The sequence below is a fragment of the Bacillus sp. OV166 genome (genome assembly GCF_900177675.1).
Classification (GTDB): domain Bacteria; phylum Bacillota; class Bacilli; order Bacillales; family Cytobacillaceae; genus Neobacillus.
This window is the reverse complement of sequence record NZ_FXWM01000001.1, coordinates 5,747,645-5,978,330: the sequence shown is the minus strand read 5'-3', so window position 1 is coordinate 5,978,330 and position 230,686 is coordinate 5,747,645. Positions and strand designations below refer to the sequence as shown.

At 39.8% G+C, this 230,686-nt stretch carries 204 protein-coding genes, 3 rRNA genes, 5 pseudogenes and 2 riboswitches (2 of these 214 cut by a window edge); of the genes and pseudogenes, 161 read left to right on the top strand and 51 right to left on the bottom strand.

Going from position 1 to position 230,686, the window contains the following annotated elements; genetic code table 11:
• The 11 genes from CCK98_RS29345 to CCK98_RS29295 form a co-directional block, all read left to right on the top strand.
• Positions 1-1,090: the 3' portion of a substrate-binding domain-containing protein gene (locus CCK98_RS29345; RefSeq protein WP_088089830.1), read on the top strand. Its footprint begins 71 nt before the window's first position; the window shows 1,090 of its 1,161 coding nt (coding positions 72-1,161); its start codon lies off the left edge, out of view; its stop codon occupies positions 1,088-1,090.
• Between the two features lie 137 nt (positions 1,091-1,227).
• On the top strand, positions 1,228-2,052 hold the full coding sequence (locus tag CCK98_RS29340; RefSeq protein ID WP_088089829.1) for a sugar phosphate isomerase/epimerase family protein: 825 nt from the start codon (positions 1,228-1,230) through the stop codon (positions 2,050-2,052).
• 1 nt (position 2,053) lies between these two features.
• Positions 2,054-3,139 carry a zinc-binding dehydrogenase gene (locus CCK98_RS29335; protein ID WP_088089828.1) on the top strand — a complete coding sequence of 362 codons (1,086 nt, stop codon included), beginning with the start codon at positions 2,054-2,056 and terminating at the stop codon, positions 3,137-3,139.
• Positions 3,140-3,213: 74 nt separating this feature from the next.
• Positions 3,214-4,047: a sugar phosphate isomerase/epimerase family protein gene (locus tag CCK98_RS29330; protein WP_088089827.1), complete on the top strand. Its 834-nt coding sequence runs from the start codon at positions 3,214-3,216 to the stop codon at positions 4,045-4,047.
• Between the two features lie 32 nt (positions 4,048-4,079).
• The gene (locus tag CCK98_RS29325; protein ID WP_088089826.1) at positions 4,080-4,379 is read left to right on the top strand and encodes a putative quinol monooxygenase; all 300 of its coding nucleotides are present in this window, start codon (positions 4,080-4,082) and stop codon (positions 4,377-4,379) included.
• Between the two features lie 249 nt (positions 4,380-4,628).
• A complete protein-coding gene (locus CCK98_RS29320) occupies positions 4,629-5,480 on the top strand; it encodes an AraC family transcriptional regulator (RefSeq protein ID WP_088089825.1) in 852 nt (283 codons plus the stop codon).
• Between the two features lie 803 nt (positions 5,481-6,283).
• Positions 6,284-7,447 carry an agarase gene (locus tag CCK98_RS29315; protein WP_088089824.1) on the top strand — a complete coding sequence of 388 codons (1,164 nt, stop codon included), beginning with the start codon at positions 6,284-6,286 and terminating at the stop codon, positions 7,445-7,447.
• A gap of 232 nt (positions 7,448-7,679) precedes the next feature.
• Complete coding sequence (locus tag CCK98_RS29310; RefSeq protein WP_218780170.1) at positions 7,680-8,879, top strand: substrate-binding domain-containing protein; 1,200 nt, start codon at positions 7,680-7,682, stop codon at positions 8,877-8,879.
• Between the two features lie 928 nt (positions 8,880-9,807).
• Complete coding sequence (locus CCK98_RS29305) at positions 9,808-11,421, top strand: spore germination protein (protein WP_088089823.1); 1,614 nt, start codon at positions 9,808-9,810, stop codon at positions 11,419-11,421.
• The gene (locus tag CCK98_RS29300) at positions 11,411-12,622 is read left to right on the top strand and encodes a Ger(x)C family spore germination protein (protein ID WP_088089822.1); all 1,212 of its coding nucleotides are present in this window, start codon (positions 11,411-11,413) and stop codon (positions 12,620-12,622) included. The genes CCK98_RS29305 and CCK98_RS29300 overlap by 11 nt, the downstream gene beginning before the upstream one ends.
• Before the next feature lie 36 nt (positions 12,623-12,658).
• Positions 12,659-13,780 (top strand): GerAB/ArcD/ProY family transporter, encoded by a 1,122-nt coding sequence (locus tag CCK98_RS29295; RefSeq protein ID WP_088089821.1) that lies wholly within the window; start codon positions 12,659-12,661, stop codon positions 13,778-13,780.
• A 41-nt stretch (positions 13,781-13,821) separates the two neighbouring features.
• Here the strand turns inward: CCK98_RS29295 and CCK98_RS29290 are convergent, their stop codons facing one another.
• Positions 13,822-14,028 carry a hypothetical protein gene (locus CCK98_RS29290; RefSeq protein WP_142292206.1) on the bottom strand — a complete coding sequence of 69 codons (207 nt, stop codon included), beginning with the start codon at positions 14,026-14,028 and terminating at the stop codon, positions 13,822-13,824.
• Positions 14,029-14,216: 188 nt separating this feature from the next.
• Here CCK98_RS29290 and CCK98_RS29285 point away from each other — a divergent pair, with 188 nt between their 5' ends.
• The 11 genes from CCK98_RS29285 (at position 14,217) to CCK98_RS29235 (ending at position 26,223) form a co-directional block, all read left to right on the top strand.
• Positions 14,217-15,227, top strand: coding sequence for a LacI family DNA-binding transcriptional regulator (locus CCK98_RS29285; protein ID WP_088089819.1), 1,011 nt, complete (start codon positions 14,217-14,219; stop codon positions 15,225-15,227).
• 447 nt (positions 15,228-15,674) lie between these two features.
• Positions 15,675-16,853, top strand: coding sequence for a Gfo/Idh/MocA family protein (locus CCK98_RS29280; protein WP_088089818.1), 1,179 nt, complete (start codon positions 15,675-15,677; stop codon positions 16,851-16,853).
• Entirely contained in the window at positions 16,850-17,821 is a 972-nt protein-coding gene (locus CCK98_RS29275) for a sugar phosphate isomerase/epimerase (RefSeq protein WP_088089817.1), read from the top strand. The genes CCK98_RS29280 and CCK98_RS29275 overlap by 4 nt, the downstream gene beginning before the upstream one ends.
• 55 nt (positions 17,822-17,876) lie before the next feature.
• The gene (locus CCK98_RS29270) at positions 17,877-19,154 is read left to right on the top strand and encodes an MFS transporter (protein ID WP_088089816.1); all 1,278 of its coding nucleotides are present in this window, start codon (positions 17,877-17,879) and stop codon (positions 19,152-19,154) included.
• A gap of 44 nt (positions 19,155-19,198) precedes the next feature.
• Positions 19,199-19,492 (top strand): putative quinol monooxygenase, encoded by a 294-nt coding sequence (locus tag CCK98_RS29265; protein ID WP_088089815.1) that lies wholly within the window; start codon positions 19,199-19,201, stop codon positions 19,490-19,492.
• 128 nt (positions 19,493-19,620) lie between these two features.
• Positions 19,621-20,421, top strand: a complete 801-nt coding sequence (locus CCK98_RS29260) for an SDR family NAD(P)-dependent oxidoreductase (protein WP_088089814.1) — start codon at positions 19,621-19,623, stop codon at positions 20,419-20,421.
• Between the two features lie 439 nt (positions 20,422-20,860).
• Complete coding sequence (locus tag CCK98_RS29255; RefSeq protein WP_088089813.1) at positions 20,861-21,682, top strand: sugar phosphate isomerase/epimerase; 822 nt, start codon at positions 20,861-20,863, stop codon at positions 21,680-21,682.
• Between the two features lie 71 nt (positions 21,683-21,753).
• On the top strand, positions 21,754-22,941 hold the full coding sequence (locus CCK98_RS29250) for a Gfo/Idh/MocA family protein (RefSeq protein WP_088089812.1): 1,188 nt from the start codon (positions 21,754-21,756) through the stop codon (positions 22,939-22,941).
• 143 nt (positions 22,942-23,084) lie between these two features.
• Positions 23,085-24,056 carry an ROK family glucokinase gene (locus CCK98_RS29245; protein WP_088089811.1) on the top strand — a complete coding sequence of 324 codons (972 nt, stop codon included), beginning with the start codon at positions 23,085-23,087 and terminating at the stop codon, positions 24,054-24,056.
• Positions 24,057-24,109: 53 nt separating this feature from the next.
• Entirely contained in the window at positions 24,110-24,322 is a 213-nt protein-coding gene (locus tag CCK98_RS29240; RefSeq protein WP_088089810.1) for a hypothetical protein, read from the top strand.
• Between the two features lie 1,145 nt (positions 24,323-25,467).
• Positions 25,468-26,223, top strand: coding sequence for an IclR family transcriptional regulator (locus CCK98_RS29235; RefSeq protein WP_088089809.1), 756 nt, complete (start codon positions 25,468-25,470; stop codon positions 26,221-26,223).
• Positions 26,224-26,355: 132 nt separating this feature from the next.
• Here the strand turns inward: CCK98_RS29235 and CCK98_RS29230 are convergent, their stop codons facing one another.
• Both CCK98_RS29230 and pxpB read right to left on the bottom strand, forming a co-directional pair.
• Positions 26,356-27,351, bottom strand: a complete 996-nt coding sequence (locus tag CCK98_RS29230; RefSeq protein ID WP_088089808.1) for a biotin-dependent carboxyltransferase family protein — start codon at positions 27,349-27,351, stop codon at positions 26,356-26,358.
• Positions 27,348-28,082: a 5-oxoprolinase subunit PxpB gene (pxpB, locus tag CCK98_RS29225; protein WP_088089807.1), complete on the bottom strand. Its 735-nt coding sequence runs from the start codon at positions 28,080-28,082 to the stop codon at positions 27,348-27,350. Before pxpB ends, CCK98_RS29230 begins: the two co-directional genes overlap by 4 nt.
• 268 nt (positions 28,083-28,350) lie before the next feature.
• Here pxpB and CCK98_RS29220 point away from each other — a divergent pair, with 268 nt between their 5' ends.
• From CCK98_RS29220 to CCK98_RS29205, 4 genes are all read left to right on the top strand, one after another.
• A complete protein-coding gene (locus tag CCK98_RS29220) occupies positions 28,351-29,121 on the top strand; it encodes a LamB/YcsF family protein (RefSeq protein ID WP_088089806.1) in 771 nt (256 codons plus the stop codon).
• 1 nt (position 29,122) lies between these two features.
• Complete coding sequence (locus tag CCK98_RS29215; RefSeq protein ID WP_088089805.1) at positions 29,123-30,361, top strand: NRAMP family divalent metal transporter; 1,239 nt, start codon at positions 29,123-29,125, stop codon at positions 30,359-30,361.
• 33 nt (positions 30,362-30,394) lie between these two features.
• On the top strand, positions 30,395-31,186 hold the full coding sequence (locus CCK98_RS29210; RefSeq protein ID WP_088089804.1) for a putative hydro-lyase: 792 nt from the start codon (positions 30,395-30,397) through the stop codon (positions 31,184-31,186).
• A gap of 166 nt (positions 31,187-31,352) precedes the next feature.
• Entirely contained in the window at positions 31,353-32,249 is an 897-nt protein-coding gene (locus CCK98_RS29205) for a DMT family transporter (RefSeq protein ID WP_088090585.1), read from the top strand.
• Positions 32,250-32,315: 66 nt separating this feature from the next.
• On the opposite strand, the gene CCK98_RS29200 is transcribed toward CCK98_RS29205, so the two are convergent.
• Positions 32,316-33,239 carry an AraC family transcriptional regulator gene (locus tag CCK98_RS29200; RefSeq protein ID WP_088089803.1) on the bottom strand — a complete coding sequence of 308 codons (924 nt, stop codon included), beginning with the start codon at positions 33,237-33,239 and terminating at the stop codon, positions 32,316-32,318.
• A gap of 89 nt (positions 33,240-33,328) precedes the next feature.
• Here CCK98_RS29200 and CCK98_RS29195 point away from each other — a divergent pair, with 89 nt between their 5' ends.
• The gene (locus tag CCK98_RS29195) at positions 33,329-34,111 is read left to right on the top strand and encodes a phytanoyl-CoA dioxygenase family protein (RefSeq protein WP_088089802.1); all 783 of its coding nucleotides are present in this window, start codon (positions 33,329-33,331) and stop codon (positions 34,109-34,111) included.
• A 168-nt stretch (positions 34,112-34,279) separates the two neighbouring features.
• Here CCK98_RS29195 and CCK98_RS29190 read toward each other — a convergent pair whose 3' ends face one another.
• From CCK98_RS29190 to CCK98_RS29180, 3 genes are read right to left on the bottom strand one after another with little or no spacing between them, the layout of a single operon-like run.
• Entirely contained in the window at positions 34,280-35,185 is a 906-nt protein-coding gene (locus CCK98_RS29190; RefSeq protein WP_088089801.1) for an aminoglycoside phosphotransferase family protein, read from the bottom strand.
• A 27-nt stretch (positions 35,186-35,212) separates the two neighbouring features.
• Positions 35,213-35,725: an AAA family ATPase gene (locus CCK98_RS29185; protein ID WP_088089800.1), complete on the bottom strand. Its 513-nt coding sequence runs from the start codon at positions 35,723-35,725 to the stop codon at positions 35,213-35,215.
• A gap of 5 nt (positions 35,726-35,730) precedes the next feature.
• Positions 35,731-36,756 (bottom strand): LacI family DNA-binding transcriptional regulator, encoded by a 1,026-nt coding sequence (locus CCK98_RS29180; protein WP_088089799.1) that lies wholly within the window; start codon positions 36,754-36,756, stop codon positions 35,731-35,733.
• A 461-nt stretch (positions 36,757-37,217) separates the two neighbouring features.
• Here CCK98_RS29180 and CCK98_RS29175 point away from each other — a divergent pair, with 461 nt between their 5' ends.
• The 44 genes and pseudogenes from CCK98_RS29175 to arsC all read left to right on the top strand — a co-directional run bounded on the left by CCK98_RS29175 (position 37,218) and on the right by arsC (position 86,114).
• Positions 37,218-38,534: an extracellular solute-binding protein gene (locus CCK98_RS29175; RefSeq protein WP_088090584.1), complete on the top strand. Its 1,317-nt coding sequence runs from the start codon at positions 37,218-37,220 to the stop codon at positions 38,532-38,534.
• The gene (locus CCK98_RS29170; RefSeq protein ID WP_088089798.1) at positions 38,534-39,412 is read left to right on the top strand and encodes a carbohydrate ABC transporter permease; all 879 of its coding nucleotides are present in this window, start codon (positions 38,534-38,536) and stop codon (positions 39,410-39,412) included. The genes CCK98_RS29175 and CCK98_RS29170 overlap by 1 nt, the downstream gene beginning before the upstream one ends.
• Positions 39,399-40,229, top strand: a complete 831-nt coding sequence (locus CCK98_RS29165; RefSeq protein WP_088089797.1) for a carbohydrate ABC transporter permease — start codon at positions 39,399-39,401, stop codon at positions 40,227-40,229. The genes CCK98_RS29170 and CCK98_RS29165 overlap by 14 nt, the downstream gene beginning before the upstream one ends.
• Positions 40,230-40,253: 24 nt before the next feature.
• A complete protein-coding gene (locus CCK98_RS29160) occupies positions 40,254-41,858 on the top strand; it encodes an alpha-glucosidase (protein ID WP_256942594.1) in 1,605 nt (534 codons plus the stop codon).
• Entirely contained in the window at positions 41,836-42,780 is a 945-nt protein-coding gene (locus CCK98_RS29155) for a DUF1861 family protein (protein ID WP_088089796.1), read from the top strand. Before CCK98_RS29160 ends, CCK98_RS29155 begins: the two co-directional genes overlap by 23 nt.
• Before the next feature lie 31 nt (positions 42,781-42,811).
• Positions 42,812-43,876 (top strand): glycoside hydrolase family 130 protein, encoded by a 1,065-nt coding sequence (locus CCK98_RS29150; protein ID WP_088089795.1) that lies wholly within the window; start codon positions 42,812-42,814, stop codon positions 43,874-43,876.
• A 124-nt stretch (positions 43,877-44,000) separates the two neighbouring features.
• The gene (locus tag CCK98_RS29145; RefSeq protein WP_088089794.1) at positions 44,001-46,523 is read left to right on the top strand and encodes a glycoside hydrolase family 2 protein; all 2,523 of its coding nucleotides are present in this window, start codon (positions 44,001-44,003) and stop codon (positions 46,521-46,523) included.
• Positions 46,520-47,512 (top strand): zinc-dependent alcohol dehydrogenase family protein, encoded by a 993-nt coding sequence (locus tag CCK98_RS29140; RefSeq protein WP_088089793.1) that lies wholly within the window; start codon positions 46,520-46,522, stop codon positions 47,510-47,512. The genes CCK98_RS29145 and CCK98_RS29140 overlap by 4 nt, the downstream gene beginning before the upstream one ends.
• A 53-nt stretch (positions 47,513-47,565) precedes the next feature.
• Positions 47,566-48,795 (top strand): MFS transporter, encoded by a 1,230-nt coding sequence (locus CCK98_RS29135; RefSeq protein WP_088089792.1) that lies wholly within the window; start codon positions 47,566-47,568, stop codon positions 48,793-48,795.
• A gap of 26 nt (positions 48,796-48,821) precedes the next feature.
• Entirely contained in the window at positions 48,822-49,688 is an 867-nt protein-coding gene (locus CCK98_RS29130; protein ID WP_088089791.1) for an ROK family protein, read from the top strand.
• Positions 49,689-49,708: 20 nt separating this feature from the next.
• Positions 49,709-50,656, top strand: coding sequence for a mannose-6-phosphate isomerase, class I (manA, locus tag CCK98_RS29125; protein ID WP_306298998.1), 948 nt, complete (start codon positions 49,709-49,711; stop codon positions 50,654-50,656).
• A gap of 236 nt (positions 50,657-50,892) precedes the next feature.
• The gene (locus CCK98_RS29120; protein ID WP_088089790.1) at positions 50,893-52,050 is read left to right on the top strand and encodes a substrate-binding domain-containing protein; all 1,158 of its coding nucleotides are present in this window, start codon (positions 50,893-50,895) and stop codon (positions 52,048-52,050) included.
• A 454-nt stretch (positions 52,051-52,504) separates the two neighbouring features.
• The gene (locus CCK98_RS29115; RefSeq protein WP_088089789.1) at positions 52,505-53,590 is read left to right on the top strand and encodes a Gfo/Idh/MocA family protein; all 1,086 of its coding nucleotides are present in this window, start codon (positions 52,505-52,507) and stop codon (positions 53,588-53,590) included.
• Between the two features lie 19 nt (positions 53,591-53,609).
• Positions 53,610-54,626: a Gfo/Idh/MocA family protein gene (locus tag CCK98_RS29110; protein WP_306298997.1), complete on the top strand. Its 1,017-nt coding sequence runs from the start codon at positions 53,610-53,612 to the stop codon at positions 54,624-54,626.
• Positions 54,627-54,706: 80 nt separating this feature from the next.
• The gene (locus tag CCK98_RS35730) at positions 54,707-55,156 is read left to right on the top strand and encodes a hypothetical protein (protein WP_088089787.1); all 450 of its coding nucleotides are present in this window, start codon (positions 54,707-54,709) and stop codon (positions 55,154-55,156) included.
• Positions 55,157-55,248: 92 nt separating this feature from the next.
• Positions 55,249-55,458, top strand: a complete 210-nt coding sequence (locus CCK98_RS35725) for a hypothetical protein (RefSeq protein ID WP_088089786.1) — start codon at positions 55,249-55,251, stop codon at positions 55,456-55,458.
• A gap of 182 nt (positions 55,459-55,640) precedes the next feature.
• Positions 55,641-56,792 carry a GntR family transcriptional regulator gene (locus CCK98_RS29095; RefSeq protein WP_179195963.1) on the top strand — a complete coding sequence of 384 codons (1,152 nt, stop codon included), beginning with the start codon at positions 55,641-55,643 and terminating at the stop codon, positions 56,790-56,792.
• 288 nt (positions 56,793-57,080) lie between these two features.
• Entirely contained in the window at positions 57,081-58,379 is a 1,299-nt protein-coding gene (locus CCK98_RS29090; RefSeq protein WP_179195962.1) for an ABC transporter substrate-binding protein, read from the top strand.
• 87 nt (positions 58,380-58,466) lie between these two features.
• Entirely contained in the window at positions 58,467-59,432 is a 966-nt protein-coding gene (locus CCK98_RS29085) for a carbohydrate ABC transporter permease (RefSeq protein ID WP_306298974.1), read from the top strand.
• A 16-nt stretch (positions 59,433-59,448) separates the two neighbouring features.
• A complete protein-coding gene (locus CCK98_RS29080) occupies positions 59,449-60,282 on the top strand; it encodes a carbohydrate ABC transporter permease (RefSeq protein ID WP_088089784.1) in 834 nt (277 codons plus the stop codon).
• Positions 60,283-60,321: 39 nt separating this feature from the next.
• On the top strand, positions 60,322-61,200 hold the full coding sequence (locus CCK98_RS29075) for a sugar phosphate isomerase/epimerase (protein ID WP_088089783.1): 879 nt from the start codon (positions 60,322-60,324) through the stop codon (positions 61,198-61,200).
• 24 nt (positions 61,201-61,224) lie between these two features.
• Positions 61,225-62,334, top strand: coding sequence for a Gfo/Idh/MocA family protein (locus CCK98_RS29070; protein WP_088089782.1), 1,110 nt, complete (start codon positions 61,225-61,227; stop codon positions 62,332-62,334).
• 79 nt (positions 62,335-62,413) lie between these two features.
• Complete coding sequence (locus CCK98_RS29065) at positions 62,414-63,388, top strand: Gfo/Idh/MocA family protein (protein WP_088089781.1); 975 nt, start codon at positions 62,414-62,416, stop codon at positions 63,386-63,388.
• Positions 63,389-63,508: 120 nt separating this feature from the next.
• Positions 63,509-64,381, top strand: a complete 873-nt coding sequence (locus CCK98_RS29060; protein WP_088089780.1) for an aminoglycoside 6-adenylyltransferase — start codon at positions 63,509-63,511, stop codon at positions 64,379-64,381.
• Between the two features lie 125 nt (positions 64,382-64,506).
• The gene (locus CCK98_RS29055; protein WP_088089779.1) at positions 64,507-65,079 is read left to right on the top strand and encodes a GNAT family N-acetyltransferase; all 573 of its coding nucleotides are present in this window, start codon (positions 64,507-64,509) and stop codon (positions 65,077-65,079) included.
• Between the two features lie 627 nt (positions 65,080-65,706).
• A complete protein-coding gene (locus CCK98_RS29050; protein ID WP_088089778.1) occupies positions 65,707-66,735 on the top strand; it encodes a LacI family DNA-binding transcriptional regulator in 1,029 nt (342 codons plus the stop codon).
• A 112-nt stretch (positions 66,736-66,847) separates the two neighbouring features.
• Positions 66,848-68,173: an extracellular solute-binding protein gene (locus tag CCK98_RS29045; RefSeq protein WP_088089777.1), complete on the top strand. Its 1,326-nt coding sequence runs from the start codon at positions 66,848-66,850 to the stop codon at positions 68,171-68,173.
• Positions 68,174-68,238: 65 nt separating this feature from the next.
• Positions 68,239-69,162 carry a carbohydrate ABC transporter permease gene (locus tag CCK98_RS29040; protein WP_088089776.1) on the top strand — a complete coding sequence of 308 codons (924 nt, stop codon included), beginning with the start codon at positions 68,239-68,241 and terminating at the stop codon, positions 69,160-69,162.
• 5 nt (positions 69,163-69,167) lie between these two features.
• Positions 69,168-70,019 (top strand): carbohydrate ABC transporter permease, encoded by an 852-nt coding sequence (locus CCK98_RS29035; RefSeq protein ID WP_088089775.1) that lies wholly within the window; start codon positions 69,168-69,170, stop codon positions 70,017-70,019.
• Positions 70,020-70,069: 50 nt separating this feature from the next.
• A complete protein-coding gene (locus CCK98_RS29030) occupies positions 70,070-71,353 on the top strand; it encodes a CehA/McbA family metallohydrolase (protein WP_088089774.1) in 1,284 nt (427 codons plus the stop codon).
• Between the two features lie 48 nt (positions 71,354-71,401).
• The gene (locus CCK98_RS29025) at positions 71,402-72,373 is read left to right on the top strand and encodes an aldo/keto reductase (protein ID WP_088089773.1); all 972 of its coding nucleotides are present in this window, start codon (positions 71,402-71,404) and stop codon (positions 72,371-72,373) included.
• 1 nt (position 72,374) lies between these two features.
• Positions 72,375-73,139, top strand: coding sequence for a sugar phosphate isomerase/epimerase (locus CCK98_RS29020; protein ID WP_088089772.1), 765 nt, complete (start codon positions 72,375-72,377; stop codon positions 73,137-73,139).
• A 28-nt stretch (positions 73,140-73,167) separates the two neighbouring features.
• Positions 73,168-75,279: a DUF5054 domain-containing protein gene (locus CCK98_RS29015; RefSeq protein WP_088089771.1), complete on the top strand. Its 2,112-nt coding sequence runs from the start codon at positions 73,168-73,170 to the stop codon at positions 75,277-75,279.
• 224 nt (positions 75,280-75,503) lie between these two features.
• Positions 75,504-76,526, top strand: a complete 1,023-nt coding sequence (gene iolG, locus CCK98_RS29010; RefSeq protein ID WP_088089770.1) for an inositol 2-dehydrogenase — start codon at positions 75,504-75,506, stop codon at positions 76,524-76,526.
• Between the two features lie 33 nt (positions 76,527-76,559).
• The gene (iolC, locus tag CCK98_RS29005) at positions 76,560-77,561 is read left to right on the top strand and encodes a 5-dehydro-2-deoxygluconokinase (protein WP_088089769.1); all 1,002 of its coding nucleotides are present in this window, start codon (positions 76,560-76,562) and stop codon (positions 77,559-77,561) included.
• A 43-nt stretch (positions 77,562-77,604) separates the two neighbouring features.
• Entirely contained in the window at positions 77,605-79,068 is a 1,464-nt protein-coding gene (locus tag CCK98_RS29000; RefSeq protein ID WP_088090579.1) for a CoA-acylating methylmalonate-semialdehyde dehydrogenase, read from the top strand.
• A gap of 241 nt (positions 79,069-79,309) precedes the next feature.
• Positions 79,310-81,229, top strand: coding sequence for a 3D-(3,5/4)-trihydroxycyclohexane-1,2-dione acylhydrolase (decyclizing) (iolD, locus tag CCK98_RS28995; RefSeq protein WP_088089768.1), 1,920 nt, complete (start codon positions 79,310-79,312; stop codon positions 81,227-81,229).
• Between the two features lie 14 nt (positions 81,230-81,243).
• On the top strand, positions 81,244-82,140 hold the full coding sequence (gene iolE / locus CCK98_RS28990; RefSeq protein ID WP_088089767.1) for a myo-inosose-2 dehydratase: 897 nt from the start codon (positions 81,244-81,246) through the stop codon (positions 82,138-82,140).
• 17 nt (positions 82,141-82,157) lie between these two features.
• The gene (locus CCK98_RS28985; RefSeq protein ID WP_088089766.1) at positions 82,158-82,946 is read left to right on the top strand and encodes a 5-deoxy-glucuronate isomerase; all 789 of its coding nucleotides are present in this window, start codon (positions 82,158-82,160) and stop codon (positions 82,944-82,946) included.
• A 390-nt stretch (positions 82,947-83,336) separates the two neighbouring features.
• Positions 83,337-83,813 (top strand): annotated as a pseudogene (gene manA / locus CCK98_RS28980) (mannose-6-phosphate isomerase, class I); the annotation flags it as partial.
• Positions 83,814-83,867: 54 nt separating this feature from the next.
• Entirely contained in the window at positions 83,868-84,140 is a 273-nt protein-coding gene (locus tag CCK98_RS28975) for an EAL domain-containing protein (protein ID WP_088089764.1), read from the top strand.
• Positions 84,141-84,664: 524 nt separating this feature from the next.
• Positions 84,665-85,009 (top strand): helix-turn-helix transcriptional regulator, encoded by a 345-nt coding sequence (locus tag CCK98_RS28965; protein WP_088089762.1) that lies wholly within the window; start codon positions 84,665-84,667, stop codon positions 85,007-85,009.
• Positions 85,010-85,040: 31 nt separating this feature from the next.
• Positions 85,041-85,682: an aquaporin gene (locus tag CCK98_RS28960; RefSeq protein WP_088089761.1), complete on the top strand. Its 642-nt coding sequence runs from the start codon at positions 85,041-85,043 to the stop codon at positions 85,680-85,682.
• 12 nt (positions 85,683-85,694) lie between these two features.
• Entirely contained in the window at positions 85,695-86,114 is a 420-nt protein-coding gene (gene arsC, locus CCK98_RS28955) for an arsenate reductase (thioredoxin) (RefSeq protein ID WP_088089760.1), read from the top strand.
• A gap of 92 nt (positions 86,115-86,206) precedes the next feature.
• On the opposite strand, the gene CCK98_RS28950 is transcribed toward arsC, so the two are convergent.
• On the bottom strand, positions 86,207-87,076 hold the full coding sequence (locus CCK98_RS28950) for a cation diffusion facilitator family transporter (RefSeq protein ID WP_088089759.1): 870 nt from the start codon (positions 87,074-87,076) through the stop codon (positions 86,207-86,209).
• A 233-nt stretch (positions 87,077-87,309) separates the two neighbouring features.
• Here CCK98_RS28950 and CCK98_RS28945 point away from each other — a divergent pair, with 233 nt between their 5' ends.
• The 4 genes from CCK98_RS28945 (at position 87,310) to CCK98_RS28930 (ending at position 89,944) form a co-directional block, all read left to right on the top strand.
• A complete protein-coding gene (locus CCK98_RS28945) occupies positions 87,310-87,726 on the top strand; it encodes a BlaI/MecI/CopY family transcriptional regulator (protein ID WP_088089758.1) in 417 nt (138 codons plus the stop codon).
• A 1-nt stretch (position 87,727) separates the two neighbouring features.
• Complete coding sequence (locus CCK98_RS28940) at positions 87,728-88,588, top strand: M56 family metallopeptidase (RefSeq protein WP_088089757.1); 861 nt, start codon at positions 87,728-87,730, stop codon at positions 88,586-88,588.
• Positions 88,589-88,804: 216 nt separating this feature from the next.
• Positions 88,805-89,209, top strand: coding sequence for a DoxX family protein (locus tag CCK98_RS28935; protein ID WP_088089756.1), 405 nt, complete (start codon positions 88,805-88,807; stop codon positions 89,207-89,209).
• A gap of 48 nt (positions 89,210-89,257) precedes the next feature.
• Positions 89,258-89,944 (top strand): thioredoxin domain-containing protein, encoded by a 687-nt coding sequence (locus CCK98_RS28930; protein WP_088089755.1) that lies wholly within the window; start codon positions 89,258-89,260, stop codon positions 89,942-89,944.
• 70 nt (positions 89,945-90,014) lie between these two features.
• Here CCK98_RS28930 and CCK98_RS28925 read toward each other — a convergent pair whose 3' ends face one another.
• From CCK98_RS28925 to CCK98_RS28915, 3 genes are read right to left on the bottom strand one after another with little or no spacing between them, the layout of a single operon-like run.
• Entirely contained in the window at positions 90,015-90,185 is a 171-nt protein-coding gene (locus CCK98_RS28925) for a twin-arginine translocase TatA/TatE family subunit (RefSeq protein ID WP_088089754.1), read from the bottom strand.
• A gap of 16 nt (positions 90,186-90,201) precedes the next feature.
• Positions 90,202-91,368, bottom strand: coding sequence for a ZIP family metal transporter (locus CCK98_RS28920; protein WP_088090578.1), 1,167 nt, complete (start codon positions 91,366-91,368; stop codon positions 90,202-90,204).
• A gap of 21 nt (positions 91,369-91,389) precedes the next feature.
• Complete coding sequence (locus CCK98_RS28915) at positions 91,390-92,403, bottom strand: multicopper oxidase domain-containing protein (RefSeq protein ID WP_088089753.1); 1,014 nt, start codon at positions 92,401-92,403, stop codon at positions 91,390-91,392.
• Positions 92,404-92,783: 380 nt separating this feature from the next.
• Between CCK98_RS28915 and CCK98_RS28910 the strand changes: the two genes are divergently transcribed.
• The 25 genes from CCK98_RS28910 to CCK98_RS28800 all read left to right on the top strand — a co-directional run bounded on the left by CCK98_RS28910 (position 92,784) and on the right by CCK98_RS28800 (position 115,234).
• Positions 92,784-93,329: a copper resistance CopC family protein gene (locus CCK98_RS28910; RefSeq protein WP_088089752.1), complete on the top strand. Its 546-nt coding sequence runs from the start codon at positions 92,784-92,786 to the stop codon at positions 93,327-93,329.
• 2 nt (positions 93,330-93,331) lie between these two features.
• On the top strand, positions 93,332-94,408 hold the full coding sequence (locus tag CCK98_RS28905) for a copper resistance D family protein (protein ID WP_088089751.1): 1,077 nt from the start codon (positions 93,332-93,334) through the stop codon (positions 94,406-94,408).
• Between the two features lie 315 nt (positions 94,409-94,723).
• Positions 94,724-95,455 (top strand): ZIP family metal transporter, encoded by a 732-nt coding sequence (locus CCK98_RS28900; protein WP_088089750.1) that lies wholly within the window; start codon positions 94,724-94,726, stop codon positions 95,453-95,455.
• 191 nt (positions 95,456-95,646) lie between these two features.
• Positions 95,647-97,179 (top strand): phosphoesterase, encoded by a 1,533-nt coding sequence (locus tag CCK98_RS28895; protein ID WP_088089749.1) that lies wholly within the window; start codon positions 95,647-95,649, stop codon positions 97,177-97,179.
• Positions 97,180-97,280: 101 nt separating this feature from the next.
• Positions 97,281-98,336, top strand: coding sequence for a HupE/UreJ family protein (locus CCK98_RS28890; RefSeq protein ID WP_256942486.1), 1,056 nt, complete (start codon positions 97,281-97,283; stop codon positions 98,334-98,336).
• Between the two features lie 119 nt (positions 98,337-98,455).
• Positions 98,456-99,259: a prohibitin family protein gene (locus tag CCK98_RS28885; RefSeq protein WP_088089747.1), complete on the top strand. Its 804-nt coding sequence runs from the start codon at positions 98,456-98,458 to the stop codon at positions 99,257-99,259.
• A 248-nt stretch (positions 99,260-99,507) separates the two neighbouring features.
• Complete coding sequence (locus CCK98_RS28880) at positions 99,508-100,215, top strand: DUF421 domain-containing protein (protein ID WP_256942485.1); 708 nt, start codon at positions 99,508-99,510, stop codon at positions 100,213-100,215.
• Positions 100,216-100,359: 144 nt separating this feature from the next.
• Positions 100,360-100,491 carry a YjcZ family sporulation protein gene (locus tag CCK98_RS28875; RefSeq protein ID WP_088089746.1) on the top strand — a complete coding sequence of 44 codons (132 nt, stop codon included), beginning with the start codon at positions 100,360-100,362 and terminating at the stop codon, positions 100,489-100,491.
• A 204-nt stretch (positions 100,492-100,695) separates the two neighbouring features.
• Positions 100,696-100,854, top strand: coding sequence for an alpha/beta fold hydrolase (locus CCK98_RS36590; protein ID WP_256942484.1), 159 nt, complete (start codon positions 100,696-100,698; stop codon positions 100,852-100,854).
• Positions 100,797-101,258: an alpha/beta fold hydrolase gene (locus CCK98_RS28870; protein WP_256942483.1), complete on the top strand. Its 462-nt coding sequence runs from the start codon at positions 100,797-100,799 to the stop codon at positions 101,256-101,258. The genes CCK98_RS36590 and CCK98_RS28870 overlap by 58 nt, the downstream gene beginning before the upstream one ends.
• 24 nt (positions 101,259-101,282) lie before the next feature.
• A complete protein-coding gene (locus tag CCK98_RS28865; RefSeq protein WP_088089745.1) occupies positions 101,283-102,074 on the top strand; it encodes an IclR family transcriptional regulator in 792 nt (263 codons plus the stop codon).
• A 286-nt stretch (positions 102,075-102,360) separates the two neighbouring features.
• Positions 102,361-103,638, top strand: coding sequence for an MFS transporter (locus tag CCK98_RS28860; RefSeq protein ID WP_088089744.1), 1,278 nt, complete (start codon positions 102,361-102,363; stop codon positions 103,636-103,638).
• Between the two features lie 159 nt (positions 103,639-103,797).
• On the top strand, positions 103,798-104,334 hold the full coding sequence (locus CCK98_RS28855) for a cupin domain-containing protein (protein ID WP_088089743.1): 537 nt from the start codon (positions 103,798-103,800) through the stop codon (positions 104,332-104,334).
• Between the two features lie 135 nt (positions 104,335-104,469).
• Complete coding sequence (locus CCK98_RS28850) at positions 104,470-105,384, top strand: VOC family protein (RefSeq protein WP_088089742.1); 915 nt, start codon at positions 104,470-104,472, stop codon at positions 105,382-105,384.
• Positions 105,385-105,401: 17 nt separating this feature from the next.
• Positions 105,402-106,193, top strand: coding sequence for an SDR family oxidoreductase (locus CCK98_RS28845; protein WP_088089741.1), 792 nt, complete (start codon positions 105,402-105,404; stop codon positions 106,191-106,193).
• 25 nt (positions 106,194-106,218) lie between these two features.
• Positions 106,219-107,907 carry a thiamine pyrophosphate-binding protein gene (locus CCK98_RS28840; RefSeq protein ID WP_088089740.1) on the top strand — a complete coding sequence of 563 codons (1,689 nt, stop codon included), beginning with the start codon at positions 106,219-106,221 and terminating at the stop codon, positions 107,905-107,907.
• Between the two features lie 12 nt (positions 107,908-107,919).
• Positions 107,920-109,365: an aldehyde dehydrogenase gene (locus CCK98_RS28835; protein WP_088089739.1), complete on the top strand. Its 1,446-nt coding sequence runs from the start codon at positions 107,920-107,922 to the stop codon at positions 109,363-109,365.
• Between the two features lie 15 nt (positions 109,366-109,380).
• Positions 109,381-110,163 (top strand): aspartate dehydrogenase, encoded by a 783-nt coding sequence (gene nadX / locus CCK98_RS28830; RefSeq protein WP_088089738.1) that lies wholly within the window; start codon positions 109,381-109,383, stop codon positions 110,161-110,163.
• A gap of 101 nt (positions 110,164-110,264) precedes the next feature.
• Positions 110,265-110,552 carry a hypothetical protein gene (locus tag CCK98_RS36585; protein ID WP_256942481.1) on the top strand — a complete coding sequence of 96 codons (288 nt, stop codon included), beginning with the start codon at positions 110,265-110,267 and terminating at the stop codon, positions 110,550-110,552.
• Positions 110,531-111,553, top strand: a complete 1,023-nt coding sequence (locus CCK98_RS28825) for an aromatic ring-hydroxylating dioxygenase subunit alpha (RefSeq protein ID WP_256942480.1) — start codon at positions 110,531-110,533, stop codon at positions 111,551-111,553. The genes CCK98_RS36585 and CCK98_RS28825 overlap by 22 nt, the downstream gene beginning before the upstream one ends.
• A 52-nt stretch (positions 111,554-111,605) precedes the next feature.
• On the top strand, positions 111,606-112,118 hold the full coding sequence (locus CCK98_RS28820; RefSeq protein ID WP_256942479.1) for an aromatic-ring-hydroxylating dioxygenase subunit beta: 513 nt from the start codon (positions 111,606-111,608) through the stop codon (positions 112,116-112,118).
• A 26-nt stretch (positions 112,119-112,144) separates the two neighbouring features.
• Positions 112,145-112,930, top strand: coding sequence for an SDR family NAD(P)-dependent oxidoreductase (locus CCK98_RS28815; protein WP_088089736.1), 786 nt, complete (start codon positions 112,145-112,147; stop codon positions 112,928-112,930).
• Positions 112,931-112,964: 34 nt separating this feature from the next.
• A complete protein-coding gene (locus CCK98_RS28810) occupies positions 112,965-113,927 on the top strand; it encodes a VOC family protein (protein WP_088089735.1) in 963 nt (320 codons plus the stop codon).
• Positions 113,928-114,062: 135 nt separating this feature from the next.
• Positions 114,063-114,737, top strand: coding sequence for a hypothetical protein (locus CCK98_RS28805; protein WP_088089734.1), 675 nt, complete (start codon positions 114,063-114,065; stop codon positions 114,735-114,737).
• Between the two features lie 71 nt (positions 114,738-114,808).
• Positions 114,809-115,234, top strand: a complete 426-nt coding sequence (locus CCK98_RS28800; protein WP_088089733.1) for an OsmC family protein — start codon at positions 114,809-114,811, stop codon at positions 115,232-115,234.
• Positions 115,235-115,997: 763 nt separating this feature from the next.
• On the opposite strand, the gene CCK98_RS28795 is transcribed toward CCK98_RS28800, so the two are convergent.
• Positions 115,998-116,531: an NUDIX hydrolase gene (locus tag CCK98_RS28795; RefSeq protein WP_088089732.1), complete on the bottom strand. Its 534-nt coding sequence runs from the start codon at positions 116,529-116,531 to the stop codon at positions 115,998-116,000.
• A gap of 146 nt (positions 116,532-116,677) precedes the next feature.
• Between CCK98_RS28795 and CCK98_RS28790 the strand changes: the two genes are divergently transcribed.
• Together CCK98_RS28790 and CCK98_RS28785 are read left to right on the top strand one after the other, a co-directional pair.
• Positions 116,678-117,442, top strand: coding sequence for a hypothetical protein (locus CCK98_RS28790; RefSeq protein ID WP_088089731.1), 765 nt, complete (start codon positions 116,678-116,680; stop codon positions 117,440-117,442).
• A gap of 18 nt (positions 117,443-117,460) precedes the next feature.
• A complete protein-coding gene (locus tag CCK98_RS28785) occupies positions 117,461-117,916 on the top strand; it encodes a hypothetical protein (protein WP_088089730.1) in 456 nt (151 codons plus the stop codon).
• 90 nt (positions 117,917-118,006) lie between these two features.
• On the opposite strand, the gene CCK98_RS28780 is transcribed toward CCK98_RS28785, so the two are convergent.
• A complete protein-coding gene (locus CCK98_RS28780) occupies positions 118,007-118,477 on the bottom strand; it encodes a DUF6376 family protein (protein WP_088089729.1) in 471 nt (156 codons plus the stop codon).
• Between the two features lie 347 nt (positions 118,478-118,824).
• Between CCK98_RS28780 and CCK98_RS28775 the strand changes: the two genes are divergently transcribed.
• Positions 118,825-118,992 carry an aspartyl-phosphate phosphatase Spo0E family protein gene (locus tag CCK98_RS28775; RefSeq protein WP_088089728.1) on the top strand — a complete coding sequence of 56 codons (168 nt, stop codon included), beginning with the start codon at positions 118,825-118,827 and terminating at the stop codon, positions 118,990-118,992.
• 206 nt (positions 118,993-119,198) lie between these two features.
• Here the strand turns inward: CCK98_RS28775 and CCK98_RS28770 are convergent, their stop codons facing one another.
• Positions 119,199-119,558 (bottom strand): hypothetical protein, encoded by a 360-nt coding sequence (locus CCK98_RS28770; protein ID WP_256942478.1) that lies wholly within the window; start codon positions 119,556-119,558, stop codon positions 119,199-119,201.
• A 215-nt stretch (positions 119,559-119,773) separates the two neighbouring features.
• Between CCK98_RS28770 and CCK98_RS28765 the strand changes: the two genes are divergently transcribed.
• The 10 genes from CCK98_RS28765 (at position 119,774) to CCK98_RS28720 (ending at position 129,967) form a co-directional block, all read left to right on the top strand.
• Positions 119,774-120,415 carry a response regulator transcription factor gene (locus CCK98_RS28765; protein ID WP_088090575.1) on the top strand — a complete coding sequence of 214 codons (642 nt, stop codon included), beginning with the start codon at positions 119,774-119,776 and terminating at the stop codon, positions 120,413-120,415.
• A gap of 1 nt (position 120,416) precedes the next feature.
• A complete protein-coding gene (locus CCK98_RS28760) occupies positions 120,417-121,520 on the top strand; it encodes a sensor histidine kinase (RefSeq protein WP_088089727.1) in 1,104 nt (367 codons plus the stop codon).
• A gap of 119 nt (positions 121,521-121,639) precedes the next feature.
• Positions 121,640-122,578, top strand: a complete 939-nt coding sequence (locus tag CCK98_RS28755; protein ID WP_088089726.1) for an ABC transporter ATP-binding protein — start codon at positions 121,640-121,642, stop codon at positions 122,576-122,578.
• Positions 122,579-122,591: 13 nt separating this feature from the next.
• Positions 122,592-123,704 (top strand): ABC transporter permease, encoded by a 1,113-nt coding sequence (locus tag CCK98_RS28750; RefSeq protein WP_088089725.1) that lies wholly within the window; start codon positions 122,592-122,594, stop codon positions 123,702-123,704.
• The gene (locus CCK98_RS28745) at positions 123,704-124,849 is read left to right on the top strand and encodes an ABC transporter permease (RefSeq protein WP_088089724.1); all 1,146 of its coding nucleotides are present in this window, start codon (positions 123,704-123,706) and stop codon (positions 124,847-124,849) included. Before CCK98_RS28750 ends, CCK98_RS28745 begins: the two co-directional genes overlap by 1 nt.
• Before the next feature lie 285 nt (positions 124,850-125,134).
• A riboswitch (SAM riboswitch) is annotated at positions 125,135-125,241 on the top strand.
• Between the two features lie 91 nt (positions 125,242-125,332).
• Complete coding sequence (locus CCK98_RS28740) at positions 125,333-126,346, top strand: methionine ABC transporter ATP-binding protein (protein ID WP_088089723.1); 1,014 nt, start codon at positions 125,333-125,335, stop codon at positions 126,344-126,346.
• Positions 126,336-127,007, top strand: a complete 672-nt coding sequence (locus tag CCK98_RS28735) for a methionine ABC transporter permease (RefSeq protein WP_088089722.1) — start codon at positions 126,336-126,338, stop codon at positions 127,005-127,007. The genes CCK98_RS28740 and CCK98_RS28735 overlap by 11 nt, the downstream gene beginning before the upstream one ends.
• Positions 127,008-127,027: 20 nt before the next feature.
• Positions 127,028-127,855: a MetQ/NlpA family ABC transporter substrate-binding protein gene (locus tag CCK98_RS28730; protein ID WP_088089721.1), complete on the top strand. Its 828-nt coding sequence runs from the start codon at positions 127,028-127,030 to the stop codon at positions 127,853-127,855.
• A gap of 286 nt (positions 127,856-128,141) precedes the next feature.
• On the top strand, positions 128,142-129,497 hold the full coding sequence (locus tag CCK98_RS28725) for a C40 family peptidase (protein WP_088089720.1): 1,356 nt from the start codon (positions 128,142-128,144) through the stop codon (positions 129,495-129,497).
• Between the two features lie 224 nt (positions 129,498-129,721).
• Complete coding sequence (locus tag CCK98_RS28720; protein ID WP_088089719.1) at positions 129,722-129,967, top strand: hypothetical protein; 246 nt, start codon at positions 129,722-129,724, stop codon at positions 129,965-129,967.
• Positions 129,968-130,067: 100 nt separating this feature from the next.
• Here the strand turns inward: CCK98_RS28720 and CCK98_RS28715 are convergent, their stop codons facing one another.
• Positions 130,068-130,259 (bottom strand): spore germination protein, encoded by a 192-nt coding sequence (locus CCK98_RS28715; protein ID WP_088089718.1) that lies wholly within the window; start codon positions 130,257-130,259, stop codon positions 130,068-130,070.
• A 253-nt stretch (positions 130,260-130,512) separates the two neighbouring features.
• Between CCK98_RS28715 and CCK98_RS28710 the strand changes: the two genes are divergently transcribed.
• The 3 genes from CCK98_RS28710 (at position 130,513) to CCK98_RS28700 (ending at position 132,071) form a co-directional block, all read left to right on the top strand.
• Entirely contained in the window at positions 130,513-131,028 is a 516-nt protein-coding gene (locus tag CCK98_RS28710; protein WP_088089717.1) for a DoxX family protein, read from the top strand.
• Between the two features lie 212 nt (positions 131,029-131,240).
• Entirely contained in the window at positions 131,241-131,531 is a 291-nt protein-coding gene (locus CCK98_RS28705; protein WP_088089716.1) for a hypothetical protein, read from the top strand.
• A 405-nt stretch (positions 131,532-131,936) separates the two neighbouring features.
• Positions 131,937-132,071, top strand: a complete 135-nt coding sequence (locus tag CCK98_RS28700) for an anti-repressor SinI family protein (RefSeq protein WP_088089715.1) — start codon at positions 131,937-131,939, stop codon at positions 132,069-132,071.
• A gap of 92 nt (positions 132,072-132,163) precedes the next feature.
• Here the strand turns inward: CCK98_RS28700 and CCK98_RS28695 are convergent, their stop codons facing one another.
• A complete protein-coding gene (locus CCK98_RS28695; RefSeq protein ID WP_088089714.1) occupies positions 132,164-133,075 on the bottom strand; it encodes a DMT family transporter in 912 nt (303 codons plus the stop codon).
• Positions 133,076-133,542: 467 nt separating this feature from the next.
• Here CCK98_RS28695 and queF point away from each other — a divergent pair, with 467 nt between their 5' ends.
• Positions 133,543-134,043 (top strand): preQ(1) synthase, encoded by a 501-nt coding sequence (queF, locus tag CCK98_RS28690; protein ID WP_088089713.1) that lies wholly within the window; start codon positions 133,543-133,545, stop codon positions 134,041-134,043.
• 42 nt (positions 134,044-134,085) lie between these two features.
• Here the strand turns inward: queF and CCK98_RS35720 are convergent, their stop codons facing one another.
• On the bottom strand, positions 134,086-134,262 hold the full coding sequence (locus CCK98_RS35720) for a hypothetical protein (RefSeq protein WP_179195961.1): 177 nt from the start codon (positions 134,260-134,262) through the stop codon (positions 134,086-134,088).
• 115 nt (positions 134,263-134,377) lie between these two features.
• Here CCK98_RS35720 and CCK98_RS28685 point away from each other — a divergent pair, with 115 nt between their 5' ends.
• Both CCK98_RS28685 and CCK98_RS28680 read left to right on the top strand, forming a co-directional pair.
• Complete coding sequence (locus CCK98_RS28685) at positions 134,378-134,683, top strand: hypothetical protein (RefSeq protein ID WP_088089712.1); 306 nt, start codon at positions 134,378-134,380, stop codon at positions 134,681-134,683.
• 49 nt (positions 134,684-134,732) lie between these two features.
• Complete coding sequence (locus tag CCK98_RS28680; RefSeq protein WP_088089711.1) at positions 134,733-135,014, top strand: hypothetical protein; 282 nt, start codon at positions 134,733-134,735, stop codon at positions 135,012-135,014.
• 136 nt (positions 135,015-135,150) lie between these two features.
• On the opposite strand, the gene CCK98_RS28675 is transcribed toward CCK98_RS28680, so the two are convergent.
• From CCK98_RS28675 to CCK98_RS28665, 3 genes are all read right to left on the bottom strand, one after another.
• A complete protein-coding gene (locus CCK98_RS28675; RefSeq protein WP_088089710.1) occupies positions 135,151-135,567 on the bottom strand; it encodes a VanZ family protein in 417 nt (138 codons plus the stop codon).
• 208 nt (positions 135,568-135,775) lie between these two features.
• Positions 135,776-137,281: an N-acetylmuramoyl-L-alanine amidase gene (locus tag CCK98_RS28670; protein ID WP_088089709.1), complete on the bottom strand. Its 1,506-nt coding sequence runs from the start codon at positions 137,279-137,281 to the stop codon at positions 135,776-135,778.
• Between the two features lie 249 nt (positions 137,282-137,530).
• A complete protein-coding gene (locus CCK98_RS28665) occupies positions 137,531-138,349 on the bottom strand; it encodes an N-acetylmuramoyl-L-alanine amidase (protein WP_088089708.1) in 819 nt (272 codons plus the stop codon).
• 329 nt (positions 138,350-138,678) lie between these two features.
• Between CCK98_RS28665 and CCK98_RS28660 the strand changes: the two genes are divergently transcribed.
• Complete coding sequence (locus CCK98_RS28660) at positions 138,679-138,870, top strand: hypothetical protein (protein ID WP_088089707.1); 192 nt, start codon at positions 138,679-138,681, stop codon at positions 138,868-138,870.
• Between the two features lie 221 nt (positions 138,871-139,091).
• On the opposite strand, the gene CCK98_RS28655 is transcribed toward CCK98_RS28660, so the two are convergent.
• The 4 genes from CCK98_RS28655 to CCK98_RS28640 form a co-directional block, all read right to left on the bottom strand.
• Complete coding sequence (locus tag CCK98_RS28655) at positions 139,092-140,393, bottom strand: NCS2 family permease (protein ID WP_088089706.1); 1,302 nt, start codon at positions 140,391-140,393, stop codon at positions 139,092-139,094.
• Positions 140,394-140,612: 219 nt separating this feature from the next.
• Positions 140,613-142,121 (bottom strand): GGDEF domain-containing protein, encoded by a 1,509-nt coding sequence (locus tag CCK98_RS28650; RefSeq protein ID WP_179195960.1) that lies wholly within the window; start codon positions 142,119-142,121, stop codon positions 140,613-140,615.
• A 193-nt stretch (positions 142,122-142,314) separates the two neighbouring features.
• Positions 142,315-143,529 carry an aminotransferase gene (locus tag CCK98_RS28645; protein WP_088089704.1) on the bottom strand — a complete coding sequence of 405 codons (1,215 nt, stop codon included), beginning with the start codon at positions 143,527-143,529 and terminating at the stop codon, positions 142,315-142,317.
• Positions 143,526-144,029: an Lrp/AsnC family transcriptional regulator gene (locus CCK98_RS28640; RefSeq protein WP_088089703.1), complete on the bottom strand. Its 504-nt coding sequence runs from the start codon at positions 144,027-144,029 to the stop codon at positions 143,526-143,528. The genes CCK98_RS28645 and CCK98_RS28640 overlap by 4 nt, the downstream gene beginning before the upstream one ends.
• Positions 144,030-144,522: 493 nt before the next feature.
• On the opposite strand from CCK98_RS28640, the gene CCK98_RS28635 reads away from it, so the two are divergent.
• The 13 genes from CCK98_RS28635 (at position 144,523) to CCK98_RS28580 (ending at position 168,123) form a co-directional block, all read left to right on the top strand.
• Positions 144,523-147,141, top strand: coding sequence for a 5'-nucleotidase C-terminal domain-containing protein (locus CCK98_RS28635; protein ID WP_256942477.1), 2,619 nt, complete (start codon positions 144,523-144,525; stop codon positions 147,139-147,141).
• Positions 147,142-147,234: 93 nt separating this feature from the next.
• Complete coding sequence (locus CCK98_RS28630; protein ID WP_088089702.1) at positions 147,235-151,983, top strand: endonuclease; 4,749 nt, start codon at positions 147,235-147,237, stop codon at positions 151,981-151,983.
• A gap of 461 nt (positions 151,984-152,444) precedes the next feature.
• Positions 152,445-152,612 carry a hypothetical protein gene (locus CCK98_RS35710; protein ID WP_179195959.1) on the top strand — a complete coding sequence of 56 codons (168 nt, stop codon included), beginning with the start codon at positions 152,445-152,447 and terminating at the stop codon, positions 152,610-152,612.
• A 323-nt stretch (positions 152,613-152,935) separates the two neighbouring features.
• The gene (locus CCK98_RS28625; RefSeq protein WP_088089701.1) at positions 152,936-155,293 is read left to right on the top strand and encodes a bifunctional YncE family protein/alkaline phosphatase family protein; all 2,358 of its coding nucleotides are present in this window, start codon (positions 152,936-152,938) and stop codon (positions 155,291-155,293) included.
• A gap of 167 nt (positions 155,294-155,460) precedes the next feature.
• Complete coding sequence (locus CCK98_RS28620; RefSeq protein WP_088089700.1) at positions 155,461-158,583, top strand: efflux RND transporter permease subunit; 3,123 nt, start codon at positions 155,461-155,463, stop codon at positions 158,581-158,583.
• 220 nt (positions 158,584-158,803) lie between these two features.
• Positions 158,804-159,733, top strand: a complete 930-nt coding sequence (locus CCK98_RS28615; protein WP_088089699.1) for a phosphate ABC transporter substrate-binding protein — start codon at positions 158,804-158,806, stop codon at positions 159,731-159,733.
• A 74-nt stretch (positions 159,734-159,807) separates the two neighbouring features.
• Positions 159,808-162,213 carry an Ig-like domain-containing protein gene (locus CCK98_RS28610; protein ID WP_142292204.1) on the top strand — a complete coding sequence of 802 codons (2,406 nt, stop codon included), beginning with the start codon at positions 159,808-159,810 and terminating at the stop codon, positions 162,211-162,213.
• 295 nt (positions 162,214-162,508) lie between these two features.
• On the top strand, positions 162,509-163,489 hold the full coding sequence (locus CCK98_RS28605; protein WP_088089698.1) for an efflux RND transporter periplasmic adaptor subunit: 981 nt from the start codon (positions 162,509-162,511) through the stop codon (positions 163,487-163,489).
• Positions 163,489-164,199, top strand: coding sequence for an ABC transporter ATP-binding protein (locus CCK98_RS28600; RefSeq protein ID WP_088089697.1), 711 nt, complete (start codon positions 163,489-163,491; stop codon positions 164,197-164,199). Before CCK98_RS28605 ends, CCK98_RS28600 begins: the two co-directional genes overlap by 1 nt.
• A complete protein-coding gene (locus CCK98_RS28595; protein ID WP_088089696.1) occupies positions 164,177-165,343 on the top strand; it encodes an ABC transporter permease in 1,167 nt (388 codons plus the stop codon). The genes CCK98_RS28600 and CCK98_RS28595 overlap by 23 nt, the downstream gene beginning before the upstream one ends.
• Before the next feature lie 87 nt (positions 165,344-165,430).
• Positions 165,431-165,964, top strand: coding sequence for a PepSY-associated TM helix domain-containing protein (locus CCK98_RS28590; RefSeq protein ID WP_088089695.1), 534 nt, complete (start codon positions 165,431-165,433; stop codon positions 165,962-165,964).
• 137 nt (positions 165,965-166,101) lie between these two features.
• Positions 166,102-167,073, top strand: coding sequence for a UDP-glucose 4-epimerase GalE (gene galE, locus CCK98_RS28585; protein ID WP_088089694.1), 972 nt, complete (start codon positions 166,102-166,104; stop codon positions 167,071-167,073).
• A 204-nt stretch (positions 167,074-167,277) separates the two neighbouring features.
• Positions 167,278-168,123, top strand: coding sequence for a YitT family protein (locus CCK98_RS28580; RefSeq protein ID WP_088089693.1), 846 nt, complete (start codon positions 167,278-167,280; stop codon positions 168,121-168,123).
• Between the two features lie 26 nt (positions 168,124-168,149).
• Here the strand turns inward: CCK98_RS28580 and CCK98_RS28575 are convergent, their stop codons facing one another.
• The gene (locus CCK98_RS28575; protein WP_088089692.1) at positions 168,150-170,210 is read right to left on the bottom strand and encodes a molybdopterin oxidoreductase family protein; all 2,061 of its coding nucleotides are present in this window, start codon (positions 170,208-170,210) and stop codon (positions 168,150-168,152) included.
• 222 nt (positions 170,211-170,432) lie between these two features.
• Positions 170,433-170,879, bottom strand: a complete 447-nt coding sequence (locus tag CCK98_RS28570) for a DUF6376 family protein (RefSeq protein ID WP_088089691.1) — start codon at positions 170,877-170,879, stop codon at positions 170,433-170,435.
• 324 nt (positions 170,880-171,203) lie between these two features.
• Here CCK98_RS28570 and CCK98_RS28565 point away from each other — a divergent pair, with 324 nt between their 5' ends.
• Positions 171,204-171,644 (top strand): ferritin family protein, encoded by a 441-nt coding sequence (locus CCK98_RS28565; protein ID WP_088089690.1) that lies wholly within the window; start codon positions 171,204-171,206, stop codon positions 171,642-171,644.
• Positions 171,645-171,770: 126 nt separating this feature from the next.
• Here CCK98_RS28565 and CCK98_RS28560 read toward each other — a convergent pair whose 3' ends face one another.
• Entirely contained in the window at positions 171,771-172,049 is a 279-nt protein-coding gene (locus tag CCK98_RS28560) for a hypothetical protein (RefSeq protein WP_088089689.1), read from the bottom strand.
• Positions 172,050-172,386: 337 nt separating this feature from the next.
• Here CCK98_RS28560 and CCK98_RS28555 point away from each other — a divergent pair, with 337 nt between their 5' ends.
• Together CCK98_RS28555 and CCK98_RS28550 are read left to right on the top strand one after the other, a co-directional pair.
• Positions 172,387-172,995: a transposase gene (locus tag CCK98_RS28555; protein ID WP_088089688.1), complete on the top strand. Its 609-nt coding sequence runs from the start codon at positions 172,387-172,389 to the stop codon at positions 172,993-172,995.
• On the top strand, positions 172,980-174,473 hold the full coding sequence (locus CCK98_RS28550) for a YifB family Mg chelatase-like AAA ATPase (protein ID WP_088089687.1): 1,494 nt from the start codon (positions 172,980-172,982) through the stop codon (positions 174,471-174,473). Before CCK98_RS28555 ends, CCK98_RS28550 begins: the two co-directional genes overlap by 16 nt.
• Before the next feature lie 108 nt (positions 174,474-174,581).
• Here CCK98_RS28550 and CCK98_RS28545 read toward each other — a convergent pair whose 3' ends face one another.
• The 3 genes and pseudogenes from CCK98_RS28545 to CCK98_RS28540 form a co-directional block, all read right to left on the bottom strand.
• On the bottom strand, positions 174,582-175,142 hold the full coding sequence (locus CCK98_RS28545) for a glycerol-3-phosphate acyltransferase (protein ID WP_088089686.1): 561 nt from the start codon (positions 175,140-175,142) through the stop codon (positions 174,582-174,584).
• An 84-nt stretch (positions 175,143-175,226) separates the two neighbouring features.
• Positions 175,227-175,325: pseudogene (locus tag CCK98_RS36580) on the bottom strand (zinc transporter ZupT); the annotation flags it as partial.
• 136 nt (positions 175,326-175,461) lie between these two features.
• A complete protein-coding gene (locus CCK98_RS28540; RefSeq protein ID WP_088089685.1) occupies positions 175,462-176,844 on the bottom strand; it encodes a S1C family serine protease in 1,383 nt (460 codons plus the stop codon).
• Between the two features lie 235 nt (positions 176,845-177,079).
• Here CCK98_RS28540 and wecB point away from each other — a divergent pair, with 235 nt between their 5' ends.
• The 3 genes and pseudogenes from wecB to CCK98_RS36870 form a co-directional block, all read left to right on the top strand.
• Positions 177,080-178,222 (top strand): non-hydrolyzing UDP-N-acetylglucosamine 2-epimerase, encoded by a 1,143-nt coding sequence (gene wecB, locus CCK98_RS28535; protein WP_088089684.1) that lies wholly within the window; start codon positions 177,080-177,082, stop codon positions 178,220-178,222.
• Positions 178,223-178,381: 159 nt separating this feature from the next.
• The gene (locus tag CCK98_RS28530; protein WP_088089683.1) at positions 178,382-178,768 is read left to right on the top strand and encodes a VOC family protein; all 387 of its coding nucleotides are present in this window, start codon (positions 178,382-178,384) and stop codon (positions 178,766-178,768) included.
• A 552-nt stretch (positions 178,769-179,320) separates the two neighbouring features.
• Positions 179,321-179,545, top strand: a pseudogene (locus CCK98_RS36870) (TM2 domain-containing protein); the annotation flags it as partial.
• Positions 179,546-179,921: 376 nt separating this feature from the next.
• Here the strand turns inward: CCK98_RS36870 and CCK98_RS35705 are convergent.
• Positions 179,922-180,005: pseudogene (locus CCK98_RS35705) on the bottom strand (spore coat protein); the annotation flags it as partial.
• Between the two features lie 713 nt (positions 180,006-180,718).
• On the opposite strand from CCK98_RS35705, the gene CCK98_RS28515 reads away from it, so the two are divergent.
• Together CCK98_RS28515 and CCK98_RS28510 are read left to right on the top strand one after the other, a co-directional pair.
• The gene (locus tag CCK98_RS28515; RefSeq protein WP_088089682.1) at positions 180,719-181,375 is read left to right on the top strand and encodes a 5-bromo-4-chloroindolyl phosphate hydrolysis family protein; all 657 of its coding nucleotides are present in this window, start codon (positions 180,719-180,721) and stop codon (positions 181,373-181,375) included.
• Complete coding sequence (locus CCK98_RS28510) at positions 181,372-182,550, top strand: toxic anion resistance protein (protein WP_088089681.1); 1,179 nt, start codon at positions 181,372-181,374, stop codon at positions 182,548-182,550. The genes CCK98_RS28515 and CCK98_RS28510 overlap by 4 nt, the downstream gene beginning before the upstream one ends.
• 171 nt (positions 182,551-182,721) lie before the next feature.
• Here CCK98_RS28510 and CCK98_RS28505 read toward each other — a convergent pair whose 3' ends face one another.
• Positions 182,722-183,468 carry a D-alanyl-D-alanine carboxypeptidase family protein gene (locus CCK98_RS28505; RefSeq protein ID WP_088089680.1) on the bottom strand — a complete coding sequence of 249 codons (747 nt, stop codon included), beginning with the start codon at positions 183,466-183,468 and terminating at the stop codon, positions 182,722-182,724.
• A 262-nt stretch (positions 183,469-183,730) separates the two neighbouring features.
• A riboswitch (cyclic di-GMP riboswitch) is annotated at positions 183,731-183,815 on the top strand.
• A gap of 49 nt (positions 183,816-183,864) precedes the next feature.
• On the opposite strand from CCK98_RS28505, the gene CCK98_RS35700 reads away from it, so the two are divergent.
• A complete protein-coding gene (locus CCK98_RS35700; RefSeq protein ID WP_179195958.1) occupies positions 183,865-184,029 on the top strand; it encodes a hypothetical protein in 165 nt (54 codons plus the stop codon).
• A 141-nt stretch (positions 184,030-184,170) separates the two neighbouring features.
• Complete coding sequence (locus tag CCK98_RS28500; protein ID WP_088089679.1) at positions 184,171-184,602, top strand: SRPBCC family protein; 432 nt, start codon at positions 184,171-184,173, stop codon at positions 184,600-184,602.
• A gap of 203 nt (positions 184,603-184,805) precedes the next feature.
• Here the strand turns inward: CCK98_RS28500 and CCK98_RS28495 are convergent, their stop codons facing one another.
• Positions 184,806-185,858, bottom strand: coding sequence for a multicopper oxidase domain-containing protein (locus tag CCK98_RS28495; protein ID WP_088089678.1), 1,053 nt, complete (start codon positions 185,856-185,858; stop codon positions 184,806-184,808).
• 212 nt (positions 185,859-186,070) lie between these two features.
• Between CCK98_RS28495 and CCK98_RS35695 the strand changes: the two genes are divergently transcribed.
• Both CCK98_RS35695 and CCK98_RS28490 read left to right on the top strand, forming a co-directional pair.
• Positions 186,071-186,211 carry a hypothetical protein gene (locus CCK98_RS35695; protein ID WP_179195957.1) on the top strand — a complete coding sequence of 47 codons (141 nt, stop codon included), beginning with the start codon at positions 186,071-186,073 and terminating at the stop codon, positions 186,209-186,211.
• Between the two features lie 307 nt (positions 186,212-186,518).
• A pseudogene (locus tag CCK98_RS28490) lies at positions 186,519-187,070 on the top strand (sensor histidine kinase); the annotation flags it as partial.
• Between the two features lie 58 nt (positions 187,071-187,128).
• Here CCK98_RS28490 and rfbG read toward each other — a convergent pair.
• The 6 genes from rfbG to CCK98_RS28465 form a co-directional block, all read right to left on the bottom strand.
• Positions 187,129-188,202, bottom strand: coding sequence for a CDP-glucose 4,6-dehydratase (gene rfbG / locus CCK98_RS28485; RefSeq protein WP_088089677.1), 1,074 nt, complete (start codon positions 188,200-188,202; stop codon positions 187,129-187,131).
• Between the two features lie 30 nt (positions 188,203-188,232).
• Positions 188,233-189,186: an NAD(P)-dependent oxidoreductase gene (locus CCK98_RS28480; RefSeq protein WP_088089676.1), complete on the bottom strand. Its 954-nt coding sequence runs from the start codon at positions 189,184-189,186 to the stop codon at positions 188,233-188,235.
• 90 nt (positions 189,187-189,276) lie between these two features.
• Positions 189,277-191,256 (bottom strand): glycosyltransferase, encoded by a 1,980-nt coding sequence (locus CCK98_RS28475; protein WP_088089675.1) that lies wholly within the window; start codon positions 191,254-191,256, stop codon positions 189,277-189,279.
• Between the two features lie 54 nt (positions 191,257-191,310).
• Positions 191,311-192,066, bottom strand: coding sequence for a sugar phosphate nucleotidyltransferase (locus CCK98_RS28470; protein WP_088089674.1), 756 nt, complete (start codon positions 192,064-192,066; stop codon positions 191,311-191,313).
• 147 nt (positions 192,067-192,213) lie between these two features.
• Positions 192,214-192,354, bottom strand: coding sequence for a hypothetical protein (locus CCK98_RS35690; protein WP_179195956.1), 141 nt, complete (start codon positions 192,352-192,354; stop codon positions 192,214-192,216).
• Positions 192,355-192,383: 29 nt separating this feature from the next.
• On the bottom strand, positions 192,384-193,313 hold the full coding sequence (locus CCK98_RS28465) for an NAD-dependent epimerase/dehydratase family protein (protein WP_088089673.1): 930 nt from the start codon (positions 193,311-193,313) through the stop codon (positions 192,384-192,386).
• Between the two features lie 181 nt (positions 193,314-193,494).
• Between CCK98_RS28465 and CCK98_RS37135 the strand changes: the two genes are divergently transcribed.
• A complete protein-coding gene (locus CCK98_RS37135) occupies positions 193,495-193,800 on the top strand; it encodes a YheC/YheD family protein (RefSeq protein ID WP_373408549.1) in 306 nt (101 codons plus the stop codon).
• On the opposite strand, the gene CCK98_RS28455 is transcribed toward CCK98_RS37135, so the two are convergent.
• Positions 193,783-194,400 (bottom strand): LysE family translocator, encoded by a 618-nt coding sequence (locus CCK98_RS28455; protein WP_088089671.1) that lies wholly within the window; start codon positions 194,398-194,400, stop codon positions 193,783-193,785. The two genes, CCK98_RS37135 and CCK98_RS28455, sit on opposite strands and share 18 nt — an antisense overlap.
• 419 nt (positions 194,401-194,819) lie before the next feature.
• Between CCK98_RS28455 and CCK98_RS28450 the strand changes: the two genes are divergently transcribed.
• From CCK98_RS28450 to CCK98_RS28425, 6 genes are all read left to right on the top strand, one after another.
• Positions 194,820-196,369 (top strand): 16S ribosomal RNA (locus tag CCK98_RS28450).
• A gap of 231 nt (positions 196,370-196,600) precedes the next feature.
• A 23S ribosomal RNA gene (locus CCK98_RS28445) occupies positions 196,601-199,536 on the top strand.
• Between the two features lie 77 nt (positions 199,537-199,613).
• Positions 199,614-199,730: ribosomal RNA gene (rrf, locus tag CCK98_RS28440) — 5S ribosomal RNA — on the top strand.
• The 16S, 23S and 5S rRNA genes sit together here, the layout of an rRNA operon.
• 295 nt (positions 199,731-200,025) lie before the next feature.
• On the top strand, positions 200,026-201,570 hold the full coding sequence (locus tag CCK98_RS28435) for a MotA/TolQ/ExbB proton channel family protein (RefSeq protein WP_088089670.1): 1,545 nt from the start codon (positions 200,026-200,028) through the stop codon (positions 201,568-201,570).
• A 16-nt stretch (positions 201,571-201,586) separates the two neighbouring features.
• Complete coding sequence (locus tag CCK98_RS28430; protein ID WP_088089669.1) at positions 201,587-202,330, top strand: OmpA family protein; 744 nt, start codon at positions 201,587-201,589, stop codon at positions 202,328-202,330.
• Between the two features lie 38 nt (positions 202,331-202,368).
• Positions 202,369-203,727, top strand: coding sequence for a hypothetical protein (locus CCK98_RS28425; RefSeq protein WP_088089668.1), 1,359 nt, complete (start codon positions 202,369-202,371; stop codon positions 203,725-203,727).
• 193 nt (positions 203,728-203,920) lie between these two features.
• On the opposite strand, the gene CCK98_RS28420 is transcribed toward CCK98_RS28425, so the two are convergent.
• The 7 genes from CCK98_RS28420 to CCK98_RS28390 all read right to left on the bottom strand — a co-directional run bounded on the left by CCK98_RS28420 (position 203,921) and on the right by CCK98_RS28390 (position 218,213).
• The gene (locus CCK98_RS28420; RefSeq protein WP_088089667.1) at positions 203,921-206,740 is read right to left on the bottom strand and encodes a hypothetical protein; all 2,820 of its coding nucleotides are present in this window, start codon (positions 206,738-206,740) and stop codon (positions 203,921-203,923) included.
• Positions 206,737-208,005 carry a hypothetical protein gene (locus CCK98_RS28415; protein WP_088089666.1) on the bottom strand — a complete coding sequence of 423 codons (1,269 nt, stop codon included), beginning with the start codon at positions 208,003-208,005 and terminating at the stop codon, positions 206,737-206,739. The genes CCK98_RS28420 and CCK98_RS28415 overlap by 4 nt, the downstream gene beginning before the upstream one ends.
• A gap of 13 nt (positions 208,006-208,018) precedes the next feature.
• Entirely contained in the window at positions 208,019-208,657 is a 639-nt protein-coding gene (locus CCK98_RS28410) for a beta-mannanase (RefSeq protein ID WP_088089665.1), read from the bottom strand.
• A 66-nt stretch (positions 208,658-208,723) separates the two neighbouring features.
• Positions 208,724-209,998 (bottom strand): VWA domain-containing protein, encoded by a 1,275-nt coding sequence (locus tag CCK98_RS28405; RefSeq protein WP_088089664.1) that lies wholly within the window; start codon positions 209,996-209,998, stop codon positions 208,724-208,726.
• A 192-nt stretch (positions 209,999-210,190) separates the two neighbouring features.
• Complete coding sequence (locus CCK98_RS28400) at positions 210,191-212,536, bottom strand: hypothetical protein (protein ID WP_088089663.1); 2,346 nt, start codon at positions 212,534-212,536, stop codon at positions 210,191-210,193.
• A gap of 265 nt (positions 212,537-212,801) precedes the next feature.
• Positions 212,802-216,194 (bottom strand): tubulin-like doman-containing protein, encoded by a 3,393-nt coding sequence (locus CCK98_RS28395; RefSeq protein ID WP_088089662.1) that lies wholly within the window; start codon positions 216,192-216,194, stop codon positions 212,802-212,804.
• Positions 216,195-216,449: 255 nt separating this feature from the next.
• Entirely contained in the window at positions 216,450-218,213 is a 1,764-nt protein-coding gene (locus tag CCK98_RS28390; RefSeq protein ID WP_088089661.1) for a VWA domain-containing protein, read from the bottom strand.
• A 225-nt stretch (positions 218,214-218,438) separates the two neighbouring features.
• On the opposite strand from CCK98_RS28390, the gene CCK98_RS35685 reads away from it, so the two are divergent.
• The 3 genes from CCK98_RS35685 to CCK98_RS28380 are packed head-to-tail and all read left to right on the top strand — an operon-like array spanning position 218,439 to position 221,312.
• Positions 218,439-218,588: a hypothetical protein gene (locus CCK98_RS35685; RefSeq protein ID WP_168245755.1), complete on the top strand. Its 150-nt coding sequence runs from the start codon at positions 218,439-218,441 to the stop codon at positions 218,586-218,588.
• Positions 218,581-219,513 carry a hypothetical protein gene (locus tag CCK98_RS28385; protein WP_088089660.1) on the top strand — a complete coding sequence of 311 codons (933 nt, stop codon included), beginning with the start codon at positions 218,581-218,583 and terminating at the stop codon, positions 219,511-219,513. Before CCK98_RS35685 ends, CCK98_RS28385 begins: the two co-directional genes overlap by 8 nt.
• Before the next feature lie 17 nt (positions 219,514-219,530).
• Positions 219,531-221,312 (top strand): hypothetical protein, encoded by a 1,782-nt coding sequence (locus CCK98_RS28380; RefSeq protein WP_142292203.1) that lies wholly within the window; start codon positions 219,531-219,533, stop codon positions 221,310-221,312.
• A gap of 92 nt (positions 221,313-221,404) precedes the next feature.
• Here CCK98_RS28380 and CCK98_RS28375 read toward each other — a convergent pair whose 3' ends face one another.
• A complete protein-coding gene (locus CCK98_RS28375) occupies positions 221,405-221,704 on the bottom strand; it encodes a DUF4359 domain-containing protein (protein ID WP_088089658.1) in 300 nt (99 codons plus the stop codon).
• A gap of 428 nt (positions 221,705-222,132) precedes the next feature.
• Here CCK98_RS28375 and CCK98_RS28370 point away from each other — a divergent pair, with 428 nt between their 5' ends.
• Complete coding sequence (locus CCK98_RS28370) at positions 222,133-223,059, top strand: CPBP family intramembrane glutamic endopeptidase (protein WP_179195955.1); 927 nt, start codon at positions 222,133-222,135, stop codon at positions 223,057-223,059.
• Positions 223,060-223,099: 40 nt separating this feature from the next.
• Here CCK98_RS28370 and CCK98_RS28365 read toward each other — a convergent pair whose 3' ends face one another.
• Positions 223,100-223,708 carry a hypothetical protein gene (locus tag CCK98_RS28365; RefSeq protein WP_088089656.1) on the bottom strand — a complete coding sequence of 203 codons (609 nt, stop codon included), beginning with the start codon at positions 223,706-223,708 and terminating at the stop codon, positions 223,100-223,102.
• Between the two features lie 356 nt (positions 223,709-224,064).
• On the opposite strand from CCK98_RS28365, the gene CCK98_RS28360 reads away from it, so the two are divergent.
• Positions 224,065-225,468, top strand: coding sequence for a L,D-transpeptidase family protein (locus CCK98_RS28360; protein WP_179195954.1), 1,404 nt, complete (start codon positions 224,065-224,067; stop codon positions 225,466-225,468).
• 62 nt (positions 225,469-225,530) lie between these two features.
• On the opposite strand, the gene CCK98_RS28355 is transcribed toward CCK98_RS28360, so the two are convergent.
• Both CCK98_RS28355 and CCK98_RS28350 read right to left on the bottom strand, forming a co-directional pair.
• Positions 225,531-226,106 carry a 3D domain-containing protein gene (locus tag CCK98_RS28355; RefSeq protein ID WP_088089655.1) on the bottom strand — a complete coding sequence of 192 codons (576 nt, stop codon included), beginning with the start codon at positions 226,104-226,106 and terminating at the stop codon, positions 225,531-225,533.
• Between the two features lie 271 nt (positions 226,107-226,377).
• Positions 226,378-227,307 (bottom strand): LytR family transcriptional regulator, encoded by a 930-nt coding sequence (locus tag CCK98_RS28350; RefSeq protein WP_088089654.1) that lies wholly within the window; start codon positions 227,305-227,307, stop codon positions 226,378-226,380.
• A gap of 374 nt (positions 227,308-227,681) precedes the next feature.
• Here CCK98_RS28350 and CCK98_RS35680 point away from each other — a divergent pair, with 374 nt between their 5' ends.
• From CCK98_RS35680 to CCK98_RS28330, 4 genes are all read left to right on the top strand, one after another.
• Positions 227,682-227,969 carry a hypothetical protein gene (locus tag CCK98_RS35680; RefSeq protein ID WP_179195953.1) on the top strand — a complete coding sequence of 96 codons (288 nt, stop codon included), beginning with the start codon at positions 227,682-227,684 and terminating at the stop codon, positions 227,967-227,969.
• Positions 227,908-228,693 (top strand): serine hydrolase, encoded by a 786-nt coding sequence (locus tag CCK98_RS28340; protein ID WP_088089652.1) that lies wholly within the window; start codon positions 227,908-227,910, stop codon positions 228,691-228,693. Before CCK98_RS35680 ends, CCK98_RS28340 begins: the two co-directional genes overlap by 62 nt.
• Before the next feature lie 60 nt (positions 228,694-228,753).
• Positions 228,754-229,788 (top strand): C39 family peptidase, encoded by a 1,035-nt coding sequence (locus CCK98_RS36570; RefSeq protein WP_256942475.1) that lies wholly within the window; start codon positions 228,754-228,756, stop codon positions 229,786-229,788.
• A gap of 317 nt (positions 229,789-230,105) precedes the next feature.
• Positions 230,106-230,686, top strand: the 5' portion of a protein-coding gene (locus CCK98_RS28330) for a glycosyltransferase family 2 protein (protein ID WP_179195952.1). 391 nt of this gene lie beyond the right edge of the window; only the first 581 of its 972 coding nucleotides appear in the window; it begins with the start codon at positions 230,106-230,108; its stop codon lies beyond the right edge, outside the window.

Sequence of the window (230,686 nt, the reverse complement as noted above, 5' to 3'; positions counted from 1 at the left end):
ACAAAGTTCAACTGCTTCAGGTAAGCAAAAAGAAGCATCAGTAAAAGTTACCTATCCTCTTACCATTAACCCTGAAATACCAAGCGATCAGAAAATTTTAAGTACAGGTCCAAATGGAGAAACAGCCACACCTGCAGCAACTTTGCAATTGTCTGAAGAGGACGTAAAGAAAATTAAAGAAGGTAAATTCAAAGCCGCTATTTCCATGCACTATGCAGGAAATGATTTCTCAACTGCCATCATCAATGGTGTAAAAGACACTTTTGAAAAAATGGGCATCAAAGTTGTGGCCGTTACGGATGCCCAATTCAAGCCTGAAAAACAAATTTCAGATATCGAAACCATCATGGCTAAAAAGCCAGATGTTATCGTAGCTCTGCCGGTTGATCCTGTTGCTACTGCTCCCGCTTTTAAAAAGGCTGCGGAAGCCGGTGTAAAACTAGTCTTCATGGATAACGTACCAAAAGGGTTCAAAGCTGGAAAAGATTATGTCAGCGTTGTTTCATCAGATAACTATGGAAACGGTATCTTTGCCGGTGAAATTATGGGTGATGAACTAAAAGGAAAAGGGAAAATCGGTGTTATTTTCCACGATGTTAATTTCTTTGTAAATAACCAGCGTAAAGAAGCATTTGAGAAAACCATTAAAGAAAAATATCCAAATATTAAAATTGTTGCCCATGGTGGAATTATCACTCCTAACGATGCTGAAAAAGTAGCCTCAGGTATGTTAACAAAACACAAGGATTTAGATGGGATTTTTGCGATTTGGGATGTACCAGCGGAAGGAACACTTGCTGCGGCTCGTACAGCAGGGAAAAATGATTTAGTTATTACGACAGTTGATTTAGGAACAAATGTGGCGCTTCAAATTGCTTCTGGAGGAAATGTAAAAGGTCTTGGCGCACAGTTACCATATGAAAATGGAGCTGCGCAAGCTCTTGTTGCCGGATATTCATTACTTGGCAAGCAATTAGATCCATACTATGTTGTTCCATCGATGAAAGTTACAAAAGAAAACGTCTTAAAGGTTTGGAAAATGGCTTATCGTCAAGATGCCCCTGAAGTTATTCAAAAGGCAGCAAAATAGTCATCGCGTAACTAGTCAGAAAAGAGATTACAAACTTCCTAGAAAAGAAGTTAAATAGTGGCCGCTTTTACATGCGGCCCCTCTTTAAAATCCAGAGGAAGTGTACATAGACAAAATAGTGATAAGGAGATGTTCAAATGATTAAGTACTCTTACAACACGCTAGTATATGCAGGAGAAGATATTGAAACTAGTATTGCTAGACTCGCTAAATATGGTTATAACGGTGTGGAATTTGTAGGCGAGCCAGAGCAAATGGATGCAGACCGCATTAAAGGATTATTGGAAAAATATAATATTGAAGCTTCCACTATTTGTGCCATTTATAACGCTGAAAGAGATTTAGTTTCTAGTAAAGAAAATATTAGAAGAAATGCAGTCGAGTATTTAAAAAGCTGCGTTGATTTTGCCAGCAAAATCGGGGCAAAAGGAATCTCTCTCACTCCAACTGCTTGTATGAAAATTTATGGAGAGGCGGATCGAGAAACAGAATTGAAATGGGCTGAGGAAGGAATACGGGAAGCTGGTATTTATGCGGGAGAACATGGGGTTCGCTTAACGGTAGAAGCATGGAATCGTTATGAAAACTATCTAATCAATCGATTGGAGCAATCACTTGAGCTGGTCAATCGTGTAAATCTGCCAAGCGTAGGTGTGATGGGTGATACCTATCATATGAATATTGAAGAAGTCGATATTGCCGACACCATTAGAATGGTTGGAGAGAAATTATATCACCTTCACATCGCTGATAGTAATCGAGCGGCACCAGGACGTGGTCATATCGATTTTGAGCCAATCGCTCAGGCTTTACGTGATATTAATTATAGCGGTTATTTAACGATGGAGCTATTGCCTCCGTTTGCCGATCCTTTTAATGGCACTAGATGTGAAGAGTTTTATGATCAATACACTGAAGAGTCAATTAATTTCCTAAAAAACCTTTTTAAGGAGGAAAAATAAGATGGCACAAGATACAGTAGTAAACAATGAAAATTTAGAAGCTGGGTTTGATCAAAAAGTAATGAAAGCTGCCGTGTTATATGGTAAAGAGGATTTAAGATTAGAAGAAGTACCGGTTCCTGAACTTGGGGATAAGGATGTATTGATAAAAGTAAAATATACCGCAGTATGTGGTACTGATCCGCATATTTATGAAGGTCGTTTTCCAGCAAAACTTCCACTGATCTTAGGTCATGAATTTTCCGGTGAAGTGGCAAAGGTTGGTTCTAAAGTGAGCTTTGTACAGCCAGGTGATCGTGTAACTGCAGATATCAATATTAGCTGTGGTACATGCTATTATTGTCGCCATGGCCAAAAATTGCATTGTGAAAAAATAACTCAATTAGGGGTACACATTAACGGAGCATTTGCCGAATTTGTAAGAGTTCCAGAGAGTAATATTCATAAGTTGCCAGATTCTATGTCTTGGATCCATGGAGCCTATATTGAGCCATTAGCATGTGCAATCAGCGGTCAGGATAAAGTTAATGTCCAATACGGTGAAACAGTCGCGATTATTGGCGGAGGTCCAATGGGTATCGCTCATGCCTTACTTGCAAAATTGAAAGGTGCTAGTAAAGTAATCCTATCCGAACTAAATCCTGCGAGAATTGAATCAGCTAAAAATATTGGTGTTGATTATGTCATCAATGCAGGTGAAGAAGACCCGGTAGAAGCTGTTAAAAGATTAACAGACGGACGCGGTGCTGACGTTGTTATTGAAGCGGTAGGTTCTGCCTATACTTACGCGCAAACGTTTAAATTAGTGAGAAAAGGCGGAAAAATACTGGTTTTTGGAGCAGCCCCTGCAGATGTAACAATTCCTGTAAGTCCATTTGAAATTTACAGCCGTGAATTAACCATTGTTTCCTCCTATGCAGGAACATATGACACCTTCTCTAAAGCGATTGATTTAATCGCAAGCAAGCGTTTTGATCCAACTCCAATCTTCACAAATCATTTTGAATTTGCAGATGTGAAACACGGAATTGAAACGGCAGAGCATAATAAGGATATCCTTAAAACTGTAGTTAAAATCTCAGATTAATATATAGGTAGACAGAGTTCTCTACGGTTTATGTGGGAACTCTGATTTTTTCATAATCTAAGAGGTGAATTCAAATGTTCAAATATAGTGCCACACAATGGATATACGGAAATGAAAGTTTAGAAGATAGCTTAAAAAGGCTGAAGAAATATGGTTATCAAGGTGTCGAACTCGCTGGCGAGCCGTATACCATTGATATTGAGGAAACGAAAGAACTTTTAACAAAGTATGAACTTGAATGCAGTTCTATTTGTGGAATTTTTACCCCTGAAAGGGATCTTTCCTCATCAAACGACGAAATTAGAAAAAAGGCAGTCGAATATGTGAAAAGATCGGTTGATTTAGCGAAGACTTTACATGCATCAACTCTAATTGTCGTTCCTACTTGTGTTGGTAAACTTAGCCCAGAAACGACGCTTGAGGAAGAATGGAATAATGCCATTCAAAGTGTGAAAGAGGCGGGGCTGTATGCAAAGGAACAAGGAATCACCATAGCCATTGAAGCATTAAATCGTTATGAAACCTACTTAGTTAATAACCTCACCTTAGCCTTACGTTTTGTGGAGGAAGTGAATGTAGTAGGTGTAGGGATTATGGCGGATCTGTTCCACATGAGCATAGAAGAACGTGATATGACGGGATCGATAAAGAAAATATCGCGTTATCTTGCACATGTACACATCGCCGATAACACAAGGGAAGCTGCTGGACTAGGACAAACGAATTTTGCACCAGTGATTTCCCTGCTTAAAGAACTTGGTTATAAGGGTTATTTTACGATGGAGTTCCTACCTGCCGTGTCAAATCCTTATGTGGCTTCAGGCCTTCAAGGGGAAGCTAATGTTTTTGATGACTTCACAAAGCAATCTATTAAACATATGAAGGAAATTGTTGAAGCACTATCATAAAAGATATTAAGTATAAAAGGTGGAATTTATAGATGATTATTATTCATGCGTACTTTAAAGTGGAACCACAACAACGTCAAGTATTCCTGGATCAGGCTAACCTAGTAGCGGAACCATCTCAAGCAGAAGAAGGTAATATTAGCTATGAATATTTTGAAAATCCAAAACAGCCTAATACCTTTGTATTTGTGGAAAAGTGGAAGGATCAAGCGGCGATTGGTGTTCACGAAGCGACCGCTCATTTTCAAAACTTCGTTAATATCGTCCCTGGACTATTAAGTGAACCAATCCAAGTACAACTTTTCGATGCAAGCGAAATAAAAGGTGCCTAACTCTTAGTAGCTGTCCTTGCGTTATTAGTAACGAAAGAAAATGTATTAGATACATGGTAATTAAAATCACCAAAAATCTATTCAAGGTGCCGTAAAATAAACAACCAGCTGTAAAAATAAAGAGGCTCGATTTCTAGAGCCTCTTTTACTGTAAAAGCTCCTTATTTATCAAATAAAGCAGTCGGAGTGTACCTTTGGTCAAAAATGGATTACTTAGAATGCTATTTATAATGAAAGGGGACATACAGCGTGGGAAAGTCTTCTGTTTTATTAAATACTCCCCAGTTTATCAATATTAAAGGAATAAATGAAATCAGTCCAAATTGGATTAAAAAACATTCCGATCCTAATTATACAGAGATTGTGTATATTCAACAGGGGTGTGGAGAGTTTATCTTTGAAGAAAAACCTTTTATCGGACAAGAAGGAGACCTTATATTTATTCCCCCTTTTAGTCATATCGAAGGTAAATCTTGTACAGACGATCCTCTCAAAGGGATTTATATCTGTGTTTCGAATCTGCATATTAATGGTAATGATAAAGGTTGTTTAACCCATTCTAATGATCTTCCTATTATTCATTTGCAAGATGAAAAAAAGGAGATTGATAACTACTTAAAAGATATTTTACGGGAATATCGGACGAAACATGCTGGATATCAAGACGTAATCTCTTCAATATTACAAGCGGTTATTATTAAAATTACTCGCCTTATAAAAAATTCTGATTATGATTCCGTTTCTCCAGTCTGTCTTGAAGTAAAAAAATATATAGAAGTAAATTTTCGGCAAGAGCTTACATTAAACGATTTAGCTAATCTAGTTTATGTCAGCCCCTACCATTTAGCTCATGTTTTCAAGGAAGAAATGGGAGTGCCTCCCATACAATACATGATTTATTGCCGTATAGAAGAAGCAAAACGATTACTTAAGCAATCTAATCTATCTGTAAGAGAAATCGCATCTATCATTGGTTATGAGAATCCAAATTATTTTAATCTTCTATTTAAAAAATTAACAGGTAACCCGCCAGGTAAATACAGAAGGATTATTACATCTAGTTCTGATTTTTCCAAAAGTAAAGGGAAAACTAACACTTGATGTAATGGATTACATCTATTTTGAATTTCTTCTGTCTGTAAAACTTATTTCTCGCAGCTAGTCTTTCCATACCAATGGAGAGGCTATTTTTATTTCATGAAAAAATGCAGCTTTTACTTAGAAAGCGTTAACAATAATATGTATCTTTTTTCGCAATTTTATTAATTTTCTATTATTTATATTCCCTGTACTATAGAAATTGTAGTAATAATTATTGTTTCATCGAAAGGGGAAAAGAAAAACATGAGCACAAAGAAAACATTTGACTACAAAGGAGAACCAGTCCAACATGCGAAAGCTATCGTAAACGGAGTTAGGTTACACTACATGATCGCAGGTCAATAAATTCACAACGGACTCGAAACACGACATATGCCAAATTTTCAAAAAATGTTGCAGAAGAGTTGTATGGCTAAATTATGAACAACCTGCAAAATAGGAGAGTTGCAAGTGTAATACGAAGGGTTATGTTCTTTGAAATTTTTAAAAATTTCTGTTATTTTCGCTTGAAGGAATAAAATTTAGGTCTAATGTGTTAAAAATCCATTCCCAGTAAAGGGAAAAGGTGTTTGACAGCGATTAGAAAAAGTGAAAGATATGAATTTTAATAAAAATGTAATCGTTATCATTTATGTAGAAAAAAGCCTCAAACCTACTGACAGTATTGCTTTAAGGGGTTGAATGCAATTCATAGCCTTGCTATTTTCGCTATTATAGGCATGGTCCAGCAATTGAGGGAGGCAAAACATTTGTTATAATTTGTAATCGGTTACAAAAAAGAGAATAAAAGGAGAGTGTCTAGCATGCCAGGTATTAGCTCATATGGTGGAAACGAGAAACAAAAGTTCGAGGCAACAGGATACTTTAGACTTGAACGAGATAAGGAAAGATGGTGGTTGGTAGATCCTGAAGGAAACGTATTTGTGACGATAGGGGTCAACCATGCGGACGAAACAAACTTGAAATATGATCATAATTTTGAGATTTGGAAAAATAAATACGGCTCCAGAGAGAATTGGATAAAAGGATTAACTAAAGATCTTAAAGACTGGGGATTCAATACAATCGGCTGGACAGGGGACTATATTAGTGGAGACTGGGGTGTCGCGCTCGATTGGTTCGGTGATCCGATCAATCTAGGGCATTCAACAAGCTGGTCAGCTGCTGATTATAAGCACGCCGACATGCCTTATTGTCTCCAAATTCGAGTTTCAGAATTTGAGGACTGGAACGGCCAGCCTGTCTATCCAGATGTTTTCTCCCACGAATTTGACATGTACTGCGAATATTTGGCGAGAAGCATTTGTGCTGACCATGCAGAAAGCAAGAACCTTATTGGTTACTTCCTTGTTGATATCCCGGCCTGGATCCGGCATGCAAGCGGAAGGGACTTCGAAACATTGAAAGATTTAAATGAACAAGAAAGAAGCAGCAAATTATTTGAAGTGGCTTCCAAGTATTATGAAACGATTACAAAGCACATCCGGAAGTATGATCCTAATCATCTCATTTTGGGAGACAGATATAACGGAAACAAAGGTATTCCTGAAGAAGTGCTTCTAGCAATGAAGCCTTATGTAGATGTATTATCTGTACAGTATTTCACAAGCCCACATGAGGAAGGCTACCAAAAGATGAAGGAAGATCTTGCTCAGTGGCAAAAAATAACAGATAAGCCGGTTATTATAGCAGATATAGGAAACTGGTGCCAAACATGCATGAATCCAAACAGAGTAAGTGATATTAAGGATCAGAACGGCCGGGCTGCTGATTACATAGCCTCACTAAGTACAGTTCTTAACGAACCATGGTTCCTTGGATGGCATTGGTGCGCGCATCTCGAAAACAAAGCAAGAGGATGGGGAATCAAAGATCCGTATGATGTGCCATATGCTGATTTCATCAACCCTGTAAAAGAATTTAATAAGAGTGTTTATCAAAATATTGAAGAGAAAGTCAAGCTTTAATAGATTAGATGTATTTTAGATTAGCGGATTAAGCGGGGGAATGGCCTTGTACCTACTAAACTTCAGAATTGGTTGTGATGTACAGTTTCGGTGAAAAGTAGTTTAAGGAGGTACAGGCTGTTCCTGCCATTCTATATCGTTTATCTTACTCGAGTATCCAGGTCACTTTTAAGATTTATGTTGTAAACGCATTCAATTATTAACAAAACTTAATTAAGAGGAGAAAGAAAAGATGAGTATGCGACGAGTAAGGATTGCGGTTATTTTCACCCTGATGCTAGTGCTGTCAATCGGCCTTGCCGCTTGCGGGGGACAAAGCAGCGAAAAAGCATCCACTGAACCACAGAAAACAGAATCTAATAACAAGACCGAAAATAAACAGGCAGGTCCCGATCCTGATGCCGAACTGGCTAAATTGGATACAGAAATACTGACAAAGGGGCCAAATGGCGAAGAACCGGCATCATATAAAACGGTTAAATTAACAGAGGAAGACCTTAAGAAAGTAAAAGAAATGAACTTAACCGCTGCTATTTCGATGCAGTATATGGGAAATGACTGGTCAGCTACACAGGTTAAAGCCCTAAAGGCTGAGTTTGAAAAGATGGGAGTGAAGGTTGTCGGCGTTACAGATGCCAACTTCAAGCCTGAAAAGCAGACATCTGATATAGAAACTCTAATGGCTAAAAAACCGGATATCCTAGTTTCAATCCCGGTTGACACTGTAGCGAACGCAGGTGCGTATAAAAAGGCAGCTCAACAGGGTGCAAAAATCGTTTTCATGAATCAGGCTGCAAAGGGATTGAAATCTGGAGAAGATTATGTGACAGTAATTTCACCAGCTGACTATGAAAATGGTGCAAGAGCGGCTCATCTTATTGCTCGTGAACTGGGTGGAAAAGGGAAGATCGGGATTATCTATTACGATGCCAACTTCCCAACAACGGAAATTCGTTACAAGGCTGCAAAGGACGTGTTTGCGAAGTATCCAGGGATTACGATTGCTGAAGAACAAGGGATCATGGGTCCTAACTTTGTAGGGGCTGCCGAAGAAGCTGCGAACGCCTTGCTGCTTAGAGAACCTGACTTAGATGCAATCTGGGGTATTTGGGATGTGCCAGCCGAGGGTATTGTTTCGGCTGTAAGGACCGCTGGAAGAGCTGATGATATGATTGTTACTACGATTGACCTTGGCAAGAACGTAGCAATGGAATTGGCTAAAGGCGGTATAATAAAGGGAATCGGAGCACAAACAGTGTATGATGCGGGTGTAACGGAAGCAAGAGCTGCTGTGTTGGGACTACTCGGGAAGTCTGTTGCGCCATTCATCGTTATGAACGGTATTACTGTAGATAAAAGAAACGTGTTAGAGGCTTGGAAGCAAGTTTACTCCACAGAGCCATCAAAAGAACTCATGGACGCTGCTAGATAAGTAGAAGTGTACTTATAGGCCAGGACGGCATCCTCTAACTTCAAAACTGATTGAGACCTGTTTGCCAGAAAGTACCTAAGAAAAGTTGAATTATTCGGCTTTCTTAGGTATTATTTTATTTTGTGTTTTTTCCTTTATATATAAATTTAAAACATAAAAAATACGCTCATTAGATTAAAAGTATAATAAGATGAACAAGTCTACATCCTTCCAAGTATTTTATTTTTCTGCAATCAGCAGTCCAGACATGTGAAGTGTAGTACACTGGTGGTGATTTGGTGGCAGGGTAGCGGAAAATCTAATATTCTGCCACTATTTTATTCGTTTTAAAATTTTATTAAGTGGAAACTTTAGCCTATTATTTCAAGCCTTCCATAACAAAACTGTTATAATCTTATCCGGTTTACTGCTTTGACAGGGCGGTGTTCATAACATTTCTGGCGGTTTTTTATATTTCTTTTAATAAAATCGGCTAGAAGGAGAATTCGGAGCCAGAACCCATCAAAAGTACCCAGAACCCCTCCAAACATTCTATATTTTTTCCACACTCACACGTCCCGAAAAGAAAGTCGCCCCTCTGCCATTTCCGCTGCAATTTGATCGGGAGTTAGTGAGTTAACCAGCTGATTAGTATCCTTTGTTTTGTCCCACAATATATGTTGTTTTTAATTGAATAAATGAACGCTATTTTCTGTTTCTATCATCATTGGTGGAGTAAAATTTTAACTTAATAGAGAAGACATAAACCATACTGGAGCGCAAAATAAAAATGCTAAAAAAATAATCAAAAGTAAACATCCCATACAAAACGCCTTTCTCTAACAAGGGGCTTTTTCTATTCCAAGTATTATTTGTTTGGAGTAGCTTCATAAGTGTATAAAAACAAGTTTAACTGTGAATAAATGTCCTATATAGAGGTGGGATAAATATGTCCTTTAGGCGTGTATTTGATAAAAAAAAGGAAGCGAAAAAACTAAGCATAAATAAAGAAATTTTAAAGGAAAATGGCAGTAGTTTCCTTCATCGGAATTTAAAAGACAACCTTCAACATATTAGGACGGAGGTTGGAAACAGTCCTGATGTTGTTATCCGTGAATTTGAGATTGGAGGCCTGCAATTACAAGCGGCTGCAGTTTTTATCGACAATTTGGTTGACCAGAAGTTAGTCGATGATTTTGTCATGCGTTCCTTGATGGTTGATATCTCTCAAGGGACTTCCAAAAGCACGGTATCGGATAAAAATGTCTTTGATGTTATTAAGGATAAAGCTTTGACGATCGGAACGGTAAAGGTAATCAAGGATTGGAATGGATTAATGTTATCCATTTTGTCCGGTGATACGATTATCTTAATTGAAGGTTGGGCGGAAGCTATTAGTGGCAGCACGAGAGGCGGGGAATCGAGAGGGGTTGAGGAACCATCTTCACAAGTGGTCATCCGCGGTCCTAAGGATGGTTTTACGGAGTCCATAGGGACCAATGTATCCCTCGTTCGTCGTCGAATTAAAAGTCCTAATCTATGGCTGGAGACCATGAAAATCGGCGATGTTACACAAACAGACGTAGCATTCATGTATATCAAAGGAATCGCTAACGATAAACTAGTGCAAGAGGTAAAACAAAGGCTAAATGATATTGAAATTGATGGCGTATTGGAATCGGGTTATATTGAAGATTTGATTCAGGACCAACCATTTAGCCCATTTCCAACTGTTTACAATACGGAGCGCCCAGATAGTGTTGCTGCAAATTTATTGGAAGGCCGAATCGCCATTTTTGTGGACGGAACACCCTTTGTCCTCATCGCCCCGACTACGTTTTTTATGTTCTTCCAGTCTTCGGAAGATTATTATCAACGTTATGATATAGCATCAGCGGTTCGCTTACTTAGATTTCTGGCGTTTTTTATTGCATTATTTGGGCCTTCCGTTTTTGTCGCGGCCATTACGTTTCATCAGGAAATGATTCCCACTCCTCTATTAATAAGTTTATCTGCGCAACGGGAGGGTGTGCCTTTCCCTGCATTTGTCGAGGCTTTATTAATGGAGGTCAGTTTTGAGATATTGCGCGAGGCCGGTGTTCGTATGCCGCGTGCAATCGGTCAAGCGGTATCCATCGTTGGGGCACTTGTTTTGGGACAGGCGGCAGTGCAAGCGGGTATCGTATCTTCAGCGATGGTGATCGTGGTCGCTATTACGGGGATTGCCAGTTTTTCCACTCCAACTTTCAATATGGCGATTTCCGTGCGTCTGCTCCGATTTTTGCTCACGATTTGCGCGGCGACGTACGGTTTTTATGGGATTGCAATCATCAACATGATTATGATCGCTCACTTGTGCAGCCTGCGTTCTTTTGGGATGCCTTATATGGCTCCTATGGCTCCGTTTATTCCTGCGGATCAGAAGGACACCTTACTGCGTCTTCCCTTTTGGTCACTCATTACTCGTCCTCGATTGGTTAGTCAAAAAAAAATAACACGAATGGAGCCCAATTTGCAGCCTTCACCTCCTAAGCAAAAGAAAGGGAATACAGATGAAAGTTAAATGGATAATTCAAACCTTCTTGCTTTTGTGGATGGTGTCTCTTTTGACAGGCTGCTGGAACAAAAGAGAACTGAACGAGATGGCCATTGTTATGGCAATGGGGATAGACAAAGTCGAAGAAACAGGTGAATATCGGGTAACTTTCCAGGTGGTCAATCCGGGGGCTGTCGCAACAGGAGCAACAGGTGGAGGGTCAGGTGGAAATACTACACCAGTTACAGTCTTTTCTGGAACCGAAAAAACCATATTCAAAGCGGTTCGAAAAACATCGCAAAAAGTGCCGCGGCAGCTTTTTTTTGCACATTTACAGCTGCTGATCATTGGAGAGACAATCGCAAAGGAAGGAATCCAGGATTTATTTGATTTCTTCGAAAGGAATCCAGAAACTCGTATGACTACAAAGGTACTTGTAACGAGAGACGTTAAAGCGGGAACTATGTTGAAAATCCTTACTCCAGTGGAAAAAATTCCGGCAAATGGTATTGCTAAACAAAATGAGTTAGCAGAAAAAATATGGGCAGAAAACGTTAATATCGAAATAATTGATGTGGTAAAAGCGTTGGAAAGCGAGGGAAGAGAGCCGATTATCAGCGGGGTAAAAATTGTCGGAGACCTGGAAGAAGGAAAAAAGAATTCCAATTTGGAACAGACTGACATGGCGGCCTCGGCAGAGATCAAAGGGGTTGCCCTTTTCAAGGAGGGAAAGTTAAGGAGATGGCTGGATGGAGATAAGGTACGCGGTCTCTTATGGATTCAAAATAAAATAGAGAGCAGCAGTATTACTACTGATTGTAAAGATGAAAAAGAGGCCATTAGCATTGAAATTGTTCGAGCAAAAACTGGTGTTACCGCGGAAGTACTAGCCGGGAAACCCATTATCCATATCTATATACGGCAAGAAGGGTATGTAGGTGAGGTGGAATGCTCAATTGATTTGACGAAGAAAGAGGAAATCACGAAACTGGAACAAGAATGGGTAAGGGAAACAAAGAAACAAGTTATGGAGACTGTGAAAGTCGCTCAGAGTGAGAAAAGCGATATCTTTGGCTTCGGTGAAGCCGTGAATCGGGCAAACCCGAAAGAGTGGGAGAAGATGAAGAAAGAATGGGACAAGGCGTTTGCTGAAAGCAGGGTAGATGTCAAGGTGGATGCTTTCATCCGGCTTCCAGGGAAGCGGACCAACCCTTTAGAACTAAAATAGAACTAGTGGTCACAGAGAAGGGTGGATTAGGTAAACATGGGAAAAGAAAGAATCAGCTTAAGACAATTGTTTGCCTTGATAGTGTTGTTTGAAATGGGAACTGCAATTGTTATTCCAATAGGTTTTACGGCACAGCAAAGCGTCTGGCTGTCGATATTGCTTGCTTCGATTGGGGGCATTCTGTTATTTCTCGTTTACGATTATTTTTTTCGTCAATATCCTGATCTGCCGTTAAGCGGGTATGCCCGGAAAATTCTTGGCAAATATATCGGATGGCCCTTGAGCTTTTTATATGTTCCTTTTTTCCTTTATATCGCTGCCAGAGATTTGCGGGAAGCTGGTGATTTATTGGTAACCGCCGCGTATGACCAAACGCCATTATTTGCGGTCGTTGCCTTAATGATTATTTCGATTGTTTATGTCTTACATAAGGGTATAGAAGTGTTGGCCAGAATGGCGGAAATCTACCTGATGATTCTGATTGTTTTAGGTGTTTTAGGCCATGTCCTGGTGCTATTTTCCGGCATCATTGATGTTAATAATCTGCTTCCTGTGCTAGGAAAAGGGTGGAAACCCGTTTTAACGGCAGCATACCCCTATATATTCATGTTTCCATTTGGTGAAATGATTTGTTTTACCACGATTTTTCCCTATCTAAATAAACTCCAAGCGGGAAGGAAGACAGGTGTGAAGGCCTTAATGTTCAGCGCCATCGTATTAAGTATCACGCATGCAATTGAAATCTCTGTTCTAGGGACAAAAATATATAGCCGGACCACTTTTCCTTTGTATTCCACGATGATTTATGTGAACATAGCAGATTTCCTGCAGCGAGTAGACGTGATTGCCATACTCACTCTGATTATCGGTGTTTTTTTCAAGGCATCGATCTATTGTTATGCCGCCGTAATCGCGGCATCGGATTTATTCAAGGTGCAGACAAAGCAAAAGATGGTAGTACCTTTTGGAATTATTATTCTTTTCCTCTCGATGATGATAGCGAGTGATTTGTTAGAACACAATGAAGAAGGGAAACTTGTTGTGAAGTTTCTCTTGCCCCTTTTTTCTGTCGTCATTCCCGTTCTTCTTCTAGTGGTCCATTTGATTCGTAAACGATTGGGCCTTTACCGTTCCAATTCATCTGAGGACCAACAGTAATCAGCTAAAATTTTTTACGCGTTTGTGTTTGTTTCCTTTGTTTAAAGAAAGAAAACATGGATGGAATAAACATTATTGATAGCATGATGAACAAGATAACGTATTCCGGAAGGGTCATAACCCAAAACGGGTTCTTCAAATTTGTTATAGACATAATAAGACTCATTCCCATCATCAAATCCATCATGATTGCAATAGCCGTACTTAAGAAAAAGACCAAGAAAAAAAGAACCAATATTTTCATGCAAGAAGCATCTCCTGTTTATCTCATACATCATACGTTTACCGAATATTTTTCTCTTTTTATAAGAAAGTAATTCAAGAAAGATTAGAATTTCGCGGAAATTATATTTTGTTGATTTACGTAAAATCATTGTATTTCTCTATGTAATCGATTACAATGATGTAAAAGAAACACTGAAAGGGAAAGAAATTCATGGTAAGAATTGCAGATGTTGCAAGAATGGCAAATGTTTCAACAGCCACAGTATCCCGAGTGATAAGTAATGCAGGGACTGTAAAAAAAGAAACAGCTGAAAAGGTCTTGGAAGCAATAAAGAATTTAAATTATCAACCAAATATGCTGGCAAGACAATTGAGAAGATCTGAAACAAAAACTATTCTTGTTGTTGTTCCTGACATAACCAATACTTTTTTTTCTGCGGTTCTGCGCGGAATTGAATCGGTTGCAATAGAAAAAGGATATCAGGTGCTTCTTGGAGATGCTCGAAACGTTGTGGAAAGTGAAGCCAGTTATTTGACTATTTTAGGTCAGAAAAAAGCAGATGGTTTGATTTTATTAACAGCAAGGACAGATCAAAAGATATTAGAGGAATTATCCCAGGATTACCCTGTGGTATTGGCATGTGAATACTATGAGGGCTCCCAGCTGCCTACTGTTTCAATTGATAATGTTAGCAGTGCAAGAAAAGCAACAGAATATTTAATTAGCTTAAATCACAAGAGAATAGGACATATCTGCGGACCCTTGAATGTAGTAGTTGGCCGAGACCGATGTAAGGGATTTCATCAAGCGATGGCAAAACACGGCCTATCCGTTGATCCAAGTTTGGTACAAGAAGGCGAATTTTCTTTTGAAAGTGGATTTAATTTAATGATGAAATTTTTGTCACTTGAGGAACCTCCTACAGCCATTTTTGCCGGAAATGATGAAATGGCAATGGGTGTAGTTAAAGCCGCTAAATCAAAAGGTGTTAGAGTTCCTGAAGATTTATCTGTTGTTGGCTTTGATGATATTAAATTTGCATCTATCTTTGAACCTGCCCTAACAACGATTGCCCAGCCAACGTTCGATATGGGTCAAAAAGCGATGCATTTACTGCTAAGAATAATTAATAATGAAGAATTAGATAATAAATATCAATTTATTCTTCCTGATAAACTGATAGTCCGTGATTCATGTAAAGAACTTACCATAGAAGGGTAGTTCTTTCTTTTTTGTTAGAAGCTAAAAAAATAAAGATTTATATGAAAAGCAAAAGGGAGTAATTCTTGAAAAGGGATTGCTCCCTTTTGCTGGTTTATTACAGTATGGGGAACGATTTTGATGCCTACTTACAAAAAAGAATCAGGGAAGTTAAAAAAAATATTGAATTATATTCTGTAATCGATTACAATAAGGGTGTCGAAAAAAAGAGAAAAAATTCATATTTGCTCAATAACAAATAGAAATTTTTTTTCGACCAAAATGTAATCCATTACATTTTGAGGTTCGATTACTAAATTTTCATTATGAATATTACACTAATTTCAATATCTCTATTCATTCTAATTCATTTCTATTTTGATATTAAGTGTAATCGATTGCATTTATATATTGCGTTCTACTCGTTACCCGGCTCTAAAAAAATTAATATTTGGAGGATGAGTTAAGATGAAAAAAATAAAAGTAGGAATCATAGGTACAGGTTTTATTGGACCTACACACATTGAAGCAATCAGAAGACTTGGATTTGTGGAAGTAGCAGGATTGGCTGAATCTAGTCAAGAAATGGCTGAAAAAAAGGCAGCCGAGCTTGGTATTCCAAAGGCCTACGGCGACTACCGCGAAATGCTGCAGGATCCGGAAATTCAGGTTATTCACAATTGCACACCAAACCATCTTCATTTTGCGATTAATAAAGAGATTATTTTAGCAGGTAAGCATGTTGTATCTGAAAAACCACTGGCGATGAACAGCAAGGAATCAGCAGAATTATTGGCTTTAGCTCAAAAACAGGGTGTCGTACATGGTGTGAACTTTAATTACAGACAGCATGCAAGTGTACAAAACCTAAGAGCGAAGATCGCTAACGGTGACTTTGGGAAAGTGAATTTGGTACACGGAAGCTACTTGCAGGACTGGTTATTGTATGAGACGGATTATAACTGGCGTTTAGCACCGGAAGTGGGCGGAAAATCACGGGCTGTAGCAGATATCGGTTCCCATTGGTGTGATACTGTTCAATTTGTAACAGGTAAAAAGATTGTAGAAGTATTTGCTGATTTAGCAACTGTTGTTCCAGTAAGAAAGAAGCCTAAAGGAAACGTAGCTACTTTTGGCGCACAGACAACTGAAGATATGGAATATGAAGATGTTCCAATCAATACAGAAGACTATGCATCCGTACTCGTTCGTTTCGAGGATGGCTCACGAGGAGTATTTACCGTTTCCCAAGTTAGTGCAGGACGGAAAAACCGACTAAGCTTTGAAATCAATGGCAGCAAAAGCTCTGCTTTCTGGAATCAAGAAGAGCCTGAAAAATTATGGATGGGACACAGGGATAAGCCGAATGAAATCCTGCTTGCCGATCCAGCACTCTTCTCACCGGAAGCAAAATCAGCCATCCATCATCCTGGCGGACATAATGAAGGCTGGCCGGACGCTCTGAAAAATATGATGTTCAATGTTTATACGTTTATTCGTGAAGGCAAAGATCCGCTCCAGGATAAACCGAATTTCGCCACATTTGAAGACGGTCATACTTCAATGGCGATTACGGATGCCATTCTGGAAAGTCATGAACAGCAAAAATGGGTGAAGGTTCGTGCGGATAAGGAGGCTTTAGTATGAAACTAGGTGTGTTTACAGTTCTATATCAAAATCTTCCTTTCGAAGCCATGTTAGATAAATTAGCCCAAATAGGAGTAGAGGCCGTTGAGTTAGGAACCGGTAACTATCCAGGGAATAGTCATTGTAATCCCGATGAATTGTTAGGGAATCCAGATAAAATCAAATCGTTCCGACGGGCGATTGAAAGCAGGGAACTAACAATCAGCGGACTAAGCTGCCATGGCAACCCTCTACATCCTAATGTAAAGGCTGCCAAAGAGGCGCATGATGTATGGAGAAAAACGGTTTTACTGGCTGAACAGTTAGAGGTACCAGTTATCAATGGTTTTGCTGGATGTCCAGGGGATCATCCGGGTGCCAAGTTTCCAAATTGGGTGACCTGCTCTTGGCCTCCAGAATATGCAGAAGTCTTAGAATGGCAATGGAATGATATCGTTATTCCGTACTGGAAAGAAGAAGCGAAATTCGCTGAAATGCATGGGATTCATCAAATTGCTTTCGAAATGCATCCGGGATTTGTTGTCTATAATCCGGAAACACTACTAAAGCTAAGAGAACAAGCAGGAGTGAACATCGGAGCCAACTTCGATCCAAGCCATTTGGTATGGCAAGGAATCGACCCAGTCGAAGCTATTAAAAAATTAGGCAGGGAAAATGCAATCTTCCATTTCCATGCGAAAGATACGTATTTAGACCAGGCAAATATTAAGGTGAATGGTGTTCTTGATACCAAGCATTACAGTAAAGTGTTGGATCGCTCTTGGACATTCCGCTCTGTCGGATATGGCCATAATGAAAAAATGTGGAAGGACATCATCAGTACACTTCGGGCTGTAGGATATGATTACGTTGTTTCCATTGAACATGAGGATATGCTTGCGTCTACCGATGAAGGTTTAATGAAAGCCATCACACTGTTAAAAGGAACGTTGTTTAAAGAGAAAGTATCGGAAATGTGGTGGGCTTAAGTAGGAGTTAATCTTCCTCTTAATCCCCTAACATTATAAAATAGAGGTGTTGAAAATGAAAGCGGTTTTAGGTCAGGAACGTACTCTTGGCGGCCTTCCTATGGGAGTGGTTTGGGGATTTGTTGCAACATTAATTTTTATGGCTGGTGACGGTCTTGAACACGCATGGTTATCTCCGTATCTTATTGAAAAGGGTCTGACCGTTCAACAATCTGCTACACTTTTTGCTGTTTATGGAGCCATATTGGCTATTGCCTCTTACTTTTCAGGTGTACTCACTGAGATGTGGGGACCAAGGAAAGTCATGATTATCGGACTTGTAACTTGGTTACTTGGTCAGGTTCTATTCATTGAATATGGTTTAAAGCTAAATAATTACGCTATTATGCTACCGACTTATGGAATTCGCGGTTTGGGTTATCCGTTATTTTGCTATTCATTCTTAGTGTGGGTTACGTATCGCAGTCCTGATCGCATTTTGGCGACAGCTGTTGGATTGTTTTGGGCTGCTTGGAGCGGCGGGCTCTATGTTGTAGGAAGCTTTTTCCCTGCCTACATGCTTCCGAAGATTGGTTATATTGGGTTGTTGTGGAGTGCTGTGGCATGGGTATTGGTTGGAGGAATTATTGGCTGTATCGTAGTGAAAGACGATATGAGAAAAGAACAAAAAGGAAATCCGAAGGAAAAACTAAAAAGCCTATTGAGTGGATTTACCATTTGTATCGAACAACCGAAAGTGGCAATTGGCGGCGTGGTCCGAATTATCAATTCCACAGGCATCGGTTCACTGCCAATCTTTTTCCCTCTTTATTTGCATTCTGAATATGGATTCACGACTGAACAGTTTTTGCAAATGTGGGGAACGATGTGGTTTGCGAATATCATCTTTAACCTGATCATTCCTTACATTAGTGATAAATGGTTAGGCTGGCGCAAAACGATTCAATGGCTTGGCAGCTTCGGTATGGGTGTCATGTTATTAGTTATGCTTTACACGCCGCAGGTTTTTGGCAGCAGTTTCTTAGCCTTGAATATTGTCGGTATTATAATGGGGATTACTCTTTGTGGTTTCGTCCCACTTTCAGCTCTTGTAGCATCGCTGGCTCCTGAGAATAAAGGGTCTGCGATGGCGATAGTAAGTTTTGGTGCAGGGATGTCCTACTTTATCGCACCGGCAATTGTTGGAGCATTCATCGGACTTATTGGTGTTCATGGTATTATGTGGATTTTCGCAGGCATGTATTTCCTTGGTGCTTATTTAATGAAGTTTATGAAGCTTCCGTCTGAAGAGAAACAGGATGAAAGATTTCTACAAGAGAAACATGCGGGTTAAGCAAGCAGAGTTAAAGACGAAACATAACCAAGGAGGATGAAACGATGATTATTATCCATGCAAATATCAAGGTGAAAGCGCGATTTCGCGAAATATTTCTAGAAGAGGCCAGACTTGTAACGAAACCGTCTCAAGCAGAGTTCGGAAATATCAGTTACCATTACTATGAGGATCCGGAAGAGGCGAATAGCTTTATCTTTGTAGAGAAATGGAAGGATGAACAAGCGATCGGGCAGCATGAGGAGACCCCTCATTTTAAAAGATTCATTAAGGCTGTTGAACCGATAGTCTCTGAACCGATCCATGCAGAATTATTTGAGGCTTCATTAAAAAATTAATTAGTTGGACAAACATAAGGATTAACTCCACCGAGTATCGGTTAGAGTTAATCCTTATTTGATAACTTTAAGCAGCGATTTAAACGAAGATTATACTGTCTTACTACCTAGAAAGGAATGAATAAAACATGAATCTAGAATTTAAAAATAAAACTGTACTTGTGACCGGCGGTAGTAAAGGTATTGGGAAGGCTATTGCGATGGCGTTCGCGGAGGAAGGCGCAAACGTTATTATTTGTGGACGAGGTGAAGAGGCTTTGAAAAAAACATCCGCTGAGATTGAAAAGATGGGTGGAAGTGTGCTTGCTGTTCAAGCGGACTTAACGAAACAAGCCGATGTGGATCATCTTATTTCTACTGCCGTTGACCGTTATAAGACCATTGATATTCTCGTTAACAATGCGGGAATCGCCAGTGGATTTGATGACTTTGAATCATTGGATATAGACCAATGGCAACATTTATTTGATGTCAATCTTTTTGGAGCTGTACGTGTGACAAAAGCTGTGATTCCCTATATGAAAAAAACAGGATTAGGCCGTATTATTAATATTTCATCTGAATCAGGTATTCAACCGGACGCGTTCATGCCTCATTATAATGCTTCCAAAGCTGCACTGATTAATTTTACAAAAAGCCTATCTAAGGCCTATGCTGCAGATGGAATCCTTGTCAATACGGTATCGCCGGCATTTATTATGACACCTATGCTGGAGAACTTGTTAAAAGATAACGCAGAAAAGCAGAATATAAGTTATGATGAAGCAATTCAACAATTTCTAAAGGAAAATCGCCCTCATGTTGAAGTAAAACGTCCAGGGACAGTAGAGGAAGTTGCTTCTGCTGTCGTTTACCTTGCATCAAACAAGGCTTCTTTTATTAATGGTGTAAACCTTCGAGTTGATGGTGGATCAGTTGCCAGCCTCTAAGATAAAAAGGATACTTAGAGCCTAACAAGAAAAGTATGTCGTCTGATTTATTTCGAATTATATAAATGTTTGGTGAACAATCTGTGACAATTGAAAAATAGGGTTGCATTTTTGGGTGTAATCGATTACAATCATTTGTGTAAGGGATACAAAATCTTTTATTCTTGCCAGATGATATTATTTCCTAGAATTAAAGAGAGATTAAATCATTGTGTCCTTTAGAAAGCAGTTGTTTATCTGTAAGTAAAAATGTAATGGATTACATTTTAGTTGTTTGCTAGATATCTTAAAAGATGTACAAAATACTGTTATTTGTGGAAGTGTGGAAAGATATTTTTAATAAAAATGTAATCGATTACTATTTTGGAGGTGAGTTTGCTTCGATTTATCTACTATGAAATATGGCATACTAAATTCCAATATATATGGAGGTAATCACATGAAATTAGGATATCAAACAAATACTTGGGGCGGCGTAGTTGGTCATCCAGCAGGTGTTACTTCTGTTAAGGATCTTTACTACCTTGCCTATGGATCAACAGAAGAAGCATTAAAGGATATTGCGGAAGCTGGCTATGAAGGCTTCGAAATCTTCGATGGAAACTTGATGCAATACAAGGATAAAAAAGATGAGTTTTTAAAATTAATGAATGATCATTCTTTAAATTTGGTCGGCGTATATACAGGCGGGAATTTTATCTTCCCGGATATTTTAGAAGAAGAATTATTGAAAATTGAAAGTGTAGCGGCATTCGCATCAGAAGTAGGGGCTGAGCATCTTGTTGTCGGCGGCGGAGCTGTACGCACAAACGGCATCCTTGAAAGCGATTATTCAGCTCTTGGTAATGCACTTAATAAAGTGGTAGAGATTGCTAAAAAATATAATCTTATTGCAAGTTATCATCCTCATTTGGGAACGAACGTTCAGGCTCCTGAACAGTTAGATAAATTAATGCCATTAACAACAATTAATCTTTGCCCGGATACGGCGCATATTGAAGCCGGCGGTGGAGATCCTGTTGCGGTAATTAGAAAATATGTAGATCGCATTAAATATGTTCACTTTAAAGATTATGCAAATGGAGAGTTTTTACCTCTAGGCGAAGGTCATCAAAAATTTGATGAAATGGTTAAAGCGTTAGAAGAGGCAAACTATGATGGCTGGATTACGGTAGAGTTAGACAGCTACCCAGATCCGAAGCAAGGGGCAAAAATCAGCCGCAGCTATTTAACTCAATTTGAAAAAGTAAATCAAGCATAATAAGTTACATTCATTAGGAATAGCAAAGACTTCATTAAAAACCAAGAAGATAATTATGGGAGGATACTAAAATGAAAAAATTAAACGTAGGTATGATTGGCGGAGGCTTTATGGGTAAAGCGCATTCACTTGCATATGCAGGAATGCCAATGTTTTTCTGGCCGGCACCAGCAATTCCGCATCGCCATACAGTAGTAGATGTAAACGAACAATTGGCTAAAGACGCAGCAGCAAGATTGGGATTTGACAATTATTCTACAGATTGGAGAGCTGTTGTTAACGATCCAGAAATTGATATTATTGATATTGTTACTCCAAATAATACGCATGCTGAAATCGCGATTGCAGCAGCAAAAGCCGGAAAACATATTATCTGTGAAAAACCATTGGCATTAGGTGCTGAACAAGCAAAGGAAATGCTAGAAGCGGTAAAAGCAGCAGGTGTAAAACATGCGGTTGCCTTCAACTACAGAAGAACACCAGCCGTTGCTCTTGCGAAAAAGTATATTGAAGAAGGGAGAATTGGAAAAGTTCTAAGCTTCCGCGGAACGTATTTACAAGACTGGTCTGCTGATCCAAATTCACCATTATCATGGCGCTTCCAAAAGAAAATCGCTGGTTCAGGTGCTCTGGGTGATATCGGAACACATGTGGTTGATTTTGCCCGTTACCTTGTTGGTGAAATTACAGATGTAAATGCAATGACAAAAACATGGATTCCAGAAAGACCAATTCAAACTGGCGGTATTGACAAATTAGGTACAGTGAAAAATGGCGGAAATGATGTACCGAAAGCTGCCGTTGATGTAGATGATGAATTTATTACGATGGTCAAGTTTGATAATGGTGCCATTGGAACGATTGAAGCAACACGTAATGCATGGGGACGCAACAACTTCCTAACCTTTGAAATTCATGGTGAAAAAGGTTCTCTATACTTTAACTATGAGCGCCGTGACGAGCTTCAAGTTTGCTTCGCCGATGATCCAAGCGATGCAAAAGGCTTCAGAACGGTTTATACAGGACCTGCCACTCCATACGGTGAAGGATTATGGCCAATCCCTGCTCTAGGTATAGGTTACGGCGAAACAAAAATCATTGAAACATATGATTTGTTTAAAGCAATCGCTGAAGATACAGAGTTTTCACCAAACTTCAATGATGGATACCAAATAGAACTAATTGCAGATGCGATCCTTGAATCTGCTGAAAAAGAACAATGGGTTAATCTTGAAAAAACAGCAGCAGCTGTCAAATAAAAACGAAAAGAGGCTTCTCAATCGAGGAGCCTCTTTTGTAGAAATGAATAAAGGAATCTTAATAAAACCTAAGTGGATTTTAGGTTCTTTTTAGTTAGCTAAGTAGAAAATCACTATTATAATGCGGAAAAGAGTGAATGGTTATGGAAGAAAAATGGTTAGTAGGTGTCGATATAGGCGGCACCACGATTAAAATGGCATTTATCAGTCTCAGTGGCGATATCCTTTATAGCTGGGAAATCGATACGGACAAAATGGATAGCGGTCGGCACATCCCCACTTCTATTGTAAAATCGATTGATCAAAAGTTAACCGAATTAAATCATACCAAAAATCGGCTAATCGGTATCGGAATCGGAGCGCCGGGTCCTGTTAATGCGGAGGACGGTTCCGTTGAAGTGGCTGTAAACTTGGGCTGGGAGCACTTCCCTTTACAAGCTATTCTTGAGCGGGAAACATCCTTGCCAGTAGTTGTTGACAATGATGCCAATATTGCGGCAATCGGTGAAATGTGGAAGGGCGCCGGCAAAGGAGCTAAAAACTTAATCTGTGTAACATTAGGAACGGGTGTAGGAGGCGGAATTATCGTCAATGGCGAGGTTGTGCATGGTGTAAATGGAGCTGGTGGTGAAATTGGCCATATGACATCAGTTCCTAAAGACGGAGCACCTTGTAATTGCGGGAAATCGGGATGTTTGGAAACGGTAGCGTCCGCAACAGGAATTGACCGCTTGGCAATTGAGGAATTAGCTTCTTCCAATTCTATAAGTCAATTACGAGACTATTATGAGAAGCATCAAACGATAACTGCCAAGCAAGTTTTTGATGCTGCAAACGAAGGGGATGAACTCGCCAAGCGAGTCATTCATCAGGTTGCCTACCATTTAGGATTGGCGCTGGCGAATTTGGCCAATGGCTTAAATCCTGAAAAAATTGTCATTGGAGGCGGCGTTTCAAAAGCAGGTGACACATTGTTGAAACCTTTAAAAGAAGAATTTTTTCCGTTTGCTTTTCCAAGAGTGGCCCAAGGTTTAGAGATTGTTACTGCCACACTAGGCAATGATGCAGGGGTAATTGGAGGAGCATGGTTGGCGAAAGAGAAACTAATTAATTAGTCTAAACTCCAATATGTCCAATGATTAGTCGGAATAAATGGGGGGTGGTTTTATTGAAATCAAAGGAAGAAACCCTTATAGATTTAAAAAGAGAATTACTTCGGATTGGTTCAACTAACCAGAGAGATTATGATTTGTTGAAGAGGAAAGGGCAAGTTTTAAGTACAACCATATGCCGTAGGTTAAAATTAAGTTGGCCTGAGGTTGTGAAAAAACTGGATGGTAAAGCAAATACTTCCCAGATTATTAGTAATGAATTCTATTGATATGGATTAGTTTGGGGCGACGGATGGGTCCCTTTTTTTGCGACATATCGGTGTTATAACTAACACTTTTGCAGCTTCCTGGGCATGAGTACGGTATTAAACCGCTCATGCCTTTTGATTTTGCGTTAATAGGTTTGTGATTGTAATACTTCTTTTTTATTTTTTCCGATAGTACCCAGTTGATCAAGTTTTATTAAGCCTCTTGTTAAACAAACCCATTCCACTTGAATATTAGCCACACTCCTCGACATTTTTTTCCTGTTTTCGGATTCAACAAACCAGTATCTAAAAGGGATGAAGCTGTTTTTAATCAAACGTTTAATTAATGGTGAAAAAGCAAAAAAAAGACGAAAAATGGAGAAAAAGTAGAAATTGCTCATTTTCTAGGAAATAATGGCTTCATTTTATAAAAAATTTAATTGTAAATACCGACAATCTTTTTTACTTGATGTGTTTAGTAACCTCTTATATCAGGGGGTTAAGGATATTTAATCAAACGTATAATTAAGAAAAGCTCTGAGCAAATGTTGCCGAAGTTTGTAAGATTACGTGTCAGTTGAGGAAATTCCTAATGGTTATACTTTTATTTATCCCAATCAACCATCATTATTATTGAAAATTGCTGAATGGATTTCTTACGAAAATCGATGCTGTCCATTCATAAAATTCTCACTATGTGTAAGTGGTGGAGCAGACTCAATAACATTAGAGCTAACTGGGAGCGAAGAAGTCAAAAATTTATTAAGAGAAGAATTCCACTTATCTTAAAAAAGCCCCTCAACCTTTTATTTACGCCAATTTGTATATATAAACGTAATACAATTTGTAGACTTACAGAAAACTCTTTAAGTCTGTTTTTTGTGTGCAAATAGCACTACAAATACAGACAATAATATTACAATAATGCCTATATATGAACAAAAATAGACCATCAAATTTAATTACAATTTGATGGTCTATTTCATTTACATTTTACCGTTCTGCGACAGGTATCATAACCCGTTAGGATTTTCCCTTGGTTTTTTTAGGTTTAAATGTCTGAATTTATCGTGTAGAATTATTTTTATATTAAATACGTTAGGCGTATTTTTGCACGATAATCTCGCTATACTGTGGAATGGTGTTTGAGAAGGAGATTACAATTGATGAACAACAAAAATAAAACAGTTGTCCGTTCGATGGATGTATTAAATCTATTTATAGAGCATTCCGAATTATCATTTCAAGAAATTATTGATCTATCAGGGATTCCAAAAACTTCAGTCTATCGAATGCTCTCGTCGTTAGAGGAAATGGGGTTTGTGGAAAAAGGAAGTGATTCGAAGTACAGACTTGGACTTTTGTTTCTCAAATTTGGCCATCTGGTTTTGGCAAGGATTGATCTACGTCAGATTGCCTACCCATTTATGGTTGAATTACATAATGATATTAAGGAAGCCATTAACTTGATTGTTAGAGAAGGGAACGAAGCAATCTATATCGAGAAAATTGACACAAAACAAAAGGTTCGTCTGTATACTGCGATTGGAAGGAAAAGTCCCCTTTATGCTGGGGCCTGTCCACGTGCGATCTTGTCCTTTTTACCTGATTTAGAAGTGCAAGAATATCTCGAATCCACTGAGCTCAAATCGTTTGCACAAGGGACAATTACGGACAAAGAGCGAATTTATGAGGCGATAAACCAAGCGAGAATCGATGGATATACCATCAGCCATTCTGAATTGGAAAACCATACATCTGCGATTGCCGCCCCGATTTTTAATCATAAAGGTGAAGTGATAGCGGGCATTAGTATAGCGGGCATTGAAGCGAATTATCAAGGTGATAACATTGAGAACTATGCGAAGAAAGTGAAAAAAGTTGCAGAGGAAATATCGATTCGATTAGGCTATACGAAATGAAAAGAACGGGGCGGTCTCTACATCAACACACAGTTTGATGTAGAGACCGCCCCGTTACGTTTCAAGGTATTTCGTGTGAAGTCGCCGCTTAAAATCACGTCAGATCTTTCATTTTCATCTGCACCTGTACTCTCATTCATAAAGTGCCTTAAAGCGAATGCCTAACGCTAATTTACGGTGCTTCTGCTCTTGCATGATTAGTTCTAATTCTGCTTGTTCAAGCGAAGCTTCCTTGAACTCAATGTCACAGTTGGGTTGCATCTGTGCCAAACAAGGCAGATCGACGGAAATGACTTGACCGATTTTGGGATATCCTCCAGTCGTTTGTCGATCTACCATTAAAATAATCGGCTTTCCGTTTGAAGGTACTTGAATGGTCCCGTACGTAACCCCTTCTGATAGAAGCTCAAATTTTTCTGATAAGTTGAGTGATTCGCCTTCCAATCGATAGCCCATCCGATCAGCCTGAGTGGTTAGGGTATAGCGGTTTGAAAAAAACGTTTGTTGACTAGCCTTATCGAAACGCTCGAACTCTGCCCCTCGTATAACCCTAATCGTTTGTGCTTTATTGAATGAAATAAATTCGGTATAGTTGACTGACCATGGAAAATGAGTAGTCATTTGTTCGAGCTGATGAACGAATGCCCGACTGAGTCTATTGAAGGTTCCGCTTTCAAGCACATCCCCTTTTTGCAATGCTCTGCCGTGAAGTCCACCAATAGCGGCACGAAGATAAGTGCTTTTACTTCCCATCACTTCGGGAACATCGATTCCGCCTGCGAATGCAACGTAGGCCCTACAGCCATTAATGGCGGATTTAAATTTTAAAATAGAGCCTTTGCGAATCAGGACCGGCCGCCACATCGGTGCAACATTTCCATCAATCGTAGGCTGCAGGTCACCGCCTGTAATCGCAACTAACTCATCCGTTTCAAATTCGAGAGTTGTCCCAAACAGTGTAATTTCAAGTGCACCTTCCCCTTCGTTATTTCCAACGAGTAAATTTGCCACTCTAAGAGAAATAGGATCCATTGCACCACTTACGAGTACCCCAAATTTTTGTGAACCGAATCTCCCTAAATCTTGGATTGTAGTCAATAATCCAGGATGATGCACTTTAATGCTCATTGTTTCATCTCCCTATAGGCAGCATACTCTTCATGTGTAATTGGTACATATCGGATTCTATCTCCAGACTGTAACATCGTTGGCGGTGAAAGTTCGGGAAGGAACAAATCAAGCGGGGTACGACCGATAATTTGCCATCCTCCTGGTGTTTCCAGCGGGTAGATGCCTGTTTGTTTTCCAGCGATTCCAACAGATCCCGGCGCGATGGCTAGGCGGGGTGAATCCTTACGTGGTGTGGCAATTCTTTCGTCCATTCCCCCCATGAACGGAAACCCTGGCGCAAAGCCAATCATATAGACTAAGTAATCATTTGACGAATGAATTTGAATTACTTTTTCAACAGAAAGTCCATGATACATTGCTACGTACTCTATATCTGGACCAAATTCTCCTCCGTACAAGACTGGGATGGTTACTAGCCGTTGTTCAGGTTTTTCACTCGTTCCTAATTGATCTAGTAACGCCCAAATGAATGTGCTTACTTTTTTATAAGGACTTGTTGCTTCTTTATCTGGGTTGGACAAATAGACGGCAACAGGATTGTAATAAATGGTCAAGCTATTATAAGACGGTACAGATTCAAAGAATCCTGTAAACGGCTTTTTTTCTAATAAGTTGGATAGATTTTTCACTTTTTCATGGATGGCGGGGCTAATTCCATCGCCTAACTGAATGACAAGAGCAGAATCCCCTAAAGGCCTTATGTAAACATTATTTTTTGGATGGGCCATTATAATCAGCTCCTCTATGTTTCGAATTTCGGTAACTAGGTTCTGTTAAACGGATACTACCAATATTATAGTTTATACAAATTTAAATACAAGTCTATAAATATGGAATATTATGATATTTATAATTTTCATATAATTATATTCAATTGAAAATATTTATGCTAGAATTGGTTTAAGTTTCAAAACTATAGTTCCGAATATCGGAACAAAATAAAGATGAAAGCGCTTTTTGCACGGTAGACGAGTGATCGAGATGGAGGGGAGAAACATGTTTCAAGTGGATTTGAATTGTGATTTAGGGGAGAGTTTTGGCCGGTACAAGCTTGGGGAGCAGGAAGAAATTTTGAAATACGTTACATCTGCAAATATAGCTTGCGGTTTTCATAGCGGAGATCCAAGTGTGATGAGAGAAACGGTGAAGATGGCCATTGCCAATGGGGTCAAAATTGGAGCACATCCTAGTTTGCCAGATTTAAACGGATTCGGGCGAAGGGAAATGGCTATAACCCCACAAGAAGGATATGACATGGTCGTCTACCAAATTGGAGCATTGCAAGGGTTTTTAATGACGTTCAATGAAAAAATGCAGCATGTAAAACCCCATGGTGCATTGTACAATATGGCTGCCAAGGATCGAAAACTTGCCGAAGCCATTGCACAAGCGGTTTATGACGTATCCCCGTCATTAATATTATTCGGCCTTGCCGGCAGTGAATTGACAAAAGCCGGAGAGAAGATTGGTCTACGAACGGCACATGAGGTATTTGCAGATCGTACGTATCAAGCGGACGGGTCTTTGACTTCTCGCTCACAAATGGATGCGATGATTACAGATCAAGAACAGTCTGTCGCGCAAATTGTGAAAATGGTGACAGAAGGAAAAGTAGTATCTCAGCAAAAGACAGAAGTTTCGCTACGTGCAGATACCATTTGTATTCACGGAGATGGTGCACATGCACTAGCCTTTGCCAAATATATTAATGAAACGTTAAAAAAGAACCATATTACTGTAACAGCAATCTGCAACTTGGAGGTTTAGCATGGAAAATCCTAAATTTGATTCTACACAAAAAGCTGACAACGTTTCGGGGAAAAAGAAGGTAAGTAGAAGTGTCTTACTCGGTGCCGCCTTTTTAATGGCGACTTCATCGATTGGACCCGGATTTTTGACACAAACCACTGTATTTACACAGCAATTGGCTGCAAGCTTTGCCTTTGTTATTTTAATTTCATTATTATTAGACATCTTTTCACAAATGAACATTTGGAGAATTATTGCCGTTTCCGGTTTGCGTGGACAAGAAATTGCCAACAAAGTGTTCCCTGGACTCGGATTTGTATTGGCCATACTTATCGTCATAGGCGGTTTGGCGTTTAATATCGGAAACGTAGCTGGCGCTGGATTGGGTCTTAATGCCATGCTTGGGTGGGATCCCATTACAGGTGCAGTGATTAGTGCACTGTTAGCGATTTTTATTTTTGTCGTTAAAGAAGCAGGTAAAGCAATGGACAAATTCGCGCAAATCGCAGGGTTAGTTATGATCCTCCTCATGCTGTACGTTGCATTTACGACAGCACCGCCGGTTGGAGAGGCGATTGTGAATACGTTTATGCCGGAAAAGATTAGCATGTTTGCTATCGTTACGCTTGTTGGAGGTACGGTAGGAGGGTATATTACGTTTGCAGGCGGACACCGTCTATTAGACGCGGGTATCAAAGGTGTGGAAGCATTGCCAGCAGTTACAAAAAGCTCTGTTACAGGGATTCTCGTTACGGGTATTATGCGTGTGGCATTATTCTTGGCTGTTCTTGGGGTTGTAACAAAAGGACTTGCGATTGATCCAGCGAATCCGCCTGCTTCGGTGTTCCAACTTGCTGCAGGTGACGTCGGTTATCGTATGTTTGGTGTGATTATGTGGGCTGCGGCGGTCACATCTGTTGTAGGGGCGGCGTATACGTCGGTTTCATTTATCCGCACGTTCCATCCAACCATTGAGAAGTACCAAAATTGGGTCATTATTGCATTTATTGTTATTTCAACAGCGACATTTGCAATTGTTGGAAGACCAGTAACGATCTTGATTATCGTTGGAGCATTGAATGCCCTTATTTTGCCACTAGGTTTAGGTACATTATTAGTTGCCGCATACAAGAAAAGTATCGTTGGTGAGTACAAGCATCCGCTATGGTTGACTATTCCGGGTGGTTTTGTTGTTGTGATCATGGGCTATTTGAGTGTAGTGACATTGATCGAACAATTACCTTTGATTTTTAAGTAATTTTATAAGATTGCCATTTTAGGAGGGGACACTATGGGGAACTATGAAACATTGGAGCCGGAAAAAATAAGGGAGTTGATTCGGAAGCAAGAGATTACAGGACCAACTGCAGGAATGTCAAAAGGGTATACACAAGCAAACTTGGTGGTCTTAAAAAAAGAGCATGCCTTTGACTTTTTGCTGTTTTGTCAACGGAATCCGAAGCCATGTCCTTTATTGGACGTGACGGAGCCTGGCTCATTTGTTCCTGCTCTGATTGCAAAAGGTGCAGATATCCGTAAAGACATCCCGAAATATCGTATATACAGAGATGGTGTTTTTACAGAGGAAGTCGCAGATATTACCGAGTATTGGGAAGACGACATGGTGGGCTTCTTGCTAGGGTGCAGTTTTACATTTGAAACACCACTCCTTGAGAGCGGTATTCCGGTCAGACATATCGAGGAAAACTGTAACGTTCCGATGTACAAAACGAATATTAAGTGTGAAAAAGCAGGCCTGTTTGAGGGGCCGACTGTCGTTAGTATGCGGCCAATGACACCGCAGGATGCCATCCGTGCCGTTCAGATTACGTCTCGTTTTCCGGCAGTACACGGTGCGCCAATCCATATCGGAAATCCAAGCGAAATAGGCATCATGGATATTTCAAGACCTGATTTTGGAGATGCTGTGTCCTTGAAACCAGGGGAGGTTCCTGTATTTTGGGCTTGTGGTGTAACTCCTCAAGCCGTTGCGATGGAAAGTAAGCCTTCCATCATGATTACTCATGCACCAGGATGTATGTTCATTAGTGATATAAAAGATGAAGCATTCAGTGTGCTTTAAAACGTATCTATTGAAATTAGGCTAAACATTTCGTAGTCTTTTAGAAGATACTGCGATAAACAGTGTCTGCAAAGTATTTTAATATAGTGAGGCGATGCATCCGTGCGTCGTCTCTTTGAACTTTACGGTGACGAGTGCGACCTGCTTGTTTGTCGTTGAAAAGGGGATGGAGAATATGTCTACAAAATCAAAGGTTGCGCTGTTTGTGCTCATTTTGATTTGGGGTGCAAGCTGGCCAATTAATAAATTAGCAGTACCCTATTCACCGCCATTGCTTTATGCAGGACTGCGTTCACTTTTAGGCGGAATCTTGTTGACGCTAATTATTTGGAAGACGCGGAAGGCGATCAATTGGAGGGAAAACTGGCAGAAGTACTTTATTGCGGCTTTCTTTAACTCCATCCTTTTTTTCGGGCTTCAAACGTTAGGATTGCTCTATTTACCGGGTGGATTGTTTTCCGTACTTGTCTATTTCCAGCCGATTTTACTTGGCCTTTTCGCTTGGCTGTTCCTTGGAGAATATTTATCGCCAATCCAAATCATGGGGTTATTGCTTGGATTCGTTGGGATCGCAGTCGTTAGTGTCGATGGTTTGACCGTTCATATCTCAGCAATCGGAGTGATACTCGGGTTACTAACAGCGGTAAGTTGGGCGTCAGGTGTTATCTACGTAAAGAAAGTAAGCAAAGAAGTGGATGCATTTTGGATGGTGGCGATTCAATCTGTGATTGGAGGCATTTTCCTCCTAGGTACCGGAACAGTGTTTGAAAGCTGGTCTGCAATCGAATGGAATCGATATTACATAGTAGGGCTCTGCTTTGGTGCGACCATTGGCATCCCATATGCCTACATCCTTTACTACAAGCTTGTTAATGCTGGTGAGGCAAGCAAAGTTGGTTCCTATACGTTTCTCATTCCTATTGTTGCTGTTCTCCTCGGCGTGCTTTTCTTGGGAGAAACGGTGACCTATACACTAATTGTCGGGATGCTATTAGTTGCCACAAGCATTCATTTTGTGAATTTTAAGTATAAACCTATAAACAAAAGGATGAGTAATAAATAAAATCATTGCCTTAATTAAATATTCCTTAATAAGCCCACTTGATTTCGTGGGCTTATTTTAATTAGACTATATTTTCTTTTTCACATAATCATTGCGATACTTAGCAGGTGAAACGTTCATCATCGTAGTAAATACGCGTGTAAAGTAATGCACTGAGCCAAAGCCGGCTACATCAGCTATCTCCTTAATAGGGATGTTTGTCATTTCAAGCAGGCAAGCCGCCTCTTTTACCCTTTCCTTGCGAATATAATTGGAGAAACTTTCACATAGTTCAGTGGAAAAGATCCTTGATAAATGACGACTAGAAATGTGAAGATAGTTGGCGACATCTTCTAGCTTCAATGGTTCTGATAAATTATCACGAATGAAAAGCTTTGCTTGATATAAATGGGTGGGAGAACGATTCGAAAACATTTTTTCTTGATTTCGACTTCTCTGATTTGTTTCGGAAAACATAGTGCTAAAGGACAGGATGAGCGAGTGTGCCATATTAGTAATGAAGTTAAAATCGTTGGCACCGCCGTTTGACGTATAATCTACCAATGCCCTCCATAGTAAGGCCGTTGGGGAATCATCAGCAACACTGGTACAAATTCTATTTGTTTTCGCCAGTAGATTATACATGCTAATGGCATCAACCTTTGATTTTTTATGTAAAATCTCGAAAGCAACAAATACAAGAAAAAGTCCTGTTTCGCTTAAAATTTGGTGATGAATGTTCGGACGGGATAAAAATACTGTACCTTTCTTTAACGGATATTGTACATCTAGGTCTTTATACTGTCCTTCTCCATTTAGTACATAACAAACTTCAAAAAATGAATGCCTATGGACCGGATTGTTAAAATGCTCCGGGTTCACTCCCCAATAATGCACCTTAAAGGAAATTTCTTCTCCAATTGGCCGCATAGCATATTGATTCAACATTCCTTCACTGAGTTTACATGATTGGACGACCAAAAATATCCCTCCGATGTCTTCAAAAGACAAAAAAACAGCCTCTTCTGATAAAGACTGGAATTCATTAATTTCTTAAAATTATAACAATTATACTATTAATCTTAAAGGAGGAAATTATCATGATTACATTAAAGGATGCTGATTTTTACAAAGAAAATGGATACTTGCTTGTTAAAGGGGTTTTTTCTAATGAGGAAGTAGAGCAAATGAAAACGGCGGTTGAACGCATTATTCAACGTGCAGCAAATACTAAACATGATCGAAATCATGCCTGGCAAGGGGAGTACATCCCGCCAAACGAGTTAAAAAAACTTGTTTTAAAAGGGTTTCATGACGTTCATTATCATGACGCATCTTTCTCTAGGGCCGTTATCCATCCCAACATGGTGTCTATATTGCAAAAGCTGATCGGGCCGAATGTGCAATTACATCACTCCAAAATGCTGGTGAAGCCACCTGAAAAGGGAGCAGCTTTTCCAATGCATCAGGATCATCCGTATTTCCCACATGAAAGTCATACCATGCTGGCAGCTAGTGTTCATCTTGATGATGCAGACTTGGAAAACGGATGCCTAAGGGTGATACCAAAATCTCATCAAGAAGGACCACTTTCTCATGTAGGCAGTCATTTCTTAAATCATAAGGAATATCCGATTTCCATAGGGACTCCCTGCCCTGCTGAAGCAGGGGATGTACTGTTTTTTAATTATTTAACGGTACACGGTTCGGATAGTAATCGCAGTAACCGACCGCGCAGAAACGTATTATTCCAGTATCGTGATCCGTTGGATAAACCGACTGCCGATGTTCACGTGAACTGGGGGCAAGGCTTAATGGTCTGTGGAGAAAATTTAACATTCCGTGATTATCATGCTGATTTTGCCTCAAAAGTAGTATTTTGAGTCTCCTACACAAGAAGAGCTTGAATTATAATTGAATGTTTAATTTTTTGAAAAAATATGACTGTAAGCGGAATTTTTGGGGATTCACGGTAAACTTGTCTGATTACCGTGAATCCCCATTATTGTCTTTTATAAAAAGCAAAAACTTTACAGTAAAGTAACTTCAAATCATAAGCCTTTCTTGTAATCGGCGAGAACTTCATCAATTAAGCGGCGGGCGACACCGGCGAACACGGGGTTGCTGCTTTGGTAGTAAGGAAGGGCAGTCAGTCCTACTGACAATGCCCAGCCGCGCCCTCGTGCCCAGGTTGCGTCATCAACTGAATGCGCTGCGTGCAACATTTCCCGGCCTTCGACGGAAAGCAAATTCCACGCGAACATCCAGTCATTTGCAGGATCTCCCACACCAAGGCCCCCGAAGTCAATGACGGCACTGAGTCGCCCTTGTTCGACAAGCAGATTCCCGGCAAGAAGATCTCCATGGATCCAGACGGGCGGTCCGTCCCACACTGGTGTCCGGAGAGCTGCTTCCCACGCTAGGGTTGCTGCTTCGGTATCAATCGTGTTGTGCAGATTTGCCATTGCTTCGCGGACACCTTCGTCTCGCATTGCCAGTGGCAGGCCGCGTCCAAAGTTGTGATGCCCTGGGGGCGGACCGCCTTCGGGATTGATCCGCTGCAGGGCGGTAACGAATTGAGCCAGTTCGGTCGCCGCTTGGTATGGATTGTCAATGTGCCCCATAATCGCATTCTCACCCTTGATCCATCGATACACGGACCAGCGCCATGGATAACCCTCTCCGGGCATTCCAAACGCGAGCGGTGTTGGGATGGTAAGCGGCAGGTGCGGTGCAAGGATCGGCAGCCACCGTTGCTCCTTCTCCACCTGCTGGATGGCCCAATCACCACGGGGTAATCGTACGAACATATCCTCACCGAGTCGATAGATGGCATTTTCCGTCCCGGTGGAATTGAACGGCTCAAGGTGAAGGTTTGCCCATTGCGGAAATTGTCCGGAAATCAACCGTTTCACGAGAGATAGGTTGATTTCTGGTGCACTATTTGAATTGGTCATGAAGGACCTCCTTTTGAAAATGCTATACTATTTTGAAATATCTAAATCAAAATTAGAAGAATTCATAATATCCTTTAATACTTCAGCCGGTTTTTTATCAGTGGTGTCGTGGAGATGTTTCGTATTTGCTGGTGAACTTTCAAGTTGATTTAGCAAAAATAAGGATCGGTCAATTAAAAATTGATCACCCCGTTTATTCAAACGTTCTATTAAAATATTTTCATCAGCTCGCAAAACTACATACTTAATCTTCAGATTCAGATAAGCGAAATGCTTACAGAACCACTCTAATTCATCTTCCACTACTATATCGATAATCACGTTGTAATCATGTTGAATCAATGTTTGCGTTACTGAAAGCATATTTTTCCACATGATTGCTAAATTTTCTTCCCAAGGCGGTGCTGAGTCTTCCTCATACATAGAGAGGAAGTCATCGCCTTTAATAAGGGTACTTTTCTTTACTGTTCTTGCTAGTTCTTTTGCAAGAGTGGATTTACCCACTCCGCAAGGTCCAGAAATAATATAAATGGTTTTCATGTGAATCACTCCGACTGTTTTTTCTGAGCAGTGGACTCTCTTATGATTAATTTGGTAGGTAACAGGATCTCCTGGATCGGTTCATCTTTGTTTTCCATTCTCCAACAAAGCCGTTCGACTGCCTTTTTACCATAATAATATAAATCGATATCCATTGTCGTAATCCCAGGAGTGGCAATTTGTGATAATTGTCCATTGTCAAAACTGCATACAGAGACATCTTCAGGTACCTTGAAGCCTCTTTGCTGTAAAACGGATGTCACTAGAAATCCGTGGCCATCGTTCACGCAAAACCATGCGGAAGGCTGGTCAACAAGGTTATCGATGAATAAATTGATTTCATTTAAATTTTCCTGTGCGTTTGTAAACATGAATACTTCCTTAGGTTGTATCCTATATCTTCTTAAAGCAAGTAAGTATCCTTCTAATCTCTCTTGATAGCTTGGAGAAATATCAACGTCACCGACAAAGGCTATGTCCTGATGTCCAAGTTGAATGAGATGCTCGACAGCCGTAAATGCTCCAAAGCGATTGTTTGTCAGAATCGAATCGGACTGTAAGGAAGGTTCGTGATGATCTATTAAAACCGTAGGGATACCAGTACTAATAATTTTCGCGGTGTAGTCTGTACTAATATGAGATAAGATTATAACTCCATCAATTTCATGATTTGTAAATAAAGAAGGAAGCGTTAAATTATCGATTGAAATGCTATCAATTGGTTCAATAAATAAATTCATCCCACGTGCTCGCAGTTCTTTTTCAATACTTAAGTAAATTTCACCAAAAAAGCTTTTGAGGGAAAAAGCATAATCAGAAGCAATTAGAGCGATGTTTTTTAGTGTCTTTTTTTCAACTTGATTTTGATTCCTACTATTAGAATAGGAATAACCTAGTTCATCCGCAGTATTTTGTACAAGCCTTCGGGTTTCTTCGCTAACTCCCGGCTTTCCAGATAATGCTTGGGAAACGGAGTTTTTCGAGATATTTAACCGATCCGCTATATCCTGCATGGTCACTTTTTTTTCCATTTCTTTGTTCTCCCTTAATGTATATCATAATAATTAATTGTAATTGTTTGTAATTACATTGTAACGTTACAAGTGGAAATTTACAATAGTAGTGTTTATGACAATCATTTTATGTTATTCATTTTCACTTTATAACATGATTAATAGTTGACATTATGAAAATAAGGTGCAATAATTGCATTTGTAAGGTGATTAATAACGTTACTAAATAATTATTTTTTGTTTTGTAATTATATTATTGCATGTTGAGAAATGAGGGGTTTCGGTTAATACCATAATTTTTGACTTGGATTACAAATAGTATACTTTTTTTTGAAAGCTATTGGTAGCGCTGTCAGATGAGGAAATGACGCCATTGGAACCAACGTAATAATTTGTATTGTTTACTAATTGATTAGGGAATTACTACTTTTATAAGAGATTGGATTAGATATTAGTCATTGGAGGAATAGAAGATGAAAATGAAAAAAGTAGCATCAATCTTATTTGCAGCTTCTCTTACTGTTTCTGGTCTTGCTGCCTGCTCTACAGGTAACAAAGAGCAAGAAACAGGAAAAAAAGATGGAGTAACGACGATCGAATTCTGGGCTGCGCCAAACCCAACACAACAAGTGTATTGGAAGGAAGTAGCAGCAGAGTTTACAAAGGAAAATCCTAAAATCAAAGTTAATGTTAGTCCGATGAAGGAAAGCCCAACATCTGAAGCAAGTATTCAATCTGCAATCGCTGGTAAAAGTGCACCGACTATGTCTGAAAATATTAATCGTGGTTTTGCCGCCCAATTATCTGACAGTAAAGCACTTGTTCCATTAGATGAGTTAGATGGCTGGGATGAAGTAAAGAAAAATCGTAATATGGAAAATACGATGAAAAGTTGGGAATTTGCGGACGGCCACCAATACGTATTACCAATTTACTCCAATGCGATGTTATTTGGCTGGAGATTGGACATTTTAAAAGAACTTGGCTATAACGAGCCGCCAAAAACATATAGCGAAATGTTAGATGTGGCGAAGAAATTAAAGCAAAAATATCCAAAGAAATATCTATGGGCAAAAGCAGACCTTGCCGACCCAACAGCTTGGAAAAGATGGTTCGACTTCTTCATGTTGTATGATGCTGCATCAAACGGTAACAAGTTTGTTGAAGGAACGAAATTCACTGCTGATAAAAAAGCTGGCGAACAGGTACTTGGCTTAATGGATGATCTACGTAAAGCAGATGCATTATTAACAAGACAGTCAAAAGATCCGTTTGAAAGTGGTTTAGGAATCTTCGTCGATGTTGGTCCTTGGACTATTCCTTACTGGGCAGAAAAATTCCCGGATATGAAATTCAACGAAACTTATACTTTAGCAGCACCACCTGTACCAGATGGTATGGATACTGCCAATGTTAAAACGTTTGCTGATACAAAAGGTCTAGTTGTTTACGCTTCTGCAACAAAAGAAGAACAAAAAGCAGCGATGGAATTCATTAAGTGGGTATATTCGAACCCTAAAAATGATGCGAAATGGCTTGAAAAGACAAGCTTACCACCTGCTCGTGATGATTTAACATCAAATGATGCGTTTAAAGCGTTCTTTGACAAAAACCCAGCATTACAACCATATGCAGCTGCCGTTCCAAATGGTGTCCCTCCAATGGATAATGCGAAATACAATGATATCCAAACATTAATTGGTCAACATGCTTTTAATCCAGTGGTCAAAGGTGAGAAAGATCCGAAAACTGCCTGGAAGGACATGCAAGAAGCAATTGAGGGGGCTCTTAAATAATGAGCACTAAGCAAGGAAGGATGGGCTGGCTATTTGCCAGTCCTTATCTTATATATGCGGTCGTTTTCTTTCTAATCCCACTGGGGTGGTCACTGTTTTTATCCTTTACCGATTGGAATTTAATTGCACCAACTTTTAGTTTTGTTGGATTGGAAAATTACATGGAGGCCTTTAAGAGCCCGGGTGTCCAAAGTGCATTTTTTGTAAGCTTTAAATTTATGGCTTTATTTGTACCATTAGTTGTTGCATCTTCGATTATCGTGGCCTTAATCGTTCAAGGATTACCTAAATTTAAAGGGCTATTTTTAATTGGTTTTTTCCTGCCTTATTTAGCATCTGGGGTTGTATCATCATTTATCGTTAAAGGGATTTTATCGTACAACAGTCCGGTAAATGAATTCTTGCGAGACTCCCTTGGATTAGATATTAATTGGCTTGGAAGTCCGTTTGCAGCACTCTTTGTGGTTGCAATGATTATCGCTTGGAAATTCACCGGGTACTACGCCCTTATTTTAACGTCAGGTTTTGAGAGCATTAGTAAGGAAGTATACGAAGCGGCGATGATTGATGGGGTAACTCCTTGGCAGCGTTTCTGGAAAATTACTTTCCCGCTCCTTTACCCTGCTTTATTCACCGTATTAATTTTATCAATCGGTGTTACGTTTGGTATTTTCACAGAGGTTTACCAATTAACAGGCGGTGGACCAAATTTTGCAACCAATACATGGCAAATGGAGATTTTTACAAGAGCGTTCTCAAATCTTCAAGCAGGCTATGCTTCAGCGATTGCAATTATCGCTTCGGTAGTAACGTTTGTTTCAATTTTAATCATTCGAAAACTCTTAGAAATGTGGGGGAAACGAAATGGGTGGAGCTAAGAAAAATGGATTATGGTTTCGTTACCTAATTGCCGTTGTTCTCTTACTGATTATGATCTTTCCGTATATTTATATGGTACTAAATTCTTTTGCTGATTGGGACCAAGTAGATAAGAAGCTAATTCCAACAGAGTACAGCTTGAAATCGTATCAATGGCTGCTCGGTGGAGGAGAAGCGGTCATCCCGAGGCCATGGCTTAATGCGTTTATAAACAGTTTTATTGTATCGGGTGCTTCAACCTTTTTAATGATGGTAACTGGGGTAATGGTTGCTTATGCATTAGCGAAAATGCCCTTTAAAGGAAGAGACACAGTTAATAACGTTATTTTATTTCAAATGTTTTTCCCAGCGATTATTTTGTTAATTCCGACGTTCCTTGTGATTCAACGACTCGGAATGTATGACTCTTATTGGGGAATGATTTTGCCGAAAGCGATGAGTTTGTGGGCAGTGTTTATGTATACGAACTTCTTTAAGGCGATTCCAGATACATTTATTGAAGCGGCGAAATTAGATGGTGCGAGTGAATTGCAAATTATGTTTAAAGTCGTACTGCCAATGTCGAAATCGATTACGACTGTTATCTTCTTATTCTTGTTTATGGAAAGATGGACGGAGTTGTTATGGGATATGTTAGTGGCTAAGAGCGATAATATGCTCACGCTGAACGTCCTTTTATCACAAATGTTCGGTCCATACGGCGGCTATCCAGGCCCGATGTACGCAGCATCAGTTCTGTTAACTCTTCCTATTATTATTATCTTCTTACTATTCGCGAAAAAGTTCCAAGAAGGTATGCAGTTTACACTTAAGTAATAGAATTGGAGTTCTTACACAATGGTGAAATGGTGGAAACAATCGACATTTTATGAAATCTACATGCCCAGCTTTAAAGATGGAAATGGTGATGGAATCGGCGACTTTGCTGGAATCACTTCAAAACTCGACTATTTAAAGGAATTAGGGATTGATGGATTGTGGCTCACTCCCTTTTATCCATCACCTAAAGTCGATAATGGCTATGACATTTCTGATTACTATGGAATCGATCCGGATTATGGAACGATGGCGGATTTTGAAACGTTTATACAAGAAGCACATCAACGTGGTATCAAGGTAATTGCAGATTTAGTACTCAATCACACTTCTTCTGATCATCAATGGTTCCAAGAATCAAAGTCATCAAAGGAGCATCCGAAACGTGATTGGTATATTTGGAGAGATATGCCGAATAATTGGGTGTCTTTCTTTGGCGGTCCGGCTTGGGAATACGATGCTGGGACGAATCAATATTATTATCATGCTTTTGCGAAGGAACAGGTCGATCTAAATTGGTCCAATCCTGAAGTGAAACATGCCATGTTTGATGTGATGAAGTTTTGGCTTGAAAAGGGAATCGATGGTTTTCGGCTAGATGTCATCAACTTCTTAAAGGTAAATGATTCGTTTATTGACAATCCATATGATGAGGAACAAATCCATTTATATGATAAGGATCAGGAAGGTATTTTAGCAGTTATTGAGGAAATTGCCGAGTTTGTACATCAGTATCCGGATAAATTTCTCGTTGGTGAGGTTGGTTCCGAGGAACTGGATATTCTTAAGCAATACTCTGGTCTTAACAAATTAGATGTTGTCTTTAATTTTAATATCGGAAGCATGGAAAATTTTGATGTGGATAAGCTCTATCAGCAATTAGTTGGAACTGAGAAAGCTTATGATTCCACTCAAATTCCAACTTTGTTCTTTTCAAGTCATGATATGCCCCGACATATTTCACGATTTGGCGGTGATGAGGACCGGGCCAAACTAATTGCTGCTTTGATGCTTACAGCGAGAGGTGTTCCGTTCATTTATTTCGGCGATGAAATTGGAATGAGAGATTGTATTACAGACGATATATCGAAAATGAAGGATGTTCAAGGGATCATGGGCTATAAACTCGCATTACAAGCAGGTAAGTCAAATGAGGAAGCCCTAGTTGTTGCGAATGAAAAATCACGCGATAAGTCACGTACCCCGATGCAATGGAATTCACAAGCGAATGTTGGCTTTTCAGAGGGTATACCGTGGATTACGGTTCCAGAGGATGCATACAAAGTTACTGTTGAAGACCAGATAAATGATCCGGAATCGATGTTTTCTTTTTATAAAAGTTTGTTGAAACTGCGAAAGGAACATTCATCTCTAAAGTGCGGAGATTATGAATTTTTACGGAATGAAGATGGAATGATCTATTTCGTCAGAACGGATTCATTTGAAAATATATTAATAGTTTTGAATTTCACTAATCAACCAAAAACGCTAGATGTAGCAGCTGATATGAAGTTGTTACTTTCGACAAAACGAACGAGGTTGGATCGTGAAAACGTTATAAGAATTTTAGCGAATGAAGCAATGATCCTAAAGGGGGAAATAGGAAATGGTCTTGTTAAGGAAAGGTAATGCTCAAACTTGTGAACAGCTTTTAGAGGAATATACTTCGAAAACACAACCAACTAATCCTGAAAAAATTGTATTCTCAGGCATTGGTGAAAATGATGTCTATAATATTAGCGCACCGTTTGAAGATGAAGGGGAGCTTGTGATTGCCGGACGAGTGGAGTCACGTGACAGTGAACATTCCAATGTATACTTCTTTGTCGAGAGAAACGGTGAATGGGTTCCAAGAGAAAAGGCACCCGTTCTTGAGTTACAAGATCCTTTCTTTACTCGAATAGCTGGAGAGCTAGTATTGGGGGGCGTTCAAATTTTCCCTCATCCAACCAATGAAGGACAACTTGGCTGGAGAACTGTTTTTTATAAAGGTCAATCGATTGCAAGCTTACAAGAATTTGCAAAAGGTCCAGACGGGATGAAGGACCTTCGATTAGTAGAGCTAAAGGATGGCAGCATAGGGGTATTAACGAGACCTCAGGGTGAAAAAGGCGGAAGAGGAAAAATTGGCTGGACTCGATTTTCTTCATTAGAAGAATTGACGATTGATGTGGTTAACGAAGCACCGTTACTACAAGGGCAGTTCATTGATGAAGAATGGGGCGGAGCGAACGAGCCGCACCTTTTATCAAATGGTCTTGTTGGAGTATTGGGACATGTTGCCTACTTTGATGATGAAGGAAACCGCCATTATTACCCAATGGTGTTTGCGCTTGACCCGGAAACGAGCGTATTCTCCGACATGGAGCTAATCGCAACAAGAAGTCAGTTCCTTCCTGGTCCAACGAAGCGCCCAGACTTAGTGGATGTCGTGTTTAGCGGCGGGTTAGTTCGAAAACAAGATGGTACGGCTGATGTTTATGCTGGAATTAGTGATGCTGAAGCTCAAAAAATTACCATCGTCGATCCGTTTTTACAATACGAGCAATAAATCAGATAAAACTATAGAGGGAGTAAATAATATGAATGTATATAGATATGAAGAGAACCCATTAGTCACTCCAGCAGATGTGAAACCACATCGAGCTGATTTTGAAGTTATTGGTGCATTTAATGCAGGGATTGCCACCTATAACGATGAAATTATTATGCTTCTTCGTGTAGCAGAGCGCCCAATCAGTGAAGACGCTAATATTGTGAAAGCACCTATTTATAATCCAACAACAAACGAACTTGAAATTATAGAGTTCCGTTTAGATGATCCGACTTATGATTTCTCTGATCCACGTGTGATTCGGAAAAGCGGGGATAAACATTCATGGGACTATTTAACATCTATCGCATACTTACGAATTGCAAGAAGCAAAGATGGTGGTCATCATTTCACGATTGATGAGAATCCGTTAGTTTACCCAACTAATGAGTTAGAAACATTTGGGATCGAGGATCCGAGGATTACTAAAATTGAAGATACCTATTACATCTATTTTAGTGCTGTTTCACCTGTAGGTGTGGGAGAATCGATGGTTTCCACAAAGGACTTCGTAACAATTGAACATCATGGAATGATTTTTGCACCGGAAAATAAAGATGTGTTAATTTTCCCTGAAAAAATTAATGGAAAATATTATGCGATCCACCGACCTGTTCCGAAAAGTGTAGGGGAACCAGAAATGTGGATTGCTGAATCAACGAACCTCCTGCATTGGGGTAATCACAAGCATTTACTCGGTTTGCGGGAAGGCATGTGGGATAGCGCACGTATGGGCGGAGGAGCAGTTCCGTTTAAAACGGAAAAAGGCTGGCTGGAGCTTTATCATGGTGCAACTGATGATCACCGCTATTGTATGGGAGCAGTATTACTGGATTTAGAAAATCCAGCGAAGGTCATTGCTCGTTCAAATCAACCGATTCTAGAACCTGAAGCAGATTATGAGGTAGAAGGTTTCTTTGGAAATGTAGTCTTTTCATGTGGAGCTGTCGTTGAAGGTGATGTAGTTAAAATGTTCTACGGCGTTGCTGATACATCAATGGCTTGTGCTGAATTAAGCTTAAAAGAAATCTTAGATTCATTGACCTATCTATAATTTGAAAAAATAAGTGCCAAAATCGCGAGACTGATTTTGGCCTTTTTACTATGTTTTAACCTTATATAAGCTTCGAGTAAAACTGATATATCGTAAGCATTTTTACAATGGCAGGTGACGTAATATGAAAATAAATGATAACTGGAAAATAAAACATTTTGATGTAAGAGCTGCACGTGATCTTGAGGTCGCTGCTCCTGAATATATTGATTACTTCTGGATGACAGCATCAGTACCTGGTGATGTTCATTCAACATTGATTGACCGAAAGTTAATTGAAGATCCTTTTTACGGACACAATGATTTAAAATGTCAGTGGGTGGAGGAAAAGGTGTGGTGGTATCGTAATACTTTTGAGTTCAATGATGAAATTAGTAAAGACCACCGCTATGAGTTGATTTTTGAAGGTTTGGACACATTTGCTACCGTTTATTTAAATGGTGTAGAGCTTGGTTCAACGGAGAATATGTATATCAGTCACAGCTTCGAGGTTGCTCGTGAGCTTAAGCGAGGGAAAAATGTTTTGGCGGTAAAATTTGATCCAGTCCATGTCCACGTGAAAGACAAGGTTCAGTATTATTGGTCAGGATTTAGCAAGAAACGAATCTGGACGAGGAAAGCACAAAGCCATTATGGCTGGGACTGGGGTCCGCGCTTAGTGGCTGCTGGGATTTGGAAGGAAGTTCATTTAGAGAAGAGAACTTTTTCCAAAATAGACTCGATATTTGCTAAAACGAAATCAATTTCTCCTGACAAAGCAATTATTGAGGTCGAAGTGGATATAGCTTCATTTAGAAAAGATAAAGATTGTGTGGTCGATGTTACCCTTTTCGATGGGGCAGAAAGTTACTCAACTAAAGGAAAAGTAGACCGCAAACAAGCAACCGTTGTATTGGAAGTGGAAAATCCAAAGCTTTGGTGGACACATGATATTGGCACGCCTCATCTTTATCAACTAAAGGTTGAACTGCTTGCGGATGGTGTGAAAGTGGATGAAAAACAAGAAGTCTTTGGGATTAGAACCATCGAAGTCCAACGAAAAGACGAAAACGGAAATCATAGCTTTACCTTTGTTTTAAATGGTGAAAAGGTATTTGCGAAAGGCGCCAATTGGATTCCAATCGATAGCTTTATCGGAGCAGTTCCAGATTCCCGTTACAAGCACTTAATCAAGATGTCCAAAGATGCAAATATGAATATGCTTCGCGTCTGGGGCGGCGGCATCTATGAAAAAGATGTTTTTTATGACGAGTGTAATCGGCTTGGCATTTTAGTCTGGCAGGATTTCATGTTTTCCTGTGCGCTGTATCCTGATTACAATAAGAACTTTATGGCGAACGTCAAAGAGGAAATCATTCATGTCGTCAAACGGCTCCGTAATCATCCTTGCTTGGCACTTTGGTGTGGAAACAATGAGAACGATTGGCTCTATGAAGCGTTGTATTCATCAGGTGAAATCACTCATCCTTTTTACGGCGAAAAAATCTATCATGAATTAATGCCGGAATTACTTGAAGAACTCGATCCAACACGTCTATTTTGGCCAAGTTCGCCATTTGGTGGGAATGATCATAATTCAAGAGAACAGGGCGACACGCATAATTGGCAAGTTTGGCACGGGAATATTGAGCCGAGGACGTTTGGTGAGCCACAAACGGTGAATTACAGTGTCGAAGGGCTGTCATTTAAAAATTTTAAAAATGATACCACACTCTTTGCAAGTGAATTTGGCATGCATGCGTCTTCCAATCGCTATACATTAGAACGAAATATCCCGAAGGATCAATTTTACTGGGGAAGCGAAGAAATGGCTTACCGGAATAAAGATATCCATCATCCAAAAGGAATTTTGCTAATGGAAGGATATACAGGAGCTCCCAAGGATTTAGATGAATACATTGCCTATTCGATGTTAACGCAAGCAGAAGGTTTAAAGTTTGGAATCGAACATTACAGGCGCAATAAACCACATACAAGCGGTGCGTTATTTTGGCAGTTAAATGACTGCTGGCCGGGTACAAGCTGGTCAGTAATCGACTATTATTTATTGCCTAAGGCTTCCTATCATTATGCAAGAAAGTTCTATAGTCCGGTTCTGTTAACAATTGATCATGAGCCTGGAAAGGAGCTGAAGGTTTGGGTTGTAAATGACCGGTTAGTAGCTTATCAGGATGAAATAGAACTTGCTATATATCAAATGAATGGCGAAAAGGTTTTCTCAAAAAAATGGACAGTTTCGGTGCCTGCCAATGTTTCGCAGCAAGTGGACGTTGTTTTAGAACAGGATGCACTTAGTGGATTGCAGCCAGAAGAGGCTGCAATCGTGATCCGTTCAAAAAGTAATAAAACCGAGGAAAACTTCTATTATTTCCGCGATCAAAAGGACTTGAGATTTGGAAAGTCGGAACTAACCGTTTCCATTGACCAAGCGAGAAATGAATTGACCATTTCAACCAATCTACTCGCGCGAATGGTAACGATTGAAATGGATATCGAGCAGCTTGTAATCGAGGATAATTTCTTTGATTTACTGCCAAATGAGAGCAGAACGATAAAGGTCGGACAGGCTGAGGGGAAAAGCATTCCTTGGGAGACGTTGAGAGTGAAGGCCATTAATAGTGTGAAAACAGCGGAGGTATTCGAATGAAAGCGGCGGTTTTGAAAGGAACAAAGCAAATAGAGGTAATGGATTGGAACTATCGTTCACCATCACCAAAAGAGGTCATTGTTAAGGTGAAGAGCTGTGGAATTTGCGGAACGGATCAGCATATTTATCATGGTCATCCAGGTTCAGCTGAAGTCCAGCCGCCAATTGTTCTCGGTCATGAATTGGCAGGGGAAGTAGTGGAAGTAGGTGCAGAAGTATCAACCCTCCAAAAAGGGAATCGAGTTTCGATTGATCCGAACATCTATTGCGGTACATGTGAATATTGCCGCAGCAACCGGGCACATTTATGTAACCAACTTCAGGCAGTAGGGGTAACAAGAGATGGTGGTATGGGCGAGTACTGTGTTGTTCCTGATGCTAATTGTTACAAGCTCCCAGACCAGATGACTTTTGAAGAGGCTGCCCTAGTCGAACCTTTAGGCTGTGTTTTACATGGTTTTAGGAAGGTTCAGTTGTCTTCCTTAAGTAAGGTACTCATAATTGGCGGCGGTTTTATAGGACAATTGTTTTTGCAATTGGTGAAACAGCAAAATGTTGATTCTATCATTGTGAGTGAACCTGCGGAGAACAAAAGAGAGCTTCTTTATAAACTGGGTGCTGATGACGTGGTGCATCCAATGAATGCTTCAAAACTAGAAGCAGATGTTGTGATTGAATGTGTGGGCAGAGCGGATAGTATGGAATTGGCGGTTAAATCCGCTGCCAAAGGCGGCCAAGTGTTACTTTTTGGTGTGGCAGCGCCAGAAACTGTTATTTCTGTATCGCCATTTGAAATTTTTTCAAAAGAACTTACCATTAAGGGTTCGTTCGTGAACCCATTTACCCATGAAGAAGCTATTTCACTTATTGCAAAAAAAGTGGTGGATGTCGAGTCGCTGATTTCTCATCGTTTCACTGTGGAAGAGTTGCCAGAAGCAATGGCAAACTTTCCTATTCTTAAAGTATCAAAAGCGATTATTAACCACTAGGTGCAGGAGTTGTCGGCCTTTGAGACCGACTCTCCTGATAAGGAGTACAAAGAATGTTTCAAATTTTTAAGTCTTTTTCTACGGAATTAAAGTTCTATTTACTGATGAATGCCTTATTTTCCTTTGGCGGGGTTTTGTCAGGTGTTTTTCAAAGTGTTTTCTTATGGAAACTGGATAAAACCTTTTCACTGCTAGCTTATTATAGTTTGTATTGGTCGATCGCGATCATCTTTTGTTTTGGACTTTGTGGCTGGCTCGCAAGGAAAACGAGTCCGATGATTACGATGCGTTTAGGATTTGTCTTTTATCTGATTACCTATTTAATTATGCTCATTTTTCATGACACATTAAGTGATCATATCATGTTGTTAGGATTTTCAACTGGATTGGCAATGAGCTTGTATTATGTCGGCATGCATTTGGCCGTATTAGACTTAACAACCAATGATAATCGAGATCAATTTTTATATGTACAAGGAATTCTATTTACCATTGGTGGTGTAATCGGCCCAGTTTTGTCAGGGATCATCATCTCGCAATTAGAAGGGATGCTGGGTTATTATGTCGTTTTTATTGGAACCTGTGTATTCTTTTTTATTTCCTTTTTAACTTCTCTAAAAGTGAAGGGACACCCGATTACAGCAAAAAGTTATTTTTGGGATGTCATCAAGAATCCATCACAGGAATGGAAGAAGATGTATAAGGTAATGTTTGCTGATGGGATTGTATCAGGCGTGTACGGGACCTTTTTGATTACGATGATTACCTTCAAAGTAGCTGGTGGAGAATTAAGTTTAGGAGTTTATAATATGGCTGCTGAGCTTGTTGCCATCGTTACATTCTATCTGCTCGCTAAGTTCTCTAATCCGAAATATCGTCTCGCCATTTATGCGATCGGTTCGGTAAGTATATTTTTGAGTTCTGTTTTGTTATCCGTCCTTCCTGTCCTTATTTCATTGATTATTTTTGGAATCGTCTCGCCATTAGCACAAAATATGATTACCACCTCGATGAGTGCCATGATTTATGAAGCAATTGAGAAGGACCCCGAGTACAAGGAAAAGCGCTTGGACTATATCATTATCCGAGAAATTCCACTCGGTGTTGGAAGAATCATCGGAGTATTTTTGTTTTTAGCGATGAGAAAATACTTTGATTTTGACCTGCTTTTACCTGTCTCGTTTAGTCTTTTTCCGATTATTTATGTCATCATGATTCCATTCCTATATGTTATTTGGAGAAAATCAAAAAAGGGATCTGTGCTTAGTATTAATGAAATGTAGAAATTCTTATTTGGAGGAATTTATGTATGTTGGGTGCAATAGAAGCAGGCGGAACAAAGTTTGTTTGTGCTGTGGGCGATGAAAAGGGTTATATCGTAGACCGTATTCAGATTCCAACCACAGTACCAGCAGAAACGATGCCAAAGGTGATTGAATTTTTCAAGCAATATCCTTTAAAAGCAATTGGTGTGGGTTCGTTCGGTCCAATTGATGTGAATCGGGAAAGTGCTACTTACGGATATATTACATCAACTCCTAAAACACCTTGGAAAGATTATCCTTTTGTGCAAGCATTAAAAGACGCTTTTTCTGTTCCAATTGGATTCAATACCGATGTTAATGCTGCCGCATTGGGCGAGGCAACCTTTGGCGCCGCTAAAGGATTGGACAGCTGCTTGTACATAACAGTTGGTACCGGTATTGGAGCAGGGGCGATTGTGCAAGGGAAGCTTCTTCAAGGACTTTCACACCCTGAAATGGGGCATATTCTTGTGAGACGACATCCAAATGACGAGTTTCAAGGGAAGTGCCCCTATCACCACGATTGCTTAGAAGGTCTAGCGGCTGGTCCTGCCATTGAAGAGCGGTGGGGAGCAAAAGGAGATCAACTTGTTGATCGAATGGAAGTTTGGGACCTAGAAGGCTACTATATTGCCCAAGCCCTGATGCAATATGTATTGATTCTCTCGCCGAAAAAAATCATCCTAGGCGGGGGAGTTATGAATCAAAAACAGGTGTTTACTTCCGTTTATAAGTATTTAAAGGAATTTATTAATGAGTATGTGGCTTTGCCGGATCTTACTGAATATATTGTCGGTCCTGGTTTAGGTGACAATGCGGGTATTACAGGATCGCTCATGCTTGCTCATCAAGCATTTCAAGAGGAAAATTAAAGATACTTTTGGAGGTAATAATAGTGCAACCATTATTTTTAAGACCAGTTTTTAAAGAGCGAATTTGGGGCGGGACCGCCTTACAAACTGAATTTTGGTACGAGATTCCAAATAATCAAACAGGGGAATGCTGGGCAATTTCCGCTCATCCGAATGGACCTTCGATTATTGAGAATGGACCGTATGCTGGAATGTCATTGGACTTGCTATGGGGGAAACATCCCGAGCTTTTTGGAAACCCGAAGGAAGAGGTTTTTCCGCTTTTAACGAAAATATTGGATGCGAACATGGATTTATCCGTTCAGGTCCATCCTGAGGATTCTTATGCGAAGGTTCATGAAAATGGGGATCTTGGTAAAACCGAATGCTGGTATATCCTCGATTGTAAAGAAGGCGCCGACATGATCTTCGGCCATAATGCGAAAACAAAAGAAGAATTCGTCGAGCGAATTAATGATGGGAAATGGAACGAGCTGCTACGCAGAGTCAAAATCAAGCCAGGCGACTTTTTCTACGTTCCAAGCGGAACCATCCATGCTTTATGTGAAGGAACGCTAGTTTTAGAAACGCAGCAAAGCTCGGACACAACCTACCGAGTGTATGATTACGACCGTCGAGATGCGGAAGGGAATTTGCGCGATCTTCATTTAGAAAAGGCGATTGATGTGACAACTGTGCCTCATCAAGATGCTGGGGTTACTCCTAAAGTTGAAGAGCGGGGAAATGTAACCATCACCACGTTTGTGGAGTCTGAGTTTTTCTCCGTTTACAAATGGGATGTTAATGGGCAAGCTGCTTTTTCATTTGATGATCGGTATTTGCTTCTAAGTGTGATCAAGGGTGAGGGGACACTTGTTCACAATGGTGAGACATATACTCTAACAAAAGGAACACATTTCATCATTCCCGTGGGAATACGAGAATTTGAAGTAGACGGGGATTGTGAGTTAATTGTATCTCATCCATAAGTAGTAAATTATGAATTGAAATGGTGAAATGTGAATATTAAAGCGTAAAGGTCTGGGTTTACCTACCGAAATGAGACCCATTTAGAACACCATTTAGGCAACCTTCAATCCAAATTTTTTTGGTGTGAGGTAGCCTATTTTGTCTTGTATTCTGTTTTTTCCTAATTTTGTGTTTGTAATAATGTACAATAGTTGTTATATTTTATATAACAACTATATTACAAGGCGATGATTACGTGAATATTCCCTTATACGAAAAAATATATACGTATATATTAGAAAAGATCCAGGACGGCGACTTAAATAAAGGAAATCGTGTACCATCTGAAAAGGAATTAGCTGAAAAATTTAATGTAAGTCGTATTACGTCAAAGAAAGCTTTAGACATTTTAGCTGAAAAGAAGGTAATTGAACGAATTAGGGGGAAGGGGTCTTTTGTTACGACTGTACCTCCTGTTCCAGATGAACTGAATCATAATTTAAAAGATGTATTTATCCCCACAAGCGAAGAGGACGAAATGCGGTTAGTAGGGCTGGTACTTCCTGATTTTTCTGAATATTTTGGATTGAATTTTGTGAAAACAGTGGAAAAAGTTTGTTCAAAACTAAATATTCACTTATTAATTAAACGAACTTATGGATTAATTGAAGAAGAAGAGAAGACAATCACTTCGATGCTTCAACTTGGAGTGGATGGTTTAATCATGATTCCTGTAAACGGTGAACACTATAACAATGCTCTTTTGAAAATAGTTCTAAATGATTTTCCGTTTGTTTTAGCGGATCGTTTTTTGAAAGGGATACCTGCAAGTTCGGTAAGTACAGACAATACTCTTGCTAGCCAACAACTTACAGATTATTTGATTTCCTTAGGACACGAGAAGATTGCTATTATTTCTCCTCCACCAGAAGGAATCTCTGCGATAGAGGAAAGGATTAACGGGTTTCATATCGCATTTTCACGTCAAGGACTGAAATTAAACCCTGATTATATGCTGACTAATTTAATGAGTAGTCTTCCTTTGAATGTTCATAGCGAACAGTTAAAGCAAATAAAGGAAGAAGATCTTGATAAAATTAAAAGATTCATTTTGCAGCATCCTGAATTAACCGCATTTGTCGTTTGTGAATATGATCTAGTACTACTACTTTCAGTAATTCTAAAGGAATTGGGCAAGAAAATACCAGAGGATTATTCCGTTGTGTGTTTTGATAATCCATATACTAACTTGGAGCCGAAGTTTACTTATATCAAGCAAAATGAGGAAATCATGGCTGAAAAAGCAGTCGATTTATTATTAGCTAAATTAAATGGAGAAAGTGTCCCGCAACATATCTATATTAAATTCGATCTCGTTAAAGGAGCCTCGACTAGTTCAATTCAGTACAAGTAAATAGTAGTACCTATATAAATATAAAGTTAAATGAGCTTGCGTCCTTTTTTCTAAGGCTAGCATGCTTTTTTGATTTGCAAACAGAATTTTTTTGAGTATTCAGTTATTTAATTGACATATGTTATCGAGAAATATAATATATTAAATATATCATTTATTTACCTGATATATTTGTTTAACTTAATTTGATAAGGGGGAACTAAGTTATTATAACGATGTAATTCGTATTTTTTGAAAGCGTTTTATTTATAACTTGAAGGTTTTCATGATGTAGTAGTTTATATCACAAAAGTTTATGCGAATGGTGTATTTGCAGGGGAGCATGTTGGTGGACATACCTCTTTTTTGTTTGATATCACAAACTATTTATCCTGGAAATTTAATGAAACAATTGTGATGCTTTAGCAACTGTTAAATAAACAACATCTTAAATAAAAGAAATGGAGGCTAAAAATTGTTAGAAGCGATTAAAGTAGGAATTATTGGCAGTGGTGGAATTGCAGCTGCCCATGCACGAGCTTATTTACAAATGCCGGAGGTGGAAATCGTCGCGGTTGCTGATGTCATTCCCGGTAAGGCGGAGCAATTCATTCAAAACTTAAATATTCAAAATGCAAAAGCATTTGTCAATCATCAACATCTTTTAGAACTGGATTTAGACGGGGTTAGCATATGTACACCAAATGTCGCACATCACCGTACAAGTATTGACTCACTTTTTGCAGATAAGCACGTCCTTGTGGAGAAGCCAATGGCAGTAACACTTGAACAAGCGGTTGAAATGGTTCAGGCGGCCAAGAAAACAGATAAAATCCTGTCCGTTGGTTTTCAACCGAGATATGATCCCAACATGCAAGCCGTTAAGGAAATTGTTCAATCAGGTCAGTTAGGTGATGTGTATTATGTTCAAACCGGCGGCGGAAGAAGAAGAGGGATGCCGGGCGGTACGTTTATCAACAAAAGCTTGTCAGGGGCAGGGGCAATGGCAGATATCGGCTGCTACTCGCTTGATTTGGCGCTTAACACGCTTGGTTACCCGAAACCACTGACTGTTTCGGCATACACGTCGAAATATTTTGGAACAAATCCGAAATATCATCGAGAAGCAGATAAGTTTGAGGTGGAAGATTTTGGTGTAGCATTAGTTCGTTTGGAAGGTGGGAAAGTTCTTAATTTCAAAATATCATGGGCGATGCATATGGACTCACTCGGTCCAACGATCTTTCTTGGAACAGATGCTGGTTTGAAAATAACACCTTCTGGAAGCGGGCCGTGGAGTGGGGTCTGGGATGGAGGAATCGGTTCCATTACAATGTTCCACGATGTTCTCGGACATCACATTGACAGCACCATTCCAGTAAAAGCACATCAAATTAATATTTTCTATGAAAAGGTACGTGATTTTATTGTTGCAATAAAACAAGGAAATCCTGCTCCGATTCCAGGAGAACAAATTTTAATCAATCAAGCGATTATTGACGGTGTTTTCCGCTCATCTGAATTAGGACGAGAAGTCGATATCGAAATTCCGAAAATATAATAAAGGAGGTTATTCTTTGATGAACGTCGCCTTGTTAAGTAAATGGCATGTACATGCGGATGATTATGCTCGTCAAGCGAAGAACAATGAAAACATAACGATTAAAGTAGTTTGGGATGAAATTGCTGAACGCGGAAATAAGTGGGCCAAAGAACTTGGAGTCCCTTTTGAAAATGATTTAATAAAGGTGTTAGAGGATCCCGAAATAGATGCTGTAATTGTAGATACTCCTACAAATCTTCATAAGGAAATTATTACACTTGCTGCTAAACATAAAAAACATATTTTCACAGAAAAAGTGTTAGCGTTTACAGTTCGGGATTGTGAAGAAATTTTTACTGTTATAAAGGAAAACGAAGTTAAGTTAATGGTCTCTTTACCTCGACTAACGGAAAATTATTATTTGTATGCACAAGATGTACTTGATAAAGGATTGCTTGGAAAACTTACTTCCATTCGTTGTCGACTTGCACATAATGGTGCTGTGCCTTTTGAAGGAAATCCAAATGGATGGCTGCCAAATCACTTTTTTAATAAAGAGGAGTGTGGCGGCGGTGCCTTAATTGACCTCGGCGCACACCCGATTTATTTAACCAATCGTTTAGCGGGATCTGCAAAGGCTGTGACAGCAAGATTACAAAAAACGTTAGGACATGACGTAGATGATAATGCAGTTGTCATTGTTGAATATGAATCAGGTGTTCTTGGGACACTTGAAACTGGTTTTCTATCGAATGGCTCTCCTTTTCAACTTGAGTTATATGGAACAGAGGGGACTTTGCTAATTGAGGATCAAAATATTCGCTTGAAAAGCAAACAATTAGGAGAAGGTTGGAATGTTCCTGATCAATTACCTGAGACATTATCAATGCCGCTTAATCAATGGGTATCTGACATTCTTGTAAATGCTAAACCAACCCTTGATGAAAATGATTTTCTTAACTTAACAATCATAAATCAAGCTGCTAGTTTATCAAATGAACAAGGTCGAAGAATTGAAATAGCTGAATTAACTACTGAGAGTGTAGAAGTTTAATTCGAAATCAACCCCATAAAATTTGAACGGTGATGTTAAACAAAGCCGCTCTTATTCAAAGAAATTTAGGAGGGATATTTTTGAGTATTATTGGCCTGCAATTGTTTTCAGTATGGAAAGATGCCGAAAAGGACTTTTTGGGAACGGTCCAAAAAGTCGCTGACCTTGGATATGGAGCCATTCAATTTGCAGGTTTTTTTCAAACACCTGCTCAAGAAGTGAAACAGTTAATGGACGCAAATGGAATGAAAACCGCTGGTGCGCATGTGGGAATCAATCAACTCTTAGGTGAGGAATTATTAAAAACGATTAACTATCATCACACACTTGATAACAATTTACTTATATGTCCGGCTCTTCCAATAGAAATGAGATTGTCAGAAGATGATTATATGAAGGCGGCTGAAACATTGAATCATATAGCTCTGGCTTTCAGTTTGGTTATCACAACCATGATTTTGAGTTTGAAAGATTTGGAGAAAAAACAGGATTTGATCTACTTTTTGAAAATACTAATCCAGAACACGTAAAAATTGAACTTGATTGCTATTGGGCAGCCTTTGCTAACCAGGATCCTTTTGTCATCATTGAAAAATATAAAGACCGTGTTGTGTCATTGCATATGAAAGATTTGAAGATTGTAAATGGTAATAAGATGGGAACGGAAATTGGCAATGGTCAATTGGATTTTGAAACATTGATTAAAACAGGAACTCAATTTAATATAGAGTGGTTTACAGTTGAGCAAGAAGAGTTTGATCGTGATCCATATGAAAGTCTGGCTATTAATGTAAATAAACTAAATGAAATAATAAATAAGAGGGGAGTGTAAAATGACATCTACTTCAAGTCAATGTATCAGCAATTAAAATGAGTATATAAAATTACGGGCTTTTTTAATGTATAGAACTTTATAACTAGTGAGAATAAGGTAATTTCTTGTATTAATAGGTATAAAGATGTTATATAATGTATTATAAATATAACAAATATACTAAAAAGGTGAAAAAAATAATGAATACTCCATTATACGAAAAAATATATGTCTCGATCATTAATCAGATCCAACAAGGTCTTCTAAAGCAAGGCGATCGAGTTCCATCTGAAAAAGACTTGGCTGAAGAATTTAATGTAAGTAGAATTACGTCAAAAAAGGCGTTAGACATACTTGCGCAAAACAAAATTATTGAGCGGATAAGGGGGAAAGGTTCTTTCGTAGCGGAGCTTCAATCAGAGAAAATGGAAATGTCAACTCATTCCTCTAGGCTAAATTTCACAGATAGTAAATTGGTGGGATTAATAATACCTGACTTTGATGATGCCTTTGGATTAAATATCGTTAAAACAATTGAGGAAAAGTGTTTACAAAATAATTGCAACTTGATTATCAGGCGTACAGGTGGTCAGATCAAGGAAGAAGAGAACGCAATAAAAAATCTTGTAAACAATGGAGTAGACGGTCTCATTATTTTTCCTGTACATGGGGAACACTACAATGTTGAATTGATAAAGTTAGTTTTAACTGATTTCCCTTTAGTTTTAATAGATCGTTACTTAAAAGGTATTCCAGCAAGCTCAGTTTGTACAGATAATCGATCAGCAAGTGAAATGTTAACTAATTATTTGTTTTCTTTAGGTCATAAGGATGTCGCCTTTTTATCCCCTTCTCCAAATGGTACTTCAACGATCGAGGAAAGAGTTCGAGGGTTTAACCAAGCATATTCAAAACAGGGAATCAAATTAAACCCGGACTTCCTATTAACTAATCTTAATTGTAGCCTCCCGCAAAAATTCTATAGTGATAAATCAAGCGATTTAATGAATACCGATTATCAAACTATTAAACGTTTTATTCATGAAAATCATGATATTACGGCCTTTATTGTTTGTGAATATACTTTGGCTCTCTTATTGAATAAGGTAATAAATGATCTAGGTAAAAAAGTTCCTGAAGATTATTCGCTTGTATGTTTTGATTATCCAGAGAATCATTTAGATCAAGCCACCTTTACACATATCCGTCAACACGAGCATGAGATGGGAAGCAAGGCAGTTCAATTATTAATGAAGCGCTTAAAAGGCGAGAAATTCCTAGAGCAAACAATGATAGATTTCACGTTTGTCGAGGGAAAATCGACAAAAGTCAAAAATAAATTAAAAACATGATGAAACATCCCTCTGTATTGGGTTGTTTTTTTTTTTTTTTTTTTTTATTCCGAAAATTCAAAAATCATATTGACATATATAATATATGTTAGTAATCTATTGATATATCATTTAAAGATAACAATCAATAGATGTTATCAATAATGATATATTAGCTCTAATGTTTATTTTTTTTTATCCAACAATGAAAACGCTTTATTTTTGGTACATCGATGAATTTACATAACAGTTAAGGGAAAGGAGTCTTTTTATTAAACAGCATTCTATAAAAAAAGTAGGGGGATTAAGATGAAGCAAAACAATAAAAGGATTGGATTACTAGCATTTGTTTTCGTTTTAACATTATCTATGTTTCTCACTGGATGCTCATCAAAATCGAGTACTTCAGAAAAAGCAAATGGAGATCAAACAACCGTTACGTTTTGGCATCCTATGACAGATGTTACTGGGGAAGCAGTTGATGCTGTCGTAAAGGCCTTTGAGAAAAAGAATCCCGACATCAAAATAAAGGCTGTTTACACTGCAAATCAAGGTGAAGGAAAAAATGAAAAACTACTAACTGCAGTTTCGGGAGGAAATCCACCAGATGTTGCTTACTTTGACCGATTTGAAATTGGCTCTTGGGCAGCACAAGGTTCATTAGAGGATTTGACAGATTTAGCTGAAGGAAGTGGAGTTAAAAAAGAAACATATTATCCGTTTGCATGGGATGAAGCAAGTTACGAAGGAAAATTATACGGAATGCCAACAACAACTGATTCACGTCTTGTTTACTTCAATATAGACCAGTTCAAAGAAGCAGGCTTGGATCCAGAAAATCCACCAAAAACAATTGCAGAATTAGAAGCTGCATCTAAAAAATTAACGATCAAAGATGGGAAAAAATTCAAGAGAATTGGCTTTATTCCTTGGTTTGGTCAGGGTTGGTTTTACGGATGGGGCTGGGCATATGGAGGAGATTTCTATAATCCAGAAACAAAAACAGCGACAGCAAATGATCCAAAGAACATCGAGGCGCTACAATGGATGGCAGATTTTGCAAAGAAGTATAACGTCGAGGACATCGCTGGATTCACTGATTCTCAAGGTGAAGGTGCAATGGATCCTTTCTTAACTGGACAGTTAAGTATGAAAGTAAGTGGACCATGGGAAGTTTCTGCCATTAAAAAATTCAAACCAGATTTGAAATATGGTGTTTTCCCAATGCCAACTCCTACTGGAGAGAATCATACAACATGGTCAGGTGGTTGGTCTACTGTTATGCCTAAGGGTGCGAAAAATAAAGAAGCTGCATGGAAATTTATGGAGTTCTTTAGTGGTGCAGAAGGGCAAAAAATCTTTAGTGGAATTGCTCGAGACTTCTCAGTAATCGATTCTGTAAATGAAGAACTAGGATATAAAAATGATCCGATCTTAAAGGAATTTGTCAATATTTTACCTGTTTCTCATCATAGACCAGTTATGACACAAGGGTCATTGTATTGGAACGAACTAGCAAGTGCTGTTGAAAATGCGACACGAGGAAATGGAACACCGAAAGAATTGTTAGATAAGGTCACTGACAAAGTGAATAAAGAGCTAAAATGACGAAAAAGGGAGGAGGTTTTGTTTTCCTCCTCCCTCTATTTTTATCAAGGCGCTTGCTCTTAAATTATAAGGAAGGGGAGGATTAAAGTGAAAGGTAATGCGCAACTGGTTGAACGAATCAAGTCTCCAAAAACACCGACTGACAATCAATTAAATATTGTTCCCAAAAAGAAAGTATCTAATTGGGGGAAATACAAATACGGACTCTTATTTGCATCTCCATGGATTATCGGATTAATCGTTTTTTATGCAATCCCATTATTCTCTTCCATTTATTTTAGCTTTACAACATACAGTATCCTTCAGCCAGGAGAATTTATCGGATTAAAAAATTATGCGGAATTAATGAACGATACTTTATTCTGGAAATCTGTGTATAACACGGTTTACTTTGCAGTCTACTATGTACCTTTAAGTATCATCTTTGGTGTTGCACTTGCAATGATGTTAAACATGAAAGTGAAAGGTATGGCTGTTTATAGAACGATTTTTTTCTTACCAACACTTGTTCCACATGTGGCACTTGCCGTTTTGTGGATGTGGCTGCTAAATCCTGGGTTCGGTCTTGTAAACGGCTTTCTAAATACAATTGGAATTGATGGACCAGCGTGGCTCGGAAGTGAAACATGGTCCAAACCATCTCTCATTATGATGTCATTATGGGGAATCGGTCAGGCTGTCGTTATTTATCTGGCAGGTCTTGGTGATATCTCTGAAGACTATTATGACGCTGCAGAAGTGGATGGAGCAAATTGGTTTCAAAAAACCATTCATATTACTCTTCCTCTATTAACACCAGTTATCTTTTTTAATCTTGTAATGGGGATTATCGGTGCTTTCCAGCAATTCACTTTACCATATACGTTAACACAAGGACAGGGGACACCTGCAAATTCGTTAACTTTTTATGTTATGTATTTATACGATAATGGTTTTAAATTCTTTAAAATGGGTTATGCCTCTGCAATTGCTTGGATTTTATTTGTGATTATTATGGCATTAACTGCAATCGTATTTATTACATCTAAACGTTGGGTCCATTATCAAGAATAATAAGGAGGTAGAAACAATGGATGGAACAATCAAAAAGAAATTTTCCCGTTATTCAGCACATATCGTCCTAATTGTCGCATCATTTATCTTTATGATTCCATTTATCTGGATGGTATCCACATCATTAAAGCCATTGACACAAGTGTTTACATTTCCACCAGAATGGATTCCAAAGCCAGTTAAGTGGAGCAATTACATCGATGCTATGTCCTACATACCTTTTTTCACTTATTTAAAAAATACAGTGATCATTACAATTTTAAGTACTGTTGGGGCAGTTGTTTCATGCCCGCTTGTTGCTTATAGCTTCGCTAAACTCAAGTGGCCTGGTAGAAATATTCTTTTTATCATTACGATTGGAGTTATGATGATTCCAGGTCAAGTGACAATGATCCCGTTATTTTTATTGTTTGAAAAATTAGGCATGGTTGGAACACCACTTCCATTAGTCATTCCTGCATTTTTCGGTGTTCCTTTTTACATCTTCCTATTAAGACAATTTTTCATGGGATTACCTGATAGTTTAAGAGAAGCTGCAAAGATTGATGGGGCTGGAGAATTTAGAATTTATTGGCAGATTATGCTGCCGCTGGCAAAACCTGCAGTTTTAGCAGTTGGCCTGTTTCAGTTTATGGCAAGCTGGACAGACTTTTTAGGTCCATTACTTTATTTAACAGATTCAATACAGTATACACTTTCACTAGGGTTGCAGCAGTTCCAAAGCCAAAAGGGCTCAGAATGGGGACTCATGATGGCTGTTTCAACAATGATGACCCTTCCTGTTATTATCCTTTTCTTCTTTTTACAAAAAACATTTATTCGAGGTATTACATTTACTGGGATTAAATAGATTTCTAGTAATGAACTAAAATAGTGGGAGGTTTTTAATTTGAATAAAAAAATAGGTATGAGAATATCACCAAAAATTGGTGCAGGCGGAATAGAGTCTGTTGCAAGCTGGGCTTCTAGTATTGGGTTAGACGTAATAGACGTACCATATTATAACCAAGAAGTTAAAATAGCTTTGGATAAGGAAGGACTTGAAGTCGGCTCCATAGATGGTGTGGGTGCGGTTGGTCAAACAAAACTATTAAGTGTGAATGAAAATAGTCGATCAGAGGCCGTGGAGGCTCTTAATAATCAGATGACCGAAGTCTCTCAGCTTGGTGGTAAAGTGATGTTCATGTGTCTTGTTCCAGATGATATTACAATGCCACGACAGAATGCATTTGAGATTTGGAAAGAGACGTTTCCTAGTATTGTAAAGCATGCTGAACAACAGAACATCTATATTGCATTAGAAGGATGGCCTGGACCAGCACCATATTATCCAACGTTAGGCTGTACACCTGAAATGCTTAGAGCCATGTTCAATGTTATTCCTTCTAAACATTTTGGGATTAATTATGATCCATCCCATTTAGTTAGACTAGGTATCGACCATTTAAGAGTTTTGAGTGAATTTGGAGAAAGAATCAATTACTGTCATGGGAAAGATACTGAAATTTTACATGATGAGTTATATGAATGCGGTGTCATCCAGGCTACTTTTGGTTCTAGGTATGATTTTTCAGAAGGTTCATGGCGTTACACAATTCCTGGACAAGGCGATGTAGACTGGGGAAAAGTTGCAGTACGTTTAGAAAAAATTGGATACACTGGTCCAATCAGCATTGAACTAGAAGATCATCGCTATTGGGGTTCTTTAGAGGCAGAACGTCAAGGGATCATAAAAGCAAAAGAACATCTTGAAATTTATTTCAAATAATACAATGGTATAGGAGGAAAAAATATGACTAGAAATGTGAAAGTAGCAATTATTGGTTGTGGTGGTATTGCAAATGGGAAACATTTGCCAAGTTTAGCAAAGTTAAAAAACGTTGAATTGGTTGCATTTTGTGATGTGCTTGTTGAAAGAGCTGAAAAAGCAGCAGCTGAGTACGGAGCCCCCAATGCAAAAGTTTATGAAGATTATCAAGAGTTACTTCTGGATGAGTCGATCGAGGTGGTGCACGTACTAACTCCGAATGATTCCCACGCTGAAATTTCTGTAGCAGCCCTTGATTCAGGCAAACATGTCATGTGTGAAAAACCAATGGCGAAGTCATCAGAGGAAGCACGTCTTATGTTGGAGGCTGCTAAACGTTCTGGTAAAAAACTGACGATTGGGTATAACAATCGTTTCCGTCCGGACAGCCAACATTTACATAAGGTATGTGAACGAGGAGATCTTGGGGAGGTTTATTATGCGAAAGCACATGCCATTCGTCGTCGCGCTGTACCTACTTGGGGAGTTTTTCTTGATGAAGAAAAACAAGGTGGGGGTCCATTAATTGATATTGGTACACATGCACTTGATTTAACATTGTGGATGATGAACAACTATAAGCCGAAATCTGTTATGGGAACAACTTACCATAAATTAAGTCAGAAGAAAGATGCAGCTAATGCTTGGGGACCGTGGGATCCTGAAAAGTTTACAGTTGAAGATTCTGCATTTGGTTTTATCACAATGGAGAATGGTGCAACAATCGTATTAGAATCGAGTTGGGCATTGAACTCTTTAGATGTTGATGAAGCAAAATGTTCACTGAGTGGAACAGAAGGCGGAGCCGATATGAAGGATGGCCTAAGAATTAATGGGGAAAGCTTCGGTAAACTCTATACGACGAATGTTGAACTTGGTGCAGGTGGGGTAGCATTTTACGATGGAAAATCAGAAACAGACGCTGATCTTGAAGCCCGCCTATGGATTGATAATATCATCAATGACACAGAACCTGTCGTAAAACCAGAACAAGCATTTGTCGTTACCCAAATCTTAGAGGCAATCTATGAATCTGCAAAAACTGGGAAAGCTGTTTATTTTGAAGAACAATCTAGTCTTGTTTCTAATAAGTAAACTTCCATTTTTATCAACATGTGGTCAGATTAGGTTAATATCAAATGTCAGGAATCCTTTTATGAGGGAAGGGATATAAATGGAAAGTGTTAAAATTGGTATTATTGGTACAGGTGGTATATCTCATTTACATGTTAAACAGTTGAGAGAATTAGAAAACGCTAGGATTGTAGCGGTTTCTGACCCAAATTCTGGTAATAGAGATACATTGATTAAGAGTTTTAACCTTGAAAATATTGCACAGTTTAATAATCATGATGACATGCTAGAGAACATTACAATGGATGCGGTGCTTATTTGTTCACCACATACCCTTCATTTTAAACATGTGGTAGATGCAATTAACCATAATTGTCATGTTCTGATTGAAAAACCAATGGCTTGTTCGCTAGAAGAGGCAGAACATCTTATAGAATTAGCAAAAAAGGCAAACAGAGTTTTACAAGTATCATACCAAAGACATTTTGAACCAGCTTTTCTATATATCCGTGATGCAATTTCAAGCGGCATAATCGGAAATCTCACATCGGTAACAGCTTCTCTATATCAGGATTGGAAACATTTAACCACTGGTACATGGCGGCAAAATCCTTCGTTATCTGGTGGAGGGATGCTTATGGATTCTGGAAGTCATATAATAGACGTACTTTTATGGACGACAGGATTAAAACCGATCGAAATTGAATCAAAAATGGAGCAGCATCATACTCCAGTAGAACAGGATTCATTTACATCGATTCGTTTTGAAAATAATGTTGTAGCTGGCCTAAATATTGTTGGGAATGCCCCATGCTGGCATGAAACATATGTTTTTTGTGGAGAAAATGGAGCGATTTTTTATGACAACGGTAAGATTGTTCTTCGAATGAATGGTAAAGAACCCGTCATACCTGAGCTTCCTCAGCAAACAACTAATTCGGATAAAAGTTTTATCAATGCGATTCTTGGTCGTCACAATGTAATGGTACCTGGAGATTTCGCGAAAGAAGTGGTAAAACTGACGGAGAGAATTTATCAATCGGCAGGATATCAGTCAATTACATCTATTAAATGATTGAGATTGAATTAAATAAAGCATCTACCTAGTAATATTAATTTAATTAGGTAGGTGCTTTTTAGGTATTTAATGATTACTGGAATAATTCATTCATGTAAATGATCAGGGAGGAAAGAAATGCGGACAGAACAGGAGATGAAAAAATTAATTTTAAAAATAGCGGAAAAAGATGAACGAATTCGTGCTGTGGGAATGAATGGTTCACGAACAAATCCGAATGTTCCAAAAGATATGTTTCAGGATTTTGATATTGTTTATCTCGTAACCGAAATGGATTCCTTTTTACGTAACCACAATTGGATAGAGGTTTTTGGTGAACGAATCATTATGCAAACACCTGAAACTATGTCAATGTTTTCGCCAACATTGGGAAGGCGGTTCTCCTATTTGATGCAGTTTACAGATGGAAATCGTATTGACCTAACGTTAATTCCCTTAAATGAAAAAGACAAGTATTGTATAGAGGATAAGTTAACTATTATTTTAATGGATAAGGATAATTGCCTTCGTGCAATCCCTTCTCCGACCGATGAGGACTATTGGGTAAAACGTCCATCTGCTGAATTCTATGCTGATTGTTGTAATGAATTTTGGTGGGTATCCACATATGTAGCAAAGGGTTTGTGGAGAAAGGAAATTCTTTATGCACAAGAACATCTTAATAATTACGTCAGACCGATGCTAATTAAAATGCTAGAATGGCAGGTAGGTATTCAAACGGACTTTTCAATTAGTATAGGTAAATGCGGGAAGTATTTGGAGAGATTTCTCTCAGAAAAGAGTTGGAAGGAACTTCTTTCTACCTTTTCCGATGGAAGTTATGAAAATGTATGGAGAGCATTATTTACAATGGCTAATTTGTTTCGTAGTACAGCAAAAGATGTTGCAGATAGTTTAAATTATGAATTCCCCTTTGAACAAGATAAATATGTTACGGAGTATCTAAAGCATATTGAAGGCTTATCACCAAATGCCAATGAAATCTATTGATCTATTTCAACTAACAGAGTGCTTGAGTTAATAAAGTAAGGCTGATACGACAGCCTTTTTCTTATTCGACTAAAGGGGCGGTATTATGGAATAACGAAAGGGAAAATTCGAGAGGTGATACCAGATTGTTAGATAAATCAATCCCTTATTTTAATGTGATTATGAAAAGAGGTTCAGGTGCTCCAGTCTCTTGCTTTTCTTTGCCAAAAGGGTACTCATTTGTATGGTTTTCGGAAGGTAAAGAAATGAAATGGGCTGAAATTGAAACCTCAGTTGGTGAGTTTACTAATATAGATGAAGCTATGAAATACTTTCAAGAGAATTATTTACCTTTTTTGGATGAACTGAAAAGACGCTTGCTTTTTGTTCAGAATGAAAGGGGAGAGGAAGTAGGGACTATTACAAGTTGGTGGAATATGACTGGAACCAAACGGGTACCATCAATACATTGGTTTGCTGTGAATGAAGAATACCAAGGTTGTGGACTTGGAAAAGCATTGGTTTCTGAGTCTCTAAAAAAACTAATATTACTTGAAGGGGATAAAGATGTGTTCCTTCATACACAGACTTGGAGTTATAAAGCCATTGGGCTTTACCTGAAGTCAGGTTTTGAAATATTAAGTAGTGGAAGCTTTTCTCACTATAAAAATGAATATTTTTTAGCAATGCCCCATCTAAGAAAGTTTTTAAAGATTTAGCTTTATTTAACAAACTGGCAATTTTTTAGTTAATAATCCTAATTTGACATGTATGACACTAAGAGATATGTCATTTTCATACAGGCCCAGCTTTATACAGCCATGTAGTAGAGTTTACTAGTGGGATAAACCATGAACGATTAACCATGAAACAAACAGTCACTACAGAAGAAGTTAGTTGGCTGTTTTTTTAACTTTTATTCCCATATTTCACACTCGCATTTCAATCGGTTAAACGCATGAAATCATACAAAAGTCATGATTATTAATAGAAAGGTATCTGCAGATTTTACTAATTTCTAGATATTTTAAAGAAATTATATTCAGAATATTGTTTTCTTTTAGAAATGTATATATAATGAAAGCGTAATCAATTATTAAACCGGTTTAACGATTTCGTCGTCTTTTATCAAAGATGTACCTAATTATTTTATAGGTTCCGGTAGGAAAGAACAGTAAATTGTGGTTTTTTACATAAAATAATTAAACCGCTTTAATTAAATAACGATCTAAACAGTAAATATCTAAGAAAGTGTTTAGAGAGATTCTTATATTTCTTCTAGATATTATTATTTTTTTAAGATTTATTAAACCGGTTTAATAATCTCTAGTATGAAGGAGAAAACAATGGTAACTATTGCTGATGTGGCAAAAAAAGCTGGAGTTTCCAAGGGGACTGTTTCCAGTGTGTTTAGTAAAAAAAGGCCAATAAGTGCAGAAGTAACGGAACGGGTATTGAGTGTAGCGAAAGAGCTTAACTACTTCCCCAATCATGCTGCTAGAAGTCTAGCGATGAAGAAAAACATGATTATTGGACTGAAGATGCCAACGATTGATACCGAACTAAGCAGCTTTGATCTGAAAGTGATTAATGGCGTCGTCAAAAAGTGTACAGAATGTGGATATCGAGTTCTTCTGGATCGGGTGTATGAGAATGAAAATTCAGCGATTTTTTCAAGAGATCCTGTAGATGGAATTATTTTATTAAATCCGAAAGATGAAGACCCGAGAATTGTTCACTATAAGAAAATGAATCTGCCTTATGTACTGATTGGCAGACCGAACAAAGAGGATGTCGATACGAAATTTGTAGACAACAACAATATTGAAACTGTCAAAGAGGTTGGGGAGTTTTTAATCGAATATGGCCATCAAGACATTCTCTTTCTCAATGCTTCCTTTGGCATGACGGTAGCGGATGATCGAAGAGAAGGCTTAAAGCGGGCATATGAAAACTTTAGTTTACCTTTTAATGAAGAGAATGTGTTCTATAATGACCAGAATAGATATAAAAATGCTTCAGACTTTGGTTTTTATAGTTTGCTAGAAACTTATAAAGAAAAAAAATACACAGCTATCATCGCTGATACTGACCGTGTTGCGTTAGGTGTGCTCCGTGCAGCAAGGGAACTAGGTATAGAAATACCAAATGACCTTTCATTGGTGGCATTAAGTAACAATGAAACACTAGCATTAGAGACAACCCCGAAACTTACCAGTATCGAATTGTTTCCAGAGAAGCTAGGGGAAGAAGCCGCCGAAATCTTGATCAATGTGTTAAAGGAGCAATTGGCACCGAGGCAAAAAATGATACCTGCAGAACTGGTCATACGAGATTCCTGTAAGAATCTCATCCAATCCGCTAGTAGATTCTAATAGAAACTATTTTCCAAGGGGGTGAGTTACCACTTGTGAATCGTTTGAAAAGCAACTTAGATCAGACAAAATGGATGGGTTTGCGCAATGATATATTATTAGGGGGATTAATATGAAGAAATTTTTATTCGCCATTTTAGCAGTGCTCCTTGTTTTGTCAGGGTGTCAGTCAAAAACGGGAAGTTCCGAGAATAAGTCAAACGAAAAAATTGACGTTAAACCACCAAGCCGAGATTTAGTTAAAGATGGTTTACCAGCTTTTAACGAAAAAGTTGCATCGTTGCCGAAGACAGATTTAGAAATTTGGCTGGCTGCCGATTATGCAAATGAAAAGCCAATACAAGATGCAATTAATGAATTCAAGTCTGTATACCCGAATATCTCTGTTAAAACGGTTGGGATTGAATGGGGCGAGATGACGAATAAAGTAAAGTTGGCCGTTTCCAGTGGCGCTGTACCTGATATGGCACACAATCATGCCTTTGCCTTTGGTGCACAAGGATTAGCCGAGCCTGTAGATGATTTATGGAATGAATGGGGCGAAGAAGATCAGTTCCTGCCTGGCGGGATTGAGGATATCACGTGGAAAGGCACTAAATATGGTGTTCCTATTGACATCAATACCCTCATTTATTTATATAACAAAAAGACTTTTGAGGAAAACGGAATTAAGGCACCGCCAACGACCTTTGATGAATTAACGGAAATCTCTAAGAAACTGACGAATAAAAAGAAAGGCCAATTTGGCTTTGTCACAAATGCAAGCGGATGGTCATTCTTTGGAAACGTTGTCGCAGAAGGTTCGAATATTTTAACCTTTGATGGCGATAAAGCCAAAGCTAACTTAAATGATCCAATCGTTGTGGATACTATGAAAAAGTATACCGATTTAGCGTTAGTTCATAAAGCATCACCAGTACCGCCTCCACAAGAACGTCAATCTGACCATCCTGTTGCGATGTTTGGAACAGGCAGAGCGGCATCGTTTATTTCAGGTCCTTGGGATATTGCCCGCATTCAAAACGAGTTTCCTGATGCTTATAAAAACCTAGCCACTGCGGTGATTCCTGCTTCAGCGAAAGGTTCCGTATTGGGTGGAGGAAGCTTATTTGTTCCAAAGGGTTCCAAAAACAAAGTTGCCTCTTTTGAGTTGATGAAATGGTTTATCTCGGACAAATACTCCATCCGCTTAGCAAAAGAAATGGGACGTCACCCGGTAAAAGCACACCAGTATAACGATGAATTTTTCAAGGATCCATTACTGAAGCCATATATCGAAACTTTGAAATATGCGCAGCCTTATAAACTAGAAGCATATCCAGAAGCCAATGATGCTTGGGGTAAAGCACTTCGCTCCGTATTTGATGGTGCAGATGTCCAAAAGACATTGGATCAAGCACAAGAGGTCACCGAAAGAGCCATTAAGAACGCAAAATAAAACAAGTGAAATGAAAGGGTATGTGGGGATGAATACATACCCTTTCTCTCTAGGGAGTGAAATAGATGAAGTCAGAAACGGTCCCTTCTATGAATGTAGAAATAAGAAAGAAGAAAAGGGAGTTACATAAGTTTAAAGATATTTTAGGGTCTTATTTATTTGTATTACCAGCGCTTAGTCTTCTGTTTGTCTTCTCCATTGTTCCGATCATTTATTTAATCTGGCTCAGCTTTACTGATTATAGTTTGCCTAATCCAGCGGAGTTCATCGGGTTAGATAATTTCTCGAGAATGTTGGAGGATACATTATTTTTAAAAAGTATTTTCAACACGTTAGTCTATACGTTTGGATCAATTGTATTAGGAATCTCAGCTGCATTAGCGATAGCTGTCCTGTTAAACAGACAGCTAAAAGGATTACGTTTCTTTAAGGTGTTTTATTTTTTACCGACGATCACTTCTGAGGTTATTACCGCGATGATCTTTTTGTGGGTATTTGATGATAACTTAGGGATCCTCAATTATTTATTAAAGACATTTGGAATGGAGACACCCCCCGCCTGGTTACTTCAGCCAACTACTGCCATGCTCATTCTAATATTTATTGGAGCCTGGAGAGGTGCGGCCTATAATACGCCAATTTTTCTTGCAGCCCTTCAATCGGTTCCACAATCGTATTATGAGGCCGCAAGATTAGATGGGGCAAATGCGTGGAAACAGTTTTTTCATATTTCCTTACCGTCGATTACTCATATGTTGGTCTATAGTATGGTCATGTCAGTGATTGGCTCTTTTCAGGTAGTTGCTGTGGTTGATATTCTAACAAATGGCGGACCTTTGGATAGTACAATGGTCGTCATTAAACATATCTGGCAGCAATCCTTCGAATTTAACTATGTTGGATACGGGGCAGCATTGTCTTTAGTATTATTCCCGTGCCTATTATTAATCACTTGGCTACAGCTGAAGCTATCTTCTGGAAAGGAATAAACAATATGAAAAAATCTAAATACATGAAGAATACCATTTTATATGGCTTGTTGTTTTTTGTATTAATTATCTTTCTGGGTCCGTATATCTGGATGTTTATGACCGCTGTAAAAACACAGGGAGATGTATTAGTTTGGCCGCCCAAAATCATCCCCTCTGAATTTCATTGGGAGAATTTCTTGAAAATTTGGCAGGAAACGAATCTGCCCCGAGCCTTTTTTAATAGTTTTATCGTGGCATTGATTGCCACTGTTATTAATGTTTTTCTTAGCTCATTAGCTGCCTTCGCGTTTGCGAGATTAACTTTTCCAGGCAGAAATAAGTTGTTTATATTGGTTTTGGCAACGATGATGATTCCTTCAGGCTTAATGGTCGTACCTTTATTTTTTATGATGAAAAATATGCCGTTCTCAGGTCCAAGTGGCTGGCTGGATTCCTATCCAGCGTTAATCCTCCCATTTGCTGTCACTGGCTTTGCGATTTTTTTGCTAAGACAAAACTTTTTAGCTGTTCCGAAGGAGTTAGATGAACAAGCAAAAATCGATGGGTGTAATAAGTTTCAAATCTTTTGGAAAATTATTCTTCCGTTAAATAAGCCGGGCTTAGCGTTAGTGGCTATTTTCAGTTTTCTAAGTCATTGGAATGAGTATTTATGGCCGTTAACAGTCGCGAGATCGCAAGAAATGTATACGATTCAAATTGCATTAAAAGCATTTCAAACACAATATAATATCGATTGGCCCTTAATCATGGCAGGAGCGACTACAGCTGCTCTACCAATGATTATCCTGTATTTTATCCTTCAGCCTCTCTTTGAACAAGGTTTAGGCGGGTTGGGGTCAACTGGTAAAGAGTAGAAAAAAGGTTCTATTTTACAAAGGAATAATATCCATGGAGGAGGTTAAACATGGGGATTGCCCAAGAGTGTTCAAAATCAGAAACCGTATCAAGATTTATCTCACATGATGAAGAAAGTTTATATATCGAGGTTCCAGTCACGGTTCCTGCTGGTACGGAACAAATCAAGGTGAAAATGGAAGTCATTCAAGAAGGAGCAGCTTCTAGCATTATTGATTTAGGGGTGAAGGATACAAAAAGGATTCGCGGCTGGAGCGGTGGTGCGCGGACGGAATTTTTTATTCATCAAGCAAAAGCGACTCCTGGATATTTACACGGTGAATTGGAAGCGGGGGAATGGGCTGTCATCCTAGGAGCATACAAAGTTGCAACGAAGGGTTGTACAGTGATTTTGACGATTGAGTACTCGCCGGAAGAACTCCGCTGGTTAAAGGGTGACCTTCACACTCATAGTGTCCATAGTGATGGAACCTTCACGCTAAGAGAAAAAGCAAACATTGCCGAAAGCGAGGGTCTTGATTTTTTAGGGTTGACCGACCATAACGCTTCTAGTCAAAATGAAGCTTATCCTCGTGATGTCAACACGCTGTTTATCCCTGGGATGGAGCTTACAACAAACAAAGGCCATCTCAACCTTTTTGGTGTACACGATCCGATTCGTGATTTTAGAGTAAATAACATGGAAGAATTACATAGCCGGCTAAAAGAGGCTCGTGAAAATGGTGCCTATATATCCTTAAACCATCCGTATTGCCGAAATACTGGCTGGAGATGGGACTGGGATTTTGACTATGATTGGGTTGAAGTTTGGAACGGACCATGGCGTGAGGAAAACCAAGATGCCGTCGATTGGTGGCAAGAGCAGTTGGTTTTAGGGAAAAGACTCGTTGCCGTTGGAGGCAGTGACGCTCACCGCCCTCATCCGCATGTCGTGCACGGAATGCCGACAACCTGGGTGTATAGCAAGTCGCTAAAGAGTTCCGATATATTAAAATCCATTGAAAAAGGGCATGTTGTCCTTAGCTATTTACCGCAAGGGCCATTTATTAACTTAACATGCGGAAATAGCATGGTGGGTGATGTGTGTGAAGAAAAGAATCAAAATGTAGAGATAAAAGTAGAGGATGTTCAATTTAGTGATGTTGTAAAAGTTATTTCGAATCATGGAATTGAACAAGAAGTGATGGTGGAGGAAGGTCAGGACCAAGTGGAATTATCATGGTCTGTAGGTAACCGCTTATTTTACAGAGTCGAAGTATGGCGTTATTCACCTGAAGTCAAAATGAGACAAATGGCAGCATTAAGTAATCCCATTTATTTTTTGAATGAGTAGTATCTTTATAACCCAATAGATTAATAGCATGGAAATGAGGGATTCATTATGAACTACATAACACTTAAAGGCATAGTTGAAAATAAATCAATTGAAAAAAAGTGCTCCCGCTTAATCATGGGAACGGCTCACTTCTATCAATTTAATGATGAAGAGCGTGCTTTTACTATTATGGATGAGTATGTCAGAGCGGGGGGGAATATGTTTGACTCCGCACATCAATATATTAATAGTGAAGTTGTTTTAGGTGAATGGGCTGAATCAAGAGGAATTCGTAAAGATATTTACATCCTTACGAAAGGAGCACATCCTGATGATGGAGAACCTGGAACGCGTGTGAATCAAGCTGCTATTACCAAAGATATTATGGAGAGCCTAGAAAGGTTACGTACAAACTATATTGATTTTTATGCGCTCCATCGAGATGATCCAAGTGTAGAAGTGGGTCCTATCATCGAAGTATTAAATGAGCAAATTGCAGCAGGCAGAATCCATGCGATAGGAGCCTCGAATTGGTCTCATACACGAATCCAAAAAGCGAACGATTATGCAGCTAAACACGGTTTAATTGGTTTTACTTTTAATAGCCCAAATCTTAGTTTAGCTCAATGCAATAGACCGCGATGGCCTGGATGTGTCTCTGTAAATGAAGAGATTTCAAACTGGCATAAGGGAACGCAATTGCCATTACTATCATGGTCGTCACAAGCAGGTGGTTTCTTTAGTGGTCGATTCACACCTGAAAATAGAGAAAATGAGGAAATGGTTCAAGTCTATTATAGTGAGGAAAACTGGGAGCGTTTCATCCGTGCCGAAAAGCTTGCAGAAGAAAAGGGAGCAAGTGCCATTGAGATCGCACTCGCCTTTGTGCTGAACCAACCCTATCCAACAGCGGCAATTATTGGTCCGGAGAAAGTAGAAGAATTACTGTCCTCCATCAAGGGGTCAGAAATTCACTTAACCGCTAAGGAAATGGACTATCTCAATTTGATTGAAACCAAAATAGGAGGAGCGAAATAGAGTGAAACATAAATTTGCTGCCCAATTATATACATTACGGAATGAAATAAGCAAGGATTTTCCTGGCGTGTTACGTGAGTTAAAGAAAATGGGCTGGAAAGCTGTTCAAATCGATGGACTGCATGATTATTCTGCGGAAGAAATTGCAGAGGTTTTAAAAGAGACTGGCTTAAAAACAGCTGGAATGCATATTAGCCTTGATCGAATGAATGATGAGTTAGAAAGTGTATTAAAAGAAGCTGACTTGTTTGGGACTACCGACTTTTTTTGCCATTACCTTGAAGAAAATAGGCAAAATGTCGATGGTTATCTGAAAGCAAAGCAAGATCTGCTTGAAGTTGCTAAAAAGGTAGCACCTAGAGGTTTTCGGGTTGGTTACCACAACCATGATTTTGAATTTAAAACAAAGATCGATGGGCAATTTGCTCTTGATTACATTTTAGAAGAACAGGAAGGGTTATCACTCTATCCAGAAGTAGATACCTACTGGGTGAAAATGGCTGGAATCGATCCGCTTTCTTATATTAAAAAATTTCCTAATCGGATCCCGATCCTGCATCTTAAGGATATGACTAATGATGAAAGAAAGTATTTTGCAGAAGTTGGAACTGGATCGATTGATTTTGAACCTATTTTATCATGGGGTGAACAAAATGGGGTTGAATTCTATGCGGTAGAACAAGACTTCTGTCCTGGTAATCCATTGGATAGCTTAGAACTTAGCCTAACGAATCTCATAAAAATGTCGGAAAAAGTAAACGCATAGAGTCTTACATAAGGTGGCGAATAGTAACATGAAAGAGATTGAAGTGGTTCATGTCATCTTTAAAACACATCTGGATATCGGCTTTACCGATTTAGCAGAAAATGTGACTGAACAATATATTAAGTCATACATACCCAAGGCCATTGAACTAGCAGACAGCCTTGAGAAAGAAGATTCTTCAGTAGGTTTTGTATGGACGACAGGCTCATGGCTTATTCAGGAGTATTTGAAACAAGCAAATAATGAAGAGAAACGAAAAATGGAAGCTGCGATTCAAAAAGGATCTATCACATGGCATGGACTTCCATTTACAACACATACGGAATTAATAGATGCTGAACTATTTCAATATGGCCTATCGATTGCGAAACGATTAGATTCTCAATATGGAAAAGAGACTTCCACTGCAAAAATGACGGACGTACCTGGTCATACAAAAGCCGTGATTCCTTATTTAGCAAGTAATGGAATTAAATATTTGCATATAGGAGTGAACCCAGCCTCAAAAGTTCCTTCCGTTCCATCGATATTTGTATGGAAGGGGCAAGATTGCTCTGAAATTATCGTAAACTATGCAGATAATTATGGGGATGTTCTTAAACTGGATGGTCTAAATGAGGTAATGGTGTTTGCGCATACCGGTGATAATTGCGGACCACCGTCAATTGATGATATAAAAGCAGAGTTTGCTAGTTTACAGGAAAGGTTTCCAAACGCAATTATCAAAGCATCGACTATGGATGCATTTGCGTTAAAGATTCAGGACATTAAGCACACCCTGCCTGTTGTCTATGAAGAAATTGGCGATTCCTGGATCCATGGTGTGGCAACAGATCCTAAAAAAGTAGCTCAATACCGCGAATTGCTTAGACTCCGAAATGGGTGGGTGTCTCAAGGTAAATTAGAAGTAAATAGTGAAGAGTATACTCAGTTTTCTGATTGGTTGCTTTTAATTCCAGAACATACATGGGGATTAGATGAGAAAAAACATCTCAATGATTATAAAAATTATTCAAAGCAAGATTTTCAAAATGCTAGAGAAAGAAATGAGATTGTCGAAGATTCGGTTCCAGATAAATATAGTTATATAGGTGCATTTGCCATTGATGAGTTTGACCGTTTATCAGAGCAAGTTTTTACCGAATCACGGAAAAATGGAAGCTATCAATTATTCGAAAATTCCTGGAAGGAACAGCGTGGATATATTCAAAAAGCTGTTGCTGCCTTATCTGCTGATCGGCAAGAGGAAGTCTTTGCTGCCTTCGAATCATTAGAGGCACAAAAGCGGGAACCGGGTAGTGAGACATTAGAAACGAACAAGTCTTATTCTCTTGGAGTGTTTACCGTACAATTTGCAGAGGATGGCTCCATGTCTAGTTTAGTTGACGGAAACGGAAAAGAGTGGACGAATAGACAAAAACGGATTGGTGTTTTTGTTTACGAGTCATTTGGAGTAGAAAATTATTATCGATGGTTCGACGAATATGTTGAGAACACTAGTCAAACCTATCGGTGGTCTGATGCGGACCAAGGAAAACCGGGGATAGAGCTCGTCATTCCAAGACCGAAACATGAAATCTATCAACCTTCCATCCTTTCATTAAGTAAAATCGAAACAAAAGCAAGTGATGATGTAATCGTCCATTTAAGCATGCCGAAACATGCAGTAGAATCATTTGGTTCTCCTAAAGAGGTTACGATAGAATATAAGTTTTTAAAACACAATGAACAAATAGATATTGAGCTTCATTGGTTTGACAAAGAAGCAAACCGCTTACCAGAAGCAATGTGGTTTTCGATTGCACTGCAAGTTGATAATCCAAACATTTGGAAACTGGATAAGCTTGGTGAACGAATATCTCCACTAGAAGTTGTGAGAAACGGCAATCGGAACCTTCATTCTGTCGATTCAGGTCTATATTATTATGGGGCAGAAGGAGAAGCTGTAATTGAGACAAAAGACTCTCCGCTAGTCTCACCAGGAGAAAAAAGACTGCTACAGTTTGACAATACTTTTGCTTCTTTAGAAGGTGGATTTCACTTTAACCTCTACAACAATATTTGGGGAACAAACTTCCCGATGTGGTATGAAGAAAACGGGAAAAGTAGATTTACGTTGAAATTGAAATCTAATTTGTAGTTTTTTCATGGTATTCACTAAAAGAGGACTGCAAAGATAATCATTGAGAAATGAGAGCCGCAGCCCTCCTTTTTATTTTAGGGTGATTTACTTTTTCAGTTGTTTATCATGTTAAACTATCAGATTTAACTCCTTCTGAATGAAACAGCGGTTTTAGAAAAAATAGCAGAAGAAGTTGTTTTTTTCGGTGAAGGCCATCATTACTAAAAGGGAGGATTCGGGCTATGACATTAACTGTAGGAATAATCGGAGCTGGACGTATTGGGAAAATACATGTGGATAATTTGAGAGGCATTCCACGCCTTAGAGTAAAAAGTGTATCAGATGTTGCAATCGGACATCTTGAATCATGGGCAAAAGAGAGGCAAATAGAAGTTTTGACAACAAGTTACCTTGACATCCTAAATGATCCGGAAATTAATGCTGTATTTATTTGTTCACCTACCAATACACATGCAAACATTATTAAAGAAGCTGCAGCAGCAGGAAAACATATTTTTTGTGAAAAACCAGTCAGCTTTACTGTGGAAGAAACGGAAGAAGCACTTGCAGCTGTCGAAAAAGCTGGTGTAAAGCTTCAAGTTGGATTTAATCGCCGATTTGATCCCAACTTCCGTAAAATTCGTGAGCTTGTCCAAGATGGTAAAGTTGGCCAGCCACATATTTTACGCATCACATCCCGTGATCCGGAGCCACCAAGTGTTGATTACATAAAGTCGTCAGGCGGATTATTCATGGACATGACGATACACGATTTTGATATGGCCCGCTATATTATGGGCAGTGAGGTTGTGGAGGTATCTGCAACTGGGGCAGTACTTGTAAATCCAGCTATTGGTGAAGCTGGTGATATTGATACCGCTATTATTACGTTAAAGTTTGCCAATGGCGCTCTTGGTGTTATTGAAAACAGCCGCCGTGCTGCCTATGGATATGACCAGCGCTTAGAAGTGTTAGGTGACAAGGGAGCTGCACAAGCGGATAACAATCGTGCGAACACTGTGGAGCTTTCCACTGCAGAAAGTGTATCAAAAGAGAAACCACTGTACTTTTTCCTAGAACGCTACACACAAGCCTACACTAATGAGGTAACCGAGTTTGCTACTGCCATCCTTGAAAATAAACCAGTAAGCTGCAGCATTTTTGATGGCCTGCAGGCAGAGAGGATTGCCAATGCGGCTAAAAAGTCGCTTGCAATTGGAGCGCCAGTTCAGTTGCAACTGGTTGGTCAATCGGCAACTGTCTAGTATTAGGAAACTAAACGGAAGGATGGAAGTTATATGAACCCGCTCAGATTTAATCAAGTCCGACCCCTCGATCTTATTGCAGTGGGCCGGCTCTGCATTGACTTGAATGCCAATGAGACGAACCGTCCGATGGAGGAAACGCGAACGTTTACCAAGTATGTTGGCGGTTCACCTGCAAATATCGCGATTGGTTCAGCTAGGCTTGGCCAGAAGACTGGTTTTATCGGAAAAGTATCGGACGACCAAATGGGCCGTTTCATTACAAATTATTTAGAAAAGAATTCGATTGATACAACAGGAGTGAAGATTGACCGCACAGGAGCCGTAACGGGCCTTGCTTTTACAGAAATCAAAAGCCCAGTAGATTGCAGTATTTTGATGTACCGAGACAATGTAGCGGATTTGAAGCTGCACCCATCTGAAGTGGATGAAGAGTATATTAAACAGTCAAAGGCACTATTAATCTCTGGAACTGCGCTTGCAAAAAGTCCTTCTCGTGAGGCTGTATTTGTTGCATTAGAATATGCTGTGAAACACGGATTAACCGTATTCTTTGACCTTGACTATCGTCCGTATACATGGACGGATGAAGCAGAAACCGCTGTTTATTACAACCTGGCCGCTGAAAAATGTGATGTCATTATGGGGACGCGTGAAGAGTTCGACATGATGGAAAAACTGTTACATATTGAAGAATCAGATGACCAGAATACAGCCTCTCGTTGGTTTTCTTACCGGGCCGAACTTGTTGTGATTAAACATGGTGGTGCTGGGTCGATTGCGTATACGAAAGACGGCGCATCCCACCGAAGCGGTATTTTCCGGACAAACGTTTTGAAAACTTTCGGTGCAGGGGACTCCTACGCATCAGCATTCATATACGGACTCATGAATGGGCAAGACGTATCAGAAGCGATGAAAATGGGAAGCGCCTCAGCATCGATTGTCATTTCACGTCATAGCTGCTCAGATGCGATGCCATCACTGGAAGAACTTCTAAATCATATGGATACAGCAATTTATGAACTTGCTTAAAAGTGAGATTAATAGATTTTTAAATAGAAAGGATGATTCTCAGATGACAGTGACTAGAGTAAAAACTTTAAAAAACTATATTGGCGGAGAATGGGTAGAGTCAACATCAGAAAAAATAGAGGTAGTTTATAATCCCGCAACGGGAGAAGAGCTTTCTATCGTACCACTTTCCACAAAAGAAGAAGTTGATCATGCTGTTCAGGCAGCAAATGAAGCATTTAAAACATGGTCTCAAGTTTCGGTTCCAAAACGTGCACGTATTCTTTTCAAATACCAGCAGCTTCTTGTGGACAACTGGGATGAATTGGCAAAGCTCGTTACAAAGGAAAATGGAAAAAGCTATTCAGAAGCCTATGGTGAAGTCCTTCGCGGTATTGAATGTGTGGAATTTGCTGCAGGTGCACCGACATTAATGATGGGTAAACAGCTTCCTGATATTGCAACCAATATCGAATCCGGTATGTACCGTTATCCGATTGGTGTTGTTGGCGGTATTACGCCGTTTAACTTTCCAATGATGGTTCCTTGCTGGATGTTCCCGCTAGCGATTGCTTGTGGAAATACATTCGTATTAAAGCCATCAGAGCGAACACCGATTCTTGCAGCCCGTCTTGCAGAATTGTTTGAAGAAGCAGGGCTTCCAAAAGGTGTATTGAATATCGTAAATGGTGCACATGATGTGGTAAATGGCCTTCTTGAACATAAGCTTGTTAAAGCGATTTCGTTCGTCGGTTCACAGCCGGTTGCAGAATATGTATACAAAACTGGTACAGCTAACTTAAAACGTGTTCAGGCACTTGCTGGTGCAAAAAATCACTCGATCGTATTAAAAGATGCCAATCTGGATGTAGCAGCAAAAGAAATTACTAGTGCTGCTTTCGGTTCAGCAGGTGAGCGCTGTATGGCGGCTGCTGTTGTGACAGTCGAGGAGTCTATCGCTGATGAGTTGCTTGCGAAACTAAAGATGGCTGCCGATGAGATTGTAATCGGAAATGGACTTGATGAAGGAGTCTTCCTTGGACCGGTTATTCGTGAATCTCACAAAGAACGTACCCTTGGTTATATTGAATCAGGAGTTGAGCAAGGGGCAACACTTGTCCGTGACGGTCGTGAAGACGATGCAGTAAAAGGAGAAGGCTACTTTGTTGGGCCAACTATCTTCGATCACGTGACCCAAGAAATGAAAATCTGGCAGGATGAAGTTTTTGCACCAGTACTATCCATTGTCCGCGTTCAAGATTTGACAGAAGCAGTAGATTTTGCAAATGCATCGCCATTCGCAAATGGAGCCTGCATCTATACAGACAGCGCATCAGCTGTCCGTCAATTCCGTGAAACCATCGATGCAGGTATGCTTGGTGTTAATGTGGGTGTTCCAGCTCCAATGGCGTTCTTCCCGTTCTCAGGCTATAAGGATTCGTTCTACGGGGATCTGCATGCGAATGGAACGGATGGAGTTGAATTCTACACAAGAAAGAAAATGCTTACAGCTCGATATGTAAAATAATTCTAGAAATAAAAGGGAAGTGGTGGGATGGAGACAGTCCATGCTGCATCCCTTTTTTTATAGAATAAAAGAGTTCTAGCCTAGTGGATTTGTGTACTTGGCGGAATTAATGTGAAAGTCCGCGGAATTCAATCAGATTTCAGCGGAATTATGTTGAAAGTCCGCGGGAATCACAACCAAACGCGCGGAAAAGTTCTTAGGTGAGGGAAGCCATATCGTTTTGATGAGAGGGGATTAAATAGTGGGTACGATTCGATTAACAACAGCACAGGCGCTTGTAAAATTTTTAAACGCTCAATATGTAGAGTTCGATGGGAAACAACAACGGTTTATTAAAGGCATTTTTACGATTTTTGGTCATGGAAATGTGCTAGGTTTGGGGCAAGCATTGGAAGAAAATCCTGGGGAGTTAGAAGTCTATCAAGGACGGAATGAACAGGGTATGGCGAATGCTGCGATGGCTTATGCCAAGCAAAAACACCGGAAGCAGATTATGGCTTGTACTTCTTCAGTCGGACCAGGAGCAGCCAACATGGTGACGTCTGCAGCAACGGCAACCGCGAACAATATTCCTGTTCTTTTGCTTCCTGGTGATGTGTTTGCCTCCCGACAACCTGATCCAGTATTGCAGCAAATTGAACAGACTCATAATCTATCTATTTCCACGAATGATGCCTTCCGTGCAGTGAGTAAGTATTGGGATCGTGTCAATCGTCCAGAGCAGCTCATGTCTGCACTCTTGAACGCGATGCGTGTTTTAACCAATCCAGCCGATACTGGTGCGGTTACGATTGCACTGCCACAGGATGTACAGGGAGAAGCATGGGATTATCCAGAACGATTCTTTGATAAGCGAGTTCATCGAATCGAGCGCCGGCAGCCGTCGACTGAAAGTATCCGTGATGCAGTGAAACACATTCAAACGAAGAAGAAGCCTTTTCTAATATTAGGCGGAGGCGTGCGCTATTCTGAAGCCGCTAATAGTTTCTTACAATTTGCTGAAAAATTCCATATTCCCTTTGGAGAAACACAGGCTGGTAAAAGCGGTGTCGAAAGCAATCATCCCCTAAACCTAGGCGGACTTGGTGTTACAGGTAATTCGGCAGCGAATTCCATTGCACAAGAAGCGGATTTAATTATTGCGGTAGGCACTCGCTTTACTGATTTTACAACAGCTTCTAAGCAATTGTTCGGTGATGCTGAAATTCTAACTATTAATATTTCAGAATTCCACGCAGCGAAATTAGATGCGGTGAAGGTGGTCGCTGATGCAAAGGCTGGGCTCGAAATGATTGGCTCTGCACTTGGAGACTACGTTTCCGGATATGAAAATGAAATCGTGGAAGCAAAGCGTGTATGGGAGGAAGAATTAAATCGTCTTTATGGCATTACATATGGAGAAGACTTCATCCCGGAAATCGCAGGTCAATTGGATGAAAAGCTGTCTGAATATAAGGAAGTTCTTCATTCCAAGCTGACCCAGACACGTGTGATTGGCAAGTTGAATGAGCTGCTTGATGACAATGCCGTGATTGTTGGGGCAGCGGGAAGTTTGCCAGGCGACCTGCAGCGGATGTGGGTATCGATAACACGTAACACCTATCATATGGAATACGGCTATTCTTGCATGGGTTATGAGATTGCCGGCGCTTTAGGTGCGAAGCTAGCGGAACCAGACAAGGAAGTGTATGCGATGACTGGGGATGGAAGTTATCTGATGCTACATACTGAACTGGTTACTAGCCTTCAAGAAGGTAAAAAAATTAATGTCATCCTGTTTGATAACTCTGGATTCGGCTGTATTAACAATTTGCAAATGGGAAATGGCATGGGCAGCTTTGGTACAGAATTCCGCAAAAGGAATCAAGTAACAGGAAAATTGGACGGCCCGGTCATGGCAATTGATTATGCCAAGGTAGCAGAAGGCTACGGAGTAAAAACGTATTCTGTTCGGACAATGGAAGAACTTGAAGCAGCTGTGAATGATTCGAAAAAACAAGCGGTCAGTACACTGATTGACATCAAAGTACTTCCTAAAACGATGACAAATGGCTATAACGCTTGGTGGAATATAGGTGTAGCGGAAGTTTCTAAAAAAGAAGGCATCCAAGCCGCCTATGAAAGAAACCAAACAAATCTAAAAAAAGCACGTGCATATTAAGAGGGGGAATGAGGATGTTTGAGGGAAATCAAGTTAAGTTGGCGATTGCGCCAATCGGCTGGACAAACGATGATATGCCAGAGCTTGGCGGTGAAGTGACATTCGAGCAATGTATTAGTGAAATGGCGCTTGCAGGATTTTCCGGCAGCGAGGTCGGCAATAAATACCCGCGAAATCCAGAGGTTTTACAAAAAGCATTGTCAATACGGGGCTTAGAAATCGCGAGTGCTTGGTTTAGCAGCTTTTTAACCTCTAAACCATATGAGGAAACAACAAAGGCATTTATCGAACAACGAGACTTTTTACATGAAATGGGTGCGAAAGTCATTGTCGTTTCTGAACAAGGCAATAGTATTCAAGGTCAAATGGAGACAGCGCTATTTGATCATAAGCCTGTTTTTACCGAAGGAGAATGGAAGCTTATAGTCGAAGGTTTACATCTACTTGGCGACCTCGCAGCTGAAAAAGGGATGAAAATTGTCTATCACCATCACATGGGTACAGGTATCCAAACGACAGAAGAAATTGACCGCTTGATGGCGGAAACGGATCCTAAAAAAGTATCACTTCTATACGATACAGGCCATCTTGTTTTTTCCGGTGAAGATCATTTACACGTACTAAATAAACATATGAGTCGTATTCATCATGTTCATTTAAAAGACGTCCGAATCGATGTGGCCAACAAGGTTCGCAAAGGGAAATGGAGTTTTCTCCAAGCGGTTAAAGAGGGAGTATTTACAGTGCCAGGGGACGGAATCATTGATTTTAAGCCAGTATTTGAAGTCTTGGACACTGCTGGCTATAAAGGATGGTTTGTCGTTGAGGCGGAACAGGACCCTGCAGTGGCAAACCCTTTTGAGTATGCATTGAAAGCACGCCAATATATTCGTGAAACTAGCGGACTATGAAGAGGGGGATAAAGCGTATGTATGAAAAGTTTGGTGAATTAAAACATGGTTTTACCAAGATAACAGATATGGAAAATAAGCACCCTGATATGCTGCAGGATATCGGCATTTACACATTGGCTGAAGGAGAAGCCAATGTGCTATTTGACGGCAGCAAAGAGACCGCCATCCTTCTTCTTGAAGGAGCTGTCCGCTTGGAGTGGAACGGAAATACACAGGAAATCGAGCGGGAAAGTGTTTTTGAAGAAGCTCCATGGTGTCTGCATGTCCCAAAAGAGGCAGAAGTGAAGGTCACTGCGCTTGCGGACAGTGAAGTACTTGTTCAAAAAACGGATAATGAAAAAGTATTTAAAGCCAAGCTGTATACTCCCGAGGAATGTGAAAGCACCATTGCAGGTGAAGGAGTTTGGAATGGAACGGCTGAACGCGTCATCCGGACCATTTTTGACTATAATACTGCACCATATTCCAATCTTGTGATTGGTGAAGTGATTTCCTATCCTGGCCGCTGGTCAAGCTATCCACCGCATCATCATGATCAACCTGAGGTTTATTACTATCGTTTTGATAAGCCACAGGGTTTTGGATGTGCAATGGTTGGGCCGGAAGCTTATCGTGTGGAACATAACAGCTATATCACCATTCCTGGTGAATTGGACCATCCGCAAGCAACAGCACCAGGTTATGCGATGTACTTCTGCTGGATGATTCGCCATCTCAAAAACAATCCATGGACAGACAGAATTATGGAGGAAGAGCATAAATGGCTGCTCGAGCCAGACGCGAAAATCTGGCCTGAGAAATGAGAATGTGACCACCTTTCCTAAAAGAATCTATCTTCTATGAAAGTGATCTAAAAGTCCATTTAAAGCCGACTATTTACAATCTGTAAATAGTCGGCTTATATTTATGCGAAAAAAAGTTGAGAAGGTGGTTTACTTCTTTGTTCTGTTCTCAACAAGCTTTTTACAAGATTGATTTAGGGAAGCTTTATATAGAGGGCTTCTGGAACATTTAGTCAAACACTTGATTAATAGAGGAAATTGTATGTATAGGTCAGAGATTGTATTTTTTTGTTAGTATTGCAGTATATTAGCGAAAACAGAGAATATTTCCTCGACAATAATTTCAATTAAAATACTGACTAGGTTCCTTTTTTAAAGGGGCCTATTCATGGAATTGTCCTTTTGGCCATACTGAAAGCTGGCGACTTTTTCTATGTTCCAAGCGGAACCATCCACGCATTGTGTGAAGGTACACTTGTATTAGAAACCCAGCAAAGCTCAGATACAACCTATCGTGTGTATGATTACGACCGTCGAGATGCGGAAGGGAATTTGCGTGAGCTTCATTTAGAAAACGCGATTGATGTGACAACTGTGCCTCATCAAGATGCTGGGGTTACTCCTAAAGTTGAAGAGCGGGGAAATGTAACCATCACCACGTTTGTGGAGTCTGAGTTTTTCTCCGTTTACAAATGGGATGTTAATGGGCAAGCTGCTTTTTCATTTGATGATCGGTATTTGCTACTCAGCGTCATTAAGGGAGAGGGAACACTTCTTTATAATGGTCAGCAATATGGATTGGAGAAGGGCTCTCATCTGATTATCCCTGTGGGATTTGGCGAATTTAAAGTAGACGGGAATTGTGAATTAATCGTTTCGCATACTTGATAGGTTGAAATTTAATACAAACAAACAAAGTGTAAGGATCCTCTAGATTTTGGGATCGGTTATTCGTCGATTAGTTACCTGGTTCAGTACCCGTTTAATACCATCAAAATTGATAAATCCTTTATCCAGGGTCTAGATAATAAAAATCAAAAGTCGGTTTGTCGGGCAGTGGTTGCGATGGGCAGAAATCTTGGTATGAATGTGGTAGCTGAAGGTGTCGAGGAAATGGAGCAATATCAATATTTATGCAGCATTGGCTGCCATAAAATACAAGGCTACTATCTTAGTAGACCCACTTCAGTCGATATGGTGGAGAAGTTTTTCTAAATGGGAGCAGAATCCTCTTTATTTTAGGCTATGTTAAAGGAAATTGTTGATTTTATAGCTAAGTTGATTGGAGCGGAAGGCGCGAAGACTCCTGCGGGAGGACGGGGCCGAGGAGGCTCCCCGGACCGCCCGCGAACCGCACGCGCCTGGAGCGGAAATCAACATCCAAGTATAACAAAGCCTTATTTTTTAAAAAAACAGGGGATTCTAGAAAGTGAATTTGTTGATGTTATGGCAATGGGAAAATTATTATAATCTCTAAATAAAAGATTGATTGCTACGGTTATCAATCTTTTTATTTACACTAACTTTACAATTGTGTACTTGAATTCAATTATATCTTGTTCTAGTATATAGGCATATAGTTATATATAACTTTGTATTAAATTATAAGAATCCTTTTTAGAAGTCCATGAACGATAAGTAATTTCTTGGATTCAACGGAAAATTAAAACACCATAAATTACATAGACTTTAAATAAGTATATTATTATTTGCTTATATGCAGGGAGGTGTCCAATAGGTTGAAATCAATAGTTGAAATAGAACGAGCCGCCAATGTTTTAAAATTATTAGGGGATAAAACACGCTTGACCATTGTGACTATTTTAAAACATAGAGAATGCTGTGTATGTGAATTTCTTGAAGTGTTTGATATGAGTCAGCCGTCTATTAGTCAGCATCTTCGAAAACTGAAGGATTTAGGGTTAGTTAAAGAGGATCGCAGAGGTCAGTGGATCTATTATTCCTTGAATTCACAAAGTGATTTATATGGACTTATAGAAGAAATTTTAGAGCATGTGCCAGTTCAGACAGAGAAAATCAAACAGATTGAAAAAAGCAATCCTACACTTCGTTGTGGTTGTTAAGCAATTGAATCAACAAGGGGATTAAAACAAAATGAAAAAAAAGTTAATCAGCGAATTTTTAGGAACTTATTTTCTTGTTTTTGCTGGAACGGGTGCAGTAGTAATAGATTCGATTACTAAAAGTTTAACTCATGTAGGTGTAGCCCTTACGTTTGGGCTAGTCGTAATGGCACTAATTTTCACGTTTGGCCACCTATCTGGTGCACACTTTAATCCAGCCGTTACCATTGGATTTTTAATTCATGGGGATATAAAGAAAAGAGAAGCACTTTATTATATTATTATTCAAATCATTGCAGGGATTGCGGCAAGTGCAACGTTGTGTTGTTTATTTGGAAACGTTGCAATGCTCGGTACCACCTTACCAAGAGGATCATGGTCACAATCGTTTATTTTGGAATTTATCCTTACTTTTTTCTTGATGATGGTTATCTTCGGTTCTGCGGTCCATGGTAAAGCGGTAAAATCCTTCGCAGGAATTGCCATTGGTGCAACGGTAGGATTGGAAGCTATGTTCGCAGGTCCAATTAGTGGTGCTTCAATGAATCCAGCAAGATCTATTGGTCCAGCCATCGTATCAGGTACAACACAACATCTATGGGTGTATATTGTCGCTACTATTTTAGGAGCAGGTTGTGCGGCAATTATTTATAAACTACTACACGAAAATTAAGGAGAATACATCATGTCTAAAAAGAAACTTTACTTCTTATGTACAGGTAACTCTTGCCGAAGCCAAATGGCAGAAGGTTGGGCTAAAAAACATTTAGGTGATGAGTGGGAAGTACGCAGTGCAGGGATTGAAGCACACGGATTGAACCCCAATGCTGTAAAAGCGATGAAAGAAACTGGAATCGATATTTCAAATCATACCTCTGATATTATCGATCCTGAGTATTTAAACAATGCTGATTTAGTTGTTACATTATGTGGTGATGCTGCTGATAAGTGTCCAATCACACCACCAAAAGTAAAACGAGTTCATTGGGGATTTGATGACCCAGCTAAAGCTCAAGGGACTGACGAAGAAAAATGGGCATTCTTCCAACGTGTCCGTGATGAAATCGGAGATCGCATTAAGCGTTTTGGTGAAACTGGCGAGTAAGAAAAATCAGCCAAGAGTATCTTGACTCTTGGCCTTCCTTACACTGCTTATATAAGCGATTACTTATATTCAAATTCTTTTCTACATTTAATTTAATTAGGTTCAACGTGGACATGAACATCATAGACATTATGTTCTTTTATTAATTCATTTTCAACCTTGGTTGCAATATCATGGGCCCCGCGAATATCTAAATCGGAATTGACCAGAATCACAATGTCAACAACTACGTTATTCCCGTAATTCCGAGCTTTGATGTCTTTAACCCCTTTTACACCATAACAATCAATGATTGTTTCTTTATATGTTTCTATTTGTTTTTCGTCAAATCCATCGGTCAAATAATGGGAAGCATCTCTAAAAATCTCCCAACCTGTCTTACAGATGAGTAATCCAACAATTATAGCAGTAATTGGATCGAGCCAAGGAAGATTGAACTGGGCACCAACGATACCAATAAATGTACCTACACTGACCCATGCATCTGAAAGGTTATCCTTTGCTGCGGCCATAACAGATTGGCTATTGATCTCCCTTGATAATTTTTTATTATAACGATAAACAAAATACATAACCAAAGCACAAAAGAGTCCTGTCCAGGCCGATAACAAATCTGGAGATTCATTTTTTCCATTAAATATACTAGTAATCGCTTCATATGTTACTTGTATTCCAACAACCATCATAATAAATGAAGCGACCATTGAGGCAACTGTTTCAGATTTCCAGTGCCCATATGGATGGTCATCATCAGCTGGACGTTGTGATAATTTAAGACCAATCAGTACAGCAATTGATGCAATTATATCTGTTGCATTATTTAGACCATCCGCTTTTAGTGCTTCAGAGTTAGCTATTAAACCTACTGCTAATTTTAATGAAGATAAGCATATGTAAGCAATAATGCTTATTATCGCTCCTCGCTCTCCTCTTTTCAGATCCAAATATCCTTGTTCATTCATGCTTCTATCCCCCACTATTTCATCCTTAACTATTATGGAATAAAAGTATCTAGTGGGTCTAGAGAAACCTTTTGTCTTCCTTCAAACTAAGTAATGGCAATGAAAAATAGTTTCACTCGGGCAACTATTCGGAGTATTGTTTTAGGAAGGAAGGGTAGTTTTTTAATTAACCATTAATAATTGAAAAAGATAAAATATTACACTACAATATGTAATGGATGGGAGGCTGCTATATGACAATCAATAATTTTCGTTTTGACCAAGAAGGACTTAATCGTTTTTTCGGTCCGCTTGAGTCTAAAATAATGGACATTCTTTGGGAAGGCAATGAAAAGAGTATAAAGGACGTTCAACAAAAATTAGAAAATGAAAAACCGATAAACTTTAATACGGTTATGACGGTTATGAACCGTCTTGTAGATAAAAACATACTTACCAAAAGATTGGAAGGGAGAACATCTCTCTTTAAACCTGTAAAGAGCAAAGAGGATTTTATTAGCGACCAATCTAAAAAACTAACGGATAACCTTTTGGACGAATTTGGGGGATTAGTTGTAAATCATTTGCTGGATTCATTAAATGAAGTTGATGATCGATTACTTCAGAAACTGGAACAAAAAATTGAACAATTAAAAAAGGGCAGAAAGTAAAATGGCCTGGAAACATAAATCAATTGCCGTTTTAGGTTTAGCCCTTTTCTTTGCGATCATTTTGTTTGTTCAAATAGCTATGTACCTATTAAATATTCTATTTGGCCCATTAGAGCTATTTAATATCTTTAATTTTTGCGTTAGCCTATTTGAGAAAGGCACATTTGCCCATTATGCAATCTTACTAATTGTGAATGCTTATATTTTTTATACCGTTTTCATCATTTGTAAAAAAATCGTTCAGCAAATCTTGCTATTAAGTTCATTTCAAAATAAAATCCAACTACTTATTAATAACGATAAATCCAAACAATTGAATCAAACTTTTAATAGAAATAATGATGATATAGTTGTTATCGATTATAAAGAGCCTTTGGCATTTACATTTGGTTTTTTTAAACCTGTAATTGTCCTTTCTACTACATTAACTGAAATGTTAGATTCAAAGGAATTAGAAGCAGTCATCTACCACGAGACTTCCCATCAAAGGTATTATGATGGAGTTAAGGTTTTTATTTTACAAATCATTTCAGAATCTATATGGTATATCCCTCTTACGAGATGGTCCTATCAGAATTATCGGATTATGATTGAACTAGTTGCAGATGAATATGCTATTAATCGGATGGGATCAGAACTTGGATTAGGAAGTGCTTTATTAAAGCTAATTAAGAAGAAGCAGCTAACAGTTAATTCAAATCTTACTCCAGCAATTGTGCATTTTGCGGATACTACAGTCGATTACAGGCTTCAACAATTGATTAATCCGCAACAATCTATTCCCGTTAAAGTTCAGACACGATCAATCGTTATCTCTTTAAATGTATTTATTTTAATATTATTCCTATTAGTTATTGCCTAACAAGGATTGGAGGTAAAGTCCAATCCTTTATTTATTGATTGGTTAATAGATTAAGTTGTAGAAAATTATTATCTCTTGACCATTTACAACAGTTTACACTACAATAGGTAGTGTTAATTAAGTTATTTCATGTAAAAGGGAGAATATGTTACCTTTTAACACTACGATTTGTAGTGTGGAATTAAAGACATTTAGATTTTGAAAGGAGAAAGTAAATTGAAAAAATCAGAAGTCGGGACACTAATTCTAAGGTTATTTTTAGGGTTATCATTCTTTATTCATGGTGTTTCAAAGTTTCAAAATGGGATTGAAAATACTATAGGTTGGTTTGATAGTTTAGGAATTCCAGGTTTTGTTGGGTACATAGTCGCCATTATTGAATTAGTAGGGGGTCTGTTGTTAACAATTGGATTTGGAATACGATATATCGCAGCTCTCTTTGTATTCATTATGATTGGAGCCATTTGGAAAGTAAAATTGGCAGCAGGTTTCATGGGAAATGGACAAGGTGCGGGGTTTGAATTGGATCTTGCCTTTGCGGTCATGGCAGTATATATATTCCTAAATTCAACTTCTGCTCTTTCTCTTGATTCAAAATTGTTCTCTAAAAAACCACAATAAAGATGTAAATTCATAGAGAGATTAAAAGTTTAAATAGAGGGTGAATAGATGTTTTCAGGAAACAAAAAAACAAAAAAATCGAAAAATCAATCATCTAAATTTATATTCTGGGTGATTGGTTTAATAGCTGTTTGTCTAGTCGGTATAATTTTTTTATCAAATACGGCTAAAAAAGAAGCAATAGACTATGAGGGACAACCATTTTTAGGAGAGAAGTCTGCCCCAGTAAAAATAGTTGAATTTGGTGATTATAAATGTCCTTATTGTAAAAATTTTAATGACACACTTCTCCCGAATATCGAAAAGGATTTTAACGATACAGGAAAAGCTTCGTTTTATTTCATGAATTATTCGTTTATCAATGTGGATTCTACTCGTTCTGCAAAATTTGCAGAAAACGTCTTTAAGGAACTGGGAAATGAAAAGTTTTGGAAGTTCCATGAACTATTATATGAAAAACAGCCTGATGATACTGAAGCAGAGCAAATGGATATATATTCAGATTCTTTTCTTAAGGACACTTTAAGCGAAATTGTCTCTGAAGCAGAGGTGAAAAGAGTGGTTAATGCCTTTAAAAATGACCAATCAAAAGAGGCATGGGAAAAAGATATGAGTGCAGCTAATAAGTTAAGTATTACAAGTACCCCTTCGATTTTTATTAATGGTGTGAAATTTGAAGGGAACACCTATGACGATTTCAAGAAGCGAGTAAACGAAGCAGCAAAGGAAGAGTAATTTCTAGAATAAAAAGTAATACATCAAAAAAGGTGGTACATCGTCTTAATCGATGAGCCACCTCGTAAATTTATTTCTTCTCTTTATCGTGGTCATCATCCATTATGCCCTTTGTTGACTGTTTAAATTCTCTAAGTGTAGATCCTACGGCACGACCGAGCTCTGGGAGTTTTTTCGGCCCAAAAACAATTAAGGCAATCACAAATATCAATAATGCACCACCAATTCCTATATTAGCCATTTCAAATTCCTCCAGATTATTTTACGAAAAAAGCCGTAAAATACATGATTAATATTCCAAGCGTAAATCCAGTAAAATTCATCCATGATACAACTGGTTCATTATTCTTTTTGTGTTCTTCCATCAGCATTTTGGAAATAACGAATATTACCTGTAAAATGGCACCTGCACCAACACCTAAAAATACTGCACCCCAAATTGGTGAAAAAATAAACCCTCCGAACCAAGTTCCCAATATCGCAGGGGCACCTGCAATCGTGCCTAATAACACAAATTGGGTAATCTTTGGCTTACTCTTCAGTAATGGTGCAGCAATCCCAATCCCTTCAGTAATATTATGCAGAGTAAATCCGATTACTAAAAATGTACCCAATGCAGCTTCACCCAGTGCAAATGATGAGCCTATAGCCAATCCTTCACCAAAATTATGAAGACCAATTCCTGTTGCCATCAATAATGAAATTCCCAGTGGAGAATAACCCGTTCGTTTTTGTCTTTGGTTTTGATATTGATCAAATCCAACCAGTAAAAGAAATGAAAGAACTGTACATATAATCACAACCATGTTGCCTTGGAATACTGACGGTGCTTCTGCTCCTATTTCAAATCCATCAAATAACGTACCAAAAAATAAGAATAGCAGGAGGCCAACTGTGAGAGCAAGAATGGCATTAATCCAGCTTTTTTTCAAACGTTTCATAAATGGAAACCATAGTAATCCTAATGTAATGGGAACAATTCCTACATAGAAGCCAATAAATCCGTAGTTCAACAGATTATCCCATGAAAATTCAGGAGTTAAGGTGGCTGCATCAATAACAGCTTCTGTTATTATCCCATTTTCAGATATTAATAGAATTGTATGAGGATCACCTTCTACCCATGGATACTTAATCGTCACCTTTCCATCTTCAAATCGTTTAAGTGTTGAATCAGGAGTTATTGAAAAATTCCATACAGAATCATCCACAATCACTTGAGATATGGTCAATGTCTCTGGGCCAGTATTACTGACATCCAGCTCAAATCCTGAAGGTACAATTTTAATCTGTTCAACATTTAGAACCTCTATTGGAGCAGCAGGATCTCGTTCCACTCCAGCCCCATTTTTAAATACCCACCCCAATACAAGCAGTAACAGAACAAGTGGAATAAGACCTGAAATTAACCACTTTGATTTCATAAACATGATGATCACTCCCTTCTATTCAACCTCAAAGAATCCCATCCAGCCAAGTTCTGCAAACTCACTAACATGAGCGTGAAACATATATTTCCCCTTGTACGGAAAGCGAACTTCAATGATTCCACGTTCCCCTTGGCATTGCATGATGGTATCAGTAAATTGAGTCGGATTGTCGTTTCTACCAGTCGGAATATAGGTAAAATAATTTGCGTGTAAATGGAAGGAGTTTAGTAAGTCAAACTCGGTTAAATTGCTTAAATAGATGCGGACAAGTTCATCCTTCTTGATTTTAATTGGATGATTCATAAAGGCAAAAGCGTACCCATTCACCGTATAAAATTCGTTTGCACCGTCTAAATCTAAATCAAAAGCATTCATGACCATATTTAATTCTAGTGCAGGTTCCCTTGGAGTTTTTGGATCTATAATAAAATTACCGTATAACCCTTTATGAATATGTCGTCGTAGCGGTAGAACATGGCAATGATAAAGTTGTAATCCATATGGATTTGCTTCAAATTCATACGTAAATGATTGACCTGGATCGATAGGATCTAATCCATCCATGTCTGGTGGGTGAATCCCATGAAAATGAATAGAATGTGGATGACTCCCACTGTTTGTAAAATGAAATCGTAGAAGATCGCCTTCGGTACAGCGGAATGTTGGACCTGGAATGGTTCCATTATAAGTCCAGCCTGGAAACTTAATACCATTTGCAATTTCAATTTCCTTGTCAATCGCTACAACTTCATATTCACGTAAAGTCCGACCGTCTGAAAGTTTTGTTGCTTTTCCATAATCAAATTCGGTTAAAAGACGTTTAGCCATCTTATAACCCTCTGTTTTTGAAGAATCATACTTATTGGTGTGATTTGCAGAATGACTATTGTGATTGGAAGCATGATTCTCTGCATGAACTACATCTGAAAAGGGTGCCACTTTATTTAAATAAATACTGCCTGCAATCCCTAGTGCTCCAGTAGTTCCCATTTTTAAAATATCTCGTCTAGAAATTTTATTTTCCGCCATTCTTTGACCTCCTCTTAAAAAGTTTCCTTCGTGCAAATTTATTTGTCCTTGCCAATACTCTATGACAAAGACAAACTTATTGTCAATAACCAAATATAAGTTTTTATTAAAACATTCAAATAATTGTTTGACCATTGGAATACCTTTTTATATACTAATAATCAAATAGATATTTGAATGATGAGGGTAAATTTTTTTGAAACACGATGATATATGTGAAGCCTTTGTCCAATTCTTAAATTTCTCGGTACGGATATAGGATTGGATTTTTATGATGTTCACAAAATTGTTGAAAATCAATACAAATTAATACAAGAAACAAATGTTATGATGAAAAGAATGTATAGAAAAATAGTGGCTATGAAGAAAGGAAATACAAGATGAAAAAATTACTTTTCTTACTAATTAGTATGTTGGTGATGATTCCAACAATCGCAAGTGCACATACAGAATTAACTTCATCCAATCCTGCTGCAAATCAAATAGTTAAAGAGGATCTAAAAGAAATCGTTCTTACATATGAAGGTAAGATTGAATCCTTAAGCACCATGACTTTGGTAAAAGATGGGCAAGAAGGACCCTTAGTAAGTGTTACACCAAAAGAAAATCAATTAATAGGTACATTATCAACACCGATAGAAAATGGCTCCTATACGATTAAATGGAGTATTGCTGGTGAGGACGGTCACCCCATAACAGGTGAAATTCCATTCACTGTACAAAAAGAAGTTAAGGAGGAACCAAAAGCTGAAACAAAACAGCCAGTTACTCCCAAAAAAGAAGAACCTAAAAAAGAGAATACCAAACAGGAAAAAACTAATAGTGAATCGACGGATAAGACATCTAATTTGAACCCAATTATTATTGTAGTGGTACTCGTAATTTTTATCATCGGTCTATTCCTGTTATTTAGAAGGAAGCGTTAAGAATGGGGTTCGTAATTCCTATTACAGAATTCGGAAGTTATTTATTGTATTCCATCCTTGTTGGACATGTGGCGTTACAATTTGTACCAGAAGCCAATAAGCCCAAAATAAATATTCCGAAACCAGTTTTACTGCTTTCTACACTTGGACTGATTATCTTTTCGTTAGGACCCATTATTCAAACCGTTTCCTATTTTCAGGATGGTATAGGTCTTGCACTAGCAACGAAATCTGTTTTGTTAGACTTTCAAGTGGGCAGAGCTTGGATCTTAATAGGTTTAATAGCCACATGTTTATATTTAACGATTTTGCTAAATGGCTCAAAATATATACAATCATTATTATTATTGTTAATGATACTAACTGTTGGGTATTCAAGTCATGTTGCTTCACTGTCATTTTGGGCTGGGTTATTATCTCACAGCATTCATTTTTTATTAGTTACATTATGGACAGGCATACTGATTAATGTTGCCTGGTTCTCAAAAGAGGAGACAAATTGGTCTAAATTTTTAAGGTGGTTTACTCCATTTGCAGTTTTATGTTTAATCATCATTCTTTTAAGTGGTATCTATCTGATGTTATTTTTGGTTGAACCAAAGGACTATGTAAAGGCTTGGGTTTTGCCTTATGGACAAATGCTGCTTTTAAAGCATATTAGTATAATCCCTGTTTTAGTTTTTGCCTTTATAAATGGTGTACTTTCAAGAAAATCATTAAAGATTTCATCCTTCAATCCTAGACCATGGATAAGAGGGGAAAGCGTGATTCTTTTATTCGTTTTTTATTTCACGGCTGTGATGGGAACGTTATCCCCACCACATGAAGTTGAATTTACCGTGAAGTCGGAGGGTGCATCGAAGTGGGTGGAATGGTTATGGGGGAAAAATATCCTTTCAACCTTACAAGTGCATTTAGCACCTTCATTCCAATCGCTATTGTTAGTTATTCTTTCAATGCTATTTTTGTTAATGATTTTGTTCAGTTTTAAACAGAAAAGACCTATATTAGCAGTAGCACTTGGTGTGACTTTTATCATTGTTTTATATATGGGTTTGATGTTCTCTTTGTCCATTTAAATTTTAAAACGTAAAAATCGCTTCAAAAATTGCTGGATAATAACAAAAATCAAATCATAAATTACAAGAATAATTTAATACAGGAATATATAAAAGATGGTAGCCATATTATTGGCTGCTTTTTTGTTGCCTTTAGAAAGTACGTGCTTAAACGTCCAACAAATAACCCAAGATAATATCATTTCTAAATGTTAACCGACTAACTAGGAGATTGTCCCAATCATTTGTTGCTTTTAAGCCTAAAATACAGCTAAATATCATATGTTAGTAAGAAAAATTTTTTAAGCAAAAACGGATTGTATAGGGAGGATCTTTATGATTGAAGAAATAAGGTTAAGCAGTTTGGTAACCTTGCTTATTTTTGGTGCTATGTTTTTGGGTGGATCCTCCATTCGACTTATGATTCATTTCTTAAATAAGAACTCTTTTTACTTACAAATCCTTTGCGGAGGAATGTTAACAGGCATGTTTGCATTTGATTTACTTCCTGAAGTATTCAGCCATTATCAAACCATCGGTATTTTTACGGGCATATCAATCGGTATCTTTATCATGATAACAATGGAAGTTTTCTTACATAATAAATCTTATCTTTATCAAGGTGATCAAGAGACGCTTTATCTTTTATTTATAGCATTAATCATACATAGCATCCCTACGGGGGTCACGTTTGGAATTAGCCTCCAACAGGGTCAACTGATAAACTTTGGACTTTTGGCAGCTTTTATTCTCCACCATATCCCCGAAGGTATGATTCTTATGTCATTAATACCAATTACAAAAATGAAAAATGGATTGTTTACAATTTTTTGCTCAACACTATCGATAGTGATTGGCCTGAATATCTTTATGGGACTAAATATGAGATGGGATTCATTAAAATGGAACACTGTCATGATGGGAATGACAATTGGAACCATGGGTTACGTTACATTTTATGAACTGCTGTGGAAGAAATCGAAAAACCTGCCGAAAGGAAAAGTAGCTTTCGTCGTTCTTTTGGGGATGATTGGTATTCATTATTTCCTAAGATTAATTGGTCTTTGAAAGACTACCTGATGTTTAGGTAAATCTAAAAGGAGTAATTTTTATGCCGCACTCCCAGGGCTCTTTATGTGGTATCGAGATAAAAGAAATGTTATCAAAATTTACAATAAATTTACTGAATATCCATCTCCCTACAACACAACTAAATTACTATTATAACTGTTGAATAATATAAAAGGGGGCAAGTAAACATGAAATCTCGTTTTAAGAAGGCTATTCCTTTAATCGCAACGACTGTTCTCGCAACCACTGCTTTTACAACCCAAACCTTATTTAATCAGGGTGGTAATCAAAAAGCGGAAGCACAAGCATTCTCAAAAGAAGATGTGAAAAAGAAAGACGCTACTTGGCTTGCAGGTGATCACCATATACATAGCGAGTGGAGTGTAGGCTGGGACAATTCTACAAACCCTCCAACGGCAATTCGAGGTGGAGATGCCATTTATCCAACTGTAAAAAATGCGACAAATGCCAGAAAGTACGGACTTGATTGGATGGTCACAACGGATCACGGCGGTCCGAACCATTCTAAAGTGAATTTAGAACAAGCATATCCTGAATTATTGAAATCTCGTCAAGCAGTACCTGAAGTTCTTCAATTCTACGGAATGGAGTTCGATACACCATCTGCCGATCATAGTTCATTAATTATTCCAAATGGGGAGAATGAATCGCAAACACTTTATGACATTGAAAGCAAGTTTAATACTCGTGAACCATATCCGAATGATGGCAGCAGAAATACTGAGTCTAACATGATAGATGCTCTTAACTATATGAAAGGACTAGAAGAACAACCTGTTCTTTTTGCCAACCATCCTTCTCGTTCTGCAAGCGGGGATGCAAAGTGGGGGCAGGATACACCACAGGAATTCCGTAATTGGAATGATACAGCACCGAATGTTTCTGTAGGTATGGAGGGTGCTCCAGGCCATCAAGCGGGTGCGATCAATCCAGATGGGTCTATCGATCCTAGTGGTACTCGTGGTGGATACGGAAATTATCCGACAATGGGCGGATTCGATCAAATGACGGCTAAAGTTGGAGGCTTTTGGGATTCAATGCTAGGTGAAGGAAGACATTGGTGGGTAACTTCTACTTCTGACTCACACGTCAACTGGCGTGATGGAGGCAGCGACTTCTGGCCTGGTGAGTATTCGAAAACTTACGTAAAAGCAGAGAAAAACTACAAAGATATAATGGAAAACCTTCGTAATGGTCATGTATTCGTTACAACTGGTGACCTTATCTCAGAACTAGATGCTAAAGCACAAGCTGTAGGCAAAACTCCAATGCATGCTGAGGCGAAAGGAAATACAGCATCATTTGGTGAAACTCTAACTCTTCCAGGGAAGAAATCTAGCGATGTAACGGTAACGATTCGCCTGAAAGATCCAAATGCTGCGAACTCTCATGGCGATAAGCCAAATGTAAAACGTGTAGACTTAATTATGGGTGTTGTAAAGGGAAAAGTGGAAGACCGTTCAACTGCTGCTAATCCTTCAACAAAAGTCGTGAAACGTTTCACGGAAAGTGACTGGAAACAAGACGGTGAATATATCACCATTTCCTATACATTAAAGGATGTGGATAATGATAGCTATATTCGCTTGCGTGGCACGAATACAGACCAATTAGAACCAGTAGCAGATCCAAAAGGCGAGAACCCATGGACTGATCTTTGGTTCTACTCAAATCCAATTTTCATCAACACTAGTAAATAATTAGGACAAATGGAAACTTGACGAGGGGCATAAAAACTCCTCGTCTTTCCATTATCTTGGTGAGACAACATTGAAAAAACATAGAAATGGACGTGGATATAGTGAAAAAGTTATGGTTCCCTATTTTGCTCATCTTTCTTTCATTAAGTTCTTTCCTTCCTCCCTCGGCATCTGCTCATACCAATAATAGTGAAGGTTTTTCCACCATTGAAGTCAAAGAGAAATCATTGGATTATGAATTGAAGCTCGATTTGGAAGAACTAGGGCATGCACTGAATAAGGAAACGGATCAAAAGCAGTTAATTGACCACAAGGTTGTGCAGCAATATATTAATTCCCATATAAAACTTTATACAGACAGCGAACTGATTGAAGGTAGCGTGGTAAAAACAGATGTAGAGATGATAAAGGAGCGTCCTTTTGCGGTTATTAACTTGGCGTATAAAACCGAGCATAAACCAGAAAAACTAGTAGTCCAATATAATATGTTTTTGGATGATTCTGACCCAAGCCATGCGAACTTTGCCACCATTAAAATGGATGGGAAACAGCAAGAAAAAATTCTTACATTCGAATCAAGAGAATTAGAGATTGGAGAAGTAAGTTTCTTACAGAATGCGAAACAGTTTTTAGTTCTTGGATTAGAACATATTTTCACAGGTTATGATCATATCCTGTTTGTTATTAGTTTGCTTTTTGGGGCAAAAACAATTCGTCACATTTTATCCTTAGTAACAGCCTTTACGATTGCCCATAGTATCACATTAGCATTGGCAACTTTCGATATCATTCATCTACCAAGTAGATTTGTAGAGTCTGCTATCGCATTAAGCATTATTTACGTTGCACTCATTAATATTTTTAATAAGGACTCAAAACACCAGCCATGGCTTGCTTTTGGTTTTGGATTAATCCATGGATTCGGTTTTGCAGGAATCTTAGCGGAAATGAGATTAGACACAAACCATATGGTTACGTCCCTTGTATCCTTTAATTTAGGAATTGAAATAGGTCAATTAATAATCGTTTCCTTAGCATATCCGCTAATTTTGTGGATCAAGAAATTAACCTTAAAACCAATTAAATGGGTCATCCCTGGAACCTCAGTAGCTATATTAGCATTTGGACTAGTATGGTTCATTGAAAGAGCTTTTTAAATGATGGATAGAAAATTATAAAATAATTAATCGCGGCTAACATTTCAATAGTTCTTTGCTTGCCCCTCTGTATAAATCTGGAACTATTTTCATAAGGTTATCTTAAAGGGGGGATCAAAATGTACTATACGAAATCTATAGTAAGCGGAATCATTGCGCTGGTTATTATCGTGGTTGGCTTTTTTTCGAGTACATCCGTTGATTCTGGATATAGAGGAGTTCTGTTACAATTAGGGGCCGTTAAACCGACGATTTTAACGGAAGGATTTCATTTTAAGATTCCGTTTATTCAAACCGTTCAACCCATTGAAGTCCGGGTCCAAAAAGAAGAAAGTTCGCAAACAGCTGCCTCAAAGGATCTGCAAATGGTCACCGCCATGGTGGCCGTAAACTATTCTGCTGATCCAGATGCGGTGAATAAGCTCTATCAAGAAATCGGCTTGGATTATCGTACCCGCATCGTTGACCCAGCAATTGCCGAATCACTAAAGGCAATCACCGCCCAGTACACAGCGGAAGAATTAATTTCCAAACGACCGGAAGTATCCGCAAAAGTGAAAGATATGCTCGCAAGTAAATTAACTAAATATTATATGATTCTTGAAGATATCAATATCAAAGAATTTGCTTTTAGTGAAGAATTCAATAAAGCAATTGAATCGAAACAAACCGCGGAACAAAATGCGTTACGTGCAAAAAGAGATCTCGAAAGAATCAAAATCGAGGCCGAGCAGAAAATTGCTCAAGCTGGTGCAGAGGCTGAAGCCTTACGATTGAAAAAACAAGAGGTAACGGCGGAATTAATCCAATTAAAGCAAATTGAAGTCCAAGAAAAGGCTTTAGAAAAATGGGATGGCCGCTTGCCAAGTGTAACAGGCGGAGCCACTCCATTTGTTGATGTGGAGGGACTTTCAAAAAAATAAGCTGGGATATGTCTCACGCAAACCATGCTGATTATACTTCAACAATATACGGTGATAAAGGAGAGGCAATGGGCCTCTCTTTTTCTATGGTGAATTACCGTTTCCAAAGTGTCCGAGACGAAATCGGAGATAGCGATATGTATTGCAACCATCCTTAAGAGGTTTAGACAGGAATAAAACTTCTAATACTATAGATAACTTTAGTTCCGTTACGGCGTTTGATAGGATTTATAAGGAGAGATGCAAATTTGGAAGCAATTTACCATGCATTTTTGGTTTTTGTGGTAGGATATTTGTTTTTAAGGCTGACTGGAAAAAAAGCTGTAGCTCAAATGCACAGTTTCGATTTATTGTATATTCTTGTCCTAACCAATATCATTAGTACCCCTATAGAGGTTAAAAGTATGGGAATGGCTATTACCTATGCTGGAATCACAGTCATTCTATATAAAATCTTTATACGTTTATCCTTACATAATAAATTAAGATGGATTCTTTATGAAAGTCCAACGGTATTAATTCATAACGGGGATATCGATCGAAAAGGGCTGAAAAAGGTGCGTATGACAATAATTGAGTTATTGTCATATTTAAGAGTACAAGGGTACACTGATACTCAAAACATTGCAATTGCAGTGATGGAGGAAACAGGAAGTATTAGTGTTATCCCCAAGTCGGAATACCGACCAGTTCAACCTAATGATTTAAATTTACATGTAAAGAGAGAATATCTTCCTATCCCACTGATCATGGACGGTCAAATTGTTTACCATAATTTAAAATATCTGCAATTAGACCGTGGTTGGCTAATTGACGAGCTCGAAAAATCGGGTGAAAAAGTAGAGAATGTTCTATTAGCAACTTTTTTAGAAGATGGAAAGTTATTTATAGACAATAATGAAATGAAGGAACATAAAGGCGATCCATATTACTACAAACCAGGGAGAGATAATTAAATTAAGTATAGTTGGCTGGGGATCCTACATATTCTATATGAAATAGAAATTTGTTTGTTCTTATAAAAATCCTAGGGAAAGAGCCCTTCCGATTCTTATTTCTTAACATAAATTGTAGGGAATAAGTCTAAGGAGGGGTATAGAATGTTTGGATATGGTGGATTTGGTGGTTGTTGTGGCTATGGCTACGGTGGTATCGGCTACGGGGGCGGATTTGCCTTAATCGTTGTATTGTTTATCTTGTTAATCATCGTTGGAGCCACAATCTGTTTCTAAGAAAATACGATTAGTCGTAACTTAAAAAAGCCCTACAAGGGCTTTTTTGGTTGAAACTATACTTCATTAATATCGTCCATGGGATTTTGAAGCCGTTATAAAGATTTCAGGAACTTCTGAAAATTCGGTTGACTTATCCTGCAGTTGTTTTATTATATAAATATGAAACAATGTTTTACTTATAAAACAAACAGGAGGGAGAATATGCCTTTTTTACAAGTGGAAGATTTACAGATCCATTATGAAATCGAAGGAGAGGGTGCCCCACTAATTATCTTACATGGAATGGGGAACAACTCTCAATCATGGAAAAAGCAATTAAAGGGATTATCCAATATCGTCTACATAACATTGAAACAGTAGAGCCGCCAGAACTGGCGAAGCTTCGCGTAAAGGAACTCCTTTCACCGCAGCCAGATCTGGAAATAAAGAAAGAGGCAGAAAGAATCTATTCGCAAATCAGACCGATGGGATTCCGCTCTGTCGCCTATTCACTTTTTTCTTTAAATCAAATGGATATTCTATCTTCGATCACTACACCTACCCTTGTTATTTGCGGAGAATTAGATAGAGTAACACCAGTTAGTGAGTCGCAGATTTTTCATGAGACAATAAAGGATTCAACATTTGTTACCATCCCTAGGACTGGTCATTTATGTTATCAAGAAGATCCCAATAACTTTAATGCAATCGTTCTAGACTTTCTGACCTCAGAGATTGCCCTTCTTTGCATAAACTTTGATATGATTGTAGTATATGAAAATTAATAACAATGAGATGGTGAGATGCTTATGGCAAAAGATGAAAAGGAACGATATAATGCCAATGCCTTAGTGCGAGGATTGGAAATTTTAAAGCTATTTAGTGAAGAGCGCCCCACATTATCCTTGGTTGAAATCGCGAAAGAACTGGATGTAAGTCGAACGGTTCCGTTCCGGTTATTGTATACACTTCAAACACTTGGATATCTCTATCAAGATGAACATACGAAGCGCTACAGTTTAACCCCAAAGGTGTTGGAATTAGGCTTTGCCTATTTAAGTACCTTAAAACTCCCTGAAATTGCGCAGCCATATTTAGAAAAATTAAGGGATGAAACTGGGGCATCTTGTCATTTATCGATTTTGGATGGTCAAGAAGTTGTCTATGTTGGCAGTGCGCCAGTCCGAGGAGTCTCGGCAGTTAATGTGAATATTGGCTTGAGACTGCCCGCCCATGCGATCGCTAATGGAAAAGTACAGCTGGCCTATCAACCCCAAGAAAAATTAAACCAAATATTATTTGGCTCTAATTTAAAACCATATACGGAAAGAACGCAAACAGATTACATGGATTTTCAACAAGAATTAGCTACGATTCGGCAAAAGGGATATGCGATTACCAAGGGTGAATTCCATCATGGAATTCAATCGGTTGCTGCTCCCATATTTGAGCGAACGGGTCAAGTGATGGCAGCGATTAATGTGGTCGCCACAGAAGCTACCTTCAATCAAGAATTTATTGAAAAAATTGCCTTACCTAAAGTGCTGGAAGTTTCCGAAATATTATCTGGATTTATGGGCCGCCACTCAAAAATGAACTAGAAAGCTTGCGAATTTTCGCAAGTTTTTTTTGTTGTTTAGTTTTATATATAAAACTAATTTTATTTTGTGAAACAAAATTAATGATTTTTGTTGACGTAATATTCTCAAAACTTTAAAATAAACTTAGCAGGAAACTATGTTTTGTATATAAAACTTATTCCTTGCTGCGAAAAATAAAAAAAGGAGTGATAAGAGTCCGTTTGGGCGTTTGAAGTATTATATATATTTAATAATTAAATCTTCTGGAAGCGCATTCACTCGATTAAAATCAAAAGGGGGCTCTTTAATGCTGAGAACGAATAAACGTTGGATTTATATTGCTATGCCTATTTTCTTTTTTTGGTTTTTTGGACAAATTGATAAATTAGGTATTTCAATTATCCAAACGGATCAAGGTTTCTTAAATGATCTGGGATTAACAGGTGCAGATAAGAATGCAAAAATTGGGATGATTACATTTATCTTTACCATAGCTTATGCCTTATCCAATATATTTTGGGGATTTATCATTGACAAGCTTGGAGCAAGGAAGACAGGTATCTTCGGTCTGATTGTATGGGCTATTACCATGATTATTGGCGGGTTATCTACTTCCTACGAGATGTTTATCTTGAGCCGTGTCATTCTTGGTATTGGTGAGGGGATGATGATTCCGATTTGCGGAAAATTTATCTCAAACTGGTTTAATCAGCGTGAACTTGGGCGGGCACAATCCTCATGGCTGGTAGGAAACTATTTAGGACCTGCTAGTGGAGCGATTATCTTAACGCTTGTTATTGCCACCTTCCATTGGCAAGCCGCCTTTTTCGCTTTAGCAGCATTTAATATTTTAATCGTTCTTCCTATGTTTATCTTCCTTACTCGCGATACACCTGAAGAACATCCACGACTAGATCAAAGGGAATTAGCGTATATTCGACAGTCAGATTCTAAAGTATCAACGAAAAAACAAAGCTTTGTTCAAGACTATCGTTATTGGATTGTCTGGTTCGGTATGTTAGTGTCGTCATTTTTATTTTTCGGTATTAGTATTTGGCTGCCTACTTATTTAGTCGGAGCGAAAGGTTTCACAAGGGAGGCTATGACTGGAATCACCTCTTTATCTTGGCTGTTTGCTTTAGGATTCGTATTAATTTGCGGATTTCTAGCGGATAAAACCAAGCGTCCTGGTTTACTTGCGACGATCCTATTTCTTTTGACGGCATCATTTTTAACTGCGGCCATTCTTTCTCCGCAGCCAGTTATGGCCGGGGTATGCATGGGCTTAGCAATGGGAACACAAGGCGGCGTATTCCATTTAAGTAATTTATTTATGGTTAAATTCTCTACGCCTGAAACAGCCGGACGTGCTGCCGGGTTGATGGGATTTACTAACATTCTTGGCGGGTTTTCAAGCTATATTATGGGTTGGATGGTTGATATTGCCGGTGGGGACTTTGGACCTTCCATTGTGATGTTGATTATCGCAGCTACGCTTGGGTTCATTGCGTATCTATTTACATTGAAAAGGGAAGCAGCAGAGCTAAAGATTGAGAATCTACCTCCTCAACAGGTGATTTTATAATATGTTAGTAGGTTATATTGTTTCTCATATAAAACATAGTTTGATATATTAAATATTTTCAATATTTATAATTGACAATTATAGTATTTGGAATTAATATTAGTTTATAAAGAAAACAACGTTTTATATATAAAACATATTCAAGAAGGAGTGTTGTAAATGTCTGAGGAAAAGTTTTCAGTAGAAGCGTTTGAGAAAAAATATGTGGCGAGGTTAAAGGATCGCTCATTAGATTTTAACGTGTTGAAGTTTCAGGAAGAAGTGGACCCAGCTTATCGTAGAGCACAGATGAGATATATCGGCCGCGGTGCCACTGCTAATAATGATGCAAATGTGATTGCTGCAGAACACTTCACATTAAGCACCATGGTTTTACCAGCAGGGTGTAAAGGACCACTTCATTTACATGATGATGTGGAGGAAGTTTTCTTTATCTTAAAAGGCAGTGTGACTGCACTCATCCAAGAAGAGGGTGAAAGTGAAGTCCATGAAATCGTCTTAAATGAAAGGGATTGTATCAGCTCTCCTCCAGGCGTCTATCGCGGACTGCGCAATGATAGCGATGAAGAGGCATTAATGCTCGTTATGCTGGGTGCTGTTAAGCCGAATTTACCGACTTATCCAAAAGGTAGCGCATTAGAGGAACTTCGTCTTAAGCGGGCTAAAGAGAGAGAAGCAATTATTACCGGAAAATAATTTTTCAATAGGCAGATGTTTCTCAGCAAACATACTCCCTGAAACTTAAGAATTTGTTCGTTGACAGGGATGGTCCTCTTATTTTCATGCGGGATCATCCTTGTTAACTTTAAACGAAAAAATGGAGGTAGCAGGATGTTAGGAATCACACATTTAAGGCATATTAGCTTAATTACCCCCGTTCTCAAGGAACAAGCTGAATTTTATGAGAAAATATGGGGCTTGGATAAGGTTTCTCAAGATGAACAGTCTGTTTACTTTCGCGGGGCCGGCCCAGAAAACCATATATTAAGCTTGCATGCAGGAGAAAAAAGAGGGCTGCACCATATTGCGTTCGGTATGGTGGATAAAAACGCAGTCGACAGAGCGGCAGAAATCCTTGCTTCAAAAGGTGTGAAGATTGTTTCCCCACCTGGTTATTTGGATGAGGAAGGAAAAGGTTATGGGTTGCGTTTTGTCGATCCAGAAAATCGCTGTATCGAATTATCAGCTTGGGTGGAAATCCATACCTCGATTTGGAACAAGAAAAATGTCGATCCAGTCAAACTGAACCATGTCGTCATGAATACGAAAGACCTTGATATGATTACTGATTTTTATACGAATGTACTAGGGTTTAAGGTGACCGACTGGAGTGAGCACCAAATGTCCTTCTTACGCTGTAACAGGAAACACCACTCGATTGCCTTCAATCAGGATGCTCACGCCTCCGTTAATCATATTGCCTACGAAGTGGATACGGTGGATGAAGTGATGCGAGGAATCAGTAATGTCAGAAAAGCAGGCTATCAAGAGATTTGGGGCCCAGGACGCCACGGTCCTGGAAACAATGTTTTTTGTTACTTCCAAGATCCAGGGAAGTTTGTGATGGAGTATACCTGTTATTTGGAAACGATTGAAGATGAGTCAGAATGGAGAGCGCGTGTCTGGAAGCGAGTGCCACATTTAATGGACCAATGGGGAATTGCCGGCCCTCCAAAACCGGAAACACGGGCAGCAATGGGAGGCGAGCCAGACCCAGGCTGGGTAGATGTTAAAGCATTGGTTTGACGAAAAGGGGTGTCAGGATGGATTTAGGATTAAAGGGTAAAGTAGCGGTCATCATGGGAGGAACCTCTGGAGTTGGCTTAAAGACGGCAGAAATGTTTCTTCAGGAAGGTGCCCGCGTCGCGGTTTGCGGCAGAAATAGCGAGCGGAAAGAAAAAGCCTATGATCACCTGCTGAAATTTGGACCAGCCGATTCGATTTTTGCAGCAACCTGTGACGTGACTAATAAGGATGATGTTAACTCGTTTATCATCGGGACAGCCACACACTTTGGCGGGATTGATATCCTTGTGAATGCTGCTGGACAAAGTGTCATGGGTTACTTTTTTGATGTGACGGATGAACAATGGGAGCAGCAAATCCAATTGAAATACTTTGCCATCATTTATGCGGTGAAGGCAGTTCATCCTTATTTGGTTAAGAATGGCGGCGGCCGCATCATAAATATCAATGCTACATTAGCGAAAGAGCCGGAAAGACATATGATTGCGACGGCGGCAACAAGAGCCGGATTATTGAATTTAAGTAAGACTCTATCGCAAGAGCTTGCTTCCGATAATATTTTAGTCAACTCAGTGAGCTTAGGGTTGATTCGTACCGATCAATGGGAGCGAAGAAGATTGAATAATGCCCCAGATATGAACGCAGAAGACTATTATTCTGACTTAGCCAAAAAGCGAAATATCCCTTTAGGGAGAGTTGGCGAAGCAGAAGAAGTGGCGAGTGTGATTTTATTTTTAGCATCAAGCAAAGCAAGTTATGTAGCGGGTTCAACCATTGAAACAGCTGGAGCGCTGGGTAAAGCGCTTTAATTACTGATAAAGGCAGGAATGAATGATGAGCGAACAAAATCAGATGGAATATACCACAGCAGATGCAGTTGTAAAAGAACTTGTCCGTGCTGGAGTGGAAACAGCGTTTGGAATTGTCAGTATACACAATATGCCGATCTATGATGCGATTCTCCGGGAAGGAAGCATTCATTTAGTCTGTTCCCGCGGTGAGAGCGGCGCGGCAAATATGGCAGATGGTTATGCCAGAGCAACGGGTAAATTGGGAGTCGTGATTACGAGTACGGGAACAGGTGCCGGAAATGCGGCAGGTTCGTTAATTGAAGCATGGGCTGCAGGTGTACCAGTTCTTCATCTTACCGGTGAGGTGGCTTCCCCTTACCTAGGAACGGGCAGAGGATATATCCATGAATGTAAAGACCAGTTGTCGATGATGGGAGGGTCTTGTAAAAAAGCAGTTCGCTTAAGAAGACCAGAGCAGGCAGCTGCCGTCGTCCGGCAAGCCATACAAGATGCGTTTGCCTATCCGGCAGGACCAGTAACACTTGAAATCCCCATTGATTTTCAATCAGCCATTATCCCTAATCATCCGATTGAGGATATCAGTTTAATAGCTCCAACCAATCAAACCATTCCATCCATTCCTGAAGAGGCATTAGCCAAAATTAGTCATGCTCGCCGGCCGGTCATTTGGGCAGGAGGAGGAGTGATTACCTCTGGCGCCTCAAATGAGGTTACCGCGTTGGCAGAAACGATTGGGGCGGCCGTGATTACCAGCCAATCTGGAAAAGGAAGCATTCCTGAAAATCATTCACAATGTATCGGTCACTTTGCTGCGAATGAATTAACGAAAAACCTACTGAAAGATTCAGACCTGTTGATCAGTATTGGGGTTCGCTTTAGATGGAATGAAACAGCCAATTGGAAAGTCCCTGTTCCAAAAGAACATATCTCGATTGACGCGGATTGGCAGGCGATTAATCGTAACTATGAAGCGACCTATGGATTAGTAGGCGATGCGAAACAAATTTTACAAGGATTAAATCAGGCATTATCACAGAAATCAATCGTTCCAGATCCTGCCTATCTAGATGAAGTACAGTCCGTTCGGGAAGAATTGCGGACACAGTTACGAGCAACACTGGGTCCTTATGAGCAAATCCTCGATGGGATGCGAAACGTGTTACCAGAAAACACGATTTTAGTCCGGGATGTAACCGTTCAGGCGAATGTGTGGGGAAGCCGCTTATTTGAAATCTATCAACCTAGGACATCGATTCATGCGTCCGGCGGCGGGATTGGCCAAGGGCTGCCAACAGCGATTGGTGCGCAAATGGCTTTTAAGGATCGTCCGGTTGTGCTGATGGCAGGCGATGGCGGATTTATGGTCAATGTCGGTGAAATGGCCACTGCGGCCCAGGAAAAACTACCGTTGATTGTGGTCCTGTTTGATGATGCGGGTTACGGGGTGCTTCGAAATATTCAAAGTGCGGCCTATGGTCGTCAAGTTGCCGTTGATTTAATGAGCCCTGACTTTGTGCTACTAGCGCAATCGATGGGATTTGATGCCTCACGGATCGGTTCAGCCACAGAATTTGTCACTGAACTGGAAAAGGCCGTTGCTGGTAAAAAGCCAACGATGATTGTGGTTGACATGGAAGCGGTCGGACCAATGGCGAAACCCTTTGGAGGTCCTCCAGGTGCAGCAGATGCTTTCAAACCGAAAAAGTTATAGGGAGGAATTAGTGTGATTTCAACACATCCATTTGTTTCAGGAAAATACCTGATTGGCGGGCAGTGGCTTCAAGCGGAAAGAACAGCCAATGTCACCAATCCAGCACATACGAGTGAAGTGGTCGGTGAAGTTGCCTTATGTTCAAAAGCGGATGTAGATCAAGCGGTGGGAACGGCTGCTAAAGTCTATGAAAGCTGGTCGCAAAGTGACATAAAGGATCGGGCAAACCGGATGAGGCTCGCAGCTGATGAGATTAAAGCAATCGTAGAAGAGAATGTCAGTTTGTTAGTTCGCGAGAATGGCAAGGTCCTAGTTGAAGCGAAAAAGGATTTGCTTCGAGTAGTCGATATTATGAAACAAGGGGCAGAAGAATTGCTAGAATGGTGGAAACCTGAAAGTTTGCCTGGAGGTCAAAAGGTGCAAATCCGCAAGCGTCCGCGCGGGGTTGCAGCTATCATCTCTCCCTGGAATTCACCGCTGATTCTTACCTTTAAACGAGTCATTCCCGCTGTGTTGACAGGAAATACGGTGGTCGTTAAGCCAGCAACCAGCTGTCCATTAACGATCATGACGTTCTTGAAAGTGGTAGCTTCCTATTTTCCAGATGGGGTTATCAATGTTGTCACCGGTTCTGGCGGTGTGATTGGTGATGCGCTTTGTTCTGATCCGCGCGTCCGTACGATTGCGTTCGTCGGCAGTACGGAAACAGGCAAAGAAATTATGCGTGCTGCTGCTGGGACAGTAAAGAAACTGTATATGGAGCTGGGCGGGAATGATGCAGCAATTCTTCTTGCTGATGCTAAGTTGGATGACGAAGCAATCAAACGTCTCCGTTTCGGGGTTCTTCGCGCGGCAGGGCAAGTGTGCTCCGCCATCAAAAGGATCTATGTTCACGAATCCAGATATGAGGAAGTCATTGAAAAATTAACGAAGGAATTTAGCCGTATTCGGGTTGGGAATGGGATTCAACCGGATGCTGAAATGGGTCCATTAAATAACAAATCCCAATATGACTATGTAAATGGCCTGATCAATCGAGCAAGTGAATCAGGAGCAAATGTCATTACTGGAGGAATTCAGTTAGATCCGGAATCGTGGGAACAAGGTTATTTTATTATGCCGACGATCATTACTGGTGTGGACCAACAGAGTGAAATCGTTCGTGCCGAACAATTTGGCCCGGTTATTCCGATCTTACCGTTTTCAGATGTAGATGAAGTAGTGCGGCTCGCTAATGACAGTGAATTCGGGTTAAGAGCGTCTGTTTGGACGGAGGATGAATTGCTCGCCGTGAAATTAGCTGATCGATTAGAAGCAGGCGCCGTCTTTTATAATAATCATACGGTTTTCCAGGATCTCCATCTTGATTTTCCTGGCCAAAAAGAAAGCGGCTTGTCCCGTGAAACGAGACATTGCGGACTCGAATATTTTGCTGATTCATACGGTTTTGCCAACTAAGAAGGAGGGCATCAGATGAGAATAGGATTAATTGGCGGAGGAAATATTGGAAAGTTCCTCCTTCAAAGCATCAATATTGAGGGTCTTCTTTCAGGTGGTAAAATTGTAGGTATTTATACACGGAATCAGCAAGCAGCCGGGGAGCTTGCTACTGAGTTTGCAGTAGAGAACTATTCGGATATTCAATCACTTATCCAGTCTAATATTGACCTTGTTGTTGAAGCGGCGACCATTCAAGTAGTGAAAGATTATGCGACGGCGATCTTAGCAAGCGGTAAAGATTTAGTGTTAAGCAGTATTGGCGCCTTAGCCGATGTGGATTTTTTTCAAAATCTAGAAAGAATATGTCAAGAAAGCAGTACAAAAATTTATTTACCATCAGGTGCCATTGGTGGATTAGATGTTCTAAAAGCGGCGAAATCGATCGGCGAACTAGAATCTGTTTCGATTACAACTAGGAAACCGCCACAAGCATTGCCTGGTGCTCCTGCCGATCAAGAAAAAGTGATGTTCGAGGGCTCTGCGGCTGAAGCGATTGAATTGTTCCCGAAAAATATTAATGTATCGATCATCTTGTCTTTGGCGGGCCTCGGACCAGAGCAAACAGGTGTGAAAATTATTTCCGATCCAGCGGTGAGGAAAAATAGTCATTCGATTGAGGCAACAGGGTCTTTCGGAACATTATTACTAAAAGTGGAAAATGATCCGATGCCTAATAATCCCAAAACAAGTTATTTGGCTGCATTAAGTGTGCTGTCCGCATTGAAAAATAAAGATGCGGTCATTAAAATGGGATAAGTGTTAAAATTATATATGGAAGAAAACAGGGGAAACCCGAAGATTTTTGATCTCATTCTCTGGAAAAAGTATAAGAAAAATAGTGTTAGGGGGAATAGTTGATGGTTAAAACAAACATAAATCTAGAAGACATGTCGCAAAATGATGTTGTTGAATACTTAAGTGAATCCGTTCAGCCAGAAATAGGCGCGATTCCTGCCTCTCTATTAGGAGATCCAAAAATCTATGATCTTGAACATAAAAAGGTGTTTTTAAAGACATGGATATTTGTTGGTCATGAATCAGAAATTCCCAATAAAAATGATTTCATGGTTATTCCGTCATTATTACACGAGGCGCTGATGGTGAAATTCGCTGTCTCTATAATATGTGTACCCACCGCGGCATGAAGCTTTGCCGAGCGGATGCAGGAAATAAATCTTTATTTACTTGCCCGTATCATGGGTTTAATTTTAAAAACAATGGGGATTGTGTTGGGGTACCTCTGCAAAAAGATATTTATGGTGAGGAATTTGATAAATCTGGTTTAGGGCTTCATCATGTTAGAATCGAAACCTACAAGGGTCTTATGTTCGGGACGTGGAATGACGAGGCTGAACCATTAGAAGATTTCTTAGGCGATTTTAAATGGTATCTCGATATTTTGGCAGGCCGGGCGGAAATGGAAGTATTGGGGCCGCCGCAACGATTTATTATTCATTCGAACTGGAAAATTGGCGCGGATAACTTTGTGGGTGATTCGTATCATACCATGGTTACGCATGGCTCGATTGTCAAATTGGGAATGGTCCCAAGTGCTACCTATTCCAAAAAGGGTTATCAAATTCATACTGACAAGGGGCATGGCTTAAATCTAGGCACGCCTAATCCTGATTTTGCCTTTCCAGAGGAACTTAAAGAAGAATATAAGTCTAATTTAACAGCAGAGCAGTATGACGTGTTGTCTAATCTAAAAAATATGATTGGCAATATTTTTCCCAATCTATCTTTCTTAATTTCTCATACGAAGGTAAAAGGCCAGTTGATTTCGAATACTTCGGTTCGTCTATGGCGGCCGGTTGGTGTCGATAAAATGGAAGTGATCACTTGGTTTTTAGTGGAGAAAAATGCTTCAGCCGATTGGAAAAGACGTTCTCGTGAGTCGTTTGTTTTAACCTTCAGCCCGTCAGGAATCTTTGAACAAGATGACACAGAGGTATTTACCGATATTACTGCTGCAGCCTCCGGGACGATGCCATTAGTGAAGCAGCTGACCTTTAATTATACGATGGGCTTACATCGAAAGCCTGTGGAAGATTTTATTGGACCGGGTGTCGTTTTTGATGATAAATTCACCGAGGCCAATCAAAGGAACTTTTATCGTTATTGGCTCGATCTCATGACTTCTTAAGGTTTTATTTTTTGAAGAGAGAAAGCGCCTACAAAAAAAGATTGGAGGAGTCATGATGAGTTTAGAGAAGATGCTTGCAACCTTTGAAATGGAGCAATGGTTATACAGGGAAGCGAAGTTTCTCGATGATATTGATTTTGATGGCTGGTTTAGTTTGCTGCACCCAGACATTTCTTATCAAATGCCGGTAAGGGTTAATAAGGAAGGGATTGAACGTCCCGATTATTCCTTCGATATGTTTGCTTTTGATGATGACATTGAATTATTGAAAATTCGCGTGGACCGTTTAAAAACAGATTATGCCTGGGCGGAAATCCCGCCGTCTCGTACACGAAGGTCAGTCAATAATGTTCGCCTTCTTAAGTATGTTCCCAATGAAACAGCGGTTGTTAACAGCTATTTGACGATTTATCGCAGCCGAAGTACCGATATTCATCACGATTTAATTTCAGGTGAACGTCAGGATGAATTCACGTATGTTGACGGGGAATGGAAGCTTTCTAAGCGCGTATTCATTGTAGATCAAACGACTTTAAATACTAGAAATCTGGCTATATTTGTATAGAAGCCAAAGTAGAAAGGAGCACCTTGATGGCTCAGCTAAGTGGGAAATCAATTTATTTGACCGGAGGTGCCTCCGGAATTGGAAGGGCTGTCACCGAGGCATTTGTAAAAGAGGGTGCCGTTGTGACCATCCTTGATCGGTCTGCAGCAGGATTAAATGAGCTCAAACAGCAATATGGTGAACAGGTTCAATGCATTGAAGGCGACGTTTCGATCTATGATGATCATGTACGAGCAGTGCAAAGGGCTGTGGAAACATTTGGAAAGTTAGATGTCTTTGTGGCCAATGCAGGTGTATTCGATGGATTTGCCAAATTTGAAACCGTCACACCGGAAGCCATGTCTGATGCCTATGACCTCCTGTTCAATATTAATGTAAAAGGATATTTTAATGGGGCAAAAGCGGTCACTGCGGAACTTAAAAAAACAGCAGGGAATATGATTTTCACTGTCTCAAGTGCCGGGTTCTATCCGGATGGCGGCGGGGTTTGGTATACAGCAAGCAAGCATGCTCAAATTGGACTAATGCGCCAACTGGCGTTTGAATTAGCACCAGAAATCCGGGTGAACGCGGTGGCGCCTGGTGGAACGTTAACAGCATTACATGTTATTCCACCACTGCAGTCTTTTGTAAAAATGGTCGATAATGAGACGAAAGAGAAAAGCATAAAAAAACGGAACCCGTTACAAATTGCGATGAAGTCTGAAGATCATGTGGGGGCCTATCTACTTCTTGCTTCGGAACAGGCACGTGCTATTACGGGTGAAGTGATTTCAAGCGATGGAGGATTAGCTGTTCGCGGGCTTGGTTGATTTGTATCCGAATTACTAATTGAGGTGAATTTAATTGATCGAATCATTGACGGAAAAAAAGCCGTTAGCTGGAAATAACGTCATTAATCAAATTGCATTTGTTGTTCGTGATATTGAGCAGGCATCGGAAGCATTTTCGAAACTTCTTGGCATCCCGAGACCCAATTGGTTCTTAACAGGAGAACGTGAAGTTTCTAAAGTAGTCTTTCGCGGTCAGCCAAGTGCTTCTCGGAGTAAACTAGTATTTATGAACACGCCGACTGTGCAAATCGAATTGATTGAACCCAACCAAGAACCTGGGACGATGCGTGAATTTTTGGATACTGTTGGGGAAGGAATTCATCATATCGCCTTTGATGTCGATGCTATTCAAGAGAAACTTCCTATTTTTGAGGAGAACGGTTACCCATTGCTTCAGAGCGGGGAATTTACGTCTAGTGATGGAAGATATGTTTATGTGGATACGTTAAAAAGTCATAAGACACTATTGGAACTCCTAGAAAGTGCTGTTCCGAGAGATACGGCCCCTACCACAGATATCTTCACCCCTTTATTAGGAACCAATAAAGTCGAGCAGTTGGCAATTGTCGTAAATGATCTGGATGCCGCTGCCGAAGCGTATTGCAAGTTACTGGGCGTGGAAAAACCTCCAGTGATTCAATCAGGTCCGAGTGAACTTACTCAGGTTATTTTTGAAGGAAAGCCAACTGAAGCTGACTCGAAATATATGTTTATTAATACCCCTTTACTTCAACTTGAATTAATTGAGCCGGGTGATTCACCAAGCACTTGGAAAAAGCACCTCGAAACACAAGGAGAAGGTGTTCATCATATTTCCTTTGTGGTTAATGATATCGAGGAAAAAGTGAAATTGCTGGAGGACCTGGGCTATCCCGTCATCCAAAGAGGTAATTTCTGGAACGGTAAAGGCCGATACGCTTACATGGATACTTCATCTACATACAAAGTAATCATCGAATTACTTGAAAGATTTTGATAAGACAAAATGGTGAGCCCTTGGACTCTCCGTTTTGTCTTATTTATTTGCCCTGTATTTCATTGTGAAAAATTGTACAATAGGAGTTGGGAAAATACTTGGGTTTCGAAAAACATTAAATTTAGGGGTCATAAAATGGATAGAAAAGAACGGACATTAATTAATTATTACTATGAAAAATTATTGGATAATCGCTTGGATGAGAAGGATGTATACGCCTTTTTAATCCTTATTAGCAATAACAGCAATGGCAATAGCTGTCTTCAGGAGCTGGCGGGCTTTGTTGTGAGCCGAGCTACGAAGCCTGGGGTTGTCACGGAGTATCTTTGCGAGACAAGAAATAAGTTTGCTAATCTCGCAAAAATGAATACGGCTCTTAAGATAGAAGAGGTATTTTCATTCAAGGAAATAAAAAATGGCATCAATCAAGTGCTGGTTGATTGCCAATTAAAGGGCTTATCCAATGAACAAGTTAACGATATTATTGTGTGTGTTATCTCGATACTACAGCATGTGAAAATCACTGAAAACGGAAGAGAGATCGGTAGGCTGTTTTTTGCCATCGCTAGTAAACAGGTCATGTTAATGGCTGAAGTGGAAATTGTGCAGAACGGTGGAGGTAAGAAAACAAATGTAGTTTTCCCAGTTCTCACCGCGAAAAACAATTATGCAACGATCAAGAAACAAGATAAATATGATGCCCCATACTTTTTTGAGGAAAAAGTCATTGAAATTACCAATCAGGACGGAAAGTTAGAGATTAACTTTGTAGGGGCAATAGGGTCTGCCCCCCAGTCGACTAAAGGTTAAAACGGTAAATGATCATGTAAAATAAGGAAGTAATGAATGGGTAAGAATATAAAAGTGAAAGGGGAATGAGTATGGAATTAACAATTAACTGGAAAGAAAAAATGGCGTTTGAGGGGGTTACTCCTTCTGGACATGAATTTACGATGGATGCCGCTCCAGAAGTCGGAGGAGAGAATTCGGGCCCAAGACCGACGGAACTGCTGCTACAGGCGGTGGCAGGTTGTACAGGGATCGATATTATTTCGATCCTGAATAAAATGCGCTTAGAGCTATCCGCTTTTCATATGGATGTTAAAGGCGAACGTGCCGAAGATCATCCTAAGCGCTTTACAACGATTAACATTCATTATGCATTAGAAGGAGAATTGCCTGAAGATAAGGTGATTCGGGCGATTCAATTGTCGAAGGACAAATACTGTTCCGTTTCCCATTCCTTGAACTCAGAAATAACAGTCAGCTACTCTATTAATGGGGTAAAGGGTGAAAAAACAATATAACATTGAAAGAAGTAACAACCAACTGGTGTTACTTCTTATTTATATGCTTTGTAGAAAAATCTATTGAGTTTTGGGGAAATGTAGGGAGATTCTACGTGCCCGAAGCCAAGGAATAACAGAGAGTGGGGTAACGTAGAGAGGTTCTACGTGCCCGAAGCCAAGGAATAACAGAGAGTGGGGTCACGTAGAAAGGTTCTACGTGACCGAAGCCAAGGAATAACAGAGAGTGGGGTAACGTAGGGAGGTTCTACGTGACCCAAACCAAGGAATAACAGAGAGTGGGGTAACGTAGAGAGGTTCTACGTGCCCGAAGCCAAGGAATATCAAAGAGTACAGTAACGTAGAGAGGTTCTACGTGCCCGAAACCAAGGAAAATCAAAGAGTACAGTAACGTAGAGAGGTCCTACGTGACCGAAGCCAAGGAAAATCAAAGAGTACAGTCACGTAGAAAGGTCCTACGTGCCCGAAACCAAGGAAAATCAAAGAGTACAGTCACGTAGAAAGGTCCTACGTGCCCGAAGCCAAGGAAAATCAAAGAGTACAGTAACGTAGAGAGGTTCTACGTGCCCGAAGCCAAGGAAAATCAAAGAGTACAGTAACGTAGAGAGGTCCTACGTGCCCGAAGCCAAGGAAAATCAAAGAGTACAGTAACGTAGGGAGATTCTACGTGCCCGAAACCAAGGAATATCAGAGATTACAGTCACGTAACACAAATGGCCTTTCGCCGACTAAATCGTCCTCTTATTACCATCCATAACCTACATCAATTATTCTCTGTCATTAACATATATCGTAATATCGCGGCGAGCCCCGCACCATGCTTGAATTCGCCGTTAATAATTAAGGTCATTACTTCTTCCATGGTTAGCTTATGTAACTCAATTTGTTCACTGTTTTCCAATCGTTGCTCTGTAGCGATGAGGCCTGTTGCTGCAAATAAATAGATTTCCTCGCTTGTTGAACCAGGAGAAGGATAAAAGCTTCCTAAATCCAGCCAATATTCCGCTTTATTTCCTGTTTCCTCCTCAAGTTCTCTTTTCGCGGTTTCTAGTGGAGCATCACTTTCTTTATCAATCATCCCGGCAGGCAGTTCCCATTGCCAACTCTTTATCGCATGTCGATATTGTTTTATACAGATAATCTCTTTATCCGCCGTGATTGGCAGGATACATACGCCCTTTGCAAAATCTAAATAGGAGAAGTTCTTTTCCTCTCCATTTGGGACAATGACCTTTTCTATGATCACCCCAAAGCGATCTACCTGTTCTTTAATGGAACTACTTATCTTCCAAACCATCCGCATTCACCTCTACATTTCATTATCTTTAAACTATTTTACATGGATTGTGGCTGATTGACTAATTATACCTGACGGGGATATTTATCCCATAATTTGCAAACGATAAACGAAGACATACATCTTTAAAGGAGAAGAACATACTATTGAATCAAATACCTCCGTTTCGAAGACAAAGGTCGTATTTATCCCAATTTTCAACAGGACAGCTGCATTTAAAAAACCCATGGATTTCAGCCTTTTGTTCCTTTTCCTATCCAGGGTTTGGGCATATCATGCAGCATCGTTACGCGGCTGGGTATATTCTCATTCTCTGGGAGACATTTATTAATGATCGGGCAAAAGTAAACCTCGGAATTTTATATACCTTATTGGGTGAATTTGAAAAAGCAAAAGACGTATTGGATAATCGGTGGCTGATTCTCTATCTGGCTATTTATATGTTTGGAATTTGGGATAGTTATCGGACAACCGTTGATTTAAACAAGCAGTATATATTAGCTGACCGAGAGGACGCTCAGGTCTTGATCATGCAAATGGGAACATTTGATGTCAATTACTTGGATAAACGAAAACCGTCAATAGCTCTCATCTGGTCAGCCTTATTTCCTGGTTTAGGTCATCTGTATCTCCACCATGTGATTACAGGATTCTTTATATTTGTTTATGCGGTAGCCATATGTTATTTGGGACATATACCTAAAGCGATTAACTACTCAATGGTGGGAGAGTTTACAAAGGCTATAAATGAACTAAATATGCAATGGACCCTTTATTTCCCCTCTATTTATTTTTTCATCATTTACGATTCTTATGTTTTAACGATTGAACACAACAAACTGTTTGAAAAAGAAATGTCCAAATATTTGCGAAAAAAATATCAAAGTAAAGATTTCCTTTACCCTTTGTAGAAAGTGAGTGTTTGTCCATTGTTTGTCATTGTCACTTTCGAGAATAGCATTTTTATTGAGTTAGCTATCACAGCCTTGGAACAAAACGGAATTTCAAATGATAAGATATTAGCGGCCCCGCTCGATAAAAGGTCTGAACCGCGAAAATTATTTGATACGATTCATCGGGCTGACGGTATGAGTCTTTTTGATGCTGCCGCCATGTTAGGAACCTGTTTCATGCTACTTGGGGCCATTTACGGCTATGTATTAAAATGGGGTCCGATTATATGGGGAATTATTGGAGCAGTGAGCGGTTTACTACTAGGATTTTTGATTAAATTGTTACTTGTGAAAAAAAGTAAAGGCGGAGCAAAAAACATTAGATCAGAAATAGTCCTCATGATTCGTTGTGAAGAACAGCAGTGGGAAACCATAGAAAAGATCATCTGGGAAAATAACGCACTCGGGATGACAAGGATAAAGGGGGCATAATACCGGGTGCCTGACCCCCGCTCTGTTATAAGTTTAAAGCGTTAAAGTGAGTAAAGAAGACGAGATGAAAAATCTCGCCTTTTGTTGGTGTCAGGCACCAAGTGTTTCGTTCACTTGCGCCCCGAGCTTTTGGATTTGCACGATAATGGTTGTGATTTCTTGTACGGGTTGAAGTAGTTTGCTGTTATCGAGGGTTGATGGGTTAAGTTTGCCATCGTTGAGATCCTTTAAGTAGAGGTCAATTTGTTGAGTTAAGAGGTTATTTTGTTCAATAATTTCCTGATGGAATCCCTTTACCGTTTCCGGGACATCAAGAGTATTAAAGGATTGTATCTCATTTTTCATCTGTTGGAGTTGTGCCGTGAGTTCATCTGCTTGTGCTTGGTTATCTACAACCTGTTTGATAAGTGGAGGAGTTTCAGCGGCAAAATTGTCTAGGGTTGCTGCGTAGCTTGTGGCTTCCTTTACATAATCAAGCGTGTCAGATGCCGTGTTTAAATAAGAACACCCACTCAGGAGCAGCAATAGACTGGCAGAAAAAACAGTCAACCACCTTTTCATCTAAAAACCTCCGTTTCACCATAAGTATTATTGAAGAAACAGTTTTTTTACGCTCTTCTTATTTATGTATTCAGATACAAAAATAATATTCATTCTAGTGCTTGTAGAACAGGATGCTATTTCTGAAATTCATCATCCATTGACTTTATGTATCTTTGTGTCCAAAAAATGAACTTTTTTCCATGGCAGAATGCAGTATTCGGCATATTCCGAGTGTCACTATAAAATTAAATGTCATAAACATTATGAAGATAGTAAAAAGTGTCGATATTTGATGATGAAAACTATTTTATTGTATTCGCTTACAATTGGTACACTTAGTACAAGTTCAAAATAAGGAGTTTCTGATGATGACTAACGACGATCTATTTACCAAAATCGAACATCTAAGAAAAACAATGATTTCAGTGGGGCTATCCAAAGGTTTTACCTCAAGTGAAACGGTAAGACTAAGTGAAAGGCTTGATAAATTAATCAACTTACAAATGGGTTTACTAGAGAAAATATCTGCTTAATTACTTATTATATTTATCCAATATATTCATAATAATTAAGTTTGAAAGAAAAGGCACTAGATACCATGCAGTATATCATGATAACTCTCTCATAGAGAAAAAGCGTAAAAGTCCTTTGAGGAGGCCTTCTACGCTTTATTTTTAGGCTCAAAAGGAACTGACCTAGTGTCAGTTCCACCTCATTAAATCAGTTTCTTACTCAACTACTAATAGGGATACCCTCCATATGGATATCTGGTTGGATATGGTACAGGTGCCGGGTATGGGGCAGGATAAGGGACTGGGTATGGATAACCTCCGCCAGAGGACGATGCACCGACCGTTAGGCCGCCTAACAATCCTCCGACAAATGGAGCGCCATAGCCACCATAACCATGGTAGCCTCCGTGATACCCTCCATGGTAGCCTCCGTGATAGCCCCCATGGTGTCCATCATGATGCCCAAAGTCGTGATAGCCTCCATGATGTCCATCATGATGCCCAAAGTCGTGATAGCCCCCATGGTGTCCATCGTGATGCCCGCCGTCGTACCCTCCATGGTGACCACCGAAATGTCCTCCCATCATACAAATACATCTCCTTTTTTGTCGATAACAAATCGTCCTTTTGGTTACCCTTGAAAATGGTTACCTTTTGTACTGTATGCATGATAACGTCCAATGAATGGGCGGATGAACACATTTATGAAATCCGCCACTTGATTTGACATGCATCTTCCTCCAGGTTTCTTGCTATAATGGCAGGTATAGAGAGTAAAAATAAGGAAGTGGCTCCTAAACTTATGAAAATTAAAGTCATAATTGCGGATGATAACTCATTTATTCGAGAAGGTCTGAAAATCATTCTATCTACCTACGGGGAATTTGAAGTGCTGGACACCGTCAGTGATGGAAAAGAGGCAGTCGATTACTGTCAAAAGCATGAAGTCGACATTGCCCTGCTCGATGTTCGCATGCCTAATATGAACGGGGTGGAAGCCACGAAGGTGATTACCGAAACAACGAACACCAAGCCAATCATATTAACGACATTTGATGATGATGAATACATCCTCGATGCCATTAAAAATGGGGCCAAGGGCTATCTATTAAAAAACAATGACCCCGAACAAATCCGTGATGCGTTGAAGAGTGTGTTCCACGGAAACAGCATCATTCAGGATGTTATTTTAGAAAAAATAAAGTCGAATCTAAAAGCGGTAAACAAAGAAACAGAAACAAAAATCGATCTCACAGGATTTACCGAGCGGGAACGTGAAATCATGTCCTTGATTGCGAAGGGGTATTCCAATAAAGCGATCTCCAAGGAATTATTTATCTCTGAGGGGACAGTAGCCAATTACATCACGTCTATTTTAGGCAAGACCGAACTTGAGCACCGCACACAAATCGCGATTTACTTTCTGACGGGGAAAGTAGACTAAAATGGAGTTTTGGATCATTTTTACGAAGCTGCTTTTGTTAGTGTATATTGCTTACCTTGCAGTACAAACCAATATCAGCCATATCTCCTGGATTGTCCTCGCCTTTCTCGTGTATTTTTGTGCAAATATTACGCTTTATATAATAAAAAATAACACCATCAAAAGGATACTGCATATGGTGTCCATCGCTATTACAACAGGAGCCTATCTCTTCGTGGATCCCTTGTTTAGTTTGCTCCTGCCTTTATCGATTGTGGAATTGGCCGGTGTTTTTTTTGATAAAAAAATAACGCTACTGATTCTTTCCTTGCTTCCTATCTTGTATATGAATGAATCGTTGAAGCCCCTATACGGTTTAGTGGCGTGTCTTTCTTTTATGATATTTTCGCTCACGACTATCTATAGCGATAGACTGGTAAAAAATGAAGCGCAAATCGATACGATGCGAAAAAAACTCCAGAAGTTAACGAAAAATATCAATGAAAATACCGAATACATACGGCAGTCCGAATACACCTTTAAATTAGAGGAACGCAACCGAATTTCACAGGAGATTCATGATAAAATTGGCCACTCGATGACCGGTGCGCTTTTTCAGATGGAAGCGTCCAAACGATTAATGGAGACCGATCCTCAAAAAGCAACCGAGCTCCTCCAAAATGCGATCAACATTTCGAAAGAGGGGATCGAAAACATCCGCCTGACCCTAAAAAATATGAAGCCTCCCACCGAGCAAGTGGGGATTCACCGCTTGAAGCTACTAATCGATGATTTTAACGCCAAACAACAGATAAAAACCGTCCTCACCCATGAAGGCAATTTAGATATTATCGCGCCGATTCAATGGAAAATCATCCATGAAAATGTCACAGAAGCGCTGACGAACGCGATGAAATATTCACATGCAACACATGTTTCCGTCGATCTAAAGGTTTTAAACAAATTAGTCAGAGTTGAAGTGAAGGATAATGGTGCGGGAACAGCTATGATTAAAAAAGGCCTAGGTATCATCGGAATGGAGGAGCGGACGGCATCTGTCCATGGAAAAATGATTGTCGACAGCAGCGATGGTTTTTCCGTCACTACGCTCCTGCCGCTGGGGTGATGAGAATCTCACGCTCACAATATGAATAATCTCATGTGAAAAGAATGAACGATTGCACTTATGCGCGTTCATTCTTTTTCTATATACTGGAAACAGACAAACGATTTAGGGGTGAGAGGATGAACGTTTTAGAGATTAACAACTTAACGAAAAAATTCGCTGACTTTATCGCAGTTGATAATATGAGTTTATCTGTTGCGGAGGGAGAAATATTTGGTTTTCTGGGCGCCAATGGAGCTGGAAAAAGTACGACGATCAACATGATTGCCGGCCTGCTGCGCAGCAATGATGGAACGATTAGCATACTCGGAAAAAATAGTGCTAAATACAGCCGATTTGCGAAAATGAATATTGGCATGGTGCCGCAGGATTTGGCTATCTATGAGGATATGACGGCCTATGAAAATGTAAAATTCTTTGCTGGACTTTACGGTCTGCGTGGTGCCGAATTAAATGAACGAGTCGAGGAGGCCCTTGATTTCGTCGGCCTACAGGATAAACATAAAAGCTATCCAAAAAGTTTTTCAGGTGGGATGAAGCGCCGCCTAAATATTGCTTGTGCAATAGCCCACCGGCCAAAGCTCATCATTATGGATGAACCAACGGTCGGGATTGACCCACAGTCCCGGAACTATATCCTTACATCAGTAAAACGGCTGAATGAAATGGGCTGCACGATTATTTACACGAGCCACTATATGGAGGAAGTCGAAGAGATCTGTTCCCGGATTGCAATCATTGATCATGGAAAAATCATTGCTGAAGGAACGCAGGAGCAGCTGAAGTCGATCATTACCAATACAAAGGATGTCTGGGTTGAGGTTAAATCAACGGAAAAGGTGAACCTGGAATCGATTAAAGAAATAAACGGGGTCGAAGCTGTTTCAGTCGATGAAAACTTGATTAAAATCAACTCAGATACGGGCGTCAATAACTTAAACAAAATCATCGAGCATTTTATGAACAGCCAGATCGAAATCCGCTCCTTACAAGAAAAAGCACCGAACCTGGAAACAGTATTTTTAACATTAACGGGTAGAAATCTACGTGACCAATAAGGGGGGACTCACTTTGAACATACTCAATATCGCGTGGAAGGGTATTAAAACAGACTTCCGGGACATCCGAACCTTGTTTTTTATGTTAGCTTTCCCAATTGTGTTAATGCTCGTCCTTGGAACAGCACTAACGAACACGTTTACGACCAGTCTGCGCGTCGATGATATCGATGTCTTATATAAAGATACAACGAAGGGTGAGTACTTTCCTCACTTTATCACTGAGGCCGAAAAATCAGGGCTTCATTTTAAAAAAGCAACTGAACATAGCGATGGCGAAAAAGAAGTGAAGCAAGGTAACTATGATGGTTATATAGAAGTAACCGATAAAGGGATTCAGCTCTATGTCAATAATGGGACCAGTATTGAAGGAAATATTCTGCAAGGGATGCTCGCCTCCTTTGTCGATCAATACAATATTACTTCTGAAGTCATGAAGGTGGCTCCGGAAAAGCTGGAAAGTGCCTTCACGCGTGAAAAGCCGGCGGATTTCATTAAGGAAACTTCGCTGCTTCCCGATAAACAGCCGGGATCGATGGATTACTATGCAATTGTCATCACAACGATGATTGTTCTTTACGGTGCGATGTCGTCAAGCTCGTTAATCGTAAGCGAAAGAGTTCGCAAGACAGCGGACCGCCTGATTGCTTCTCCAGTACGAAAAAGTGAAATTTTCATCGGGAAAGTACTCGGGAGTCTCGTTAGTAATAGCATCTGTATCCTGCTCGTCATCCTGTTTAGCAAGCTTATTTTCAAAGCCAACTGGGGCGAACATCTTGGATTGGTATTCCTTGTTCTGCTAACAGAAGTCGTGTTTGCGGTCAGCATGGGGATTGGCGTCAGCTTCCTGTCAAAAACAAGTGCAGGTCCGAGAGTGATCATCATGCTGTTTGTGCAGTTATCGTCCTTTTTTGGCGGAGCTTATTTTAAAATTGACAACCCAGAAGGCATTTTCAAGCTGATTACTGAGCTTTCGCCGCTAACCTGGATGAATACAGCGCTGACAAAGATTATTTATGCGAATGACTTTGCGGCAGCTATTCCAGCGCTAACGATCAATCTTGGCGGGGCGCTCTTATTTTTACTCGTGGCGATCATATCTTTGCAAAGACGGGAGGGGCTATAATGAAGGATATCCTCTGGTTAATTCAGAACACGTTACGTGTGACGTTTCGAAAAAAGAAAAACATTATTATGTATCTATGTATGCCGTTAATCGGGATTTTTATCTCCCTGCTCGTCTATGGCGGCGATCAAAAAACAATCCTTCATGTTGGAATTGTTAATCAGGACCCTAGCGAGATTACTACGGATACAATCCAATTTTTAAAAAGATTAGAGAATGTGGAAATTTCCAAGATTACCACGGCCGATGTTCAAGATCAAATCTCGTCTGGCGATCTAGATAGTGTAATTACCTTTGAAAAAGGATATTCTGACAGTGTCTTGGCTGGGGAGCCTGACCATATCCAACTGACCTCGATCAAGGGTGCAGCAATTACCGCATACGTGAAATCTTATTTACATCAGTATATCGATAATATTGCGACGATCAGTTATGTTGCGGGCGGTAATCAACAGACTTTTGAGCAGATGTATCAGGATTACCAGCAAACAGATTATAAGCTGACCACAAATGCTTTAGAAGATTCTTCAAAAAACAAGTTTATGACCAACCAAACGATTGGCTTCCTGATTATGATCATGCTGATGTCGGCCTGCAATATGTCCGAGATCATCCTTTTGGAAAAAGAAAACCGCACCTATTTTCGGTTATTATCAACACCGATTAATGCCAGGAAGTATATCTTCTCCAATGTCATGGTCAACATGATTGTAATGACGATACAGGTGCTTATCACGTTAACGATTATGAAAAGTATCTTTGATATTGGCATCAATATGTCCTTTTGGTCAGCGGCGTTCGTCATGATGCTATTTTCATTGATTTCCGTAGGGATCTCATTAATGATTGTTTCTTTTTCAAACAGCCGCAGTGCCGCGGGCGCCTTGCAAAATTTAATTATCACTCCGACCGTCATGCTTTCCGGCTGCTTCTGGCCGGTGGAAGTGATGCCGAAATCGTTACAGAAAATTGCTAATTTCCTGCCGCAGCGCTGGACATTGGATACGTTAACGAAGCTTCAGGAAGGAAATGAATTTAGCGGGTTGTATTTAAATTTCATGATTCTATTCGCCTTTGCCGCTGCGTTTTTCTTGATTGCGGTGTATCGATTTAGTAGAAATAATTCTACACAGACTTTTGTGTAGTAGATATGTGGTTCAGACCTCCGCACAGCTAATGTATAAAGCGGAAAAGTGTAAACGTCGGACGAGGGCAAAGCTGCTCTTGTCTTTTTTTGGGGTTGTCGGAATGAGATGCAGGTAAAATAAAAATAGAATAGACTAGTATAGTTGAGTATAGTATAGTTAATCCAACTATTTAGATTGATTTTATGGGAATGGAAATCCATATTATGTTAGAATACTATTTTCAGATGATTGACAAGATTAAAATAGATTGGTAATATCTTAAATATCTTAATTTAATGATGAAACTTATCGAGAGCGACTGAGGGACTAGGCCCTATGACGTCCGGCAACCCCCATTACAGGGAAGGTGCCAATTCCTGCAGAATGACGATCATTCTGAAAGATAAGTCGAAATATCCACTTGTATTTCGATGTCCCTTTCAGTTGAGAGGGGCATTTTTTTATATCCAAAATATTGCATTTTAAAAAAGAGGTAATCGTATGATTGAGATTCAGAATCTTTCGAAAGTTTACAATACGAAAAATGGCACGGTAAAAGGTGTGGATGATGTTTCGTTAACCGTTCAAAGAGGCGGAATTTATGGAATTGTCGGCTATTCAGGTGCAGGAAAAAGTTCGCTCTTGCGCTGTATTAATCTGTTGGAGCGACCAACATCAGGGAGTATTACTGTTGATGGTATTGACCTTACTTCACTAAAGGGGGAGAATCTACGCTTATCACGATTAAAAATAGGGATGATTTTTCAACACTTTTATTTAATCAGTCAAAAAACGGTGTTTGAGAATATCGTGTTTTCGTTGAAAGCGGCCAACTATCCAAAGAACCAAATCAAAGAACGGGTGGAAGAACTGCTTGCAACGGTCGGTCTTGGGGATAAAAGGGATGTTTATCCTTCCCAACTGAGCGGTGGACAAAAACAACGGGTAGGGATTGCACGAGCGCTGGCTAATAATCCGAAGGTACTATTATGTGATGAAGCAACATCAGCCCTGGATCCAACCACGACAAAATCGATCTTAAATTTATTGAAAAAAATTAACAAAGAACTCGATATTACGATAGTTTTAATCACGCATGAGATGAATGTTGTCAAGGAAATTTGTAATCGAATGGCGATTATGCAAGAAGGAAAGGTCATTGAAGAGGGAGCGGTATATGATATATTTGCCAACCCTCAGGCAGAACTGACCAAAGAATTTATCGACAGTGTTGTTTCCTTTGACGTTCCGGAGACCATTTTAAATAATTGTGAAGGACCGATTATCAAGGTCATGTTTAAGGGGAAAGTCGCTGGAGAGGGCGTTATTTCCGATATGCTCCAGCAATGTAACGTAAAAGGGAACTTCCTGCATGGATCGATTGAATATATTCAAGAATTGCCACTAGGCATCTTTATTATGGAATTGAAGGGACAAAAGGAAGACGTGAAAGCAGCACTTCAGTATATCGAAGACCGGGCAGCGCAAGTGGAGGTGTTACGTGATGGGCTTTGATTTTCAGCATCTTTTGGAACTAATTCCTGATATTAATACAGCATTTTTACAAACGATTTATATGATCCTCATCTCATTGGTAATCGCGATAGTCATTGGCTTGCCAGTAGGGATTCTATTATACGTGACCGACAAAGGCTTGTTTTTGCAAAATCGCGTCATCCAACTTTGCATGGGCTTTGTTGTTAATTTAGTCCGCTCCATTCCTTTTATTATTTTATTGGTGGCGTTAATTCCCTTAACCAATTTTCTAGTGGGTACAACAATTGGACCAACTGCTGCGAGTGTTTCGCTTTCTGTAGCTTCGATTCCTTTTTTTGCCCGAATTGTCGAGAATGCATTAAGGGAGATTGATAAAGGGGTCATTGAAGCCGCGATAGCTGCCGGCGCTACGCCGTTAATGATTATTAAAGATGTCCTGCTCCTTGAAGCAAGGTCAGGAATTATCTCAGGTATTACCTTAACACTGATTAGTTTAATTGGATTTTCGGCGATGGCAGGGACCGTTGGCGGCGGTGGAATTGGTGATTTGGCCATTCGGTTTGGTTACTATCGATACGACAATACCATTATGATTGCCACTGTGATTATATTAATTGTTTTAGTTCAGTTTGTTCAGTTTCTTGGCGATTTTCTCGCCAAAGTTTTTGATAAAAGATAAAAAGAGAGAGGGAAATAGTCATGAAAAAATTGTTTTTATCATTTATATTGCTAGTAGTCTTAGGAGCTTTAGCTGCTTGTGGCAGCTCAGGAAACAACGATAAGAAAAGCGCTGATTCAAAGAATATTAAATTGGGGGCTACAGCTGGTCCGTATAGTGATATGTTGAAGAAAGCGATTGTACCAGGATTAGAAGAAAAGGGCTACAAAGTAGAGATTGTTGAATTTAGTGATTATATTCAACCAGACAAAGCGCTAGATAATGGTGATATTCACGCAAACCTCTTCCAAAACTCGATTTACCTTTCAAGTTTTGCGAAGGAAAATAACATGGATTTATCCGCGTTGATTTCTGTCCCAACGGCACCTATGGGCCTTTATTCAAACACTTATAAATCGCTTGCTGAGGTGAAGGATGGGTCAACAGTTACCCTTCCAAATGATCCGACGAATGCCGCTCGGGCCTTGAATACGCTCCATGATGAAGGTTTGATTAAAATTAATGAAAAGGCAGACCCGATTAAAGTGTCTGAGAAGGATATTACTGAAAATAAGAAAAACTTGAAGTTTCAGCCGATTGAAGCAGGTCAGCTGCCTCGTTCTGTCGATAGTGCTGACATAGCCGCTGTACCTGGAAACTTCGCTCTTGCTGCTAAAATGGACTTGCTTAAAGCGCTAGCGCTTGAGAATATGCTCGATCCTTATCGCAATGTTGTAGCGGTGAAAACAGAAAACAAAGATGCTCAATTTGCAAAAGATATAAAAGCGATTGTCGAGTCTGATGAATTTGAAAAAGTGATAGATGAACAATTTAAAGGATTTGGAAAACCGGATTGGATGAAAAAGTAAATCCAGAACAAACCTCGAAGTCTGAATTCTTCGAGGTTTTTTTGTGTGGACATTTCCGTACCAACTCGTTTATTCTCTCAAGTTTCTTCTATAATATTGGAAAATGACGAAAGTTAACATACTCTCACGAAAACTAGGTTCTATATTCGACGCTTTCTATGAAGTTTCTACATAACATTACAAATTTATTACATTCTGTCCAGTTCCATTGTTATTATTCTCTAACAAACTTAAACTATAATTATATGAATTGGAATAATTTTCTCTAAGAAAAGGTGATTATAGTTTGAAACGGAAAACATTAATATTTACGCTATCGGTTGCTCTTTTAACTACGATCGTGCAAGCAACCCCTACTTTTGCAAGTCCACCTGTTACTCAAGGACAAATCAATCAGACAAAAGGACAAATCAACGAGACCGAAGGACAAATTGAAGAGTTAGAAACAAAGATACAACAACTAGACAATCGAATCATTTTAGGAATGGAAAAAAGCAAACAACTAAACGATGATATTAAAGCACAACAAGGTCAAATGGAAGACACAAAGACTGAAATTGAAAGAGCAAGAAAAGACTTAGAAACGAACAAAGACTACTATTCTACAAGACTAAGAACCATGCAGGCACAAGGGAAACAGTCCATTATCACTTACGCAGAATTTATTATTTCGTCTAAAGATTTTTCTCAGTTATTAACTCGATCTACTGCAGTTATGCAAATTCTTGAAAGTAATACAGATATAATGAAGGCTCTAGCTAAAAAAGAAGAAACCTTAAATGCTGCAGAGCAAAAGCTCGAAAATGAATTATCCCAATTAAAAAAGAGTCAGGCTGAATTAGCTTCTGAACAGAAGATGGTTGAAGCTGATAAACTAGAAATGAAAAAGGTATTGGCCGATTCAAAAAGCGCCTTAAAGCAACAACAAACGGAACTAGCTAAACAACAAACTCAAAAAAATGCACAAGATAAAGCACGACTAGAAGCACAAGAAAAGGCACGGCAAGAAGCACAAGAAAAGGCACAGCAACAAGCACAAGAAAAGGCACAGCAACAAGTACAAGAAGAGGCACAGCAACAAGTACAAGAAGAGGCACAGCAACAAGTACAAGAAGAGGCACAGCAACAAGCACAAGAAGAGGTACGGCAACAAGCACCAGAAGAAGTACGACAACAATCACCAGTAAAGCCAAGACAGCAAGCGCCAGAAAAGCCAAGACAACAGGCACCACAGTCTTCGGTAAACAGCCCATCAGTTTCCGTTTCGCCGACAGTTACAGCGACTAACTCTGACAAGGCAAATGAGTTAATAGCAGCCGCTAAACAATATTTGGGCGTTCCATACGTTTGGGGCGGGTCATCTCCAAGCGGGTTTGACTGCTCAGGGTTCACTCAATATGTGTACCGATATGTTGGTATTAGTCTTCCAAGGGTATCCCGTGACCAACAAGATGTTGGAACCAGAATTTCCCCGTACGATGTACAGAAAGGTGATTTAGTATTTAGGGGTAACCCTGCCTATCATGTCGGCATATATATTGGAGGCGGGAAATATATACATGCCCCGCAAACGGGTGATGTTGTTAAAATTGCTACGTATAATCCGGCTAAATTTACAACTGCATCAAGAGTATTGCATTAGATATAAGTTAATAGAAAAAATAGGCTTGGAGGAAAACTCCAAGCCTGTTTGGTATAGATCAACATGTTTCAGCATATAATTTTGCGTCTAAGCACCGAACTCGGTGAGAAATTGAAGGTATGTGACACCGACTGCGAACTATAAGAAATGGAGTGGTTTTAGAATTTTTTTTGCCGATAATCACATATACTAGAAAAAAGGTGATATAACTTTTTTCTAAGAAGGTGATAAACATAACCACAATTCAAGAAATTGCTAATGTCCTTGCCGGTCTTGAGCATAAATTAGCCCCTAACTGGCTAGAAAATGACATGATCAAAAAGACTTTGGCGATTAGTTATGATTATTGGTTAGAAGATACGGGTATCCCGATGGCATTAAAAGACTTTGTGCAACAATATCTCGAACACGCCGAATATCTCGGTGGGATTTTCTCACCAGATTCTGAAATAAACGATCTCAGTTGTTAATCAGCTGGAAAAATAGAAATTGATCACAAAAAAGCAAAAGCAAGTGCTTAACTGTTCTATTTAAAGAAAGACGATTCGGGCTTCCGAGTCGTCTTTTTGCTTAGTTATCCTGCACGATGGGTTGGTCAAGTACATCCGCATTGACCGAAGTGGTTGTACTTTGACCAGTAATAGTTGTGACATGAAACCCTGTATTTATTGAGCCTGAGCCCTGTGTGTTTTTCGAGGCGCCCTTAGGAGAAATAAACAACGAATTGCCAAATTGAACAATCCCGCTTACTGACTGTATCAATCTTCACTGGAACTGGAAATTCTGACATGGATGAACATCCTTTGCATTTTAATAACTTACTATATGCCAACTTAAAGGGAATGGTTCGAAAGCAAAGACTGCAGATATGATGGATTACTTATTGCTGTTCAACAGTTCGTCATAACATTTTTAACAAACTGTGAACTTATCACTATACCTATGTTGTTTAACAGAAAAAGGGAATATAGTGTAATCATAAAGAACAAACAAAAATTGAAAGGCGGAATGAATTATGATTAACAAATTTTTAAGAGAAAATAAAATCGCTGCCGCTATCTTAACTGTCTTACGTTTATACCTTGGCTATTCTTGGTTTACAGCAGGTTTTCATAAATTAACAGGCGGCTTCGATGCGGCTGGATTCTTAAAAGGAGCTATTGCGAACCCAGTAAAAGGTCCAGATGGTGCAGTCGTATTTGGATGGTATGTTGACTTCTTAAAACACTTTGCCTTACCAAACGTGGATGTGTTTAACATCATCGTCCCTTGGGGGGAAACACTAATCGGCTTAGGCTTAATCTTAGGCTGCTTAACAACAACTGCAATGTTCTTTGGTTTAGTAATGAACTTTAGCTTCTTCTTAGCCGGTACAGTATCTCATAACCCTAGAGACATTTTCCTTGGCTTCATCATCTTAACAGCTGGTTATAACGCTGGAAGAATCGGTTTAGACCGTTGGGTGGTTCCTTTCATCACAAAAATGAGCAAAAAAGGTCCAGATCACGAAAAAGCAAAAGTCACAGCTTAAATTAACATCAAAAAGCAGAAGTAAATAAACCCTAGGGGTTCCACTTCTGCTTTTCTATTTTAAGTCCAAACTCATTTAATGCCATCCGTTATGTCGATTTCATTGATTTTTATTTAAGATGCCAACCTTTATTTTTTTTCACTAAAATTTATTTTTGGATTTTGTTCCAAATCACCTTTTGTTCCATATGCTTTAAGATAAGGGGTGATGTAATGACTGAACAATTTGATCTCGAGACGCTAAAGCACATAAGGAACAAACTTGATTATATTTACTATATCGCCAAAAGCAATTACAATGATAACCCTGAATTAATGGACACGATTGAAAATTTAGCTCAAGTGTCTAACATGTTTACGAATATAAAAATTCAAGAGTTAAGCAAACAAGTCGAAATAACAAGCCCTCAAGGATACATTTTATCAAAACTATCAAACTCTTACTCAAGAATGAAAGAGTATGAAAAACAAAAAGAAACGGATTTCCCAACTTGGAAGCTGTGAAAATTGGGAAAATCGTTGGGTAGGCAGAAGGTTTAATTGACCCGCTGAAAGTGTGGGTCGCAGGAAATACGACTAGAGGTACGGCTGCCGTGACGATCCCGAAAGGAAACTCAGGCAAATAAGTTCTTCTAAGGGGCGGCTTCAAGAGGCATATTCATGTCTTTTGAAGCCGCCCTTTTTCGTATGTTCAAGATTTGGTTATCTTAATTTCTAAGAAGGCTAGTGTAGTAATTTGTGATAATTTGGAATAATCCAGCAGATAATAGTTGGGAAAATTTTATAAATACGACAGAATCCAACACACTGTTATAAAAGTACTAGATATAATAGCTTATATTGAGCAGTATAGACTATTTAATAGATAAATGGATAATTGAAAACGGAGAGTATTTTAGGAGGAAGAATATGAATGTTTCAGAAAGTGATGTTTCGGTTATTGATAAGGAATGGTTTGCGCTAATTTTGGAAGCAAAAGAACTTGGATTATCCGTAGAAACGATCAAGAGTTTTCTAAAACAGGATGAGGTAAAAGGGTATTAAATGATAATTTAATGTGATTGATCGCCGAATACATGTATTCAAAAAGGGACTAATCTTAGTCCCTTTTTTCTGTATTATTGTTCTCTTAAATGCTAATTAAAAGTACCTTCTTTTACCGTTTGTGGCAGTGGTTTTTGCTGCTGACTTAAAAAGAAGAAGACACCGAGCAGGACGAGCAGGCCGCCGACAATTTGCCAGCTGACGAGATGTTCATTTAATAATAGGACCGCTAGAATCGTGGCGCCGACGGGTTCGCCTAAAATACTCATCGAGATCGTTGTCGCATTGACGTAGTTTAAAAGCCAGTTATTGATCACGTGACTGACCGTTGGAACGGTGGCGAGTAACAAGAATATGCCCCATTCCTTGGCAGGATATCCAGTTAAGGAAACTCCTGTTGTAAGGTTATAGATGGTAAGAATAATTGAAGCCGAGAAAAATACGCAAAAGCTATAAAGCCAATGTGATACCTTTTTGACGATCGTCTGACCGATTAATAAGTAACCAACCACTGAGATGACACTGAAAAACGACAGCAGGTCCCCCATGATTGCATCGTTGCTTAAACCGAAATCCCCCCAGCCAATCATCATTGCTCCGATAATGGCAATACCCATGGTCATCAATGCGGACAAGGTGGTTCGTTCCTTGAATAGGAGAAAGCCTCCAAGCAAGGAGACTATCGGCTGTAAGGCAAGGATGATGGTCGAGCTTGCGACGGTTGTTAATTTCAAGGACCCGAACCAAAGGACAAAGTGCAAGGCTAAAAAGAAGCCTGAAAAAAATAAAAAGAACCAATCTTTTTTCATGATATTATTAAATTCACTGCGTTTTTTCCAGACGATGGGAACCATTAAGATACTAGCAAACCACATCCGGTACATACTCAAAATCGAGGCCGGTGCGTCTGACCATTTGACAAATATAGCCGAAAATGAGATGGCAATGATTGAAATGGTCAGCGGCAGCCCAATTGATCGTGACCCTATTTCTTGTTGTTTCATCATATCCCCCTATGCCCTGTAACAGGTCTTTTCTATAAAAATAAAACTTTCGCATCCCGAAAGTCGTGGCAAATATTTTTTATTATACCACATGGTGTCAGGCACCAGCGCTGCAAAAATTCACCTTGGCGAGAGAACTAATTAAAAAACGGGAAGGCGAGGTCAAGGGACAGCTTTTGTTCAGTCACCATGTTGGGTTCCTTCTAAAAAAAGAGGTTGTGAAATTGCCTTGATCTGCCATTGACGAATGTTGTGGTGTTCTATATGATATGAAGATGAGAATGCCCGTACTTGCGGGAGAGGTTCATAGCTGATACCCTCTATAAAAAACTATGGATACATGACTTTAGGCCATGTCCATACTGGACGTGGCTTTTTTGTGGGATCCTTTTAGTTTGAGAAATAGAGCTGCTATGGGAAACTCTACTCTAGTGAAGTGTCGGGACAGATTACAAGGGGGTTTTTGTATGTCTGGCAGAAGCCATGAAGAAGGTTTAAAGGATTTAACTTTATTAGGTAATCAAGGGACTACCTATTCATTTGAATATGCTCCAGAGGTATTGGAGGCGGTCGATAATCTTCATCCGGATCGTGATTATTTCGTGAAATTTAATTGCCCGGAGTTCACTAGTTTATGTCCGTTGACGCGCCAGCCGGATTTTGCGACGATGTATATTTCGTATGTACCGGATCAAAAGATTGTTGAGAGTAAGTCATTGAAGTTATATCTTTTCAGTTTCAGGAATCATGGAGATTTCCATGAGGATTGTGTGAATATCATCATGAATGATTTAATTAAGCTGCTTGACCCAAGATACATTGAGGTTTGGGGGAAGTTTACTCCACGCGGCGGGATTTCAATTGACCCATGGTGTAACTATGGGAAGCCGGGAACTAAGTACGAGGAGATGGCAAATTTCCGTTTAATGAACCATGATCTTTATCCGGAGAAAGTGGATAATCGATAGAAAAATGAGGCCGGGATTCCGGCCTTATTTTTTTTGTTTGGGTTACCATACGTAATCGTTATGGTCATCATCCTGATAGTCATAGTCTTCATCATCTGTTCGTCTGTTTTCGAGCCATTCATCGTCGATTATTCCGCTGAACATGGTTTCATTTTGAACCTCTTCACTATTCCATTCATTATCGATCATATTTCCACGAAGATTCGGGTCGTTTGTCATCTTTTTTTCACCTCCTCTACTATCATTGCCAATTTTCTCGTGACTATAATAGTAATGGTAGGGATTAAAAGAAAGAGTGTGATATTGAGGGGCAGATTCGAAAGGATTCTTTCCATTGAAAATTTCTACATTAAGCGAGACCCTATTGGAAAAAATTGAACTAGAAGAACCGATGACTGTTGAAGAATTAGAATCGATCATAACTAGTGCGGAAGGAAAAAAAGTAATAAGTGAAGATAATAAATTGGCGGCATTTTTTGAAAGGAAAAGTAGAGGGCAAAAACAAGAAGCTGCTGCTGCTAAACTCAAAAAAACTCCAATCGCTCAACAGGGTGAGCCTAAGATATCACGCCATCGCATGATCATAGTTGGTGGAGCAGTCTTGGTTGTGCTGATTTTGGCCGTTTATTTTCTATTTTAAAAATAATCCTCAGGGAAACCCGAAACTCTAGAAAAGGGGCAGGACTTGCATGTTATATTTTCTATTAGATTTATTGGATGCGATGTTCACTGGTTCAACCACTGGTTTGGATACGAGAAGAATTGACCGTAATATTGAGCAACTAAAACAACAAGATTGGTTTAAAAAAATATATAATGATGAGAAATATCGCCGTTTGTTTTATGTTAACAGGCATGTGAGAGGTTATTTACAAAGCACGAGGCGTGTTAAAAAGATTATTCGTAATCAAAAGGCTCAAAAAAAGTTAATGGTCTTGCTTAATAAACAAATTCAAAACTCTGGTGCCTGACACCACACGTTGGAGGGGAAATTCTATCCGTGACAAGGCTTAAGGTGAAACGAATCAAGCGTTTAGTTAGGATTCTCAAAGCGCTAGAAAAAAGGAGAAATAAACTAAACTGCTATAAAAATATGAAGCCATTCCATCAAAGATAGGTTTGCCTTGATTGGTGCACCGTAAGTAGACTCCGTGTCCCTGATGCAAAAAGAATACCGATTAGATCGAATCCCATATCAAACATTCTTCCATCACGAGAGAAGTATAATTGCAGGATTTCAGTTAGCAAAGCAAAAGCAATAGCTAGAATTAGAATGTATGCTTTTGAATGGAATTTAGTTTGCAGTAAAAATGTCAGAATGAGAAAGGCAAAGACATGCCCACATTTTTGAATCAGGAAGTCGCGGCTGAGCTCGAGCGGTAAGGGTAATAGCAAATCAGAGAAATTCGGATGACCGACCCACTCAAAGCGGACTTTGCCAGATGTAATTAATTCAGAAAAATCGGCGGTACAGGTCAAAATCAAGATTGCAGCTGCCCATAATAAAATAAATATTCCGCGCATGGTGAGACCTCCCTTTTTATATCATTGTGGTCTCGTTTTTTCGGTAATATACCAAATCGAGGGGGCGGAATTAACTATCTGACAAAGGAAAAGACCTCTTCTAAAAATAAAAGAGGTCTTTCGTTTGGGGAAATCATCCAAGTAAGTCACTGAAATTGGGGAAGACAATCAGGGAAGATGCTGGAGTTGTTGCTTCTCTAGCTATTAATTATCCTGAATGGATCATTTTTTCATAGAGATTTAGAATGGCTTGCCCGTATGTGGTACCTGGAACAGCCCATTTTCCGTTTAAAGCGGTCCATGTGGGAGCAGATCCTCTGTCGACTAGATGAAAGCGGGGATCAACCAATGGATATTGATCTGGTAGTGGCTTCGCTGTCGCATACGCATACAAGTGTTGAAGTTGTGCAAGGACACCTTCTTCTTGATTTTCAAAGCTTGCTCCGCGAGTATCTCCTCCAGTTGCTCCTATCCCTGAGTAGTTGTTTTGTTCATGGTTGACGACTCCGGTAAACCGAAAATAGTCTGTTTCGTGGATGGCTTGTGCAAAGGCGACATCGCCTCTAATGCCGTAATATTTCCCTAACGTTTGGTAAAACTGGCCTAATTCCGGCGCGTTAGGATTGACCTTTTTCACAAATTGATTCATCTGTTCCGGAGTTAGGAAGGTCGGACCGAAAATGGTAAATTGACCGGGGTCGGCGATGATGGGGAGTTCCTTTGCACTGTTGGCTGGAGCCGGACTTGGTTTCGTGTTCGTGCCGCCTTTCAGATCCGTTTCTTTGCTGGTGGTTGTGGCTGGTTTTGCTGTTGTTGTTTTACTGGTGCTTGTGGTTGGTTTTTGGGTAGCTGATTTAGTAGTCGTTGCACTGGCTTTTTCAATAATTATGAAGGCATCCTTATATCCTGCTTTTTCGATTTCTTTGAGACGTTTTTCTGCATTTGCGTTGGTCGTATAGGTTGCAACTTTCACTCGGTACCAGGTTGCTCCAGATATTTTAGTGGTAACAATTGAAGAATTAATGTTTTTCTTTTTCAGTTCAGCTACCCTGTCTTGTGCATTTCCTTTGGATTTATAGGATCCGACATAGACTGTGTAAACTGTTGTTGAACTAGATTGGGGTGTTTTCGGTGTAGTTGTTGTTTTCGGTGTTTCCTTCGTTGCTTTGCGTTTCAGACCAAAGGCCTTTGCAATTCCGTTGACATGGCCTTGAGCTACTTTTTGCTGCCAGGATGAATCTTTCATCAATTGGGCGTCATGTTTATTACTGATAAAGCCGTTTTCCGTTAGGATTGCCGGCATATTTGTTTCTCTAATTACATGGAAATTGGCCTTTTTTTGTCCGCGGTCTTTTAACTGATTCACTTTCATCACTTCGGCATGAATGATATCTTGGACTGTGGCTGCTCTACTTGAGTTAGAGGCGCCATTGTATATAAAATCCTCATATCCTTGGGCTGAACTGTCAGCGGAATTGATGTGAATAGCCAGGAAAAAGTCTGCTTCCCAGGCGTTGGCTTCGCTTGAGCGCTGTGCTAAGCTTTTGGTGGTATCGCTTGTACGACTCATCTTCACTTCAACATTTTCATAATCCTTTAGGATGGTATTTCGTATTTTAAGCGCAATAGCTAGGGTAATATCTTTTTCATCTAGGCCATTCCCTTGGGCTCCGGGATCATCACCGCCATGACCAGGGTCTAAATATAGCTTCATGCTTACTCCTCCATTTCATTTAAAATACGTTCATATATAGGGTATGGGAAAAAGTTTAAATTTGTTCGGGTTTTCTGTCCAGTCGCTCAAGTATGAATTGTTAAATATAAAAAATCATACAAAAGACCTCCCCTGATTTTTCATGTAAGAGAAGGTCTTTTGTATGATATTATTACTTTTAAACGCTTGTCCTTGTGTGGAGGACAAATGTCCACGTATAGTGCCTGACACCAGTAATTGACCCAATATTTATTCCGCAACAAGGAAAGCATCGTTGATTCCGGCTTTTTTTACTTCAGCTAAGCGGTCTTCGGCATTTTCTCGATTGGAAAAGGCTCCAGCTTGAACTCGGTACCATGTTTCGCCGGCTATCTTTGTGGTATCTACGAATGATTCGATGCCTTTTGCCTTTAGTTGGTCTGCTCGCTCGTCCGCATTTTCTTTTGATTTGAATGAACCGGCGATTACTTTGAAGAGCGTTCCGGAATCTGGTGTATCTGGTTTGGGTGGGTCGTTTGGTTTCCGTTTTAAGCCAAAGGCTTTGGCAATTCCGTTGGCGTGACCTTGAGCTACTTTTTGGATCCAAGAAGACTGTTTCATTAATGCGGCGTCGTGGTCGTTACTGATAAATCCATTTTCCGATAGCAGTGCTGGCATGTTTGATTCACGTAACACATGAAAGTTAGCCTTTTTCTGGCCGCGGTCTTTCAGTTGATTCACTTTCATGACTTCGGCATGGATGATGTCTTGATACTGGGCTGTCTTAGAAGTGTCAGATAAGCCGCTGTAAATATAATCTTCATATCCTAGGGCTGAACTAGGTCCGGAATTGATATGAATGGCTAAGAAAAAATCTGCGCCCCATGCATTGGCCTCACTCGATCGCTGACTTAAGCTTTTGGTGGTATCACTGCTCCTGCTCATTCTTACGTCAATGTTTTCATAATCATTTTGTAAAATGGAACGTAGTTTGAGCGCGATAGCTAACGTCACATCTTTTTCATCTAATCCATGACCTTGGGCACCTGGGTCTTGTCCGCCATGACCTGGATCTAAATAAAGCCTCATTTCATCCTCTCCATTTCTAAAAATTGATTATATATCCATGTTATGTCAGTATGGACAAATAGGTTAGGTGCTTGTCACAGTAATTATTGCAAGATGTCACCAACGGTTGATTTTCTTAGTTATCGAAAATGTAATTGTACCAGTCTTTCGGTAAGAAAGAGAGGTCTTAAGTGACCGGAACCTCCATCTCCTATTACGTTCTATATAGAAAAAAGTCGGCAAAAGGGACACGGTCAGAGAAAATAAATATGGGATGATTTATTTAAATAAAGTTGATTAATGCTATACTTGGGGAACGGATTTGGTTTCTGAAAGGAGTTAATCATCTTATGAAGTATTTGAAATCACAAATGCAGCAGCTAATTAAGGATAATAAAGAATTGCATACACGTTTAAAAGAGTTGAAAGTAGAACACGGGCTTGAGAAAAATACTGCCCTAAAGGCATTGTACCATTCAGAAGTGGCAGACGGCGGGAAGTATCAACTGGCGTACCAAGCACTTGATCTTCCTAAAAAATAGGAAACATAAAAAGAGTGTCAGGCACCAATTTGGTGCCTGACACTCTTTTTTGGATGGGAATAAATTACTGAAGATAAATTTGGATAGTTTCACGAATCCAGCTCCAGCGCCTAGGGGCTCGGGGTCATAAGCCAAGCCGTCCTGAAGGTTAAAAAGCAACCTTCACGCCGGCTCGTCTTAGGCCTGTCGCCCCTGAACCAGGCGCTTCCGCTTTTTATTGTTTAATGCTGTAAAAATGCTAATTGGATGAAGAAAAGGACTGCGAACACGTATAGCAATGGATGGATTTCACGCCACTTCCCTTTAACTAACTTTAAAAGCGGGTAGCTGATGAAACCAAGTGCGATCCCTGTTGCGATGCTTGATGTGAGCGGCATGCTCAAGACGGTCAAAAAAGCAGGGAAGGCTTCATCCAACTCGTCCCAGCGGATTTTTGCTATGCTTCCCATCATTAGACTGCCGACAATGATTAATGCCGGTGCGGTAATCGCAGAAATCCCGGAAACCGTACTAACCAGTGGACCAAAGAAAGCGGACAGGATGAACAGGATCGCAACCGTTAGGGAAGTTAGACCAGTTCGTCCTCCTGCTGCTACCCCTGACGACGATTCAATATAGGCTGTTGTTGGGCTCGTCCCAAACATTGCCCCGACTGCTGTACCAATTGAATCGGCAAGTAAGGCTTCGCGGGCCCTTGGCAGCTTGCCGCCTTTCATTAAACCGGCTTGGTTGGCGACACCAATCATCGTACCCGTCGTGTCAAAAATGGTCACTAGAATGAAAGAGAAGACAACAGCATAAAGGCTATGCTGAATTACGCCAGTCAGTGCTGTCACTGGATTAGCAATAATTAGTCCCTCTGGCAGAGTGGGCAGCGACATAAAACCTTTACTGAATTCCAGCTGGCCCGTAAAGAAAGCGATGAGCCCGGTAATCACCATTCCAAAAAATATCGCCCCGTTGACTCGAAGCGCCATTAATACAAGTGTGATCGCCAGTCCTGCTAGCGCTAAAAGGGCGGAAGCTGAATGAAGGTCGCCGAGACCGACAAGGTTTGTTGGATGTGCTGTAATGATTTTTGTAAGACGCAGACCGATAAAGGCAATGAACAAACCAATTCCTGCAGTAATCCCGTGTTTAAGGTTTTCCGGGATGGCGTCAATTAATTTTTCCCTAAGGGGAGTTAACGATAAGATGACAAAGATAACACCAGCAATAAAAACAGCAGCAAAGGCAGTTTGGTAGGTTATCCCCTGATGGCCGCCGACAACAGAATAGGCGAAGTAGGCGTTAAGTCCCATGCCTGGGGCAATGGCGATTGGATAGTTTGCAAAAAGCGCCATCCATAGTGTGGCGACGACTGCGGCTATGATGGTTGCGGTGAACACTTGCCCAAACGGAACCCCTGCATCGGCAAGAATGACTGGATTTACCACGACAATATAGACCATCGTAAAAAAGGTGGTGATCCCTGCAAGCAGTTCTGTTTTTGTATTGGTATGATTTTCTTTTAATTTAAACATAGTTGTTCCTCCAAAATACGAACGTTTTAATAAGACCTAAACTATATTATTCGCTTTTAGATGAAAATTCAAGAGTTTCCTCTTAATTTGTTTCATTTTTGTAACAGATATGATGGTGCCTGACACCAAAATGCACTTCAGAGGACTAAAAAAGAGAACCATCCCGTGCCTTATATGCAAAGCGAACGGGTGGTTCTCTAGTAAAAAAATTTGGTAAGCTCAAATAAATGTCTTTTCCAAGCAAGGGTTGGGAGTGGAACCCATGATTTTACTTTTGTGAACGAACTTTTCTTTGTACATCTCCTGGTCGGCCAGTTCGAGGATTTTTTCAAGCGTTATTTCGGTTCCAGGTTTATAGTGATAAAAACCGTAACAAGCAGAAATTGAATAAGGATTTTGATTGGTAACATTAATAACCTCGAACCCACACTTAATGTTTTTCACCAGCTGCCGGACGTCCTTCATCTGCTTTTGGAAGAAGACAATGATAAATTCATCCCCGCCTAGGCGGAATAAGACATCCACATTCGTAATATGATGGTTAATCGTGTCACAGCAAGTCTTAATTAAGTCATCACCTGTTGAGTGGCCGAAAAGATCATTGGTTATTTTCAAATCGTTAATATCAATATAGCAGATAATGAATTCTTGAGATTCTGCCTCGCCGCTCATATGCTTGCTAAGCAATTCCATCCCACTTCTTCGATTTAACACTCCGGTAAGCATGTCATATGAAGCGTGTTTAAAGAGTTCTTCCTCATTTTTTTTCAGGTCGGTGATGTCAGTGATTCCGATCAGGATACAAGCTTCGTCCAAGTAATCGATCAATTCTAAACTCAACATGACCCATTTCCGGATATCTGGAGTGATTTGTTGCTCCACACAAAAGTTTTTTATACTTTTTTGCTCTTTCAGCCGCTTCAGAATGTCGAGTTTTTCTCCGATGTTTTGAAACAAGAATTTTCCGTCTATTTGAGTCATATCGTTACCCTGGAGCTGGTAGTATTCAATGGCGTGTTTATTCATCAGCAAAATTTCATCATTCTCTAGCTTTTTAAGGATGATCGGGTTCGGATTCAGGTTGAAAAGACGTCTGAAATTTTCCTCATTCCTTTTTAGTTTCATTTTGTTTGAAAAATCATTTTTACGAAATGAATAGAATGATAGGGCAATCATGAAAGAAATGATGACGGTACCGGTTGAATTAATCAACTTTGATAAAAATGAGAAGTGCTCATGTTCGATAAGATATAAACATGTAATGAAAAATATATGTATACTCAAAAACAGGATCAATACGTTTCTAGGCTGTACAGGGAAGAAGACGGCAACTCCTAATAAAATAATGATATAGGAGTATATATTTCCAATAAATAATTGACTATTAATAGAAGAGGCTGCCCCGATTAATAAATAGAAAAGGATATAACTAGTAACAACGAACCCCTTCGAAATATTTTTATAAAAATGATAAATGAATAGAAACATAAGGGAGATGATAAGACCAATGATGTGAATGGCAGAAAGATTGAATTTAAATGTAGGGCTGCTCAGATTATTAAACAGGAAAAAATCAACGATGAAAAAACAAGGATAAGTAGAGATTAACATATAAGAAACGAGCTTAATTCGCTCAAATAATACATCGTAGTTACTGTGAATAAACTCTTGATTCGGAGAAGAATTCTTATTCTTTCTATTAAAAAGATTGATTGAAAAGGACCACAAATAGTTCACCCCTTTTTTTACCATTACCTCGAGTATTTTAGCATAGATTGGAAGGTCTGTCATAAAAAAAGCGGTGTCAGGCACTAACAAAATATGCCTATAAAATATTGGTGTCAGGCACCACTTAAAACATGAAAAAAAGCCCATTGCTTGTATGTGGACGATACAGCAATTGGGCTTTTAAGGATGTGATTTATTGGTTTAGTTTTATTTCTTCTGTTCGTTTTTCTCCGTAGATGCCCTTTGACTCGATAAATCTCTGGATTCTTTTCAGGGCTTCTTGCAGCTGTGGCATGGAGGCTGCGTAGGAGCAGCGAATATAACCTTCTCCACTTTCTCCAAACACATTGCCGGGCACGACTGCGACTTTCTCCTTCATCAGTAGTTCTTCGGCGAATTGTTCGGAACTGAGGCCAGTTGCTTTGATCGAAGGAAAGACATAAAAGGCTCCCCCAGGTGTGTGACAGACCAAGCCGATTTTATTCAAGGTATGCACGACATAGTTCCGTCTCATTCGATAGCTTCGTTTCATCGCTTCTACTTCATGAAAAGTATTCCTTAGTGCTTCAATAGCACCGTATTGGAGCATGGTCGGAGCACACATCGTCGTATATTGAAAAATTTTCAACATGACCTCCACAAATTCCTTAGGGGCAGCGAGCATGCCTAATCTCCAGCCGGTCATCGCAAAGCCTTTTGAAAATCCGTTGATTAAAATCGTCCGCTCGTACATGCCTTCAATCGTTGCGAAGCTTGTATACGTTTCTTCATAGGTTAATTCCGCATAGATCTCGTCGGAAATAACAATTAAATCATGTTTTTCAACAATTGCGGCAATTTCCTTCAGTTCTTCTTTGTTTAGGGTACTGCCCGTTGGATTGTTGGGCGAGCAAAACAAAATGGCTTTCGTTTTTTCTGTAATTGCCCCTTCTAGCTGCTCGGCTGTTAATTTAAAACCATTTGCAGGCGAGGTAGAAATGGCGATTGGTGTCCCGCCGGCAATCGAAACCAAAGGAGCATAAGAAACAAACGCTGGTTCAACAATCAGTACTTCATCACCCTGGTTTAAAATCGCACGAAAGGCAAGATCAATTGCCTGGCTAGCACCAACGGTTACGATGATTTGGTTTGTTGGATCATAATTGACTGCAAATCTTGTTCCGAGATAATTAGAGATCTCCTGCCGCAATTCTAGTAAGCCTGGATTCGCGGTATAGGCGGTATTACCTTGTTCCAGCGATAAAATGGCGGCCTCTCTAATGTTCCAAGGCGTAATGAAGTCTGGTTCGCCAACGCCTAAAGAAATCACGTCTTTCATACCGGCAGCTAAATCGAAGAATTTCCTGATCCCAGATGGCTGTAATTCTCTAGCAGTTTCAGATATATAGTGGGAGTAATCTTTTCTCATGGTGTAATCACCATTCTCCTGTCTTTCTCATCGCCGCCGCCAAAAATCACCCCATCATGTTTGTATTTCTTTAACATGAAATGGGTTGTGGTTGATATGACATTATCAATCGTTGATAGTTTTTCCGATACAAAGGACGCGATTTGATTCATGGTTTGACCTTCAATGGTGATCGATAAATCGTAGGCACCACTCATGAGGTAAAGAGATGTTACCTCTGGAAAACGATAAATTCTTTCGGCGACCTCATCGAATCCAACTCCGCGCTTCGGTGTTACTTTAACATCGATCATCGCAATGATATTTTCCTGCCCCTCGACTTTGCTCCAATCGATTAAGGCCGGGTAACTGACAATTACTTTTTCTTCTTCTAATTTTTTTATGGTGTTTCTTACGGTTTCTTCGCTGCTCATCACCATTAAGGCAATTGTTTCTTCTGAGATTTTGTGATTTTCTTCGATCAGTTTTAATATTTCGAGTTCTTCATTACTTAATTTCATCGGGTGCCTCCAAATTTATATTTCATATTATTGATTTTATAGGAGGAAGCTTTTTAACTCAAATGAAAGTGAAGTGATTATTCATTTTTTTTGACAATTAGCCTGAGCAAATGATCCTTTGGTGAAGGTAACTAGTTATATAGGACTATCTAATAACTGGTATATATTTGCTCGATTTTTCTTAAGAATCTGCTTTAAAAATTATACCGCTTTCCACTTTAACTTGGTGAAATTTGTGGAAGAGTCAGTAATGCTAGGTATTTGCATTAAGAAGATTCAGCTACAATTCGGGTTCCTTTTTGTTAATTTTATGTAAAATTTTGTAGATTCTAGAAATATATAGAATTATGATAAATTTGAATATAAAATAATGGTAGTAAAATATTTACTAATGGAAAGTGAGGGAGAGTCAGGAGCTGTAAGAGTTTTACAGCTTAGTAGTCTGCTCGTGATTTTCAAAGATTAGTAATCTAAATTTGGAGGGAATTTATCTGTGACTAAATTAGTAAACAGGTCGAAAAAGTGGATTAGCTTAGCATTGACTGCTATTTTGCTGTTAGCGATTGTGTTACCGTCTGGTGTAAGCGCGGCTGCAGAGCCTGTATCATTGGCGAAGTGGGATTTCAGTAATGGTAATCTAGTAGCTACCTCAGGAACAGCTGCGAACTTGGACAAAACATTGTCTGTAAACGGGTTGAATAAAGCTGTAGCAAGCATCTTAAACACAAAATATAAGCCAGCAATTGATGCGAAAAAAGCTAAAGCTACTGTAGTTGGTACAGCAGCAGTTGATTTAGTAGGTGGAAATCCTGCACGTACTGGGGAAACAAACCTAGGTAACTTCGTTGCTGACGGTATGCTTGCAAAAGCAAAAACAATCAACCCTAACACTGTTATTGCTTTTCAAAATGGCGGCGGAGTTCGGAAAACTCTTCGTGCAGGAAACATTACATTAGCTGATGTATTTAAAGTATTACCATTCGGAAACACATTAGGAATCATGGACTTAAAAGGTGAAGAAATCAAAGCAGCTCTTGAGTACAGTGTGAAGGATGCACCAGCTGCATTTAGCGGGTTCTTGCAAGTTTCAGGCTTGAAATTCTCTTACGACCCTACTAAACCAGTTGGTGGAAAAGTTCAAACCATTGAAGTAAAAGGTAAAGATGGTACATACACAGCACTAGACCTTACTAAGAACTATTCTGTTGCTACAAACATCATTACTGCTAAAGGCAGCAACGGCGACACAGTGTTTGCTAAAGCTTACGCAGAAGGCCGTGTAAGTGTGCCAGGCTTTGTGGATTGGGAAATGTTCAGAGACTATATTGAAGCGCAGCCAAACAAAACGGTTAATGCTCAAGTTGAAGGACGGATCACAATCGCAAAACCAAAATTCACTTTGAATTTAATGCACACAAATGACACCCATGCAAACCTTGATAATGTGGCGAAAAAAATGACCGCGATTAAGTCGGTCCGTGCCACAAAACCTGCAGCATTATTACTTGATGCTGGAGACGTGTTCTCTGGAACATTGTATTTTAATGAGTATAAAGGATTAGCAGATTTAGAGTTTATGGAACTAGCAGGTTATGATGCAATGACATTTGGTAACCATGAGTTCGATATGGGTACCAAAGTATTATCGAACTTTGTAAAAGAAGCAGATTTCCCGTTTGTAAGTTCAAACGTAAACTTTACAAATGATGCAAATTTACAATCCCGTTTCCATAACGATGTAACAACTGCTAGACCATTGGGCGGCGAAATTTACAACGGCATAATCAAAGTTGTAAATGGTGAAAAAATCGGTATTTTTGGTTTAACAACAGCTGAGACTCCAACTATTTCTAGTCCAGGAGCAGGTGTTACTTTCGAAGATTATATCCAAGAGGCACAAAAATCTGTTTATGCCCTAAAAGCACAAGGCGTTAACAAAATTATTGCTTTAACACACATTGGTTTTGATGACTCACCAATATGGGACAATGACAAAGTATTAGCTGGGGCAGTTGAAGGAATCGACGTCATTGTTGGAGGTCACTCTCATACTAAGCTTGATGCTCCTTTCTTTGATACATCAGGCGTTGAGCCAACAGCTATCGTTTCAGCCAACGAATACAACAAGTACCTCGGAACATTGGATGTAACATTTGATGCGGCAGGTAAAGTAATCGTTCCTGAAACAACTGGCAAACTTCTTGACATTGCTACGTTCGCGGAAGATGCAACTATAGCAAACATCTTAAGTACAAAATATAAGCCAGCAATTGATGCGAAGAAAGCTACTATCGTTGGTACAGCTGCTGTTACATTAGAGGGTGGGAATCCTCTTGCACGTACAATAGAAACTAACCTTGGTAACTTTGTTGCTGACGGTATGCTTGCAAAAGCAAAAACAATCAATCCTAACACGTTGATTGCCCTACAAAATGGTGGCGGAGTTCGGACAACTCTTCCTGCTGGAAACATTACATTAGCAGATGTATTTAAAGTATTACCATTCGGTAACGCTTTAGGAATCATGGACTTAAAAGGTGATGAAATTAAAGCTGCCCTTGAGTACAGTGTGAAGGATGCTCCAGTTGCATTTGGTGGATTCTTACAAGTTTCAGGGTTGAAATTCACTTATGACAGCACAAAACCAGTCGGCCAAAAAGTTCAAACAATTGAAGTAAAAAGTCAAGATGGAAGCTATACTGCTCTAGACCTAACTAAAAACTATTTTGTTGCAACCAACATTTTTACTGCTAAAGGTGGAGACGGATTCTCAATGTTTGCTAAAGCTTACGGAGAGGGACGTGTAAGTGAGCCCGGCTTTGTGGATTGGGAAATGTTTAGAGACTTTATTGAAGCACAGCCAAATAAAATGGTTACTGCCAAAGTTGAAGGACGTATTGTAAACGTAGCTCCACAAGTAGTTCCAGCAGCAACATTCAGCGGAACAGAAGCCAGCCCGAAGATATACACTGGCAATGTTATTATTGATGTAACAGGTGTTACAAAACTTGAATACGCAACAGTAAAAGGCAACCTTATCTTAAGAGGTGGCACTAATGTTGAGTTATCAACTGTAACAGTTGAAGGCGACACAATCTTTGAAGATAATTAATTAGTAAATTCCTCCAGTGCAACTGCTGGAGGAATTTACAACTATTAAAAAAGATCCAAATAATCACCGAACCCATTTAGGAGGTGCAAGGATTTGTCTAGAAAAAATAAGAAGAAATTAAATATTGTACTTGTGGCAATCATGTTTATCAGTATAGTATTACCAAACCTTTCTATTAACTCTGCCACCGCAGCCACTAAGGCCACTGATCTTTTTATCTCTGAATATATTGAAGGCACCAGCTTTAACAAGGCACTTGAGCTCTACAATGGGACAGGCGCTGCTGTTAAATTAAGCGAATATTCACTTGAAAATTATAGTAATGGTGCGACTACAACCACTTTTAAAATGTCTTTATCCTCAGATCCGTCTGCAACACTTGCAAGTGGATCAACATTTGTCATTTCTCGTAGTGATGCGGATGCGGCTATCGTCGCAAAGGCAAACTTATTAGACGCTGGTAAAACCATTATCAACTGGAATGGTGATGACGCGGTTGTTTTAAAACATAACGGGACCATTATTGATGTTATCGGTCAAGTAGGAATTGATCCTGGTACTGCTTGGGGAACAACTGTCAAAACATTGGACCAAACGATCGTCCGCAAAAGTTCCGTTACAGCTGGCGATAGTAACCCAAATGACGCATTTGATCCAGTTACTGAATGGGATAGCTTGGGTGTTAATGTGTTTACAAACCTTGGCAGCCACACCATGGATGGTGAGTCTACTCCAGTAGAAACAAAGGTTGCCAACGTAACAACTTCACCTGCTGCAGGTACAGTGGCAGCTGGAACAAAAGTATCTTTAGCAACAGCGACAGCAGACGCTAAAATTCACTACACAACTGATGGCACTACACCAACAGCAGCAAGCATTGAATACACAGCACCAATAGATATTAGTGCAGACAAGACAATCAAAGCAATTGCTGTAAAAGCTAACTTAGAAAACAGTGATGTCGCAACTTTTGCTTATACAGTTCTACAAGCAAGTACCATTGCTGAAGTTAGAGCAGCTGCGTTACAATCAAACGTTCAAACTAGCGGTGTAGTTACCGCCGTACTAGGCAGAGCAATTTATTTCCAAGATGCTACGGCTGGAATTGTGGCTTATACACCGACTAATAGCACCACGATTCTACCAGGGGATAAAATCACTGTATCTGGTAAATTAACGGAATTTTCTACGTTGCTTGAAATTGAAGCCAATCATGAAAATATTATTGTTACTGGGAAAGAAGCAGTTCCTGCAGCAGAAGTGTTAACTGCGGTTCAGTTACAAGAAAGCAAAGAAGCAAAACTAGTAACAGTAAAAAATGTAACAGTAGGGGCATTTTCTGGTGGAAACTACACAGTAACTGATATGGATGGAACAAGCTTCCAAGTTCGTCCACCAAGTTCAACTATGTTAACTACAGGTACAACTTATGAAGCGATTACCGGAGTTCTTAGTGCATTTAATGGTGTCTATCAAATAATTCCACGGAACGAAGGCGATATTTTACTAGATTCAAGCATCGTACAAGCTGTTATTGCTACTCCAGGTGCTGGATTGGTAAATACAGGAACATTAGTAACCTTAGCAACAGGTACAGCTGGGGCAACGATTCACTATACCCTTGATGGCAGTGAACCAACCACAACTAGCCCAGCGTTTACACAGCCAATTGTTATTAGTAAGGCAACAACGATTAAAGCTGTGGCAGTCAAAGAAGGAATGACAAATAGTGCGGTTGCGACTTTTGATTATATCATTCAAGATGGCCCAATTCATATCTATGATATCCAAGGCAAATCACACAACTCGCTATTAAACGGTAAAACAGTATCGGATGTAGAAGGTGTCGTTACTTATATTGATGGAACAAGCCGCTTCTTCATCCAAGACTTAGTCGGTGACGGCGATAATAGTACATCAGACGGGATCTTGGTATTTAAAACAGCACATGGTGTATCCATTGGTGACCGTGTGAAAGTATCAGGAAAAGTAACCGAATTCTACGGCGAAGGTTTTGCGGAGAAAACAACTACTGACTTAACGATTACAGAAATCGAAGCTGCAACGATTACTAGAATTGGAACAGCTCCAGTACCAGCACCAATCAAACTTGGTGTAGATCGCATTGCTCCAACAGAAATCATTGATAATGACCAATTTGCAGCCTTTGATCCTGAGGAAGATGCAATTGATTTCTGGGAAAGCATTGAAGGTATGTATGCACAAGTAGACGACGGGAAAGTTATTGCGCTACAAAAAGACGGATTAGTTTGGGTTGTTCCTGGAACATATTCAACCAACGTGAATCCTGGCGGTTTACGTATTACAGCAACTGACACGAATCCCGACCGAATTGGGGTTGATGTAAGAGATGGCTCAACAGCCAATAAATCCTACCGTGCAAAAATGGGCGACTATTTTAGGGGAGCAATTAAGGGTGTTGTGAACTACGGTTACAGCAACTATAAATTGATGGCTCAAGAATCAAGTCTTCCAACGTTAACAGAAACACCAATCGTTCGTCCGGCTACAAAAATTACACCAGCAACAGACAAGGTAACAATTGGAACGTATAACGTTGAGAACTTCTCAACCGTTACTCCAGATGCGAAGGTAACAAAAATTGCCGATGCGATTGTCACAAAGATGAAAAATCCTGACATTATCGGCTTAAATGAAGTCCAAGATAACAATGGTGAAACCGATAATGGTTCGGTAGATGGTGCACAAAGTGCGCAAAAAATTATTGACAAGGTCGTCGCTCTCGGTGGACCAACCTATGTTTATACAGAGATCACACCAGTCAATAATCAAGATGGCGGGGCACCAGGCGGGAACATTCGTGTCGCCTTCCTCTACAATCAAGATCGCGTTTCTTTAACTGCAGGAGCACCAAAAGGAACTTCAACACAAGCAGTCGGCTTTGAAAATGGGAAACTGACATTAAACCCGGGACGGATTGATCCAACAAATGCCACGTTTAATGCAAGCCGTAAACCACTGGCAGCTCAATTTGATTTCCAAGGCCAAAGTGTGATCGTGGTAGCCAACCACTTCAACTCTAAGGGTGGCGATTCGCCGTTATTCGGGAAAACTCAGCCGCCAGTATTAAGCAGTGAAATTCAACGTCATAAGATTGCGACGATTGTTAATAACTTCGTTAAAGATGTAAAAGCAAAAGATGCAAACGCAAACGTTGTTTTACTAGGAGATTTTAATGATTTTGAATTCACGAAAACGCTAGAAATAGCAAAAGGGAATGAATTGACTAATATGGTTGACTTTGTTCCTGAAAATGAGCGTTATAATTACTCTTACCAAGGGAATGCACAAGAACTAGACCAAATCTTAGTGTCCAACAATATGGCAGCTAATACAACGGTCGATATCTTGCACATAAACTCTGGCTTCATGGAAGAGCATGGCCGTGCAAGTGACCATGACCCATTGATTATTCAAACGCAATTAAAGGCTGCAGAAGTCTTACCACCAGTGACACCACCAGAATCAACAAAGGTTTACAACTTAAACGGATTCAAAACGAAGAAGTTAACGGTAAACAATGTGGGTGCTGACATTTCTGTAAGTGCAAACTCTATCATTACAGAAGGTATTGTCATAAAAGGTTCTTACGCGAAGCTTTCTGGCGAAGGCTTAAAGACTACTACGGTCATTCTTAGCCCAACCGCACCAGGTGCAGTTATTGATCTTGGCGGCTTAGTGGTAAAAGAAGTAGTCATTGATAATGCGAATATCAGTCAAATTAGAGGCGTCGAGCAGGTTCAAAAATGGACAGTGAAAGACGGCGTCGATACATCTGGCATTAAATTCACAAATGCGAGCGGAGTGGTTCTTCCTTCTCCAATCGCATCACCACCAAAAGTGAATCATGCGCCCGTAGTTTCTAAAGCCTTGCCAAATGTTTCAGTTCAAGTCGGCACACCGGTTTCAGTGAATTTAAGCGGCTATTTTGCTGACCCAGATGGCAATGCTTTAACGTACACATCAACTGCTGGTACAGTTCAAGGATCATCGTTAACAGTTCAAACTCCACTAGAAGGTACTGTCAATGTGACGGTAACCGCAAATGATGGAACAAAAACAGTTAGTGCAACATTTACGATAACGGTAACGGCTGTACCAGCTAATACTGTGGAAGCTTATTACCAAGCAGCTGCTGGAAAAACAGGTGCTGAACTGAAGCTTTCTTTACACAATATCATAAAAACACAAACAAAATTAACGTATGCGCAAGTAACAGAAGCGTTAAAGAAAACCGATGAAGATCCAAACAATCCAAACAACGTCATCCTGCTTTATACGAACCGTACGCAAGCTAAAACTACGTTTGGTTCAGGTGTAAACGACTGGAATCGTGAACATGTTTGGGCAAAATCTCATGGTGATTTTGGAACAAGCGTTGGACCTGGAACGGATATCCACCATTTACGACCAACTGACGCATCTGTAAATAGTACACGCGGACATTTGGATTTTGATAACGGTGGTAACCCTCAAGGTGAATGTGCTGAATGTTTTTATGATAGTGATTCATTTGAGCCGCCTAATCGCGTAAAGGGTGATATTGCTAGAATGCTTATGTACATGGATGTCCGCTACGAAGGTGACGGAGGCGAGCTTAACCTTGAGTTAGCTGACAAAGTGAATACGTACCCAACACCATTCCATGGCAAGAAATCCGTTCTTCTGCAATGGAGCAAAATGGATCCGCCGGATGCGTTTGAAAAGCATCGAAATGATGTCATTGAATCGATTCAAGGCAACCGCAATCCATTCATCGATCACCCAGAATGGGCAGAATCTATCTGGCCAGCAAGCTAATTAATAAACAAGAAAAAGCATCTGCAATCGGAGAGGCTTTTTCTTGTTTATTCGAATAAAGAGTTTAAGGACAATGAAGAGTGCAATAGGTAGTCAAAATAACCAATCTAATGAACATCTCTAACATTTTCACAACTCCTTCTGTGGAATTGATTATTACTATTGATATCATATCGATTGTTTATTAAGTCTGTATTTATTAAATGTAAATTTATTGTCAATTTTGTAAAAGCAGTGAAATAGGTTAACGCTGGTGTATGTCATTATAGGAACAATGGATGGAATGAAATAAAGAAAGGGCGAAATGGACTAATCTATTTTAATATTTCGCTAAATTGTTATGAAAATTGTAAATACTCTGTTAATAAATGTAAAGAATGAGTGATTCTTCTTCTTTTTCTCACAGATTTTTATATCATGAGATTGTACTAAAATTTGAAACAATCAAGGAGGAAGAAAAAATGAAGGATCTAAAAAATTGGGTGTTAGTGTTAATGGCGTCTTTCATGTTGGTAGGAGTTGCCTCAGGTTGTAGCAATACAAAAACAGATGCGGATACAGAGCAAAATCAAGATTCAGGCGATACTGGTTCCCCAGACAGCGGAACTGATCAAGAGTCAGGAAAATAAGGGAAATAATAAAAAAGTAACCAATCATAATTTACAATAAATCATGCTCTAACTGGGAAATTCGTATGTAAAAACGAAATTTCTACTGGATTAATAAGAGTAGCTAACAAGGTGACCTAAACTTTTAGGCACCTTGTTTTTTTCCTTATTTTACATGGGCATATAGACAGATGTCGACTGAGTTAAAACTACTAAACGAGAAAGACAATACTAAAATTTTCCTATTTTTCTTTATATTTCTTTAACTCTACGTAACTTCTAATTTACAAAGCGGGAGTAGGATGGAGCGTGTAAGGACTACATATTAATAAGGAGATGTTTTTATGAAACGCAAAAAGATTCTGGCAGCATCGCTGGCTACTTTGCTTCTAGGTTCAACGTCAGCCTATGCAGGTTACACACAATTTGTCGGTCCTAAGGCAGATGGAACGGCTGTTACCTCTCATGGGTGGCCCGTTACTCCGTCTGGTCAACAAGTGACGCTTGGTGATTTCCCAATGGGTGGTGTATTAAGCCCGGATCACCGCTATCTTATCGTTTCCAATGATGGACAAGGTGAACAATCGCTTCAAGTGGTTGACGTTAGCACCCAGAAGGTCGTACAGACCATCCCATACAAATCTCCTGAATCCCTCTATTTTGGGGTCGCATTTAGCAGCGATGGAAAAACAGTCTATGCCTCAGCAGGAGGGAATAACAAGATCCGTGTCTATGGATTTGAAAATGGAACGTTAACTGAACAATCTCCAATTATGCTTAAAGATAGCAGCAAAACAAACTTTTATCCTGCTGGAATTTCCGTTTCACAGGATGGAACGTCACTCTTTGTTGCGAATAATTTAAATCATTCCGTTTCAAAAATTGACCTTTCCACAAATCAAATCGTAAAAACTATCGCAGTTGGGAAGCATCCGTATGCAGTTGTAATGAGCAATGATGGGAAATCCCTTTATGTCAGCAATTGGGGTGAAAGCAGCATCAGTGTGGTCGATCCAAAAACGCTGACGATCAAAAGCACCATTCCAGTAGGGCTGCATCCGAATGCGATTATTGAAAATGCAGCGAACGGCATGATCTATGTATCCAATTCCGACAGCGATTCCGTTTCAATCATCGACACGAAACAACAAAAAGAAATCAAAGCCATTTCGCTTAGCCCATATAAAAATGCTCCTGCGGGAAGCCAGCCTAATGCTCTAATATTAAGCGAGGATGGCAAAACTTTATACGTTACCAACGGTGGAAATAACGACGTTGCGGTCATTGATCTGCAAAAAGGTGAAGTGAAGGGGTTAATTCCAACCGCCTGGTATCCAAGTGGTATCTATTTACATGATGACAAATTGATGGTTTTGAATGCCAAGGGCCTTGGTGCTGGTTCCAACCGAGAAGGCCAGTACATCGGTAATATGATGAAAGGAACCATGTCTTTTATCGATGTTCCGGATGATAAACAGCTGAAGAAATATACGAAACAAGTAGAAAAGAATAATGAAGTATATAAACCAACAGGATTCAGTGGAAGCGAAAAATTCCCAATCCCGCGCTTTGAAGGACAAGAATCACCGATTAAGCATGTCATTTATGTTATCAAGGAAAATCGTACGTATGACCAAGTATTTGGTGATATGGAAAAAGGAAATGGCGACCCGAGCTTAACCATATTTGGTAAAGATATTACACCGAATATTCATAAGCTGGCCGATCAATTCGTTTTATTAGACAATTTTTATGCGAATGCTGAAATCAGTGCTCAAGGACATAACTGGTCTACCGCTGCACAGTCCAACGACTATGTAGAGAAAAACTGGCTTGCAAACTATTCAGGTCGTAACCGCGGCTATGACTTTGAAGGAGGCAATGAAGCGGCCTATCCAAAAGCGGGATTCTTATGGACGAATGCAAGTCGCTCGGGTGTATCATTCAGAAGCTATGGTGAATTCGTCAATTATGACAAAAATACAGGAAAATATGTAGCAGCTGAAGCTAGCATGGGCAATAATTTTGACCCTGACTACCCTTCCTATAATCTTAAAATTTCGGACCTTACCCGCTTGGAGGCGTGGTCTGAAGAATTTAAGCAATACGAAGATAACGGCAATCTTCCGCAGCTGCAAATCGTTCGCCTGCCTAACGACCATACACTTGGAACAAAACCGGGTGAGTTAACCCCACAAGCCATGGTGGCACAAAACGATTATGCGCTTGGTAAGCTTGTCGATATGGTTAGTAACTCTTCTTATTGGAAGGATACTGCTATTTTTGTTACCGAAGATGATGCACAGAATGGTTGGGATTCAGTGGACGCTCACCGGACTACATCACTTGTTATCAGCCCTTACACACAAACGGGCAATGTAGACAGCACATTATATGATACAACGTCCATGCTTCGTACGATGGAAATGATTTTGGGCATGAAACCTATGACACAGTTTGATGCATCAGCGGTGCCAATGGTCAATTCGTTCACCCAGAAACCTAACTTTTCAACATTTAAGGTTGAAGAACCAACCTATCCACTTGATCGTAAAAATGGAGAAACGGCACCGATGGCTCAAGAATCTAAAAAACTAGATTTCTCAGGAGTTGACCATGCCGATTCGGAAAAATTGAACAAGATTCTATGGAAAGCTGCAAAAGGTGATAAACCTTATCCAGGCGAAAAAAAGAATAATTAAATAATGTAAGGAGGGTGACCCTAAAGCAGGGTGTCAGGCACCATTCATAAAATGCTGTAAATTCGCCACTTTTAATACAGTATTCTGTCAGTGAGACCAGACACTATGAGTCACCCTTTTATTTTTGCAATTATTAAAATTACTATTTTAAAAGGATGGTTTAAATAATGATTCGATTTATTGAAGGATCGATGAAACGGTCCGTATTGATCCTGACATGTGTGGTTCTAATTATCGCCTGGGGTGCCATGTCTGCTGTGCAGATGCAGCGGGATTACTTACCTCCGATCAACAATACTGCCCTAATGGTAACGATTCAAGCCGATCAATATCAATCTGATCAGGTCAAACAAATCCTTACCGCAAAGGTTGAGGAAGCGGTCGGATCTGTTGATAAGCTTGATTATCTGGAAACAAACTCATTTGATGGCGGTTTAATGGCGAGCCTCTATTTTCCAGGCCACACCGATATGGAAAAGGCAGAAACTGAAGTGAGGGCGGTAGTTGATAAAATTAACTTGCCGAACGGTGTGAAAACGCCGTTGATTACACGGGTCAGTACGAACTCTTTTCCGGTCATGCGAGTAAGCTTGACGAGTGCTGCCGGAAAAATTGATGAAAATCAATTACGTACATCTATTCAAGATCAAGTGGCCAATGAAATCAAGCGTGTTCCAGGAGTAAGAGAAGTACGTGTCACCGGGGCAGGGACTTCCGGATACGTGTTGACTTTGAAAGCAAATGCCCTCCAAAAATATGGGTTAACCATAAAAGACGTACAAGATGCTCTTGCTTCCATTCATCCAGAATGGCCGCAGGGAACCATCAAAGAAAAGGGCGGACCTGATGGCCAAATCTCCATGCCAATCCGTGTGACCGATTGGACTCTTAATAGTGATGACTTAAAAAGTGTAAAGATTCCTGTTAGCGGGGGGATCACAGTAAGTTTACAGGAAGTAGCAGACATTGAGAGCAGTATTGTTGACTTACAGACGATTTCTAGAACAGCAGGGCAGCCGAGTGTTCTGCTCGATGTCTTAAAGACACCTTCTTCAAACATTACCGATGTGACTGAACGAATCAACGAAAGGATTAAAGAAATACCAGAAATCAAGTCAGGAACAGTCGATCTTTCTATTCTTTTGGACCAGGGAAAAGACATAAACGCTGCTTTGAAGGGTCTGATTAAAGAAGGGTTATTGGGGATTTTGTTCTCGATCATCTGTGTATTTTTATTTTTCAGGAATGTCCGGTCGACATTGATTATTGCCTTATCCTTGCCAATTTGCCTTCTTGGTGCAACAGCGATCTTAAAAGCGATGGATGTTAGTTTGAATATCTTAACCATTTCTGGATTAATTGTTGCGATGGGCCGAGTCGTAGATGATTCGATCGTTGTCATCGATAATATGTACAGGAAACAAATGGAAAAATACAACGGACAGATATCAGCTCGGAACTTGGCTAGCGGGGTAGTGGAAATGATCCCAGCGATTGTTTCCTCCACTGCAACCACCGTTGCTGTGTTTCTTCCAATTAGTATCATCGGAGGGATGATTAGTTCGGCTTTTTCTGGATTTGCCTGGTCAGTTGTCATCGCCCTAGTGACATCTCTTGCCGTTTCTATTATTGTCGTCCCAGCGTTAGCTCACTTATTATGGAAGAAATCGCCAATAAATAAGTCGGTAGAAATGGAGAAAAGGGCGCAAAACCTTCTTCATTGGGCATTTCTGAGGAGAAAAGTGGTAGTAGGACTTGCTGTGGTGCTTTTTGCCATCACCATAGCAGAAGCCGTATTTCTGCCGGTTAACTTTTTTCCAAGAGGAAATTCAAAGGATATAGCCATCCAGGTCGAGCTCCCTGAAGGTGTGCAGCTATCTGATGTGGATGCGGAAGTAAAAAATATCGAAACCATCTTAAAAAATGATCCTGAGGTAGATACCTACACTTCGACTCTCGGTTCGACATTTACACCGATGTTTGATGATGTCTTTGATGAAGGCGGCGGTTGGATGCAAAAGCAGAATATCGCCAATATTTCAGTTGGAATCAAAGATAAAAGCGACATCGATTCATTTGTAAAAAAAATGCGCCAGCAATTTGGCAGATTATCCACAACTGCCGTCTATACCGTTTCTAATCAAAATATTTCTGGAGATGATTCCCGCTTAAAGGTCATTTTAACCGGGGCTGACCAGCAAAACCTTGCCAAAGCTAGCATTATGGTAAGAAGTAAACTTCAGATGATCCCTGGTTTAAGTATTGAAGGAGCGGCAAATGATGCCGATAAATCAATGAAACATTATCTTTCACTTAAGCAGGAAGAAATTCAACGCTTGGGTATAAATGTCGATGAAGTTCTTAATCGGATTGATCGCTATTTACCTAAAGACGTTAGGATGGATGTTTCCTCCGGTGACCTGACTACCCCAATTGCCCTTCGGTTAGACAATCAGGAAAGTCTAGTTGCAGCTGGTGACCCGGATCCTGAAAAAACGATTCTATCAAAAATTGGCCATGAAATGTTTACTGCCAAGGACGGTTCAAAGGTGTCGTTGGCGGAAATTACAACCTTGGAGACCAGTACCCAAACGGTGATCAGTGAGCGGGAAGGTCGTCCATTTGCTGCCGTGACGGGAAATATTATTACTCGCGACATTGGAAAAGTTACAAAACAAGTAAATGAAACAATGAAAGGTTTGGACCTGCCTTCTGGCATTGACTATTCGCTTGGAGGGATCTCTCAGCAAGTCAAGCAAATGGTGATTGAGATGAGCCTTGCTCTGGCCCTGTCTCTTTTACTTGTCCTGATGATTGTAAGTGCGGTTTTTCGCGGCTGGCATGCACCGGTTTCTGTGACCATGTGCATTCCTTTGGCGTTAATCGGATCGGTATGGAGCATGGCTATCTTCGGAATGGAGTGGAATCTGGCCGCATTGATTGGAATATTGATGCTCGCTGGTATTGTCGTCACCAATGGAATAGTCCTTGTCGATAAAATTGAACGTAACCTTTCAGAAGGGATGGAAACAAAGCAGGCAATTCTGTTAGGAACCTCTACCAGGGTTCGACCTGTGTTAATGACTGCAGGAACTACCATTTTAACCTTGCTTCCCTTAGCCTTTTCAAGTAACGGGAATACGATTATTTCACAAACGCTTGGTGTAGTCGTCGTGGGCGGCATGATTAGCTCGACTCTGATTAGCCTCGTGGTGATCCCGATTATGTACGATTGGCTGAGTGAAAAAGTCAGAAAAATAAAGACTAAGCAGCACACGTTATCAGCTTAAAATACTAGAAAGCAAATATCACCTGCCTAAGAAGGCCGGTGATATTTTTATTATAATGAAAGAAAGGTAGATTTTAAGAAAGAATGAAAACTAGCAATTCAAATTTACAAACAACATGATATCTTTACAAAACTATACAAACCATTAATACTCAGTTAACAAAAAAGGATTAATCTAAAACACGTAAACAACAACATAATTCATAGGGGGATTTAACGAGATGAAAAGTTTGAAAAAATTAAGCCTACTTACATTGCTAGCTGCGTTAATGGTTTTTATGGCTGCTTGTGGAGGCGCAGCTTCTACAGAAAAGACAGAAGGAACTGCGAAGAAAGAAAAAGCAAAGACTGAAGAAACAAAAGAACTTTCTGGCTCATTAAGTATTTCCGGCTCCTCGGCGATGCAGCCTTTAGTGGCAGCGGCAGCTGAAGAATTTATGGCTAAAAATCCTAAAGTTGATATTCAAGTAAATGCGGGTGGATCTGGTACAGGCTTATCACAAGTTGCTGAAGGATCCGTTCAAATTGGTAACTCAGACGTTTTTGCTGAAGAAAAAGAAGGTGTCCCAGCTGATCAGCTTGTTGACCATAAAGTAGCTGTTGTTGGTATGACTGCTGCTGTTAACCCTAAAGTAGGGATTAAAGATATTAAAAAAGCTGATTTAATTAAAGTTTTCACTGGAAAAATCACAAACTGGAAAGAACTTGGCGGTGCTGATCAAAAAATCGTTCTTGTAAACCGTCCGGACTCTTCAGGAACTCGTGCTGTATTCAATAAGTTTGCCCTTGACGGTGCAACACCTGCTGAAGGAATTACCGAAGATTCTTCAAACACAGTTAAAAAGATTATTAATGAAACTGACGGTGCCATTGGTTACCTAGCATTCTCATACTTTACTGACGAATCTGTTACACCTCTTGCCATCGATGGTGTTGAACCAACTGCTGAAAATGTACAATCTGGTGAATTCCCAGTTTGGGCTTATCAACATTCATATACAAAAGGTGAGCCAGATGAGCTTTCTAAGGCATTCCTCGATTATATGATGAGTGATGATGTTCAAAACAATTTATTAAAAGAACAAGGCTACCTCCCTGTAACAGAAATGACAGTCGAACGTGACGAAAAAGGTAATCAAAAAGATATTTAAGAATGGTATTTTTATATTCATTATGTTTAGTAGCTGATAGAGAACAAACATAACCTTTATCTAGGAGGATATTAATGAATAAGAGGAGATTAGGTAAAAGAGGTACTGCTTTCGCTCTAACACTTGCTTTAACCATTCCTGCTCTAACACCTGCAGCAGCCGCAACAAATAGTCAGGTAAAAATTGATTCCGTAAAATTTAACGGCATGCCAACACCTACAACTATAGAGCAAATGGTAAAAACGTATTCAACTGCGACGGTTGATGTAAAATACAGCAATGGAAAAGTAAAAACGTTCCCTCTATCATATAAAAGACTTTTTAAATCAGAAGATAGGATCGCTATCAATAACGGTGAATTAATTCCTGCAGGTACACCGATTGATTATTATGGGGATCCAATCATGGACACTAGTGTTCCTGGATCACCACAACCATTCGTGTCGGATGCACCTGACTCCAACAGTTTACTAAATCCGATTAACGGTAATCTCTACATGGTTACACATTATGAATATCAGACATTAGATGCGGCTGGTAATTCAGCCTATGGAATTGTTCCGGCTTCCATGTCCTTAACCACTTTAGACCAAAATAAGAAGACTGGTGAATTGAAAGCTAAAGAGGTCAAGAAAATTGATTTTTCAGAGGTTAACGGACTTTGGATTCCTTGTAATGGATCGCTTTCACCATGGAATACACATTTAGGATCCGAAGAGTATGAGCCAGACGCACGCAAGTACGAATTTGACGTGAAGTCATCGGCAAGAACTTCCGTTGAAAGCTTTTCACAGCTTTATTTCGGGGATAAATTAAAAGCAAATCCATATTTCTATGGTTACGTTCCAGAAATCCAAGTAAAGAAAAACGGTAAAGTAAAAGTTGAGAAACATTACAGTATCGGTCGTTTCTCACATGAATTAATGAAGATGATGCCTGACAACCGTACAGCCTACTTTGGTGATGACGGCGGAAATACCGGTATGTTCATGTATGTAGCCGATAAAGCGAAAGATTTATCAGCTGGTACATTATACGCGGCTAAATTCGTCCAAACTGGGACTGAAAATGGCGGTTCAGGAAATTTAGAATGGGTTAAGCTAGGACATGCCAATGATAAGGAAATTCAATCGATCATTGACAACGATATTAAATTCAGTGACATTTTTGAAACGTCTGATACTGCTCAACCAGGTTTTAAAGCGATTAAACAATATTCCTATGGCCAAACAGAATATGTAAAACTTAAGCCTGGTATGGAAAAAGCGGCAGCATTTCTTGAATCACGCCGCTATGCAGCGTACCTTGGTGCCACTACTGAATTCAACAAAATGGAAGGTGTCACTTATAACGCCAAAGATAACAAGGTGTATATCGCTATTTCCGACCAAAGCGGCAGCATGGAAAAAGACAGCACAGGAAAAGATCCAGTTGATGATATTCAATTACCTAAAATTAAGTCCGGTGCAACATATCAATTAGATTTAATGAGCGGTCAAAAAGATAACAGCGGCCGCGGCATTCTTAGTAAATATGTAGCTACAACGATGTCAGGTTTACTTGCAGGTGAAGACCTTGCAACGGCTGATGCTTTCGGTAATACAGCGAATGTAGATAAAGTAGCAAGTCCTGATAATTTAAGCTACTCTGAAGAAATGAAAACCTTATTTATTGGTGAAGATAGCAGTAAGCATACGAATAACTATGTATGGGCTTATAATGTCGATACGAAAGAGTTAACACGTATTTTATCGAACCCAGCAGGAGCGGAATCCACTGGATTGTTCGCAGCGGATGATCGGAATGGTTTCTCTTATATTATGAGTAATTTCCAACATCCTGGAGATGAATTAGATGCTAAAGCTATTACTGCCGTTAATAAAGAAGATTTAAAGAAAGCAATGGAAACAGAAATTGGTATTGATAAAACAGGCGGTGTTGGTTATATCTCTGGTCTTCCGTCATTTACGAATATGCCGGATTTCACAGCTCCCGCGGCTCCAACAATTAACCAAGTAACGGATCAATCAACATCTGTAACTGGGAAAGCAGAAGCGAATGCAACGGCTAAGCTTTATGTAAATGGAAAATATCAAAAGAGTTCCACTGTTGATAAAAATAGCAATTATAAATTTGTAATTGCTAAGCAACATGCGGCAACAGAAATAAAGGTTACTGTGACGGATGAAGCCGGGAATGTAAGCACTGCAAAGAGTGTTAAAGTTGTTGATAAGACAGCCCCTGCTAAACCTTCAGTAAATAAAGTAACCTCTAAGACTACTATTATTACAGGAAAAGCTGAAATTGGCTCAATTGTCTATGTTTATAATGGAAAAACATATGTAAGCAACGCAGTTGTAGATGCAAAGGGAAATTACAAAGTCAAAATTAAAGCTCAGAAAAAACGTACTACCTTGACAATTTTTTCTAAAGATAAGGCTGGTAATAAAAGCAATTCTGTCTCCATTAAAGTAAATTAGGAACAATTACTCAAACAAACACTTGTTACCTTATCTAGATTGGCCTAAGAATAATCAACATGAAAAAGCCTTAATTCCGTTATGTACAAGGAATTAAGGCTTTTTTAATTTTTAAATATTGTTCATCTCTAAGCTGGGTGTCAGGCACCATGTGAAATTTTCACATGGTGCCTGACACCCTTCATTTTTTTCTTAAGGATAAGTTAAGGAACCGACAAGATAATAGGCTCATCAAATAAAAACTTCCCTGGTGTCGGAGGGGTAATGCAGCAGGGAGCAAAAGGAGTATATAGGAATGAAAAAGTTGATTTGGATTCTCGTAAGTGTTTTGATGATTGGCTTTGTTGGGTTTCAATACTATAAATCGAAAACAGTCAGCACGGAGACAACGGCTCAAACTCGAACCGCCGTTGTTCAACAAGGCAAACTCGAAGTGAAGATTAGTGGATCTGGCACCGTTGCACCAGTGACTAGTGAAGACATTAAATCGACGGTCGATAATGATGAAATTGATGAAGTGTTAGTTTCTGCAGGGGATACCGTAAGTGAGGGAGATGAGTTGATTACCTTCACAGATGATAGTGACCCGATTACGGCCCCAGCAGATGGTAAGATTACAATCGTCTCCGTTACTGATGGAGAACGGGTTACAAATGGACAGGTTATCGCTCATCTTACTGATTACGAGGATTTACAAACAGTGGTTCAGGTGGATGAACTAGACATTACTAAGATTAAAAAGAAACAAACCGTTAGTATAACTGTGAGTGCCTATCCTGACACCACTTTTACAGGAAAGGTAACGGATATTGCAGCTGAAGGAACCTCTGCAAACGGAACATCCACTTTTGATGTCACCATTCATATCGATCAACCTAAAAACTTAAAGGTTGGGATGAGTACAGAAGCAAGTATCCTCACCGAAAGTAAGGAAAATGCTCTTTACGTTCCAGTGGATGGGGTGTATACAAGCAATAATGAGAAGTATGTTGTTGTGACTTCCACTTCTACCGATGCTAGTTCTGCAAGCAGTACTAGCCAGCAAAAGACCGTGAAAACGGGCATTTCGACTGATGATTATGTAGAACTTACAGAGGGGGTAACGGCAGGCGAAACGATTCAATTACCTGCGCTTGCAACTAGTAGTTCTTCTAACAATCAAAGCGGCAGGATGCAAGGCGGCATGGGCGGAATGGGAGCAATGACTGGCGGTGGAATGCCTCCAAGTGGTGGTGGACAGGGACAAACTAGCACGAGTGGAAAGGGTGGCAATTAATGAGTACCCCAATTATTGAGATAAAAAATATGATGAAGTCCTATAAACTTGGCGGTGAAACCGTCTATGCTCTCAATGATGTTTCACTAGAAATTCAAAAGGGCGAGTTTCTAGCGATTATTGGCCCATCGGGATCGGGAAAATCGACATTAATGAATATGCTCGGCTGCCTTGACCGACCCAATAAGGGTACCTATCACCTAGATGGCAAAGATATTGGAAAAATGGACGATAACAGCTTGGCGACCATCCGTAATGGTAAGATTGGGTTTATTTTTCAAAACTTTAACTTATTAAATAAGCTCACAGCACTCGAAAATGTAGAATTGCCATTGTTATATGCCGGTGTGCCAACGCGTGAAAGGCGCGAGCGCGCTTTAGACGGATTGGATAAGGTGGGCTTGAAGGATCGTGCCGGACATCTTCCGACCCAACTTTCCGGGGGTCAGCAGCAAAGGGTTGCGATTGCGAGAGCGCTTGTTGGGCAGCCGGCGATTCTCCTCGCCGATGAACCAACAGGAGCACTGGATAGTAAAACGAGCAAGGAGATTCTCTTTTTAATGAAGGAATTGAATGAATTAGGACATACGATTATTTTAATCACTCATGATCTAGAGATAGCGAAACAAGCAAGAAGAATGGTTAGTATTCATGATGGCCAGCTCTTTGAGAATGGGGGTGTACTACTTGGGAATCATGCAATCTATTAAGATGGCCCTTCGGAGTATTCGAAGCAATAAACTCCGGGCTGTCTTGACGATGCTCGGCATCATTATTGGGGTCTCGTCTGTCATTGTGCTGGTGTCGATTGCGCAAGGGTCAGCGAAAAACGTCACAAGTCAAATCAATCAATTGGGAACGAACCTTTTGACCGTTAATACCTATAGTACGGACATTGAATTAACCGAGGATAAAATTAATGAGTTAAGTGATATTGATGGAGTCAAAGCTGTTGCACCGGTTGTTTCGGGGCGTGTTTATGTGAAGAAGGAGCGGACCTCCTCACAGATTACCTTAACAGGAACAAACGCCGCTTATTCAACGGTACGTGATGCGAAGGTTAGTCAAGGTCGCTTTATTACCGATCTGGACGTAGAATACCGCCAAAAGATTGTTGTTCTTGGCTCAGATACCGCTGCGACATTTTTTGGCACAGAGAATCCAATTGGCCAATATATCCAGGTGTCAGGCACCTCGTTTAAAGTTGTCGGGGTATTAGCTTCGAAAGGGAGTTCACTCGGGCAGAGCGGGGATAATGTGGTCATCGTCCCATTAAGCACGGGTCAGCGTTTAGTTGGCAGTACGACAATAAGCACCGTTTATTTGCAAGGCAAAAGCGAAGATCAAATGGATTTCGTCATGAATGAGGTTAAATTGTCACTGGCCAGTATGTATCCCGGCAAAAGTGACTATTATGGCGTAACGAATCAGCAGGATGTGATGGACACGATGAGTTCAGTATCCGACACAATGACGATGATGCTTGGAGGAATTGCAAGTATATCCTTGCTTGTCGGCGGGATCGGCATCATGAATATTATGCTTGTGTCCGTGTCAGAACGGACGAAGGAAATTGGAATCAGAAAAGCGATTGGCGCGAAAAGACGTGATGTGCTCCTGCAATTCTTAATTGAGGCGGTCGTCTTAAGCTCAATGGGTGGATTGATTGGAATTTTATTCGGATTAGGATTAGGAAAGGTTGTCTCATCACTGATGAGTTTAAGCATCGCTTACTCCCCAACCGTGATTCTATCATCGTTCCTATTCTCGCTTGTGGTCGGGGTCGTCTTCGGCGTATTCCCTGCCAACAAGGCATCCAAACTGAATCCGATCCAAGCACTTCGCTACCAATAAACTTGATTTTATTAAAAAATTAGTAGGTCAAAGCGGCAATTTACAAGAGAGTATCTATAAAAATATAACAAAATGAGGAGAATTTATATGAAAAATACGAGAAAAGCCCATTTATGGATTGGTTTAATTTGTTCTATCTTTATCCTAATCGAGTCAATTACGGGTTTGTTAATGAACGAGCCGTGGTTAATCGGTCAGACACAAATGGAAGGAAATCGAGGCAATTTCCAGCCGGGTCAATTTAATCAAGGTGTAGGCCCACAAGGTGCAACCACAAACTCAAGCCAAACAACTGGGCAAACTCAATCGCAGAATCCTGCTAGCAATCAAACTCAGACAAACGGCCAAACTCAAGGACAAACAGGAACAAACGCAACTGGTCAATTCCCTGGACGCATGGGCGCTGGCGGCCCTGGGGGAGAAGGCGGAGCGAGTTCGATCACAAGTATCATTAGAGGTCTTCATGAAGGGAAAATCGGCACGACTAATGTGAAATGGCTGGTCGACCTAGTTGCACTAGCGATGATCTTCCTAACCGGTTCAGGCATTTACCTATCCTTAAAAGTCCTCAAAGCCGATAGAAAGAGAAAAAGTCGTAAAAACGATGGCCAAGTAGCTTAACAGTCAGGGTGTCAGGCACCATGTGAAAAATTCACATGGTGCCTGACACTTTTCTACTTTAACGCAAAATATACGTTTTTTCGTCAAAATGCTATAATAAAAAAGGTAATTGAAATTCTAGCTAAGGGGAAATGAATATGATTCTCGTCGTTGGCGGAGCAGGTTACATTGGTAGCCATCTTGTAAAGGAATTAGTAGAAAAAGAAGAGGTTCTCGTTCTCGATAACTTATCGACTGGTCACCGCGCAGCAGTTGATAGCCGGGCCGTTTTTGTCGAAGGTGATCTTGGCAATGAAGAAGATTTACAAATGATCTTCAAAAGTTATCCCATCAAGGCGGTTATGCACTTTGCTGCCTTTAGTTTGGTAGGGGAGTCTGTTGTGGATCCTTTGAAATATTATCAGAATAACGTGGCGTCCACACTTACCTTGTTAAAAGTGATGATGAAAAACAACGTAAAAAACTTTATTTTCTCTTCCACTGCAGCTACCTATGGAATTCCTGATGTGGAGTTGATTGATGAAACAACTCCAACCAGACCGATTAATCCGTATGGACATTCCAAACTGATGATCGAACAAATCCTATCTGATTTCTCAAAATCCTATGGATTGAACTATGTGGTCTTACGTTACTTTAATGCAGCAGGAGCCCACGAATCAGCAGTAATTGGCGAGAGTCATGACCCAGAAACACATTTAATTCCGATTGTCCTTCAACAACTGTTAGGCCAGCGGGAAAAAGTATCTGTCTTCGGATCCGATTATGATACAGCTGATGGTACTTGTATTCGCGATTATATCCACGTGACTGATTTAGCCAGTGCCCATATCCTCGCACTTGAGGCGTTATTAACAGGGAAGAAATCGGCTGAGGTTTATAATCTTGGCAACGGTCTTGGCTACTCTGTTAAGGAAGTCATTGAAACATGTGAAAAAGTTACCGGTGTGGAGGCAAACGTAGAAATGGCTGACCGCCGTGCCGGAGATCCTGCTATGCTTGTCGCTTCCTCTCAAAAAATTCTTAGCGAACTAGGCTGGAAGGCTGAACGGAATCTGGAACAAATTATTGCAGATGCGTGGAATTGGCATCAGAAACAAACATATTAATTGGCAGCTCTGTCTACATAAGTAGGCAGGGCTTTTTTTATTTTAGTTCCTGGCGGAGCGGCAGTTGTTATAGATTAAATGAAGTGAGAATTTAATGTTCTTGAAGTATTTTTTTATCTTGATTTTTGGCCTAATTTGTAGTTTGATGGTTATTATTTACTAGGTTAAGATAAGGATATAAATTTCGTTAAGGGGTTCTTTTTTATGAAGAAAACGTTGAAGGATATTACATATATTTTGCTAGGATCACTTATTTTTGCGGTAGGTGTCAATTATTTTACGATCCCGAATCATCTATCAGAGGGCGGAATTCTAGGGATTACGATTATTGCTCATTACTTATTTGATTGGTCGCCAGGTGTCGTAAATTTTGTATTGAATGCAGTGTTGCTCGTGGTCGGTTATAAATTTTTTGAAAAAAGAACGTTTGTCTATACGCTGATTTCGATTGCAGCGTGCTCGCTATGTTTATTTTTAACCGAGGATATTGGACATCAATTAACTGAGGATACGTTTTTAGCCTCAATCTTTGCTGGTTTGCTTGTCGGAGCTGGGTTGGGATTGATTTTCCGGACGGGAGGGACCTCGGGAGGATCCACAATATTAGCGAGATTGGCGAACCAATTGCTAGGTTGGAGCATTGGGAAAGGCATGCTAATTATTGATATTTTAGTAGTGGTTGGTTCGATTTTCATCATTGGTTTGGAAAAAGCGATGTATACGCTGTTGATTGTGTTCATCGGAGCGAAGGCGATCGATTTCATTGTCGAAGGACTCGATGAAAAGGTAGCAGTGATGATTATTTCCAATTCTCCTGAACAGGTTTTGGCCAATATCACCAGTCGGATGTCGCGTGGATTAACAGTTCTTGACGGACGAGGCGGTTACACGGGTCAGAACAGAGAAGTCCTTTATATCGTCATCAATAAGCAGGAAATCGTCCAACTGAAAAATATTATTAAGGAAGTAGATGAAAACGCCTATGTCACCGTCCATAATGTCCATGAGATGATCGGGCATGGCTATAAGGCTAGTAAGACGAGTGCCTGACACCCATTGTGGGTGTCAGGCACTATTTATATTTTTTCCACACTTACCCGTCCGGAAAAGAAGGTGGCACCGCCGCCCATATCGGCGATTCGGTCCGGGGTGAGGGAGTTTACTAACTGTTTTGTTGCTGTTTGGTTTGTTGAGTCAGCTGAATCTGCCCACAGCCCTTGTGTAACGACTACTCTAGGAAGAACATGATCTCCGACAGCCGCTTTTAGCTGGCATTCTCCTCGATCGTTCCAGACACGGACCGTATCTCCATCTACAATCCCCGCCGTGAAAGCATCCTTATGATTCATATACACCTTTGGTTCTTTTTCCAAGTTGATGTGCTTTGGATTGTTGGAAAAGGTAGAGTTTAAGAAATTATGATTCGGGCCAGGAACAAACTGATACGGATGATCCCCGTCGTTTACTAATGGTACGTAAGTTGGCAATGGGGGATAGCCATCCTCTTGCATCTTCTGTGAAAATAATTCAATTTTTCCACTAGGGGTTGGCAGGTTCCCAGGAAAAATTGCTTTCACCTTCGCTTTCATGAATTGCTGCTCAACTAAAGCTTCGTAACTAATTCCTTCCAAATAAGGATTGCGCGGATTATCAAGGGCCTGGGAAATCATTTCTGCCTCTGTCTCTTGGAAAAGCGGTTCATCAAAGCCCATTTCCTTTGCGAGTAGCCTGAACACATCGACATTGGATTTTGACTCAGCGAATGGTGCAATAACGGGCTGCTGCAGTTGAATGTAATGATGCCAATACGATGTGTAGATGTCCTTGTTTTCAAAGGAGGATGTCGCTGGTAAAACGATATCCGCGTATTTGGCTGTCTCTGTTAAAAATAAATCATGGACCACGGTAAATAAGTCATCCCGCGCTAACCCATTTCGGACTTTAGTAGACTCAGGTGCGACCACGGCAGGATTCGAACCGTACACATAAAGTGATTTCACAGAAGGGTCTAGTGAAAGTAATGCCTCACCGAGTAAGTTCATGTTAATCACGCGGGTATGTTTATTTTTTAATAAATCCGGTCGTTGCAAGTGAGCCGTATTCGGAGCAAGATAGGCTGAATTTCCTTTGATCGCGCCGCCGCCTTTGACAAGCCACTGTCCAGTGAGGGCAGGAAGGCATGCGACCGTCCGGACGAACATCCCGCCATTGTCGTGATGCTGTGGTCCATTGCCGATACGAATAAAGGATGGTGACGTTTCGCCATATATCCGTGCAAGCTTATAAATATCTTCTACTGGTACACCCGTGATAGTAGAAACCGTGATCGGGTCGTACTGGTCGACATGTTCGCGCAGTTCTTCGTATCCAACGGTATATTTTTGTAAAAAGTCTTGGCTGACCAGGTTTTCAGCAAATAAGATGTGCATCATCCCTAAAGCGAGAGCACTGTCGGTTCCAGGCAATATCGGAATAAACCAATCTGCTAATCTACCAGTTTGATTTTTGTGAACATCGATAACGATGATTTTGGCGCCATTTTGTTTGCGGGCTTTTTGAGCTAACGCGACTTGATGCATGTTAGTGCTCGCTGCATTAATACCCCAAAAAAGGAATAGTTTGGAATGGATCGTATCCTCTGGGTCGATGCCGATACTGCCGCCCATCGTATATTTATAGCCTACCGAACCAGCAGCCGAACAGATGGTTTGATCTAACCGCGATGCACCGAGGCGATGGAAGAATCGGCGGTCCATTCCCTCGGCACTAAGCCTGCCCATGTTTCCATAAAAGCTGTAAGGAAGAATGCTTTCCGGTCCATCGGATTCGATCAACTCTTTCCAACTGGAAGTAATCGTCTGGATGGCTTCCTCCCAGCTGATTTGTTCAAATTTACCCTCGCCTTTCGCGCCTATGCGTTTCAACGGGAATTTTAGGCGGTTTTCATCATAAATCCGTTCCGTCATATTCCGAACTTTGTTACAGATATGACCTTTGGTGACCGGGTGCTCGGGATCGCCTTCCACTTTGATAATCTTCCCGTCTTCCTTATGTAAAAGTAATCCGCACTGATCCGGGCAATCCAGCGAACAAACCGCATGAAAAACACCAGCTCGTTCATCCATAAAAGAAGCCATAGCTTAGTCAATCTCCTTTCGTTCTTAACTTGAATTTCTAAGATTGGTACTATCATAACATCAAATTCTTTGTTATGAACACATCTGGCGAGCTATTTTTATAGGTAATCAAGTCTTATAAACAATGTATCGATTTTGAATAAATGGATATAAAAAGACGGTCACGTAGAAGTTCTATGTGACCGCCTTTTTGGATATACGAGAACCCGAGAGGACAATTTATTATTGCCCAAGCTCTTTGATTTGATTAAGGATATTGGTTATATCTTGTACGCTTTGAAATAATTCTGTATTTTCAAGGACAGAAGGATCGAGTAAGCCATTCTTCATATGTTTTAGATACACGTCAATTCCGGCTGCAAGTTTGTTGTTTTGGTCGACAATTTGCTGGTGTAAATCAACAGCTACGTTTGGGGCTTGAAGTTTATTGAATGCATTTATTTCTTGTTTCATATCTTGGAGCATGTTTTGGAAATCTGCTGCACTTTGCTTATCTCCAACGGCAAGTTGAGCAACAGAGGGTGCTTCATTTGCAAATGCCGTCGCCTTGTCTAAGTAATCCTTTGCATCATTTACATACGTGAGCGTATCTTTCGCATCATTTAGCAGTGAACAACCGCTTAGGAGCAATGCTATAAACGCTGATAATACCAATAACTTCTTTTTCATGTAAGAACCTCCGTTTAAAATTTTTGAGGGAGCTTTTGACCGTTTAACTATCATTAAAATAGGGTTGAAAATTTGTCTCGTTTCTAAGGCATAAGCAGTTTCGTAAGCTAATATCAATAAAAATAGCAGGATCTTCGTTTAGAAGTTCCGCTTATTTATGAAGGGAGCACTTTTACCATTCTTTCTAAAAGTGCTTCATACTAAACGGTGTCAGGCACCACAGCTGATATTTTCATTTTACTTTCCAAAAGAAGTACTGGATAGTATGCACCCATCGTCTTCTCGCACGTAGGATATCCATGAGAAAAATCGGGAGGTTCTACAATGTACCCATATACAAATTACTACGATGCCTTATATAGACAAAATAATAAGTTGATAAAAGAACTAGAAAAGGCAATTAATGGTGAGTACAATGCCATAAATTGTTACGAAAAGTTAGCAAATTTGGCATCCAATGAGAAGGAGAAAAGTCGAATCCTTGAAATTCGTCAAGATGAATCAAAGCATTTTCAACAATTTGAACAGATCTATACAAGGCTGACTGGCCGAAAGCTACAACCGAAAATCAGCGAGGAATGTCCGGGGGTTTATTTAAATGGATTGGAATTTGCGTTACAAGATGAGCAAACAACGGTGGATTTTTACATGGAAGTAGCTGATGGAACTTCGGACCGGACTATAAAAGAGGCATTTCGAAGAGCGGCAGCAGATGAGCAAAATCATGCCGTATGGTTTTTATATTATTTTACTAAAAATAAGTAACCTCTTGCTTCATGCCTTTGGTTGGATTTGATTACTATTTCCATGCAAATAGTAGTTTAGCCTTCAAAAAAAGAAACCCTTGTCTCAAAGGCAAGGGTGTCTTTTCAATGATGCATTCTGTGAGGATTAATCTCCACCGCCGCCGCCGTCTCTACCTGAATCTCCGCCACCACCCGAATCCCCGTCACCGTCGGATTTGCGGTCGTCATCAGTTCTGTCTGAATCACTTTCGTAATAATGTACATGATCATTGCTGTAGGAACTTTTCCTTCCATTTCCTAAACTAGGAAAAATAAAAAAAGCAGCGATTATTGCTAAGGTTCCAAAGAACTCCTGCACTCCAAAAATAAGGTAAATCCCATACACAAGAAGCAATGCACCCACCAGCCATTGAATTACTCTCACCGCGAGACATCCCCCCATATTGAAAATAAGAATTATAAATCCATACAAAATAAATATTACAAACTAAGACTTTTTATACATCTTTTTAGAGAATGGTGTCAGGCACCGATCGTGGACATTTGTCCTTCTTGGATAGACAGTCATTAATACCTAGAATTATATAAATGAGGTGAATTTTGGTGAATTGTGCAGGATTTTTGGAGAGGGTGTCGAAAGGTTTTAGTGGTTACTATTTGCTGTTCCTGTTTTATGGGGAATGCTCTCTTCGGATGACCTCATTTTCTACCTCGATTCCCCACCTGTATTCTATCAATTTACTAAATAAGGAGTGATTGCAATGGTTCGCAGTGTCCGACCTTGGTTTGAAGGCGCAAGGTATCATGTTACCACTAGAGGAATTAGGAAAAGTTCGCTATTTTTCGAAGATGAAGATTTTGAGAAGTACCTAGCTATAGTTCAAGAAACAAGAGAAAGTTACCCATTCATCCTTCACACCTACTGCTTGATGACAAATCATACCCACCTACAGCTCGAAACGATAAAAACCCCTTTGAGTATTATCATGAAAAATCTCAACACCAAATTTGCAAAGTATTTTAATAGAAAGTACGATTTCTCCGGTCATGTATTCGATAAGCGCTATGGTGCCGAGCTCCTCAATTCTCCCGAATATGAGATAGACGTGAGTAAATATATTCACTTAAATCCCCACTCAGCAGGAATGGTGGCAAAACCTGAGGATTACCCTTGGAGCAGCTGCCGAGCCTATGTCTTTGGAGAAAGTATCCCTCTGATTGCCCCAAAAACACTACTTTCATATTTTCCCACCCCACCAATACAACACTATGAAAATTATTTAAAGGCATTACCAACCGACAGGTTCTTTTGGGAAGATGGAAAAATTCACATGATTAAGAGGGAGGAAGAGACATGTGGGCTAAAGTAACGAGTATCGGCTTAAAAGGGATGGAAGGATACCGGGTGCATGTCGAGGTTGGCTCTTATGTAGGGAACGATTCGTTTAAAATTGTTGGATTGCCAGATGCGGCTGTAAAAGAATCAAAGGAGCGAATCATTGCTGCGCTTCGAACCTTAGGTTATCACCTGTCAGGTCAGAAAATCATTATTAATCTATCACCAGCGGATCAAAAAAAGTACGGTTCTATGTTTGATTTTCCGATGGCGATTGCTGTACTGCAAAGTTTGCATGAACTGGAGGTAATCGTCCCCGAGGATACTGGTTTTCTGGGATCATTATCGTTGGATGGATCGATTCAGCCTGTCGAAGGAATGCTGCCTGCTGTACTTGCGGCAAAGAGGCTGGGGATTCAAAAGCTTTATATGCCTTTTGATGAGGGTTTGCCGGTATTAGACCTTAAGCCATTGGAAATCATCTATGTTTCTAGTTTACAGGATGCGATTGGACATCTTTCTGGTCAATGGATTCCTCCTTTTAATAAAAAGCAGGATGATGAGCGGTTCACCAACACTGTTTTTTTGGATATGCAGCAAATTATTGGTCATACAGGAGCGAAACATGCTTTAGAGGTAGCTGCGGCTGGAGAACACCATGTCTTACTGACGGGACCACCAGGTTGTGGGAAAAGTATGTTAGCTGAAAGTTTCCCGTCCATTTTACCAGCATTAACAAAAGAGTCGCTACTTGAGGTAATCAGCTTGTATCAATTGAGTCAAAATTCCTTTTCTCATTCCAATATGCCTCCCTATCGAAATCCGCACCACTCAGCTTCAGGTGTTTCTATAATCGGGGGCGGACAATACCCAAAGCCAGGCGAAATATCGTTAGCACATCATGGTGTTTTGTTTCTCGATGAAATTGGCGAGTTTTCGAAAAAAACATTAGATATGCTGCGCCAGCCATTAGAAAATGGGTTGATCATGATTAGCCGAACCCATGCGACCATTACATATCCGGCGTCGTTTATTTTGATAGCGGCAATGAATCCATGCCCATGTGGCTATGAAGGGTCAAATTCACATTATTGCACCTGTTCGAAGAAGCAGATACTCGCCTATCAAAATAGGCTTTCAGGTCCGCTCAGGGATCGGTTTGATATTAATCTCTCCTTAGGACCCATTAATTTTAATGCAGCTGCGATTGAAACGGCAGGAGAGTCCTCAAAAATTGTCCGGGGGAGAGTGGAGGAAGCAAGGAACAGGCAATATGATCGTTATGGAATGGAGGTTTGCAATAGCAGAATCCCTTACGAAATGCTATTAAGGGCAAGCCCATTGACAGACACACAGCAATCTACATTGCAACGACTCGCTATAAAGAAGAGTTGGAGCAACCGCACACAAATCAAAATCATCCGTATCGCCCGCACCATCTCTGACCTGCAATCAAGCCCTGCCATAACAGATCAAAGTATTTGGGAGGCTGTTCAGTTAAATGAAGTGTGAACAGAGGTCAGTTAGTGACATCAGTTGAATTCATCAGTTGGTGTCAGGTACCATCCGTGGACAAAATCGCTAAAATGTCCGTGTGGGGTGGATCATGGACATCTGATGTTATTTTTTCAGTCTTACCTTGATATTGTTCCAATGGGCCAGGAATATGAATACTAAGATACACAATACAATTGCACAACTTATCCAATCATGGTCGATGATTATTAGAAAAGGAGGAATGAACAGGAATGCACCTAATCCTGAAAAAGTGAAGCTCTTTGTAAAAGGATAGAGTACTAGAAATGCTAAGATAATAACGGAAACAAGCAGTGGTTCAAACATAATTATTCCGCCAATAAAAGTTGAGATCCCTTTCCCTCCCTTAAAGTTCAGGGTAATTGGTTTCAGATGGCCAAAAATGGCCATGCCTAAACCAACAAGTTGAACGGGGTCAGAAAATCCAAAATAGCGAGCCAGCAGAATGACGAGGCCACCTTTTAGAGCATCCCCTAGAAATATCAATACAAAGGCCGTTTTTCCATGAAGGCGTCCTGCGTTCCTCGCCCCTACATTTCCACTCCCATGAAGGCGAATATCCTTACGGTAGAGAGCTTTCGTAACCAGAAATCCAAACATGATACTCCCAATCAAATAGGATAAGACTAGAAAAAAGTAAATCATTTGGCTTCACCTCCTAATAGAATAGATGGTTGTCAGGCACCCTGTGAAAAATTCACAGGGTGCCTGACACCCATCAGCATACCCTTATATAAATAATAACAGGCTTAGGGCCATAACGGCCATACCGCCAATTAACCCGTAAATGGATAAATGTGCTTCATCATACCTCATGGCTGCAGGCAATTATTCGTCCAGATAGTTCATCACATCTGCTCTCCCTTAATGAAATGGATTCTTATTTAAAGAAATGGGACGTAGTGTCAACTACATCCCATTTTTCTATAGGTTTTATCGAGGTATATTGGTGTCAGGCACCACATTATTCCTCGTCTTTTTTCTGCTTCTTCTGAGCCTCTTGAAGGGCGAGTAGGATATCTTGAACGTCGATTTTTCCATCGTTATTTAAGTCTGTTAGAGTATTTTCAGGTGCAGTTGGCTGTGGGGCTATTGGCGTTGGGTTTGGAGCTGCCGGTGCCGCAGCAACTGCTTGCTGTTTCGGTCTAAAGGCAAACGTGAACAACAGAAGAATAATAATGAGCAATCCGGCAACACCATCAACGATGTAGAAGATAGTCGCATAATCGGACCAGAGCGTCTTGCTGCTGCCCATCTTTTTCTCGGAGTTCGCGATATATTGTTTAATTTCGGAATGATTCGGATAAATCCGTTGGACTGCCTCAAATTTTTCTAACGCATGCTTATAGTAGCCGCCCCAGTATAGGTTAAGTCCTTCTTGATAAAGCTTATCCGTATCACTCTTCGCATTTTTTGCGCCCGCTTGGTTGACAAATTCTTTAACGGTATTAACAGGAACGGCAAAATTAAAGCCTTGAACTTCTTGGCCGTTGACTGTGTCGCCCCTAAAGGTGAGCAAGCCAATAATTTCCCCTTTTGCGTTGATGACCGGTCCACCGCTATTCCCATGAGTAGCAGCCGCGTTAATTTGGATGACCGGGCTTCCTTGTTCAGTCTTTTTGGAGGTTGCCGAAATTTGGCCTGCATTCATGGAAGAAACTAACGACGAATCTGGCGATAATAAATCAGAATCGGCCGCAGCAGGATAGCCGCTGACCCAAATATTATCTTGGTTCTGGATATTATCAGAATCTCCAAGCGGTAGAGTCGGCAGGTTTTTCCCTTCAATTTTTAGAACGGCGACATCTTTTCCTTCATTAATAGGAGCACCATAGCTTTTAACCTCGCCATCAAGTACATCCCCACTTGGTAAAATTACTTTTAGAACCTTTTCAATTCCAGTGTATTGTGTATACTGGACCATATACTTGTAGGCTGTTTCATAATCTACCTTAAAATAGTCCGCGATGATCGTTACCAGTTGTTCAAACGCAGCATTGGCAATATCCTCGTCTTCCTGTTGAGTCGCTTCAACGACGTGAGCATTGGTAACGATATAGCCGTTAGAGCTAATAATCGCCCCTGAACCTGAGCCGCCCACTACGGATTGATTTTTTAGCTGTTCCAATATGGCGATGACTTCGGGATCATTGGGATTATTAAATTGCCACTGGACAACAGCATAATCAATGATTCGAACGACTGCCGGTTTGGAGTATTCAGCGAGCTTTTGGGCTTGAGCGATTTTCCCAGCGGCTGGTTTGAGATTGATGAGGAAAATGGAAGCCACCATTACTGCGATGAGTAGCAAGGTGATAGGGATGGTAAAAAGGGCCCTTTTTTTCAAAATATAATTCACTCCTAGGTTGGATATTTTAAAAATTTACTCTGCAATATATTCGCCCTTATGAAAAAAGTAATATTGTACATATAAATTTTTAGATAATTACAAGGCGTCATTGATAGTTGAGGAATTTTAATGACAGAACAGGGAGGATTGTTTTTTCATAAATGTATAATCTTTGGTATCATGTTTAGTGAATGTAAATGATATTGGACTGAAGATATAGTTGGAGGCCTCTATGGACAATCAATTGAAGGTAATGACTGTGTTTGGAACGAGACCGGAAGCAATTAAAATGGCTCCCTTGGTAAAAGAATTAGAGAAATATCCTGATAGAATTAAACCGATTGTGACGGTGACAGCGCAGCACCGCGAGATGCTTGACCAAGTGTTGCATATTTTTGAAATTACGCCTGATTATGACTTAAATATAATGAAGGAACGGCAATCTCTTCTGGATGTTACGACGCGTAGCTTAGAGGGGCTCAATCAAGTTCTTGCCGACGTCAAGCCAGATATTGTGCTGGTCCATGGTGATACGACAACAACATTTGTGGCAAGCTTGGCTGCGTTCTATCACTCGATTCCGATTGGTCATGTGGAGGCCGGACTCCGGACTCATAATAAATATTCCCCGTACCCAGAGGAAATGAACCGCCAGTTGACAGGTGTTTTGGCCGATCTCCATTTCTCGCCAACGGTCCAATCGAAGCAAAACCTTTTGGTGGAAAATAAGAGAGAAAAGGCTATTTATATCACTGGAAATACGGCCATCGATGCGCTAAAAACAACGGTGAGAGCGAATTATTCTCATCCGGTTTTAGACAAACTCGGGAATGACCGGTTAATTCTCATGACGGCCCATCGAAGGGAAAACACGGGAGAACCAATGGAAAATATGTTCCGTGCGATTTGCCGTGTGGTCGAAAAGCATGCCGATGTTCAGGTGGTTTATCCGGTCCATATGAATCCAGTGGTTCGTGAAATTGCCAATCGAGTACTGGGAGAAAACGAGAGAATTCATCTGATTGAGCCTTTAGATGTGATCGATTTCCATAACTTTGCCGCAAGGGCCTATCTGATTTTGACCGATTCAGGCGGTGTACAGGAAGAGGCACCATCTTTGGGTGTACCGGTGCTAGTTTTACGTGATACCACCGAGCGCCCCGAAGGAATTGAAGCGGGTACATTAAAACTGGCTGGAACCAATGAGAAAACCATCTTTCAACTTGCAGATGAGCTGCTGTCAGACCAAGCCGCACATGACCAAATGGCGCACGCCTCCAATCCTTACGGAGATGGGTTCGCCTCCGAGCGAATCGTCAAAGCCATCCTTCACCACTTTGAAAATGGAGAACGCCCAACGGATTTTGGCGAATAGATTGGGGGGAAAGATGTGGTGTCAGGCACCAGCCGTGGACACTTTTAGGGTTTTGTCTGTGTAGGGTGGACGGTTAAGTTGATAATAGAACCTCTTGTCTATTTGAGCAGACAAGAGGTATTTGGTTTGAGTGATGATTATTAAGGGGGAAGTGGATAGATGAAGTTAAATAAGATCCATCATATTGCAGTGATTTGCTCGGATTATGAAAAATCTAAGGATTTTTATGTTCGAATCCTTGGGTTGAAGCCTATTAATGAAGTTTACCGAGAGGAAAGAGATTCCTATAAGTTGGATTTGGAAGTGAATGGTCAATATCAGATTGAGTTGTTTTCCTTTCCGGAACCAGCTGTCCGGCCAAGCTATCCTGAAGCAGCTGGTTTGAGACATCTAGCCTTTGAAGTAGATGATATCGAAGATGCGGTCCAATATTTGACAAGGTTTCAAGTGAATGTGGAGGCCGTGCGTGTGGACCCCGTAACAAACAAGAAATTCACCTTCTTCTCGGACCCGGATGGGCTGCCGCTTGAACTATATGAACGATAATATCTTTTTAAAAAGCGGGTTGCCTCTATGGTTTCCTGCTTTTTTAATCTTTAATCTTATATCAACTTTCTAATTCATAATTCTTCAAAACTCAAACTCTACTTTCCTTAGCTAATACACCCATTACTATTTATTGTATACAAATCCAAAACTTTCTATTTCCTAAAAATTTTGTAAAATTTTAGAGAAATATATTACCAATTGTAGTAAAATGTCTATTAAGATATTAATTTTTTTTACATAAATACTACTATTGGGGGTTGTAAAATGAGCGTTTGTTATGTTCATGATGATGCGGAATCAGTTGGTACCTGTGTAGGCTGTGGGAAATTTATTTGTCATAATTGCAACACAGAGCTTAAGGGTAAAAATTATTGTAAAAAATGTGTAAATGAGTTATTTGATGAAAATAAGAGAAAAATGGAAAAGCTTGAAGATGGTAGCAAAAATAATCAACCAATGGTGTTTATGAATGCTGGTGGCGGAGGCGGTTCCTCAAGTTCATCAAGCGCTGCTAGTGGGGGAGTCGGTGGCTTTGCAGCTAGGTATACTAAAAACAAAACTACAGCGGGGATCTTAGGTATTCTACTCGGTGGTATTGGGGCCCATAAGTTTTACCTCGGCCGACCGGGTATGGGGATTCTTTATTTGTTATTCTGCTGGACATATGTTCCTGCAATTATAGGATTTATAGAAGGTATCCTATACCTTGTTGCAAATCCAGAGGATTTTGCTAGAAAGCATGATAAAGGCTATCAAGTTCCTATTAGTTACTAAAATCATTCCCTTCACTTTCAGTGTCTATCCCCACGTGATTACATGGGGATTAATCTAGTAATGTATGGATTGGAACTCAAATACTAATAAAGGGAAGCTCATTGCGGCTTCCCTTTATTAATTAAATTTATGAGTATTTTAATCCTTGAGGTGAATTGAATTTAGTATGTGCCAAACTTGGATTTACACTTGGGATCCCATATTCGTTAGGAGACCATGACCCATAGCCACTATTAATACCAGGGTTTGGTTGGAACTGTCCGTACATGTTCATATTAGGTCCTGATCCTGGGTAACCTGGCGTGCCCACACCAGGATAGCCTAATCCGCCAACTACACCTGGCCCATAAGGGTTGTATCCCTGAACGGGGCCACCGCTGCCGTATCCTCCGAATCCACCGTATCCTCCGAATCCACCGTATCCAGGGAGGCCGCCATAACCGCCGCCAAACCCATATCCTCCCGGATTAGGTCCATTTCCTAGCGCGGCTCCTCCTAAATAACCTAAGCCAAGCCCAAGCAAGCTAGATCCCAATGATCCAAGATTAAAACCTGAATGTCCGCCGCCATGGTGATGTTGCCCACTGTGCTGTTGTCCGCCGCCATGGTGATGTTGCCCGCCACTGTGATGCTGATGCTGTCCGCCATGATATTGTCTACTATAAATTAGCTGGTTCAATCCACTTTGATAATCTATAGGCATATTATAAGGATTATACATAATATTCTCCTCTCTCCTCACTATCGTATCTATCCTATGCGTCGTATTAATAGACTCTTGGGCAGAAGCCTAGATAATTGGGATTCCTCATAAAGGCATCGCACTTGACAAGAATGGAAACCCAAAACGTATTTTCCACTGTGCGTGGACAAATGGTGCAATTGTCCACGAGCGGTGCCTGACACCATAACTGACACCATAACTCACACCATAACTGACACATAACTGACACCATAAAAGAACCATTAAATATGGCACAATCTAAAAATACGTCTCAAGACCTAGATTTCTTTCCGTTTGAGGTCTATGGCAGGCAGGAGTTTTTTCGTGTATTGTTGAAGTAGTAAATGGAAATAATTTTCTTTTTGGTTTATATTTTGAGGAAATTGAAACATTCCATTGCATTCATTCGTAGGAATATAAAGATGTCTTAACTCAGGAGTCGATTTATTATGAACCCGATTTTGTCGTTTCTTCTTCGCTCATTTGTAGCCGTCCCATTAACAGTGGTAACCTGGCTGGTCTGCTTTTTTCCTTTGGGTCAAGCATTTTGGCCGTCAACGGGCATTGCCATTACCGGGGGGATTCTTACCCATTTAATCCTTTCCATCGTTATGAATAGAAGCTTTTTAAAAAAGCATCAGATATCAAGAAAAGAATATCGATACATTCGGAAAAACCTAATGGAAGCCAAACAGAAAATCAATCGCTTAAATAAAAACCTTTTTACCATTCGTGATATTTCGTCCGTAAAACAAAGACTTGACCTCCTTAGAATTACAAAAAAAATACACAAGATGACAACCAAAGAGCCGAAGCGATTTTACCAGGCTGAGCAGTTTTATTTTTCACATTTAGATTCAATCGTTGAGCTTACTGAGAAATATAGCTTCTTATCCTCCCAGCCGAAAAAGAACATGGAAATGGGCCAATCACTTATTGAAACACGTCATACATTAAATGAACTAACCAAGGTATTGGAAGAGGATTTATATAAAGTGATTTCCGATGATATCGATCACTTGAATTTTGAAATTGATGTCGCAAAGCATACCCTTAATAAGCAAAAGGACGCTAAATTCCCGGAAGAAAATAGGTGGCTAAAATGAACGAAAACAACCCAATCCAACCCAATAAAGCTGGTAACTTATTAGATGATATCCTTGCAGACCCGTTTGGGGATAAACTAGAGCTTTCAAAAAATCCGGTCCAGCACACTAGTGAGGCTAGGCCTGTTAAATTAATTGATGTGATACCAGAAGAACATCGCGCAAAGGCGTATCAGATTGCTGAACAAATCGATCCAACAAACCATCAGTCGATGATTCAATATGGTATCCAAGCCCAAGGTAAGTTATTATCTTTCTCGCATACGATGCTAGAGCATGTGCAGAAACAAGATGTGGGTGAAATCGGGCAAATCATCAGTGATTTAATGAAGAGACTTGATGAAGTGAATCCGGATGATTTGAAGGATGGGAAACCATCCTTATTTGCTCGTATGTTTGGAAAAATTTCAGGTTCGATTCAAGAAGTGCTCTCAAAATATCAAAAAACAGGCGCCCAAATTGACCGAATCAGTGTGAAACTCGATCGCAGCAAAAATGTCCTGATGTCGGATATTAAATTGCTTGAACAGTTGTATGAGACGAATAAGGAATACTTCCATGCCCTTAATGTCTATATTGCCGCTGGGGAGATCAAGCTTGAAGAAATGCAGGAAAAGACAATTCCACAGCTGAAAAAAGCAGCCGAAGTAACCAATGACCAAATGAAATTTCAAGAAGTTAACGATATGATCCAATTTGCGGATCGCTTAGATAAGCGTCTCCATGATTTAAAATTAAGCCGGGAAATTACCATTCAAAGTGCTCCGCAGATTCGCTTGATTCAAAACACGAACCAAGCCCTAGTGGAAAAAATCCAATCATCGATTATGACGGCGATTCCGTTATGGAAAAATCAGGTGGCGATTGCGTTGACGTTAATACGACAGCGTCATGCAGTCGAGGCTCAGAAACAGGTTTCGAAAACAACCAATGAACTCCTTTTGAAAAATGCAGAAATGCTAAAAACCAATACAATCGAGACGGCGAAAGAAAATGAGCGCGGCATCGTTGATATTGAAACCTTAAAGAAAACTCAGGAAAGCCTAATCACGACACTTGAAGAAACAATGCGAATCCAAGAGGAAGGCCGCCATAAGCGCCGCCAAGCCGAACAGGAACTAGCTTCGATGGAAAACGATCTTCGACTGAAATTATTAGAAATAAAAGGGAAATAAATACAAAAGGCCTTCACTGCAACTTCGGTTGTAGTGAGGGCCTTTTTGACTCTTACACATGCGCGAACCATTTCGGTGTCAGGCACCAGAAAATCGAGGCACCGAAAACCAGCTAAACGGGCGCTTCTGCTTTTTACGGTGCCTGACACCACATTAAAAGCACCACATAAATTAATTATTTACAACTGTGGCATTATAGTATTCTTCGAGTGTGATGCCGCGGCTCATGATTTCTTTGGCGATTACCTTGCCGACATAGCGCAGGTGCCAGGGTTCGTATTGGTAGCCGGTGATCGAGTCTTTACCTTTCGGGTAGCGGATAATGAAGCCGTACTCTGCTGCATGATCTTGGAGCCAGCTTGCCTCCTTTGTTCCTTCGAAGCAGTCCTCGGCCGCACATGTTCCATCTCCACCGGTCACATCAATAGCCAGGCCAGTTTCATGCTCGCTCGTTCCGGGAACTGCGCTATAAGTTCGGGCTGCTTCGTATCCATCTTTATCAACATAGTAATTAAATAAAGCTGTTTGGGAAGCATAGGACCTGTAGGCAGAAACACCTAACAGATGCACACCCTGTTGTTTTGCGCCTGCGAATAATTTTTCGATCGCCGCACCTGCCTCGGCCCTCATTTGTCGCTTTTCTGCTTTCTGTACGAACGTAAATGGGATGTCAGGGTAAATTAAATCACTTGGCTGATAATTAGCGGGCAGTTTATTGTCCTTATTAACAAGAACAGGGATCACCTTTGGGGAGGAACCAACTGGGACGTTAGCATCCTGTTGCTGACCTCCTGCACCAGTTGAGGAATTGTTATCCAATTTTCCATCGTCTTGCATAAAATGAAATTTTCCAGTGCAGCCGGTCAAAGAGATTGCAAACACCATAAGAGTCAAAAAGACGAAACGTATTTTTAACATAGTTAACTTCCTTTTTTTTAAAATTCACTTCAGTAAACATCATGGACAGGATTAGAGACTTTAAAACGTCATTCTAAATTCTGTCCAAGATGATTTCAAAACGGCTGTGAATCTAAGGATGTTTCATCGATATGTTTGGTAGAATCAATTGGCAGCGATCCAAGGTATAACGACAGAAGGAAGTTAACTATTAAGTGAGTGTAGGTACAAAGACACTTTTATTTTATTATTCAGTTGCATATATTTTTAATAACACATAAATCGTACGAAACGGCAAAGCCATTGAAAAATGGTGACGCAAAACTAAAGGGGCTAAGGTTTAACGACGATGCTTGCCAGTTACCGAACACGAAAACTCCGTCGATTTATGTAAATGACTATTGAGGAGGATTTTTTGTGTTGAAAATGTTCTTAAAGGGAAAATATTATTATCATTTAATCCAGCACAGACACAACGCGCTGTTACAGCAAGATTGCCTGGATGAAGAATTGAGAGCCAAGTTTATGATTAGAGCAAGCTATCATAATAGTAAAGTTGTCGAGTTTGGTTTAAAAATCTAAGCGAAATCATATTAAAAAAAAATGCCTGTATCAGTGTAGTTGGTACAGGCCTTTATGTTTTTATAGACTAAAAGGTATAAAATAAAACAATAGGACAACCATTACATATATTAACCATAGTAAAAGAGGGATGATTTCGAAATGTACAATCTGACAAAATTTAAAATAATAAAACCAGCGAATGAAGTATTTGAAGCCTTCGTAGACCCTTCGAAAATCAAGAATTTCTGGTTCTCATCAAGTTCGAGATGGGAGCAGGGCCAAACAGTCACATTAAGATATGAAGAATACGATGCACAAGTCGATATTGAAGTCATCGAAGTCGAGATAAATAAGAAAATCGTCTTCCGGTGGGGGACAGATGGAGAAGGGAATAGTGTAACAATTTCTCTGGAAGAATTGGATCAAACAAGTACCATTATTGAAGTGATTGAAGAAGGTTTTAGAGAAGATGATGATGAGTTAGTCGCTCAATTGATTGATAATAAAGAAGGCTGGGTGTATATGCTGACCTGTTTAAAGGGGTATTTGGAGTTTGGGATTAATAAATTAAGGGCAGCAATCGTTAAATAACATTACAATCGATAAGAAAGTTAAAGAGCTTGGAACCTTATCCAAGCTCTGTTTTGTGTTTTGGAATTTATCTGAATTCAGCTCCAACGCCCGACGGCTAGTGTACCTCGCTCTCCGCCCGAAATTGTTTGAGATGCTTAGTTTCCAAAAAGCGCCGAGTGCCTGACACCGACGCTTCAATTTGTTAAACTGTCCCTTATATTTTAGTGTGACATTGTTTCACTGCCGTCGTCATTTCCGTCTTTGGTGACTTTCAAGACACCGACTGCGCCCTTTGTTGCGTGATTAAATTGGTGTGTGACAAAAGGATAGCTGCCTTCCTGGGTTACGGTAAATTCGACTACTGCCCCGCCGCTCGCTGGAAGTAAGACTGTTTGCATTCCCTTCATATGGTTAAATGGATTCCCGTCGATATAGACATCATCAAACAGAGTTCCAACGACATGGAAGCTACTGACTTCATTGGGACCAACGTTATTAATGTAAAATCTCACTTTGTCACCGACTTTTGTTAGCAGTGGTTTGTCGACAAGAGCGCCAACCGTACCGTTCGTGTTGACATCACCATCATTTAAAGCCTTAGCTGAAAAAACTACATATTTTGGTTTTCCATTTGTAAAATCGTTCATATCGTTGTATTTGTACCATTCATTTTGAACGATGACAAATTCCCGGTTTACCTTGGAATCGGTTGGATAGCCTTCAGTTGGTTTGACGATAATTGTCCCGTGCATTCCATTGGCAATATGTGCAAGAACAGGCTTTGTTCCACAATGGTACATGAATACGCCTGGATTATTGGCTGGATAGGAAAATGAACCGCTTTCATTTGGTAGCACATTGGCAAAATCTTTAGATGGTGCGGCGTGTACGGCATGAAAGTCCATGCTGTGCGGAATGGATGGATCCATGTTTTTCAATGTAAAATTGATTTTATCGCCTTGGTTCACCACAATAACTAGTCCAGGAGCTTCGCCGTTAAAGGTCCAAGCTTTATACATTTCACCTTTGGAAATTTCAATATCTGTAATTTGTGATGTCATCTCCACATTTACTTCATGCGGACCAATTCGATTCATTTTAATTGGAGTTGGATTTTGATTTATATGCTCATGGGGTCCGATTACTTTAGTTGTCACAGTGGTGTCCGTTTTGGCTTGAACAGTTTTTTCTCTTGATAAATCATCTTTTCCACAAGCACTTAATACCATCACACACGAAACCATAATTGCTCCAAACTTAGCTAACTTACCCATCCCATTTCCTCCATTTATCTCCTGTAATGTAATACTATTTACACTTTTATTTTAGATCGTGTGCAAAATAGTCGAGTGATTGAAATCACAGGAAATAAGTGGATTAGTGAATAATTTGTGAATTACTGAGCAATGTTGTATTTGCACGGTGCCAATGTTAAATAATTTTGAAAATAAATGGCTAATATATAGGATATAAAGGAGGTATTATTTTGAAAAATGAAGAGGAAAAAACTAGTGAAGGATTAAATCAAATTTTTGAGATCATTAATGCAAAAGGGGATACGGGTGAGCTAAAAGAAATTGTCGATCGTTATGACAGTGCAAATCCAGATGAGAACTCGAACAGTTAAATACAAAAGGCCTAGAGATCAGTCTAGGCCTTTTGTAATGAGAAATGTGGATAAAATCCATATAAAATGTGGATAGATATAAGAGGATTGTGGGTAAATCTGTTAGTTTTGTGGATAATACTGTGGGAAATGTGGATAAATTCACTTGTTGGAAAGTCCTTTATGAAAAAGAAAAAGTTACCCACATAATCTGTGTATAAATGGTTGAAATCTGTTGATATCTTCTTATATGGTGTGGATATAGACGTAATTCATGTTGATAACCTTGTTAATATCCTAGAACCAGCCAATTCCTACGTAATACTATTTGGAACTTGAGAAGAAGCTGGACCAAGCCAACCAGCTGATTGCCGAATTGGTGAAACGAGAGGAGCGAGTTCGGATTGCCCGCGACCCCCATGATACGCTAGGTCATACGTTGTCCCTTTTGACGTTAAAAAGTCAGTTGGTTCAGAGGCTGACTGCACTCGACCCGGAACGGGCCCGAATGGAAGCAAAGGAAATGGAAGTCGCATCCCGGGCTGCGTTAAAGCAAGTTCGAGAATTGGTAACCGATATGCGTGCCGCAACGATCGCGGAAGAGCTGGTCCAGGTCCAGCAAATATTGCGGGCAGCAGGGATTACCTATCATTATGATGGCACGGCTAATTTTTCGGAGATATCCCCGTTTACGCAAAATATCGTCGGTATGTGTATACGTGAGGCGGCGACGAATGTCGTCAAGCACAGCAGTGCCACCCATTGTGCCATTTCCATTCAACTTCTTTCTGAAAAAATTGACATAGTCGTCCGTGACGATGGGATGGGCGTTAGTAAGCAGCGAGCGTTTGGAAATGGTTTGCGGGGGATGGAAGAACGGTGCGGCACCGCCTAAACAAAAAAAGTTGTCATCATTTAAAAGACAAGGTGAAAAGCTCTTAAAGATGACAATATTCATTGATTTGTTTGACACACAAGTTATATACATTGGTCTGTTTATACTTTTTGTACCATTCTATTGTTTTTTCTACTGTTATATCAATATCCCACCTAGGATTCCAGTTTAATTCATATTTAACTTTACTAATATCCAGGCTTAATAACTTTGCTTCATGTAAAGTAGAGTTTTTATGTTCTGGTACCCATCTTCCACTTTCCCAATGGATTAGTACTTTATTAACAAGGTCTTCTACTGTAATGATACTGTGTGTTTCAGGTCCAAAGTTCCAGGCAGTTGAAAAGAGAGGGCCATCTTCAATTATTTTTCCTGCAAGCGTGATATAACCTCCCAGTGGTTCAATCACATGCTGCCACGGCCTGATAGATTTTGGAGATCGTATGACAATATCTTGATGCGATTCTAATGCTCTTATACTATCTGGAATGATTCTGTTTAAGGACCAATCACCTCCGCCAATAACATTTCCAGCCCTAACAGAAGCAATCACTTTCCCATGTTTTTCAAAATTTTCTACCGGAAAGTATGAATTCCGATAGGAAGAAATTAATAATTCACAGCATCCTTTACTTGAACTATATGGGTCATGCCCTCCCATGGCATCATTTTCACGGTAGCCCCAAACCCACTCTTTGTTCTCATAGCATTTATCACTAGTAACCATAATTCCTACTTTGGCTGTATCGCTTTTCCGTATTGCTTCTAACACATTCAAGGTCCCCATAACATTTACTTCGTATGTGTAGACTGGATGGTCGTATGAGTATTTCACAATGGACTGTGCAGCTAAATGAAAAACAATTTCAGGATTATATTGGTCGAAGACACTCTTTAATTTTTCATAATCTCTAATGTCACCACGAATATCTATTATCTTTTTATTTAATTTTGATAAAACAAAGAGGTTCTTTTCACCTTCAGGGTCCAGCGAATACCCAATTACATTAGCCCCTAATTCGTTCAGCCAGATTGCAAGCCAAGCTCCTTTGAAGCCAGTATGTCCTGTAATTAGAACAGTTTTATCTTTAAATAGTAGGTCTGCATTTTTTAACATTGTCACCCTCACCTTCTTTTAGTTAATTGTTTAAATAAATAGATCGCGGTTTTGTTTATACCAGTTGGTTGTTCTTATTATTCCTTCTTCTAGCGTTATTAGGGGGTTCCAATTAAGCCGAGTTTTTATTTTGGTTATATCTGGCAGAGGATTTCTTTCGTTAATTCTGTCTGGAATGGTAGCATAAACAGGTTCTTGATTTGCTTGCATATGATAATAAATCAAGGAAACAAAATGTTTTAATCGATAAATTTCTCCACTGCCAATATTATATATTTCATTTTGGTCAGAAGGCTGATGTGCAGCTATGAGCATGCCGTCAATTAGATTTCCAACATAACAGTAATCTCTAAATTGTTCACATGATGTAAGCTTTACTTCTTGGTTTTTAAGTAAGCTCGTGATAATATAACCAAATAATTTATGGGTATCTTCACCTTCTCCAAAAACACCGAATGGTCGTAAAGTAACAATCGGTATCCTGCTTTCCAATGCGAGTTGATGGGAGATGATCGAAGCGGCTGCCTTTGTGCTTCCATAAATGTCTAATGGATTTAAAGCCATTTCCTCATGGATAGCTCCTTTTTTATTACCATATTCTGAGCTGCTTCCTAGATTAATCAATTTATCACAGCCAGCCACTTTTGCTGCTTGTACGATATTTATTGTCCCAAGTACATTTATTTGAAGTGCATCCATGTAGTTTTGTTGCCGAGAATTGACTCCGTACGCAGCAAGGTGGAAAATATAATGAGGAGCAAATTGGACAACTGAATGTAAAACTTCGCCACCATCTTGTATATCGGCTATCAAAACCTTAACATCCCTTAAAATATCCTGGATTCGCCAAGGATTAGATGTTTCACGTACCAGCACAGCCACCTGGGCTTTTTCTTTAAGCAGTCTTCTGATTAAGTGTGAACCAATAAAGCCATATCCTCCAGTTATTAAAACTCTTTTATTTTCAAAAGAAAGTGTATTCATAATGTTCCTTTCTCATCGTGATTTTACATCAATCGGAAGATATCTTGGAAAATTATTAGGGTAGTCTGTTAAAATAAATGAAGTGTGGTATTAAATGGAAAAGGGATTTTTTGATTGATAATCCTCCGGAATTGAGGCGAAAAATGGAGTTAGGTTTTTCAAATTGGTTTTTTTCTTTAATTTCCGGCAAGTCTTCCTTAATTGAAGGATATAAGGAAGATATATGTTTTCGATAATAGAACTATCAAAAGATAATGGTTCAAGCTTCCATAAATCGAAATTTTTTTTATTTATCATCAACATGCTTCCGAAGTGATAGACAATAAGATCAGAATCATCCACGATTACTGTCTTCTTTTTTTTTGATACAGAGGAGTTATTCATCATGACTAAATTCCACGGAGCCGCATTTATCCCTGGGTCATCGCTTACTTTAATATTAGAAAACAAATGAGGAATTGCATCTAAATATTTCTGATCCCCCCATGTTCCATATTTTTTATCATAAATAGAAGAACAACGCTCTATACACTTTTCCCGCCACCAGTTTAGGATTTTCATGCTGTTTTCCTCTTTTTTAAATCCTATTAGCCCAGCTTGATATTGTCCGTGTATCCGTTCAAGCTCTTGTGAACCTCTTTGTTTACACAGAAAAATAGAATATTGGTTCCATTGTTCAAGGATCGGTTTTGGATCTGAAAAGAAATACAGGTCACTATCACAATAGATGATATGATCCACCTCACCATAGTTGCTTAAAATATGCTGGCATAAAGGGGCCTTCATGGTCCAGCAATATTCTTGTAAGGTCCTTTCATTTTTTACTTTAAGAAGCTCTTCATCTTCAATTTCCTCTACCTGAAGAATGGAAATATTAGTGAGATTTAGCTGATTCACTATTTCAAAGCTTACATGGTCCATACAGCAAATCCACATATGAAAATTGTTTATTTTCTTTTTTAAGGAATAGTAAAGGGTTAGTCCTTTAATCAAGAAATCTTTGCTGAGAATTATCGCAAAGTTATAGTATTCATCAGATTGATCCATTACTCTTCTTAGTGGCGTATAGTTATAAAATGTATTTGCTTCTGTATAAGGCTGTTTACTTAAACAATTACTTAACCCATCTGGCTCGACCGCATTGATTTCCTTCATAACAGATTTGATTTCGTCTAAATAAGGAACATAGATTTCATTAATAATAGTGGTCTGAATCTTTAATTTACCAAGAGACCATAAATCAAATTTTTCACTATCATAGATTGTAAGACAGGCAAAGTGGAAGACTACAAGCGGATCATCTTCGATCAAGATACTCTGGTCATTTTTTGTTATCTTATAGTTGTTATTATAAATACTGTTCCAAGGAGCAGCATCAATTCCTAGATGCTCTGAAATTTTGACTTTTTGAAAAAAAAGCGGGAAATTATCAAGATATTTTTGATCACCATATTGTCCGTTTTTTTCTTCATGGCTACACCATTCTAAACATCGACTTTTCCACCATTTCAAGCTTTCCATTCCATATTGATCTTTTTTAAATCCAATTAAGCCTGCCTGGAATCTTCCATACTTTTGTTCTACCCAATCGAGATCCCTTTGGGGACATAGAAAAACAGAATGTTCGCCCCACTCATTTAGTATCGACACAGGGTCAGAGAAAAAATATAAGTCTCCATCACAATAGATCATCTTTTCAATGTCATAGGTAGTTAATAAATATTCCACTAGCGGGGCTTTGATGGTCCAGCAATACTCATTAGGCTTTCGATCCTGTTTGACTTTGCGAAGATTATCATCCTCAATAACTTCAACTTGTAAGAGGTGTACATTTTTTAAGTTAAGTTTCTTCATAAGCATAAATGTAAAGCTATCCATACAACAAATCCAAAGATTGAAAATCTGACAATGCCTTTGTAAAGAATGATGAAGGGCAATTACTTTCAAGCAATACTCTTTCCCTGATATTACACAAAAATTATTGTCTGTTCTTTGGATCTCCGAATCCAATTTCTTTAAGTTAGGGAATAACTTAATCCCACCGTTTCCTAAAATATTGCTGCTTACCATATACATTCTCCCTTTTTTATTAAAATCTTAAAATATCATGTTATATTATGTTAGTTATTGCCCCCTTTGATTTAATGCCCAGATTTTATTTGCTTCTTCTAAATCCTTGGGGGTATCAATAGAAAGCCATAATCCGTTATGCTCATATACGGCAAGTTCTCTATCGATTATCAGTTTTTTTAAAGGCTCATCCTCCAATACACAATTAGGATCTGAAGTTAAATAATCAAAAAACTTCCTATTACAAACAAAAAATCCCCCGTTTATGGTAATATCTAACACAGGCTTTTCAGTAAAATCTACTGCTATTCCATTCTCAATTGCTAAAACTCCATATTGGCTATTCTTTTTAACTCCAGTTAGAGTAACTGCTTTTCCTTTTTCTTTATGGAACTTTACTAATTCTTCCAAATTAATATCGGCTAATCCATCTCCATATGTCAAAAGAAAGGTATCTTCATCTAAATAATTCTCCACCAATTTAATCCTTGCACCTGTCATCGTATCTAGGCCTGTATCAACACAGGTTACCTTCCAAGAATCAGTCTCGTTTAACAAGCGGTATTTATTATCACCAAGATTAAGCTCAAAGTTATGATCTCTCCACGGATAATCCATAAAATACTCCTTAATTTGGTCTCCTTTGTAACCTAGCGGCAATATGAAGTGAGTATGATTATACTGACTAAAAAGCTTCATTATATGCCATATGATTGGCTTACCATTTAATTTTGCCAAAGCTTTTGGGACATCTTCTGTTAGTCCTCTCATTCTTAATCCTTTTCCACCACATAATATTACTACTTTCAAATGATCACCAACTCCGAATTTTTTTTATATAAGTTATAATATGTCCGAGCGTGGGGAAGGGAACTAGGTAAGTTATTCATAATATCACAGGATAGAGATAATAAAATTCCACATAAGAAAAGCGATACATTAAATAATATCGCTTTTTCAGTTGAATACCTTATTTCCTTTTGATTTTACAGCACCAACTTCACACCTAAGCCAATATAGATGAAGCCACAATGCTTCTATTATATAGGCACCTGGATGATAAATGGGGATCAGAACGGTTACTTTACTGTTTATCATTTTGTTTCTCTTTACTTTAAAAAAGGCAACTAGTTTTGATTGGTACGATTTTTCTCATAAAAATTCTTTGTCTCTGTCAAACCACTAAGCAAATCATAGCGAGGTTTCCAGTCCAATAGTTGTCTTGCTTTTCCGTTATTCAACTGGCTGTATTGGATGTCCCCACTCCGCCTTTGAAGGTATAAAGGAGAAACAGGATTATCAACCATGGATGAAATGATTTTGTGGAGCTTATTAATACTTGTTTTTTGATTAAGGCCAACGTTGATAATTTCATTTGTTCCTCTTGTTAGTGAAAGGTAATTGGCAGATGCGACATCTTTGACAAAAACAAAATCTCTTGTTTGTTCCCCATCCCCATAAATAACCGATTGCGCCCCTGATAATGCCTTTTGCATGAAGATAGCAACAACACCGCCTTCGCCTTTTGGAGTTTGACGCGGACCATAAACATTGGCGTAGCGAAGGATTGTAAAGGGAAGTCCGTAAAATTGTGAATAGAGTTGAAGATAAAATTCCGGGGTAAGCTTGGATATTCCATAAAAGGAAATGGGCTGCGTCGTAAACTTCTCTTGAATGCTGGAGTCGTCCGTTTCACCGTACGCAGCACAGGAAGAAGCGTAGATGATTTTCCTAATCTTGAATTTCTGACAGCATTCCAACAATCGAATCGTACCAAGGATATTTGTCTGAGCATCAAAAACGGGGTCTTGAATCGATTTGGCTACGTCGACCTGTGCTGCCTGATGTATGACATATTCCGGTTTTTCTTTTGAAAAAATTCCTTCTAATTGAGGTGAACATACATCCAGTGTATAAAATGTTGCCTTCCTGTTAATAAACTCCTTATTTCCAGTAGTTAAATTATCGATCACTATTACTTGATGGCCATCGTCGATGAGCAAATCAACGATATGTGAACCAATAAATCCGGCTCCGCCAGTAACAAGTATCTTCATTAAATTGCCCCTTCCATTGGATGATAGTGTAGACTATCACGCATTTATAGACATTTAAGACACTTAAGGGCTTGCTAGTAAGCAAGTTTCCATTTATCCTATGCGGGCTAGTCTGAAGAGGGAATAGTCGAATATAACGAAATAGAAAAATCGATTTCTTTCATCCTATTTTAAAAAACATATAGAGAAGAAGTTTAAAAGAAAACCCTATATTGTCCAAGAGGAGATTCCGTTAGCAAGCATTGATGAATGTCCTCTTGATATCCGCGTCATGGTCCAGCGTATACGAGGTTCTCAGGAATGGCATGTTACGGGAAGGGCAGTTAAAGAGGATGAGGACTATTTCATTACTAATGTTGCAAAAGATATTATCACGTTGAATCAAGCGTTTTTGGGAAAAGATCAAGAAAAAGGCTCTAAGTACATAAGGAAAGCGATACATGTTCTGTACCGCTTGTTCAGGTCCATTTTATTTTTGATTTTCTAGTACCAACTTCACACCTAAGCCAATATAGATTGAGCCAACAACCTTCCCTTGCCAGCGCGCAAGCCGGCTGTTCTTGTTTGCGAAAAGTCTTTTACCAATGGTGCTAGTTAGGAAGGCAAGCAAGGTGGTGTACAATATGCTCATTAACACAAAAGTGAGTCCAAGAATCAGTAGTTGAATGACCACAGGGGTCCCATTGTTATGAACGAACTGTGGTAAGAAGGCTAAGAAAAAAAGAGCCGTTTTGGGATTAAGCAATTCTATTAACAAGGCCTGGCGAAACGATGTGGCTGTGTTGTTCTTTTTTTGAGCCGGCTGTTCTTGTTTTTTTGCTTTTTCAAGGAGTGACTTAATCCCTAAAAAGATTAAATAAGCGGCACCAAGATATTTCACGATTTCAAAGGCGAGAGCCGAGGTCATTAGAATGGCTGAAAGTCCGAGCACGGCCGCAATCGTATGGATTAAATCACCGACTGCAATCCCGATGCCGGTGATGATGCCAGATTTCCTCCCGCCTTGAGCGGTTTGAGAAATGGTAAGTAAAACAGCTGGACCTGGAATGAGAAACAATACGATAACTACTATAATATATGACAGCAATTTTCCGCGCACCCTTCTATAAAAAATGTATAACTAATTTTATCATAATATTAAAAAAATTAACCAACTCATAAAACCGCAAAGATGACTAACTTAAAGTTGGGAAAAGTTTTAGTTGTTTTATTTTGTTGTAGGTGTTAAGATATAAAAGTTGCCAGCGAGATGATGAATATTTTATAAAACTTATTGACAACGCGATTGGGTAATGATAAGATATTAAAGTTGTCTTCGAAACTATTAATCTTTCCTTAAAAAATAGTAAATTAGTTGTTGACAATGAATGCGAGAAAATGGTATGATGTAAAAGTTGTTCCAATGAATTGTTCTTTGAAAACTAAACAGACAAAATCGTGCAAACAAACAAAAAAATTAGTTTCAATTAAGAAACTAAGCCAACGTAACAAATGAGCTAATCAACTTTCTTGGAGAGTTTGATCCTGGCTCAGGACGAACGCTGGCGGCGTGCCTAATACATGCAAGTCGAGCGAATCTTTAGGAGCTTGCTCCTGAAGATTAGCGGCGGACGGGTGAGTAACACGTGGGCAACCTGCCTGTAAGACTGGGATAACACCGGGAAACCGGTGCTAATACCGGATAATCCTTTTCCTTTCATGAGGAAAAGCTGAAAGTCGGTTTCGGCTGACACTTACAGATGGGCCCGCGGCGCATTAGCTAGTTGGTGAGGTAACGGCTCACCAAGGCGACGATGCGTAGCCGACCTGAGAGGGTGATCGGCCACACTGGGACTGAGACACGGCCCAGACTCCTACGGGAGGCAGCAGTAGGGAATCTTCCACAATGGACGAAAGTCTGATGGAGCAACGCCGCGTGAGCGATGAAGGCCTTCGGGTCGTAAAGCTCTGTTGTTAGGGAAGAACAAGTACCGGAGTAACTGCCGGTACCTTGACGGTACCTAACCAGAAAGCCACGGCTAACTACGTGCCAGCAGCCGCGGTAATACGTAGGTGGCAAGCGTTGTCCGGAATTATTGGGCGTAAAGCGCGCGCAGGCGGTCCTTTAAGTCTGATGTGAAAGCCCACGGCTCAACCGTGGAGGGTCATTGGAAACTGGGGGACTTGAGTGCAGAAGAGGAAAGCGGAATTCCACGTGTAGCGGTGAAATGCGTAGAGATGTGGAGGAACACCAGTGGCGAAGGCGGCTTTCTGGTCTGTAACTGACGCTGAGGCGCGAAAGCGTGGGGAGCAAACAGGATTAGATACCCTGGTAGTCCACGCCGTAAACGATGAGTGCTAAGTGTTAGGGGGTTTCCGCCCCTTAGTGCTGCAGCTAACGCATTAAGCACTCCGCCTGGGGAGTACGGCCGCAAGGCTGAAACTCAAAGGAATTGACGGGGGCCCGCACAAGCGGTGGAGCATGTGGTTTAATTCGAAGCAACGCGAAGAACCTTACCAGGTCTTGACATCCTCTGACACTCCTAGAGATAGGACGTTCCCCTTCGGGGGACAGAGTGACAGGTGGTGCATGGTTGTCGTCAGCTCGTGTCGTGAGATGTTGGGTTAAGTCCCGCAACGAGCGCAACCCTTGATCTTAGTTGCCAGCATTAAGTTGGGCACTCTAAGGTGACTGCCGGTGACAAACCGGAGGAAGGTGGGGATGACGTCAAATCATCATGCCCCTTATGACCTGGGCTACACACGTGCTACAATGGATGGTACAAAGGGCTGCAAGACCGCGAGGTTTAGCCAATCCCATAAAACCATTCTCAGTTCGGATTGCAGGCTGCAACTCGCCTGCATGAAGCCGGAATCGCTAGTAATCGCGGATCAGCATGCCGCGGTGAATACGTTCCCGGGCCTTGTACACACCGCCCGTCACACCACGAGAGTTTGTAACACCCGAAGTCGGTGGGGTAACCGTAAGGAGCCAGCCGCCTAAGGTGGGACAGATGATTGGGGTGAAGTCGTAACAAGGTAGCCGTATCGGAAGGTGCGGCTGGATCACCTCCTTTCTAAGGATAAAGCTGGACCTGTGAGCCAGACAAAACAGTTTGTGACACGATCTTTGTTTGTTTAGTTTTGAGAGTACAATTCTCTCAAAGCTTTTTTTAATCGTTCTTTGAAAACTAGATAATCGTAATGAAGAAGTCAATGTAAGAACCGAGTCAATAGGAAAAATGAAGTTCAATTTTTCCCTGCCATTTTAGTTTTCTCTCTTATGTAAGTAAGAGAATAACCTTTTAGGTTAAGTTAGAAAGGGCGCACGGTGAATGCCTTGGCACTAGGAGCCGATGAAGGACGGGACTAACACCGATATGCTTCGGGGAGCTGTAAGTAAGCTTTGATCCGGAGATTTCCGAATGGGGGAACCCACTGTTCGTAATGGAACAGTATCTTTACCTGAATACATAGGGTATTGAAGGCATACCCGGGGAACTGAAACATCTAAGTACCCGGAGGAAGAGAAAGCAAACGCGATTCCCTGAGTAGCGGCGAGCGAAACGGGACATAGCCCAAACTAAGAGGCTTGCCTCTTGGGGTTGTAGGACACTCAACATGGAGTTACAAAGGAACGGGGTAGATGAAGCGATCTGGAAAGGTCCGTCATAGAAGGTAAAAACCCTGTAGTCGAAACTTCGTTCCCTCCTGAGTGGATCCTGAGTACGGCCGGACACGAGAAATCCGGTCGGAAGCAGGGAGGACCATCTCCCAAGGCTAAATACTCCCTAGTGACCGATAGTGAACCAGTACCGTGAGGGAAAGGTGAAAAGCACCCCGGAAGGGGAGTGAAATAGTTCCTGAAACCGTGTGCCTACAAGTAGTTAGAGCCCGTTAATGGGTGATAGCGTGCCTTTTGTAGAATGAACCGGCGAGTTACGATCCCATGCAAGGTTAAGTTGAAGAGACGGAGCCGCAGCGAAAGCGAGTCTGAATAGGGCGTATGAGTATGTGGTCGTAGACCCGAAACCAGGTGATCTACCCATGTCCAGGGTGAAGTCCAGGTAACACTGGATGGAGGCCCGAACCCACGCACGTTGAAAAGTGCGGGGATGAGGTGTGGGTAGCGGAGAAATTCCAATCGAACTTGGAGATAGCTGGTTCTCTCCGAAATAGCTTTAGGGCTAGCCTCACGTAGTAAGAGTCTTGGAGGTAGAGCACTGTTTGGACTAGGGGCCCTCATCGGGTTACCGAATTCAGACAAACTCCGAATGCCAAAGACTTATCCGTGGGAGTCAGACTGCGAGTGATAAGATCCGTAGTCAAAAGGGAAACAGCCCAGACCACCAGCTAAGGTCCCAAAGTATACGTTAAGTGGAAAAGGATGTGGAGTTGTTTAGACAACCAGGATGTTGGCTTAGAAGCAGCCACCATTTAAAGAGTGCGTAATAGCTCACTGGTCGAATGACTCTGCGCCGAAAATGTACCGGGGCTAAACGTATCACCGAAGCTGTGGATTGACATCTTAGATGTCAGTGGTAGGAGAGCGTTCTAAGGGCGTTGAAGCTAGACCGTAAGGACTGGTGGAGCGCTTAGAAGTGAGAATGCCGGTATGAGTAGCGAAAGATGAGTGAGAATCTCATCCACCGAATGCCTAAGGTTTCCTGAGGAAGGCTCGTCCGCTCAGGGTTAGTCGGGACCTAAGCCGAGGCCGAAAGGCGTAGGCGATGGACAACAGGTTGATATTCCTGTACCACCTCTTTATCGTTTGAGCAATGGGGGGACGCAGGAGGATAGGGTAAGCGTGCTGTTGGATATGCGCGTCTAAGCAGTTAGGCTGAGAAGTAGGCAAATCCGCTTCTCGCATAAGGCTGAGCTGTGATAGCGAGGGAAATTTAGTACCGAAGTTCCTGATTCCACACTGCCAAGAAAAGCCTCTAGCGAGATAAAAGGTGCCCGTACCGCAAACCGACACAGGTAGGCGAGGAGAGAATCCTAAGGTGAGCGAGAGAACTCTCGTTAAGGAACTCGGCAAAATGACCCCGTAACTTCGGGAGAAGGGGTGCTTTTTGAGGTGAATAGCCTCGAAGAGCCGCAGTGAATAGGCCCAGGCGACTGTTTAGCAAAAACACAGGTCTCTGCGAAGCCGCAAGGCGAAGTATAGGGGCTGACGCCTGCCCGGTGCTGGAAGGTTAAGAGGAGGGGTTAGCGCAAGCGAAGCTCTGAATCGAAGCCCCAGTAAACGGCGGCCGTAACTATAACGGTCCTAAGGTAGCGAAATTCCTTGTCGGGTAAGTTCCGACCCGCACGAAAGGCGTAACGATCTGGGCACTGTCTCAACGAGAGACTCGGTGAAATTATAGTACCTGTGAAGATGCAGGTTACCCGCGACAGGACGGAAAGACCCCGTGGAGCTTTACTGTAGCCTGATATTGAATTTTGATACAGCTTGTACAGGATAGGTAGGAGCCTGAGAAGCCGGAGCGCTAGCTTCGGTGGAGGCGTCGGTGGGATACTACCCTGGCTGTATTGAAATTCTAACCCGCACCCCTGATCGGGGTGGGAGACAGTGTCAGGTGGGCAGTTTGACTGGGGCGGTCGCCTCCTAAAGAGTAACGGAGGCGCCCAAAGGTTCCCTCAGAATGGTTGGAAATCATTCGCAGAGTGTAAAGGCACAAGGGAGCTTGACTGCGAGACCTACAAGTCGAGCAGGGACGAAAGTCGGGCTTAGTGATCCGGTGGTTCCGCATGGAAGGGCCATCGCTCAACGGATAAAAGCTACCCCGGGGATAACAGGCTTATCTCCCCCAAGAGTCCACATCGACGGGGAGGTTTGGCACCTCGATGTCGGCTCATCGCATCCTGGGGCTGTAGTCGGTCCCAAGGGTTGGGCTGTTCGCCCATTAAAGCGGTACGCGAGCTGGGTTCAGAACGTCGTGAGACAGTTCGGTCCCTATCCGTCGTGGGCGCAGGAAATTTGAGAGGAGCTGTCCTTAGTACGAGAGGACCGGGATGGACGCACCGCTGGTGTACCAGTTGTTCTGCCAAGGGCATCGCTGGGTAGCTATGTGCGGACGGGATAAGTGCTGAAAGCATCTAAGCATGAAGCCCCCCTCAAGATGAGATTTCCCATAGCGCAAGCTAGTAAGAACCCTGAAAGATGATCAGGTTGATAGGTCAGAGGTGGAAGCGTGGTAACATGTGGAGCTGACTGATACTAATCGTTCGAGGACTTAACCAATTTTTAAAGGCAGCTTGTTTTTACAAACTTCTTCTGCATTATCTAGTTTTGAGGGAATGATACCTCTAAAAAAATAGTCTGGCAGCAATGGCGAGAAGGTCACACCCGTTCCCATACCGAACACGGAAGTTAAGCTTCTCAGCGCCGATGGTAGTTGGGACACGCGTCCCTGTGAGAGTAGGACGTTGCCAGGCACGAAAAGGACAACTTGAAAAAGGTTGTCTTTTTTGTCTTCTTTTAAGAATTTACACTAAAATAAACACAACAAAGCCTTAATTAAAAAGCCTCGAAATTTACCCATCTCTTCTATTTGAAAAATCTAAACCACTTATAACCTAATATCTTAAAAATAACCCCTCACCAGTAGTTTCCATCGACAAAAATTTATATTTTTCCCTAAAAATTACTTTTCTTTGTTACAATAAAAGATGGGATTCTAGACTTATTGACAAAATCACTTACATCTTTTATAGGAAAGGGACAAATAGAATGAACCGATTTTTATTACCTCTTTTAATGTTTTTACCGACTTTTTTACTATTAATCTATTATTTAAGTGGAGGGGCCACCAAGCTTGGTGCAAATGAGTTTCTTGTACTAGCCGTTTTAATTGTTCTTGGCACGATTGCCAATTTCTCAATAAGAAGTAATAACACTATCTTTACATTTTTAAATAAGCAGGATGAAGATCTATCGAAAAATCCAGAAAATAATCAGCTTGCTGCAACGATATGGCGAGCATTTAATGATAAAAAAGAAAGAACAAAGACACAGCTCAATATTCCTTCGTTTATTGAGGTGTTTATGTCTGAGTATCATATTGATAATAAAACAAGTATTGTCAAACGAATGAAACTGATTCATACGTTTTCATCGATTTCGATACTCGTTGGGGTCCTCGGTACCTTTACAGGCCTCGTGATCACGCTAGCAGCACTTAACCCAAGTGATATTGATAAATCAATTTTAAAGGTGTTAGGCGGCGTCCATACTGCCTTTTTCACTAGTATCGGTGGAATTCTGTTTTCCATCGCGATCAATCTCCATTCAAAGGTAAGAAACTCGGAACAATTACTATTGCAAGTTATGTTGAAAGTTGAAAACTTTATTCACCAAAGGGATCAAAAGACGTCCGACTATTATGTGGTCGAGGCCATTGGTGGAGTTAAAGAAGCCGTTCACAATATGGGAAATGCCTTCCTGGAGGTCGCCCACTTTTCGAAGGAATTTAAAACAGCTACTGATAATTTAAAACAATTTAATAATAATTTTAAGCAAAACACGATGGCAGTAAGTGGTTTATTTAAAGACATGATGGCAATTACTGAATTGTTTAATCAAAAGACAGCGTTAATTCATGATGATTTTGAGAGAATGTTTACTTATTTTAACAATCAGCATAATCTTAATAACGAAATTAAGATGACGTTTGAAAATACAGCCCATGACATTAAGTCGTTTGTCGCGAACCAAAACAATGTGATTGATGGTTTTATGAAAAACAATTATAACTTACACAATTCATATAAATCATTAGTGGATAGTTCACAACAGGAGATCCAACAAGCCTACAAAGAAATGACCAACTTTTTCGAAGGTACAACGTCTCAAATTTCTCAAATTGTCTCTCAAAATGAATCACAAGTGGATATGCATAAGCAACTGACTGAATCGATTTATAAACAAATTAAAAAAGAGCAGGCTGGTCTATTGAAGCAGCTGAAAGAGACGAATTCAGAAAACGGAGAAGTCAAAGACTTATTTAAAGATGCCGTGACGAGTATGGGGAATTATACAAGCATTCAAGAGTCATCGAATCAATCTTTAGAAACGAGTCTAAACGCCCTAAGCAATAATCTTAAAAATACCAATGATCTCATCGGTAAACTGGACCAAAGCTTTTCACAAGGGGCTAAGGAGACACCTGAAGCTTTAAACTCCCTTGAGTCCACTTTGAATGATTTAATGAAGAGTCTAGAAACCTTTTCAGAAAAAATGAACGAAAAACAATATGCAGTTAATCTATCAAAATAGGAAAAGGGTCTGAGCAATGAAGGAAAAATATAAACGACTAATCAATGACGGTTCCGGAGAATCGGATTTCTGGCCCACGTTTACAGATTTGTTATCAACCATCCTTTTAGTTGTCCTAATTATCTTTGTCGCGATCATCATTAGTATAAATAAAGAAAGCAAAGCCATGCAGGCAAAAGCGATGGAAAGCCAGACGGAAATCAAAAAACAAGCAAAGCAAATTGCTGAAAAAGAAAAGCAGATTGAGGCGTTATCCTACATTCAAAAGGATATCGTCAAAGATTTAGACAAGGAATTTAAAAAGCAGCATATGGAAATTTCGATCGATAAAGATACGGGTGCAATTAAATTTAAGGATGACTTGTTATTTGAAAAGGGCAAGGATGTTATTAAGCCAGAATTTAAAAAACAGCTGGATAAGTTTATCCCCATTTATTTTAAGACACTTTACGGAAAGTATAACGACAGTATTGCTGAAGTCGTGGTCGAAGGGCATACCGATGATAAAGGCGACTATATGTATAATCTCGATCTATCCCAGCGCAGGGCCTTCAGTGTCGTGAAATACATTTTAAGTGATGAATTCGGAGATTTTCCATATAAAAATCAGGTAACAAAAAATATTACCGCCAACGGGCGGTCTGAGAGCCAGCTGAAGATCGTTAATGGCAAGGTGGACCGTGCCCAGTCAAGGCGGGTTGAGTTCAAATTTAGGCTGAAAAATAGCTACGAGGGAAGCGAAACCCAAACTGGGAAGTAGGTTCCTACGAGTATAAGTATGTCCAGGGAGCTGTGAAAATGGCTGACATTAACCAATTCAGGATCATTAAAGAACTATACACTGGTGAGCAATTAACCGTTTATCAAGTGGAAGATCCAAAGAACGGAGTACCAGGAATCCTACGCTTGATCCATCAGTTGCCGCTTCGTGATCAGTGGAATCAGTTGTATCGTGAGTATGAAGCGAAGATTATCTATTATAAGCACCTTCCTGCAGTGAAGGTGCTAGATGTATGGGACCGTAAGCCCTTTGTTGTGATGGAAGGAAACGAAGGGGACTTTTTAGAAAAAGAGCAGATGCTTACCGGGAAACAAATTGATCAGTTCGTCGATGCTGTCGTATATTTGCACAAACATGAAATTCTTCATGGTAAGATCAATCGATTTAATATCTGGATAAAAGAGAATGGCGAGATTATCTTATATGGTGCAGGCGAGAGAGCCGTTTTTCAACCAGATAGAAAAATAACCATTCAGGATGACCTCAAACAAGTGCTATCCATATTAAAAAATCATTCATCCCTTGCTGAATCGCATTTTGAAGGGATATGCTTTGATCACATCGAGGAACTGCAAGGGTGGATTCTAAGGAAATTAGCGATACCCAAGCCGGGATTAGTGAATCTAGGTGAATCCTCTACGACCGTTTTCGGACTACCTAATAAAGAAGTGATCGAGAGGGAGGAACCAAAGCGAATTGTACCTGAAATTTCTCCCGCCCCTCCAAAAGAAAAGCGGAAATCCGGCGCATTGTTTATAGGCGTTGTAGCTGTTTTACTTATAATCGTCATCTTTTCCATTAACTTTTTAAAGGGTGGAGCGGAAAAAACCTCGATTCAAGCGAGCGAAGGTAAGCAAGAAACAGCAGTGGAAAAGGACAAGCCAAAGGAGAAAGCAGCGGAGAAAAAAGATCAGGTCGATTTAAGTCAATTCACGCAAGTAGTTCCTAGCTGGGAGCCAATCAAACATGCTTCCATCAAACTAGCTGGTCATGAATATACATTAGTTGCCGCTGCCCAGAAACAAGACGATTCATCAGGAAAGGTGAAAGTTTTTGTTTTATCTCAAGGCAAGAAGGTAGGGGAATCGCCTGAGTATAAAGGCAGCAATTCTCCAGAACCAACATCATATATAGATTCTTTCCTAACCGTCACATCAGAAAATGGACAAAAGGGTCTGCTAGTTTTTGGATTACCTGGTGGATTAGGAATATCAGAAGTTATTGCATTAGAGGTCCAAGCAAGTGGCAGTGCGAAACAGGTATGGAGTGACTATGGTACTGAGGTTAAGCAGAGCAAAGATGTTATCAGCGTGACAGGGACAGAATTGTCCAATCTTTCTTTGAAAAATAATAAGTTTACCTTGGAGAAAAAATGAGAAGTAACTCCAATGAGTCTATTGGCGACAAAAATCAGATAAAAACAGAGAAAAGTGTGTCCAATGAGGGCTATTGGCGACAAAAATCATATTTAAACAGTAAAAAGTGTCTCCAATGTCTAGTTCCCCAAAATCAACAATATAGGTTTCCTCAAAAAAAGAGCATCCCACCGCAGGAATGCTCTTTTTTGCACTATTCTTGGCTGTCACTTATTTGGTCTGTAAATGGGAATTCGTAAGCTACTTCACTTTCACCTTGTGTTAGCGTTAGTTTTTTAGTAGCTAATTTTACATCTGTAATACCCTCCGAGTTGTAATTAAGCGGGAGAGGTTCCAAGGTTCCATTCTTCATGTCAGATTTAATAGAGTATACCCACAGATAAGACTCTACTGTTTCACTATTGTTAGCGACTAATACGACTTCATACGTTTTATCATTCGGATCAAAATCATATTCCGTCCCAACAAGCGAGAATCCGTCTTTTAGCTGCCCATTTTCAAAGGGGCTGGCTTCCGTTTCAGTTTTCAGATCCAAGTGGAAATTACCATCTTGTCGATCGGTCAGGGTTACCCCTTGGGCTTGTCCAACAATTTTTTCAAATTGCTTTCCTTCAAGAGGCAGACTAAAGTTCTCACCGTCTACTTTTTCCTCAGATAACTTTTTAAATTGGTCTAAAGATACTACATTCTCTGCTTTCTTGACATTCTTTTTCACAGCAGGTGTCGATGCAACCTTTTTTGTGGAATGTTTACTGGAATAGTAGTCCACTCCAAACCAAGCTGCACCGCCTGCTCCGCCAAGAACGACTACAGCAATTAACAGTTTTACCCCATACTTTTTAAAGAATTTGACAAGAGGACTTGCTGTTTCTGTTTCAACTTCCTTCAAAAAGTTCTTAAAGCTGCTCTTTCGGATTAATTTCAATTCTTTATTGTATTTTTTATTCCGCCAAATTGATTTTGGATCGGAAACTAAATAGCTTCGTAATGCACTTCGATAAGGTACGTCAATTCCAACTAAATTTGAATGATCCTTAATAAAAGCCATCATCGTTTTATCATCGCTGTATTGGATTAAGTGTTTAAATAGCATCCCATAATCTACGTCACCATGTTCTGACCCAAGGGCAATATTTAGAACTGGAATGTGCTCAGTGGTAACCTTGACTCGTAAGAGCTGCTGCAAAATCTCCCGCACCAGTTCACGGCCCGATCTTGATAACGATTTAAGCTGATTAGGACTAGCATGAGATGGCTTGCTGAGCACCTGGTATAGGGCATCAGTCATTAGATAATTATCTTTTGCCTTGCCATCCTTCATATCTCTCGGGTTTATCGGTTGGTTGAAAATTTTACCGAATGTCATGATATCCTGAGTTGTCAGTTCTTTTGGACGAATATGATCTAACATCGCCCATACTGAACTCCTAAACATCTTTTGTTTAAAATTGAGAAAATCCTTGTCTGCCATATCCACCTTAAAGTCCTTGATGGCAAGAACCGCGGTGAAAGCATTACTTTCCTGTTTTAACGAGGCTTCAATTTTCGTAATCACTACCGATTTAAACTTTTCGATAGATAAAAGGTATGGTGAGCCAAGCATTGATTTGAGCTCCCGAAGAATCTCTTCGACTCGAATGATCCGATTGAACCGTTCATCCAGATAAAGCTCAAGGAGACTGTCATAGTTGGGATGCTCATTAATAAACATCAAAATCGCTTTATAAGAGCGATTGTCCTGTTCAACCAATTTCCAGAGCTTATGGAAAAGTTGAGCATTTTGATAATAGTTGAGTGTTTCTAGTATGAACGAGAGAGCCTCATCGCTTCGTACCATTTGATTGATGGACACTACAGCGTGAATGTAATCTAGAGCTGTTGTAGGATCGCCTGCATATTTTTCCATCGCTAGGATTTGTAAAAATAGCTCAACCAAAGGCTGTTTCTCATCACTATTCATCTGTAGAAACTTCTGCAAACTATTTAAAAAGCCTAGTTTATTTTCTTTATATAAGGCGTCATCGTGACTATTAAGTGTTTGATAAAGGGAGGTCAACTGATAGTAGCTCGCTACCTCTAGCTTCTGCTCCTCAGGTAAGCCTGATAATGCCGTTTCTGCGAACGCAAAGAAATCGTCCATTCGCTTCGATTGGGTAAAATGGTCGAGTGCAAAGTCCAGATACTCATGCTTCTGACCAGTAATATCAAGGCCAGAAATCCTATCATTTGCAAAATCAAAAATGAATTGCTTTTCAATCGAACGATCATTCATGTTTAATGTACCTGGCTCATAAAACATCACATGGATATAGTTTTTACTCTCTGGTTCACTTGAAAAGGTCATTGCGCCTAATTTGCGGCGGTGTGTATAGGGCAAATAAAGATAAATTAACTCCAACAGTTGAAGTGCAGCCTTCGAATATTCCTGCAAAGGTACATTTAATGAGATAAACACCTTTTTCTTCCCAGCAATGGACGACATGACTGCAAATAATAGTTGTTTAAACTGATCTTCGCGAATTCCTAAATTCCCCAAAAGAGTATCTTTTCCGGCAAGAACATCCATATCATCATATCCGGTTTCTTCCAATGCCGGAAGAACATGGCCTTGATCCATTTTATAGGAAGTCTGAAAGTCATTTATTTGAAATAGCTTTTCAGGATGTTTAATCCATTCTTCCTTTCGGCTTGGAGGGAGTACATAGTTATGCATGAAATAAGCGCTGCGCTGACCCGTAAAATCAGCAGGCACAAATACAGATTGACCAATGACCATGTCACCGGTTTCCGGCTGAAACAGTGTGACAGTTTCCGGGTAGAGGGAACTGTCCTTTTCTCCACGTGATGTTAAAGCCTTTGGTGATTGATAAATGCAAAAGGGATGTAGATATTTTTTCACAAATGACTTGTCCAAGCCTTCGGAAATAGCAATGGTATCATATCCGTCCGTTGAGAGGAAAATTCCGCCCCGTTCCCTGGTATACATTTGTTGTTGAATTAACTTTCCGGTCACTGCACATGTCTCCCTTCTATATAGCCCAGCTTATACAGGAGCCAAATAAACGGTTCATCCACACGAATCGGACTAATTATTCCACTAACTTGTCGATCGACTGGATTGCTTCCGAGGGCAGACACGGCAAAATAGGAAGCCTCGTTAAAAAAAACATCAATGGAACCGACGAACGGAGTATCTACCTTTGATAGAAACCTTCTAATCTCTCCATTGATATTCTCGTATTCATCCAGGTTAAGGTATCCACTATGTGTAACATTGTGGAACACATTGCTATTAGAACGAATATATTCACCCTCGTCGGAACTTAGGGTATACAATAAATCACTTTTTGTCAGCACGACTGCAGTCGGAATATTCGTTTTGTTGTTTTCCTGTTGAGAAATGAAATCCTCAAATAATGCGACAACAACTTCGCGGGGTTCACGAGCAAGTCCAACTATCTCCCCCGGATTTTCACCCATTTGATGAAGCATTTTCTGACGGATTGCTCGAATTTGCATTGGGTCGACTAAGAATAAAATTCCCGCTGAATTTTTGATATGGGGAGCATGAAGTTGAAGATATTCTTGTTCAGTCATACCCTCACCAGCTACATCAAAAAATACGAGTGTCAGTGGTGCTTTGTTTTCATCTTTAAACACAAATTGGAAAATAAACGGTTCTTGGCGCTTTGTCGTAGCGGTAGCATCAAGCAAATTTCCATTTTCAAATAAAGGAATTTCATAGTCATCCCTGAATCTTCTGCTAATCGCGTTATTAAGCGGAATACATGCCGCATTAAAATTATTAGCTGTTACATGTTGCAAGGTATGAATGAGAGACGTAATATAAACAGATTTCCCGACGGAAGTGGCACCGACAATAGAAAGAATATTACTTGGATATTTACCTGCTGTAACGGGAAGTTCGTTATGGCACCCTGGGCAAAGTCGCTTTCTCGTCACAACCGCGTATTTATCAGAAACACCCATAAGCACACCGTTGGAGTAAATCTTATTATCATCTGGAATCGTCGAAGGATAAACAATTGCCTCAATTTCATCAATTTCGGCAAGCCCAAATTTCTTCCGATAATCGTTCAATTTATCATCTTCCTGAAGGTTGAAGGCCTCATCATCATCACGATAGTGTGCAGCACGGAAGACGACATCTTCATGATGAAATTTTGAGAAGCAGTAGGGACAGACAATATCGTAAAATTGCGGTCTTGGAGCTTCCGGCTGTGTTGTTCCAAACATTCTTTTTAGTAGTCCAAACATGTAATGTCTCTCCTTATTCTGGAATCAGTTCAAAAATTTCAGCTGATTTCCTACCATTACTAAAAAAGATTCTAATAAATTCATCCTTACCGATTTCCTTTTCAAGCAGCTCCGTTTTTCCGGGTGGGAAATCACGAATAAATGGGAAGACGGTTCCATCTTCAATGGACATGGGAGGACTGCCCGTTTTTTTAACATAGACTAACAGATCTTTATCAAGCACGATTTCTGACATGATGGACATGCGAACTCTTTTTTTCGGCTGAAGGAATTTATTTTTATAGGTAATTGAAAAATAAATCTTTGCCTTCGATCCCGTTATAAAAATGAGATTATTATCGTTTTCCTGACTAAAAACAGCCAGCTTTCTGTCACGTTTTTTGCAGGGGAAGATGCGATAGGCGTAGCGGCCAATCGCATCCAGTCTGCCAACATATCCATGATTGGCTTTATATTCCTCGCGGGTATAGAGTTTCAAATCCTGCTCATTGATTTCGCTGATTGGTTTTACATTGTCTGAGGACGCTTTATAAATATAGACAAAGTCGATATCTTTAGACCAGAACCAAGTTAAGTGAACCTCTGAATCTCTTATTGTCTTTCGTAAATCCTTTATTTCATAGTCAGGGGAAGCAAGGGTTTCCCAGTTCACCAGAAATCACCCACCATCTTTTCTAATTGATACGGAGAGGTCCAAGCCGCTCCTGAACGCTGTCCATCAAAATCCCTTTTTAAAATGATCCCTTTTTGATGAATTTCTTTTTACGGAAAAATCGGACCCACTGGTGTTACGCTGCGCACTGCCCGAAAACTTTTCACGAATCGGAATAATCAGCGTTCCAAGACCAGTTAACGCAGTTAAGAGAATATCGGCAGCGAGGCGGTAAGAAAATCCTGACTGCAGGCTATCTTGCAAACCAAGTTCGAGTACCAATCCTGCTAATAGTCCAGCAAACACCCCAGTAATAGCATAGCTTTTCGCTAAATAACGATTGTCGAAAATTATTCCAAGCGCGAGACCAAACAATCCGCCGATTAACGTGATTAAGACCACTCGGAGAATGGCGAGATAGGTGCTGTCTTGAAACAATCCGTGTCTTTGGGTCACAAGCAAACGGTCCTGGTTTTCTAAGTAAATTTTTTCAAATACGTTCGTTAATTCATTGGCATTTTTTACATCATAGAAGGAACCACCGGTCCGCGAAGCAATTAATTTAAGTAATTGGGCTCCTCCTTTATCAATCTTGCTCATCCCAATCGTATTTATGACAATGTCCTTATTCTGGTATGGCTCTACCACTGTATCAAGGTCAAGTTCGCTATAACCATCTGAGAACAGAATGACCATTGGTTTTCGTCCATTTTTTTTGTGGTCATCAATCTCTTGAATAGCTGTGTCCAAGGCGTTGCCAATATCGGTGCTTCCTGTAGCTTGTAAACGATTGATTTGCTCAATCGCATCGGTGCGTTCTTGTTTATCACTGACCTTAAACATCGATTTTGTAATATTAGCATCTTCGTTAAAAGAAATAACGGAGGCACGGTGGGTCGGCTTCATATTGGATATGAGCTTTCCGGCAGCCTTCAAGCTTTCGTGTCCAGGATCCGTTTCATTCATGCTGTCTGAGATATCCATGACCATCACGATATCGTCTGGCGGTTTGATATTTGAGAAATTAAGAGAATCTAAGAATTGAAATAAAAGGCCGGCAGCAAATAGCATGACAAGCGTGGCAGGTACCAGCATCTTCCAAGAAAGGCCCGAATATTCCAAGCGCCAACTGCGTCCATTAATAATGGGACTAATTAACTCAGCACCTAAGCAGAAGAGACCTGCGATCAGGGCTAACTGGCCAAAATAGGCGCCCATTAATAGGATATTAGGCCATACACCATAATAGGACTCGATTAACCATTCACCAAGGATAGCACCTAGAAGCCCGGCAATGATACTAAAAACAAAAAACAGGATACTAAATTTTCGAACAGGCATGTTCAAATCTCCTTACTAAAAGAGTTCGTTTTCAATGATTAAAGGTAATTCCTTGAAATTTGATTACCGTCTAGCTCCAACGCCCAACGGCTAGTGGACTTCGCCCTTCTCCCTACGATAAGTCAAGCACGAATGCGCTATTGCTCTCCGTGTTTCCTTTATCTCAGTCGAAGTGCTCCAGTCCATACGCCGCTAAGCGGGTGTTTCCGCTTTGGAGTGGAATTCGTATCCTTTTTCTGTGTAGGCCTTGTAGTATTTTTCCCCTCTTTGGTAGTACATTAAGTCACTCAGCCTAAAGCCGCCCATCAGGGTAAGCTTTTCGATTCCGCTGCTATTCTTCTCATGGGCACAGCCCACCTTAAAATGGCGTGTTTCTTGTTCCTTTTCCAAAGCGAACTTCATGAATTTGCTGTGAAAGTCACCAAAGAAGTATTTTTCTTCATAGCGGTGTTCCTGTTTGTAGTTAAAAACTTCAATATGAATCGAGGAATTTTCGCTTAAGCGCGTGTTTAATTGCTTGAACAAATCCTCTTTGGTTAGGACGTCTTGATTATCATAGTGCGTCATAACATTCGCCCGTTCTAACAGTTCATCTTCAAAGCTGCGCTGAAATTCCTCTTGGGTCAATACCTCACGATTACAGACAAACAGCAATCTTTCAATCAGGTCGGTCGCTCCGTTTTCAAGGAATGATAGCAGGTTTCCAAAAAAGCGCTCTTCAGAAAAGAAATGAGGACCGCGTTTTTCCTTTAGCTTTGCTGTTACGCTGCTAATCATTTGTCCATAATACTGCGCGATATTTTTATCTAAATACTCATCCGAATCATACAGACTCTCCGCAGCTGCTTGTTTCAATAATGATTCCACCTGATCGACAATCTCTATTTTCGCGCGCAGATACTGGTGGTTTTCCTGTAACACTACATGATATTGCTTTAAGATGGCTTGCTTTACCTCAAGTTTGATCATTTGATACTTTAAGCCGTAAGCTTCTTCAAAAAAATACTGTAAAAAGCTAGTTAGGTTTTTCTTGTCTGAAAATGGGAGATAGCTTTTTTTAAAATCACAGCTATCCACGATTCGATGATAGAGCTGCTCGAGCCGTGCTTCAGCTTCCGCTCGTTCATTTTTGGCTTCACGAATCATTTTATGAATTTCATCCAGTATGCTAATATTTGAGCCTGTGGAATCAGAGGTCCATAAATAAGCGCAATATAACCCGTATTTTTCATTATTAATCACGTTTTCATGGAGGCATCGCTCAATATGTGCTTTCAAGTTCATGGTTTGTAAATGCTCACTGACTGGCTCTTTAAAGTTAGTATGGAAAAATCGTTCCGTACCACCTTCATACAGATGCTCTTCTGCCTCCTTGACAGACAATCTTTTTACCGTTTGATAGGAATTGGACACTCCCATCATGTCATTCATATCCACGAGCTTTTCATCCGAAGGAATGATGTCATGATAATATTTCTGGAAAGAAGCCTCGGTCAACTCAAATAAGCCGAGTACATTTTCGCGTTTCTCGGAGCTGGATGCTTTTAATGATGTCAGCAGTTCATGGAAAAAATGGCTGGCCGCATGAAGCGCAATCGCTTTATTGGGGCGGTTCACCTTGGAAAAGCCAGCTGAGGCGAATACTGGTTCCTCAGAGTTTCCTCTGAAACTACGTTTAAAGTCCTGATGATTATAGCTGTCCATCTTTTCATGATAATCGGTAATCATTTTTCGGTTTTTTAAGAGATTTAGATTGCTAATAATTTCGTAGTTTTGCTTCCCGGCATCACTTGAAATTAAGCCATCTTCATTTTTATCACTTAACAAATACACCATGTCAAAGAGTGGAGAAGGAGGGTGAACGACTGGAAGCCGCAGATCTTCTTCTAACTGAAGTTCTTTTTCAAAGGTGTATTTATCGTGTTGAAACTGATTTAACTCATTAAAAAAACTAATCCCCAGTGAAGTGGAGAGAGCAAAATTTTCGCCATCCTGCTTTTCCTTTATTAATCCATATAAATCTACTTCCACTTGTCGAAAAGACTCTTGTAAAATACTTTTTAACAGCAAAGTAAATTCTTGAATCAGGATATTTGCAGGGTCGTCGACGGCCGTCACCACACATAAGTTTAGTTTAACTAGTGAGGAATAGACCTTTCCGTACTCAGCAATTTTGGAAGAAAGTTTACGGAAGGTTTTATTTAGTTCAATCAGCAAATTCTCATCCCGATAAAAGGACTCGTAAATGCTTCTACGAATGGTTTTGGGATCAAAATGATGATCTGGAAGTTGAATGGATAACACGTTATCGTGGCTGATTGTATTGGTTTGAAAGGCATGGAAATATAACACACCCGTGCTGTTATGCCATTTTTCTTCATTAATAGTCATGATGGATGTCATGGCTTCCTTGACAGAGTCGCCTAGAAATAAAAAGACAATGGGATGGTTCACACTGCGCTGTTCATTTTCCTCTAATGTCATTTTTTCCAGCTGGTTTGAAAAGGTGTTTGCGTATTTTTGTAAGAGTTCTTTCAAAGCTGTTTCCCCCTAAGAGAAGAAAGTAGTAGTTTTCTACTTTGAGAATTGTCCAGCTCCAGCGCCCTAGCGACTAGAGTGCTTCCCTCACCTCGCTTCGATAAGTCAAGCACGAATGCGCTAACGCTCTTCGTGTTTCCTTTATCTTGGCCGGCTCAGTCCAGCCCTTACGTCGCTGACCAGGGCACTTTCGCTTTTCTAGATTAGAGGCGGCCACATGCAAAAGCTGCAAATGGCCTAAGTAAAAGTATCTGTTATTATTTTCTTATGATTTCAATTGACGAAGCATGTCATTAACCTTAAGCATCATTTCTTTATAGAAACTGTATATTTCTTCACCATTGACTAAATCCTGGTAATCGTAATCAAGGGCTTCTTTTTCCCTTGAATAGGTTGCAGCCATTTCCTCTAAAGCAGTAACAAGTTCGGTCGTGTTCTCTTGGTTAATCATGTCATTGCTGCGACGATCTGATTTCTTTTGCAGTTGATCCATTTTCTTTTGGCTCAATGCTTTAAAGGCATGATAAAGTTCATAATCAACAAACTTCGTTGTCTTCATTAAATTCACAAATGGTTCCCATGCATCTTCTTCAATCTCTTTATCGTACACGTATAAGGCGCCGCGTTTCCGAATCGTTTTTGTATAAACGGCTTGAATGAATTGAGTTAAAGAAACCTCTTTTTCCTCTTGTGAGGCAATATATTGCTCAATCTCAGAGATTTTCTCTTTAATTAAGTGGTACTTTCTAACTTCTAGTTTTACTTTTTCGATGAGTTTAGGTGTACGGATGAGATTTTCTTTTGCCAATTCCAAGTTGGTGCTGTCAAAGATATCACTCACACCGCTGGACTCCATGCCGCCGTTAAACATGTCTTTAAGCTGTCGAAGGATTTGCTTCAGGCTGCCAAGGGTTGCTTTGTTTAACTGTTTTGAATCTATTTCGTACTGAGCAAATAAGTCTGAAATGTTCATCTCTTTTGTAAAATGGCATTCGTAGCGAGCACTAGTGCTGTGATCGGAATTTTTCTCCGTAATGACTTTAAATTCCATCGCTTGTTCAAACATCGAACGGATGCTGGCATTGTATTGCTGTACGCGCTTGTTGCGGTACGTATCTCCCCATGATTCTTCAGGAATCGGTGAAGGGAGGTAGGCCCAGTTTTCTTTATCTGTTTGGACAAGGTGGCGGCCAACGCCTTCTCTTTCTAAAATCGTTTTTTCATAGGACTCCTCATAAATGGAGAGTGGGGAGTACGAGAACAATGGAATACCATTTTTTGTGTTTAACCAGAAGATCCGATTCTTCAGTTCACTCTCTTTAATGGTGAAATGAGATTCACTAATCGAATGCTTTTGGTATTCCTTAACTCCTTTTAAAATATTAGGAGCCTTTACTGGGACGGATACAAATCCCCATTCTGGGAAATGAAGGGCACCACGACCGTTATCTAAATGGAACACTGGTGTTGCATCACCATCAAGTCGGGCAGCAATTTTGTCTTGGATGATTCGATCAATTGGCATATCTTCGCCGTGTTTAAGCCTTAAAAAGTCTTCCATTGATTTCGTAATCAACTCGCCAAACTGGTCGCTTAGGAATTCTGAAACGGTACCTACGATATCGATATCTGATTCATTGACCCAATAGGATGACTTTTCGAGAAGCATTTCTGACCATTGCTGGACAAGTTGTTCTCCATCCTTTGAATTGAACATACTCTCAATTTCACGGGCCACATCCGGTACACTGACTAAATGCCAGTAATAGGTGACATTATCTTGTTGTTTGACTTCCTCACCATTCACAAGAATATTAGCGTTCTGTTCAAATATCCCTCTAAGTGCATCGAGGATTTCTTTATAGACCACATAAATCTTGTTGTTTTGACTATTGATTAGCTGATATAGATCTTCATAGAATTCAATCATTTCTTCCATTCGTTCTTTTTCTGCGCGAAGATCATACTCATTCAACTTGGACTCGATATAGGCATTCTTTTTCTTTTCCTTAGATATAAATGCACTTCTGGCATCTTCAAGTTTATTGTAGGTATACTCCTCAGCCGATTGAATGGCTTTAGGCATACGTTCTAGACGTTCGCGTAAGCTTTCTACATAGGTTTGCAGGGTCGTTAATAAGCAAAACCCGTCCTTCTGGTAGATTAAACGTGATGCGTAGATAGGGCCTTTTTTGGAATGTAAAAACATTTTCTCAATTTGCCGGCGGAATTCTTCCATGATTTCGCCTGGATGCTGCTTTTTGCATTTACGATACTGATCTTTTGCTTTTAAAAGAAACTCTCTGTCTAATTCATCATTGATATTGGTTACCGATGTTTTGATGACATTGTTGTAGGAGAAACGGTCACTATTCTCATAGCCTGAAAGCGGTTCTGGTACACGTTCATTAAAGCGTTGGTGAACGGAATCAGGGTCAATCCGCAGTTTTTCAGCAAATTGCTCCACATCTGATTGCTCAGGACCTGCTTCAAACATATTATCCATTTTTTCAAACAGCTTGTAGGCGATGTAGGTTGTCATTTCTTCCAGTGGAATTTCTGCCATGGAAGCGCCAATAATGTTGTATTGATAGTTAGCTGGATACGGCTTATGCATGCCGGCAATATTGGATCTGATATTGCTGATATAGTCATGGATGGCAAATTCCTCGCCGGATCCTTTATCTTCACTAGCCATAAAGTTTGTAATATTTTCAGCTGTTACATTCATGCAGTAATCGTAGGCATTCTCAAGCCATTTACCCTCAGTATTCGTACCTGATATTAAATGGCAGAGATTAAACGGCGGCACTTGTGAGTTCACGGTTAATAAATTGCCGTACTTCTGAATAAACCGTTCATTTCTTTCATCACAGTTCATCCAGTAGTCGAGTTCTTTTAAGGCAGCATAGCCGTTTTTCTGGATGTATTCAGCCGTATGGTGGTTGATTCCTTTTTTAGATAAATTCACATCAGGTGTGAAAAGGTAGCCAAGGATGCTCAAACGGTCGACACCTTTTGCCCCAAATTTTTTATCCATGATACCTCTAATAATGTAGGCAATATCCAGGTAACAGCCACTGCCAGTCCCACCAGAAAGACCGGTAAGTAGGAAGACGTATAATCGTTTTCCAGACCCTTCAAGTACGGCATCCATTTTGTTTTGGATGATCGTTACTACCTGATTGATTTTTGTAAACATGAGCAGTCTGCCCGCTTGGCGTACGCCTGAAGCCCCGCTGATTCCATCCGTTATTGACAATTCGGGTGATAACCAGTCTTTGATATAAGGTTCAATCGTGCTGCGATTTGAAAGAACGCTGCCGATTTCTGGGTTGGAAAGCAGGACGAATTCTTTATGAGGGTCAAGGCCAATCCCATTATATTTTTTATTACGATCATGCTCATTCGTTTCAAATGCTAAAAACTCAATGTTACTTGGTTTATCTTTCTTCTTTTTCGATAAGGGATCTTCTGGAAGTTTAAAACGGCGATTTACTTGGTATTTGAGTCTTAATAGGGCATCAATTCCTGTACCGCCAAGCCCAATGACAAGCATCGGATTGTCAATCGTATCAACGCGGATCTTCTCTGATATAATCCCGCCGCCATGGGCGACTTCCAACTGTGATATATGCTCTTTAACACTTGCCTTCATGCAACTATTCCTCCCTAGCTGTGAACTACTAATATATAAAGACGAAAAATAATTTGAATAGGATTCAGTTATCGGTGCCTGACACCGTAGACTTGGCCAAGGCGTGTCCAGCTACAGCGCCCAGCGGCTAGTGGACTTCGCTCTCCGCCCTACGATAAGTCAAGCACGAATGCGCTAACGCTCTCCGTGTTTCCTTTATCTCAGTTGGAGCGCTCCAGTCCATACGCCGCTAAACGGGCGCTTCCGCTTTTCTTGTTAGCTTATATATTCAATATAAATGGACTTATTTACCTTCTTTAACACAATGCGCAGACGGTCATTTCGTTTGATCTGCTGACCTTTCTTGGCATCGATTGCCCGGCCGCTTTTTTCAATCGTACAGTCCGAGTTGTTGATCAGCAGGAGCAAATCACCGGCATGCGGCTTGAAGATAATTTGATTGGTTTCAGCGAATTCAGGATGCAATCCCAGCAGCTGATGCAGCTGAAACTTCCCTTTAAAACCTTTTAATGGCTTGTATTGCGGATTTGAGCGTTCACCAGTATCCTCGTCTTTTACTTCCACAACGATTTGACCACTAAAACCTTGCTTTTTCCTTAACTTGTTGTAAGCAAATAGGGCAAGAAGAATGAGCCCAATCACCCCAACAAGAACATAAAGCCATGGAAACGGCGTGTCCTCTTTTGGTTGAGTGGTTTTAGCTGCTACAGGTGTCTTGGCTGTGTTTTGCACCGTTATTTTTTGCGGCTGTGTTTCACGGAAAAAGCTATTATCTTCCGCTTTTACCACTACTTCATAACTGCTTGAGTTTCCTAACTTAAATTGACCCGAAAAGCCTTGGTCATCCGCTGTTAAGCTTACTTCCTCGGTTTTCCCTTGATCGAGATCTTTCACATATAGAGTCGATTTCATTGATTGATAAATGCTTTTATCAGCGATAGGTGTACCATTATCTTCAAAAAAGGAATGGATCTTAACTGTTTCGCCCGCCTTGTAACTTTGCTTAGCAAGCTTATCTAGCTTCAACTGTAAATCATAATTGAAAACAAGGTTGATATCGATTTTGTCCTTTGCTACCCCTTTAACCTTCAGTGTCCAATCTCCCTGAACTGGTTTCAACAGTTTGACCATAGAATAGGTCTTCGATTTTGAAAGTAGGACTTGGTCTGAAGGGATGGCGAGCTCTTTACCGGAAGGATCAACGAGCTTAACCTCGACCGGATGGTTTGACATTAATGAGATGTTGGCTTCTAATACATTTTCATTGGGAACATTTATTTTGATATCTTGAAAATCACCATTACCTACTATTTGATTAATCGGAACGATTTTTAATTTTAAATGGTTGGCGAAAATTTCACTAAGGATGCCTGGCAATTTATCGGCAGAACTTGCTTCGAAGAATTCCCCATTCGTGCTCTTGGCTATATTTGTGAGAACCTGTTTATTTAGCTTGCCATTAGCGTTTAAGCCAATCGTATAGATTGGATATCCTTTAGCTTTAGCGGCGGCGACTGCTTGGTCTAGGTCTTTTTCCGCTTGTTTTTCGGTTTTGGACTTCTTTGGGTCTAGTTCGTTATTCCCGTCGGCAAGCAGAACGATCAGTGGATAATAACCTTGCTCGTGACTACTATCTAATACGTTGACGGCTTCCTTAACCCCAGTTGATAAATCGGTGTACATATATTTTTGAACGGAGTCGATGAACGACTTTAGGTCCTTCTTATCCTGTTCGGACTTGATTTTGACAAGCGCTTTTTCACGCATGACTTCGTCAGCGTAAGCGATGGCACCAATTTTATCGCCATTAAAGGAGGCCATATCAATGAACATCTTCATCGCTTCGTTACTGATATTCTTCGGGTCACTGCTCTTCATGGAATTACTGACATCAACGACAAGCATTCCCTCTATTCGAGAAGTGGAATTTAACGGACTTGCAGCGTGTACATTATATAAGGAAATATTCCAGAATAGACACGCAACTACGATTAAACTACTGATACATTTTCTTAACATCTGTGTGCAACCCCCACTGCATTTTTCCTATTTCGGGTAATAATTACAATTTTTGCATTGTACAACTATTTTACCACTTTCCTATTATATACCGAAACAATTATTCCCTAGATATATTATAATTCTACTATTATAATATAAGATAATGTATTTATTGGAAACTATCTGGGATTATTTGTGGATAATTGGTTTTCATATAAAATGATCTCAGGAAGGAGAAGTAAAATGTACGGTGTGGTATTCACTAGTCTTCTAGTTTTAATCCTTTGTTGGAAAACCTATAAATTAATGAAAAATAAGCGAAATAGCGGTGATTTTGAAGGTATTGATGATGAATTAGTCATCATGCTAAATGAAGGTGATTCGATTGGCTAAACAGGCCGTCCAGCTCTCCAAGAAAAAAAGAACAAAATATCGATTTCAAAAGCTAAAGATGTGTAAAAAATGCAACCGTTATTCTGTTTTAGGGGATGAAAAATGCCAGAATTGCGGTTCAGATTTTATCGGAATTGAAACGCTCGTGAAGTCGATTTTTAAAAACCGTTTATTTACGGAAGCGATATGGATCTTAATGTTTGTTTGTGTAGGTATTTTGGCTGCTCCAACGGTAAAAATGTTATATTACTCGTTAATTGCCGGGGTAGTGTTTGTAATTGGATATGTCATTCTTACCTCCATCTTCATGAAAAGTGAGTATTTCATGCAACTGAAAAAACTACTTCGAATCGACCTTAGAAAAATTGCCGCAGGTATTCAATATGACAGTGAACTTGCCAAAGAGGATGTTCATGCTGAGAGACTAGCCCCAGCATATGAAAAGCTCCGTGATATTGGCGATTTTATAGCGAGTGATCAGGTAAAAATCCGCCGTATCATGGTCTTGAATGAAATCGTTCTAAGGAGTGATATGGAGCTTGAACTAGAACCCCTTATTCCTTCATCCTATGATTCGAATTTTGTAAAATATGCACTTGAGGTGTTAAAAATTAATCGGACGCTTTTTACGAAAAAGTGTATTGCCTACTTTATTAAGTATCGTGAGGCCATTGTCAGCGATTTTGGAATGGATTCACTTATTTCTGTGGCCGGCTCAGCGTTACGAATGAAATTGTACATCCTAGAATTTTCAGAGTTCATCGAGGAATTCCTTGAATATTTCCCAAAGGACCGGTTCTTGCGACTGTGCAGTATCATCTATTCCAACCCGGAAGTTGATTGGGGCAGTCTAGAGGAAAAAACCAAGCGTGTAGTTATGGTGAGGTATCATTACGATCCTGATTTCAAGCAGTTCGTATCGTAGAAAGGATCTTACTCAATATGTTTAAATTTACCGTTTATCGAAAAGTGAATATGTCTAGGAATTTTTTCTTGTTAATGCTGGTTATCTTGCTCGGGCTGGTTAGCACAAAAATCGTTTTGGCACATGAAAAAATTGACACCTACAATGAAGCAGTAAAATTATTTAAGTCAGGTGAATTAGTCGCTGCAGAGGAAAAGTTCCATGCTGCAAAGCTAAATGTTTCTGTCACTGACCATAACAAAGACATCAATTTCATGCTATCCATTCTGTCACCGATTCGTGAAGTCATGGAAGATCTAGATGAAAAAGCGGCTGATTATAATGAAGGAAATGACCTCGACAACCTCATTAAAATATACGATCGTTGGAAGGAAAGCGAGAAAAAGTGGGTGTCAGGCACCAATGTTCAAAAGGATATGTACGGGGAAATGGTGGCGTTGACGAAGCTAGATACGGATATGAAGGGTTATTTTTCCACGATTAAAAAGGAAAATCTTGATAAATTAATGAATGAAACGGCTAATGACATTTCTGAAGAGGAGGAGATTTTTACAGTCCTCAATAAGATTCCAGCAGAATATTACGGCAGTCGTTTGTCAGCTAAGACAGAAGCGATCCAATCTTCATTCAAAAACTATTACGCGGCAAAGATAAATAAAATGGTTGAAACTGGCACTGTCTCATCGATTATTGACGAGGGGAGCAGGCAGTTTAGTGCACTAAGAATATTGTCGTTGGATTCTAGCTGGCTTGAGCAAACCCTTGATTCGAACTTGTTAAGGATTGTAAAGGCTGCGATCGATAAAAAGGATTATGGCGCATTTGCCGAAGCAGCAAATTCAATCAAAAAGTTAGAAGCGAATATGAATGGTGCCGATGTATTTGCTTATATTGAAAAAACAACATCTGATCTATTCGTTAAAGCGGAGAATCTCACAGAGGCTAATAAATACGAGGATGCAATTAGTATCTTTGAAGCATTAAAACCACTAAAGGACACGACTGAATCTATTGCGAGTGCCAATCTTGCTTGGGATAAATATGAACCCATTCGCGTTTTAAAACGTCTGTATCCAGGAAAAGAGTTTCCGAACGTTATAAATGCAAAAAACAAATGGGGCGCAGACAGCGTCGTTGCAGCAATCTCCAAGGACGGCGGCATATATTTTGGAAAGCTTACCGGAGAGGAAGCAATGGTTGTAACCGAGGGGTCGATCGAAGGGGCAGCGTCCATTAATAAGTTGGCTTTTAATAGTAACTTCAGCACTTCTAACAATCCAGTCCTTTATATTGAGGCAAAGTCAACCGAACGGAAGCATCATTATATAGCCTATGAAGTCAGCGGCGGTTCGATGGGTAAGATTCTCGATGTGGAAGCGGATAAGCTAACTTTCGAATCAGAGCAAGTATTGGTTGTAGATAATCCTGTTGGACAGGGTGAAGGGGAGCTCGCTTACTTTGAACCCGATGGTAGCGGGGAATATCAGTTTTCTAGTATAAAGGTAGACTATGTTGATATACAAGTCACAGATATAGCCAACTATTATGGGGAGAAGGTTCGCTTCACTGCTTTCGCAGATACAGTCCAAAATGGAGGGGCCTTGGTAACCTTATCGGAAACCTATAACAATAGCACGGGACTATGGGAGAAAACGTATTTGTTATTAAAGGGAGATTCCGATTTCACAATCTATGAGAATTATACCGTTATTGGTACCTTCAATAGTTATGAGGATATTACCGACGAAAACGGCGAATCGGTTCGCGTCCCCGTTTTTCATGTGGAAAAAGTTGAATAAATGAAAGAGGACCAAACAAGGGCTTTTGCTGATGTTTGGTCCTTTTAAAAAAAATGAGCCAGTCCCTAAAGAGACCGGCTTTTGACTATCGATTATTCTTTACTCGAGATTGTAATGAATTTATTGAAGATGCCAATCGATGTGACTTTTCCCAGGCCTACTTTGGAAAAATCGGTTTTGTAGATGGAGAAAATAAAATAATCCTTTTGCGTTGTTCCTGCATCAAAAATGGATTTCCCAGCTACAGATAATAATCCCTTTTCTATCAGACTCGATGATTTATCCATTGTTTTGTGATTGGCCCAGTCGATATAGGCAGAGCGCTCAGGATTTGTGGCTGATAGAATAAAAATCACAGCGATTAAAACAAGGATCGAAAAAAGACGTCTCATAGTAACAATCTCCTATCTCGTAATTATTAATTGTAAATTTTTATATAAATGAGTGTAAATTGGAAATAGCTTTTTGTAAATTTTAAAAGGAAAAGCTTGATTGGTTTTTGAGACTCTATCAAACTCTTTATTTTTATTAAATATATGTTTCGACCGTTTGGAATAGAAGACTATCGGTAAATTATTTATGGTAATAAAAAGGAATCATTATTTTCGTGATATTTACCTACCAATATGTTAAATTATTACTAATATATTTTTTTTGAAAAAGAGGGGATCATTTCGTGACGAGAAAATGGAAGTGGACGATTGCTTGTTTCTTTTTCCTGCTTTTTTTTAATGCGTTCGGGATCATTGCAGTAAAGATATTAGGCAGGTAAGGGGAAACGGATTTCTCCGCCAAATTTTTCAGGTAGGGGATGATGAGAATGATAACGAATTTAACAAAACCGATTTCAAAAAAGCTGCTATTTTCAATGATCATTGTAACCATCGGGGCAGAGGTTCTTCTTTATCTTACTCGTTACAGTTCTATGGCCAGTACCTTATATGATGCCGTCATGGTGTCCTCCTTTTTTATCGGTTGGAAGATTTACCGGAGACTGGGGAGTCAGCAGGGTCATCAGAAAAGTCCGCGCCAGATCATGCTTCAATTCACGGGTGCTTTTCTCATTTTCTTCTTTGGGAGTACGATTGTTAATGTGTACTCTAGTATCACATTTGAGGATTTTAATAAGGATTATGATCAATATGTTCAAGACTATACGGAGTCGCAAGCCTTTGATGTGGAAGATGGAGTGGATGCTGGCCTTCCGGATGATCCAAACTGGTCCATTTTTGAAAAGGTAGATACAATTGGATATGATTTATATAACGACACACTAGCTGGCCTGGAAGAGGTTTGGCGGCTGGCTTATATAATTCTACTGCTTGTGGTATGTAAAAAGTTGTTTCCGCGGCGTTGGGAGAGTGGCTCAAGAGATGTTTTTCTAATGGCGGCGCTGTTTATCACCTCTATTCTTTTCGGCATAGACCATACGCTCGATACGGAGCAGCCATGGGCAATCCGAATTGGGGCGATTGTAACCTTCGCAAATATGGGCTTGATGTTTGGAATTATCCTATTATGGACCCGGAACCTTTGGCTAACCGTTATTGTCCATGCTTTATACGATATCACAGCAACTCTTTCATGGTACTATATCGATTATGCGGTCGAATATTTCACCCTTGGTGTTTTAATTATTCACTTGAGTCTCTTTATTTTAGAAAAAATACACCAAAAACGATTAATGAGCCAGTTGGCGATGGTTCAGGAAGGTCAAATCGCAGAATTGACGCAAAGCGTAGAATAAAAGGAAAGAGGTTGCCGGGTGAGCCCGCAACCTCTTTTTGTCATTTTTCAACATCATAAGATTTTGATTTTATCCAGTACTGGATGGTTCCATTTTCTCTTAGTATGTACTTAATCTTTTCTTTCTCAAAACCTTTGGTAAGACTTTCTGCAGCTATTTCCTGCTTCACACTGAGTTCGATTAAATATTTATTTAATTGTTGTTCTGAATGTTTTGGGTCCTCAAGGTTCGTCATCATGTCTAGACGGTGTTCGATGACAGAAATTAAATCTTGTTGGTGTTCATGAAAGCTAGTTGAGGTCTTTAAGTTTGTTACTTTAGATATAAGATCTATTTGCTTTGCTTTCCCTTGCTCTATATTGTCAATCTTTTCATTGAGGAAGTCATTAAGTATTTTTTCACTTTGTTCATTATAGTCATTCACTGTCGTCAAATAGGAGACTAGTTGTGTCTGTTCTTGAGTCCAATAGCCTTTTATTAATAGAGAACAGGCTACAATCAACACGAGAATTGAGATGATCATAAACATCCACTTTTTAAGAGAATGGCTTTTACGGGGAATAACAGTTTTCTCGTTGTGATGGACAAGGGCGTTAATCTGCAGCTCTTCAAGCTCCTGCTTCACTTTTTGTTGGGCGGTAGTCAGCATCTTGCGGCCCTCCAATGATCCTAGATTGATTTGAAACTATTAATATCCTACTACAAAAAGCGACAATAAATCCATATTTTCTCCAATTTTTCTACATAAAGTAAACAATGCCTGTCAACCCCAAAATAATTGGTGGTATTTCCCGAGAAATGACGTTATTTGTGTTATTGGTGTCGTTGTGGTGTCAGTCGCCATGATTCAATGGATCTTCTTATTTTTTTATGGTGAATTTTGTATTTTGATGATGTGAGAAGTTTGTAAAAAATTGCCGAAATATATATCTAGTTAATCTTTCCTATTAAAACATTAATTATGGTATCGTAGTAATTAATGGTAATTATAAGGGGGATGTACTTGTGTTTAAACGTTTTCTGATTGGATTTATTATTTTATGCTTGGGATTTTCAGTTTTTCCCAACGCCCAAGAGGCTGAGGCTAGTACAACTAAGAAACAACTAATTATTATTAACAAAAAGGTTAATAAACTCGCATTTTACGAGAATGGTAAATTAATAAAAACATACAGGGTGGCAACAGGAAGAACTTCAAGACTCACCCCGGAAGGAACTTTTTACATAAGAGAAAAAATTGTAAACAGACCTTACTATAAAAAACATATTGCTGGCGGCGATCCGCGTAATCCATTAGGAAACCGCTGGATGGGTTTAAGTAAAAAAGAGAATGGCGGATATCCGTACGCAATACATGGTAATAATAATGAAAGTTCGATTGGAAAATATGTCTCTGGTGGATGTATCCGGATGCATAATAAAGAGGTAAGAGAATTGTTCAGTAAGGTAAAGACAAGGACGAAAGTAATGATTGTTTCCTCGAAAAAAAGCTTTAATCAGTTAGCCGCACCATATTACAAAAATATTGACATCAAAGCTCCTGCCGTTCCAACGGTTTATACTGTTTCAGACAAAACAATTGAAATATCTGGTAAAACAGAAATAGGAGCAACAGTCACTGTTGCGATTGGGTCAAAAAGGTATACAGCAAAACCTGCGGATTCCAAAGGAACATTTAAGGTCAAGATTCCGAAACAAAAGGCTGGTCTAAAATTATCTTTTACTGCTAAAGATAAATCTGGAAATATAAGCAAAGCTAAAACGGTAGTTGTGCTGGACAGAACAGCGCCAGTGGTTAGCGGAGTAAGTAATAACCGAGTTTACAACAAGGATGTTACGATCTCCTTTAAAGAAGGAAAAGCGACAATTGATAAAAAGTCAGTGAAAACAAAAACCGTTGTGAAAGCAGAAGGAAAACACACAGTCGTGTTAACTGATGCGGCTGGCAACAAAACAATTGTTGTTTTTACGATTGATAGAACGGCGCCAGTAGTGAGTGGAGTAAGTAATAACGCATTCTACAACAAGGATATTACCATCTCCTTTAAAGAAGGAACAGCGTGGTTAGATGGAAATCGAGTGAAAACAGGAAAGGCTGTTACTTCAGAAGGAACACACAGAGTTACGATAGCTGATGCTGTTGGCAATAAGAGAACAGTTGTGTTTACAATTGATAAAACAGCACCAGTGGTTAGCGGAGTAAGTAATAACGAAAGCTACAGCCAAGATGTAAAGATCTCTTTTAATGAAGGAACAGCAACATTGGATGGAGTAGCAACGAAAACAGGAACAGTTGTTAGTGCTGAGGGAACACATACATTAGTGGTAACTGATGCGGCCGGCAACAAGACAACTATAGTGTTTATTATTGAAATAGCAGAACCAATGACAGAACCAATATTGCCTTAAGTTTTAACATTTAAATTAAAATAAGCAAAGTCCCAAGTGAATAAACTCACTTGGGACTTTGCTTATTTTAATATTTGTACTTTCACTGTTTTCCTACCCCATTGAATCGCACTTTTATGAGAAGGAACGAAAATATCAATTTTTTTCCCTTTAATGGCACCGCCAGTGTCGCCGGCAACTGCATAACCATAACCTTCAACATAGACCTTTGTTCCGAGCTTAATTACTTTCGGGTCTACAGAGATTACCTTTTGGTTTGGATTTTTCTTTAGATTTAATCCGATAGCTGTGATGCCAGAGCATCGTTTACAATTCGCTGTATAGGCAGTTGCACTAACTGTTAAAGTCTTAACTACCTTTAACTTCGGTGCTTTACTTGCACTAGTGCTGGCTTTCTTAACAACCGGTTTACTAGCTGGTACATTAGTAATCTTTAATATTTGATTCGGGTGAATAGTATTTGATTTAAGTTTATTCCATTGTTTTAATGTGTTCACGGAGATTTTATATGTTTTTGCAATACGATAAAGCGAATCGCCACTCTTAACTTTATATGTATTGGATGCTGCTGATGCGCCGTTGCTACTTCCGAATAATAATATACCTGCCAAACTACACATGACTAGGAATTTCTTCATAACTGAAAACCCCTTCCTTCTGTTATATAAAAGTTACCACAATAATATTACACAAATATTTCAATAGCTTACTAGTTTCATGACAAAACCGTGATAATAAGGTGTCAGGCACCACCCGTGGACAAAACTCCTAATTTGTCCGCGGGTGACGGACGATGAAGGCAAGGAGGTTCATTTTAATATAATTTGTGCCTTTGTGTTTCGATTCGGGTGAATTATTAAATAGCAAAAAAAAACCTCTGCCAATTATTATCTCGGCAGAGGTTTTTTGCTATTTTATATCTAGTTGTGTTTTCAGTTCACTTTGAATCCGTTGTTTTTCTTCTTGCGGAACGATGAAGTAATAGATTCCGTTAATTTTCGTCCCGCCGCCTTTTATTGTCATTTGCTGAACGTTACCAGCCGCACTACGGTAATTCTTTTGAATATCCATCATTTGATCAAATGTAAGATTTGTTCTCACATTATTGCCAAGAGCTGTAAAAATACTTTGATATTTAGTAAGCGATGACAGGCTCGCACCTTCTCTTAAAACTCCTTGAATGATTTCACGCTGACGTAATTGGCGTCCAAAATCACCACGAGGATCTTCATGTCTCATCCGAGTATAGGCTAATGCCTTTTTGCCATTCAAAGTTACCTGTCCCTTTGGAAAATGGTAACCGTCTTGAGAAAAGTCTAAATCATTGTTTACCGTTATGCCGCCAACTGCATCGACAATATCCTCAAAGCCTTCCATGTTTATTTTTACAAAATAATCAATGGGAATGTCTAAGAAATTTTCAACCGTGTTCATCGCCATTTCTTCGTTGCCGAATGCATAAGCATGGTTGATTTTATCCTCGGTGCCTTTACCAACTATTTCTGTTCGGGTATCACGTGGAATACTTAACATCTTTACAGAATTTAGTTTTGGATTCACTGACAAAACAATCATGGTGTCAGAACGACCTTTATCGCCTTTACGCTGGTCCACACCCAAGAGCAATACGGAGAAAGGCTCCTTTTCTTGTAATGATACTTCTTCGGTACGTTTGTCGGATTTTCGATCGACAGGGTGATGCATCGTTTCGACAGCAGTTGTTAATGAGCTATATACTGAATAGGCGTAAACACCGATTCCAATTATTAGTAGTAAAAAAACAATTCCAGTTACGCGGAGCCATGTTTTCTTTTTCTTTTTATTCTTTTCAGCTCTCATCTAGTTTTCCTCCAAAACGATATTTTGAACCATAGTATAGAATAGCAGATATTATCGAAATTTAATACATTTATTTGAAGAACTTACATATTTTTAACTGGATAATATGGAAAAACTTTTTTCACGTATTGTTGTTAACGAAATAGTGTAATCCATCAAAATAGAGTAGCTAAACAAAAATTCCCCAGGGACAATATACTAGAAAAAAAGTTTATTTAAGAAGAGCCTATCTAAAATCAAGAAAATATAGATTTTTAGTTTTGCTCTTTTTTTGGATAGAAATCAACGAGATTCTACTCAAAACCTATATTAATATATTGCTAATTTTGGTAAAATTTAAGAAAGTTGAAATCTGGAAAAGGATGGGGAAAGAGTTGAAGGCAGGACATTTTTTAAAGGGAATTTTTATTGCATTTATTTTGTTTTCCGTAATCATGCCGAGCAAACATGCGAGTGCAGCAGAATTAACGGCGCATCAGGATTTTTCAAATAAGTTATCTGTTGAACTAACTAATTACATAAAAAAATCTGGCGGGACCGTTACGCATTGCCTTCATTATGTTAAAGGAACGAGTGGGCCAGGGGAATTTTATCAAGTATATGAAAAGCGTTGGTGGTCAGTATGCTTATCCGAATGGAAGAAATTTAACCGCTGCCAATGATTTAACGATTTATGCGAAAAGACTTTATCAATTTTCTGAGAAGAGTCCGCTTGGCAAAGAACTCATTGGTTATTTGAAACTGACAGTCTATAATACTACTATACCACGTGGGATTAAGGGAGTTGCCGTCGCACACAAGGTGGGGATGATCCCGAATGAAAAAATCTATAATGATGCGGCCATCGTTTATGACAAAACTCCCTTTGTTTTAGCGATTATGACAAAAGGTATTTCCTATGAGAAATCACAGATGGTAATTGCTGATCTGGCAGCCATTGTGAATAAAAATCATCAAGCTAAGGAGTCAGCCAAGTATTTTAAGAGTAAAGCAGATGTGACAATCTATCAAAGTATGTCAAAAACAGCTGCAATTGGAACCTTGACGAAATACCAAATCCTTCATATTGTTTCGAATCAAGGCACGTGGTATGGGATCAAATTTGGTAAAGGAACCGGTTATATCGAAAAGAAATCGGTGATTGCGCTGATCAAGCAAGCACAAAGCGGCTGGGTCACGAATCAGCCGAAAACCGGTATGATTAAAATGAGAGAAAAGGCACCTATTGTCGACAAATCCACTGCAGGTAAGGTAATTGGCTATATTAATAAATATCAAGAATACTATTTTTTCAAAAAGGAAAAAGACTACTATGTTATTGATATAGGCGGAAGAGTTGGTTATGTAGCTAGTAAATATATTACGGCTCTAAGTGTTGTCAAGTAAGTTTACCGTTTTAATTAAATCATCTAAGAAAATGTCATGTTAGAATAGGAGAAAATAATAATGAATAAAAAATTATATCTTTCTTTTTTAATTCTTGTACTTATCTTCCCTTCTTTAGGCGGTAATGTACATGCAGATACAGTTAAAAAATCAACAAAGATAGAAGTATTTTACCCAAATAGCAATGTAAACACTTCAAAAAAAATTAGATATATTTTTAATATCAATAGTGGTGGATACATTGTAAATGCTGTAAGACTCGATGAAAAGACTCAAAAGGTTACTAATCAGTATGTGTATTATCCAAATACAGTTTATGGAAAACATGCAAATAATATTAGGTATATCTTCAACATTGATGCCTATGGGAAATTAACTAAGGCTGTTTTAAGAGAAAAAGGAACACAACGAATTCTGTCTCGATATGAATATTACCCTGGAACCGTTTATGGAGCCCATGCAAAAAATATTAAGTATATCTTTACCATAAATACTATGGGGTATGTGACACAGGCTACTCAAAGAGAAAAAGGAACACAACGTATTCTTTCTTGGTATCAATATAACGCAAAAACGGTTTACGGGAACCACGCAACAAAGGTTAGTAGTCTAAAATTGAATGTACCCTTGATCAATCAAAGGCCAGAGCTGCCAACCGGTTGTGAAATTACGGCAGTAACAATGATGCTCCAGTATAAAGGCGTCCGTGTCGATAAAGTCACATTAGCGAAAAAAATGCCAAGGCATTCAAGTAATCCAAACCTTGGTTATGTTGGGAATCCATTTACAAAATCAGGATGGACTATTTACCCTCCTGCCTTAATGGGACTAGTAAAGAATTATGCTGGAAGTGCCAAAAACCTAACGGGTGCTAGTAATGGAACGATAGAAAAACAATTAGTAAATAACAAACCGGTTGTGGTTTTGGTTTCACGAATGCATGGTTTTTCAGTGCATGCATTGGTGCTAACAGGATTTGATCAATCTAATTATTACTATAATGATTGCTGGACAGGGGAAAAGAATGCCAAAATCAGCAAAGCGGAGTTTAATAGATTATGGGGCAACCAAAGTAAGAGAGCCATATCTTATTAATTAGCTCTTTTAGACTTGGATGTTGATTTCCGCTCCAGTCGCGCAGAGCTGCGAGGGTACTAACCGCCTCCCCGGCGCTATTCTCGTCCTTGCCAGGAATTTATTGTATTAAATACGTGAATAAAAAAGATAAGGCTGCCTTTTGGCGGTCTTTTTTGCGTTATAACACTGACCATCAAGATTAATACTTGATTAATACGGGAATAATACATGTATCGCGAAGTTAGGTTCTAATTTTGTTACATCTATTATAGATTCATACTACGAGTAGAAATAATACCTTTAACTATACTGACTACCGAGTTGGAGGAATGGATTTGTTAAAAGTTACAGTGGCTATACCCGTTTATAACGCGGCAAAACATTTGAATGTGACACTGGATTCTTTGATGCACCAAACGATGGATGCGTCAGAATTTGAGGTCATTTGTGTGAATGATTGCTCTACAGATAATAGCAAGGAAGTTATTGAAAACTTTAGTAAGTTAATGAGTAACATTGTTCTCATTGATCGGATTGATAATTCAGGAGGCCCAATGATTCCACGAAACGATGCGATAGATGCAGCTCGTGGTGAATATATCCTTTTCTTAGACAATGACGACTTCTTAGGGGAGGAGGCACTCGAACGACTTTATATTGAAGCAAAAAAAAATCAGTCCGATGTCATTTATGGCAAATATGTTGGTATCAATGGGCGTAAAGTACCTGGGTCTATGTTTAAAAAAGGGAACCGTCCGAAGGCTGATATTATCAAAGATAATTTAGTTAACTCTTTAGCACCTCACAAGATGTTTAAGCTCTCTTTTCTGAGACAAAATGATTTTAGATTCCATCCAAAGGCTGTAGTGGGTGAAGATCAGCTTTTTGTCATGCAATGCTATGTGACAGCTAAGGT

Coding starts and splice junctions, on each gene's coding strand:
- CCK98_RS28390 (WP_088089661.1), bottom strand. CDS start 218,213: ATGTTAAGAAAATGTATCAGTAGTTTAATCGTAGTTGCGTGTCTATTC.
- CCK98_RS28435 (WP_088089670.1), top strand. CDS start 200,026: ATGAACCGATTTTTATTACCTCTTTTAATGTTTTTACCGACTTTTTTA.
- CCK98_RS29230 (WP_088089808.1), bottom strand. CDS start 27,351: ATGAGCATTAAAGTGCATCATCCTGGATTATTGACTACAATCCAAGAT.
- CCK98_RS36585 (WP_256942481.1), top strand. CDS start 110,265: ATGGTTAAAACAAACATAAATCTAGAAGACATGTCGCAAAATGATGTT.
- CCK98_RS29150 (WP_088089795.1), top strand. CDS start 42,812: ATGAATGTATATAGATATGAAGAGAACCCATTAGTCACTCCAGCAGAT.
- CCK98_RS29335 (WP_088089828.1), top strand. CDS start 2,054: ATGGCACAAGATACAGTAGTAAACAATGAAAATTTAGAAGCTGGGTTT.
- CCK98_RS28805 (WP_088089734.1), top strand. CDS start 114,063: ATGGATAGAAAAGAACGGACATTAATTAATTATTACTATGAAAAATTA.
- CCK98_RS28495 (WP_088089678.1), bottom strand. CDS start 185,858: ATGGGTAAGTTAGCTAAGTTTGGAGCAATTATGGTTTCGTGTGTGATG.
- CCK98_RS36570 (WP_256942475.1), top strand. CDS start 228,754: ATGAATAAAAAATTATATCTTTCTTTTTTAATTCTTGTACTTATCTTC.
- CCK98_RS28625 (WP_088089701.1), top strand. CDS start 152,936: ATGAAACGCAAAAAGATTCTGGCAGCATCGCTGGCTACTTTGCTTCTA.
- iolE (WP_088089767.1), top strand. CDS start 81,244: ATGTTTGAGGGAAATCAAGTTAAGTTGGCGATTGCGCCAATCGGCTGG.
- CCK98_RS28555 (WP_088089688.1), top strand. CDS start 172,387: ATGGTTCGCAGTGTCCGACCTTGGTTTGAAGGCGCAAGGTATCATGTT.
- CCK98_RS28710 (WP_088089717.1), top strand. CDS start 130,513: ATGATTAACAAATTTTTAAGAGAAAATAAAATCGCTGCCGCTATCTTA.
- CCK98_RS28365 (WP_088089656.1), bottom strand. CDS start 223,708: ATGCTGACTACCGCCCAACAAAAAGTGAAGCAGGAGCTTGAAGAGCTG.
- CCK98_RS28755 (WP_088089726.1), top strand. CDS start 121,640: ATGAACGTTTTAGAGATTAACAACTTAACGAAAAAATTCGCTGACTTT.
- CCK98_RS29060 (WP_088089780.1), top strand. CDS start 63,509: ATGCGGACAGAACAGGAGATGAAAAAATTAATTTTAAAAATAGCGGAA.
- CCK98_RS28760 (WP_088089727.1), top strand. CDS start 120,417: ATGGAGTTTTGGATCATTTTTACGAAGCTGCTTTTGTTAGTGTATATT.
- CCK98_RS29045 (WP_088089777.1), top strand. CDS start 66,848: ATGAAGAAATTTTTATTCGCCATTTTAGCAGTGCTCCTTGTTTTGTCA.
- CCK98_RS28415 (WP_088089666.1), bottom strand. CDS start 208,005: ATGTTTGGACTACTAAAAAGAATGTTTGGAACAACACAGCCGGAAGCT.
- CCK98_RS28940 (WP_088089757.1), top strand. CDS start 87,728: ATGGCCTGGAAACATAAATCAATTGCCGTTTTAGGTTTAGCCCTTTTC.
- CCK98_RS28640 (WP_088089703.1), bottom strand. CDS start 144,029: ATGAAATTAAGTAATGAAGAACTCGAAATATTAAAACTGATCGAAGAA.
- CCK98_RS29235 (WP_088089809.1), top strand. CDS start 25,468: ATGAACAACAAAAATAAAACAGTTGTCCGTTCGATGGATGTATTAAAT.
- CCK98_RS29245 (WP_088089811.1), top strand. CDS start 23,085: ATGGAAGAAAAATGGTTAGTAGGTGTCGATATAGGCGGCACCACGATT.
- CCK98_RS29035 (WP_088089775.1), top strand. CDS start 69,168: ATGAAAAAATCTAAATACATGAAGAATACCATTTTATATGGCTTGTTG.
- CCK98_RS29250 (WP_088089812.1), top strand. CDS start 21,754: ATGAAAAAATTAAACGTAGGTATGATTGGCGGAGGCTTTATGGGTAAA.
- CCK98_RS28375 (WP_088089658.1), bottom strand. CDS start 221,704: ATGAGACGTCTTTTTTCGATCCTTGTTTTAATCGCTGTGATTTTTATT.
- CCK98_RS28730 (WP_088089721.1), top strand. CDS start 127,028: ATGAAAAAATTGTTTTTATCATTTATATTGCTAGTAGTCTTAGGAGCT.
- CCK98_RS29305 (WP_088089823.1), top strand. CDS start 9,808: ATGTCCTTTAGGCGTGTATTTGATAAAAAAAAGGAAGCGAAAAAACTA.
- CCK98_RS28545 (WP_088089686.1), bottom strand. CDS start 175,142: ATGATTTACTTTTTTCTAGTCTTATCCTATTTGATTGGGAGTATCATG.
- CCK98_RS28355 (WP_088089655.1), bottom strand. CDS start 226,106: ATGAAGAAATTCCTAGTCATGTGTAGTTTGGCAGGTATATTATTATTC.
- CCK98_RS28475 (WP_088089675.1), bottom strand. CDS start 191,256: ATGGTAAGCAGCAATATTTTAGGAAACGGTGGGATTAAGTTATTCCCT.
- CCK98_RS29300 (WP_088089822.1), top strand. CDS start 11,411: ATGAAAGTTAAATGGATAATTCAAACCTTCTTGCTTTTGTGGATGGTG.
- CCK98_RS28670 (WP_088089709.1), bottom strand. CDS start 137,281: ATGAAGCTATATTTAGACCCTGGTCATGGCGGTGATGATCCCGGAGCC.
- CCK98_RS28765 (WP_088090575.1), top strand. CDS start 119,774: ATGAAAATTAAAGTCATAATTGCGGATGATAACTCATTTATTCGAGAA.
- CCK98_RS29325 (WP_088089826.1), top strand. CDS start 4,080: ATGATTATTATTCATGCGTACTTTAAAGTGGAACCACAACAACGTCAA.
- CCK98_RS29260 (WP_088089814.1), top strand. CDS start 19,621: ATGAATCTAGAATTTAAAAATAAAACTGTACTTGTGACCGGCGGTAGT.
- CCK98_RS29040 (WP_088089776.1), top strand. CDS start 68,239: ATGAAGTCAGAAACGGTCCCTTCTATGAATGTAGAAATAAGAAAGAAG.
- CCK98_RS28380 (WP_142292203.1), top strand. CDS start 219,531: ATGTTTAAATTTACCGTTTATCGAAAAGTGAATATGTCTAGGAATTTT.
- CCK98_RS29155 (WP_088089796.1), top strand. CDS start 41,836: ATGGTCTTGTTAAGGAAAGGTAATGCTCAAACTTGTGAACAGCTTTTA.
- CCK98_RS29275 (WP_088089817.1), top strand. CDS start 16,850: ATGAAACTAGGTGTGTTTACAGTTCTATATCAAAATCTTCCTTTCGAA.
- CCK98_RS28655 (WP_088089706.1), bottom strand. CDS start 140,393: ATGTTTAAATTAAAAGAAAATCATACCAATACAAAAACAGAACTGCTT.
- queF (WP_088089713.1), top strand. CDS start 133,543: ATGTCTGGCAGAAGCCATGAAGAAGGTTTAAAGGATTTAACTTTATTA.
- pxpB (WP_088089807.1), bottom strand. CDS start 28,082: ATGGCCCATCCAAAAAATAATGTTTACATAAGGCCTTTAGGGGATTCT.
- CCK98_RS28905 (WP_088089751.1), top strand. CDS start 93,332: ATGGGGTTCGTAATTCCTATTACAGAATTCGGAAGTTATTTATTGTAT.
- CCK98_RS28340 (WP_088089652.1), top strand. CDS start 227,908: ATGAAAAGCGTTGGTGGTCAGTATGCTTATCCGAATGGAAGAAATTTA.
- CCK98_RS29140 (WP_088089793.1), top strand. CDS start 46,520: ATGAAAGCGGCGGTTTTGAAAGGAACAAAGCAAATAGAGGTAATGGAT.
- CCK98_RS28945 (WP_088089758.1), top strand. CDS start 87,310: ATGACAATCAATAATTTTCGTTTTGACCAAGAAGGACTTAATCGTTTT.
- CCK98_RS28915 (WP_088089753.1), bottom strand. CDS start 92,403: ATGGCGGAAAATAAAATTTCTAGACGAGATATTTTAAAAATGGGAACT.
- CCK98_RS28840 (WP_088089740.1), top strand. CDS start 106,219: ATGAGCGAACAAAATCAGATGGAATATACCACAGCAGATGCAGTTGTA.
- CCK98_RS28620 (WP_088089700.1), top strand. CDS start 155,461: ATGATTCGATTTATTGAAGGATCGATGAAACGGTCCGTATTGATCCTG.
- rfbG (WP_088089677.1), bottom strand. CDS start 188,202: ATGTTAAAAAATGCAGACCTACTATTTAAAGATAAAACTGTTCTAATT.
- CCK98_RS28705 (WP_088089716.1), top strand. CDS start 131,241: ATGACTGAACAATTTGATCTCGAGACGCTAAAGCACATAAGGAACAAA.
- CCK98_RS35685 (WP_168245755.1), top strand. CDS start 218,439: ATGTACGGTGTGGTATTCACTAGTCTTCTAGTTTTAATCCTTTGTTGG.
- CCK98_RS28870 (WP_256942483.1), top strand. CDS start 100,797: ATGGAAAAAGCAATTAAAGGGATTATCCAATATCGTCTACATAACATT.
- CCK98_RS28425 (WP_088089668.1), top strand. CDS start 202,369: ATGGCTGACATTAACCAATTCAGGATCATTAAAGAACTATACACTGGT.
- CCK98_RS29030 (WP_088089774.1), top strand. CDS start 70,070: ATGGGGATTGCCCAAGAGTGTTCAAAATCAGAAACCGTATCAAGATTT.
- CCK98_RS28465 (WP_088089673.1), bottom strand. CDS start 193,313: ATGAAGATACTTGTTACTGGCGGAGCCGGATTTATTGGTTCACATATC.
- CCK98_RS29000 (WP_088090579.1), top strand. CDS start 77,605: ATGACAGTGACTAGAGTAAAAACTTTAAAAAACTATATTGGCGGAGAA.
- CCK98_RS29270 (WP_088089816.1), top strand. CDS start 17,877: ATGAAAGCGGTTTTAGGTCAGGAACGTACTCTTGGCGGCCTTCCTATG.
- galE (WP_088089694.1), top strand. CDS start 166,102: ATGATTCTCGTCGTTGGCGGAGCAGGTTACATTGGTAGCCATCTTGTA.
- CCK98_RS28910 (WP_088089752.1), top strand. CDS start 92,784: ATGAAAAAATTACTTTTCTTACTAATTAGTATGTTGGTGATGATTCCA.
- CCK98_RS28770 (WP_256942478.1), bottom strand. CDS start 119,558: ATGATGGGAGGACATTTCGGTGGTCACCATGGAGGGTACGACGGCGGG.
- CCK98_RS28860 (WP_088089744.1), top strand. CDS start 102,361: ATGCTGAGAACGAATAAACGTTGGATTTATATTGCTATGCCTATTTTC.
- CCK98_RS29220 (WP_088089806.1), top strand. CDS start 28,351: ATGTTTCAAGTGGATTTGAATTGTGATTTAGGGGAGAGTTTTGGCCGG.
- CCK98_RS29145 (WP_088089794.1), top strand. CDS start 44,001: ATGAAAATAAATGATAACTGGAAAATAAAACATTTTGATGTAAGAGCT.
- CCK98_RS28925 (WP_088089754.1), bottom strand. CDS start 90,185: ATGGCTAATATAGGAATTGGTGGTGCATTATTGATATTTGTGATTGCC.
- CCK98_RS28775 (WP_088089728.1), top strand. CDS start 118,825: ATGATGACTAACGACGATCTATTTACCAAAATCGAACATCTAAGAAAA.
- CCK98_RS29080 (WP_088089784.1), top strand. CDS start 59,449: ATGGATGGAACAATCAAAAAGAAATTTTCCCGTTATTCAGCACATATC.
- CCK98_RS29310 (WP_218780170.1), top strand. CDS start 7,680: ATGAGTATGCGACGAGTAAGGATTGCGGTTATTTTCACCCTGATGCTA.
- CCK98_RS29170 (WP_088089798.1), top strand. CDS start 38,534: ATGAGCACTAAGCAAGGAAGGATGGGCTGGCTATTTGCCAGTCCTTAT.
- CCK98_RS29135 (WP_088089792.1), top strand. CDS start 47,566: ATGTTTCAAATTTTTAAGTCTTTTTCTACGGAATTAAAGTTCTATTTA.
- CCK98_RS28930 (WP_088089755.1), top strand. CDS start 89,258: ATGTTTTCAGGAAACAAAAAAACAAAAAAATCGAAAAATCAATCATCT.
- CCK98_RS29315 (WP_088089824.1), top strand. CDS start 6,284: ATGCCAGGTATTAGCTCATATGGTGGAAACGAGAAACAAAAGTTCGAG.
- CCK98_RS29265 (WP_088089815.1), top strand. CDS start 19,199: ATGATTATTATCCATGCAAATATCAAGGTGAAAGCGCGATTTCGCGAA.
- CCK98_RS35690 (WP_179195956.1), bottom strand. CDS start 192,354: ATGATAAACAGTAAAGTAACCGTTCTGATCCCCATTTATCATCCAGGT.
- CCK98_RS29280 (WP_088089818.1), top strand. CDS start 15,675: ATGAAAAAAATAAAAGTAGGAATCATAGGTACAGGTTTTATTGGACCT.
- nadX (WP_088089738.1), top strand. CDS start 109,381: ATGAGAATAGGATTAATTGGCGGAGGAAATATTGGAAAGTTCCTCCTT.
- CCK98_RS29285 (WP_088089819.1), top strand. CDS start 14,217: ATGGTAAGAATTGCAGATGTTGCAAGAATGGCAAATGTTTCAACAGCC.
- CCK98_RS28530 (WP_088089683.1), top strand. CDS start 178,382: ATGAAGTTAAATAAGATCCATCATATTGCAGTGATTTGCTCGGATTAT.
- CCK98_RS29070 (WP_088089782.1), top strand. CDS start 61,225: ATGACTAGAAATGTGAAAGTAGCAATTATTGGTTGTGGTGGTATTGCA.
- CCK98_RS29165 (WP_088089797.1), top strand. CDS start 39,399: ATGGGTGGAGCTAAGAAAAATGGATTATGGTTTCGTTACCTAATTGCC.
- CCK98_RS28600 (WP_088089697.1), top strand. CDS start 163,489: ATGAGTACCCCAATTATTGAGATAAAAAATATGATGAAGTCCTATAAA.
- CCK98_RS28700 (WP_088089715.1), top strand. CDS start 131,937: ATGAATGTTTCAGAAAGTGATGTTTCGGTTATTGATAAGGAATGGTTT.
- CCK98_RS28680 (WP_088089711.1), top strand. CDS start 134,733: ATGTTATATTTTCTATTAGATTTATTGGATGCGATGTTCACTGGTTCA.
- CCK98_RS28550 (WP_088089687.1), top strand. CDS start 172,980: ATGTGGGCTAAAGTAACGAGTATCGGCTTAAAAGGGATGGAAGGATAC.
- CCK98_RS29090 (WP_179195962.1), top strand. CDS start 57,081: ATGAAGCAAAACAATAAAAGGATTGGATTACTAGCATTTGTTTTCGTT.
- CCK98_RS28430 (WP_088089669.1), top strand. CDS start 201,587: ATGAAGGAAAAATATAAACGACTAATCAATGACGGTTCCGGAGAATCG.
- CCK98_RS35720 (WP_179195961.1), bottom strand. CDS start 134,262: ATGACAAACGACCCGAATCTTCGTGGAAATATGATCGATAATGAATGG.
- CCK98_RS29130 (WP_088089791.1), top strand. CDS start 48,822: ATGTTGGGTGCAATAGAAGCAGGCGGAACAAAGTTTGTTTGTGCTGTG.
- CCK98_RS28735 (WP_088089722.1), top strand. CDS start 126,336: ATGGGCTTTGATTTTCAGCATCTTTTGGAACTAATTCCTGATATTAAT.
- arsC (WP_088089760.1), top strand. CDS start 85,695: ATGTCTAAAAAGAAACTTTACTTCTTATGTACAGGTAACTCTTGCCGA.
- CCK98_RS29205 (WP_088090585.1), top strand. CDS start 31,353: ATGGAGAATATGTCTACAAAATCAAAGGTTGCGCTGTTTGTGCTCATT.
- CCK98_RS29330 (WP_088089827.1), top strand. CDS start 3,214: ATGTTCAAATATAGTGCCACACAATGGATATACGGAAATGAAAGTTTA.
- CCK98_RS29210 (WP_088089804.1), top strand. CDS start 30,395: ATGGGGAACTATGAAACATTGGAGCCGGAAAAAATAAGGGAGTTGATT.
- CCK98_RS28660 (WP_088089707.1), top strand. CDS start 138,679: ATGAAGTATTTGAAATCACAAATGCAGCAGCTAATTAAGGATAATAAA.
- CCK98_RS29095 (WP_179195963.1), top strand. CDS start 55,641: ATGAATACTCCATTATACGAAAAAATATATGTCTCGATCATTAATCAG.
- CCK98_RS29015 (WP_088089771.1), top strand. CDS start 73,168: ATGAAAGAGATTGAAGTGGTTCATGTCATCTTTAAAACACATCTGGAT.
- CCK98_RS28350 (WP_088089654.1), bottom strand. CDS start 227,307: ATGAGAGCTGAAAAGAATAAAAAGAAAAAGAAAACATGGCTCCGCGTA.
- CCK98_RS28795 (WP_088089732.1), bottom strand. CDS start 116,531: ATGGTTTGGAAGATAAGTAGTTCCATTAAAGAACAGGTAGATCGCTTT.
- CCK98_RS28510 (WP_088089681.1), top strand. CDS start 181,372: ATGAACGAAAACAACCCAATCCAACCCAATAAAGCTGGTAACTTATTA.
- CCK98_RS28570 (WP_088089691.1), bottom strand. CDS start 170,879: ATGAAAAAGAAGTTATTGGTATTATCAGCGTTTATAGCATTGCTCCTA.
- wecB (WP_088089684.1), top strand. CDS start 177,080: ATGGACAATCAATTGAAGGTAATGACTGTGTTTGGAACGAGACCGGAA.
- CCK98_RS28820 (WP_256942479.1), top strand. CDS start 111,606: ATGATGAGTTTAGAGAAGATGCTTGCAACCTTTGAAATGGAGCAATGG.
- CCK98_RS29340 (WP_088089829.1), top strand. CDS start 1,228: ATGATTAAGTACTCTTACAACACGCTAGTATATGCAGGAGAAGATATT.
- CCK98_RS28500 (WP_088089679.1), top strand. CDS start 184,171: ATGTACAATCTGACAAAATTTAAAATAATAAAACCAGCGAATGAAGTA.
- CCK98_RS28575 (WP_088089692.1), bottom strand. CDS start 170,210: ATGGCTTCTTTTATGGATGAACGAGCTGGTGTTTTTCATGCGGTTTGT.
- CCK98_RS28580 (WP_088089693.1), top strand. CDS start 167,278: ATGAAGAAAACGTTGAAGGATATTACATATATTTTGCTAGGATCACTT.
- CCK98_RS28515 (WP_088089682.1), top strand. CDS start 180,719: ATGAACCCGATTTTGTCGTTTCTTCTTCGCTCATTTGTAGCCGTCCCA.
- CCK98_RS28885 (WP_088089747.1), top strand. CDS start 98,456: ATGTACTATACGAAATCTATAGTAAGCGGAATCATTGCGCTGGTTATT.
- CCK98_RS28405 (WP_088089664.1), bottom strand. CDS start 209,998: ATGCCTGTTCGAAAATTTAGTATCCTGTTTTTTGTTTTTAGTATCATT.
- CCK98_RS35725 (WP_088089786.1), top strand. CDS start 55,249: ATGAAAGATTTGAAGATTGTAAATGGTAATAAGATGGGAACGGAAATT.
- CCK98_RS29180 (WP_088089799.1), bottom strand. CDS start 36,756: ATGGAAAAAAAAGTGACCATGCAGGATATAGCGGATCGGTTAAATATC.
- CCK98_RS28745 (WP_088089724.1), top strand. CDS start 123,704: ATGAAGGATATCCTCTGGTTAATTCAGAACACGTTACGTGTGACGTTT.
- CCK98_RS28675 (WP_088089710.1), bottom strand. CDS start 135,567: ATGCGCGGAATATTTATTTTATTATGGGCAGCTGCAATCTTGATTTTG.
- CCK98_RS28950 (WP_088089759.1), bottom strand. CDS start 87,076: ATGAATGAACAAGGATATTTGGATCTGAAAAGAGGAGAGCGAGGAGCG.
- CCK98_RS29295 (WP_088089821.1), top strand. CDS start 12,659: ATGGGAAAAGAAAGAATCAGCTTAAGACAATTGTTTGCCTTGATAGTG.
- CCK98_RS28395 (WP_088089662.1), bottom strand. CDS start 216,194: ATGAAGGCAAGTGTTAAAGAGCATATATCACAGTTGGAAGTCGCCCAT.
- CCK98_RS29175 (WP_088090584.1), top strand. CDS start 37,218: ATGAAAAAAGTAGCATCAATCTTATTTGCAGCTTCTCTTACTGTTTCT.
- CCK98_RS28605 (WP_088089698.1), top strand. CDS start 162,509: ATGAAAAAGTTGATTTGGATTCTCGTAAGTGTTTTGATGATTGGCTTT.
- CCK98_RS28740 (WP_088089723.1), top strand. CDS start 125,333: ATGATTGAGATTCAGAATCTTTCGAAAGTTTACAATACGAAAAATGGC.
- CCK98_RS28505 (WP_088089680.1), bottom strand. CDS start 183,468: ATGTTAAAAATACGTTTCGTCTTTTTGACTCTTATGGTGTTTGCAATC.
- CCK98_RS28815 (WP_088089736.1), top strand. CDS start 112,145: ATGGCTCAGCTAAGTGGGAAATCAATTTATTTGACCGGAGGTGCCTCC.
- CCK98_RS28900 (WP_088089750.1), top strand. CDS start 94,724: ATGATTGAAGAAATAAGGTTAAGCAGTTTGGTAACCTTGCTTATTTTT.
- CCK98_RS35710 (WP_179195959.1), top strand. CDS start 152,445: ATGAAGGATCTAAAAAATTGGGTGTTAGTGTTAATGGCGTCTTTCATG.
- CCK98_RS29195 (WP_088089802.1), top strand. CDS start 33,329: ATGATTACATTAAAGGATGCTGATTTTTACAAAGAAAATGGATACTTG.
- CCK98_RS28480 (WP_088089676.1), bottom strand. CDS start 189,186: ATGAATACACTTTCTTTTGAAAATAAAAGAGTTTTAATAACTGGAGGA.
- CCK98_RS28895 (WP_088089749.1), top strand. CDS start 95,647: ATGAAATCTCGTTTTAAGAAGGCTATTCCTTTAATCGCAACGACTGTT.
- CCK98_RS28845 (WP_088089741.1), top strand. CDS start 105,402: ATGGATTTAGGATTAAAGGGTAAAGTAGCGGTCATCATGGGAGGAACC.
- CCK98_RS28875 (WP_088089746.1), top strand. CDS start 100,360: ATGTTTGGATATGGTGGATTTGGTGGTTGTTGTGGCTATGGCTACGGT.
- CCK98_RS28610 (WP_142292204.1), top strand. CDS start 159,808: ATGAATAAGAGGAGATTAGGTAAAAGAGGTACTGCTTTCGCTCTAACA.
- CCK98_RS29050 (WP_088089778.1), top strand. CDS start 65,707: ATGGTAACTATTGCTGATGTGGCAAAAAAAGCTGGAGTTTCCAAGGGG.
- iolG (WP_088089770.1), top strand. CDS start 75,504: ATGACATTAACTGTAGGAATAATCGGAGCTGGACGTATTGGGAAAATA.
- iolC (WP_088089769.1), top strand. CDS start 76,560: ATGAACCCGCTCAGATTTAATCAAGTCCGACCCCTCGATCTTATTGCA.
- CCK98_RS28920 (WP_088090578.1), bottom strand. CDS start 91,368: ATGAAATCAAAGTGGTTAATTTCAGGTCTTATTCCACTTGTTCTGTTA.
- CCK98_RS29190 (WP_088089801.1), bottom strand. CDS start 35,185: ATGACCAATTCAAATAGTGCACCAGAAATCAACCTATCTCTCGTGAAA.
- CCK98_RS28780 (WP_088089729.1), bottom strand. CDS start 118,477: ATGAAAAGGTGGTTGACTGTTTTTTCTGCCAGTCTATTGCTGCTCCTG.
- CCK98_RS36590 (WP_256942484.1), top strand. CDS start 100,696: ATGCCTTTTTTACAAGTGGAAGATTTACAGATCCATTATGAAATCGAA.
- CCK98_RS28825 (WP_256942480.1), top strand. CDS start 110,531: ATGTGTACCCACCGCGGCATGAAGCTTTGCCGAGCGGATGCAGGAAAT.
- CCK98_RS28865 (WP_088089745.1), top strand. CDS start 101,283: ATGGCAAAAGATGAAAAGGAACGATATAATGCCAATGCCTTAGTGCGA.
- CCK98_RS29110 (WP_306298997.1), top strand. CDS start 53,610: ATGAACGTCGCCTTGTTAAGTAAATGGCATGTACATGCGGATGATTAT.
- CCK98_RS28855 (WP_088089743.1), top strand. CDS start 103,798: ATGTCTGAGGAAAAGTTTTCAGTAGAAGCGTTTGAGAAAAAATATGTG.
- CCK98_RS28590 (WP_088089695.1), top strand. CDS start 165,431: ATGAAAAATACGAGAAAAGCCCATTTATGGATTGGTTTAATTTGTTCT.
- CCK98_RS28960 (WP_088089761.1), top strand. CDS start 85,041: ATGAAAAAAAAGTTAATCAGCGAATTTTTAGGAACTTATTTTCTTGTT.
- CCK98_RS28850 (WP_088089742.1), top strand. CDS start 104,470: ATGTTAGGAATCACACATTTAAGGCATATTAGCTTAATTACCCCCGTT.
- CCK98_RS28665 (WP_088089708.1), bottom strand. CDS start 138,349: ATGAGGCTTTATTTAGATCCAGGTCATGGCGGACAAGACCCAGGTGCC.
- CCK98_RS28615 (WP_088089699.1), top strand. CDS start 158,804: ATGAAAAGTTTGAAAAAATTAAGCCTACTTACATTGCTAGCTGCGTTA.
- CCK98_RS29185 (WP_088089800.1), bottom strand. CDS start 35,725: ATGAAAACCATTTATATTATTTCTGGACCTTGCGGAGTGGGTAAATCC.
- CCK98_RS28985 (WP_088089766.1), top strand. CDS start 82,158: ATGTATGAAAAGTTTGGTGAATTAAAACATGGTTTTACCAAGATAACA.
- CCK98_RS29215 (WP_088089805.1), top strand. CDS start 29,123: ATGGAAAATCCTAAATTTGATTCTACACAAAAAGCTGACAACGTTTCG.
- CCK98_RS29065 (WP_088089781.1), top strand. CDS start 62,414: ATGGAAAGTGTTAAAATTGGTATTATTGGTACAGGTGGTATATCTCAT.
- CCK98_RS28695 (WP_088089714.1), bottom strand. CDS start 133,075: ATGAAACAACAAGAAATAGGGTCACGATCAATTGGGCTGCCGCTGACC.
- CCK98_RS29025 (WP_088089773.1), top strand. CDS start 71,402: ATGAACTACATAACACTTAAAGGCATAGTTGAAAATAAATCAATTGAA.
- CCK98_RS29255 (WP_088089813.1), top strand. CDS start 20,861: ATGAAATTAGGATATCAAACAAATACTTGGGGCGGCGTAGTTGGTCAT.
- CCK98_RS28565 (WP_088089690.1), top strand. CDS start 171,204: ATGTACCCATATACAAATTACTACGATGCCTTATATAGACAAAATAAT.
- CCK98_RS28370 (WP_179195955.1), top strand. CDS start 222,133: ATGATAACGAATTTAACAAAACCGATTTCAAAAAAGCTGCTATTTTCA.
- CCK98_RS28800 (WP_088089733.1), top strand. CDS start 114,809: ATGGAATTAACAATTAACTGGAAAGAAAAAATGGCGTTTGAGGGGGTT.
- CCK98_RS28645 (WP_088089704.1), bottom strand. CDS start 143,529: ATGAGAAAAGATTACTCCCACTATATATCTGAAACTGCTAGAGAATTA.